This is a genomic window from Methylobacter tundripaludum (assembly GCF_002934365.1).
In the GTDB taxonomy this organism is placed as follows: domain Bacteria; phylum Pseudomonadota; class Gammaproteobacteria; order Methylococcales; family Methylomonadaceae; genus Methylobacter_A; species Methylobacter_A tundripaludum_A.
On sequence record NZ_PTIY01000004.1, the window covers coordinates 1 to 230,686 of the forward strand.

Here is a 230,686-nt window from a genome sequence, read left to right on the forward strand (position 1 = left end):
TTTAGCCTTTAGCCTTTAGCCTTTAGCCTTTAGCCTTTAGCCTTTAGCCTTTAGCCTTTAGCCTTTAGCCTTTAGCCTTTAGCCTTTAGCCTTTAGCCCGTCCTATTTTTCCAAGCCGATAAAATCCCAAACCTGATGCGAAAAGGTTGAATCTTTATGTTCGGGAACCGGCGGGCCGTTTGGGTAGTTTAGCTCGTAGACCCGGGCGGTATCTTTGGCAAGATCCGGCAGTTCAAGCTTGTTGTAGGCTTCCTGCATGATTTGCAACGCATAGGGAACCGCAGGCGTGCGCTGGTACTTGTCAACGACGGTAGACGCCCTGTTGATGGCCGCAACATAAGCCTTGCGTTTCATGTAAAAACGGGCGACGTGGACTTCATACATCGCCAGATTGTTTTTAAGCGCAATCATGCGTTGCTGGGCGTCGGCGACATATTTGCTGTTTGGGAATCGACGCAGAAGTTCGGAAAAATTGTCATAGGCATCGCGTGCGGTGCCGGGATCGCGCTGCGACGTATCGGTGGGCAGGAAGCGATCGATAAAGCCTATGCCGCGATTGTAATTGACCAAGCCTTTTAAATAATAAGCATAATCGACGCTGGAGCTGCGCGGGTTGACTTTGATAAAACGGTCTGCGGCGGCGATTGCGGCTTCAGGATCGCTGTTTTTATAATAGGCATAAGCAACATCGAGCTGGGCCTGGGCGGATTCTTCGCCGAAAGGGTAGCGGGATTCAAGCGCTTCGTAGATCTTGATGGCTTTTTCGTAATTGCCGCTATCCAGCGCCGTTTTAGCCTGGCTGCGAAACTTTTCCGCATTCCAGTCGGCATACTCGTCTTCGGTGTCCGATTCGCTGGAGCCGAGGCTCTTAAGCGTCTCACAGCCTTGAAGAGACAGGCCTAAACAACAGATAAATAAAAATTTAATTAAAATTAATCGCATAGTGCTAACGACACGCTGTAATATAAGGGGTTTTTCTCGCTGGATTTAACTGCGATACTTGAGATGGCTTGAGAATCCCGCGAGTATAACTTAACAATGGGTTAATCAGAAGAACTTGTTATGACAAGATTAACGGCGGAAGTGCCATTTGAAATGGCCGGCATGCGATTAGATCAGGTGCTGGCGGAACTGTTTACGGATTATTCACGCAGCAAATTGCAGACTTGGGTTAAAGCCGGCAGGGTGCAGGTCAACGGCTTGGCGCTCAAACCCAAAGATAAGCTGGACGGCGGTGAAGTGATAACGCTGGATGCCGAGCCGGAAGTCGTAGTGACATCCGAAGCCGAAGAAATCCCGTTGGATATTATTTATGAAGATGAAAGCATCTTGATTGTGAACAAACCGGCAGGCTTGGTTGTGCATCCGGCGGTAGGGAACTGGAACGGTACGCTGCTGAACGCCCTGCTGAATCACGATCCCAATCTGGAAACCTTGCCCAGGGCGGGCATTGTGCATAGGATCGATAAGGAAACCAGCGGCCTGCTGATGATTGCAAAAACCTTGCAAGCCCATAACAGCCTGACCGAGCAACTACAGGATAGGGATATTACCCGAGAATATCTGGCGATTACCCGAGGCCGCATGACCGCAGGCGGCACCGTCGATGAACCGATCGGCAGGCATCCTACCGACCGCAAACGCTATGCGGTCAGGGAGAACGGCAAGCATGCGGTGACCCATTACCGGGTTGGTCGGCGTTTTACCCGTCATACCCTGGTTCAGGTTAAGCTGGAAACCGGTCGCACCCATCAGATCAGGGTGCATATGGCGCACATCCGTTTTCCGCTGCTGGGCGATCAAGTCTATGGCGGACGTTTTCAAATGCCGCCGGATTGCAGCGAACGGTTGGAAAAAGAATTACGCAGTTTCAAGCGTCAGGCCCTGCATGCGGCAAAATTGGGTTTGCGGCATCCGGTTACCGATGAATATCTTGAGTGGGAGCAACCGCTGCCGGAGGATATGACCCGGTTGCTGGAAGCGCTGGCGGAAAATGAACGGGATTAAGCACTGGCTGACACCGGACTGGCCTGCACCGGCCAATGTTCATGCGGCGACCACATTGCGTAACGGCGGGGTCAGTTGCGGCGCTTACACCAGCCTTAATCCTGCCATGCATGTGGGCGATGACGTCGGCGTGGTTAAGCAAAACCGGCAGACCATTAAAGAATGGCTGGGCTTGCCTGGCGATCCGGTTTGGCTGGAGCAAATCCACAGCAATCGGGCGGTGCCTGCGGTAACAACCGAATCTTTGCAACAAGCCGATGCCAGTTATACTGCGGAGTCCGGGGTTGTTTGCGCGGTGTTGACCGCGGACTGTTTGCCGTTGCTGGTCTGCGCGGCTGACGGCAGCTGGGTGGCCGCGATTCATGCCGGGTGGCGGGGCTTGTTGGCCGGGGTGATCGGCAATACGGTTAGTGCAATGCAAAATAGCGATCTGCTGGTTTGGCTGGGGCCTGCAATCGGCCCGGACTGTTTTGAAGTCGGCGGCGAGGTACGGGATGCTTTTTTGCAGAAATCGGCCGCATTCAGCACTGCTTTTAAGCCGCAAAACAACGGCAAGTGGCTGGCTGACATCTACCAACTGGCCCGTATTGATCTGGCTATGATGGGGCTGAATATAAAAGTTTACGGCGGCGGTTTTTGCACCGTTACCGAACAGGAACGGTTTTATTCCTATCGCCGGGATAAACAAACAGGGCGTATGGCTACGCTGATTTGGAGAGAATAAAGTAGTGGATTTACTGATATTAATTATCATCTTTACGGCGGTTGGCGGCGTGTTAAGCGTTATGGCGGCTGCAATTTTTCTGTTGTTACCGGATCATCGCAGGAATGCGGTGTTGCCGCACGGCATCAGTTTTGCGATAGGCGCATTACTGGCGGTCGCTTTTTGGGGACTGATTCCCGAGGCATTTTCAGAAATCAAGCCGGAGCGGTTTCAATCGTTGTCAGGGACAATTCTGGCAGGCGTGCTCGGTTTTTTTGTGTTGGAAAAGTTGCTGATCTGGCGGCATTGCCATTCCGGCAGTTGCGAGGCCCACGGCGATGAGGAGGAACACGATCATGATCACGGGCATAGCCACAGTCATAGTTCGGCTAAGTCGGCCGGTGCATTGATTATTCTCGGCGACAGCATCCACAATTTTGTCGATGGGGTTTTAATCGCGGCAGCGTTCTTGACCGATGTGCAATTAGGCATAGTCACCAGTCTGGCCGTTGCGGCGCATGAAATTCCGCAGGAAGTGGGCGATTTTGCAATTTTGCTGCACAGCGGCTATTCCAAAAGCAAGGCGCTTTTTTACAATATGTTCGCCAGCTTAACCACGGTTTTGGGCGGCGTGTTGGCGTATTTCGGCTTGGAAGATTTGCATGACAGCCTACCGTATTTCCTGGCGCTGGCGGCCTCAAGTTTTATTTATATCGCAGTAGCCGATTTGATACCGTCATTGCATAAAAAGACCGACATGAAAACATCGTTGCAGCAGATTGCCTTGATTGCGATGGGGGTGTTGTTGATTTGTTCGTTGCATGGCATTGCGCATAATATGGAAGTTTAGGGCGAAAGGCATGGAGCTTGTAGGGCGGTTGTTTCGCGGCACGAGTGCATGGATGCAGGAGGTAGAGCAACGCAGGAGCAGTTGCCGAGTAAACCGCCAATCATTGCACAATGCCAATGTCAGTTTTGCATAGTTGTGGTGGATTGCCTGCGGCGAATCCACCTTACAGCGTTCGATTTCATGTTGTCCTTTAGCATGTTTCCGTCGAAGTCGAACAAGCCTCTTTGCCCTTGATATTCAGCATGAAAATGTGGAGGGTTATGTTCGTTATAGAACATCCTGATTATAATACCAAAGAACATCGACACATAAGGCATTTGGGTTAAGGGTATTTTTCTTCAAATAAAGAAATCTCATCGATTTCAATAATAGGTTTAATTTTATTTAACCTATCGGCATCGATTATTGCAGTATTGCAAACAATGCCTTTTAGCTCTTCAATTAACCAATCCGACTCCCATAAAATATCATTTTTAACTGAGTTAGGTTGGGAAACAATTTCACATAAAGGTTCTTTGAACTGAGTTTCGTTAAACACATTACTAGCTATTGAAATTCTTTGTAACCAAATATCAATTAATCCCGTATTTGGTATAGTATCAAATCGTTTTTTTACTTTGTTAAAAATAGTAGTTTTATTGTTCTCATCCAAATGTGATATTAGTTTGCTTAAAATTGCAGCAACATTTTGATAGGTTGATGGATTTTTATACGCAATGTCAGAAGCGATAGATATTAAAACGGCAATATCCTCTTTAATATTTTTTTTCTTATGTAGTCGTTTATAAAAAAGTAATAGTTCTTTTTTAACACTACCAGAATTAGGGTGCAGCCCCGAAAGCTTATGGATAAACATAAGTTGTTTTTGCAATCCTCTGTGTCGCATAGAATTATTTAAAATAAACCATTTGTCGGGCTTAATTGATTCTTTAATTAAATTATCGGAAATCACAGTTTTGTCTGCATTAAGTTTCATTCCTAAGCTAGCGAGAACCTCTGATAGAACTTTTAATACTCTCAAGCTGTCGGATTCGTTTTGAGTAAATATCCGGTAATCATCTCTATATCTAATAACTTTGTAATCTAAGCTATGTAGCTTAATGTAACAATTTAAATCTATATAACTAAGTACGATTTCAGCTAAAAAATCCATTAGAACACTGCCTTGTGGGATGCCATTCGTTTGTCCAAAAGACATATCTCGCAAAATGGTGTCAACTTTATTGCCAATCAGACAATTACCTTTCTCGTTCTTTGCTCTTTTTTTGCCATGTACAGCCCATGGAATTGAATGGGTATAAATTGAGCCATAACAGTCAGCAATATCGGCATGAATAATGCAGGAAAAATCTATAGACATTTTTAATGATACTTGCTCAATTTCCTGCCACCAAGTATTTACCTGAGTAGCTTTATCAGACTCACTTGAAAGAGATACCCTTGGTAAGCTTTTGCACTCGATACGGCTATTAACTTTTTTAGATATAGCATTTAATCTATTTTTGATTAATGTCCAGTTATTAGGATTGGTTGTTTGATGGGCAAGCGATACATACAATGCTGGATGAATAAGCTTCAATGGTCGCCATGAGAAGCGCCCATCTTTATTCGATAGCAAAGTGTGATTGATATTTTCATGATTTGAAGGCTTGTTTTTCTTACTTTGATAAATACTATCAAATGCCTTGTTCGCAATTTTTTTTGATAGTGAATTAATTAAAATTTGGAAATTAATGTAATTTGGCAAGTCAATATTGCAATAACTGTCATTTTTCAAAAAAAATGATCTAGCTTCTTTTGCGCTCAGGTCTAATATAGATTTGCTTTTCACTAAATAAACAACCTAAAAGGTATTGGATTTGCATGATAGGTAGATCGAGCAGCTTCTTCTCGTTGCCCGATTGTAGGCTGCGTACCCACATTACTCGGACTTATCAGTGCCGTGGACATCATTTCTTTCATCACCGGCATTTTTAAGAATATCGGGCAATCTTTCCAGTAGTTGCGGCAATGCCGTCTGCACCGTATCCCAAACTACTTCAAGGTTAATTTCGAAATAGCCATGCGCGATGCGGTTACGCATGCCCTTCATGCTTCGCCAAGGTATGTCGGGATGCAGGTCGAGGAATTGCTCGTAGTCCTTGAGCAATTTGGTGGCAGCCTCGCCAATGATGACGAGATTTAAAATCACCGCTTGTTGAGTCCGCTTATCGGCAAGGAAGTCATTCTTATCCAGCCCTTCTGTATACTCGCATGCCTGCTGTGCGGCTTCGAGCATATGCTCTAAATAGTCGGGAAGACGGTTTTCATTCATATCAAGCGGGCTTCGGCAAGCACCTGATCGCGGAACTTCGGCGGCAGATCGCCGGGCGTCCGCAAATCGACCGTAACGCCAAGCAGTTCTTCCAGTTCAATTTGCAGGCCGCCAAGGTCGAATAAGGTGGTGCCGGGTAATGCATCCACCAGCAAATCAAGGTCGCTGCCGTCCCGGTCGTCTCCATGCAGCACAGAACCGAACACGCGAGGGTTTGCCGTGTGGAAGCGGTTCGCCGCCTCGCGCACTGCATTTCGTTTCAAGTCAAGCGCAATGGAGGGTCTCATAAGTTAAACATATCTGCCTAGATACAAGTACGCAAACAATTTGCGGTTATGTTAAAAAACACTGCCGTCAAGTCACCACGTCCGGCTCAGTTCTGCCGGTACGTTTTTTAACTTCACAAAACTGCTCGGCAAGGCCGATCAACTCCGCCAAGGCCACTTGCGCATCCTGATTATGTTTGGACGCATCCGGTTCAAATCGCTCCAGGTAGATTCTTAAGGTTGCGCCGACGGTTCCGGTTCCCGATAAACGGAAGATAATGCGGGAGCCGTTTTCAAAGCCGATGCGAATGCCTTGCTTGCTGCTGACGCTGCCGTCTACCGAGTCCTCGTAACTGAACTCGTCGGCGTATTTGACCGTGTATTCGCCGAATGTTTGCCCCGGCAATGCAGGTAGCTGGGATCGCAAGTGCTCGACGATGCCATTGGCACTATCCATGTCCACGGCTTCATAGTCGTGCCTGCAATAAATATCCCGGCCGAATTTTTGCCAGTGCTCATGCACGATGTCGGCAACGGACTGGCGTTTCCTGGCGATTAAGTTCAGCCAGAACAGCACGGCCCATAAGCCGTCTTTTTCGCGGACATGATCCGAGCCGGTGCCGAAACTTTCTTCGCCGCACAGGGTGATTTTCCCGGCGTCCAGCAGGTTGCCGAAAAATTTCCAGCCGGTCGGCGTTTCGTAGCAGGGGATGTTGTAGTAGGCGGCGACGCGGTCAACCGCCTGGCTGGTGGGCATGGAGCGGGCCACGCCGCGCAAGCCTTGGGCATAAGCCGGGATTAAATGCGCGTTGGCGGCCATAATGGCCAAGCTGTCGCTGGGTGTTACGAAAATGTTGCTGCCGGTAATCATGTTGCGGTCGCCGTCGCCGTCGGATGCGGCGCCGAAAACAGGCGCAGCCGGGCTGAACATGCGTTCGGCAAGTTCCTGGGCGTGCGCCAAATTGGGATCGGGATGATGGCCGCCGAAATCTTCCAGCGGTTCGGCATTAATGACTGAGTCCGGCGTCGCGCCGAGCATGTCGACGAGTATTCTTTTTGCATAAGGGCCGGTAATAGCATGCATCGCGTCGAAAAGCAGCGTGATATAGCCTGAGCCGATGCTTTGTTTAAGCAAATTGAAGTCGAAAATGGATTGCATCAGTTCGGCGTAATCAGCCACCGGATCGATGACGGTGACGCTCAGGTCGTCTATTTGGCAGGTGTCGATGCGATCCAGGTCTATATCGTCGATATGGGCTGTTTTATAGCTGTCTAAGCTTAAGCTGCGCTGATAAAAAGCGTTGGTGTCTTTTTCCGGGGCAGGGCCGCCGTTACCGACATTATATTTAATGCCGAAATCTTCGTCAGGGCCGCCGGGATTGTGGCTGGCGGAAAGAATCAGGCCGCCGAATGCGTTATATTTTCTGATGATATGCGATGCCGCGGGGGTAGACAGCAGCCCGCCTTGACCTATAATAAGTTTACCGAAACCGTTGGCTGCGGCTATCTTGATGATGATTTGTATGGCCGGTCTGTTAAAATACCGCCCGTCTCCGCCCAATACCAGCGTCTTTCCGGTAAAATCATGCAAAGAATCGAAAATTGACTGGACAAAATTTTCCAGGTAACCGGGTTGCTGAAATACTCTAACTTTTTTTCTGAGCCCCGACGTCCCTGGGTTTTGGTCGTTGTATGGATGCGTGGTGATGGTTTCTATTTGCATGTTGGATCCTTAATTCGACAATTAACCTGGTGGACTAAAGTACACCAAAATTCTTATCTAGTGTAGATCAATTATGTTGCGAATTTATTTATTGCTGTGTTGTGGATTTTTTTCTGTTGCTGCGGTTGCGGACGATGATGTCTGGCTTTTAGTGGATACGAAAGCCCTCACTATCGATGTAAAAAAAGGTGAGCAGACGCTTGAAACCATAAATGGTATCGCCATTGGCCGAGGAGGCGCCGGATTTAAACGTCATCAGGGCGATAACGTCACGCCTTTCGGCAGTTACCGGATAGGCTGGGTTGGTGAAAAAAGTAATTTCAGGAAGTTTTTCGGCTTGACTTATCCGTCCGCAGAAGATGCTCAAAAGGCCTTGGAGCAGGGGGTCATTAATCGGGGGGCTTATAACAGCATTGTGACGGCTCATCGGTTCCATCAAGTGCCGCCGCAAAATACGCCTTTAGGTGGACGAATCGGCATTCACGGCTTGGGGCGAGCGGACGAAAAAATTCATAAATCAATGAATTGGACGCATGGTTGTATTGCGTTGACTAACGGCCAGATTGATCATTTGAGTCAATGGCTGGACAAAGGAATGCTGGTAAAAATAAAATAAAACTGGAAAATAATTTAAAAACAGTGCAGAATTAAATTTGGTAAGGTTTTTTTTGTAGTAATAACTTTAGAAAAGGAAAATAAGATGAAAAAAGTAATGAAATTGTCAATGGTTGCTCTGGTTGCTAGCTTGGTTGTTGGTTGCGCAAGCACTTCAGACGTTGAAAACTTACAATCACAAATTGATGGATTGAAAACTTCTGTTGCACAAGCATCTGCTGATGCAGCTAGCGCAAAAAGCGCTGCTGATTCTGCTTCTGCTCAAGCTGCTTCTGCTGAAGCTGCTGCTAACCGTGCAGCTCAGTATGCTCAAGACACAAACAGCAAACTGGACAGCATGTTCAAAAAATCAATGATGAAATAAATCATCGCTGATTTGAAAAATAAAAAGCCCGGTGGGATTCCACCGGGCTTTTTTTTTGAGCGGACGATTCAGTTGTGATGAATTGAGTCCAAGCACTGTTTACCCGTGGTAGAATAAAACCTTTTTTAATTCATCACATTCATGCGTCTGATTAGAGGATTATCTCGTTTAGCGCCGTTGGAAAACGGCTGTGTACTGACGATTGGAAATTTTGACGGCCTGCATTTGGGGCATAGGGCCGTGATAAAAAAACTGGCCGAACGAGGCGAGGCATTGGGTTTGCCTGTCGTTGTTATGACCTTTGAACCGCAGCCGTTGGAGTATTTTCTCGGAGAGAACGCACCGTCACGGTTGATGCGCTTGCGGGAGAAAGTGATCCGGTTTTCTAAATTGCCCGTTGATGATTTATTGATATTACGATTTAATCAACAATTTGCCGATTGCGATGCCGAGCAGTTTATTGAGGATGTTTTAGTAAAAAGATTGAATATAAAGCATCTGGTGGTCGGGGATGATTTTCACTTCGGCAAGGCCAGGCGCGGGAATTTCGCGATGCTCAAGGATAAGGGCAAGCTATCCGGTTTTGATGTCGAAGATACCGGCTCTTATCAAGTAACCGGGCTTCGAGTCAGCAGTACCCTGATCAGGGACGCGTTGGGCGAGGGTAATTTGGCTTTGGCTGAAAAATTGCTCGGTTGCTGTTATTCTGTTTGCGGACGCGTGGAGCATGGCGACAAACGCGGACGAACCATCGGCTATCCCACCGCCAATATACAAATGTTTAGAAAAAACACCCCCGTTAACGGCGTGTTTGCCGTGACCATGACCGGTATTGATGGACGCGAGTTTGACGGTGTTGCGAATGTAGGCACCCGGCCCACGGTTGATGGTGGTTCAAAGGTTATACTGGAAGCGCATTTGTTCGATTTTGATAGAGAAATTTACGGACGTTATGTGGAAGTGCATTTCAAGCAAAAGATTAGGGATGAAATGCGCTTTCAGTCACTGGATGAGCTTAAAGCCCAAATTGTAAAAGATGCGGCTGAAGCTAAGGCTGCGCTTTGCTCCCCGCACGCTTCCAGCATACACGCCATCCCTGGTGATACAGATTTTTGCTGAGATTAATTGTTATGACGATGGATTATAAAAAAACACTGAATTTACCCAACACCGCGTTCCCTATGAAAGGCAATCTGGCTCAGCGCGAGCCGGAACAGTTGAAAAAATGGAACCAAGCCGACCTGTATAACAAAATCAGGCAGGAATTTGCAGGACGCCCCAAGTTTATCCTGCATGACGGTCCTCCTTATGCTAATGGCGAAATTCATATCGGCCATGCGGTCAACAAGGTGTTGAAAGACATCATCGTTAAATCGAAATCGTTAAGCGGTTTCGATGTGCCTTATGTGCCGGGCTGGGATTGTCACGGCTTGCCGATTGAGTTGCAGGTAGAGAAAAAAATCGGCAAAGCCGGCGTTAAAGTCTCCCCTGCGGTTTTCCGCAAAGCCTGTCGCGAATATGCCGGCAAGCAGGTCAACATACAAAAAGAGGCTTTTATCCGGTTGGGTATTTTAGGCGATTGGGAGCATCCGTACTTAACGATGGATTTCGCCTTTGAAGCCGACATCGTGCGCTCGTTGGGCAGAATCAGCCAAAACGGCCACATAACAAAAGGCGCCAAGCCCGTGCATTGGTGTACCGATTGCGGTTCGGCGCTGGCTGAAGCGGAAGTCGAGTACGAAGACAAACATTCGCCTGCGGTCGATGTGCGTTTCCAGGTCGTCGATGAAGCCGGATTTTTGAGCCGGTGTCATCATGCGCCTGAGCATGACGGTTCCGGGCCGTTATCGGTCGTCATCTGGACCACCACGCCGTGGACGTTGCCGGCAAACCAGGGCGTTGCGTTAAATCCCGAGCTGGAATATTCAGTCGTGCAATGCGAAAAAGACGGCAACAAAGAGCGTCTAGTCGTTGCAGAAGCATTGCTAAAGGACGCGATGCTGCGTTATGACATCGAAAATTACCATGTGATTGCTTACTGCAAAGGCTCCGAGCTGGAGCATCAATTATTGCAACATCCTTTTTACGACCGGCAAGTCCCGATCATTCTGGGCGATCATGTCACCACCGAGGCCGGTACCGGAGCGGTGCATACAGCGCCTGGGCACGGCCAGGACGATTATGTGGTCGGCTTGAAATACGGCTTGCCGGTCGATAACCCGGTCGGCAACGACGGCGTTTTTCTGCCGAACACGGAAATCTTTGCCGGTGAACATGTGTTCAACGCCAATGCCCATGTGTTGGAAGTGCTGGAGCAAAAAGGCAAGCTGCTGCATCATGTCGCGATACTGCACAGCTATCCGCATTGCTGGCGGCATAAAACCCCGATTATTTTTAGAGCCACGCCGCAGTGGTTCATCTCGATGGATAAAAACAAGCTGCGCGAGCAGGCGCTGAGCGAAGTCAAACGCGTCGCCTGGATTCCCGAATGGGGCCAGGCGCGCATTGAAAGCATGATGGAAGGCAGGCCGGACTGGTGCGTTTCCCGTCAGCGCACTTGGGGCGTGCCGATCGCGTTTTTCGTCCATAAGGAAACCGGCGAATTGCATCCGCGCACGGCCGAATTGGTTGAGCAGGTGGCGCAGCGCATCGAACAGCAAGGTATAGAAGCCTGGTTCGAACTGGGAGCGGCCGAATTGCTGGGCGATGAAGCCGAGCATTATGAAAAAATGACCGATACCTTGGATGTCTGGTTCGACTCCGGCGTGACCCATGCCTGCGTGTTGGACAAGCGAGAACAACTGCATTTTCCGGCCGATTTGTATCTGGAAGGCTCCGATCAGCATCGCGGTTGGTTCCAGTCGTCATTGCTGGCTTCGGTCGCGATGAAAGAGGTTGCGCCCTACAAAGCCGTATTGACGCACGGGTTTACCGTCGATGCCGAGGGCAAGAAAATGTCCAAATCCAAGGGCAACGTGGTCGCGCCGCAATCGGTCATGAAGAACCTGGGCGCGGATGTGTTGCGTTTATGGGTCGCAGCGACCGATTATCGCGGCGAGATGAGCGTGTCGGATGAAATCCTTAACCGCACCTCGGACGGCTACAGACGCCTTAGAAATACCGCGCGTTTTTTGTTGTCCAACCTGAACGATTTCGATCCGGCGCAACATGCGGTTGCGGATAAAGATCTGCTGGCGTTGGATCGTTGGGTGGTGGACAGGGCGTACACCTTGCAGGAGGAAGTCAAAGCCGCTTACGAAACCTACCAGTTCCAGCATATCTATCAGAAAGTCCACCATTTTTGCGTGATCGATCTCGGCGGGTTTTACCTGGACATCATCAAGGATCGCCAATACACCGCAAAAGCCGACGGTTTGGCGCGGCGCTCGGCGCAAACAGCCATGTATCATGTGCTTGAAGCGCTGACGCGTTGGCTGGCGCCGATCATCAGCTATACCGCCGATGAAATCTGGCAATACCTGCCGGGCGAGCGTAGCGAGTCGGTGTTTTTGGAAACTTGGTATCAAGGCTTGACCAAGCTGGATGACGATTCAGTTTTGAACCGCGAGTTTTGGCAAAAAATCATGGCGGTCAGGGCCGCTGTCGGCAAAGAGCTGGAAAAAAGCAGGGCCAAAGGCGATATCGGTTCCTCGCTGAATGCGGAAATCGAACTGTACTGCAATGCCGAGTTTTTCGATGCCTTAAGCCACTTGTCGGACGAACTGCGTTTTATCTTCATTACATCCAATGCCTCGGTCATGGCTGAGCAGGATGCCCCTGAAGACGCTATTCAGACTGAAATTGACGGCGTTAAATTAAAAGTCGTCGTTTCCGAACATGAAAAATGCGTGCGCTGCTGGCATCAACGGCCTGATGTGGGCAAAACAGCGGAACACCCCGAACTGTGCGGCCGTTGCGTGGAAAACGTAGCGGGCGATGGCGAGCATCGGCAATATGCGTGATAAGGTTATGTTGAAATGGCTGTGGCTGTCACTGCTGGCGGTTATTCTGGATCAGGCCAGCAAGCTTGCCGTAGCGGGTTCGATGCAGCTTTTTGAATCCATCGAGATCATGCCGTTTTTTAGGTTGACCTATGTGCACAATACCGGCGCGGCCTTCAGTTTTCTCAGCGAAGCGGGCGGTTGGCAGCGTTGGTTCTTCGCCGGATTGGCTGTGGCGATCAGTGCGGTTATCGCGGTTTGGCTGGCCCGTTTGAAAAAACACGAGACCTTGCTCGCGGTGGCTTTGGCGCTGGTTCTGGGCGGCGCTGTCGGCAATTTGATCGACCGGCTGGCTTACGGCTATGTGATCGACTTTTTGGATGTTTATTACGAGTCCTGGCACTGGCCCGCATTCAATATCGCCGACTCTGCCATTACCTTGGGCGTGATGTTAATGCTGGCGGAGTCGTTCGGCTTGGGACATTCGAAAGAACCGGTTTAATAAGCTTAAAGAATTAACACCACGAAGACATGAAAAAATAAACTTCGTGTCTCGGCAATTGCTCCTGCTTTGCTCTACCTCCTGCATCCATGCAGTCGTTCGTGGTGCATAAAAAGTCGTCTATGGGTAAGGCTATTTCAACAGCCCTAAAAGCCTTTGCCAGTCAAAAGATGCGCCCGGATCGGTTTTTCGTCCGGGCGCAATGTCGCTATGTCCCGCAAGGCGCTGTGCCGATAGTTTGGGATAAGCTTCAAGCAAGGCGCGGATCACCTTGGCGAGCTGTACATATTGCTGGTCGGTATAGGCGGCAAATTCGGTGCCTTCCAGCTCGATACCGATAGAAAAATCATTGCACCGTTCCCGGCCTTCATATTCGGACTTCCCCGCATGCCAGGCGCGTTTGTCGAACGGCACATACTGAACACAACTCCCATCGCGCTTAATCAGTAAATGTGCGGACACTTCGAGCTGATAAATCTCTTTAAAATAGGGATGGTCGTCAGGATTAAGCTGATTGCAAAACAGCCGGTCTATATAATCGTTGCCGAACTCGCCGGGCGGAAGACTGATGCAGTGAATAACTAGCAATGAAATATCCGCAGGATCAGGTCGGTCATCAAAGTTGGGTGACGGGGTTCGGGGAATGCCGGCTAGCCAGTGTCGGTCTATTTTCATGGGGTAAGCAAGGGAGTATAAAACGGAAAGAAAACAGCGCCTATTATTAGCCGAAACCCCACTCGGGGACTAGGCTATGACTCATTTATTTTTAAACGAAACCGGATATATTGCCGTGGACGAGCTGATTGTCAGCGCGATGCATCCGGCAGACGGCAATGCAAGAAAGCAGGTATTAAAACTTTTGCCGGGCTTGATTGCAGAATTAAGAAAGGGCTTGAAACAGATTGCCTGCGATAAACCGGCGCAGCCGCGTTTTTTTAAGGATCTTGCTGTACGGATACATTATCCTAATCGACAAAAAGGAAAAAACGGCGTGAAAATAACTGAGATTCAAGCGAGCCAATTGGCGGAAGAACTGCGGCGAGGACAAGCCGCTATTGTTAAGATTAACGAGAAAACGCTCACCGAGCGAGGGCTCTCAGAATTGATGGGCTTATGACGGAACACATAAAAATGATAGAAATAAAATCTTTCCTCGAAGAAGACATCGGTTCCGGCGATATAACCGCTGCAATCATCCCTGAATCGATGACGGCTGAAGCCGAAGTCGTTACGCGCGAAGACATGGTGCTCTGCGGTCAGGCGTGGTTCGATGCGGTATTTAAATCGCTGGATGCAAACGTCAATATCAACTGGCTGGCTGCTGAAGGCGAGGCGGTCGGTAAAAACACGCTGCTATGCAAACTCGACGGCCCGGCCAGAGCTTTGCTGAGCGGCGAACGCACCGCGCTCAATTTGTTGCAAACCTTGTCGGCGACGGCAACGGTCGCCAGGCAATACGCCGATGCGGTTTCCGGCACGGGTTGCAAAGTGTTGGATACCCGAAAAACCATTCCTGGCCTTAGAAATGCGCAAAAATATGCGGTAGCCTGCGGCGGTTGTTATAACCATCGGATCGGCTTATACGACGGGGTGTTGATCAAGGAAAATCACATCATAGCGGCAGGCTCGATAGGCTTGGCGATCCGGGCCGCGCGCGAGCTGACTTCGGCTCCTGTCGAAGTGGAGGTTGAATCGATGCAGGAATTTATCGAAGCCGTCGCGGCAAAGCCGGACCGGATCATGCTGGACAACTTCAGTCTTGAGGATATGGCGGCGGCGGTCAAACTAAACGCCGGGGCCATAGAGCTTGAGGCTTCCGGCAATATCGGCCTGGACAATATCAGGGTGATTGCCGAAACCGGCGTCGATTATATTTCGATCGGCGCCTTAACCAAGCATGTCCGGGCGGTCGATTTGTCGATGCGCATCAAGCTGGTGCATTGAGATGATTGAAAATATCGAGTCATTGGTCAAACGGATCAGTCACGGCGTTTATGTGATCGGTGTCGGGGTTGGCGAGCGCCAAAATGCCTTTACTGCGGCCTGGGTGATGCAGGTGTCTTTCGATCCGTTATTGCTGGCGATCAGCATTAATCCCGAGCATTATTCTTATCAATTGATGCAGGAAAGCGGCGTTTGTACGGTTAATGTTTTGGGGCAGGATCAGTATGCAATCGCGGAGCATTTCGGCCGGTCCGCACCGGACAAGATGGCAGGATTTCAATGGCGGCAAGCCGAAACCGGCGCGCCGGTTTTATCCGAAAGTTTGGCTTATTTTGACTGTCGAGTCAGCCATTATGCCGATGCCGGCGATCATAAAATCGCCGTTTGCAAAGTGGTCGCTGCGGCAACGCTTAATCAGGGGCGGCCATTGTTGTACAGCCAGACCGGCGACATGGACGGCAGCAGCGAACTATATTAATCGCCGGTTAAAAAATAGAACACGGATGACACCGATTAGACGGAACTAAACGGGTTTAATTTGTTGGCTCCCCTGAAGCTGGGCCGATCTGAGGTTAATCCGTTCGTGGTGAGCTTGTCGAACCATGAATGGATTAACCGTCTAAATGGGAAACTATTTTTATCTGTGAATATCGGTTAAATCCGTGTTCCATTAATCCCAGTTACACCAGCGGAAACATTTTATCGGGGTTGAGTATGCCGTTCGGATCGAATTGGCGCTTGATGGCCCGCATCAGTTCCAAAGAATTCGCATCCAGTTCCCGGTCGACAAAATCCCGTTTTTCCAGGCCTACGCCATGCTCGCCGGACAGTGTGCCGTTTAGAGCCAATACCAACGAAAAGATCTCGTCCAGGCAGGCGTGGGCTTTTTTGCCTTGCTCCGGCTCATCGGGATCGAGCAATAAATTGACATGGATGTTGCCGTTGCCCGCGTGGCCGAAGTTGATAATGGGCAGGTCGTATTTTTTTGACAGCTCGCCCAGTCCGGCTATCAGTGCAGGCATTTCGGTAACCGGTACCACCACATCTTCATTGATTTTCTTCGGCGCGACCTTGCGTAACGCCGGGGACAGCGCTTTCCGGGTTTGCCACAGCGCTTTGACTTCGGCGTCGGTTTTAGCCAGACGGATGTCCAAAAGGCCGTCGTTTTTGGCGGCGGCGGCCACTTTTTCGGCCGCCGTATCCAGGCCTTCCAATTGCCCGTCGACTTCGATCATCAGCATCGCCCCTGCATGCTCGGGCAGGTCGGATTCCGAATACTGCCGGATCATGTTGATCGCATTGCCGTCGATGAATTCCAGCGCACAGGGGATGACCGGCTGCGACATGATCGCGGAAACGGCTTTGGCCGCATCGAAAACGGAATTGTAGATGGCCCTGAGCGTCTTGGTGGCTTCCGGCAGCGGCGTCAGTTTTAACGTCGCCTGGGTAATAATCGCCAGTGTGCCTTCCGAGCCGAGTATCAGCCGGGTCAGGTCATAGCCGACCACGCCTTTGCTGGTATGAACGCCGACGCGGATTTCCTTGCCGGCGCCGGTCACGGCGCGCAGCCCCAAGGTGTTTTCCCTGGGGGTGCCGTATTTTACCGCCCTGGGTCCTGCGGAGTTATAGGCCAGATTGCCGCCGACGCTACAGAACGCCGCGCTGGTCGGATCGGGCGGCCAGAAAAAGCCCCGCTCTTTGGCGATGTCCTGCACCTGCTGGTTGGTCATGCCCGGTTCCACGATCATGTAGCGGTTATCGGGGGAAAATTCGACCAGCTTGTTCATCCGTTCCAGCGATACGATCAGCCCGCTTTTAAGCGGCGTGGTCGCGCCGGTGGTGCCGGTGCCGCGGCCTCGGGCGGTCAGAGCAACCTTGAACCGGTTGCAGGCGTTAACGGCGCTGACGACTTGTTCATGCGTGGTGGGGAAAACCACGGCTTGAGGCAAGACATGGCGGCGGCTGTTGTCGTAGCCGTATGTCCAGCAGTCTTCAGGCGCAGTTAAAATATCTTCGGCGGCAAAAGACTCGGCCAGTAAAGATAGGAAGTCGGCAGGTAAAGGGGCAATATTAGTCAAGGTATTCAAAGACCGTAATGATTTGTTTTACATCGGATTGATGTCTGGCCGCTTCGATGGCCGCGGCGCCTTCATTTCTATGCACCAGTCCCATCAGGTAAACCGTGCGTTTTTCGGTAATGACTTTTACCCAGGATGAGTCGAAGCCGGGTATTTGCGTCAACGCAGTTTTTACCCTGCCGGTGATCAGCGCGTCATTGGCGCGGAAATTAAGCGGGCTGGGATTGGCGATAACCAGCTTGTTATGCACTCGTTTTACGTTGGGAATGACGCGAACGTTGTCGATAATCAGATCGCTCCATTCCTCTTTGGGCGCTTCGCCGGTGACCAGTACCGCGCCGTTGTACGAGGTTATATTGAAGTGGCATTTTTCGCGCAAGTTGTAATAGGTATTCAGTTTGGCGCTCGCATTCGCTTCAATAGTCTCGTCGGTCAAAATAGCGTCGCGGGTGCGACGGTCATTTAGCAGTGATAAGCCGGTTATTTCGGCGCCGCCCGCCTTAATCGCCGAACATCCCGAAATAAACAGGGTATGTATTGCCAACAGTAATAAAAGTTTTTTCATGTCTCGGCAATTGCTCTCGGCATTGCTCTACCTCCTGTGTCCATACAGTCGTTAACCGCCAAATAATTGATGGTCGATCAAGTCGCACAGGCAATGGGTAATCAATGTATGTGCTTCCTGAATGTGTGCGCCGGAGTCTGACGGCACGCGGATTTCTATATCGGTTTCATTGAGCAAGGGCGCTATCATGCCGCCATTATTGCCGGTCAGGGCGACGATGCTGATGTCTTTATCGTGGGCCGTGGTGACCGCTTTGGCGATGTTCGCCGAATTATTGCCGTCGGTGTAAACGACCAATATATCGCCGCTTTGTCCCAAGGCTCTGAGCTGTTTGGCGAAAACATCGTCGAAATGATAGTCGTTGGCTATCGCGGTGATGGTGGTTGCGTCGGTGGTCAACGCGATGGCGGGCAACGATGGCCGATCGCGTTCGTATTGGTTAAGCATCGCCGATGACAGCAATTGGGCGACGGTCGCCGAACGGCCATTGCCGCAAGTGATTATTTTCTTATCATTCAGCAAGGTTGCGACTAACCGTTGCGAGGCAAACTCGATCAGTTCGCCGAGTCCGGTCAGTGTATCTTGCTGGATTTGGATGCTATCTGAAAAATGATTAATTATGCGATTTTGTAGGCTCATAGCAAAAGATTATAAAGGCTATCAACTTAGCCCGCGACACTTTTCAAATTCAGTTATGCCGGAAATGCATTTTGTATCCAGTTGATGCCGCCATTGCCGGAAATGGCGACTACATCAAAACGGATAGGGCGGTCGGTTTTTTGGGTGGAAAGGTAAACATGCGTTGCTGCGATGATGCGGGATTGTTTGGCGGGAGTGATGCTTTCGGCTGCGCTGCCGTATTTGTCGGTTTTGCGGAAGCGGACTTCGATGATAACCAGCGTTTGTTTATCGGTCATGATTAAATCGAGCTCGCCCTGTTTGCAGCGGAAATTCCGGTTAACCGGTTTGAGTCCCTGATTAATCAAGAAGTTGTGGGCTTGTTCCTCGGCGCTTTCACCGCGAATCAGATGTGCGGCTTTGGTCTTGAGCTTAGTAAGCAGCATGGTCGGTCAAGTTTTCCGGGTGAGGCTTTTGCGCTTTATTTGCTGCCGGTTCGGCATGAGTGGGAAAACCGCTTATTTCAGGCCGACCGTCCACAAATCTGGCGCATACCAGTGCGCGCTTGATGCGTTGGTCGGCGGTCAGTGACAGGTTGCCGGTTGCGCCGGGATAGGGATTGCCGTTCAGGTTATTCACGCGTGTGGTCAGGTTGTATGCATCAATACCCATCGCAATCAGGCGTAAATACGTGCTGGGAAATTGCTTCCAGGTTTCTTTTAGCGCATCCATGCCGAGTTCTCCGGGGTAGGCTTTATTGAATAACCAGGGGATGTCGCAAAAAGTTATTTTATTAAGGTCGGTATCCAGCGATGCGTTGGCCTGTCCCGTGTAAACGGTGGGCATCGCATAAACCGGGAGGTCGCCGGCCTGATAAAACTGTAGCTGGGGATTGATGGAACGAGCCTCAGCGCTATAGGCGCTTAATAATATAGCGTCGGCGTCCTGCCGTTTTCTCGGCGTGTATTTTACGGAGGGTATCAACGTAAGGATTTTACGGTAACGCTGTTCGCTTTCATCCAGGTTGAGCAGTTTTTGAATCGGTGCTGAAAAGTCGGTTTCTTTCGGGTTAAAGCTCTGGGTTTCCAGGATGGTTCCGCCCTGAGCCTGCCAGTCTTCCGTTAAATAATTGGCGATACGTTTCCCCTGTGCGTTTTCAGGGGCCAGCAGCAGTGCTTTCCGGTGTCCGTCCTCCCAGGCTTTACGGGTGATTTGGTCGGTGTCGTCCAACGGGCTTAGGCTAAATTGGTAGAGCTGGTTTTTTTGCAGATCGGGAATATGATTTAATGCCAGCACGGGTATGGTCAATGCAACGGTATCGGCAAGGCTTTGAAGCTGCTCTTTAGCCAGCGGACCGATGACTAACTGGGCGCCTTCCGCGACAGCTTGATGATATAAGGCTTGCGGTGTCGATTGTTCGGTGTCGTAAAAGCGGATGGCGGGTTGTTTTGACTGGCTGTTCGCCCGGTCGTAGGCGGCCATAAAGCCGGTGCGGATGGCTTCGGCGGCTTTGACAAAGGCGCCTGATTCGGGCAACAACAGTGCGATTATTTGGGTTTGTGAGTACGCATTTTCGGCTGCGTTTTGGGGGCGATCCAAGAAACTTAAGTCGGCTGGGTGTGCGGGAAAGTTTGCGCGCCATTGGCTTATTTGGCTATTAAAATCGGGTTGGTTTATATATTTCAAAATATTGGCTAAAGACATCCAGCCGGCCAAAGTATCTGTTCGGCTGGTTTGCAAGGCGGTGTCAGGCAGCAGACGCAATGCTTCAAGGATGGCGGCCTGGTTTTTTTCGCGTTCCGCAGGGGATGTTATTAACGGGTGCAGTTCAATTCTGGATTTGGCGCCTTCAAGCAGATTGTCTGTTAACGAGTAGGCAAAGGCCTGTGATTGAAAGTATTTGATTTGGTTGTCAGGGCTGAGCTGTTGCGGTTGAATCAGCGCCAGACTCTCAATGGCCTGTTCAGCCTCGCCAAAGCTGAGCAGGATCTGGGCATAAAGAAGACTGAGTTGAGCGCGCTGTTCGGGCGGCAGATCGGCGGGATTGATCGTATCGGCAGCCTGCTTTGCGTTATATCCGTCGCCGGACTGGATTAAGGATTCGACATTCTGCAGACGTTGCTGATTCTGTTCTATCAGCGTTGGGGTTGCCGGATACTGGTATAATTCAGTCATTTTTCCCGGCTGATCGTTTGTTATCAGAGGCTGCGTCACCAGCGCTTCCTGCTCAGGCAAGGCGCTGCTTGCAGGCGTGGGTGCGCAACCGGAAAAGAACAATAGGCCGGGAAGCAGCGCGCATAATAATGGCGGCGTATAGTTGGGTCGCATCTTTAAATGAAGGCTTTTCAAGTGAGTGTATCGAATGTCAAGTGAATGCGGCAAATTATACGTTGTTGCTACGCCGATAGGTAATTTAGCAGATATTAGTTTCAGGGCGGTTGAAATATTAAAACAGGTCGACTTGATTGCAGCCGAAGATACCCGGCATGTAAAAATGCTGCTGCAGCACTACGGGATTAGCAATAAGCTGATTTCGCTGCATCAGCATAATGAAGACAAGGCTTCGTCCGGGTTGTTGGAAAAGTTGCGCGAGGGCTTATCGATTGCGTTGGTTTCTGATGCGGGAACACCGCTGTTGAGCGACCCCGGCATGCCGCTGGTAAAAATGGTCAAGGAGGCAGGCGTTGATGTTGTGCCGGTACCGGGTGCTTGTGCGTTGATTGCGGCATTGTCCGCTTCGGGATTGCCGGTTACTCGATTTACATTTGAAGGCTTTTCGCCGCGAACGTCGTCGGCGCGAAAAGCATTTTTTAGCGAGCGATTAATGTGTCCGACAACCTGGGTGTTTTATGAGTCCAGTCACCGGATTCTGGCGTCATTACAGGATATGGCCGAAGTTTTGCCGCCGGATCGGCAGGTCGTTATCGCCAGAGAGCTGACCAAGTTGCACGAAACCATCGTGAAAACCAGTTTGGGTGAAGCGCTTAAGTTGGTTGAGCAAGATGCCAACATGAGAAAAGGGGAGTTTGTGGTGATTGTCGATGGTGCAATTGTCGACAAAAAGGAGCAAATCATTACGCCCGAGCAGGAAAAAATACTGCGTGTGTTATTGGGCGAATGCTCTATCAAGACCGCAGTTGCAATGGCAGTGGAAATTACCGGTGTCAGGAAGAAGCTGTTGTATCAAGCCGCGTTGGAGCTGGATAAAGTGAAAGAGGCTTAATGTGGCCGGCAGCGCATTTGGTTTTCAATTTAGGACGGCTTAAGGTTAAGTCTTCGTGCTCCCCTCCTTAATTGGAAAGCCTGTATAGTAGTGTTTACGCAATTTGAGTAAATATTATCATGCTGAGGTTCGCCGATATAAGTCATTATGGCGCAGCCTTATGATGTGGCTATGGTCAGCCTCCGCTATTTGCAAATCCGCGTTGAATATGGAGTATGCTGCAAAGGCGCTTAGTTTTTCCGTTAATGCGATACGGGGCGTTTTCTGGTCTGGTTTTTGCTTATGAAAAAGTCGGCTTACATAGCGTTTTGATGTGGATGTGTGATACACTGAGCATTGAAAGAGTCGGCTGAGCAGTCGCTGTTTTATCGCAAGATAAGACGGAGGAAAGTCCGGGCTCCATTGGGCAGGGTGCCAGGTAACGCCTGGGAGGCGTGAGCCTACGGAAAGTGCCGCAGAAAATATACCGCCTGTCACTTGTGACCGGTAAGGGTGAAAAGGTGCGGTAAGAGCGCACCGCGCAACTGGTAACAGGAGTGGCATGGTAAACCCCACCCGGAGCAAGATCAAATAGAGGAACAGACGCGTGGCCCGCGCGGTTCCTGGGTAGATTGCTTGAGCTGCAGGGTGACTTGCAGCCTAGATGAATGACTGTTCTCGACAGAACCCGGCTTACAGGCCGACTCTTTCTTCTTTATTTCCGGGTATGTTCCGCCCGGTTCCGCGCGCTGTAAAAAGCGTAAAAACTGTCCAGTAATTATTGCGGCAGTATCTTTGATTCAGTTCTCACTTTCTGCAAACAAAGCTGAAACTTTTCGGTGAGTTTGTACTTAAAGTGCTTTGTTACCAAAATCACATATTTTACTGATAAAAAATGAAAAATGACTGTCCATTTTTCGTATGGATATATCCCATTCTGATTGTGTCCTAAGTCATTGTCGAAAAAGAAAGAATCTAAATGAAATCATCCTTGACTAGGGGTTATTTGAAAACTATAGTGGTCATAAGTGGAGAAAAGTGGGAAAAAAGGGTTTTTTGGGGGAATCTGGGGTGAGTTTTGTTTCGGGGCATTAGTTCAATCAATTTAGACGGCAAAGGACGTCTTGCAATTCCTACCCGTTATCGGGAGGAATTGCAGGATTGCTGTGAATGCCAGATGGTTGTGACGGTTGCTGTCGATGAACGCTGTGTCGGAGAGAAGGGTTGTTTGTGGTTGTACCCGATGCCGGAGTGGGAAAAGCTTGAGCAAACGATTAGCAAATTGCCTACCTTAAATAAAATGGCCGGCAAGTTGAGGCGGTTTGTGATCGGCAATGCATCCGAATGTGAAATGGACGGTCAGGGCCGTTTGTTATTGCCGGAAAAGTTGAGAACATTTGCAAATATAGACAAGAAGATTGTCCTGGTTGGTCAGCTCAATAAATTTGAACTCTGGAATGAAGAAGCCTGGGGGGCAAAGGAAAGCGAATGGCTGGATGGCGGCGATAATGAAGGATTGGAAGATTTAGGCTCTTTGTCTTTTTAATGCGGGAGAACTGTTAGTGGAACATTTGCCCGTTATGTTTGCAGAAGCTTTGCAACAGTTGGCTATTAAAGAAGATGGGGTTTATCTGGATTGTACCTTTGGTCGCGGAGGGCATAGTCAGGGTATTTTGAGCCTGCTGGGGCCATCCGGGCGATTGTTGGCTTTTGACAGGGACTTGGAGGCGATTAACTCCGATTATGCGCAAGCCATGCTTGAAGATAAGCGTTTTAAGCTTATACACACGCATTTTTCTGAGTTGGAAAATATAGTCATAAGTGAAGGTTTGGCAGGAAAAATCGACGGTATTTTGATGGACTTGGGCGTTTCGTCGCCTCAGCTGGACAATCCCGAAAGAGGTTTTAGCTTTTTGCGCGATGGGCCGTTGGATATGCGGATGGATGGCAATGCGGGCATTACGGCGGAACAGTGGTTGACCGGCGTTGACGAAAAGGAATTGGTTAAGGTTTTGTTCGAATATGGGGAAGAGCGGTTTGCTCGGCGCATAGCTCACGCCATTGTTGAAAAAAGAGCCGAATCGCCCCTTACAACAACCAGGGAATTGGCAAAGCTTATTGAAGACGCAGTGCCGGTAAAAGAGAAACATAAGCACCCGGCAACCCGTAGTTTTCAGGCGATCCGTATCGAAATTAATAGTGAGTTGGACGAATTGAAAGCTGTTTTACAGCAGTCTGTGCGGCTTCTGAAACCGGGCGGGCGTTTAGTGGTTATTTCTTTCCATTCATTGGAAGACCGGATCGTCAAACGTTTTATCAGGTCTGAGTCAGGGGCCAAATATAATCCGGGTAAATTACCGATTAAAGAAATGGATATAACCAAGGGTATCTTGAAAAAAGCGGGTAAAGCCCTAAAAGCCGGGCCGCAGGAGATTGTCCAGAATCCAAGGGCGCGAAGCGCAATCATGCGGGTAGCTGAGAGAGTTTAAGTGGCGGCAATTCGCTATATAGGGGTGGGTACCCTGATATTGGTGTTGTTGATATCAGCTTTGGCCGTAATTTACAGCAAATACCATTCACGATTAATTTTTATTGAGATCCAAAAGCAGGAAAGAGAGTTGGATCAATATGAAGTCGAATGGGGGCAGCTGCAATTGGAGCTGACAACCTTGGCGGAACAGAATCGGGTGGAACAAGTGGCGCGGGAGCAATTGAAGCTGGTTATGCCGTTACGGGAAAAAATCGTTTATATAAAACCGTAAATGATACATTTTCAAGGCAAAAATAAGGCAAGTAAGCCGTTTGGTGATTTTTCGGGCCGGCCGCACCGATTCGTTGCCGATAGTGACACTTCCGCCATCTATAGCGGCCGGAGGAAAGTCGTAGTCGTTTTTATAATGACTTGTATGGCGGCGCTGGTGGGTAGGGCTTTTGATTTACAAGTACTGAATAATCAGTTTCTTAAAGAGCAGGGCGATATGCGCCATGTCAGCGATGTGTCGGTTTCAGCATACAGGGGCATGATAAAAGACAGGAATGGCGCCCCGTTGGCGATCAGTACGCCTGTCGAGTCGATCTGGATGAATCCGCAACAGATTGAACCGGGGAAAGAAAGCGAAATCAGACAAATGGAAATGTTGTTAAATTTGCCTAAGGGAAAGATTGATGAGCTGATTAAAGGCGATGCGCACAGACAATTTGCGTATATCGCTCGCCAGATTAATCCGGTGGTTGCGGATCAAGTGAAGGCATTGAAGCTTGCGGGCATTTATTTCGAGCGGGAATTCAAGCGTTTTTATCCGGCTGGAGAAGTTTCCTCGCACTTGATCGGTTTTACCGACATTGACGATGTGGGTCAGGCGGGACTTGAATTCGGATACGAAAAATCATTAAAAGGGATTCCGGGCAGCAAGCGGGTTATCAGGGACGGACAGCGGCGGATTATCGAAGACGTAGAAAATATCAAGGAACCGGTTGCGGGCAGGAATCTGGATTTAAGTATTGATCAGCGTATCCAGTATCTGGCGTACCGGGAATTGCAGTTGGCGGTCAATCAGCACAAGGCAAAATCGGCGGCGCTGGTGGTGCTGGATGCAAAGAGCGGGGAAATTCTGGCGGCGGTTAATCAGCCGTCATTTAACCCGAACACCCGAAAAGGTTTAAAGGAAAGTCTGTACAGAAATAGGGCGATAACCGATGTATTTGAGCCGGGATCAACGGTCAAGCCGTTTGTTGTCGCAGCCGCGTTGGACGGAAGGTATGTCAAGCCGGATGAGGTTTTTGAAACCCACGGATTTTTACAGGTCGGAAATCATCTGGTTAAGGATGTGCATAATTACGGAACTCTGGATTTGACCGGAGTGCTGAAGAAGTCCAGCAATGTCGCAGTAAGCCAGATGGCATTGAGAATGCCGCCGGAATATTTTTGGGGAATTTACCATAAGTTGGGGCTCGGTGTGGCCGCAGGTTCAGGCTTTCCGGGGGAAGCCAACGGCAGTTTGCTTGATTATCAAAGCTGGCACGAATTTGACAGGGCGACCTTGTCATTTGGTTACGGTGTGAGCACCTCGGCATTGCAGCTGGCCAGAGCCTATACGGCCCTGGCCGATGACGGCATTTTGCATTCGGTCAGTTTGTTAAGGCGGGATGAGGATGTTGATCAGCAACGGGTGTTTTCGGCCAAGACCGCCAAAAGGGTCAGGGCCATGATGGAAACTGTACTTATGAAGGACGGCACCGCTTACGAGGGCAGAGTCGATGGCTACAGCGCCGCCGGTAAGACCGGGACGGTAAAGAAAGCCGGTGCGGGCGGATATGTCGAGAAAAGTTATTTTTCTGTTTTTGCAGGCATGGCGCCGGCAAAAAATCCGAGACTAATTACCGTAGTCATGATTGATGAGCCTTCAGCGGGGCAATACTACGGAGGGATAGTCTCAGCGCCGGTGTTTTCCAAGGTAATGGCGGGGGCCTTGAGGGTGTTGGAGGTTGCTCCCGATCAACAGGACAATATGCCCATTTTGTTGACACGGCAAGGTTCATAACATGATCACTACATAGACATAGGAGGGCGGGGTATGCAGGAGCTGAAAGATTTATTAAATGGACTGACCTCGCTTTCAGATCAGGGCGATATTTCGATTACCGGTTTGGCTTTGGATAGTCGGAATGTGCGTGGCGGCGATGTATTCGTTGCTTTAGCGGGCGCCAAACAGCATGGCTTGGCGCATGTTGAACAGGCTGTTAATAATGGGGCCTGTGCGGTCATTTTTGATCCGGCCGGCAACGGTCATCAGCTGGCAGAGGCCTTACGGTGCAATGCATCTGCTCTTGTGCCGATGATTGCAGTGGAAAACCTGGGCTTAAAGTTGGGCGAATTGGCTGCGCGTTTTTATGGAGACCCATCCCGGTTTATGACGGTTATCGGCATTACCGGTACTAACGGAAAAACCTCTTGCAGCCAGTTTTTGAGCCAAATGCTGGATGACTGCGGAATCATAGGGACGCTAGGCTGGGGCGAATGGGGCAAGCTTAACAAGACGCTGAATACCACGCCCGATGCCCTGGCAATCCAGAAAATACTGGCGGAATTACTAAAGGATAAAAAGCGAGTCGTGGCGATGGAAGTGTCCTCGCACGGTCTGGAGCAAGGCCGGGTCAACGGGGTAAGGTTCAAAGGCGCGGTATTTACCAATATCAGTCGAGATCATCTGGATTATCACGGCACCATGGAAGCTTATGTGCTGGCCAAGCTGGCGCTATTAAAAAAGCCGGGCTTAGTTTTTGCGGTGGTGAATCTGGATGATATGTACAGCGGGCAGATTATCGCCGCCGTGCCTGAGTCGGTGCAGTTATGGCATTTTAGCGCCAACGGAAAAACAGCGGATTCAGGCGAGTGTGTCAATGCGGAAAACATACTGCATAAAACCGATGGCATCGAATTTGATCTGCGCTGGCGGGATCAGCTTCAGCGGGTCAAGGTGCCGCTTTACGGCGACTTTAATGTAGAGAACGTTCTGGCCGTGTTGACCGTCATGCTGGCGATGGGTGTTTCGTTGCATGATGCGGCTGAAAAACTTGCCGGTATAAAGCCGGTTGATGGCCGGATGGAGCGTTTCGGTGCAGAGACTGATCCATTGATTTTTGTCGATTATGCTCATACTCCCGACGCATTGGACAAGGTTTTATCCAGTTTGCGCAAGCATTGCAAACAGGATTTATGGGTGGTTTTCGGTTGCGGCGGAAACAGGGATGCAGGTAAACGGCCGCAAATGGGAAAAATTGCTGAACAATGGGCGGATCATGTGGTGATTACCGATGACAACCCGCGTTACGAAAACGGGCTGGATATAGTTAACGCTATTCTGGCCGGTTGCAGTACGGCTAAGGCTGAAGTTATTCAAAACAGAGAACAGGCGATACAAAAAGTGGTGGCGAGTGCGGCTAAAAATGATTGCATCGTGATTGCGGGCAAAGGCCACGAGCAATATCAGGAAAGCAACGGCGTGTGCGTACCTTTCAGCGACAGGCAAGTCGTGATCGAGGCATTGAACAGGCGAAACAGATGAATATGATGCTGAGTGAGATTGCGGCCTGCGTACAGGGCAAGTTGGTCGGGGAAGATGTTGTGATCTCCTCGGTCAGTATCGATACAAGAGCGATAAAGCCGGGACAGCTTTATGTGGCGATTAAAGGCCATAACTTCGACGGCAATGAGTTTGTAGCGCAGGCCGAACAAGCCGGAGCCGTGGCAGCGATCGTGCATCAGGGCGTTGCGGCGACCGCCAGGGAGGGTGGAAGTGTCGCAATCAGTACGGAACTGATGCGGCCGACGGTGCCGCACATCGTTGTTGATGATACCAGGCTGGCCTTGGCCGAATTGGCCGGAGCCTGGCGGAAAAAAGCGGCAGTGTCCGTCGTCGGTATTACCGGCAGTAACGGCAAAACCACCGTCAAGGAAATGGTGGCTGCAATATTAAGTGTCAATGGGAAGACGCTGTTTACCCAAGGCAATCTGAATAATGACATCGGCGTGCCTTTAACCTTGTTGCGTTTGGACGAACAACACCGGTATGCGGTTGTCGAGATGGGGGCAAACCATCCGGGCGAAATCGAATATACCAGTCAATATGCACAGGCCGACGTTGCGATCATTACCAATGTGGGGGCCGCGCATATAGAGGGTTTCGGCAGTGTTGACGGTGTTGCTAAAGCGAAAGGAGAAATAATTCAGACGCTTAAGCAGGACGGTGTTGCGGTTCTTAACCGCGATGACGCCTACTTCGATTATTGGCAATCAGTGGCCGGAACAAGAAAAGTTGTGTCGTTTGGTCTGGATGACCGGGCCGGTGTGACGGCGCATTCGGTTAAAACGGAAATTGTTGATCATGCGTTTGCTACGACTTTTGAATTAGTGAGCGCAGCCGGGGCGTTGACGGTAAAACTAAAGCTGGCGGGTCGGCATAATGTCGTCAACGCATTGGCGGCAACCGCGGCTTGTCTGGCGCTGGGTATCGACCTGCAACAAATTAAACAGGGGCTGGAAAGCGTAAAACCGGTAACCGGACGATTGCAGCCGCTGGTAAGCCGTTTAGGCAATATCGTCATCGATGATACCTATAACGCCAATTCGGCATCACTGAAAGCGGGACTGGATGTGTTGGCTAACTGTGAAGGGAAGCACTGGCTGATTTTAGGCGCTTTTGGTGAATTGGGACCCGAGAGTCAGAGAATACATGAACAAATAGGTGAGTTAATCAAATCAAGTGGTGTCGTGCGTCTCCTCGCTATAGGTTCTGATGCCCGGAATACGGTGAATGTTTTTGGCAAAGGAGCCACTTTTTTTGATAGCCAAAACGATTTGATTGAAGCGTTAAAGCAAGAGCTCAAAGGGGATGAAGCGATTTTGGTCAAAGGGTCAAGGGCGCAACGCATGGAGAATGTAGTGGCCGCATTGGTTGAGAATTTCAGGATATAAATAATGTTACTTTATTTTGCAGATTATTTAATGACCTTTGACGGCGGTTTCAGGGTATTTCATTACCTGACCTTTCGTGCGATTCTTGGCGCCTTAACCTCGCTGACCATTTCTTTCATTATCGGGCCGGTCATGATCAGGAAGTTAAGCCGCAACAAGATCGGCCAGAGTATCCGCGAGTTGGGTCCGCAATCCCATTATGAGAAAAAAGGCACGCCCACGATGGGAGGAACCCTGATACTGGTCGCCATTGCGTTCAGCACGCTGTTGTGGGCGGATCTGAGCAACCGCTATATCTGGGTTATTTTACTGGTGACCTTGGGTTACGGTGTGATCGGTTTTATCGACGATTATAGAAAAGTCGTCAAAGGCAACAGCGACGGTTTGTCGGCTAAAGCCAAATATTCATGGCAATCGGTCATCGGTTTAATGGCGGCTGTTTTTCTATACAAAAGCGCAATTCTGCCGGCAGAAACCCAATTGATAGTCCCGTTCTTTAAAGACGTCATGCTGGATATGGGCTGGCTTTATATAGTGCTGACCTACTTTGTGATTGTCGGAACCAGCAATGCAGTCAATTTGACCGATGGCTTGGACGGGCTGGCGATCATGCCGACCGTGATGGTCGCGACCGGTTTGGGTATTTTTGCCTATTTATCCGGCCATGTGACTTTCTCGCAATATCTGGCGATTCCTTATTTGCCGAATGCCGGGGAATTGATCGTATTTTGCGCCGCTTTGGTCGGAGCCGGTTTGGGCTTTTTATGGTTTAACGCCTATCCCGCGATGGTGTTCATGGGCGATGTCGGCGCACTGGCGCTGGGCGGGGCTTTAGGCGTTTTGGCGGTGCTGGTCAGGCAGGAAATCGTGTTGATGATTATGGGCGGTGTTTTTGTCATGGAAACCGTATCGGTCATTATTCAGGTAGCCTCGTTCAAAATGACCGGCAAACGCGTTTTCCGCATGGCGCCGATACATCATCATTTCGAATTGAAAGGCTGGCCGGAGCCTCGCGTTATCGTGCGATTCTGGATTATTACCGTGATCCTGGTGCTGATTGGCTTGGCGACCTTGAAACTGAGATAAGAAATGGATAATGCAGCGATTACAGCATTGTTGAAAAAGAATTTCGCCTTGGACCCGCAAACGTCCAAGGTTTTGGTCGTGGGGCTTGGCAACACGGGGATCTCGGTTGCGCATTATTTGCAAGGCTTGGATTTTAAATTCGCCATTATCGACAGTCGCGCCAAGCCGCCGATGATGGAGGAGTTTTTTCAACAAATGCCCGATACCCCGGTGTTTACCGGAGGTTTTGACGAGGCCGCGTTTAAGGTCGCGACGCATTTGGTAGTCAGTCCCGGCGTATCGTTGAATGAACAGGCGATCATCAAAGCCATAGCGAATGGCTCGAAAATAGTCAGCGATATAGACCTGTTTGCCTGTTCTGTCGATGTGCCGATCGTTGCAATCAGCGGTTCCAACGGTAAAAGCACGGTGACCACCATGTTGGGCGAAATGGCGAAAGCGGCCGGATTACGAGTTGGCGTAGGCGGAAATCTTGGAACCCCGGCTTTGGATTTACTGGCGTTAGACGCGCAACTGTATGTGCTGGAACTATCCAGTTTTCAACTGGAGCGAACTTCAGCCTTGAATGCGGCGGCAGCGACGGTGCTCAATGTCAGCGCCGATCATCTGGACAGACATGCCGATTTAGCCGAATACGCACGGGAAAAACAAAGAATTTTCAGGGGCGACGGCGCCATGATCCTCAACGCCGATGATCCGGTGGTTTCTGCCATGAGAGATGATGGTAGAAAGGCATTGACCTTCTCGATTAATAAGAAAGCGGATTTCCATCTTGCCTATCAGGGCGACACGGAATATCTGATGCACAATGAATCGTGCCTGATGCCGCTGGCCCAATTACCGCTTGAAGGCCGACATAACGCGGCTAACGCACTGGCCGCATTAGCCTTGGGCGTGGCCGTGGGCTTGGATGAGCAGGTCATGTGCGAGGCCTTGCGAAAATTTAAAGGGCTCAGCCACAGGATGCAGCGTGTCGCCGAAATACGCGGCGTTACTTGGGTTAATGATTCGAAAGCGACCAACATCGGCGCTTGTGTCGCCGCTTTGCAGGGTTATGCCCGTAAGGTGATTCTGATTGCCGGCGGCGACGCTAAAGGCGCCGACATGAACGAATTGGCGCCGGCTATCAAAGAAAAAGCCAAAAGCGTGGTGTTGATGGGTAAGGATGCGGCCCTGATCAAGCAGGCGCTGAACGATTGCGTCCCGGTTTACTCGGCCGACAATATGGCGCAAGCCGTGCAGATTGCCGCAGGTCTTGCCGATGCAGGCGACAGCGTCTTGCTGTCGCCTGCGTGCGCCAGTCTCGATCAATATAAAAATTATCAGGATAGGGGAGAAAAATTTACCAAAGCGGTATTGGCGTTGGTGGATCGCTCGGGCGACCTTGTGACTTTTCCATCTTCGATGGCGGCCATATGAGCGAGCGGCGGCGGCTTCCTGAGAATGGCGCTTCCTCCATCCCTGGAGGTCGTCAATGAAAGCGCTACGGGCGCGAGGGGGCCGATTTCATTTTGATCCGGTGCTGCTTTTCGTCAGCGCCGCTTTATTGTTGATCGGTTACGCGATGGTGGCGTCCGCGTCATTGCATCTGGGCATAAAAATGACCGGTGACGGTTCATATTATCCTGTCAGACAGTTAGTGCATATAGGGTTGGGCGTGGTTTTCGGTGGCGGCGTGGCGGCAGTTCCAATGCGGGTTTGGGAAGAGAATGGTCCCAAGCTGTTTTTAGCGGGATTGTTTTTGTTGGTCATTGTGCTGATTCCCGGCCTCGGCGTAAAGGTTAACGGTAGTGTACGTTGGCTGTCGCTAGGCGGAATGAGGATACAAGTATCGGAAGTGGTCAAGTTTTTTTCCGTCATTTATATGGCCGGGTATGTAACTCGCTACCAGGAGTCGGTGCAGAATGCGGCTTTTGGCTTGGTTAAACCGCTGGGGCTGTTTTCGGTGGCCAGCCTGCTGTTGTTGATGGAGCCGGATTTTGGTTCGGCCGTCGTTATTATCATGATAGCGATGGGCATCATGTTTTTGGCCGGAGCCAGATTATCGCAATTCATCGTGCTGTTGCTGGTAATTGGCGTACTGGCAATGATGCTGGTTTATTTTTCGCCTTACCGTCTGGTTCGGGTCACCAGTTTTATGGATCCTTGGGCTGACCCGTTGAAAACCGGGTTTCAATTAGTCCAGGCGCTTATTTCGTTCGGACGCGGTGAATGGTTCGGTGTGGGCTTGGGTAGCGGTGTGCAAAAATTATTTTACTTGCCTGAAGCCCATACGGATTTTTTGTTCTCAGTGATAGCGGAAGAATTGGGATTGATGGGCGTGGTCACGGTGATCGGCTTGTTTTCGCTATTGGTCTGGCGCACTTTTGCAATAGCCGCGGCCGCCGAACAGGCAGGTCAACGGTTTTCCGCATTTATCGCCTATGGTTTGGGGATTTGGTTTGGTTTTCAGTCATTCGTCAACATGGGCGTCAATATGGGTATTTTGCCGACCAAGGGTTTGACCTTGCCGTTGATGAGTTATGGCGGCGGCAGCATGATGATCATGTGCTGTGCGGTTGCGTTGTTGTTTAGGGTGCAAAGCGAAGTCGCTGAAATAAATGCCGGTAAGCCAAAGAGAGGCCGACATGGATAAGCGCATTGTTATTATGGCCGGAGGAACCGGCGGGCATGTGTTTCCTGCTCTGGCTGTGGCTCATCAGCTGATTGAAAAAGGCTGGCAAGTCAGTTGGTTGGGAACGCAAAAAGGCCTGGAAGGCCGGGTGATTCCAGAACAGGGGATAGAGATCGACTGGCTGTCGGTCGCCGGAGTACGGGGCAAGGGATGGTTGTCGAAAATAACGGCGGCATTGTTGTTGGTGAAGGCCTGTATTCAGGCATTGAAAATATTGCGTAAGCGCAAACCGGATGTGGTGTTGGGCATGGGCGGTTTTGTGGCGGGCCCCGGCGGGCTGATGGCGAAAGTATTAGGCATACCCCTGATTATCCATGAGCAGAACCGGGTGCCCGGCACCACTAACCGATTGCTGGCGCGCTTGGCCAATCAGGTATTGGAAGCATTTCCGGGCAGCTTTAATAAAAAGATAAAAGCAAAATTTACCGGAAATCCGTTAAGAAAACAGTTTAAAGAATGTGTAGAGCGCAGAGCAGCGCATCAAGGCATTAACATATTGGTCGTCGGCGGCAGCCAGGGAGCCCAGATATTAAACCAGGTTGTGCCGGGCGCAGTTGCAGGCTTGGATTTCAATGTGCAGGTAAGGCATCAAACCGGTACGGCGATGCAGGAGCTGGTCGAGAGCCGGTATAAAGAATTAGGCGTGAACGCGGAAGTGAATGCTTTTATTGAAGATATGGTGTCGGCCTATCACTGGGCGGATCTGGTGATTTGCAGATCCGGCGCAATGACCGTCAGCGAAGTCGCGGCAGCAGGCGTTCCAGCTATTTTTATACCGTTGCCGAACGCGATTGACGATCATCAAACAGCCAATGCCCGGTATCTGACCGATGCCGGTGCAGGACTGTTATTGCTGCAAAAAGACTTGAATGAAACAACGCTGGCAGAACATATCACAAAGGTAGCTAAGCAATTGGATGTAATGAGTAAAACGGTAAAAGAATACGCACGCTTGGATGCGACGGAAATTGTTGCAGGTGTTTGCATGGCCGAGGCGGGGTTATGAACGTTCCCAATAGTCAGATGCAGGCTCGCGCCTTGGGCGGTGTCAATCGGATACATTTTGTCGGCATAGGCGGAACCGGTATGAGCGGTATTGCCGAGGTGTTATCGAACCTTGGTTATCAAGTCTCAGGTTCGGACATTAAGGAAAGCGCGGTCACAGAAAGACTGGCCGGCCTGGGCGTGACCATCAATATCGGGCATAAGCGGGAAAATATAGCCAAGGTCGATGTGGTGGTGGCTTCCAGCGCGATCGACCGCAGTAATGAAGAAATTGACGAGGCCTATATTCAAAGGATACCGGTCATTCCGCGCGCGGAGATGCTGGCTGAATTGATGCGCTTCAGGTTTGGTATCGCCGTTGCCGGAACCCACGGCAAGACCACAACGACCAGCTTGACCGCAAGTATTCTCGCAGAGGGCGGGCTCGATCCTACTTTTGTGATTGGCGGACGCTTAAACAGCGCAGGCAGCAATGCCAAATTGGGCCTAGGCCATTATCTGGTCGCCGAAGCCGATGAAAGCGACGCGTCGTTTTTATATTTGCAGCCGATGATGGCGATAGTGACCAATATCGACCAGGATCACATGGCGACCTATGAAGGCAGCTATCAGCGCTTAAAAGACACGTTTAAAGAGTTTTTGCATCATCTGCCTTTTTACGGACTGGCGGTGATGTGCCTGGATGATGAAGGCGTCAGGGCGATCCTGCCGGAAATATCGAAGCCGGTAACGACTTACGGCGTCCATGAAGATGCCGATGTCCGGGCGATCAATATTAAACAGCAGGGTATGCACACCACGTTTGACGTGATTCGAAGAGGCGACCATCCGCCGTTACAGGTTACCTTGAATATGCCCGGCTGGCACAACATGCTCAACGCGTTGGCGGCGATCAGCGTCGCAACCAAGCTGGCGGTCGATGATGAAGCCATCATCAGGAGTTTGGGGGCGTTTAAAGGCGTGGGCAGGCGGTTTCAAATCAACGGCGATTTGCCGATGGGCGAGGGCAAGCTGACACTGGTTGACGATTACGGGCATCATCCGCGCGAGATTGCAGCGACGCTTGAAGCCTTGCGCCAGGCTTGGCCGGATCGGCGGTCGATCGTTATTTTCCAGCCGCATCGATATACGCGAACCCGGGATTTATTTGAAGACTTCGTGCAAGTGCTGTCAACCGTTGACGTGTTGATCCTGATGGATGTTTATGCGGCGGGTGAAACGGCGATTCCGGGTGCGGACGGCCGGGCGTTAAGCCGGGCGATCCGCATACGGGGACAGGTTGATCCGGTCTTTGTCGAAAACTGGGAAGAATTGCCGCAGATATTGGCGGGCATCGTCTTAGCCGGGGATGTGATATTGACGATGGGCGCGGGCAATGTCGGTCAGATCGCCGCACAGTTGCCGCAGTTGCTGGTAGAGACGTTGCAGGGCAAGGCCTCTGCAAAGCATGACAATTAAAACGGGGGGCCGTTTGCTCAAGCATGAAAAACTGGCGAAGTACACCAGTTGGCGCGTTGGCGGCCCTGCGGATCGGCTGTATATACCGCAAGACCGGCAGGACCTGATCGAGTTTATAAAGACCCTGCCTGAATCCGAGCCGGTGTTCTGGATGGGGTTGGGCAGTAATTTACTGGTCAGGGATGGCGGCATACGTGGCACGGTGATTAATACCAAGGGACGGTTAAAAGAGATGAGTTTGACCGCTGACGGTTTGGTTTATGTTGAAGCGGGCGTCCCCTGCGCGCATGTGGCGCGTTTTTGCGGGGAACGGGGTTTGATCGGAGCGGAGTTTTTAGCGGGCATACCCGGAACCATGGGCGGCGCTTTAAAAATGAATGCAGGCGCTTTCGGCGGCGAAACCTGGGCTATCGTTAACAGTGTGGAGATGCTGAACAGGTCGGGGGAGATCAGTCATAGAAAGCCGCAGGATTTCAAGGTGAGTTACCGGTCTGTCAAGGGTTTTGAAAACGAATGGTTTTTGGCCTGTTTGTTGACGTTGCAGCCAGGCGATACGGCCGCTAGCCAGCAGAAAATAAAAGGATTATTGGAAAAGCGGGGGGCGACGCAGCCGACCAATCAGCCCAGTTGCGGATCGGTCTTTAAAAATCCGGAAGGCGGTTATGCGGCGCGGTTGATCGAGCAAAGCGGTTTAAAAGGCTATGCGATTGGCGGGGCCTGCGTGTCGGAAAAACATGCGAATTTTATTGTCAATACCGGCAACGCAACGGCAGCGGACATCGAAGCCCTCATTCGTTATGTACAGGATAAAGTGGAACAGCAGCAGGGGGTAATCTTGCAGACTGAGGTTTGTATGGTAGGTGAAGCAATATGAAAACATTGGCGTTAAATAAGCCTGAGCAATTCGGCCGGGTCGCGGTAATGATGGGCGGGTCGGCGGCGGAAAGGGAGGTTTCGTTAAGAAGCGGGGCGGCCGTTTATGAGGCTTTAAAAAATAAAGGCGTGGATGCAATTGCCATTGATGTGACGGGCAGTCCGATCGAAGCGTTGGCGGGGTTGAAGATCGACCGGGTCTTTAACATTATCCACGGACGCGGCGGCGAAGATGGCGTGTTGCAAGGGGTTCTGGAAGTGCTGGGGATTCCCTATACCGGTAGCGGCGTCATGGCGTCTGCTTTGAGCATGGATAAGCTGCGGACCAAGCTGTGCTGGCAGGGTTATGGGCTGGTCACGCCGCTTTGGTGTTTATTGGCGGATGAAACCGATATTGATAACTGCATTGAAAAGCTGGGTTTCCCGGTTATCGTCAAACCGGCGCAGGAAGGTTCCAGCATCGGCATGAGCAAGGCAAACAATCGGGATGAATTGTCGGCGGCCTTAACCGTGGCGGCGAAATACCGTTGCGACGTTTATGCGGAGGCCTGGGTTACCGGTAAGGAATATACCGTTGCGGTCTTGGATGGAGAGGCGTTGCCGGTTATCCGTCTGGAAACCCCCAATGTATTTTACGATTACGAAGCCAAATACCAGGCGACGACGACGCAATACCATTGTCCTTGCGGTCTGAGCCAGGAACAGGAGCAGTTTATACGTGACTTGGCGGTAACGGCCTGTAAGGTGGTCGGTGTTAAAGGCTGGGGCAGGGTTGATGTATTTATCGATGATTTGGGCCAGTACCAGTTGATTGAGGTTAACACCGTCCCCGGCATGACCGACCACAGCTTGGTGCCGATGGCGGCCAGACAGGCGGGCATGGACTTTGACGAATTGGTTTTGCGCATTCTGGAAACCAGTTGCGGGCAGTGAGTTATGCATAGTTACCTCTGCGATGCACCGATACGGGTAGGTGCAAACCGGTTTCAGGCAGATTTGTGAGAACAGTTGTGAAAACGATGATGACCGTATCGCTGTTGATCGGTCTGGTCTGGCTGGCAGGCTACGGTGTTAAGCGCATACCGATCAAATATGTGCGCACCGAAGGGGTTTTCCAATACCTCAGTAAGGACGAGATAAAGACCGCTTTGCAGCCCTTGGTGACGACCGGTTTTTTCGATGCCGATATGCAGGCCATTCATCAGGCGGTTTCGGAGTTGACTTGGGTGGACACGGTTACAGTCAAGCGTGTTTGGCCCCATGCGATTGACATAAAGATACGCGAAAAAAAGCCCTATGTACGGTGGGGGGAACAGCGCCTGATCAGCGCACGGGGCGAGATCATTACACCGAAAAATATAGACCAGTTTAAGACCTTGCCTATATTGCAAGGGCCTGAACAGCAACAAGTGAAGACGCTGGAAATAATGAAGGGCGTTAACACCGCATTAGCCGACCAGTCCATGAAAATGGCGGAGTTCACGATTAACGATCGGTGGGCATGGAAGATTAAGTTAACAACGGGCTTGGAAATACTGTTGGGACGAAATGAACAATTAAAGAAATTACAGCGGTTCTTGAAGACGCTGGATGTACTAGGACAAGAACAGGTTGAGCGGATGGCGATAGTCGATTTGAGGTACCCCAATGGATATGCGGTTTCATGGAAACCGGGAACCGAAGAAATCGACTGGAAGAAAACGGCCAATCCTCAACATGAAATAGATGGTTAATCATATAAAAATGATACAGAGCAAACAAAATGGCGAAAAAAACAGAACGTAATTTAATAGTCGGGCTGGACATCGGGACTTCGAAAGTCGCGGCTATAGTTGGTGAACTCAGCAGTGATGGCAATATTGAAATCATAGGCATTGGATCAACACCATCGCGCGGTCTGAAAAAAGGCGTTGTGGTCAATCTGGAATCGACCGTGCAATCGATACAGCGGGCTATTGAAGAGGCCGAATTAATGGCCGGATGCCAGATCAGGTCGGTTTATGCGGGCATCGCCGGCAGCCACATCAGAAGCCTTAACTCTCACGGCATTGTGGCCATTAAAGACAAGGAAGTGACTCAGTATGATATAGACCGGGTAATCGATTCCGCCCGCGCGGTGGCGATCCCTGCGGATCAGAAAATACTGCATATTTTGCCCCAGGAGTTTGTGATCGATCTTCAGGAAGGCATCAAGGAGCCTATCGGGATGTCGGGTATTCGTCTGGAGGCCAAGGTGCATATGGTCACCGGTAGCGTCAGCGCCTCGCAGAATATCGTCAAGTGCATCCGGCGCTGCGGCCTGGAAGTCGACGACATTGTGCTGGAGCAATTGGCGTCCTGCAATTCGGTGCTGACCGATGACGAGAAAGAATTGGGTGTCTGCCTGATCGATATTGGCGGCGGCACTACGGATATTGCGATTTTCGTTGAGGGCGCGATAAAACATACCGCAGTGATCCCCATCGCGGGAGACCAGGTGACCAATGACATTGCGGTTGCGCTACGCACTCCGACGCTGAATGCCGAGGATATTAAGCGGAAATACGCCTGCGCGTTAACGCAGCTGGCGAATGTCGATGAGGTTATTGAGGTGCCCAGTATCGGCGATAGGGCGCCGCGCAAGATTTCAACGCAAAACCTGGCCGAGATTATCGAACCGCGCTATGAAGAGCTCATGCTGCTGGTTCAATCGGAATTAAGGCGCAGCGGATTTGAAGAATTGATTGCCGCCGGGATTGTATTAACCGGAGGCAGTTCAAAAGTCATGGGATTGATCGATTTGGCGGAAGAGATTTTCCATATGCCGGTGCGTATGGGAGGGCCGCAAAATGTGACAGGCTTAACAGAGGTGGTAAAAAATCCCATTCACTCTACGGGTGTCGGGTTGTTAATGTATGGAAAAGATCATCAGGGTGTCGGCAGAGGCATTGATTCTGACGGCCCCGGCGTGTTTTCACGCATGAAGAATTGGTTTCAGGGTAATTTTTGATAGTTTTTGTAATAATTTAAGGGGCAGCGGTAATGGCTATGAAATACGAATTAATGGATATGAGTAATGAGCATGCGGTCATTAAAGTGATCGGTGTTGGCGGCGGCGGCGGTAATGCGGTCAATCACATGGTTGGCAGTCTCGTCGAAGGGGTTGAGTTTATCTGTGCGAATACCGATGCGCAGGCATTAAGAAAGTTGAATATCGATACGATCATCCAGTTAGGCGTCGAATTGACCAAAGGGTTGGGCGCAGGCACCAATCCTGAAGTCGGCAGATTGGCGGCAGACGAAAACAAAGATCGCATCAGGGAAGTATTAGAGGGGGCCGATATGGTATTCCTGACGGCAGGCATGGGCGGCGGCACCGGTACCGGTGCGATTCCTGTCATTGCCGAAATCGCCAGGAGCATGGGTATTCTGACCGTTGCCGTGGTAACCAAGCCGTTTGCCTTTGAAGGCAAAAAGAAGCTGGCGACTGCGGAGCAAGGTATTGCGGAACTTGAAAAGTTTGTTGATTCATTGATCATCATTCCAAATCAAAAATTATTGCCGGTATTGGGCAACGACGTGTCTTTAGTGAATGCGTTTAAAGCGGCTAACGATGTGCTGTTGGATGCGGTGCAGGGCATTACCGAGTTAATCGTTCATCCCGGCATGATTAACGTCGATTTTGCCGACGTAAGAACCGTCATGTCCGGCATGGGCGCGGCGATTATGGGTACAGGTTCGGCAAAAGGCGAATATCGGGCTCGGGAAGCGGCCGAGAAAGCCATCGCCTGCCCACTATTGGAAGATATTAACTTACAGGGCGCGCGCGGTATTTTGGTTAATATTTCCGCTGCTGATATGGGCATTGCAGAGTTCGATGAGGTGGGCAATATTGTTCACGAATTCGCTTCGGAAGATGCGGTTATCAAAATCGGCATGTCGATTAATCCTGAGTTAGGCGATGATATTAAAGTGACTGTGGTCGCTACAGGAATGGGTTTGCCGTCCCGCGTGGTTAAACTTGCGCCCAAAGCGACAGTTGGCTACGTTAACCAGAATGTGGCCGGCGAAGTCAATTACGAGGGCTTGGACAAACCTACGGTGATGCGTAACAAAACCGAAGGCAGAGAAACGCGTTTTGGGGCTCAACCTAAAAAAGACATGGATTTAGATTATCTGGATATTCCGGCTTTTCTAAGGCGTCAAGCGGACTAATGAGTTTGAAAATAGGCGCTTGGAGAGTAGATCCTGCTCAGGCTAAGCGCCTATATCCCTGTAGGCGAAATGGATTCAGTCTCTGTTTTTGGGGCCGATTGTGATAAAATTTGCGTTTTTTGCCCTCTTTACTTAGCGTTATTTATTTTATGATTAAACAGCGAACCTTAAAAAACACAATCAGGGCAACAGGTGTAGGGCTACATACGGGCGATAAAGTTTATTTGACTTTGCGCCCGGCTGAGGCGAATACCGGCATTAGATTTCGCAGAGTCGATTTGGATACGCCGGTGACCATTAACGCAACGCCGGAAAATGTCGGCGAAACCATGTTGTCGACTACGCTGGTTGCCGGCGATGTGAAAATATCAACCATAGAACATCTGCTTTCGGCTTTTGCCGGATTAGGCATCGACAACGCAATAATCGATGTCAGTGCCGCTGAGGTTCCGATTATGGATGGCAGCGCCGGGCCTTTTGTCTTTTTGCTCCAGTCTGCGGGGGTTGAAGAACAGGATACTCCGAAGCAGTACATCCGCATTAAGCGCAGCATCAGGGTTGAGGATGGCGACAAATGGGCTGCTTTTGAGCCGTTTGAAGGATTCAAGGTTACTTTTACGATTGACTTTGAACACCCTGCTTTTGAAGAACATGTAAAAACCGCCACGATGGATTTTTCATCAACTACTTTTGTCAAGGAAGTGAGCCGGGCCAGGACTTTCGGCTTCATGAAAGATATTGAAATGTTGCGGGAAAATAACCTGGCGCTGGGCGGAAGTCTTGATAATGCCATCGTGGTCGATGACGATAAAGTGATGAACGAAGACGGCCTGCGCTATGCGGATGAATTTGTTAAGCATAAAATCCTTGATGCGATAGGCGATTTGTACCTGCTGGGGCATAGTTTGATTGGCGCGTTTACCGGTTATAAATCGGGTCACGGCTTGAACAATAAATTGCTCCGCGCTTTATTAAATGACAAAGATGCCTGGGAAATGGTGACCTTTGACGATGAGGAAAACGCCCCGATTTCCTTCATGCGTTCTGCGGAATCGCCGAGACCCGCCGCATAAAATTGTCGCGCCGGCCACTGCCTGGTTTATCAGGCGGTAGCTTGGCGTTCCGACAGTTTTGCCAGCGTTGCGCTTAATCTCAGCAGCGCCAGTTTCAATTGCTGATCCGAAACAGACAGACTGTGGTTTCGGATCAGCTCTATTTTTTCCGCCGAAGGAATGATCGGTGTCCTGCCTTGTCGCGATGTTGTCTGTAGCGTCTCTACCCTGACTTTAATCTGCATAATCGAAACTGATTCCCTGGTTACCGGGGCGATAGCCGCGAGAATCGCGCCGTTATAAAAGCGCAGCTGCGAGGCCCAGGCAGCCGTATCGGTATAAACCAACAGCTTCTTGCCGTTAACAACGCAGTGTATTACATGATGGGCTATCGTCGCCGGCAGCACGTCATGAACACGCTGTAGTACCTGTTTTTGTTGCTCAATCTGGCTATAAAAATACGCAATAGTGCGGTTTGGAAATGACAGCGCCGCTTTAAAAGGAGTTGGTTTTGTCGCCATATGTAATTGCCTGTCAATTCCGTGTCGAAAAGTCTTCACCGGATTATTGGTTTATCCAGGATAGTGGGATATAGTTAGATTCTGTAAGGGAATAAGTAGCTTTAATGTAATAATCCGCTAGTATCATATCCATAAACATCAAGAAAGATAGGGCCAGGGAGATAACGTGAGACAATTTATTCAGGGTATCGCAGAAAACAATCATTATCAGGCAACGCGTTTGTTGCAGATGCTAAGACAAATCCAATCCCGCTATCATTATATCCCGGAAGCAGCGATAGAACAGCTGGCCGGCTTGTTGAACATTCCCCGGACGCAAATCATCAGCGTCGTTGAATTCTACAGTTTTTTTCATCTGTCCCCCAGAGGGCAATATGAGCTATTGATCAGCGATTCCATAACGGATCATATGTTGGGCAAGAAAAACCTGCTCGGATATCTGGCCGATAAATTGGCTGTTGCGGTCGGCCAAGTCAGGGAAGACGGCGTGGTCAGCCTGGATAATACTTCATGTACCGGCATGTGCGATCAAGGCCCTGCCGGTCTGGTCAACGGCTACGCATTAACCCGGCTGGATCGTTCCAAAATTGATAAAATCGCAGAGCTGATTAATCAGCAGAAACCACTGGAAGAGTGGCCGAGCGAGCTATTCCAGGTCGATGACAATATCCTCAAATCCGGTTTATTGCTGGATCAACAGTTTGAACAAGGCGCGGCGCTTAAATCGGCTTTAAAGCGGGGCGTCAAGGAAACACTGGCGGAAATTGATAAATCGGGCTTACGAGGCCGGGGCGGCGCCGGATTTAAAACGGCGATGAAATGGCAATTCTGTTCGGAAGAACAACAGACCGAGCGTTATGTGGTGTGCAATGCCGACGAAGGCGAGCCCGGAACGTTTAAGGACAGGGTGCTGTTAAATTCATACGCGGATCAGGTTTTTGAAGGCATGACCGTGTGTGCAGCGATTATCGGAGCCAAGCAGGGCTTTTTGTATTTGCGCGGTGAGTATTTGCATCTTTACGACAAGCTGCAAGACATTTTGGAGCAGCGCCGTCGAAACGGGGTGCTGGGCAATAATATTCAGGATGCAGGAGTTGATTTCGATATTGAAATTTGCCTCGGCGCCGGCGCTTATATTTGCGGTGAAGAATCCGCGCTGATCGAATCGCTGGAAGGCAAAGCCGGTATCCCGCGCAACCGTCCTCCCTATCCGGTCACCCAAGGCTATCTGGGCAAACCTACCGTCGTCAATAACGTGGAAACGTTTTTGGCCGCGGCGGGCATCGCGGTCAACGGCGGAGATTGGTTTGCAAATATCGGCACTGAAAAATCAAAGGGTACAAAAATACTCAGCATCAGCGGCGATTGTACGCGTCCCGGCATCTATGAATATCCGTTTGGTGTAACCGTCCAGACCATTCTTAACGATTGCGGAGCTGACGACGTACTGGGAGTACAGATAGGCGGACCATCGGGAACTTTTATTTCCAATCAGGAATTCGACCGCAAGCTGGCTTTTGAGGATTTGGCCACCGGCGGATCATTCATTATTTTCAACGCCAGTCGAAACATTCTCGACATGGTCCATAACTTCACGCATTTTTTCGCTCATGAAAGCTGCGGATTTTGTACGCCATGCCGGGTAGGTACTTCGTTACTGCAAAAGCAGGTTGATAAGATTGTCGAAGGTCACGGTTCGGCGGGGGATGTTGTTGCGCTCGAAGAACTCTGTCAGCTGGTTAAGAACTATAGCCATTGCGGCCTGGGGCAAACCGCCGCGAACCCGATATTAACGACGCTGCAACGCTATCCCGATTTGTACCAAAGCCGGTTAAAAGAAATCAGTTATGAACCGGGATTCGATTTGGATGGCGCGCTGGAAACGGCGCGGCGCATGGCGAATCGGGACGATGCCGGTGCGCATTTGGCTCAGACTCAGATGGAGAGCGAACATGAGTAAAACGATTACTATCGACGGAAAAACCATCCCTTTTGAAGAGGGGCAGACCATCATGGATGCGGCAATGGCCGCCGGCGTCTATATACCGCATTTATGCCATCAGCCGGAATTTACGCCGCACGGCAGCTGCAAGCTGTGTACGGTCAAAGTAAACGGGCGCAACTGTTCCGCCTGCACCTATCCGGCGATGGAAGGTCAGGACGTGCTGAATGAGACTGAAGAGCTGATCGACGACCGGAAGAAAATCACCCAGATGCTGTTTGTGGAAGGCAATCATTTTTGTCCGTCTTGCGAAAAAACCGGCAACTGCCAGCTGCAAGCTGTTGCCTATCACTTGAACATGCTCGACAACCATTTCCCGCTGTTTTACCCTGATCGGGAAGTAGACGCTTCGCATGCCGAGGTGATGATTGATCATAACCGCTGTATTTTTTGCACATTGTGCGTTCGGGCCAGCCAGCAAAAAGATAGTAAAGACGTGTTTGCGATCAGCGGGCGCGGCATCCACAAGCATTTAATCGTTAATGCTGAAAGCGGGTTGTTGAAAGATACTGATATAGACGCGACAGATCAAGCAGCGCACATTTGCCCTACCGGCGCGATTCTGATTAAACGCACCGGTTATCAGGTGCCGATTGGCGAGCGTATTTACGATCACAAACAAATCGATCAAGTGAGTTTGTCCACGGAGCATCCTAAACATGGCGAATAAAATTAGAGTAGCAACAACATCGCTGGCAGGCTGCTTCGGCTGTCACATGTCGTTTTTAGATATAGACGAGCGGATGCTGCAACTGGCTGAAGTTGTCGAGTTCGACCGTTCGCCGATTACCGACATAGAACACTGCACCAACTGCGATATAGGCCTGATTGAGGGCGGCGTGTGCAATTCCGAAAACGTACACGTATTGCGCGAGTTTCGTAATAACTGCAAAATTCTGGTTGCGGTCGGCGCCTGCGCGATTAACGGCGGACTGCCCGCAATGCGCAATCATATCCCGCTCGAAGAATGCCTGAACGAGGCTTATTTGGACGGCATCGGCGTGGAAAATCCGAAGATCCCCAGCGATATAGAATTGCCGTTGCTGTTGAACCAAGTGCATCCGATTCATGAAATCGTCAAAATCGATTATTACCTGCCCGGCTGCCCACCGTCTGCGGACGTATTCTGGAAATTCCTGACCGATTTGATTGAAGGGCGTGAACCTTCGTTGCCTTATGAGTTGGTTCATTACGATTGAACAATGGTAATGTGGTGATTTAGAAAATAGCACACGGATGACACGGATTTAACTGATCTACACCGATAAAAAATTCGTTCAAATCCGTCTTATCTGTGTCATCCGTGCTCCATTAAATATAGCCGGCATCTGATAACAAATACGGGAATTATTATGTACGAACATTTAGAAACAGCTGAAAACCGGGACAGTTTAAAACGTGTCGTCGTCGATCCTGTCTCGCGCGTTGAAGGGCACGGCAAAGTCACTTTATTGCTGGACGAGGATAATAAAGTCCAGCAAGCCCGATTGCATATCGTTGAGTTTCGAGGCTTCGAACGATTCATTCAAGGCAGGCCGTATTGGGAGCTGCCGGTTTTGGTGCAGCGTTTATGCGGCATCTGCCCGGTCAGCCATCATTTGGCCGCCGCCAAAGCCATAGACCAATTGGTCGGCATCGATCCTGCTTACCTGCCCGTTTCAGCGGACAAATTAAGACGTTTGCTGCATTTCGGGCAAGTGATGCAATCCCATGCCCTGCATTTCTTTCACCTATCCAGCCCGGATTTATTGTTCGGCTTCGAAAGCGACATCAGCAAGCGTTCGATTGTTGCGGTGTTGGGCGAGTATCCCGACATCGGCGTACAGGGCGTAAAACTGCGCAAGTACGGCCAGGAAGTCATCCGCATGGTGTCAGGCAAACGTGTTCACGGCACCGGCGCGATTGCCGGCGGCATGAATAAATCGCTGACTAAAGCCGAGCGCGATTATCTTCTGGAAGATATAGACCAGATGATAGATTGGGCCGCGGGTTCCGTTGCGCTGATCAAGAAAGTGCATTGCTCCAATCTGCCTTATTACGATGAATTCGCGACCCTGCGCACCAATTACCTGGGCTTGACCAAGCCGGACGGCGCTCTGGAGCTTTATCACGGCGGCATCCGCGCCAAGAATGAGCACGGCGAAACCATTATGGATCACATCGATTATTGCAAATATAACGATTATATCCATGAAGAAGTCCGCTCCTGGACCTACATGAAGTTCCCTTACCTGCTGTCGTTGGGGCAGGAAAAAGGTTGGTATCGGGTCGGGCCGTTGGCGCGGGTCAATAACTGCGAGTATATCGATACCCCGTTGGCGGAAGCCGCCCGCGTCGAATTTAAAGCGCACAGCGGCGAAGCGATGGTGCACAGCACTCTGGCGTTTCACTGGGCGCGCCTGATTGAAGTCCTGCATTGCGCGGAAAGCATTAAGGTGCTGCTCAATGACCCGGACATCATGGGCTCTGATCTGGTCGCGCAAGGCGAAAAGCGTTATGAAGGCGTGGGCGTGATTGAAGCGCCGCGCGGCACCTTGTTCCACCACTATCAAGTCGATGAAAACGACATCGTCACCAAAGCCAACCTGATCGTATCGACCACCAGCAACAACATGGCGATGAATGAGTCGGTACGGCAAGTGGCGGCGGAATACTTGTCAGGCCGCGAACTGACCGAGCCGTTATTGAATAACCTGGAAGTAGCGATACGCGCTTACGATCCTTGTTTGTCCTGCGCGACCCATGCGGTAGGAAAAATGCCTCTGCAACTTGAGTTGGTCGATGCCGAAGGTAAGTTGATCGACAAGTTGGTCAAACACAGTGACGGACAAATCGAGCGGGAACATGGCTAAACCGGTTTTGCTGTTCGGTTACGGCAACCTCAGTCGCGGCGACGATGCGCTGGGGCCGTTGCTGCTGGCGTATGCAGAAAGGCATTGCGATCTGGATGACGTTGAAATACTGACCGACTTCCAGCTGCAAATCGAACATGCATTGGATTTGGAAAACAGGCGCTTGGTGTTGTTTGTCGACGCGTCGGTAGCTTGCGTCAATGCGTTTGATTTTACCGTGTTGGAGCCGGTCAGGGACAAAAGCTATACGACTCACGCGATGAGCCCGGCGGCGGTTTTAGACGTGTACCAATCGATAAAAAAGCAAACACCGCCGCCGTGTTTTTTGCTGAGCATCAAAGCCGATAAATTTGAACTGGGCGACGGGTTAAGCGCAAATGCTGAAAATAATTTAGCCGAAGCCTGCCGGTTTGCTGAACGTTTATTAAGCAATCCGGATCCTGTTTTTTGGCGGAAACAGGCGCGCCCCGCGTGATTTGCATGCAGCTCGTATTATTTTCTTTCCTTCAGTAAATCCCGGATTTCGGTTAATAACAGTTCTTCCCTGGAAGATTCCGGCAGTGCTGCTGGCGCTACGGGTTCTTTTTTATTCAGGCTGTTGATGAACTTTATTGCGATGAAAATAACAAAGGCAATAATCGTGAAATCAACCAGGGACTGAATAAAGTTACCGTAATTAAGCGTTACGGCAGGCGCATCCCCGGCAGCTTCCTTGATCGTAAATGCCAGTTTGGTAAAGTCTACCCCGCCAATTAATACGCCAATCGGCGGCATGAATACGTCGGCGACTAAAGATGAAATAATCTTGCCGAAGGCGGTGCCGACGATGATGCCTACGGCCATGTCAATCGCGTTGCCCTTGATGGCAAATTCTTTAAACTCCTGCAACATTCCCATATCGATCACCTTAAATGATTGGTTGAGTTCGCGGCCTGCGCTTTGTTTGCGCCTCCAGGCGGTAAGCCTGGAGGACAAGCGAGAATAAGACGGTTCCTGATTAAAACTCCCTGTATTCGTTTTATTTTTTATGTTGCTGGCGGTGTTCCATCATTTGAGCGTGGTGCGCCTTCATCAGATCCAATTGCTGGTTTTTTAACGTTTCTTTTTTGGCGGGATCTTTCTCTGACAAAATCTGATTCGAGAGGTCATGCATCTGCAACATGTGGTCCTGCATGGCGCGCATATGCGCATTTTTTTGTTCTTCAGTCATGCCCATCCCCATGCCCTGATGCGTTCCCATTTCTTTTGCCGGTTCGGCGGCTTTTTGCGGTTCCGCAGCGGAACTTGCCATGCTTAACGGAAGCAACAGTAACAAAACAGCGATTGATTTATATAAATGTTTCATTGGAATCACCTTTATTGGGTTGGTTGAAAATCCATTGTAGGTGAAATTAAAGTCCTGTTGGAATAAAAATGTTGTTAGTGAGGAATGGCGCGCAATGCGGTTTTTTATGTGCGTAACATCAGTTATGTGTTTATTTTATATCAATGGCTTAAATTGTCTTGGCGGCGGCCTTAGCAGGATTTGATTGCGCAGGCAAAGCAAAATTACAATGGCGATTTTTTCAGTAAACTCTGTTTAAATTCATCGGCGGAAACCGGTTTGCCGAACAAGTAGCCTTGGAATACCTGGCACCCGAAACTTGCCAGATATTCGCGTTGAATTTCGGTTTCAACGCCCTCGGCAATAACGTTAAGGGTCAGGTTTTTTCCTAGAGCCAGAATAGTTCGGATAATAGCCGAGTCATGTTTGTTAAAAGCCATATTTCTGACGAATGATTGGTCTATTTTCAGCTGTTCCAGGGGGAGTTTTTGCAAATAAGACAGAGAGGAATAACCGGTACCGAAATCATCCATCGAAAAATTGACTCCTAGGTCCCTGACGGCATGCATTTTAGCAATCGTGTCTTCGACATTATCGAGGATGACGGACTCCGTAATCTCCAATTTGAGCCGGGCGGGGTTGACCCCGGTTTCTGCTAATAATGTACTCACTTGCGCCACAAAATCAGCCTGACTGAGTTGTCGGCTGCTGATATTTACCGCCAACCTCAGCATGCGGGTTTCAGGGTGTTTTGCCCAGTCAACCAACGTTTTACAGCCTTGTTTCAATACCCAGTGGCCAATAGGCAGAATTAGGCCCGTTTCTTCTGCGAGCGGAATAAATTCGGCGGGAGGAATCATGCCGCGTTCAGCCTGATTCCAACGTATCAGCGCCTCCGCTCCGACCGGTTGCCCTGATGCATCGACTTGCACCTGATAGTGCAGGATCAATTCATTCCGCTCCAGCGCATTGCGCAAATCGGATTCTAACGATGCGCGAAAGTTTAAAGTTTCCTGCATTTCGGGAATAAAAGCGCGTATCACATTTCGTCCGGCTTGCTTAGCCTGATACATGGCCAGATCGGCGCGTTTAAGCAGTTCTTCGCTGCTGGTTTCGTGGCCAAGAAACAGTACAAAGCCAATGCTGCCGGTAGAATAGTGTTCAATAAAAGACTCCGGTTTAGTTTCGACCGCCAGGGATGGCGGGAGTGCCGCAGCGGGTAGGGAACCGGCGCGGTCGACCGCCAGGGATGGCGGGAGTGTCGCAGCGGGTAGGGAGCCGGCGCGGTCGAGGTTGGTCTTCAATATGTAGAATTCAGCCAGATTATTACGAATTTTCTCGGCAATTGTGTGGGCTTGGATGGCGGCCGCCATCTCCTGTTCATCGAGAAATTCCAGCATAATCACAAATTCATCGCCGCCAAGGCGGGCCACAGTATCGACATCCCGCACACAGCTTTGCAATCGCCGTCCCACCTCAATCAGCAGTTGATCGCCCCGGTCATGGCCCAGCGTATCGTTAAGCGTTTTGAAATTATCAAGATCGAGGAACATTAACGCGCCGTGAGTCTTGCTACGATGGCTGGTGTTCAGCGCCAGATTGAGCCGGTCGAACAGCAACGTGCGGTTGGGGAGCTTGGTCAGGGAGTCGTAGTAAGCCAGATTTTTGATGTGCTCTTCATCGGCCTTGCGTTGGCTAATGTCGGTGAAGGTGTCTACATAGTTGATAACCAAGCCTTCAGGATTGGTGATAGCGGTTATGCATAGCCATACGGGGTAGACCTCGCCATTTTTTCTTTTATTCCAGATTTCGCCTTGCCAGTATTTATCGCGATTGATGTTCTTCCACATGGCGGCATAGAATTCATTGTCCTGCCGATCGGCATTGAGCATGTCCGCGGATTTACCGATAACCTCGTCGGCACTGTAGCCGGTTAGCTCGGTAAACGATTTGTTAACGCGTAAAATATTATTATCGGCGTCGGTGACAAATATGCCCTCCTGAGACTCAAACGCCGCCGCCGCAATGCGTAGCTCATGTTCGGCCTTGAGCCGTAGCTTTTCACGGTCGAAATTGTCCAGCGCATAGGAAAGATCATCGGTCAGTCCGCGCATCAAGTCAATCAGGTCCGGGGTAAAGTAGTCTCGTTCCTCGGCGTAGACGGCAATAGCGCCGATGCAGCGACCGCCACGCATTAGCGGGAATGCCGCCGACGAGTTGATGTGTTCTGCAATCGCCATCGGGCGCCAGGGTAAAGTCTTGGCTTCATCAAGGAAGTTATTAAGAATTTTCGGTGCACCTTGCCGGATTGCCTCCGCCATAGGTCCTCGTCCTTCCGGCAATGACTCGTCGACAGAGACCTGGATGTTCCTGAGATAGCTGGAATTGGGGTGGCTGACGGCTACCGGGCGCACCCAGCCGTCCGTTTCGGTTATGCCCACCCAGACCAGTTTAAACGCAACATGACTGACGATGATCCGGCATACCTCGGTCAGCAGTTTAATTTCGTCCGATTCACGCACAATGATATCGGCGCTCTGGGTCCATGCGGCGTACAGATGGTTTACCCGCTCCCGCTGCAGTTCGGAATTGGACAGCGCATCCAGCATTTGGTTAAAACCGTGCGCGAGTACGCCAACCTCATCGTCACCGGAAATATGCGCCCGGACATTAAGGCGTCCCCGTTCGACCTCTGCGGCTACCCGCATCAGGTGATGCAATCTTCTTGTTAGTCTTCGCGCCAACAGTATTGCGGCAATCAATATCGCCAGGGCTGCAAGTGCTATAAAATTTACGCCCACGATCACAACGGAGTGAAGGTTGGCATTGACCCCGTTCATCGTCATGCTTACCCGCGCCCAGCCGACGTGACGCTGCCCGGCCATTACGGGGGCGGCAATTTCAATTTGACGCGTATTGGCGAGCAACACTTGGGTTTTTGGCGGGGAACTTAACAGTTTTTGATGCAAGGCGTCGGTAACGAACAGTCCTGCCTCGCTTGGCCGCGTAGAACTCAGCACTTCGCCGCGCAACGATAAAATATAGGCCCGTTCGAGATCGGGCAATCCGGCAAAGCCTTGTAGCACTTCCTTTAATCCCGCAATATCGTTGGCGAGCACCCATGATGTGCTGCTGCCGGCCAGCGATACGGCCAAGGAGTTGCTTTGCTGGATGGCGGCGCTATAAAGAAAATTGCGTTGCCGCTCGAATAGCATGCCGGCAAGCCCTATCATCAAGATTAGCGCAACACCGCCGAATGACCAGGCTAACTGATGCCGAATTGAACCACTGAAAAAAGTGTAGCGCATTATGTCCCGGTTACGATTAGTCGGCCTTATCTAAAGGCCGCACTGTTTTGATAAAGGTCTCAATAAAAGTCTGAACCGGTCCATAACTGTCGTCATTGGCCGGTTCAAAACGGGTAACCGGAATACGCGCCAGCATTTCCCGGCCTTGCGGATGACGGTCTAGGCTAAACAGCAGTTTGGCGAATTTGTCGGTCAGCTCTGCCGGCAGGCCTTTACGCATCACCCAGCCGTTATTTTGCAGGGATTCGGTTTGCCATTTGACTTCGAGCTGGTCGGCTAACTGGGGGTTTTCCTTGCAGAATGTTTTCCAGGGCGCCGGCCAGGTTGCTCCAGCTGCGACATGGCCGAGCAACACGTTAATGATCGAAGACTCCTGCGAACCGACATAGCGGTTTTCGATGTCGCGGTTAATATCAAGGCCGTGGGTATGCAGATAATGCTGGGGCATCATCGTAGCCGCCAGCGCAGTCGGCGCCGGGTAGGAGACGGCCTTGCCCTTGAGGTCTGCAACGGTATTAATGCCGCTGTCGCGGCGCACCAGAATGATGCCGCGAAAATCATCGTCATCGGCCATCTTGCCAAACACGCGATAGCCATGCTTAAGCGAGTTGACAGTCTGATAAGGATTCGGCATCGCAAAATCAAAGTGTCCGCTGTAAAGCTTTCTGTCAAATTCATCATAGTCGCGCGACGCTTCCAGGATGAAATCGGCTTCGGGTATGTTGGCGTTAAGGAAATCGACAATGGGGGCGTAAACCTCAAATAAGCGCTTGGGGTTATGCAGGGGATGGATGCCGATTACATATTTAGTCCGTTTAAATGGGCTTTGCGGCCTGAAACTGGGTTCATAAATGTCGTCGGCTTTCTGGTTCCAGCCAGCAAAAAACGCTAAATCCAGTAATAAATTCCACCCTTTTGGGGTGGCGGTTTCTTGGTGTTCGGCATTATTTATCGATGTTCGGCTGGCTTGGCTTGGGTTTTCCCATGTAGGGGCGTCTGCATAAACGGTCAAGTTAGGGAGCAGCAGTATTATGAGGCCATATCGGCGTAAAATTTCAATCATTAACAAGATGAAGTTCTGCGGCTGAGGTCGAGGCTACGGTAAGCTGTAAAAGATCTTAACACGTATCAAGGCTGGCTGGAATGATACCCGTAATAGCTGGGTTTTGGAATTCTTTTGGCGAACGCGCATTCATTTGGCCGTGACAATAAGCAATTTTTTTTGTCATAAAAGGGTAATATGTCATTCGGTAAAATACCCCGTTTATTCTTATCTTAATTTGATTATGTCTAATTTAAATATTCTCGTTGTTGAAGATGAAGACGCCATCAGAGAGATGTTGATGATGGTGCTTGAGCAGGCCGGTTTTAGGTCGATCGCGGCAGCGGACGCGGAAGAAGCGCAAAAATTCCTTGATGAAGCTTTGCCGGACTTGATTCTGTTGGACTGGATGTTGCCCGGGGTCAGCGGTGTCGAATGGGCCAGGCGTTTAAAAAAGGATCCCATGTACCGGGATCTGCCTATTATTTTGTTGACGGCGCGAGGCGAGGAAGAGGACAAGGTGAGGGGCTTGGAAATCGGTGCAGACGATTATATGACCAAACCCTTTTCACCGAAGGAGCTGGTGGCGCGTATCCGCGCCGTTTTACGCAGAAGCGGAAAAATAAACGACCTGGCGCAAATCACCTTGGGCGATCTGACCCTGGATACCGAGCAGCACCGGCTCAGTATCGGCGACAAACAATTGGATGTGAGTCCGACCGAGTTTCGCTTAATGCAGTTCTTTATGACCCATCCCGACAAGGTATTCAACCGTACTCAATTGCTGGATCAAGTCTGGGGGCGTAGCGTATACATTGAAGAACGTACCGTTGACGTGCATATACGCAGGTTGCGTAAAATTCTGGGCGAACACGGCCGCGAGGATTTGGTTCAAACCGTGCGCGGTTTCGGCTACCGGTTTTCAGTGGGGGATTCGTCAACCGCTCCTACCGTCATGGCGTCGTAACCTATATGGGGGTTTGGCAAAGAGAACTTATTACCGGATTGCTGCTGTTTCTAGCCTTGTTGGTCGTGGGCGGCATGACCGGTCTTTTTATGCCCTTGGCGCTGTTATTGACGGTGGTCATATTAATGCGCCAGCTGTTCCAGATTAACCGTTTCGAGAAATGGATACGGGCAGGCGGCAGGGCGAAATATCCCAAGACTTACGGCGTTTGGGAAGAAATTTATTACCATGTTTACCGGATCAAAAAAAACGAAAGAAAACGCAAAAAGAAACTGAGCAAAATGGTCGATCAGTTTCGCCAGTCGACAGAAGCATTGCCGGATGCCGCCGTCGTTCTGGGCGCCAATGACGAGATTGAGTGGGCGAATAAAGCGGCCAGGGAAGTTTTCGGTTTACAGCAGTCGGATAAAGGTCAACGCATTCCGAATCTTATCCGTTTCCCTGAATTTATCCGTTACCTTAAATCCGGCAATTATAACGAGGCCGTCATACTGCCTTCGCCGATAAACAACCGTATCACGTTGGCCGTGCGGATTATCACTTATGGCGCAGGTTTGCGCCTGCTATTGGCCCAGGACGTTACGGAGCTGAAAAAAATGGAAAGGATGCGCAAGGATTTTGTCGCTAACGTATCGCATGAACTCAGGACGCCGTTGACCGTGCTGAAAGGTTACCTGGAAACCTTGCAGGATATGGATGACGGCGAGTCGCCGTTATTGACCACCTCGTTTCAGCAAATGCAGGGACAGACTGAGCGGATGCAGCATCTGGTTGACGATTTGCTGTTGCTGACACGCCTGGAAACCCAGCAGAAGAAAACCGAGTGCGTTAATGTTCCGGCTTTATTAAACCAGATTTGCAAGGAAGCGGAGACCATGAAGGGCAACGCTTCCGCCCCTCGTCTTCAGCCTGTAGGCGGCTGCCCTTCCGCCCGGATTCAATTAAGCCTGGAAACCGATGCGCACATCGTTGGCGAAGAGCAGGAGTTGCGCAGCGCCTTTACCAATCTGTTGGGTAATGCGCTTAAATATTCAGCGGAAGATTCCGTGGTTAAAGTGCGCTGGCATCGATCTAAAGACAGCATCGTGCTGGACGTGGAGGATCAGGGCGAAGGCATTGCTGCGGTCGATATTCCGCGCGTTACCGAACGGTTTTACCGGTCTGAAGTCAAGCGCGCCAAGAAAGTCGGCGGTACCGGTCTGGGCTTGGCTATCGTCAAACATGTATTGATGCGGCATGACGCCAAGTTAAGCATAGTCAGCGAATTGGGCAAGGGCAGTTGTTTCAGTTGTCATTTTCCGCTTAAGCGGGTTTGTAACTGATGGGGCCGACTCCAAGAATGTTATTTGTTTTTACCATGAAGGACTTGAAGATAAATCTAACTATTCGGTCACGGATTGCACATCCTGCAAAACCGCAGTATGGGTTCTACTGAAATTATAGGATTTCAGGAGGTAGCGCGAAGGAACAACGTTTTTATGAAAATTCTCTTTCCTTCACGGCAATAAAAGCAAGTTATAGACAGTGTACTGAACCAGCACTCTCGCCGTTTTCTACGCGTAACACCAAGAAAATAAACCTATACCAGCGCCGATAACGCGGACTCGACCCAACCGAAGCCTATCCTTTCCTGCTCAAGACGCAGATTTTCGCCTATCCGGTTGTCGCGTAAATCATCATAAAGCGCCATCTCATCAGGGTTCAGCCTGGGCAAGTCGCGTAGCGTCTGTTTCTCTTCCTCGCCCCATTGCGATTCGAACGCCAGCAAAGTGGCGCGATCCATCAGGAATGACCGGACATGATCGAACCGGCTGCGAAGCTGATCAAGAATAGCGAAGCCGTGGGTGTCAATATCGCCCCAATAATGAATGCGGCAGCGCGAAAGCCATTTTGCTTTGCTTAACATTTCAAACCCGTATCCGGCTCCGAAGATGACCAGGCTATTCTTAACCTGCGGAAAGGCCAAGAAGTTGATCTCATTCTCGGTGATGAACACATGTGTGACATCGGTATCGAGCCGGGCAAAGCTCTCCGCATCAAGGGTAATATCCTGTAAAAGGGGCTCCGCTAACAGGCTATGCTCTGGATCGAGAACGCGAAAGCGGATACGCATCGGTTTGTCGCGAAACCCGTAACGCTTGGCGAATTGGCTTGCGCCGGATGCCGTTTGGTCAATTGCCTCAAGCGGCAAGACGATGTCCAGTAATTCCGAAAGCACGCCGCGATGGGCTTCGATAAACTTGCTGTGTACGCACGGGATGTCTATCTGTCTTAAGTACACGCCAGGACATGGATGAGCCAGCCGCCAAGCCACGATTTCCAATAGCAGACTCCAGTCGTCGCCAAGCTCCAGTGCGCGCATTGGCCGTTTAGCCAGCCACGCCAGGGCGAGCGGCTGTTTCTCGCATGTTAAATCAATCAATGCAGTGAAGCGGGCGGCGTCTCGCCGTTTACCGATCAGCGCCAAGGCGTCTTCCAAGGTATCTATCCATGCCTCGTGAGGTACTGCGTTTGCGCCGAATACCCGATGCTTAAACTCGCGCATCTCCACACGGCAGTGAGACATCATCCGAAGCTCGCCGATCCAGCTGCGTACCTCGTCAAAGCGGGAGGCCATCTCGGCCGACGTAGGGCATTTAAGCGTCAAACGCTTCGGGAATAGCGGTGCGCCGGTCACAAGACTGGCCGGCAATTCGCCTCGATCCCACAGCTTGAGCGCCTGGGCGCGCAAATCGGCCGGCGTGGTCCAGTTGCCGCGCGTCATCAGGACATCCTCGCTTTCTCGGCGCGGTACTCCTCAATCGACAGATTGCGCAACTTGGATGCGCGGCCTTCCTCGTTGTGGACAAATCCCACGCTGGAGACGAAAGGTTCGATGATGTGGATTTTCTGCAAGGGAGTGACGATCAAAAGTTGCAGGTTGAGTTGTTTAAACAGTTGCAGGCCGTATTGCGCGGATTCGTCCGAACCGCGCCCGAACGCCTCGTCGATCACCACGAAACGGAAAGAGCGGGAACGTATCGCTCCCCATTCAAGGCCGAACTGGTAGGCCAGACTCGCGGCCAGGATAGTGTAGGCCAGCTTCTCTTTTTGACCGCCCGATTTGCCGCCCGAGTCGGAATAGTGCTCGTGCTCGCTGTCGTCCTCGCGCCAGCGCTCGCTGGCGGCAAATATAAACCAACTGCGCACATCGGTGACCTTGGCGGTCCAGCGGCGGTCCGGTTCGGACTGTCCTTCACGTCCGCGAAAGCGTTCGATGATTCGTTTGACTTGCAGGAACTTGGCCTCGGAATATTGGCTGTCGTCGGAACCGGTCAACGCGCCTTCGGTACAGGTACGCAGATCGGTCTGGAAATCGCGGATGTCGGCATCCGGCGTCGGCTGGGCTTCCAATACGATATAGCGGCCGGGGTTGTAGTCGATCTGGTTCAGCGACTCGTTGATGCGCGTAATGCGCTCCTTGATGGTTTCTCTTTCCCGGTTCAGCTGAGAATGAAAGTTCGCCACCTCGCGGATGGTATTCTCGTTCAGCAGCTCCTTGAAGCGCGCTTCGAAGCGCGGCAAGTCGTCGGCTTGTAGTTTGTCGAGCATGCTGCGGTATTCGAAACCCGCGTCAATGGCGGCATCGACCTCCGCCGTCTCCAGCTTGAACGCCTCTTTGTATGAGGTCATCGCCTTAACGATCCGCTCTCCCAAATGACTGAGTTTCCTGGTTTCGCTATCGATTTGCTTTTGCAGCCAGTCGCGCATGTCGCGTTCGCGGTTATCGCAGGCTTCGACGGTGAGTTGATGCTCTCCTAACGCGTCAGCCCTTATGTTTTCAAGCCTTTCGAAATAGGTGGAGTGGCTTGCATAGGCCGGTTCATCGATAACCGCCTGCGTTTGGGCATACAGGGTTTCCGCATCGGATTTCTTCTGCTCGGCCTTGGAACGGTTGTCCTTGCGATCCTCCAGCCGGGCGTCCGTGCTGTTCAATGCGGCAATAATCTCATTCAGCCGTTCGGTCAGTTGCTTGAGCACGTCGGAAGCGGATTCCAGCTTCTGTTTTTCGTCCGTTAATTTAGCCACTTCCACGGCAAGGGGCTGCCAGTCGAGTTCGCGAAAATCGGCGTATTCGTCGAGTTTCGACAGCGCTTCAAGGCGTTCCTTGAGCGCGTCCCTGTCCGCCTGAATTTTGCCGATGCGGCTGCCCAGTTCAGCCAGACTTGCCTCCAACTGCCTTGCTTTGGCTTCGAGCGCGGCAATCTTTTCCGCGTTGGTCCAGCCCAGCACGTAACGGCTGCGGTCATCCAGCCGGTGGCGGTCGTCTTTTTCGTGGCGTTCGCCGGGCGCTTTGATTTGGCCCGCTCGCGTGATGGCGCGCGTCTCACGGCGGAATTGCTCGTGCGTCGCGCAGCAGGCCACGTCGAAACGGTGCGCCAGCTCGCGTTCCAGCCAATCGTAAAAAGGCGAGTCGGGTTTGATGGCCAGTTTGCGCGCCAGGGAATCCCGGTGAAGGTTGGGCAATTCGCCGCGAGCGCCTTGGCGTATCCGAAAATAAACCAGGCGTCCCTTAAGGTGTGTCCTATCGACCCATTCGGCGACTTCCGCGTAATGCTGGTCAGGCACCAGCAGCGATAGGCCGAAGTTTCGCAACAGCCGTTCGGCCGCTCCTTCCCAATCGCGCTCGTCGTCATGCACTTGCAGCAGTTCGCCGGCAAACGGCATCTCTTCTTCGGACAAATTAAGGGCCGAGCATAACGCGCCACGCATTTTTACCTGTTCATCAGGAATGTTGCTGCGCCGGGTTTTCAGGCTGTTGATTTCGGCGGTCAGGCCTTCGTGTTCCTGCATGCCTTGGCGCAAACTCACGCTATGCTCGGTCAGATTGTTTTGCAGATGGTCATCTTGTTCTCTGGCCGCTTCGGCCAACGCCAGAAAACGCTGTTGCTGGGCAAGAAAACCGGACTCATCTCCAGGCTCGCTTTCGCCGACAGTGCGCACCAATTCGGCGTAACGTTGCGCTTTACGTTCGCGGGCCTGGCGTTCCTGATCCTTGTTGCGAATCTCGACAGTCAAGCGCTCCAGACGGTCGCCGCCGTTATCGGCAATGCTGCGTTTAAGTTCGTCCGCCTCGATTCGTTGCGCGTCACGGAACTGTTCGAGCCGTTTGACTTGGGCGTCCTGTTTTCTCCATTCATCGGCAAGACCGGCGATACGTTTGTCCAGAAAGCCCAATTTCAGCTTCGCGAAGTAGGATCTCAGCGCCTCGCGGCAGGCGCGGAGTTCTTCGACTTGCGCCGTGAGGGACGCATGGTGTCCGCAGTCGGCAACCAGCGGCGTAAGCAATTCTACTTGCCGTTTGGCTTTTAACACTGCCTCATGGGCCCGGTTCAGGTCGTCGAAGTGGCCGATCAAGGCTGCGATGCGCGGCGCAACATCAAAAGGTTCGAGCATATGGCTGCGCACGAAGTCAGTCAGGTTGCCGACCGATTTCATCGATACCGTTTGATGGAACAGTTCCAGCGCCTGTTCGTTATCGATGCCGAAACGGCGGCGGAACCAGGCGCCATAAGGCGGGAAGCTGTCGAACAGCTCGGCGTTTAAGCCTCGCAGCTTCTTGCGCAGTCCGCCGATGTCGGCGCCGAACTGGGTAAAATCCGTTTTAATCGACAATGCGCGTTCCGCACCGACAAAAAAGCGCGCCGGTTGGCCTTGCGCATCTTTCATCCAGAAAACCTGAGCCAGCGTTACCGTTTGGTCGTAGCCCGCGTTATGAAAAACGCCCAGTATCACCGAATAGGTATTGTGGTCGCGTAGCGCCACGGGTTTGGCGGTTCCGCTTACCTCGTTGCGCTCGGACTTGTAATGACCCAGCACATAGGAGCGTAGCGACCGCTCCTTGCTGTCGGCCCCGGCGGCCTTGTTGTAGGCGATCCGGTGCGCCGGCACCAGCAGCGTTGTGACGGCGTCGACCAGCGTCGATTTGCCCGAGCCAATATCGCCGGTCAGCAGGGCGTTCTTCCCGTCGGGATTGAGCGCCCACACCCGGCCGTCGAAGGTACCCCAGTTGAAGACTTCCAGGCGGTGCAGGCGGAAGCCCGATAGCGCATCGTCGCTCATGAAATCCAGGCTCAATTGCTGATCATTCATGCCGCACCTCCTTGTGCGGCACCCTTCGGGCCACTTCGTGGTGCAAATCGGCTGTCCTGCTGATTTGTCATAACACACCTCCTTGTACATTGCTGTTCGGGTCTTCTTCGGCGGCAGCCGTACTGAGTTGTGCCTGATACCCCGCCAGCCGCGTATCGAAATCCGCCAGCCACTGCGCGTCGACAAAGGCCTTGAGGATGCGCCTCAACTCGAATGCGGTAGTTTGTCCGGCGGCCGGTTTAAGTTTGCGCAGGAAGCCCAGTTCGACGATCTTGTTCAGGTGGGTCTCGATCTGGTCGATCAGTTTGGCCTCGTTGCTGCTGTCGGGCAGGAATACCCGAACCAATTCGACGATCTCATCCCTGGATAGCACCAGCCGTGTGTCGCCGCCGCTTGCGTCGAACTCGGCCAGCTTCTTGCGCAACAATGCCAGCAGCAGGCTTACCGGAAACGATAGCGGACGCCGGGCAATCAGGCGCGGAAGCTTTGGCGTTGCGTCATCGCCGGTTTCCTGGCGCGAGCGCAGGAAGGCATAGCCCTCAGCTTCGTCAAGCACCAGTTCCAGGCCCAGTACCGCCACATAGTCGCGCACCCGGGCTTGCAGGTTGAGCAACGCATTCCAGAGGCCTGCGTCCGCTTCCTGATAAATTACGCCTTTGAGCAGAAGTATGACCTGTGACGACAAGTCATGCGTTGCTGCGGAGTTTTCAGGTTCTTGTTCCGTCATTTTTACCTCATAAAGATCACGCGCGGCAAATGCGCCTGTTTCGTATATTCCAGGCCATCGTTCCCTGTGCGTATCCAGGCGATGATGTCGATTGTCTCTTCATCCACCACCGTCTTGAAATTATCACCGGCGAGTTGCAGGTACGCCACCAGCTCCGCCAAGCCATGTTGTAGCGGCTGCATCTTGCACAGCTCATGCAGGGTCACTTGCGAGCGGTCCTGCAATGCGTGGCGGATGTGCCTGCTCAATTGCGCCGTGTCGATTACGATTTGCGAATACAGCGCCGTCGCATCCATGTCGGCATCGCCCGATTCCAGTTCTATATCGGCGATTAACGGCTTGACGGTCGGAGTGTGCAGCGGCCGTTCCATCGGCAACTCGATGTCGGCGGCGGTATCGGCAATATCCGTTATTATTCCCGGCGGCTGTGATTCCCGTAGCGCCAGCGCCTTGGCCTCAATGCCGTGCAGGATGTCCATGATACGGCGGTTCTCCAGCCAGGCCTGATCGTCCAGAAAGCGGCGCAACTGTTGCGAAAGCTGGGCCACCGTGCGCTGCGTGTGTTCGCCGGCTTCCAGCCAGTCGTAATGTACGCGCCGGGTGCGGGCGTCGGGCCCTAGTTCGGCAATCGGGGGCAGGGCCAATACGCGTTCAAGCAAACTTGAGAGTTCTTCCTGGCGGCTGCTGGACATCAGGAAATCCCAAAAAGCGCGGAAACTGCGGCCCTGGTCGGAGTCGGCAATGGCGTCGCGCTCGCCCATGATTTTTTCCAGCAGTGCGCCTTTGGAGCCCTCCCACAACGCGATGCGTTCCCGCACGCGCCGATCCAAGCCGCGAAAGTTGTGTTCCACCTCCCGGAAATCGGTCAGCAACTCGCGCGCCAGCTGAATGAACTGTTGAAAGCGGTCTTTCAGCGCCGTGTCGTCCAGCAACGGAATATCTCCAGCCAGAATACGCCTAATCTCGGCATCGATTTCATCGCGGCGCTTGTGCAAGTCGGCAATACGCGCCTCCGGGTCGGTCTCGCTGCCTTCGCTCATCTGCTTGAGCAGCTCGAACAGCGTGAGCAGGCGCGACTCGGTACCCACGAAACTGCGCTCGGCCAGCGTCCCGAGCCAGGCAATGGCCTTCTCGGTGGACGGGGTCAGGTCGAAATGCGGCTCGTCCGATCCCTGAACATAGAATTTACGCAGCCAGCCCTTGTCGGCGCCCGCCCAATCGTTGAGGTAGTCCAGCGCCGGTTTCGGGAATGCCTCCGCTCCCAATCGTTCGCGCAGGGCGAACAGTTCGTCTTCCAGTGTTTCAGCTAAATCCGCTTGCGCCATTACCCGCACGTTGGGCACGATAAATACGCGTTGCAGAAAGCTCGCTACCAGCGGCGCATGCGGCGAATTCAGCAGGCGCCAAGCCGGATGGTTTTGGCGCAACAGGTCAAGGGTGGCGTAGTCCAGGTTCAATCGGTGATCTCCAGGCCGGCTTCAGTATAGGCGATGACTAAGAAAATTATTGCAGCCAGAGTTTAAGCGCAAAGTTTTTTCAAACAAGAAAAATCTTATCCATCATACACTCGGCTTCACCAGCGTTTTGTTTTTGGCTGCTGAATAGTACGAATTTAATAGCTGTAACCATAGCGCGTAGGAAGAAAAGCTTTATTAAGTTCGTTGCTGCCGGGCAAAAAAATCAATCGCTCTCGGTTTTGAGCCGTTATCCGCTTTACCTCAGCAGCCCGCTTGAAAACAATCGGATTATCCCCCATGCTAGAGGCAACTTAAAAACTCCTTAATGAGGCAAATATTATGCGAATGGACAAATTGACCAGCATGTTTCAATCGGTATTGGCCGATGCACAGAGTATGGCCTTGGGCAAAGACCATCAATTCATCGAGCCGATCCATGTGATGCTGGCGTTGCTGGATCAACACGGCGGCAGCATCAGGCCGCTGCTGACCCATATGGGCATCAACACGCAGTTGCTGCGTACCGATCTGCTTAGGGAATTGGATAGGCTGGCGACGGTCAGCGGTTCCGGCGGCGACGTGCAGATTTCCAACGAATTATCGCGCTTGCTGAACTTGACCGACAAACTGGCGCAAAAGCGCAATGATAAGTTCATCTCCAGCGAGCTGTTCCTATTGGCTGTTTTTGAAGAAAAAAGCCTGCTTCAGGATATGCTTAAAAAAGCCGGAGTCACCAAGCAGGCGGTCGAAAGAGCCATCGACGCGATGCGCGGCGGTCAGGCGGTGGACGATCCCAATGCCGAAGAGCAGCGTCAGGCTTTGCAAAAATATACGATCAACCTGACCGAGCGGGCGGAACAAGGCAAGCTGGACCCGGTGATCGGGCGTGACGACGAGATACGTCGGACGATCCAGGTTTTGCAGCGGCGCACCAAGAACAACCCGGTGCTGATCGGCGAACCGGGCGTCGGCAAGACCGCGATTGTCGAAGGCCTGGCGCAGCGCATCGTCAATGGCGAGGTGCCGGAAGGCATCAAGGGCAAGCAGGTTTTGGCTTTGGATATGGCGGCATTGATTGCCGGGGCCAAGTTCCGCGGCGAATTCGAGGAGCGCCTGAAAGCGGTATTAAACGATCTTGCCAAGCAGGAAGGGCAGGTGATTTTGTTCATCGACGAGCTGCACACCATGGTCGGCGCGGGCAAGGCCGAAGGCGCAATGGATGCAGGCAATATGCTGAAACCGGCGCTGGCGCGCGGAGAATTGCATTGCGTCGGCGCTACGACGCTCGATGAATACCGCAAATATGTCGAAAAAGACGCGGCTTTGGAGCGCCGTTTCCAAAAGGTATTGGTTGACGAGCCGTCCGTTGAGGATACCGTCGCGATCTTGCGCGGCCTGAAGGAAAAATACGAGGTGCATCACGGCGTCGATATTACCGACCCGGCGATCATCGCGGCGGCAAACCTGTCCTACCGTTATATCGCGGACCGGCAGCTGCCGGACAAGGCCATCGACCTGATCGACGAGGCGGCCAGCCGCATACGGATGGAAATCGACTCCAAGCCCGAGGAAATGGACAAACTGTACCGGCGCTTGATTCAGTTAAAAATCGAGCAGGTCGCGCTTAAAAAAGAATCCGACGCCGCGTCCAAAAAACGCCTGGAAATTCTCGAAGAAGAAATCGCCGATCTGGAAAAAGAATATTCCGACCTGGAAGAAATCTGGAAAGCCGAAAAGGCCTCGTTGCAGGGTTCGGCATCGATCAAGGAAAAGCTGGAGCAAGCTAAAACCGAGCTGGAAGCGGCCAGCCGAGCTGGCGATCTGGCGAAGATGTCCGAGTTGCAGTACGGCATTATCCCGGCGTTGGAAAAGCAGCTGCATTCGGACACCCCGGCGGAAGAACATAAAATGACTCTGTTGCGCAACAAGGTTACCGAAGAGGAAATCGCCGAGGTGGTGTCGAAATGGACCGGCATTCCGGTGTCGAAAATGATGGAGGGCGAGCGCGACAAGCTGTTGCATATGGAAGAACAGCTCAGCAAGCGGGTGGTCGGCCAGGAAGAGGCGCTGAAAGCGGTCAGCAACGCGATCCGCCGTTCCAGAGCCGGGCTATCAGACCCGAACCGTCCGAACGGTTCGTTCCTGTTCCTGGGGCCGACCGGCGTCGGCAAGACCGAGCTGTGCAAGGCGCTGGCCGAGTTCATGTTCGACACATCCGATGCGATGGTGCGCATCGACATGTCCGAGTTTATGGAAAAGCATTCGGTGGCGCGCCTGATCGGTGCGCCTCCGGGTTATGTCGGTTATGAAGAAGGCGGTTACCTGACCGAACTGGTCCGGCGCAAACCGTATTCAGTCATCCTGATGGATGAAATTGAAAAAGCCCATCCCGATGTGTTTAACATCCTGTTGCAGGTGCTGGACGACGGCCGCTTGACCGACGGGCAGGGCAGAACCGTCGATTTCAGGAACACGATCGTCGTGATGACTTCTAACCTGGGCTCGGATGTGATTCAATCGCTGTCCGGCGAAGCGCTGTATTCGGTCATGAAAACGGCGGTCATGGACATCGTCGGCACCAAGTTCCGGCCAGAATTCATCAACCGGATCGATGAGGCGGTTGTGTTTCATTCCTTGGGGCGCGGACAGATTAGGGCTATTTCCAAAATCCAAATCGACTACTTGCGTAAACGTTTGCAGGATCGTGAAATCGGCTTTGAAATTTCAGAAGAAGCGCTGGATTTATTGGGCGAGGCGGGATTCGATCCGGTTTACGGCGCAAGGCCGATGAAACGGGCGATTCAGCAACAGCTTGAAAATCCGTTGGCGCAGCAGATATTGGCCGGAAACTTTGTCGCGGGGGATACCATCAAAGTCGATGTTGAGCATGAGACGTTGCGGTTTTTGAAGGGTTAAGGCGTGCGCTATGTAGGATGAGTAGCTCGTAGGCGGTTTCGAGACAGTAAACCGCCAATCAAAACACAGCTCAAAAATAATCAGACATAAAAACCCCCGCTTGGATTTTTCCACGCGGGGTCAGGTTTATACTCCGTTTATGGCTGGTGCCTCATGGCGAATCCGTCCTACAGCTCTATTTGTTAATAAATGCCAAGGTGAAGTAAGGATTTTTCTTGATCCGTGATGGTTTTCGTGAAACGTTGACTGCTGATAATAAATTTCTGTGTATGTTTTTGAAAAGCAGGGTTATAAAAATTTCGTAATAGAAAGGTAATAAATATTTCAGGTGTTAGTGGTTCAGAAACTGGAATCCTGCAATTTTTATATTGCCCTAAAGTAGCATGAGTTTTTGGATGTTTTATGTCTTCAAAATTGTCAGGATCATAATCAAAACGAATAGGAAAAGTAACAATATTTCTTCCTAAAATATCAGCATAAATTTCATCATTTTCATAAAGGTCAGGTTCATTTTGAAAACTTTCTAAGGTGGGCGCTGGAAAAAAAGCTAACCGATGAGAAATCAGCTTGCTATCCTCAAAGCTATAAAGCATTTGAATTAAGGCACCATCAAGCATTTTGATATTGTAGTTTTTGGTTTCTTCCAATTTTCTGTATATTTCTTCATAAGCTATATTTTTCATGGCAATAGATACATCCTGCATACCCGAATAAGCAATACGTCCAAATTGACTTGAAGGAAAGTTTTGTTCTGCCGATAGTCCTATTTCAATCAGCTTCGCAGTTATTTTCTCAATTTGCCTAAGAATAATGACAGAATCTGGCATATTTAGAGCAATTCCTTTAATCTTGTTCTTAATTCTTCTGATAAATCTTCTTTGTGTATTTCGCCAATCATTAGACTTTGAAGTAAGTCATTTGCTGATGCAGATTTTTTTTGTAATTTTTTACGTTCTTGTTCTGTCATATCCCTATTAACTATATTGAGTTTTTTACGCTCTTCTGCTGTTGGATAAGTAAATTTAAGCTCAAACTTATTATGTTTTACTTCTTCAAATTCTTGTTTCAATGCCTGCATATTCTGTCCATAACCCAATACACGCACCCATGCTTTGCTTCGCGTTAATGCAGTAAATAACATATTTCGCTTTTGGGCTATATTAAAAGCGTCAAAACATTCCTGGGCGTTAATGATATAGACCATAGACGCTTCATTGCCTTTGGCGCGGTATATTTGCGTAAATACAACGGCATTATCTTTAAAAAATTCATCGGGGGTTGTAGTTACGCCAGCCAGATTAGAATTGATCCCTTTTTTAAATAGCGCTTCCCTTATTACACCTACAGCCCGTTTTGCAGTGTAAGGCTCAGGATGAATAACCATGATGTCGTCTAACTTTAATTCATCTTCCTTAATATTTTTTTCAATATCAGCGATTAAATAAGCAATTTGTTCCGCATCATTATTAAACGATTTAAATATAATCAAATCATCAATAGGTGAGTGTTTTTCTAAAAATTCGGGGCTGGATTTTTCATCTCTGGTTAAAGTGACTGGTTCACCATCCGCTAATTTTCCATCTTTAACTTTATAACCTACATCTTGCCAGAGTTGATGTTGATCAAACATCTGTATGAGTCCTTTTTTTCTGTAAATACCAAATCCTAAAGCATGAGCTGTGGCTAAAATGGGCCTGGAATTACGATAGCAAACATCTAAAACTATATCTTGCTTAGGCTTTCCTTGCGTGTTTTGTAAAGAAACAAATGGTTTATCAGAAGTATCTAAACCAAATAATTCTTCGGGTGATGGCATTTGTTTATTGCTGATATTTTGCAATTCATCATAGGCATATACCAAGCGTTTTGGCTGCTTTAATATCCCGTAACATAAACGTAAAAAATAGGGTGAAAAATCTTGAGCCTCATCAACCAAAACAACATCGTAATATTGCTGAAATGCTTTGATTTCGCTGTGAGCTTTTTCGCAAGCAACATCAAATCCCTTACCATAACTTTTTGCCATTAATTCGGCAGTCTTGAAATCAAAATACTCAATATTATGCTTCAGACAGATTTCATAATAGATACCACGTATTGAAGGGCTACCCCACGCGTGAATAATGTCAATTTTATCCCAATCTGGTTCTTCGTTTTTATGTTCTAGGGTAAATAAGGTAATGAAATGTTTAAATTGATTTTTAAGTGAACGGCTATTAAAAGTGACAGCTATACGCCAATCTGGATTTTTTGAATGTAAATAAGCAACTTTAAGAGCTAAAACAATTGTCTTTCCTGATCCCGCCAGTCCTCTAATACGCTGAACACCATCAACTGTTTCAATAACCGCAGTACTCTGTTGGCGGTCTAAATTAGCAATGGACTCTTCTAATTTTTTTAGTTTGGCGCCTTTGGAATCAAGCTTTTTAACATAGCCACGTTTATTTCTATTTCTTATGGTTGTAATAGATTGGATGACAGAAACCAGTTTTTGATAAGCCTGATTATCTTCCCAAGTCTTAGATTCCAGGAAATCAGCCAAATCGTTCTCACAAACCAAAATGGGGTGTTCAGAATGTATATCTGTGCGCCCTGTCCACGCAGACGCAAAGGTAGCAACATTTAATTGAACGGCTAAATTTCTCCCCTTAGTTAAATCCTTATGCTGCTTTAATTTAGATTCTAATTTCGTGTAGTTTTCATCTTGTATATCAGCGATTTCTATTCCTTCGTTATAAGCACCCTCGATAAGGTGAAAAATAACAGCACCGTGTCTATCGGAAAGTAATAATGCATCAATTTGATAGCCGCCTTCAATCGTACCAATAATTGGGTAACCTAAATACAGGTAGCCTTCTATATCGGTTCTTGTTTCAAAGTAATCAGCTAATCTTTGGCTGCTGATTGGCTTATCAGTACCGCCTCTAACAACAATCATTTTTTCAGCCCTACGCTATATCCGATGTCACAGTCTTGGCGTTGCTCATTTTGCCACTGTACGCCATCAACACCTGTAAAAACGCCCAGCTCAACGGCATTATCCAAGGCTTTTTCCAGTCGCTTTTTGCGTTGCTGCGGATCGGTTGTTAATCGGGCGTTGGCCTGTTTTTGCTCTAAAAATAGGACAAAATCAAAAACTTCCGCTTGTAGTTGCGGCGATAATTTCTCGGTATGCTGTTGTATTATTTCGTCTAAACGCATGTTTTGCTCATTTTGGTTAGTTATAAAAGGCAGGTATGCAGGCTCTGCCGTCCATTGTTCAGCCTAGCTGTATGTGTGTCAAGGTCGATGTGATTGACTAATATCGGAGCGGTTTTTTGCGTTGTTCCACCAAGCTTTAACGCTAACTACACCAACATCAACTCCTGCAAAACCTTAATCTCATCCCTGATCTTAGCCGCCTGCTCGAATTCAAGATTTTTCGCATGCTGGTACATGGCGTCTTCCAGTTGCTTCAGTTTCTTGCTAGCCTGCTTGGGCGTCATGGCCGCTTTATAGTCGGCAGGAAATTCAGCTACCTTGTCCAGCAGCTTGTTGGCGGGGGTCATGCCTGCGCCGGGTATCGATACTTGCATAATATCGGTGACCGACTTGAAAATGGTCTTCGGCTCGATATGATGCTCGATATTGAACTGGTGCTGCTTTTCGCGGCGGCGCTCGGTTTCATCGATCGCCTGCTGCATCGATTTGGTGATTTTATCGCCGTACAAGATCGCTTTGCCGTTGGCATTCCGCGCCGCCCGGCCGATGGTTTGCACCAGCGACACGACCGAACGCAGGAAGCCTTCCTTGTCGGCGTCCAGTATCGCAACCAATGACACTTCCGGTATGTCCAGCCCTTCGCGCAACAGGTTGATGCCGACCAGCACGTCGAACTGCCCCAGCCGCAAATCGCGGATGATCTCGACCCGTTCCACGGTATCGATGTCGGAATGTAAATAACGCACCCGAACTCCGTGTTCCATCAGGTATTCGGTCAAGTCTTCGGACATCCGCTTGGTCAGCGTGGTTACCAGCACCCGTTCTTTTACGACAACGCGCTTGTTGATTTCCGACAGCAAATCATCGACTTGGGTGGTGGCCGGGCGCACTTCCACGACCGGATCAAGCAAGCCGGTCGGCCTGACCACCTGCTCGGCAAAAACGCCGGAATGCTCCCGTTCGTAGGGGCCCGGCGTTGCCGACACGTAAATCCGCTGCGGTGCTCTCAACTCAAACTCATCGAACATCAGCGGGCGATTGTCCAGCGCGGACGGCAGCCTGAAGCCGTATTCGACCAGCGTTTCCTTGCGCGACCTGTCGCCCTTGTACATCGCGCCGATCTGCGGCACGGCGACATGGCTTTCATCAATAATCACCAGCGCATTGTCGCGCAAGTAATCGAACATGGTCGGCGGCGACTCGCCCGAGCTTCGACCGGACAGGTAGCGGGAATAGTTTTCGATGCCTGAGCAATAGCCGACTTCCAGTATCATCTCAATATCGAACAGCGTCCGTTGCTCCAGCCGTTGCGCTTCGACCAGTTTATCCAGCGAGCGCAATTGCTCCAGGCGTTCCTTGAGTTCCACCTTGATGGCTTCGACGGCTTCCAACAGCTGCTCGCGCGGCGTGACATAATGGCTTTTCGGGTAAATCGTATAGCGCGCCAGCCGCCGGATGATTTCGCCGGTCAGCGGGTCGAATAACGACAAGCGTTCCACCTCGTCATCGAACAGCTCTATCCGTAACGCTTCGCTGTCCGACTCGGCCGGGAACACGTCGATGACCTCGCCGCGCACCCGGTAGGTCGCCCGGCGCAGGTCGATGTCGTTGCGGGTATATTGCATTTCCGCCAGCCGCCGCAGGATGTCGCGCTGGTTAATCATGTCGCCCTTGACCAAGTGCAGCACCATCTTGAAGTACGATTCCGGCTCGCCCAAACCGTAAATGGCCGAAACCGTGGCGACGACGATGGTATCGTCCCGTTCGATTAGTGCCTTGGTCGCCGACAAGCGCATTTGTTCGATATGCTCGTTGATCGCCGCATCTTTGTCTATGAAGGTGTCGGAGGCCGGGACATACGCTTCCGGCTGGTAATAGTCGTAATACGAGACGAAATACTCGACGCTGTTTTCCGGGAAAAACTCCTTCATCTCGCCGTAGAGTTGCGCGGCCAGGGTTTTATTGGGCGCCATAATCATCGCCGGGCGCTGCACTTGGTTAATCACATTGGCTATCGTGAAGGTTTTGCCGGAACCGGTCACGCCGAGCAAAGTCTGATGCACTTCTCCGTCATTCAAGCCCTCGACCAGGGCTTGTATCGCGGTAGGCTGGTCACCGGCTGGCTGGAAACGGCTGTGGAGTTTGAACTTCTTTTTCACTTGGATTTCTCAATGAATATAACTGCTTTATCGTTCCCATGTTTCGGCATCACTGCCATGATTTAAGGATTTTACCGTTCGCCCTGAGCTTGTCGAAGGGTGAATGGTAAAATCCGGTTCGCGTTGACTTAAGCCGTTCATGCTTCGACAAGCTCAGCACGAACGGCTTAAGTCACGATCAACTTCTCAATAAACATGTATTTTTAACACCTTGTTGTTAGTAAGCCATTATACATAATGTATAATCCTCTCCATCTTTGGCATTGATTTTACACGGGGAAACATGAGCATCAAACTTTCTAACAGAGTCCAGGCAGTTAAACCATCACCTACTTTGGCGATTACCGCCAGAGCCGCGCAAATGCGTGCCGCAGGCAAAGACATAATCGGCCTTGGCGCCGGTGAGCCGGATTTCGACACCCCGGATCATATCAAGGCAGCGGCGGTTAAGGCTATTGAAAACGGCCAGACCAAATACACCGCAGTCGACGGCATAGCCAGCCTGAAAAAAGCCATTATCGCCAAGTACAAGAACGATAACGGCCTCGATTACCAGCCTAACCAGGTCCTGGTTTCCTGCGGCGGCAAACAAAGCTCATTCAACCTGACCCAGGCCCTGCTTAACGCGGGGGATGAAGTCATCATTCCCGCGCCGTTCTGGGTTTCCTATCCTGACATGGTGTTGTTGGCCGACGGCGTGCCGGTGATTATCGAAACCACCCAGGCACAGCACTTTAAAATAACGCCTGAACAGTTGCGCGCCGCCATCACCGATAAAACCCGGTTAATCTTTATCAACAGCCCGTCCAATCCGTCCGGCGTTGCGTATAACCTGGAAGAGCTGAAAGCCTTAGGTGACGTGCTGAAAGATTTCCCGAACATTATCATCGCAACCGATGATATGTACGAGCACATCCTTTGGAAGAAAGGCACGTTTGTTAATATTTTAAACGCGCATCCCGAACTGTATGACCGCACCGTGGTCATGAACGGCGTATCCAAAGCCTATTCGATGACCGGCTGGCGTATCGGTTATGCCGCAGGCCCTGCGGATTTGATCGAGGCGATGACCACTATCCAGTCGCAAAGCACCTCCAACCCGACGTCGATTTCGCAACATGCCGCCGAAGCCGCGTTAACCGGGGATCAAAGTTTTATCGACGATATGTGCGTTGAGTTTAAAAAGCGCCACGATTATGTCGTCAGCGAACTGAACAGTATCGACGGCGTTGAATGCCTTGAAACCGACGGTACTTTTTACGTGTTCCCTAACGTGGAAAAGCTGATTGCCAGACTGGATAACATCGATGACGATTTGGGTTTTTCCGAATATTTGATCGAACAAGCCGGTGTCGCGTTGGTGCCGGGTTCCGCGTTCGGCACGCCGGGGCATATCAGGATTTCGATAGCCACCAGCATGGCGAATCTGCAAAATGCGTTGGAGCGGATTAAGAAGGCGATTTAAGTCTTTTGTAGGTAAATTGATCGGGGCGGGGGACGGGCGCAATGCCGCCGCCCCGGCCCCGGTCGGCTATTTACCAGTCAGCAGGCCGCCTAGAGCCGCCAGTTGATTGATCTCGTTTTTACTCGAAGTTTTAACGGCCTCCGCCTGAATGCCGTCCGCAAACTTATTGGCAACATCAAATTGCAAAGCTTGTGCGGAATTTTTGGCAATAACGGCGAGCACATCATCTTTGGCGCTCGATGCAGGCAGGCTGCTGAGTTCTTTTTCCGCCAGTGCGATTAACTCGGAGGCTTTGGTTGAATTATCCGTTCTGGCGTAGTGTCCGGCTATACGGCTTGCAATAATGGCTTTGTCGGCAGCCAAGGCCATAGTGGGAAGCTGGCCTTCCGCCAACTCCAAGGAATAACCGGCAATGCTGGGGTCGTAGCCGGCAATCAAGTCAAAGGACATGGCTTTATAGGCCGCATCCTGTATGTCTTTGTTGACGGCTAAGGCGCGGTTAATGGCGTTGTTTTTTAGCAATATTTGAATGACTCGATAGAGTGCCGCACCTTGTTGTTCTTTTGGAATGTTTTGCTGCATTGTCGGTTGCAGCTGATCGATATAGGCATAAGCTTCGATCAGCTCTATTAGGGTTTCGGTTTTTATCTTGCCGAGAAGGTTTTCGGTGCTTGTCAGCCATTTGGCGGCGCCGGCTCCGTCATTAATGTCATGATAAGCCCGTCCCAAGGCAGCGCGGGCGCTGACTTGCTGATCCGGGGATTCCAGTTTCGCCAGTAAGTTATCAGCCTGAGAGAAATAACTGTTAGAGGCTTCAACGTTACCGGCTTTAAAGTTATATACGGCGAGCTTTAACGCCGATTTTAATTGTGTAGTTGCATCCGGTATTTGTTTCAAGACGGTATCGGCGCGCGTCAGCAGGTCGTTCTTTTTGCTTATGCGGGCTTGATAAAACCCGGCCTGGGCCAGATAGTCGGCCTGATTGGCTGGGAGCGCATTAATCCTGGCTTCGATGGCGGCGGTAATATCTGTCACCAGTTTGTCCTGGCCTGCTTTTTGAGCTGCATCCAACACTAGCGCTGCGGTATTGATGTAGCTTTCGGTATCGACAACGTGTTGCCCTAACAGATAGGCGTCATTGAAGGAATTACGGCTTATTAGGCTCTTTACACGCCGATCGAGAAATAAATCCCACTCCTGGTTGTTAACCCCGTCGGACAGCAGAGAAACGGTAACAGGACTGATTTTATCAGCCGTATTCGTGGCGGCGGCAGTGCCGGTGTTTGTAGGGGTTACGGTATTTGGAGCGATACCGCTATTTGACGCGGCGGAGGCCGGTTTTCCCGCTCCGGGCGCAGCGTTTTTGTTCATATTATTGGCGAGTTTATCCGCATCCATACCAAAGGCGTTAAGCACTTTATTGGCTTTATCATGGGTGTCTTGCAGCGACATCTGTCCGTCGGTCTGTCCGGTTGCTCCGGCAGCAGGGATGAGAGCGCCTCCTTCGCCAACGCTACTGACGCCGACATCGCTATTGGCTGTGTCAGGAGTATTTTGCACTGATACCTGGCCGTCGGCAGGGGCAGCTGCAACGATGGCGCCGCCCTCTCCAACGCTGCTGGCGCCGGCATCGACTACGACTGGCTGAGGATTCTCTTTTTTAATGCCGAAAAGATAATACCCTGCCTCCACTGCAATAAGGACAGCCGCCACGCTACCGCCGATAAGCAGCATTTTTTTCATGTTCTTCTGTTTTGGGTCGCCGAAAAGCTCCTGCCGAACCTCGTCTTCTATTTGCTGCTTGCGTCTTTGTTCGGCTTCTTTTTTCAGTTGTTCCGCTATGTCCTGTTGTTCCTTGGTCTGGGAGGCTAATAGCCGCCTTTTCAGCGCTTCTTTTTCCTCTTGCTGTTTAAGCTTATCCAGGTAGTCATTGATATTGACAAAACACTTGCTGCATTTTACCGGATCCGGGGCATCCTTATCCAAGGTGTGTTTGAACTTACAATGCGGGCAGGTAAAAATGCGGGTGGTAACATCCTCCCTGCCTTGCGTCAGAGAAAGCTCGGGGCCTCCAGCTCCCGGTTTATAAACGCAAATAAGGCCCGCTTTATAAAGAGTTCCCTGGATTTTTTTGGCCTCTTCGCTGTCAACATTGCGGCGGATGCACAGACCCGAGCCTGTACCCCATGCGCTTTCAAGTTGTTCCTCTTTGATTTTAAAAATCTGGCAGGCTTTTTGTTTAATTTGTTCCGCATCGTCCATGCTTTCCGGGCGGATACCTCTTATAAATACATCGTATGAAGCCATGATTTTTCTCAAAAAGTTAACAAAAGGTGTCTGTTTTCAATGCTTAAGAAATAGAATCCAAAGTGAGGCGCAATCTTAACAGACGATTAGGGGTAATGGTAGTCAACGTGCTAAGGCGCATCTTATGGGAAGCGGCAGTGATATTTTCACGAGGACATTTAACCATATGCTTTTACCAACTCCCGGTATTCTCCATAGAAAGCCACGGTTCCTCAGGCGGCAGCGATGCGCCTTTTTGCAGAAGCTCGATGGAAATCTTATCCGGCGAGCGTACAAACGCCATATGTCCGTCACGCGGCGGGCGGTTGATGACCACGCCCGCATCCATCAGTTTTTTGCAGGTTTGGTAAATATCATCGACTTCAAACGCCAAATGCCCGAAGTTGCGACCGCCCTGATAATCCTCGGTATCCCAGTTATAAGTCAGTTCCAGCAACGGCGCGTGCATTTTTGCAGCTTGGTCGGCATCCTGCGGCGCATGCAGATAGACCAGCGTAAAACGTCCGGCTTCGCTGTCCATCCGGTGGGACTCGACCAGACCGAGCTTGTTGCAATAAAAGTCGAGGGATTCGTCCAGGTCACGAACCCGGACCATGGTATGCAGATAGCGCATCGTGTTGCTCCTTATGAAGAGTGGGTTTTAATTTCGGTATGCCGGTAACAATCGATAGTGTGATCGTTGACCATGCCGGTCGCCTGCATAAAGGCATAACAAATGGTGCTGCCGACAAATTTGAAGCCGCGTTTTTTAAGATCCTTGCTCATCAGTTCTGAGGTCGGCGTGGAAGCCGGAAGATCGGCGGCGGTTTTCCAGGCATTGTGCAGCGGTCTGCCATCGACGAATTGCCAGATGTACGCATCGAAGCTGCCGAAATCCTGGCGGATCTTCAAAAAAGCCTGGGCGTTGGTGACGGCCGCATTGACCTTCAGTCTGTTTCTGACTATCTCGGGGTTAGCCAGTAGTGCGTTGATTTTTTCCTCATCGTAGCCCGCGACTCTTTCAGCATCAAAATTGTCGAAGGCTGATCTGTAGCCGTCGCGCTTGTTCAAAATGGTTGACCAGCTTAATCCCGCCTGAGCGCCTTCAAGGATCAGGAACTCGAACAGCAGCCGGTCGTCATGCACCGGAACGCCCCATTCAAGATCGTGATATTGCTGTTCAGACGGGCTGGACAGCGCCCATGTGCATTTTTTCATTGGTGTTCCTTAATTTTACGAATGATGCGTTTCACTCGGTTCCGCGCATCCTCCAGTTATTGACAAGATCCGGTTCAAACCGCATCATCAATCCACTTATCCGCCGACTATTTTAAACCATGAGTAATGACACCCTGCAAGTTCGCCGTATCGGCATTGACACCTATCATGAAAACGTCGCTTATCTGAACCGCGAGTGCGGCGTCTACCGGGCCGAAGGTTTTCAGGCGCTGTCTAAAGTCTTGATCAGCACCAACGGCTCCAAGGTGCTCGCCGTTCTTAACGTGGTTGACGACAGCTCTATCGTTCAGCCGGGGGAACTGGGCCTGTCAGAGCAGGCATTCAGCCGGCTCAGTGTGGCCGAGGGCAGTCTGGTCACCGTCAACCATGCGGAGCCGCCAAAGTCGATGGATGCGGTGCGCCGCAAAATCAACGGCGAACGCCTCGATCAGGATGATTTTAACAATATAACTAACGACATTGTTGAAACCCGCTACTCGAAAATGGAAATGGCGGCATTCCTGGTCGCGACCGGGCAAAACAATCTTGACCGAGACGAACTGTTTTTTCTGACCCGCGCGATGCTGCAATCCGGCGACAGGATGAACTGGCATGAAGCGCTGGTAGCCGACAAGCATTGCATCGGCGGCATCCCAGGCAATCGCACCTCGATGCTGGTCGTGCCTATTGTCGCCGCGCACGGCATGTTGATACCGAAGACCTCCAGCCGCGCAATCACCTCGCCGGCCGGCACGGCCGATACCATGGAATTGCTGGCCGAGGTCAACCTGACGCCGGAGCAACTGCACGAGATCGTGGGCAAGGAACGCGGCTGTCTGGCCTGGGGCGGCACGGCCAAGCTCGCACCGGTCGATGACATGCTGATTTCTGTCGAACGCCCGCTGGGCATCGATTCTCAGGGACAAATGGTGGCGTCGATTCTGTCCAAAAAACTGGCCGCCGGTTCGACTCATTTGCTTATCGATATTCCGGTCGGTCCGACGGCTAAAGTGCGGCACATGAATCAGGCGCTGGCCTTGCGGAAGCTTTTTGAATTTGTCGGCGACCGGCTCAACATTCATCTGGAAGTGATGATTACTGACGGCCGCCAGCCGATAGGGCGGGGCATAGGCCCGGTACTGGAAGCGAGAGACATTATGCAGGTGCTGAAAAACGATCCCGATGCGCCGTTCGATTTACGCCAGAAATCCTTGCAGCTGGCCGGAAGGATCATTGAATTCGATCCCGATGTTCGCGGTGGGCAGGGCTATGCCATTGCCCGCGATATACTCGACTCAGGCCGGGCCTTGGCCAAAATGGATGCGCTTATCCGGGCGCAAGGGGCTAAAGTAATCGATCTGCACCCCGGCAATCTTTGTCATGAGGTTGTTGCCGATTGCGACGGCGTAGTCATCAGTATCGACAACTTTCAAATGGCGACCATCGCCCGGCTTGCCGGAGCGCCGATGATGAAAAAAGCAGGCGTCGATTTATTAAAAAAAATGGGGGACCCGGTAAAAAAAGGCGACGTCTTATACCGCATCTATGCCGAATTCCCTGCCGATTTTAAATTCGCCCAGGATTTAGCGAACAGCAACAACGGCTACACTCTAGGCAGCGATGAACAAATCATCAAATCGCTGATTGCTTTTTAACCCGGAACAATTCCAGCTTATGATGATACTCGCCTTCCCCGATTACTTAAGCCAGGCGCAGCGCTTGGCTGTTCGGCTTGATGTGCCGCTGATCGAGGCCGCCGTGCATCATTTTCCCGACGGCGAAAGCTTGGTCCGCCTGCCGACCTTGCTGCCGGAACACCTTATTATTTGCCGCAGCCTTAACCAGCCCAACGACAAACTGATCGAATTAATGCTGTGCGCGACCACGGCGCGGGAATTAGGCGCTAAACGATTGACCCTGGTTGCGCCTTATTTGAGCTATATGCGCCAGGACATCGCCAACCGGCCCGGCGAGGCGGTCAGTCAGCGCATTATCGGCAGGCTGCTTGCGGATTTGTTTGATGACGTGCTTACCGTGGATCCGCATTTGCACCGTATTTCGTCATTAACCCAGGCGATTCCGATAAAAAACGCGATCAGCCTGACCGCCGCCGATGAAATGGGCGCTTTTTTAAAACAACAATTCAAGCATGCGATACTGTTGGGCCCGGACAGCGAATCGAAACAATGGGTCGGAGCTATCGCGGGCAAGATCGGCTTTGATTATGCGATTGCGACTAAAAACCGGCTCGGCGACAGACAGGTTGAAATGGCTTTGCCCGATAAAGATTATCGCAACAATCCGGTGGTTATCGTAGACGACATGGCCAGCACCGGCAGGACGCTCGCCAAAGCAGCCGGTCTGCTGCAAGCGGCAGGCAGCCGGGATATTTATGCTATCGTCACCCACGCCCTGTTTTGCGGCGATGCTTACATCCATATTCTTAATGCCGGCGTCAAAACCGTCTGGAGCACCGACAGCATCGACCATCCGAGCTCCTGTATCCAACTCGACGCCCTGCTCGCGGATGCGCTTAAGGCTCTTTAATCGACAAGGCGTCGATAAAGCGTTGACAGACCCCAGGCCAGTTAATAGACTGGAACTTTTTTATAGTAACGATAGACGGCGAGCCGGCTGGTCATCGTTTACCGGTTAATAATTTTAAGAGGACTCCACTTATGCGTATTAAAAACTGGCTGATCGCCGCCTTGTGTTTTGTATCACCCTCACTTTATGCACACACCGGAGGCCACATTGACCACAGTTTGATCAGCGGTTTGCTGCACCCTTTAACCGGCATCGACCATTTGCTGGTATTAATGGCGGTTGGCTTGATTGCGGCTAAGCAGGGCGGAAAAGCCTTGTTTGCATTTCCGGCTGTTTTTGTTGCATTGATGGCGGCAGGCGCGGTGCTTAATGTTTATGCGGTTCAGATACCGTTTGTCGAATCATTAATCGCTTTATCGTTAATCGCGTTCGGCCTGTTGGTTACTATCGGCCAGAAGCAACGCGCTAAAATATTTTTTCTGGGGGTATCGTTTTTTGCCGTATTCCACGGCTATGCCCATGCGGCGGAAATTCCTGCCGAGTCCAGCGCCGCGCTGTATTTTTCGGCGTTAATGCTGATGAGCTTGGCTATTTGTCTGGGCGGCTGCGTATTGGGACTGAGCACAGGCAAGCGCATCAACTACCTGTTCTCATTAGTGTGCTTAAGCAGCGGCTTGTATTATTTAGCCGGCGCTTAGTCAGACATCAATATTAAACCCTCGCGTTGAATAGCCGAGGGTTTTTTGTCCATCAGCGTTAACTAATCCGTCTTGACCGTAAAACTATGCACCCATACCAGGGCGTCTTCATTCCAGGTCATTCCAGCATGCATTTTCAAGATAATGTCTCGGTACATATCCAGGCTGGGGTAGCCTTCCGCCCTGGCGTCGGCATCGGTCATATCGCCTAAACGCTGGCGTTGCAGATCGGTAACAACAAAAGTCATCCCGTCCAGGTCGAAAGTTTCGCCGGGCCAGCCATATACGCCGTCACGACGCTGCTGCGTTTTTATTCCGGCTTTTGTTGCTTCTACCAATTTCGCATGAGTGACCAGACGGTCTATCGAACAGGTTTTCTCAGGGTAAGCGTCCATTGTTGATCCTAAATCTAACATAAAAATTTCATTATACACCAAGCGTCCTGTCCTGTAGCCGTGGTCAGCGGCGGCTATTTTCGCATATCGTCTAAACTAATTCGGATGTTAGCCGATAGCCTGGAAAATAAACTTTCTCGGGCCAAAGCTAATGATCATAAAAAGTTCCGCCATCCAATTGGGCAGCAGGCATCAGTCTTTAAAAAGTTTTCAAGAATCCGAGTCTTTGCGGTCCTGGAAAACCGAACGGCAGACGAGGCCTAGCCAAAAAGAACAGCTGGCGGATACGCTAAGCCTAAGCAGTTCCGCTAAAACTCTGCACATCGATACGCAATCGGTGGATCTTAGTGAAAACCTTGACGCCAACCAGAGCGTTAAACTGCTGATTGTAAAACACATGGTTAAAGCCATAACCGGCCAGGATTTTAAGCTGTTTTCGCCGAGTGAACTGACTGCCGACACCGGCAGTATTGAGATAACAACAACGCCGCCTTCCACCGGCGCCGGCCTTGTTTACGAGCATCGCACCGTTTACCAGGAATCTGAAAGCGCCGGCTTTTCCGCCGTTGGTTCGATCCAAACACAGGACGGCAAAAGTATCGATTTTTCGGTTAAATTGAATATGAGCCGCGAATTCCGTTTGGAAACCAGCCGTTCGATCAGGCTCGGCGAGCCCGAACAGAAAGTCGATCCGCTGGTGATCAATTTTGACGGCAATGCGGCGGAACTGTCGCAAACACGTTTCGAATTCGATATTGACGCCAACGGCACGACCGAACAAATCGCCACATTAAGGCCGGGCAGCGGTTTTCTGGCGCTGGATAAAAATCAGGACGGCGTTATCAATAATGGTTCCGAACTGTTCGGCCCGAATTCCGGCAACGGATTTTCGGAACTGGCCAAGTATGACAGCGACAGCAATGGCTTTATTGACGAAGCCGACCCGATCTATAACAGTCTAAGAATCTGGCAGCGGCATGAGGACGGCAGCCAGCAGCTTATTGCGCTGGGTGATAAAAACATCGGCGCTATCTATCTGGGACACGCCACCACGCCGTTTCAATTACGCACCGCCGATAACCGGTCGCTGGGCGAAGTGACCGATACCGGCGTTTATTTAACTGAAGACGGTAAAACCGGGACTATCCAGCAAATTAACTTCAGCGTATGAAATACCTAAGGATCGTGCATAAATTAATTTAGGCAATTACCATGAAGAGCATGAAGGACATGAAGACTTAAACCTTTCATGCCGCTTCATGTCCTTCATGGTTAAAAAATGAAAAATAAAACTTGCTCAAGTTATTTCATGCATGTTCCTAAACGGCATCTATTGTTAATCCGCCGAGCGACAAGACGGGCTTGGAGCTTGTTTTTCATTATCCCTCTTAAAGGCCTTCCGTGACGCTTCATGGTTTTGTCCGTCGTTCCGAGCAATTCTTAGCGACCTGATTCTGTTAATAGCCGCAGCCAGCTCATACTTGCGCGGCATCGAAAGGGTGCCAGGGTAATCGGGCTCCAACACAGCCAAGCCGTGCTTGCTGATTTCGCCTTCCAGCCAGTCTATCCAGAAACGAATCGTCTCAGGCTCGTCGCCCGACTGTTTTAGTTTAGTCCGCAGCGTATACAGGCAATAGCCGATGGCTAGAAGCTGCGGCGCTTCCGCAATTTGCGCCACCGCATCCAGATTGACCAAATCCATGCCGTATTCAAGTTGCCTGGGCGCGTTGCGTAAAGCTTTTATGCGCTTGGGCATCCTTTTGTCCAGGCGTTGATTGATATAAGCGGGGTCGAAATTATCGGCCGCCAGACGGCGCGATCCGGCAAAATCCGGGATAGCCTGATCTTCTTCTATCGCGCCAAGTCTGTCCCGCACCTTGGCGCTAATATCAGCGCAACGGTAGTTATCCATCAGCAGACAGGTATCGGCTTTCTGCAAAAAATAGCCTAAGCCCCCGACTACAAAAATCATCGAGACATGCTGTTTCTTCCACAATGACCGTACCGTGGAATAGAGCGGCTTGATCGGTTCCTGCTTGGCATCCAGGATTTTTTTGATCAACTCATCACGCACCAGGAAATTGGTGGCGCAGGTGTCCTCATCGAACAACAGCAACCGGCTGCCGCTTTCGATAGCCTCGACAATATTGGCCGCCTGCGAGGTGCTGCCGCTGGCGTTGTCGGATGAAAAGCAATCGGTTTTAACGCCGTTCGGCAAATCGCCGATAAAAGGGCTGATGTCGACATCCCGAATGCTGCGGCCCTCTTCAGCCCGGATAAAAAAAGCATCCTCCCGGGTTACCACATATTCCCGGCCGTCGCCCGGAATATGCGCATAAACCCCGGACAAAATCGCCTGCATCAAGGTCGATTTGCCGTGATAGCCGCCGCCGGTAATGCAGGTGATGCCTTCTTTAATGCCCATGCCGGTTATGCTGCGGCCGTCGGATAAGGGAATCGTTATTTGCAGCGATACGGGGGATTGAAAGGTTTTGACAGACTCGCACAGAGCAGGCAGGTCATCGACGCCGCTATGCCTCGGCAGCTTTGCGTCGTTGGCGATAAAAGCGACCAGGCCATGCTGCCGCATAAATTGGATGATTTGACGGCGGTTTTTTTGCAGATCAACAAACCGCTCAAGCTGTAGCCGGGTTTGCCGGTCGTAGTGTTGATAAAAAAAACAGTCATCGACAATCGCAACCAGTTCCTGATGCAACATGATCCACGCCTGCTCCGCATCAAAAACGCCACCTTGCCCTTTAGCCGGCAGGCTGATGATAAAGCGCAAACAAACGGCATCGTCGCCAAACAAAACGCTGTCCCTGCTCAGCATCTTTTGGCTCAGCGCAATCGTGTCAAACGAACCGCTGCCGTCTTTACCCCGGTTTTGCAGCGCAAACCGTGTTATCCCCTGACGAAAGCGCCGGATCAAGAAATCCGCTGCCGCCAGTCTGCATTCGGCGGCCTGCAAAAAGTCTTCGGGAATTTTGCTGTGTTGCAGCGGTATTTTTACCGAGGCAATCGACGCAGGGTTGGCGCCGGGGCTGCCCTGCATTTTGATAAAGTTGAGTTCAAACCGGGGGAAGCTGTAAGTACCGTACAGCTGCTGTATAGCCAGGAAAGGCTGGTCGGCGATAGAATCGAGTAACGCATATAACTTATTCACATTCCCTCCTGCCTTGCAGCTTTAAAAAACAGGGGAAGTCAGCTCCGTTTAACCTCGTTGCCGTGAAAGTCCAGTTCAGCAATCAGCTGTATTTTTACCGAATGCCCGGTGATGCCTAATGTTTTAAACGCGGTTTTTATATTCATGGCTTTGATGGCGTCAACCGAACCGAATCTGAAACCAAACAGCCTGTTTTTCCTGCCCTCGGGAAAACTGCGCATGATTTCATTAATGCGGCCATCAATAAGCGCCCTGGCCTTGTTCAGTTCCGTAGCGACTTCCGGCTTCAAGCCGGTTAACAGCGGGAGGCCAGGCGCGCTGTTGCGTTGTACGGCTTCAACCGGCACATCCGGTTGAAGCCTTTTGCGTATTTCCGCCAGTTTTTTACTTTGTCCGGGAGCCACCAGCAGGCTGCATTCGGAAACGCTCACTTTCCGCCGGTCTGCTCCAGGCTTATCCGGTATTTTTTCCATCAACTAGAACGGGATGTCGTCATCATACGGCGCGTCGAAATTATCGTGGCTAGGCGCTTGCTGGGCGGACGGTTGGCCTTGCGCGCCTGAAGGCTGATAGTTTTGTTGCGGCGCCTGGCCGGACTCGTTTCTTCTGCCGACCAAATCGATAATATTGGCGTTAAGCTCCAGGCTGGTTTTGGTCGAGCCGTCTTGCGCCCGGTATTCGCTTTGACTCAGTTCGCCCGAGACAAATACCTGCTGGCCTTTTTTCAGGTAATTTTGCAGCTGGCCTTCGGCGCGTTTGCCCCACACCGCACACCGGATCCATAGCGTTTGCTGCTTGTCGCCGAAGCCGATATTGTTGGCTACGGTAACGTTTAATACCGCCTGACCAGACGGCAAATACCTGACTTCCGCATCGCGGCCCACTGTGCCGGTAAAACTAAATACGTTGCTCATTTTTTCTCATTCATGGTTAAGTTAACGATAGGGCTATTATCGACTGCTTCCGGCAAAAAGAAAATGCAAACCTCAGGCCGGTTAGGATTATCGTCCGGCAAGTCTCATTTAATCCTTAACGCAGATCCACTTCGCGCTTAAAAATATCAATCCCATCAATGCGTAGGCAATCGACCATTCCCACGCAGGCGTTAATGACAAGGCCGTGTCGCTTACCGTCCAGCGGTAGGAATGGATCAGGCCGGATGCGGATAATAAACTGGCTGCGCCGCTCCATATCGCGGCTTTGACAAATTGACGCTCAATGATTGCGACCGTCAATGCGGACAGGATCATCGCGGTAAAAATAAAGCCCTGCTCCAGCGCGAAAGCGCCGTGTATCCAGATATCCGATTGTTGAAAACGCATCAGCATGGCGTCGGAAAACGCAGGCATTGATCCACTGCCGTAGTCGGCAGCCCGCACACCGTTTTTCGCCATGAAAGCGCCCCAAGCGGCAATGCCGGGAAGCAGCCCCATGACGACCGCCGGAGCGTGGCTTTTTGGCGTTTCCTGGAAAGCCTGCGCCGCAATCACAATGCCGATCCATAAGACTATCGCCATGCCGGCATCGACCGGAACCGCCCATGCGATATAAGACAAGCTGCCGGTTAAACAAATCAGCGTGATAAACGCGCCGTTTAAAATCGAATAACCGGCGCGTGCGCCCATTGCTTTCCAGCCCGGATGGCCGATATAAATCGTCGTTGGAAAGCAGGAGCCGAACAGGCTGGCCGCCAATGTCCCTATGCCGTTAACCGCTAACGAAGGCTTCGTTGGATAACTGTCCCCGGCGGCCTCGGCGGATTCGATATTTTGCAGGGAACCGATCAGATTAAATAAGCCCATCGGAATGATGACCGACAGATAGCTTAAGTTGTGTTCCGAAGCCAGCACCTCGAATAAATCGCCGAGCACCGGTACCGGCAAATACAAACTTAACTGATTATCCGGCATAGCGCCGACAGGGGCCAAACCCATTAACCAGGATAGCAAGGAGCCTAATGCGACGGCCACCAGTCCGCCCGGAATATTGCCGCGAAAACGGAGTTTTCCGAAGTAGACCAATAAAATCACCCCCAGCGTAACCAGGCCGACGACAGGATGGGCATAGGTGCGAAACAAGAAGCCCAGGGAAATAAACGTTAAGGCGATGCCCGATAACGTGGATAGCAAGGCGGCGCGCGGCGTCGCTTTTCTTAATCTTTCGACCACGAATGCGCCGCTCAATTCAATCAGGCCGGAACCGAAACAGGCCAACAAGCCCGCTTGCCATGCTGTCTGTTCCGGGTTTTCAGCGCCCGCGGCTTCCGCCAGCATTTTGGCAGGCAGCATGACCAGAAAAATATAGGCAAACAAAGAAACGGTATTAATGCCGTAAGGCAAGGCGCAAATGTCGTTGCGCCCGGAAGACTCGGCCAGTTTTTTGGCCTGATAAGCGTAATACAAATTACCGACTAGCAACGAAACGGCGGCGCCGGGCAGAATGTGTTGGTAAATCAGGTTGTCCGAGAACCCAAGGACATGTCGGCATAAGCCCACGATAACCAGCAATTGCACCAGATTATCCAGAGCCAAGCCAAAAAAACCGTCAATATCAGCGCGTACAAACCATTTCATTGTGAAGTCCCAATCAGAAAATAAAACTGCGTCTAAATTAAGGGGACATAGTATAGCTAAACGGCTGAAAATCAAGGAACTAAAAGCGCTGTTAACGCGCCCAAGGAGTCAGTGAAATAAAAATAGCGGATTTAACGTCAAATTAACCTGATCAAAACCATTCCAGGGAAAGACATAAAGTTTTTTGGGCGGGCTAAATATTTATCGGTTGGCGGGTCGCCTGCGCCAGTTCATCGAGTAAATACTTTCGGAGCTGCCTTTCTCCGCGCATCACATAAAGTATATAGACTTTACCTTGATCAACACGATAAAAAATCCGGCACGGGCCAACGATGATTTCTCGGTACTTTGAGTTTTCTAATTCAGGAGGGATGCGGCCTGATTCGGGAAACTGCTCAAGACGATCGGCACTGGAAAATACCTGTTTGACCAAGCGGCGTGCCGCATCAAGTTTATCAAGCGCTATGTATTCAGCAATTTCATTAAGGTCGGATAAAGCCGGTTCAGTCCAGATTATTTGAGCCATTTGCTCATTTTTTCTTTTGCTTCCGACTGACTGTAAGTTCGGTTTTCAAAAACGGCTGTTTCGCCCCTTGCGATACCTTCAAGGATGCGTATGCGATTTTGCATAAGTTCATAATCATCGACATCGACAAGGTAGGCTGACGGTTGACCGTGCTCAGTTATTAAGACAGGCTCCTTAGATTCATGCAGCTCAGCAAGAATCTTAGTTGCCTGGCGCTTTAGTGTGGTGACAAGTTCTATTTTCATAAAGTGATACTATACTGCCACTCCATGTTTTGCCAAGAACTTATCCTGCTAAGGATTGAAATAATCGGCCTGGAATTTTTTCGTAGCTCAGGAAATTGTCCGCCAAGCCGGTCTATGTGCCTGAATCAACATCCCGGTATTCAGACATGTTGATAGCCATAATGCCGCCGTAACCCAAATTAGACAGGCCCAAATACAAGAAGAGCCAGCCGTAATCTTCATCTATGGGGATCTGGTTGACTTGGCCGTAGAATTCAATTGACCCCGTAAGCAGCAACCAAAACACGCCTACCGGGACTAAGGCGCGGTAGCTCCGGCTGAAGCTGCAAAAGCAGTATGCGCCAAATTGGCTGAGCGTTAAATAAATCAGCATTAAACGCAGGTTGCCGGCCAATGACCCGTAAAGTTCGCTGTTGTTGTCGAAAAACAATGAACTGCCGGCGGCGGAAACAAGGCTGGCAACCAGCAGAAAAATAACGGCGACATTAAAATTAACGGCCAGCACCGTGCTCAGTACTTGCAGTTTTTTTGGATTAAAAAATTTGGCGATCATAATCATCTCCAGGGAAAAAAAGATGCCCTCCACAAATACAGAGTTTGAAGGGCATATAGAGGAGGATAGGTAAGCCGGGGACGAGCCCGGCCTGATTCGGTTTGATTCAGGAAGCCGCGAGTCTTCAGAGCTTGTATTGCCGCCGTTACCCAGCGCAATCTCGCTGACCAAGGGTTCAACGGCATCTTCAACCGGCTCGGGTGGAGCAATCATCCGCCATTGCATCAACTCGTCGATCTGGTACTTGTCCAGCGTCTCCCAATCCAGCAGCGCATGCGCCATGTTGTGCAGAATATCGATATGGTCTTTCAGGATTTGCTCGGCGCGTTGATAGTTGGTATCGATAACATGACGGATTTCCTCGTCGATGACTTGCGCCATCTTCTCGGACATCGGCTTGGCTTGCGGCCCCATGTAGCCGCCCTCGCTATCGCCGTAATCCATAGGGCCGAGGCGATCCGACAAGCCCCATTTGGTGACCATGTTGCGCGCCAATTGCGTGGCGCGTTCAATGTCGTTGGACGCGCCGGTGGTGACTTTGTTTTTGCCGTAAATCAACGCTTCCGCAACCCTGCCGCCAAACAGGCTGGAGATTTGGCCTTCCAGCTTGTCCTTGCCGGCGCTGTATTGGTCGCGTTCCGGCAGGAACATAGTGATGCCCAATGCGCCGCCGCGAGGCATGATGCTGACTTTGTAAACCGGGTCGTGGTCGGGTACGATCCGCCCGACTATCGCATGACCGGCCTCGTGATAAGCGGTCATCAACAGGTCGTCCCGACTCATCACCATCGTGCGTTTTTCAGCACCCATGATCATCTTGTCGCGGGCCTTGTCGAGGTCGTTCATCGTGACCACGCGCTGATTGCCGCGGGCTGCAAACAAAGCACCCTCGTTAATCAGGTTGGCGAGCTCGGCTCCCGAAAAACCCGGAGTGCCGCGCGCCAGGTCGTTGATGTTCACGTTATCGGCCAGCGGCACCTTGTCGGCATGGACTTTGAGGATTTGCTCGCGGCCCTTGATGTCGGGCAGGCCGACCTGCACCTGGCGGTCGAAGCGGCCCGGCCTCAGCAAGGCTTTGTCGAGCACATCGGCGCGGTTGGTCGCGGCGATCACGATAATGCCTTCGTTGCCGTCAAAACCGTCCATTTCGACCAGCAGCTGGTTCAGGGTTTGTTCGCGTTCGTCATTGCCGCCGCCCATGCCGCCGTTGCCGCGATGCCGACCCACCGCATCGATTTCGTCGATAAAGATAATGCACGGCGCGCGCTTTTTGGCTTCCACGAACATGTCCCGCACCCTCGATGCGCCGACGCCGACAAACATTTCGACAAAATCGGAACCCGAGATCGAGAAGAACGGCACCCCGGCTTCACCGGCGATTGCTCTGGCCAGCAGCGTTTTACCGGTGCCCGGCGGCCCGACCATCAACACCCCGCGCGGTATTTTGCCGCCCAGCACTTCGTACTTGCCGGGATCCTTAAGAAAATCGACCATTTCCACCACGTCCTGCTTGGCTTCTTCGACACCGGCGACATCGGAAAAACGGACTTTGACCTGATCTTCGGCCATCAGCTTGGCGCGGCTTTTGCCGAAGCCCATTTGTCCGCCCGCCCCTCCGGTTTGTTTGCGCAGAAAGTAAACCGTTAAGGCGATCAGAAACAGCATCGGCGCCCAGGAAATCAGGATCTGGGTAAAAGTCGAAGGGACCTGAGGCTTTTCCACCTTGATTTTGACGTCGTATTCCAGCAACTCGTCTATCAGGCGCGGATCGTTGGGGTTGTAAGTGTTAAAACGCTCGCCGTTGCTGCGGCGGCCTTCTATATCAGCGCCGCTGATCACCACTTCCGAGATGCTGCGACTGCGCACGCTTTCGATAAAATCCGAATAAGGCACGGCATAGCTTTCCTCATAATCCGGGGAGGTGCGGTTGACGATGCTGTATAACACGGCGCCGATCACGCAAATGCCCAGGATGCGAAAAATATATATTTTCATGACTTTCGCCTCTCCGCTGAGTCGTTAATTTTCTTTGGAAAAGTATTTGAAAAAATCGGAATCGGGTTTTAGCACCAGCGTATCCTGGGTTTTTTCAAACGCCGTCTGATAAGCCTCCAGACTGCGGTAGAAGGCGTAAAATTCGGCGTTCTTGCCGAAGCTTTTCGCATAAATATCCGCTGACCCGGCATCGCCGCGGCCGCGAATGTTTTCACCGTTGCGCCGGGCATTGGCCAGGATCACCTGTTTCTGCTTGTCGGCCTCGGCGCTGATTTGCTCGGCGGTTTCAGCGCCTTGCGAGCGGAACTCCCGGGCCACCCGTTCCCGTTCGGCGCGCATCCGTTGATAAACCGAATTGCTGACTTCCTGCGGCAAATCGATACGCTTGATACGAATATCGATCAGTTCGATGCCGAACTTGGCCGCCACCGGCGATAGTTTGTCCAGCAAGGTGCGGCGCAGTTCGCTGCGGTCTTCGGAGATCAGCTGTTTGATCGTGCGGATGCCGAACTCGCTGCGCATCGCATCCTTCATGATTTGATCGAGGCGCAAATTGGCCTGATATTCATCGCCGCCGACCGTGGTGTAAAAAAGACCCACATCACCGATTTGCCACATGGCAAACGAGTCAACAATTACATTCTTCTTTTCAGAGGTAAGAAAACGCTCGGACTTGGCGTCCAAGGTCAGCACACGCGCATCAAATGTACTGACTTTATTGATGATGGGGGTCTTAACATGGAGTCCGGGCTTAAAGTCTGACGAGACCATTTCGCCAAGACGAAACAAGATGGCTTTTTGATGTTCCAGGACATAAAAAACCGATAGATAGGCCAGTATTAACAGGATGAAACTGGCGGGTAACAAAATGTGTGTTCTGCTCATGGTTTACTCCGGCTTGGACGTAAGCTGTTGGCGGCCGTTTTTGGGCCGTGGTTCTTGTCAATTGCGGCGGCTTCGGCAGTTGCTTCCGCTTGCGGTGCTTTGCTCTCCGCCGCCGGATGCGAAACCGGATTTTGCAAAGGCATGTACAGCTGCGGTGCGCTTTGACCGGCATCGACAATGATCTTGTTGGTGCCGCTGAGCAGCTTTTCCCTGGCTTCCAGGTACAAGCGCTTACGGGTAATGGCCGGGGCTTTTTCATATTCGACCAGCAGTTGGTCGAAGCGCTCGGTTTCGCCTTTGGCTTTGGCTATTTTTTCCGCTTCGTAAGCTTCCGCTTCGAGCAGCAAACGGGACGCCGCGCCGCGCGCTTTGGGGATAATCTCGTTGCTGTAGGCTTCGGCTTCATTGATCAAGCGCTGTTTGTCTTCCCGAGCGCGGATCGCGTCTTCGAAAGCGCCTTGCACTTCTTCCGGCGGCTGGGCGTCCTGCAAATTGACGCTAGCAATAATGATGCCGGCCTTGTAGTCATCCATTGCCGCCTGAATGTCGTTTTTGATCCGGGCGACAATTTCGCTACGCCCTTCGGTCAGCACATAGTCCATGTTGCTGGCGCCGATCACCGCGCGCTCGACGCTCTCGGTCAGCTGCTTCAGCGTTGCTTCGTTGTTCTTGACGTTAAACAGATAATCACGGGCGTTATTAATCTGGTATTGCACGGCGAGATGCACATTAACGATGTTTTCATCGGTCGTCAGCATCAACGATTCTTGAGCAATGCTAGCCGCCTTGCTGCCTCGGCCGCTGTCCCGGTAGCCCACTTCGATAAAACGTTGCTGCTCGACATTGACAATCGCGACTTTCTCGATCGGCATCGGCAGATGCCAATGCGGACCCGGTTGGGTGGTTTCGCTGTAAGCGCCAAAGCGGGTGATCACGCCGCGATTACCCTCATCAACAATGTAAACGCCGCTCGCCAGCCAAATCAGCGACAAGCCGCCGCAGGCAACGCCAGCGATTTTCGGCAGCGAGAATTGATTTTTATGGCTGGTAAAATAGCCGACCGACTTTCGGTAGCATGTTTTCCAGTGTTTTTCAAACTCAAACTTCCAGTCCGGTTGCTGGGTTGGTTTGGTTGTATTGTGCTTTTCTGATGACATAACCCCTCCTCAATGTTGCTGTGGCGCGATCTGGTTTTAGTAGCTGTCATTGGGTTCAAGGAACAGCATCAGGTCGTAACCAAACTGGTTTTTAAGTTTTTTTAACGCTTCGTTTTGTATCTGCCTGACTCTCTCCCGGCTTACCTGTAGTTGATCCGCAATGGCCTGCAAGGTCATTTCCGTGTGATTTTTTAACCCGAAGCGCATAGTAAGGATCGCCGCTTCTTTGTCCGGCAACGTGGCGACCACCTGATCGATATATTGGCTCAAATTGCTGTCAATCAGCTCATCGAGCGGCAGCGCAAATTGCTGTTGCTTCATGCCGGCCATCAACGCCAGACCTTCATCTTCCTCGGTTCCCGCATCCAGCGAATGGTTGGCTTGGTAATAGCTCCTGATAGATTTGATCTCGTCTTCGCTTAAGTCGCAGAGCTTTTTTAATTGTTCGATACTGGGCCAGCGCTCGGTTTGCAGATAAGTGATGCGCATCGCTTCAAATACCGCGCCGGCTCTTTCCGCCAACGATACCGGCAGGCGAACGATTTTTTCCTGTTTAACGATCAGCCGGGAGATGGCCTGTTTTATCCAGGGCATCGCATAGGTGGAAAACTGGAAGCCGCGATAAGGATCGAAACGATCGACCGCCTTGATCAATCCGATCACGCCTTCCTGAAGCAAGTCGTCGAAACTCAGTACTGTGGTTTTGTTTTTATGCGCGACAAATGCGACCAAGCCGATATTGCCGGCAATCATTTGCTGTCTAAGCCGTTGCAATGATTGGGCGGCTTGGGCAAGCTCCAGCCGGTAACCTTTAATAGCCGGACGATGACTAACCGTGGACAAGAACAAACCGGAGGCTTCGATTAAAAAACCCGGTAAAAAATGCAGGCTGCGCAACGAAGACCAGTCGGTGGAGTTTTTCAGTAAATAGCGGAAATCTTGAACAAGATTAGGCTGTACAAAATCGGATCCTTGTACAATAATCGCGTCAACTGTTTTGTCGCTGATTATTTGGCAAATATCCAGGTCATTGTCCAAATGAGACAGGCAGTGCTTGATCAAGAACGTCAACGTTTCATCATCGGCCAACAACAGCGACAGCAGATGCTGCCTGGCCTGCTCCATGTTTATCGCAAGCGAAAGCGGTTCGGTTTCGCTAACCAACGTGGTTGAATTCGCTGCATTGAGTACGGCTTCTGTCATGGCTTGGCCTGTTGTTATGTTTTTAGCTTGGAACTAAAATTACTGCAATGTACAATATTTGTCAAATAAAGTTATATACAAAACATAAACAATGTATTCAATAAAAGCAGTCACCACTTTGACCGGACTGAGCGCCGAAACCCTGCGTGCTTGGGAGCGCCGTTATGCGGGCATCACCCCGACGCGTAGCGATAATGGCCGCCGCCTGTATTCACAACAGGATCTGGAAAAGCTCACATTGCTTGCCCAGCTGACGCGCAACGGCCATACCATCAGCAAAATCGCCGGTTTGAATTGCGAGGCCTTGCGCGACCTGCAACAGCGGGCGCAAGGCGTGCAGAAAGACTCGCCGTCTCCGTTGCTGGATCAGATTGTTGAAGCCGTTCTGGACTATCGGATCGACCGTTGCGAGCTGTTATTGAAGCGTGCCTTGCTGGCCAGCGAGCCGCTGGATTACGCCCGCAACATTTTGTTGCCGGCCCTGGAAAAAGTAGGCGATCTTTGGCATCAAGAGAAACTGAGCATAGCCCAGGAGCACATGTTTTCCAGTTGCGTGAAACGTATCGTGTTGAGCATGGCCCACAGCTTGTACAACACGTCAAGCAGCGGCCCGGCCATGCTGTTTGCCACGCCGAGCGACGAACCGCATGAATTCGGTATTTTGCTAAGCTGCCTGCTGGCGGCCGCCCAACAGTACCGCTGCTATTATTTGGGCGCTAATCTGCCCGGCAAGGATATTGTCGAAGCTGTCCGGCATTTAAAACCCGATATTGTCGTTATCGGTATGACGAAAACGCCGCCTGAACCTGCAACCATTGAACAGCTGCAAATTGTCGTCGAGGCAAAAGAAACCGCTGATTCGGCGGTATGGATAGGGGGGAATGGCGCGGAACATTGGAGCCGGCATTCGGTGCCGCCATCACAAGGCTGCGAATTGATTACAGACATCAGCCATTTTTACAGTAAAGCTCAGCAGTGGAGGATGCTGGATAAGGTCTGATATTGCATGGCGTTAGGGCAAATAGGTTCGCACTTTTCGCTTAAGTTTGATATTTGCTTGCCTAAACCGATTTTTACCGGCAACACGGAGGAGGCGAAGAAATTTTGGACATTCAAAATGGTTTGGCGCATTGCAGGCCGCTGAGTGACGGAGCCCATCACGCATGGAGGTCAGTGCTTTAATTTTGCTGTCCAGCTCATCCGCCTTGGCTAAAAGCAACGTTCTATTAATGTCAGGCCCTTCAGGGGTAAACATTTCCCCAATTTCATCAAGCGAGAAACCGGCGCTACGTCCCAAAGATATTAAAGCCAGACGCTCTATAACATTGGCGCTGAATAGACGGCGCAAGCCAAAGCGGCCGTTTGACTGGATCAGTCCTTTTTCTTCATAAAATCGTAATGTTGAGGCTGGTAATCCAGATGCCTTTGCAACTTCCGCTATATCCATTATTTCACCTGTCGTAATTAATGCTTGACTTCAAGTTGACTTGAGCTTTTATCCTAGCTCTGAACACAACTTAGCACAACATTTAGGGTACGGTCGTTAATAACTTCCTAATATGGATCGGGTAAAATTTTTCCGTTCGCCCTGAGCCCTTCGACAAGGCCTTTCGTGCTGAACGTAGCCGAAAGGGCAGTACGAAAGGCTTGACGATAGAAGACAGTGATTTCGGGACGTTATTTTTAACCAAACCCTTAAGCCATTAAGTTGGTGGCATGTTATTTATTCTTGAAGAATTTAAGGAGTCGATATGGAAGCAAGTTTTTGGCATCAAAAATGGGAACGGGGTGATATTGGTTTTCATGAAACTGAGGTAAACCCGTTACTAATAGAACATTTTGAAAAATTAAATCCGGCAAAGGGTAGTCGTGTATTCCTGCCGTTGTGTGGCAAGACACGTGATATTGCCTGGTTGCTTGCCTGCGGTTATCGAGTTGTTGGCGCAGAATTGAGCGAACTCGCCGTTAACGAGTTATTTAAAGAACTTGGCTTGGAGCCGGAAATCTCCAAAATTGGGGAATTGGCCCGCTACAGCGCTAAAGGTATCGACATATTAGTGGGTGATATTTTTGACGTGTCTGCTGAATATCTTGGCCCCCTAAGCGCGATATACGATCGCGCGGCTTTGGTTGCCCTGCCTGCCGGCATACGAGAGCAATATGCGTTACACCTGATGAACATAACCGGCGCAGCGCCGCAGCTGCTGATCTCTTATGAATACAATCAACTGCTGATGGCTGGTCCACCGTTTTCAGTTAACGAGCACGAAGTAAAGCAACATTATGGCTCTACTTACCAATTGAAGCCTGTTGAACGCAAGAATGTTGAGGGCGGATTGAAGGGGAAAGTTGACACAATAGAGATCGCTTGGTTGCTCCAAAAAGCCAAATAAATAGCCGGAAATTAAACCATGAACACTAAATCAAACACCGCAGATTTATCACACCGCCTTTCGGTAGCCAAAATAGCCGATAAAGCTGACTTAAACGATACTGTTGGCCCTATGGACGAAAGAACATTGGACTACTCGATAGTCATTCAGTTCGAAAACGCGCGTGGAGGCCGTATTTCTGACGAGCTTGCGTTTGGCGCGCTATAAACGCAGCGATTCATGAAATCATGGACATTATGACCGCTTATTGCGGCGCTGAGCAGGCCGGAGAGCAAGCAGACAGCCGATTGCCTTAAAGGGTTGTCGGTTTTTTGTGTATTGTTTTCGTACAGATAACCGCGTAGCAGTAATTAATGCACTTAAACACAGACAAGATAGGGGCTAGGGTGTGATTTTTTGCTTTCCCGGTTCGCATTTTGGCACACTCAAACGCTGATGTGATACAGGGTTAAGCCTGTTTTGTCTCATAGATCCGCATAGAGAAATTTCCGCAAATCAAGGCTATCAAAATAAACCCCATAAGCGGAAAAGTCAATGTGATAATGTAATAAACAAGAGCGATATAACAAAGTAGCATTGAGAACTAAAATAGCAGCCTGTGTTATTTTAGTTTTTCTATATAATCTAAATTATCAAACAAGACTGTTTTAATTCGTAGGAAAAGCCACGGCAATGAAAGATTTTCAGGCAGGTCGGATCGATCAGCAAACCCATTATAAGAGTTTTCAGCCTAACCCGATCAATCGAGGCTGGGTGCTTGATGACATGGCGTTGATTCAGTTGCTGGGGCAGGCAGATCGTGAATTGGGGCGGCTGGATATGTATTCGGACTACATCCCTAATATCGATCTGTTTATCAGTATGCACGTGCTAAAGGAGTCCACACAATCGAGCAAGATTGAAGGTACGCAGACGAATATGGAAGAAGCGCTACTGGATCAGGAAGATGTTGCGCTGGATAAACGGGATGACTGGGAAGAGGTGCAGAACTATGTGGCGGCTATGAATCATGCGATTGCAAATTTACAGACACTGCCTTTTTCGTCGCGTTTGATCCGTGAGACGCACAGGATTTTGATGCAAAGTGTGCGCGGCAAGCATAAGCAGCCGGGTGAGTTCCGACTTAGTCAGAATTGGATAGGTGGGGCAACGCTTAACGATGCGGTATTTGTGCCGCCCGTACATACTTCTATTGGCGAGCTGATTAGTGATATTGAACGGTTTGTGCATAATGATGACAACTATTTTCCAGAGTTACTGAAAATTGCTTTGGTGCATTACCAGTTTGAAACCATCCACCCCTTCCTCGATGGCAATGGTCGTGTGGGGCGTTTGTTGATTACGCTGTATCTGGTTAGTAAAGGGATATTGAAACAACCGGTATTGTATTTGTCTGATTTTTTCGAGCGCAATCGTTCCCTTTATTACGACAATCTGATGCGGGTGCGGGAAAAAAACGATTTGCAGCAATGGTTAAAGTTTTTCCTGGTTGGTGTTATTGAAACCGCACAAAGCAGCATTACCACGTTCGATAATATTTTGAAGCTGCAAAAACAGGTGGATAGTCAGATACAAACCTTAGGCAGCAGAACCACCAATGCGCAGAAAGTAATTAATTATTTGTACCAGCGACCGATGATTGATGCGGCCAAAGTAGGTGATGTGGCTGATATATCACCCGCATCGGCCTACAAGCTGATTGCCGATTTGGAACGGTTTGGCATATTGAAAGAAATCACCGGCGGCAAGCGTGGAAAAATGTATCTATTTGCGGATTACTTGCAGTTATTTACTAACAATAAGTAGATGCCAGAGAAAAACTGCATGACCTATTTCAAAAGTGAGAGGCCGGGTAACGCCGGCTTTTTTGAGTCTGAATTGTTGGCAATGATTGCCAGGATCAACAGGGGGAATCTTAAAATATTACTACTGATTACTATCAGTTTCTATTTTAAATGGTGACTCAAAATAAAAAAGGCCTAGGTGAAAAACACCTAAGCCTTTGGAACTCTTGGAGCTGGCGATGGGAATCGAACCCGCGACCGGCTGATTACAAATCAGCTGCTCTACCGACTGAGCTACACCAGCGAAGAAGCGCGTATTATACACAACATTTTTTTCTTGGCTAGTACTTTTTTGGCTTTCTTTTTGCCTTGTTTTTGTTGACAGGCTGCGGCTTGCTTTTTCCTGAACGGGTGTTGTCCAGTCCGGTATATTTGGTCTTAAAGCGCTGGATTTTTTCGGGCGTTTCAACCGTACCTTTGGGTTGGAAACTGGGAACCAGATGCTGTTTGCCGTTGCCGATCAAATCGCTGCGGCCCATGTCTTTTAAGGCTTCGCGTAATAACGGCCAGTTCTTGGGGTCGTGATAACGCAGGAAGGCTTTGTGCAGGCGACGCTGCTTGACGCTTTTGGGGATCGGTATATCGGCGACGGTTCGGCTGACTTTATGCAGCGTGTCTTTGCCGGAGTGATACATCGCGGTGGCGATGGACATCGGCGAAGGCAAGAAGGCCTGCACTTGGTCGGCCCTGAAGCCGTTACGCTTTAGCCATAACGCCAGATTGAGCATGTCTTTATCGGTGGTGCCGGGATGGGCGGCGATAAAGTAGGGGATTAAATATTGTTCTTTTCCTGCTTCCTTGGAAAATCTGTCGAACATGTCCTTGAAGCGGTCGTAAGTGCCCATGCCCGGCTTCATCATTTTGGACAGCACGCTTTGCTCGGTATGTTCCGGGGCGATTTTAAGGTAGCCGCCGACATGATGGGTAACCAGTTCCTTGACGTATTCAGGCGACTCCACGGCCAAGTCGTAACGCAAACCGGAGGCGATAAAGATTTTCTTGATGCCGGGCAAGGCGCGAGCCCTGCGGTAGAGTTTAATCAGCGGGGTATGATCGGTATTCAGGTTGGGGCAAATGCCGGGATAAACGCAGGACGGCTTGCGGCAGGCGGCCTCGATTTTCGGATCCTTGCAGGCCAGCCGGTACATGTTGGCGGTAGGCCCGCCCAGGTCGGAAATATGGCCGGTAAACGCGGGCGAAGTGTCGCGGATGGCTTCTATTTCCCTAATGATCGAATCTTCCGATCGGCTTTGGATGATGCGCCCCTCATGCTCGGTGATCGAGCAGAAGGTGCAGCCGCCGAAGCAGCCGCGCATGATGTTGACCGAATGCTGGATCATTTCAAAGGCGGGTACGTTGGCGCTGCCGTAGGCTTTGTGCGGCACGCGGGAGTAGGGCAGGTCGAACACGCCGTCCATTTCCTTGGTGGTCAGCGGAATCGGCGGCGGGTTAATCCATATTTGCCGGGCGCCGTGCAGCTGAATCAACGGGCGTGCATTGCCGGGGTTGGTTTCGCCGTGCATGACCCTTGAGGCGTGGGCGTACAGTATCGGGTCGTCTTTTACCGCTTCATAACTGGGCAGGCGGATGACGGTTTTCGCTCGTTGATCCTTGATCTGCTGTCTGTGCGTTCCCACGCTGGAGCTTGGGAACGAGATCACTTTTTCATCGGTAGCCGCATCGGATTTCTTATCGCAAGCGGGCTCTTCCTGATAAGGATTTTGCGGCGGCATGACCGCTCCCGGATGATCGATGTCGGTGGAGTCCTTAATCGCAAAGCCTTCCGGTATTTGTTTGACGAAATGCACGGTGCCGCGTATGCCTTTCAGTTCCGATATGGTTTCGCCGTTAGCCAGACGATGGGCGATTTCGACGATCTGGCGTTCGGCATTGCCGTAAACCAGCAGGTCGGCTTTGGAATCCAGCAGCACCGATTTCCTGACCTTATCCGACCAGTAATCGTAATGCGCAATGCGTCTCAAGCTGGCTTCGATGCCGCCGATGATAATCGGTACGTCCTTGTAAGCCTCGCGGCAGCGGTGCGAGTAGACGTTAACCGCGCGGTCAGGGCGCTTGCCCGCTACGCCGTCGGGGGTGTAGGCATCGTTCGAGCGGATTTTTTTGTCCGAGGTATAGCGGTTGACCATCGAGTCCATGTTGCCGCCGGTCACGCCGAAAAACAGGTTCGGGCGGCCGAGTTTCATGAAATCCTTGGCGTTGGTCCAGTCGGGTTGGGAAATGATGCCGACCCTGAATCCCTGCGCTTCAAGCAGTCTGCCGATCAGCGCCATGCCAAAGCTGGGGTGATCGATATAGGCGTCGCCGGTCACCAGGATTATGTCGCAGGCGTCCCAGCCGAGTTCGTCCATTTCAGCTTTGCTCATCGGCAGAACCGGGGCAATGCCGAAGCGCTGCGCCCAGTACAGGCGGTAGCTAAAAAGATTGGGTTCGGTTTGCAAGGCGGTAGACATTATTTTCTTATCGAGTTATTGATGACGCTGGAATTGTGCTTGATGATGTCCCTTAAATAAGAGACAAATTCGATCTGGTAAAGCTGCTCAAGAATGATGGCCCGGGTCCGCAGGTCTTTCAGGGAATAGAGCGGAGCCCCTTCGTTGAAAGCCAGGCCGATAATATTGCCCCGGTCTTTAACCGGCAGAAATAAAATCCGCCAGTCAAAAGTCTGTCCCAGCCACAGCGCCGCTTGCTGGAATAAGGGGTTTTTAAGGCCGCCCCAAAGATTGATGACCAGCATGCCGTCTGTTTTTAACAGCATTTTGCAGGCATCGAAAAACGCATGATTACTGATTGACGGCGCCATGCCTTCATGGTCGAACGCGTCAACAAACATCAGGCTGTATTGCCCGCTTTGGCTGTCGGTTCGCTGGCGGACATATTTCGCGCCGTCATCGATGATAACCTTCAGGCGCGGGTCCAGCGGCAGGCCGAAATGGCTGCGCGCTATTTTGACCACGCTCGCCCTGTATTCGACGGCTCTCAATCGGCATTCCGGGAAATGATGCAGCAGGTACTTGGTTAATGAGCCGCCGCCCAAACCGATAATTAAAGCTTCGTCATCAAGCGTGGGCTTAAATAACATCCAGCTGGTCATGCAGCGCACATAATTCAGATACAGTTTATCCGGGTCAGCCAGCAATATACTGCTCTGCCGGGGAAACGAGCCGAAGTGCAGCGACCTTACGCCGTCACGCTCGACAACTTCTAAAATGCCGTCATCATCGTGGCTTTCGTGGATAACGCGGCCTTCATATCTATACATAAACGCGGGGAGTTCTTAAAGGATTGGCTAAATATTATACAGCAGAATGAGGTTGGGCTGGTGTGTGTTGATTTTGCTATTACAGCCGAACGGCGTAGGAACGAATGCCAACGGGTTGAAGTTTTTATGCTTTAGATGAAAGGGGGGACGCCGGGGCTCAAGAGTTTGAACCCCGGCTTGAAGGTTAAAACAATCCGGTGATTTTACCGTTATCGTCAATATCGATACGTTCGGCCGCAGGAACTTTAGGCAGGCCGGGCATTGTCATCATATCGCCCGCAATCGCGACAATAAACCCCGCGCCGTTCGCCAGCCGGACATCGCTGATTTCAACGACATGGCCGGAAGGCGCGCCCTTGGCGTTCGGGTCGGTTGTAAACGACATTTGGGTTTTCGCCATGCAGATCGGGAACTTGCCGTAATCCGCATTCCATGCGGCCAGCTGTGCTTTCACTTTGGCGTTTGCGGTGACGCTGCCGGCCCCGTACAGCTTGGTTGCAATGGCTTCGATCTTTTCCCAGAGGCTCAGGTTTTCGTCGTAGACGTAATTAAACTCGGGTTCGCGGTTGTCAACGATGTCGCTGACCGCATGGGCCAATTCCTCAGCGCCCGCGCCGCCGTTCGCCCAATGCGTGGAAACCACGCATTGGGCGCCCAAGGCTTCGCATTTTTGCTTCAGCAATGCGATTTCCGCATCGGTGTCGAACGTGAAATGATTGATGCACACCACGCAAGGCAGGCCGTAATGGTGGGTGATGTTATGCAAGTGGCGCTCAAGGTTTTCAAAACCTTGTTCCAGCGCGGCCAGGTTTTCCTGGTTTAATTCTTCCTTAACCACGCCGCCGTGGAATTTAAGCGCCCTGACCGTAGCGACCAACACTACGGCGGAGGGCTTGAGTCCGGCCATGCGGCATTTAATGTCGATAAATTTCTCAGCGCCCAAATCGGCCCCGAAACCCGCTTCGGTCACCACATAATCGGCCAGTTTCAGCGCGGTTTTGGTCGCGCTTACGGTGTTGCAGCCGTGGGCGATATTGGCGAACGGCCCGCCGTGGATAATCGCGATATTGTTTTCCAACGTTTGCACCAGGTTGGGTTTTATCGCATCTTTCAATAAGGCCGCCATCGAGCCTTGCGCATTCAGGTCGCGGGCGTAAACCGGCGTGACCCGGTCGGATTTATAGCCGATCACGATGCGGCCCAGGCGTTCTTTAAGATCCGCGCGGCTGGTCGCCAAGCATAAAATCGCCATGACTTCGGAAGCGACCACGATGTCGTAACCGTCTTCACGCAAATAGCCGTTGGCCGGGCCGCCCATGCCGACCACGATGTTGCGCAACGCGCGGTCGTTCATATCGACAACGCGTTTCCATTGGATGCGCCGTGGGTCGATGTCCAGCGCGTTGCCATGATTGATGTGGTTGTCGATCAAGGCCGACAGCAGGTTATGCGCGACGCCGATCGCGTGAAAATCGCCGGTAAAATGCAGGTTGATGTCTTCCATCGGCACAACCTGCGAGTAGCCGCCGCCCGCCGCGCCGCCTTTAACGCCGAAGCACGGCCCTAATGACGGTTCGCGCAGGCACATCATGGTAAGTTTGCCGATGCGGTTCATCGCATCGCCCAAGCCCACGGTGGTAGTGGTTTTGCCTTCGCCAGCCGGGGTAGGGCTGATCGCGGTGACCAGAATCAGTTTGCCGTCTTCTTTATCGGACAGGCTGTTGACGTATTCCAGCGACATCTTGGCTTTGTAATGACCGTAAGGGTCCAGGTGTTCGGCGTCGATGCCGTATTGTTCTTTAACCAAGCCGATGATCGGTTTCATGTTGGCTTGTTGGGCTATTTCTATGTCTGACATTAGGTTTCCTGAGCTTTAAGTTTTTTGTAACGAGTTTCGATAAAAATGTTCGATATTTCGTTCCTAAAATTATCGAACAATGAAATTAATTGGATTAAATGTGTATTTCAGCCTGATTATTTTTTACGGTGAGTTTTGCGCTTACTTTTTTATTGTTTTTCATCTTAGCCGTTAATTGCTGTACACTTGTTGTTAATCGAGGGACCTTTGAAGAAACGATGTAGCATTCTTTTTTACAGCCACGATGCTCGTTTAAAAATCTTTCCATGGTGGCAACTAATTGGTCATAAGCATGTTTTACACCTTCGCCTTTTAATTCCAGATAGATTACCTTGGCAATAACGGTTGTTTCAGACTCATCAATTTCAAACATATAATCACAGCGCAAACTTGGATCAGTCTTTGCAATTAAACAACCATCGACTTTAATTTTTCTAATGATTTTTCCATGTTCATTTCGAATTATTAGTTTTCTTTTGTGCTCTTCTGCGGTGATAATTTCATTAGATGATTGAGTTGCGCACTTGCCATAATCCATTAATCATCACCATATAAAATTTCAGTAGCAACGCTGAATGCGGCTTCAAATTCATCAGATACCGCATCAAGCAGATTTGCGCCAATTAGTCGGTTTTCCAGATCAATGATGGATTCGAGTTTGCCTTTATTTAATGTATAAGCAGACACGTCTTCCAATCGAATCAACTCATCAGTAGCTAGGGCTTTTTCAAGTTTCTTTAACTTGTTTTTATCGCCATTGGCTTTGTCGTAGGCATCTTGTCCTACCACTAAATTATTTATCGCCGTTAATATATAAGGGCTGTGCGTGGTAATAAAAAAAGAATGGCCGAAAGCGTTATATATCGTGGCAATCAGACTGATAATTTGTTTTTGCGATATGGGGAACAAATGCGCTTCAGGTTCTTCTATGAAAAAAGTTGTTGATTTTTCATACATGCGAGACAAAATTTTCAGAACTAAAAGCATAGGTAAAGATTCTTGCTGGCCTGATGAAGCGTTAGCCAAATTAGTCCTTGTTCCTTTGTTTAAAATCCAGTCTTGTTCATCCGCGTAAACGTATTCGCCAACGACTATATCACTAATGAGTTTATCTACTTTTTTTCTAGTAGCGTCATCAGTTTTACCATGACGAAAAAAATCAGATTGATAAATCTGATGCAGCCGCTTCGATTGTTCGTAGCGAGCACCAAACTCTTTAATAAACGTATCTATATCAATATCGTTTACGAGGAATGAAAAAACATTTTTTTGTATAGTGGCAAAAAAAGATCGGCCTGCTGGAATAAAAATAGATCCTTTAAACATATTACAAAATGTGGAATTATCTATTTTTTCAGAAACTGTGTCGTAGAAGATAATATCTTGTCTTGTTGGTGTTTTTTCTTGTTCTATCTCTGTAGTAAATCTACCTAAAGCAAGTTTGTAACTATTTTTTAATTCTTTATGGAAATCCGCCAAGTCCTTACAATAATTAAACTTCAATGTGTATTTATTGCCTGCTTTGGTTCTTGTAATTGATACCTCAACATCTCCATTTTTATATACAATAGAAAACTCCTGATTTGCCCACGAATAGCGGGGAAAAATCTGCTCAAACTGGGTTAAGCATTTCTTATCAATTTCCCGTTTGGTTGCAAATTTTTGGATAGATTGGTAAAAAGCGTCCGAAAAATATTTTTTAAAGAAATAAACTAACTTGGCAATAACGCTTTTACCCTGAGCTTGCGCACCGATTAAGATATTTATTTTTCGTATCTCAAAATCCGCGTGATCTATGGTTAAGAAACCATTAATTTCGATGCGTTCCATTAATCTTTCCTAAAAACGATAAGCCAAAATGTCGGGCAACGAAAAGCAGTCGCCTAAAGCGCCTACTTTTGGTGCCCGATCTACCTATTAACTATAAACCGGAAACCGCGCACAAAGATTGCAGACTTTGTCGCGGACTGCGGCAATGACGCTTTCGTCTTCTATGTTCTCCATCACGTCGCACATCATGTGTGCGATCTCGATCACTTCCGCTTCCTTAAAGCCGCGGGTGGTCGGCGCAGGCGTCCCGACACGGATGCCGCTGGTCACGAATGGCGATTGCGGGTCGTTAGGCACGGCGTTTTTGTTGACGGTGATGTGCGCCCTGCCTAAGGCCGCGTCAGCCGCTTTGCCGGTGATGCCTTTGGCAATCAACGAAACCAGCATCAAATGATCGTCGGTGCCGCCGGAAACTACGTCGAAGCCGCGTTTCATGAACACTGCGGCCATGGCTTGGGCATTTTTAATGACCTGTTGCTGATAAACGCGAAACTCGGGCTGCATGGCTTCCTTAAACGCAACGGCTTTGGCCGCGATCACATGCATCAACGGGCCGCCCTGGATGCCGGGGAAGATGTTGGAGTCGAATTTTTTCTCCAGTTCCGGGTTGCTTTTGCACAAAATCAAACCGCCGCGCGGGCCGCGCAAGGATTTGTGCGTGGTGCTGGTGACCACGTCGGCAATCGGCACGGGGTTGGGGTATAAACCTGCGGCGACCAGACCGGCGATATGCGCCATATCGACAAACAGGTAAGCGCCCACTTTATCGGCGATGTCGCGGAAGCGTTGCCAGTCCCAGATGCGCGAGTAGGCGGAAAAGCCGGCGACAAGCACTTTAGGTTTGTGTTCCAGCGCCAGTGCTTCGACTTGCGCATAATCGATTTCGCCGGTTTCAGGATGCAAACCGTATTGCACCGCATGGTAGATTTTGCCGGAGAAGTTCGGTTTGGCGCCGTGGGTTAAATGGCCGCCGTCGGCAAGGCTTAGGCCCAGGATGGTATCGCCCGGCTGGATCAGGGCCATGAATACCGCCATGTTGGCTTGCGAGCCTGAATGCGGTTGCACGTTCGCGTAATCGGCGCCGAACAATTCTTTGGCGCGGTCGATGGCCAATTGCTCGGCCTTGTCGACAAATTCACAGCCGCCGTAGTAACGTTTGCCGGGATAGCCTTCGGCATATTTGTTGGTCAACAGGGTGCCTTGCGCTTCCATGACCCGCGGACTGCAATAGTTTTCGGAAGCGATCAGTTCGATATGATCTTCCTGGCGTTGGCGTTCTTCTTCGAGGGCCTGGAACAATTCATCATCGAAGCCTTTGATAGTCATTGATTTTTTAAACATGGTGTTCTCCTGGATTAATATTTTTTTGTTTAAGGGGCAGGCTGGATCAGCAGTATTTGCAGATCGGCGACATTGGTGCCTGTCGCGCCGGTATTCACTAGGTCGCCGGACGCTTTTAAAGCGGTGTATGAGTCGTTGTTCTCAAGTAGCCCGGTCGGGTTTACGCCTGCCTGGGTCATGCGTTTAATCGTATCCCGGTCAACGATGCCGCCTGCCGCATCGGTGGGGCCGTCGCGGCCGTCGGTGCCGCCGCTGAGGAACGCCCAGTTGCCGGTTAAGCCTTGTTGCTTGGCTGCAATCGCAAAAGCCAAGGCCATTTCCTGATTGCGGCCGCCGCGTCCCGCGCCTTTCAATGTGACTGTGGTTTCACCGCCCGCCAGCAGAGCTATGGGTTGGTTTACGGTAAGCGCTTTTGCGTGGGTAGCCAGCTTTTCGGCTTCCTCTCTGGCTTCGCCGCATAAGTGATCGCTGTATAGTTCGGTTTCGTAGCCCAGCTTCTGTGCGGCTTGCAGCATCGCATTGACGCTGATGGTATTGCTGCCGACCAAAGTGTGTCCGGTGTTGTTGAAAATAGCGTCGCCCGGCTTGGGTGTTTCGGCAATATGGCTCAGCTCGCCCTGTTCCAGATGCTGCCGGACATTGCTCGGAACCTGATCCCAAACGCCGTTGGCTTTAAGAACCTCGATCGCATCGGCGTAAGTGGTGCCGTCGGCTACGGTGGGGCCGCTGGCAATGGCGCTTAGGTCATCGCCCAACACGTCGGATAAGATAAGCGCATGCAAAGACGCAGGCGCAGCCATACGGGCCAGGCCGCCGCCTTTGAGTTGCGACAAATGTTTGCGCACGCAGTTGACCTGGTTGATGGCGGCTCCTGAGGCCAGCAGTAAATCGGTAGTGGCAATCTTTTCCTGCAAGCTAATCCGTCCGGCAGGGTAGGGGATCAGCGCCGAACCGCCGCCGCTGACCAGTACCAGCACCAGTTCATTCTGTTGCGCATTCTGTACGCGTTCGGCAATGAGTTGAGCGGCTTTAAGCCCGGCGGCATCGGGCAAGGGATGCGCTGCGCCGATCACGTCAACATTGTCGACGCTGCTTACATTCTCGTAATTGGTGACGGCTATGCCTCTGTCCGCCAGCTTTTCCGCAGGAATAATTTCCTGCGCCGCTTGCGCCATTGCGCAGGCGGCTTTGCCGAAAGCGATAAGGTGGATTTGTGAATAACCGTCGAAGAGCTTGGGCGCCAAGCAGTGTTTAACCGCCTGATAAGGATCGGCCGCCGCTATGCCCGCCTGAAAAATGCGAAGGGCGTCTTGTCTAAGTAAAACCAAATCGGTTTGATCGGGTAAAGGCTTCATGTCGGGCTCTGTGGCGGCAGGCGCTGTTTAAGCCATTTCCTTAGCCAGCGCGAAGATATTTTCGGCGTCGAAAACCTGCTTGTTGTCTTCAAACAGCTTTGCAATACAGGCGCGGTGTAAAGCTAGTTTCAGCGAGCCGAAACCGATAGCGCCCCAGATGATTTTGCCGTTGCGCAGGTTGCCTTTGTCCATCACGTCGGTACCGCCGATGCCCAATGGGGGTGTAGCGTTGGCGTCGGCGATCATTTCGATGTTGGTGTTGTGTTGCCATTGCTCGGCTGTGAGCAGTTCCACGCCGGCCGCGCCGGTTGCAAAAACAATGTTCGCGTGTTCGATGGCTTTGGCCCGCGCATCGTTATCGAAAGCTTCGACAGGGGTCAGGTTTACGCCAAAGCGTGCTTTCATGTTGTCGCAGGCTTGAACGGCGCGCTCCATTTTACGGCCGGTCAATGTGACTTCCGCGCCTTCCTTAGCCAGCATCGCCGCCGCGCGTTGTCCTACCGGGCCGGTGCCGGCCAGAACCACCGCTTTTTTACCGGCCAGGACGCCGCTGGACGCCAGTTTTGCAACGGCGGCGGCGGCCGTGGTGTTGCTGCCGTTACTGTCGAGCATGACCGAAACCTGAAAGCCGGGAAAAAAGTGTTTTTGCACAGCGCTAAATAACGCCTGACCCGCGATCATGTCGCTGCCGCCGACAAAAATGGCGGTATTTTTCTTGTCTTTGGGCGCACGGGTAAATATCGTGCCTTCCACCAGCGCCGAGATGTTGTCAGGCGTCAGTCCTCCGTGTCCGATCACATGATCCGCACCGCCGTCATAGGCTACAACAGTATCGAAAACTGATGGGTGAGTGTCTGTGTCGAATTGGAATAGCAGTTTTTTCATTAACTTACTCGTGATCGGTTGTCTGGTGTGCGTGAATGCGATTATTAAAGCGGCGTATTATATCGTGATAAACGAAACGCTGCCTTATTTAGCCTGCTTCCTGATTAAGCAGGATTTGTAATTTTGCGGTGTTTTTTTGATATGCTTGCTAGTAGAGGCTTATCTTCGTTATTATTCCGTAAAAAAGGACTTATGCTGTGGTTGTTAGGCGTTGTCGGCAATTGCTCCCGCATTGCTCTACCTCCTGCATCCATGCAGTCGTCGGGAAGGGGCGGTTGCGGTGTTTTCCGATTATCCTGGTAGCTTTATCGAATAAGCTTAGGAAAAAATATACAAACCAAAGGAAAAAAACAGATGAAATCACCCGTTCACATTGCCGTAACAGGCGCCGCAGGACAAATCAGCTATTCTTTGCTGTTCCGGTTGGCGGCCGGTGCGCTATTGGGCAAAGAGCAGCCGATCGTACTGCATTTGCTTGAAATAACGCCGGCAATGAGCGCCTTGCAAGGCGTGGTGATGGAATTAAAAGATTGCGCTTTTCCTTTGCTGCACCGTATCGAAGTGACGGACGATCCCAGAGTGGCTTTCAAGAATGTCGACTATGTATTTTTGGTTGGCGCACGGCCGAGAGGGCCGGGCATGGAGCGCAAGGATTTACTGGAAGTCAATGCAGAGATTTTTGCCGTTCAAGGCAAAGCCTTGAGCGATGTTGCAAGCAGGAAGGTAAAGGTTTTGGTGACCGGCAACCCGGCCAACACCAATGCCCTGATCGCCTTGAGCAATGCGCCGGACTTGAAGCCGGAAAATTTTTCCGCAATGACAAGGCTGGATCATAACCGGTCGCTAAGTCAGTTGGCTGAGAAATGCGGTGTTCTACCTGCCGATATAAAAAACATGATTGTTTGGGGCAATCATTCGACTACGCAGTATCCCGACATCCATCATGCCAAGGTCAAGGGGCAGGACGCCTTGTCTTTGGTCGATAACGATTGGTACGTCAATGAATTCATTCCGATCGTTCAGCAGCGGGGAGCTGAAATCATTAAAGCCAGAGGCCAATCCAGCGCCGCATCGGCTGCCAATGCGGCGATAGGCCAGATGAGAACTTGGGCTTTGGGCACCGATCCGGGCGACTGGGTCAGCATGGCGGTGTTATCGGACGGCAATTACGGTATAGAGCCCGGCTTGGTTTACTCTTTCCCGGTAACGGTAATTGACGGCGAGGTGAATGTTGTCAGAGGCCTCGATATTAACGAGTTTAGCTGGAAAAGAATGCGCATTACCGAGGCCGAATTAAAAGAAGAAAGGGATGCGGTTAAGCATTTATTGAAATAAAGGCTCCGTCAGGGGCTTTTTAGGCACACCGCCGTTCGTGGCTTCGCCGTAGCGCGTTCAATCAAACACAATCACTTCATGTCCCCTATCATTCGATTCGACCGCGTATCGGTTACCGTTCACGAAAAAACGATTCTATCCGACGTCAGTTTTGCCCTTTTACCGGGAGAAAAAGCCGTGTTATGCGGCAAATCCGGTTCCGGTAAAAGCAGCGTACTGAAAACCTTGCTCGGACTTCATCCGATAAAATCAGGCACGGTTTACTTCCAGCAACAACCGCTGACTCCGGCATCCGTCCAAACCGTTCGAAGCTGCACCGCTTATATTGGGCAAGAACCGATGCTGGCTGCCGAAAGCGTGCGCGAAGCCCTGCTGTTGCCTTTTCAATTCAAAGCGCATCGCGATCATCGCCCGACCGAATCCCGGCTTATCGAGGTGTTGCAACGGTTGCAGCTGCCGGTCAGCATTTTAAGCCGGCAAAGCAGCCGTATTTCCGGCGGCGAAAAACAACGGATTGCACTGGCCAGGGGGCTGTTATTGGGCAAAAAACTGTATTTGCTCGACGAGGTGACCAGCGCGCTGGACGCGGAAAGCAAGCAAGCCGTGTTCGATGTTTTCTCCGATCCCGAGCTGACGGTGCTTTCGGTCACTCACGACCCGGAGTGGGTGGAGCGTTGCACTATTATTTTTGAACTTGAAGCGGGTCGATTGACTTAAGGGCGTCATGGAAACACTGGATATTCAACTGCCGCAGATGGCGCTGCTTTACGGCCTCTGCTTGCTGCCCTGGTTACTGCTCTGGCTGATCGGCCTGCGTTTGAGCCGGGATATAGGCATCAGCATCCTGCGCATGACCATCCAGTTAATGCTGGTCGGCATTTATCTGAAAATGCTGTTCGACCTGAACAATCCCTGGCTCAACGGCTTATGGATACTGGTGATGCTGATAGTCGCCGATTTAAGCATCCTGCGGCGCGCCGGACTTAAGGCGCGTTATTTCGCGCTGGCCACGTTTGCCGCGATTGCAGCCAGCATATTGTTCTCCACCACCTATCTGGTGATCCTGGTGATCCAGCCGGCTCATTTTTACGACGCCCGATATATCGTGCCTTTGGCGGGCATGATTCTCGGCAACTGCTTGCAAGGAAACGTCATCGCGTTGGAGCGCTTTTATTCGGCGCTGCGCAAGAACGAAAACGAATACGCGACCTTTTTGATGCTGGGTGCGACACGCTGGGAAGCCGTGCGCCCGTATTTTCGGGATGCGGTCAAGGCCGCAATCAATCCGACCATCGCCGGCATGGCGACCATGGGCTTGGTGTCTTTGCCCGGCATGATGACAGGTCAAATTCTGGGCGGCAGCGAACCGTGGCTGGCGGTGAAATACCAAATCGCGATCATGATCTGCATTTTCACCAGCACCACCGTAGCCTGCATCATCAACCTGAAACTCAGCCTGAATATCGGCTTCGATGCGTTTGATGTGCTGAGGGATGAAGTGGTTGAGAAACCTTGATTGATCGGCTCTTCAAGCCGCGTCGCGAGCTTGTAGGCCCAAGGCTTTGGGTCCGGCCATCAGCACCGAGGCGAGATAAAGGGGCGCCAGCGGATAGGCCAGATCGCCGGCGGCATCGTTGAAAAAAACTGACCAGTCCAAGCAGCCAGACGGTGCGGGGTAATGCGAAAAGAGGCTTTAACATTCAGATTTCGCTCAAAAAATGTTAGTTGATGTGATTCAATCTATTGGACTTAATGGCGGTGCTGTACAGGTTCGGTTGCAACCAGCGAACAGCATGCGTGATTGGTTGTTCCCTGTTCAACTTGCAGGGTGCTGTGATGAATGGAATACCGTTCTTTCAGTGTTTGTGCGATGCAGTCCATAAATGCATCGTCAGGGCGGCCGTCAGGTATGACCAAGTGAGCCGTCAACGCTGTTTCGGTGGTGCTCAATCCCCAAATATGCAAATCATGGACGTCGGTTACACCGTCCAATTGGCGCAGGTACATGTCAATTGCGGGCGCGTTAACCTCTTTAGGCACGGCGCTCAAGGCCAATCGCAGCGAATCGCGCAACAAGCCCCAAGTGCCTATCACGATCACGGCCACAATCGCTAAACTGATGGCCGGGTCGAGCCAGTACCAGCCGAAATGCAACATCGCCAAGCCGGCAATCACCACTGCGAGCGACACCGCGGTATCCGCCACCATATGCAGGTAAGCGCCCCGAATGTTTAAATCCTTTTTGCCGCCTTTCATCAACAGCAATGCGGACAGTCCGTTGATGACGATGCCAACCGCCGCCACAATCGATATGGTTAGACTGGCTACCGCCGGTGGTTGCGAAAAGCGGTGAACGGCTTCCCATGCAATCGCGCCACAGGCCACCAAGAGTAATGCGGCGTTAGCGAGCGCCGCCAGAATGGAGGTGCTGCGCAGTCCGTAGGTGTAGCGCTGGTTCGGCTGCCTGCGCGCTAAAATAACCGCACCCCATGCCAACAGCAGGCAGAGCACGTCGGATGCATTATGCCCCGCATCGGCCATGAGAGCGGTTGAGTTGGCGATAACCCCATAGGCGAACTCAATCGCTACGAATACCAGATTCAGCAATATGGTGAAGATGAAAGTACGTCCTTGGTGATTCGGGGTAGGGTGATGGTGTCCTGCGGAATGATCGTGTTGGTGATGATGGGCCATTACTTATAAATCCTCGTCCGGCAAAATAACGTGTGATCTTGGAACGGCATAGCCTTTTTCGGCATTCCGTTCAGGTTTGTTTCAAGCTCATATCGTATAACTTTATCTTGAAATATCCATCGGGTCGATTTTCTTGGAAAAACCAGTTGATTCACGAAAACCCAAAGTAAACGTCTGCGCCGGATAAAGAGCGGAGTTTGTGTGCTAGACTGGGTGGCATCGCCAGGGACTGTCGAATAATCACGGGAGCGGTCGGGTTTCGCAGGCTCAACAATCCAGCTATGCACGCTCAAGGTGCGGTAAAAGCGAGCGAGTCTGTCAATTTTAAGCAACGTTAGGTTTTTCCGCCTTGCAAAAGGAAAGAGGATAAAAATGTCTGAGATTCGACTAAATAAAAATATTTGCACCATTGAAACCAGCATGACCGTGGGGCAAATCATAGAGATTTTGGCTAAGAAGCCATATGCCTACATTGTGTTACGCCGCCCGAAACAGGAAGCGGGTGCTTACTGGTTTTATGTGTGTCGCCCGGAACAGCTTTTATTCTGGATTAAGAATTCCGGTTCGTTTCCGAATATACCTGATGATATTGAGAAGACTCCAGTTTCATATCTAATTGATAAACTAAGGAAAAAGAATGATTCAGCAAGCCAAAGTTTACCTTTGATGGAGCTGATTCCATTTCATGAAACTGACTCGGCGCCTGTTGTAAATAAAAAAATCTCAAGCTGGAATGAAGATTTTTACCGGGGCGGGTGGAAGTCCGCTAATTTTCCAGTCTTATTACAAGGTAATAAACCGCAAGGCGTCTTTGATCCTGTTCAGGTTCAAGAAAAAAAAATGAGTAAGCAAGAAAATAGATTGTTCGGATATGTCGGAATCCCGGAAACAATTCAATCTTATCGTGGAATACCAACCTATCACGCCGCCGATACGGCAGATTCTAAATTGTTTGGTTATGAGGAGCAGGAGGGGCTGAATGCTGTAGCTGCGGCTTTTGCCGATGCAAAATCAATGCATCAAGCCTATCCCGACATTAAAGCGTCCGATGAGCATCCTGTTGCCGGCGACTCTATTGACCTGGAAGTCAGCCTTGAAGATGTTCTCAGTGCAACAACCAGCGGGATAGTCATGCTTCCGAATGAAGCGCCTGAGTTTGTATTTAAGATGCGCGTGCATTTGCTGTGTGCAGACCATTCTGAATGGCAAGACCTCGACTATAGTCAAGCCAAGGGTACGATAACATCAGCACAGTTTACAATAACAGCCCCTGATTTGACGCTCGACGCTAACGGAGATTATCCGGAACGGGAAAAATTGTTGGTTCGCGCCAATTTTTATTATGAAAACCGCTGGTGCGGTGAAGGGCGGCGATTTCTGGACTTACGGCTGGATGATTCTATCGCGCCAGTAAAGAAGATTCCCAAGCCGCCGGAAAGTGAATGGCAGAAGTGTCTTAACATTGAGCAAGGCGCCCAGCCTGCTGATTTGCTAGTGCGTATTCAGCATAAACAGGGTAATAACTATCTCTGGAGTTTTCTCTCGCCCCACCTTGAGTTTGCCGGAAGCTCCGAGGCAAGCATGGAAATACCGGACGGCGCCGAGGCTTGGGTTAAAACGCTGTTGGAACCCTATGCCGGCATTGATCTTTTTGATTTGAAGAAGGCGGAAATCAAAGGCATAGGAAAAGCTATCTACGACAGTACGCCCAAAGATTTTAAAGAAGCCTACCGGGAACTTTTCCACGCCTTAAATGCCAATTTCAATAGCATCCTGTTTATCTCGGATGAATCGTGTGTGCCTTGGGAACTTATGCATATAGCCATTGAAGGCGTGACGCCGGAATTTCTGGGTATCCGTCACGCCGTCGGGCGCTGGATTGCCAGTGAATCATCCCGTCTTGTCCAGAATATCAATGTACAAGAGTTTGTAGTGACGGGGTCGGACTATGCTAATACTCCTAAAATCAATAAACTTCCCTGGGTCAGAGATGAGCTTGATTGGCTCACGGAACACTATAGATCCCAGCGTATTGCGCTAAATTCAGCAACCATTTTGGATTTTTTAAAAAATGGTACCGCCCAAGCGGTTCATTTTGCTTGTCACGGCCAGAACTCAAACAAAAACTCTTTGCTGAATGAGTTGATCATGGAGGATTATCCTGAAAATATTACGCCTTTGGTTATTAACGGATGGGACGTTCAGAACGGGCTGGGTAAGCAGCACCCTATAATCTTTTTAAACGCCTGCCAAGCCGCGGCGGCGGGAAATGAGCTTGGACTGATTGTCGGCCTCCCCGCCGCTTTTCTGGCGGCGGGCGCCAGTGCGGTCATCTGCCCGCTTTGGAGAATTAGCGACGAACATGCAAAAGAAATTACCGAACAATTTTATCTGGCGGCTTTCGCGCAGTCCGGCAAAACCCTGGGGGAAATTCTACAAACTATTAGGGAGCAATGGGAAAGTAAGAATCACCTTACTTTCCTGGCTTATGTTCTCTATGGCGACCCGCAGGCTAAAATTAATTTTAATCCTCAACCATAAAGAGAGACCGCTATGGAAGACTTTGAATTAGAAGAAAACACAGACCCGATTGAGCTGGACGCGGGCATTACGTTGCTTGCCCCCGGCCTGGCCGGTTCCTGTCGTTATGTTGGTGCGCGCACGCACGGTACAACACGCGCGTTGACAGCTGAAAAGACCGGGTTGGATGAGGCCATCAGGGAGGCGAATCTGGAAGACCGGCATACGCTGGTCATTGAAGCGCCAACGCCCGAGCCTCAACCTGAACAAGGCGGACGCGGCGGCGTATTTGAGGATGCTGTGGGCAACAATGAAATTTTGTTGCAAGTCCCGGGGTATCAAGATGAGCGGCAGTTCCTGATGTACACCGATGAAGCCGGGATTATTTCTTTTCACTATCCTGAACCCGTCGAACCCAATCAAGCTTTGCCCAGCACTCGTTCGGTCGAAGCGGCCGTTCAGAACCAATACCGGATCACTTTGCGCAGTGGACAGGATCAAAATCCCGCCAAACCCGCATCCGATTCGCGCGGACTGTTTGGCAAAATTGGCAGCAAGATACTTAAGGTATTGGTCACCAAGGTGTTTGACAAGCAGGCAGGCAGCTCGGTGCATTGGGCTATACAGCAATGGGAAAATCGCTGCAGGGCATTTCAGGGCTTGCACGCTGGGAAAAACTTTACTGAATTGATGAGCCAGTCTCCTATGCCCTTCGATAAGTGGGATGATATTCGCGATAAAAAAGCCTTGTTGTTTATACATGGCACCAGCAGCAGCACGGCGGGTGCATTTGCCGGGCTGTTAAAATCCGATATTCCTGAAAAGCTTTATGAACAGTATGATGGACGGGTCTTGGCCTTCAACCACCACACTATGAGCATTGGCGTTGCCGAAAACGTTATGCAGTTTTACGACGCCTTCAAGGATCATCCGGGCAATTATGTTTTTGACATTATCTGCCATAGCCGCGGTGGGCTGGTGGCGCGGGCGTTGACTCATCTGCCCGATGACTTTATCGCCCAACGGCTCGATGGCCGGCAACGTCCGCCAGACGTTAACATAACGATTGACCGGATTGTCTTCGTGGCTACGCCAAATGCCGGAACCGACTTAGCCCGCCCGGAGAACCTCTCGGCAATGATTGAGCGGCTTGCCAACTTTGTTAATCAGTTCCCGGACGGTTTGGCCTCGATTAGCGGGGGCATGTTGTTGACACTGGCGTCAGCAATAGTCGATGCAGGGCTGCCTTATGTTCCGGGATTGGAAGATCAAAGTCCGGTTAGCAACTTGGTTAATGTTTTAAATAGTAAGCCGGAATACTCTGAACGCTACTACGGATTCGGGGCTGATTATGAGGTCACAGGAAATTTGCGAACCGTGGTTAAAGCGGGAGTGGATTCTGTGGTGGATCGACTGTTTAATGATAAAGCCAATGACTTAGTGGTTCCTACCTTGGGCGTTTCAAGCAATGCTTGCTTTAGCCTGGATTCCAGCCACATTCATGATTTTAACGGTGGCGAGGTTTACCATACTAATTTCTTTTTTCAGACGGAAATAAGAAAAATACTGGAATTTTTGGCGGAATAATCGACAACGGATAATCAAACCTTTATCCGGCTAATAATTTGATCGGATTTTTGCACTGTGCAGGGTCGGAGCAGTCTCAACCTTGCACAGTATCTGTCAGACAACCCGGTCAGGCAGCTGGTCCCCGGCAAAAAACGCAGCCAGATTGGCTAAAACTTTTTCACCCATTGCGGTGCGTGTTCCTAATGTGGCGCTGCCTAAATGCGGCAGTAGCGACACATTGTCCAGGGTTAGGAAGCCTTCGTGTACATTGGGCTCCCCTTCATAGACATCGAGACCTGCTCCGGCAATCCGTTTGTTTTTAAGCGCATCGATCAGCGCGGCGCTGTCAACGACATCGCCTCGGGCGGTGTTAATTAAATGCGCGGACGGCTTCATCAGGTTGATCATGTCGGCATTGATTAAATGCCGTGTTGCCTCGCCGCCGGGGCAGTGCAGCGAAACATAATCGGCTATTTGCATCAGTTCTTCGATCGAGCCGCAACGGGTGGCGTTAAGGTCGTCGGTTACATATTCGTCGGCCGGGCTGGGTTTGAAATAGACGATTTTCATGCCGAAGCCGTGATGGGCTTTTCTTGCCATGGCTTGGGCGATACGGCCGAAGCCGATCAAGCCCAAGGTGGCGCCGGTCACATCGCTGCTCAGCATGTGCGTCGGGCACCAGCCTTGCCATTGTTTGGCGCGGACCAGACGGTCGCCTTCCGCGCCGCGGCGTGCGGACATTAACAACAAGGTCATCGCAATGTCGGCGGTGCTGTGCGTCAACACGCCGGGTGTGTTGCTGACCACTAGACCCTGCGCCTTGGCGGCGTTAATGTCGATATGGTTGTAGCCTACGCCGAAGTTGCCGAGAATTTTGCAGCGTTTGTTTTCGACGTTGATAACGTCGGCGGGAAATGAATCGCAAACGGTGGGACAAACGGCGTCGTAATTTTGCAGTGCGGATCTAAATTCGTCCGCGCTTAAAGGCCGGTCATCTTCGTTTAAGGTGGCGTCGTAAAGGGCTTTGAGTTTTGCCTCGACTGAGGCGGGCCATTTGCGGGTAACAAAGACTTTGGGTTTGCTCATGGGTTATCCTCTCATTGGCGTGTGGTGGATTAAGATATATCACCACGAAGACACGAAGAGCACGAAAAAAACAGAATGAAAATTACTGATTAAATATACAGGCTTTCTGTTTAAAAATAACGCCATGATGGAAAACGAAATAAAAGCTTCGTGTCCTCGGCAATTGCTCCTGCATTGCTCTACCTCCTGCATCCATGCAGTCGTTCGTGTCTTCGTGGTGAATTTTTTTACTTAAGTTGGCGTGCGGGGCGTGTTGTACACGCCCCTGCGATATTACTGCGCTGTTGAACGGTAGTATTCAATCGCCGCAGCAACACCGGAACCCGGTTTGATGTCAAAGCCGTTGTCCAACATCGCCATTTCAACGCCTGCGATACAGCCCAGCATCGAAACGTCGTTCATATCGCCGACGTGGCCGATACGGAAAGCTTTGCCGGCCAATTCGGATAAACCGGCGCCTAAAGAAATGTCGTAGCGGCTAAAAGCAGTGCCGATCACGTCTCTGGCATCCTTGTCTGCGGGAACCACAATCGCAGTCACGGTGTCCGACTCGAAACCGGGCTGGGCGCAAATTGTTAACCCCCACGCGGCAACGGCTTTGCGGACGCCTTCGGCCAAACGGTGATGACGCGCGTAAACATTTTCCAGGCCTTCTTCCAGCAGCATGTCTAACGCTTTGCGCAAGCCGTAAAGAATGGGCAGCGCCGGTGTGTATGGCGTGTAACCGTCTTTGTTGGCATTCACCTGGTCTTTCAAGTCCAGGAAGCAGCGCGGGTAGGTTGATGTTTCCGTGGCTTTTAGCGCTTTTTGGCTGAATGCCAGGAATGCGCCGCCGGCAGGCATCATAAAGCCCTTTTGCGAGCCGCTGATTGCGCCGTCTACGCCCCATTCGTCCATGCGGAAGTCAAGGCTCGCAATAGAGCTGACGCCGTCAACGAATAAGAGCGCCGGATGGTTTGCCGCGTTCATGGCTTTGCGAACGCCGCCAATATCGCTGGTAACGCCGGTAGCGGTTTCGTTGTGCGTCGCCAAAACGGCCTTGATTTCGTGTTGGGTGTCTTCTTTTAAACGGGCTTCCAGCTTATCCAAAGGAATGCCTTTGCCCCAGGTTTCCTGATGAATCTCGACATCGAAGCCTAAGCGTTTTGCCATTTCAGCCCATAAATGGCTGAATTGACCGAAGCGATAGATTAAAACCTTGTCGCCAGGGTTTAAAGTGTTGGTTAACGCAACTTCCCAGCCTGCGGTACCGGTAGCAGGAAAAATAAACGCTTGTCCGGTTTCTGTTCTAAAGATTTTTTTCAGGTCTTGTAAAAGAGGTGTCAACAGTTTTGGGAACGCGGGAGAACGATGGTCTTCCATGGTGACATGCATAGCGTTCAGGATTTCATTTGGCACATTGGTAGGGCCAGGAATATAAAGGTGGTTACGACCAGCCATTGCATTGCCTCTTTGAGTAGTAGTTGAGTGATAAACACGGCTTGGATATTGAAAAAGCCAATGTCCAAAAACCAGCAATAATGACATAGCCGCTAAAAATCGGCAAGGTTAGATTACGGCTCGAGCCGGAAAATACGCGGTAAAAATTGACTTTGAGGCCTCTGAAAGTAAAATGTGCGGTTAATTTACGTTCGGCTTAAGCCGTATAGGTCGGATTTACTCGACAGCCGATGGTAGTCGCAAAATGTCGGGTTACGCCAATCCGGCTTGATTTACAACAATGAAATTAGGAATGTACCAATGAGCCACACCTTATATGCAGCGTCAGTTCAACGAGTTCAACGCTGCGAATTAGCCGTTCCGGGTTCCAGCCCTGAAATGTTTGAAAAAGCGATGAGAAGTGGCGCTGATTTTATTTTTCTGGATCTTGAGGACGCGGTCGCTCCTGATGATAAATTGCAAGCCAGAAAAAACATTATTGAAGCGATTAACGACCTGGACTGGAAAGGCCACGGCGTAACCGTTTCGGTGCGCATCAACGGCCTGGACACCCAGTACATGGTGCGTGACGTGGTGGATCTGGTCGAACAGTGCGGCGCAAAAGTCGACACGATTTTGATTCCTAAAGTCGGTGTTTATGCCGATGTGTATATGGTTGAAGCGATGCTGAACCAGCTGGAAATGCAGCAGGGGCTGAAAAACAAGATCGGCATTGAAGCCTTGATTGAAACGGCATTGGGCATGGCTAATGTGGAAGATATCGCCCGCAACGGCGCATCAGGCCGTCTTGAAGCCCTGCATTTCGGTGTGGCCGATTACGCCGCAAGCAACCGCGCCAGAACCACCAACATCGGCGGTTTAAATCCTGATTATCCGGGTGATCAATGGCACGCTGCGATCAGCCGGATGACGGTCGCCTGCCGCGCCTATGGCTTGCGTCCTATTGACGGTCCTTTTGGCGACATTAAAGATCCCGAAGGTTACAAATTAGCCGCAAGACGAGCCGCGGCTTTAGGTTGCGAAGGCAAATGGGCGATCCATCCGTCGCAAGTTGAATTAGCCAATGAAATATTCACCCCGCCTGCGGCTGAAATTGAAAAAGCAAAACGCATATTGGCCGCCTTGAAAGAAGCGGCGGCGCAAGGTAAAGGCGCGGCGGCATTGGATGGTCGTTTAATCGACGCCGCATCGGAGAAAATGGCCAATAACGTGGTCAGGGCTGCTGAAGCGATTGCAGCAAAAAAATAATAGTCTTGTAGATCCGGGTGGCTCTACGCTGACCCGTTCTACGCAACACATAAATTTAGGAGATGCTGTGGATATTCATGAATATCAGGCGAAAGAAATTTTAAGCGGTTACGGCGTTAAAATCGCTGAAGGCGGTATGGCCTACAGCCCTGAAGAAGCCGTGCAACGCGCCAGAGATATTGGCGGACACATTTGGGCGGTAAAAGCGCAGATTCATTCGGGCGCACGCGGCAAGGCGGGCGGCATTAAAATCTGCAAGACCCACGATGAAGTTGAGGCGGCGGCCGAAGCGTTGCTGGGTAAAAGACTGGTCACTCATCAAACCGGCCCTGCCGGTAAAGTGTGCGGCAGACTGTACGTTGAAGCCGGAACCGACATCGCCAAGGAAATGTATTTCTGTTTCCTGGTTGACCGCAGTTCGGAGCGCATCGTCATGGTTGGTTCCGCTCAAGGCGGCATGGAAATCGAGGATTTGGCCGAAAACAATCCCGATGCGATTACCAAAATTTACATCGAACCTGCCGTAGGTTTGCAAGATTATCAGGCGCGTGAAATGGCCTTTGCCTTGGGCCTGGATCCCGAATTGTTGAGCCATGCCGTTAAAACCATCCGCGGTTGTTACCGCGCTTTGCGTGAACTCGATGCGAACATGCTTGAAATCAATCCGCTGGTGGTTACCCGCAGTAACGAGTTGGTCGCTTTGGACGCCAAAATGGGCTTTGACGACAACGCGCTGTTCCGTCAGCAAAAAATCTCCGAATTACGCGATAAAACCCAGGAAGATCCCCGTGAAATGGCGGCTGCCGACCGTGGTTTAAGCTACGTCGGCCTGGATGGAGACATCGGCTGCATGATCAACGGCGCGGGTTTGGCGATGGCGACAATGGACATGATTAAGCTGGCCGGCGGCGAGCCTGCCAACTTCCTCGACGTAGGCGGCGGCGCATCGGCCGAACGAACCGAAAAAGCGTTCCGTTTGGTATTGGCCGACAAGGGTGTAAAAGCCATGCTGGTTAATATTTTTGCCGGCATCAACCGTTGCGACTGGATTGCCGAGGGCGTTGTCGAGGCGGTCAAGAAAATCGATATGAAAATACCGCTGATCGTCAGATTGTCAGGCACCAACGTTGAAGAAGGCCGCAGGATTATCGCGGAAAGCGGCCTGCCTATCATTACCGCCGAAACCTTGGCCGAAGCGGCTGAAAAAGCGGTGCAGGCGCGCAATGAAGCGGTTGCAAAAGAAGCGGCACAGGGAGCATAAGATGGCTATTTTAATTGACGAAACAACACGCATTATTGTCCAGGGCTTTACCGGAAAAATCGGCAGTTTTCACGCCCAAGACATGATCAACTACGGCTCTAACGTCGTCGGCGGCATCACTCCCGGCAAAGGCGGCCAAACCCATTTAGGCCGGCCGGTTTTTAATACCGTAAAAGAAGCCGTTCGCGAGGTTGGGGCTGAAGCCAGCATTATCTTTGTCCCACCCGCTTTTGCCGCCGATTCGATCATGGAAGCGGCCGACGCAGGCATTAAATATTGTGTTGCGATTACCGACGGTATCCCGACTCAGGACATGATGACGGTTAAAAACTTTCTGCGCCGTTTCCCGGCAGAGCAAAGAATGATCCTGACCGGCCCCAATTGCGCAGGCACTATCAGTCCGGGTCGCGCGATGCTGGGCATTATGCCGGGGCATATCTACATGAAAGGCAATGTCGGCATCGTCGGCCGTTCAGGCACTTTAGGGTATGAGGCGGCCGACCAAATGAAACGTCTGGGTATCGGCATTTCAACCTCCGTCGGTATCGGCGGCGACCCGATCAACGGTAGTTCGCACCGCGATATTCTGGAAAAATTTGAAGCCGACCCTGAAACTAAGGTGGTGGTCATGATTGGCGAAATCGGCGGCCCGCAAGAAGTTGAAGCCGGGGTTTTCGCCAAAGAACACATGAGCAAGCCGGTAGTCGCCTATATCGCCGGATTGACTGCACCGGAAGGCCGCCGCATGGGCCACGCCGGTGCGATTATTTCAGCAGCAGGCGAAAGCGCCGCCGAAAAAGTGGCCATGTTAAAAGACTTGGGCGTCACCATCTGCCCGACACCGGCGGCTATGGGCGAAACGGTGGCCGCTGTGTTGGCGAAGATGTAAACGAAAGATACGAAAAGGCAAAGGACAAAGGGCGAAAGGCACAAGGTTTTTTTACCTTTTGTCTTTCGCCCTTTGTCTGCTTTTATTTTTAATACCCATAGGGCGTAAATGAAAATACTTATTCTTGGGGCCGGCGTTACCGGATCGTCGGTTGCCGGGGCATTGGCAAGCGAGGAGAACGATATTGTAGTCGTCGATTTCAGGACGGAGTTGCTCGACGCATTAAAAGAGCGTTTCGATATTGCCACAGTCGCGGGTAATGCGGCGCATCCTAGGGTGCTCGAACAAGCCGGCGCCCGGACTGCTGATATTATTATCGCGGTTACCGACAGTGATGAGACCAACATGCTGGCGTGTGTAATCATTAATGCGCTGTACAGTCGCCCGAAAACGATTGCACGGGTACGCGCGGTCGATTACCTGAAAAATCCCCAATTGTTCGGCCCGAACGGTATTCCGGTAGATATTGTGATCAGCCCGGAACAAATTGTCATGGAGGCTATCCGCAATTTAATTGAGTTTCCCGGTGTTCAGCATATTTCCGATTTTGCCGATGGTCTGGTGCGCCTTTTTTCAGTTAAGGTGGTGGCGGACGGTTCTTTAACCGGTAAGAAAATTAAAACCCTGAAAGAGCGTTTGGTTGGCGGTAAAATTCGCGTGGTGGCGATTTTCCGGCAAGGTATTCCGTTGGCGGTGAGCGGCGACGCCGTTATTGAAACGGGTGATGAGGTGTTTTTCGTGGCGCCTCGCGAAGAAGTGCGCGGGGTCTTGAAAGAACTGAACAAGCTTGAGGCCCCGTTAAAGCGAATTATCATCGCAGGCGGCGGCCATGTCGGCAAGCGTTTGGCGCTGGCGCTGGAAAGCGATCATCAAGTGAAAATTATTGAAAAAGATCCCAAGCGTGCTCACAAGATAGCTAACGATCTTGATCACACGGTGGTGCTTCTAAGTGATTGTGCCGATGAGGCATTGTTGATTGATGAGTCTATCGACAGTACCGATTTGTTTTGTGCAATTACCGAAAATGACGGCGTCAACATTGTTTCCGCTTCCTTGGCAAAAAGTTTGGGCGCGCGGAAGGCTATCTGTTTGCTCAATCATGTCTCATACAGCAAGCTATTGCCCGGAACGGGGATTGATGTTGCGGTATTACCTAATCAGGAAACGCTCGGCAGTATTTTAAAGCATGTGCGCCGAGGCGACGTGGCGCAGGTCAGTTCCCTATGCGGCGGCACAGCCGAGGCTATCGAGGCTATTGCACACCAAAGTCAGGATCTGAATTCCGTTGTTGGTCGTAGGGTGGATGCTATCAGCTTTCCTGAAGGCATCGTGATGGGGGCGTTGATACGCAACAAGCAGGTTGTTGCGATTCATTGCGACACGGTATTTGAAGAAGGCGATCATGTAGTGATGTTTGTGATGGATAAAAAACTGGTTGTAAACATCGAGAAAAAATTCCAGCCTCTTTAGTTAAGGGCAGGCTAAGGACTAAAGGCGAAAAAACCTTTGTTCTCGGTCTTTTGCCTTTAGTCTTGAACCTTTCGCTTTGAACCTAACCTCATGAATGTCATCTTTACAATCATCAATATTTTCGGCTTAGTCACCATAGGGTTCAGTGGTTTGATGGCTACTTGCTGGCTGACCTCAGCGATAGCTGATGACGGCGCCGTCACGGCTTTTTCCCAGGGGACGATGATTACCTTGTTAATGGGGGCGTTGATGTTTGTTCCGACGCTACGGATACCGAAAAAAGTGACGCGGCAAACAGGTTTTTTGATGGTGGCGATTACCTGGTCGGTAACGCCGGTTTTTTGCACTCTGCCGCTGATGATTTACCAGCCTGAATTGAGTTTTATCGACGCTTATTTCGAGACGGTTTCCGGGCTTACTACGACCGGTGCGACCATATTCAGCGGTATTGACCAGTTGCCGATGTCGATCAATTTGTGGCGACATGAGCTGAACTGGATAGCGGGCATGGGCATTATTATCTTTGCGGTTGCTATTTTACCTATTCTGGGTGTCGGCGGCATGCAGTTGTATATTGCAGAGTCGCCGGGAACTGTAAAGGAATCCGATTTGCCGCCGCGTATCGCGCAAACGGCTAAAGCTTTATGGCTGGTCTATGCGGGCATCACGCTGGCCTGCGTTGTCGCCTTGCGCTTGGCGGGCATGAATTGGTTTGATGCAATCTGCCATGCATTTTCCGCGATGAGTTTAGGCGGGTTCTCCACCCATGATAGCAGTATAGGTTTTTTTAATTCACTGTCTATCGAGATGGTATTAACTATCTTCCAGTTGCTGGCGGCGATCAATTTTGCTACTCATTTTGTGGCGCTTAGAAAACTTTCGTTCACCCCCTATGTCGATGACAGGGAAGCCAGAGGCTTTCTCGCGTTGGTGCTGGGAAGCTGCGTAGTGACGGCTGGGGTGTTGTGGCATGCAGGCACCTATCCTGACTTTTTTACCGCGTTACGTCATGCAACGTTTAATCTGGTTACCATTGCGACTGATTCCGGATTTTCCAGTCAGGACTTTAATCAATGGCCTATCTTTGTGCCGATGTGGATGTTGTTTTTAAGTTGCGTTTCGGCTTCTTCAGGTTCTACAGGCGGCGGTATCCGTATGATTCGCACGATCATCCTGATGAAACAAGCGCGCCTGGAACTGTTTAAATTTATTCATCCTTTTGCGGTTAGACCGATGAAAATCGGCAATACCGTAGTCAATAACAAAATTGTTGCTTCCGTGACCGGATTTATTTTTCTGTATTTCATCAGCATCGTCATTCTGGTATTCATGCTGTTGTTGAGTGGGTTGGATTTTATAAGTGCTTTTTCGGCGATTATCGCCTGCTTTAACAATGCCGGTCCCGGCCTTAATCAAGTGGGGCCGGCGACCAATTACGCCAGTCTGAGCGATATTCAGACCGGTATCTGTACATTCGCAATGCTTCTGGGGCGGGTGCAAATATTTTCTATTGTGATTCTGTTTGTGCCGGAATTCTGGAGAAAATAATTTGCGTCAGAATTGAGGCAGGTGATGCTTTTGTCTTAGTAATTTACGCGGTTAAGGCATGGGCAGTGCGGAGATAAAAGTCTTTAAAGCCTGTAAAAACAAAAAGCCCGGCATATAGCCGGGCTTTTTGGTACTGCGAGCGCTCTATTTACAGTTGAATAGAGCTAGAAACTTTTTGTGCAGATTTATCTGGATCGTCCAGGCAGCCAGACAAGCCAACAATCATTAACGCCATAGCTATAAGAGACAAAATTTTATTCATAAGAATATCCTCCAAAGGGGTTTGAATTATTTTTATTAATTTGCGCCATTAAATTAAAGCACATGTATTTTATATCATGACTCGAATGATGATGCAATAATAAAAACCAATAATCATTTACGCAATTAAAGCTCGTTGATATTGTCAGGCAAATCAAAAGAGATCTGTTCGTCGGTCCATTTTGCCGTTCCGATAGTGGTCCACTGTGGGGTTAGATTTTTGTGTAATTGGTCTTCAACCCAGTAAGAAGGCGCGCTGATTTTTTTTAGCTTTATGTTGAAAACGGCATTATCAAGGTTCAATCCAATCTTTTGTCCCCAGAAAGCAGTGACTTTCATGATAAGTTTATGTAAGCGTTTATTGTTAATGTTGGGTGTAACGGCAATATTGGCCCACATCGAATGAACGCGACCCCAGTTGGGGGCAAGAAGACGACCTTGCTCATTGACAAAAGGCAGCCAACGTTCAGCGCCGTTTGAGTCGGTATAGGTCATCGCTAAAATATGGTCATAACCGGCAAAATGGTCGTGCAGATAAAGCGCATGGGGAGTAATGCCTAAAAAGGTCTGGGAGACCATTAAAACGGCATTGCTGGCTTGTGATAAGGGGCTTTGAGGGGTGTCGGCATTAAGTCTGTAAATAAGCCCGTAATGAATCGAGCTGTTTAATTGCAAAACGAGCAGCGCAATCAATATTTTTGTGAGCTTCCTGGAAAAAGCGTTCGGTTTTTGCTCGGCAAAGGTTTCAAAAAACTGATGATATAAGGTCGTGTCCGTTATGGCTTGGGGTACTGGGCAGGCGGACGAACAGGGGATGCGCTTGCGTGTATCGGCAATAGACCGGTATTTTTTTAAGGCAAATTGATGAATTCCCGGAAGGCTTAAAAAAACACCTATCGGAAATAAATAGCGCATTTTTATGAATATCCGGCTATAGGTGTCGACGCCTGAATAAATTCGCCCCGCGCTATCCAGTGCGTATAAGTCGGTTAACAGGGTCTCGTTATTAATGGACGCAAGTTCCGGGTAATGTGCGGCATGTTCCTGAGCGTTTTTGAAGTCTATGCAATTGAATACATCAAAATGATTAAGGACCAGAACGGTACGATTACACAAAGGACACAGCTGATCATAAAATACGGTAAGAGAAGGCTGTTTTGCGGTAACCAGCCGGCCAATACAACGCCACCATTTGAAAGGGACCAGTAAGGTATAAAAGCTCAGCATCCCGAGGCCAAAAGGATAAATATTGAAGGACAAGGTGATACCGAGATGAAGCCCGCAGCCGATCAATAAATAGACGATGCGTAGCCGGCGTTTGGCGAAAAAGAAAATAAAGGTAAATTGGAAGATTAAAATCGTATAGCCAAGGATGTTTTGCAACAGTTTATTGTTCAGCAGATAAGACATGTCGATGGCTGAAACATAATAAGGCTGTGTCGCCGGTAACCAAGTGCCTAAGCCGTTGCGCCAGTGTTCGGCAAACATCTTGTGTATGGCCGAGTCAAAGTAGAGGAAGCCGAGACAGATAGCAACCGGCAGGTAGTAGGCAAGAACTGATACAGTCGGTTTCGGGTAGTTGCTGTAATGAGTAAAAGGCGTACTCAGTTTGTATCGAAGATTGTCGAGTGAAAATGCCCTGTCTCCCGGCATAAAAAGCAGAAAAAATCCCGTCCCGATCATGAATAAATCAAAGCCGCCGTCAAAATCCCGTTGCATCGGTGTGAAATTAACAAAAATAATCCAAATGATGTAATTGCAGGTTATTGCAAATCGGTAGCGGTAGCCGGCCACAATAAAGGCGGCAATAACGCCCCAAAGGCACAAGAAGAAAGGAATCATCGGGAATTCGACGTCTATATAGGGAACGGGGTCGAAAATTAAATGATTAAAGTACAGCAGGAAAATGATTTCCTGTAGCGTGATCAAGCCGTAAAAAATCCGGAATAAGCCTATGCCGGTGGCTGGAGCTTGCTTGAAATGAAGTTCTAAGAGTTTGGCGGGGATAAGTTTATACATTTCATGATTCGGGAAATCGAGAGGATGTATAAATTATATAAGAAATGTAGGGTTAATGTATTGAAATGTGCAGACAAAACAAAGGCCGCCCCCAACTCATGATGAGCTGAAGTGAGCGGCCTAAGTTAAGATTAAATCGGTTGACGGCTTATTTTTCGTCGTCTGGGTGCTCAGCAAATACCCACTTTACTAGGAAGTAGCCAGCAGCTATAACTACAACCGCGCCGACCATACCAGCTGGTTCTTTTAACATTTCGGTGATATCTAAGATCGCTCCCATGGGATGTCCTACCTATAATTTTGTATTTTTAGAAATAATGCTAAGTTACATAGCAAACGGAATGAGCATAATACTTTAGGAAAAGTTAAAGTCAAGGCTTATTGTTGCGCGGTTTGAGTGATGGGATATAAATAATGTTTCCGCTTGAAATTTATTGCTCGATAGCCAATGTGGTATAGTTTAGAATCTGTTTTTTGAGTGCTGATACATTTTAGATAAGGAATTATGATGAATAGATGCGTTAAAATATTACCACTGGTCGCAATTTTCTTTACGTTATCGGCAAATGCTGACGTCCAACTAAAAGATAATTCTGAAATTTTAGGGAAATGGAATCTTCATGACGAAGCTGTCTCGTTAACTAGCCCCAAAAAGGCTGTGACTCAGGAATGGGAATTTAAGGAGGATGGAACACTTATTTCATCGGCAACTGATGTCGCAGGACGAATCAGTGCGTTGAAGATTGCATTGAAGTATTCCATCGAAAATGGCGAAATCAAAAAACAGTCCGCTCCTGGACGAGAAAAATACGAATCTTGCAAGGTAATTGAAAAACAGGGTTCGGAGATGATTTTAAAGTGTACATATTTCTTCTTTCTAACAAAAAAATAATTTAAAAAAAGGATACAGATATGATTGGTGGCATTGTAATGATTTTAGTGGCTCTCTGGATTTATCAGTCGGCTATGAGAGCAAAAACAAGTAATGTAATGATGTGGGTCGCGATTGGTGCTGTTACATTTTTCGTTGTGCAGCTGGGATTCATCGATCTCAACCTTTATATTTTAGAGGCTATAAGAAGCGGTGAAGGCGGCAGCGATTACGAACGTGATTTAATCAGTGTCGGCGACAGAAAAAACGAAGGCGGTTTTCAGGGATTTGGCGGCGTTCTGCTGTCGGTTTACTTGGAATTAATGCCGTCAGTTGTCGGCGTTTTAGCGGCCGCGCTGATTCGGGTAAAGTTTATTACCAAAGAACCGATTACTGTCGGTAATTTATTTGGCGACGTTAAAGAAATGTTCCAAAGCATCAAGCAAAGCTTTAAAACCTCTGGTCAGTAAGACGTAATGTTAGTTAAAAAAAGCCCAAGCAGTGCTTGGGCTTTTTTTATGGTTGCGGGTTACAGCGGTTTTGATTTCTAACCGCCCAAAACGGTAGAAACAAGAAATACAAGACCGCAAATAAAAAGCACGGTAAAAATCACCCCCGCAATAATATACGTTGAAAGAGATCCCTGTTCGAAGTCCTTTTGCCGGTTTTCGTCACTTTGTACTCCAATGGCGGCAGCTAGAACGCTCTTTATGATTTGAGTAATCGTTGGTTTTGACATGTTCATCTCCGGCAAAAATAGAAAAAAATGATAGTGCGTGATTGTTTTTTAAGCAATGAATATATCCAAAACCAATAACCCTTGGACCGTTCCTATGAGCAAAACAGAATTATTAAAACAGCAACTATCCCAGCGCATTTTATTTCTCGATGGCGCGATGGGTACGATGATCCAAAGCTACACGCTGGAGGAAAAAGATTATCGCGGTGAACGTTTTGCTCAATGGGAGGTCGATCTTAAGGGAAATAACGATCTGTTATCGATAACCCAGCCGGACATCATTAAAGCCATTCATAGCGCTTATTTCGAAGTCGGCTCAGACATCGTTGAAACCAATACCTTCAACGCGACCAGTATCGCGATGGCCGATTACAAAATGGAATCGCTGGCGTATGAGATCAATGTCGCGTCGGCGCGTGTGGCCAGAGAGGCGGCTGATGAATATACCCAAAAGACCCCAGAAAAGCCGCGTTTTGTCGCCGGCGTATTAGGCCCTACCAACCGCACGGCGTCCATGTCGCCCGATGTCAACGATCCGGGTTTTCGTAATATTTCATTCGACGACTTGGTCGTAGCCTATACCGAAGCCACCAAAGGCCTGATTGACGGCGGCGCGGACATTATCCTGATTGAAACCGTTTTCGATACCCTGAATGCCAAAGCCGCCATTTTTGCGGTTGAACAGGTTTTTGAGCGGATTGGCTACAAACTGCCGGTGATGATTTCCGGCACGATTACCGACGCATCCGGCAGAACGCTGTCAGGGCAAACCGTTGCCGCCTTCTGGAATTCGCTGAAACATGTTCAGCCGATTTCTTTCGGCTTTAACTGCGCGTTGGGCGCAACCGAATTGCGCCAGCATATCGATGAATTATCGGGCATTGCCGACACCTATATTTCCGCTCACCCTAACGCAGGCTTGCCCAACGAGTTCGGCGAATACGACGAAACGCCCGAAGCGATGGCCCAAGAGTTGGCCGATTGGGCGAAAAACGGCTACCTGAATATTATCGGCGGCTGTTGCGGAACCTCGCCTGCCAATATCAAAGCGATAGTCGAGGCCGTGCAAAAATACAGCCCCAGACAAATTCCCGAGATACCCAAACAATGCCGGTTATCGGGGCTCGAACCGCTGAACATCGGGCCGGATTCGCTATTCGTCAATGTCGGCGAGCGCACCAACGTGACCGGTTCGGCGGCATTCAAACGTCTGGTTATTGAGGGCGATTTTGAAACGGCGCTGGATGTGGCCAAGCAGCAAGTCGAAAACGGCGCACAAATTATCGACATCAACATGGACGAAGGTATGCTGGACTCCAAAGAGGCGATGGTGCGCTTTTTGATGTTGATCGCGTCCGAGCCGGACATTGCCAAAGTGCCGATCATGCTGGATTCGTCCAAATGGGAGATTCTGGAAGCGGGCCTTAAATGCATCCAGGGCAAAGGCGTGGTTAATTCCATCTCGCTGAAAGAAGGCGAAGCGGCGTTCATCGAACACGCCAAACTGGTGCGCCGCTATGGCGCGGCGGTTATCGTGATGGCTTTCGACGAGGAAGGCCAAGCCGATACCAAAGCCCGGAAAATCGAGATATGCCAACGGGCTTACAAGATTCTGACCGAACAAGTCGGCTTTCCGCCCGAAGACATCATTTTCGACCCCAACATCTTCGCGGTCGCCACCGGCATCGACGAACACAACAATTACGGCGTGGATTTCATAGAAGCGACCCGCGAGATCAAGCGCACCTTACCATACGCGCTGATTTCCGGCGGCGTTTCCAACGTATCGTTTTCGTTCCGGGGCAATAACCCGGTACGGGAAGCGATCCATGCGGTGTTTCTATTCCATGCGATACAGGCGGGCATGGATATGGGGATCGTCAATGCCGGCCAGCTGGCGATTTACGAGGACATTCCGCGTGATTTACGCGATGCGGTTGAAGCGGTCATATTAAATACCCACGACGGCAGCGGCACCGACAAATTGCTGGAGCTCGCCGAGAAATACCGCGGCGACGGCAGCAGCGCCGGAAAAGAGCAGGACCTGGAATGGCGCAGCTGGCCGGTCAGAAAACGTCTGGAACATGCGTTAGTCAAAGGCATCACCGATTACATCGACGAAGACACCGAACAGGCGAGACTGGAAGCCGAAAGACCGCTGCACGTCATCGAAGGCCCGCTAATGGACGGTATGAACGTAGTCGGCGACTTGTTCGGCGCGGGCAAAATGTTCCTGCCGCAAGTGGTCAAGTCGGCACGGGTCATGAAAAAGGCCGTGGCTTATTTGATGCCGTATATGGAAGCCGACAAAGCCGCAGGCGATAGGCAAACCAACGGCAAAATTCTGATGGCGACCGTCAAAGGCGATGTGCACGACATCGGCAAGAACATCGTCGCGGTGGTATTGCAATGCAACAATTACGACGTGATCGATATGGGCGTGATGGTGCCCGCAGAAAATATTTTGCAAACCGCGCGCCTGGAAAACGTCGACATCATCGGCTTAAGCGGCCTGATCACGCCGTCGCTGGATGAAATGGTGCATGTCGCCAAGGAAATGCAGCGCCAGGGCTTTACCATCCCGTTGATGATAGGCGGCGCAACCACTTCGCGCGCGCATACCGCGGTAAAAATCGCCCCGAATTACGACGGCCCGATAGTTTACGTGACCGATGCATCGCGCGGCGTCGGCGTCGCCAGCAACTTGCTGAGCGCCGATTTAAAAGACGATTTCGTCAAAGGCATCAGCGAAGAATACGAGGAAGTTCGGGAACGGCACAAAGGCCGCGAAGCCAAAACCAAGCAACATCCGTTGGAAGAAGCCCGGCGCAATAAATTCAACTGGGGCAACTACGAGCCGGTTCAACCGTCGTTCCTGGGCATCAAGGTCATCGATCATTTCCCGTTGGACACGCTGGTCTGGTATATCGACTGGTCGCCGTTTTTCCAAACCTGGGAAATGGCCGGAAGCTATCCCAAAATACTCGACGATAAAGTCATCGGCGTCGAAGCCAGAAAACTGTTCGACGACGCTCAGGACATGCTGAAAAAAATCCTTCGCGAAGAATGGCTGACCGCCCGCGCCGTGGTCGGCTTCTTCCCGGCCAACAGCGACGGCGATGATGTCGTGGTCTACACCGATGACGCTCGCACCGAGAAGAAAGAAACCCTGCATCATTTGCGTCAGCAAAACGTCAAAGCGCCGGGCAGGCCGAATTACTGCCTGTCCGATTTTATCGCCCCGATTGACAGCGGCAAAGCCGACTACATCGGCGCTTTTGCGGTCACGACCGGCATCGGCATCGAACAAAAACTGCAAGAATTTGAGCGGGACAATGACGATTACAGCGCGATCATGCTGAAAGCCTTGGCCGACAGATTGGCCGAAGCGTTTGCGGAATACATGCATCAGGTGGTCAGGAAAGAGTATTGGGGCTATGCCCAAGATGAAACACATGAAGCCGATCAGTTAATCAACGAAGCCTATCAAGGCATACGGCCAGCGCCCGGCTATCCTGCGTGTCCCGATCATACCGAGAAGGGCAAGCTGTTTGAGTTGCTCAACGTGACCGAACATACCAGCATTGAACTGACCGAAAGCTATGCGATGTACCCGGCCTCGGCGGTCAGCGGCTGGTATTTTTCCCATCCCGAATCGCAGTATTTTAACGTCGGCAAGATAGATAAAGACCAGCTGCAGGATTACGCCAGACGTAAAGGCATTGCCGAAGAAGTCGCCGAGCGTTGGCTGGCCGCGCATTTGCATCATTGATATGCGCTTGATACTGTTCGGCACATTCGGCTGCCATCTTTGCGAACAGGCTGAGGTTATTGTTAGTACCTGTGTGCCGGATGGCGTTGACTATGTGGATATTGCCGAGCAGGAACAGTGGCAGGAGCGATATGCTGTGCGTATTCCGGTTTTGTATGATCCAGAGACCAAGCAGGAGCTGGGTTGGCCGTTTGATTTGGCTGAGGTTGAAGATTTTGTTTGTCGTGTAGCCCGTATGTAGCGTAGCGGAATATGGGATGATCGGAGTCACGAACCCCAGGATTTCGTAAGCCCCATCCAGGTTTGCTGGGCTGAGTTTTTTGATGTTCATCACCAACCAGGTGTTTACTTATAGATGTGCGTAGGAAATGAATCGAATTCTTATCGTAATAGGAACTATCGCGGGGATAATACTCCTTGTTCCGGTGATTCCGTATGTATCAATGTACGGCTTCCATTGGGTTAACTCGCAAGAAGTATGGGGACAGTTTGGTGACTTTTTTGGCGGCTTACTAAATCCAATTTATGCATTTCTGGCGTTTCTAGCATTGCTTTATACAACCTCCCTTCAAGCAGCAGAGTTTAAGCGGACGGCCAATTCGATGCAGCAACAATTGGATCACCTCAAGCATTCGGCTGAGAAGGAAGATATTTTTAAAATTATAAAAGACATTGATGATGATCTTGAGGCCATCTTAAAAACGGTAGTAAGCCCTGATGGGTCTCAGACAGAGCTAAATGTTAATCATATAATTCATGAAGGCTTTAGACTCAGAAATATATCTATCAAAACTCAGAGTTACAATGATTTCATAAGTCTTGCAAATTCTAGTGGAAGTATAGTTGAGTCGGTTTATCTTAGGTTGGCTTTGTCTATAGGCAGCTTATTTAGACATTTAAATATGTACTATGAAATTTCTAATGAATCTTCATATGTGTCAGATTATTTTAGATACAAGTATTTTATGGTCGGCCAACTTCTAAAAGATATTGGTAATGTCGACGAGGAAATATATGATTTTTTTCTGTCGGCCAACGAAGTTCATGAGCAACAAGAAAAATCAAAGCTGTAAGGCGGATATTTGTAACTAAAGTTTCGGAGTTCGTTTTTATCCGCATAACAGTCGCTCATCCTTGGTTCCAAGCGGGACGGGGCTTGTAAGCCCATCCCTAACCTTTCTGCGATGTTCGAAGCGCTGTTACATTTAACCAAAGCCAAACGTTTCGGTCGGGGCAGCATGCCCCGACCGGCTTTCAGTTATGTCTATCGAGATATAATAAAAAAACACCCTATGAAAAACTGTTTATTGCTGCTTACCGTCTTGGCCTGTCTAGGCTGCGCACCTGCCAATCAACTGAACCGCTTTTATTTCGGCATGAATAAACCTACCGGTGGAGCAGTCAGTGAGCAGGCGTTTAATCAATTTTTGCAGCAAGAAATCGGTTCGCGTTTCCCTAAAGGCTTAACGCTGTTTGAAGCAAAAGGGCAATGGAAAAGTGCAAACGGCACGATTGAGCAGGAAAAAAGCCGGGTGGTGGAAATCGTTTGCGATGATACGCCGGAAAACCGCGACAAAGTCGCCGCTATCGCCGCAAAATATAAGGCATTGTTTGCACAAGAGGCGGTGATGGTCATTAAAAGCCAGCCTGAAATTGTTTTTCATTAATAATCGGAATTTAAAGCGGTCTCACGATAAAGCTGTAAGGCGGATACAGGGTAGCGTTTCCGGCGAATTCGGGTGATGATTGCCGGAAACGCGGGATGCCCGTTGCCGCTTGAACCGGCTTATTGCCGCCGCCATGACGGATTCAGCAATTTCTGTCAGGCGTTGTCGGCTTCCGGGCGATAGTCTATCGATTGCCGAGGAGATATTTCGTTGAGCACAACAACCGCAGAGAGCTATCGCGCCAGATTCCGCAAAGTGCTTGAGTACATCGACGCCAATCTGGACGACGAGCTTAGCGTAAAGCAACTCAGCAGTGTTGCCGCTTTCTCGAAATATCATTTCGACCGGCAGTTTGCTGAATTTTTTGGAATCGGAGTCTACAAATACGTCCAGCTATGCCGGATGAAACGGGCTTCCTATCAGCTTGCATTTCGCTGCGGCAGTCAAGTTATCGACATTGCATTGGCCAATGGTTACGAAAGCCCCGAGTCGTTCTCGCGCGCATTCAGGAAGAGCATCGGGCAATCGCCGTCCGAATTCAGAAAACAGCCGCTGTGGAATCTTTGGTGCGCAACCTATCAACCATTGACTGAACTGAGGAACCATTACATGAGGTCTGCAAAACCAGCCGAACAGGTCAAGCTCATCAACTTCAACGATACAAAAGTCGCCGTCTTTGAGCATCGCGGCGATCCGCGACTGGTCGGGAATTCCGTGCGTAGTTTTATAGAATGGCGAAAGCAGAATCATCTGCCGCCGAAAATCAGCGCCACTTTCAATATTCTCTACGACAACCCGGCGGACGTTGCGCCAGAGAACTATCGATTTGACATCTGCGCCGCAACCGATAAAGGTGTGGGCGATAACCAATTTGGCGTTGTGGGCAAGATAATTCCGGGTGGCCGATGCGCCGTGCTGCGGCATATCGGTTCCGACGATACGCTCGGCGAGACGGTCAGTTATCTGTACTCGGAATGGCTGCCGCAAAGCAGAGAGACGCCGCGAGATTTTCCGCTGTATTTGCAGCGCATCCGGTTCTTTCCTGATGTGCCGGAATGCGAGGCCATTACCGATGTATTCCTACCTCTCGGCTAGCTTGTTGAAACGCCGGTCTGTCGGAGGAAAAACGCGGGAAGGTGTAATTTTTAGGGCGCAATACAGCAAATATCACTATTGCGCCCGACAAGCCTGAATAAGCTGAAACCGTTATATGAATTTACATTCCTCTTCGCCGTTTTGTTTGATTTTGCAGACTCGCGACTTAGGCGCCGGGTTTACTTGTTGCTGGATGGATTGGATCATCTTTGCGGTTGATTGGACAATGCTGTTTATTTTTAGGGCTTCAGAATCGGTTGGATTTGCTGCGGGCGTTTTTAATTCCTTTGTCAGTCCTATACCGTTTGCTATCAATACAAGTGCGACTATTCCAAATAAAATGATTTTGTATAGAGCGCTTGATTTTGTTTTTGGTTTTTCATTTCTTAGTCTTTCCAGCATGTAGTCTCGGTCTGGGATGTTCATTTTCTTCACCTCGATAGGAATGTTTGCGCTGAGTTTGTAGCGGCTTAAATCCGCCGCCTTGTCCGTTTTTTCGCTTTATGTTTTAACCGCTCCCTGTTTCCGGGATGTTTCGGCTAATGGTTTTCTGTGGTTATTCGTAAGCGTATTCGGGGAATAGCTTGATTATTGATTTTAATTCAAAGCCTTACGGCATCGAATTAGCTAATAAAAAACAATATTCGGATTTGCCGGGAAGTCATTATTTTTTATCGAAGTTCTCGGTCGCACTATAAGGGCTTAAAGATCAATGGTCAAGCTATCGGGTTACGCCGCCTCGAGACCGTTACGCGGCCGCACTCGGCATCGTAAGTGACTATGTTGGGTAACTGACTTTTCATTTGACGGCATTGTCCATCTGCTGGGGAGCACTCCTTTTAAGCCATGTATTGACTGCCGGTTCTTCGGCCAGTCCCTGCCGGTTGATAAAGGTAAACGGTACGGAAACCAGCTTCATATCACGATTAATCTGAACGGTGAAATGCAGATGCGGGCCGGTGGTAAAACCGGTGTTGCCCGAATAGCCGATCAATTGACCGGCGGCCACCGCCATCCCCGGATAAACCTGGGCTTTCTCCAGTTCCAAGTGGGCGTAAAGCGCCATGGAACCGTCATCGTGCAGAATCCTGATGTTGTTGGCTTCTGAGGCGTAGGCCCTATTGGCGCCGCCCTTGGAAAAATCATCCTCGGCTTCGAGCACGATACCCGATCTGGCCGCATAAACCGGGGTGCCGATCGGCATGATAATATCTACGGCATATTTGTTCTGTTCGTCGGCATGGCTGAAACTTCCGCCGAAAGCCTGGGAAATTTGAAACGACGTATCGGGCGCTATCGGCGGCAAATAGCTTGCGCTGGAACGGTAATGCGCTAAAGGGCGGCCGATGACATAGCGGTATTGAAGCGTAAACCGCGATGGCTGATGGTCATCAACCGGGTTTATTTCAAAAAGCGAGTCCGATTTTCCCGGCGCAACTACAAAGCGCCTGGGCAAGTCGGGCTTAGCCTGGATATTGTTTTGTTCGGTAAAGTCGATTTCGACTTCAACGGGACCGGCATAGTCGTTACGGATAAAAAACCGGGGATGCTGCTTGTCGCCCGACCGTAATAGCCAGACCCATTGCTTGGGCGCCGGGGCCTTAAGCTGCCTGACCTCAAGCTTTAGCTCGGTTCCGGTCGGCTTGTCGGTAAAATGCCAGGTGCCTTGCGCATCCTGAAATTTATACAGTTTTTGAGCGGCGACACTAAACGAACAGAGCGGTAGCAGTATTAAAATTGACAGCGAGGTTTTTAATCGAGTGTTCACTGAAAAAAAGCGCCGACCTACTCTTCAGGCCGGGTGGGGAAAAAAGGATCAACGATCAAAACCGGGATAAACAGCGCAATCAGTACCGCAATCGCAACAAAAGCCGGGCTAATAACCCCCGATAGCCAATAGGCTATCAGGCTTCCCCATACCATGCGCATGGGCTTGGGTACTTTAACGATTTTCAAAATATGCTCCTCGGCGTTGAGCCTTGTTGTCTCGATAACGGGCTTCACTTATTATGACAGTTAACTTCAATGCGCGTCCATTGACAAAGGCGCTCATATTCCGAATCCAAAAACAAAACATGCATTATTCAAACAGTAAGTATTGGGATTTTTGCGCCCCGGTTGCCGGTATTTTACTCACCTTATCTTTTGCCCCGTTCGATTATTCCTGGCTGGCTTTGGCCGCGATGGCGTTTTTGTTTGCCGCTTGGCGGGGTTGTTCGGCCAAACGCGCCGCCTTGCGCGGTTATTTGTTCGGCTTGGGCGCGTTCGGTTCGGGCGTATCCTGGGTGTACATCAGCATGCACGATTTTGGCGGAGCCGGCGCGCTGGAATCGAGTCTGCTGACCGCCGTGTTTGCCGCCTTTTGGGCATTGTTTCCGGCGTTGGCGGGCTATCTTTCGGTAAAAATGAAAGGGCCGGGTCAGGTCATATTGACGCCGGTTATCTGGATGCTGGTTGAATATCTTCGCGGCTATTGGGTGCTGAACGGATTTCCCTGGCTGCAACTGGCCTATTCTCAGCTGGAAACGCCGCTGGCCGGATACATACCGGTATTGGGCGCTTACGGTGCCGGATTTATCGCGGCGTTGACGGCTTCGATCGCCGTAGAAATTTGTCGGGGTAAAAAAAGGCTGTTGCTGATAACGGCGCTTACAATCTTGTGGGGAACGGGCGCTTTGTTGCGGAACCAAACATGGACGCATGAAATCGGTCAGCCGATCCGCGTTTCGATGATTCAGGGCAATATAGCGCAGGATCAAAAATGGCGGCCGGAAAATAAAATCAATACCCTGTTGAAATATAAAAGGATGACCGAAGAACATTGGGATTCCAATGTCATTATCTGGCCGGAAACCGCCATCCCCGCCTACCTGGATCAGGTTCAAGACGCTTTTTTAGCGCCTTTGGCTAACGACGCCAAGCTGCACAATACCGATTTAATCATCAGCGTTCCGGTGCAGGAAACCGCCCCGGTTAAAAACTTCAATGCCGTAATAACCTTGGGTAAAGAGCAAGGCATGTACCGCAAGACCCATTTATTGCCTTTCGGGGAATATCTGCCGCTGCAACCTTTATCGGGATTCGTGCTCGACCTGATCAATATCAGGTTGGGAAATTTTACGCCGGGAACGGCAACCCAGCCCTTGTTGAAAGCGGGCGGCTACCCGTTCATAACGCTGATCTGTTACGAAGACGTATTCGGTGATTTGAGTGTCCGGGGCCTGCCAGATGCAGCTTTCCTGGTTAACGTGACCAATGACGGCTGGTTCGGCGATTCGATAGAGCCGCATCAGCATATGCAAATGGCAAGAATGCGGGCGATCGAAACCGGTCGCTTTTTGTTGCGATCGACCAATACGGGAATGACGGGGATTGTTTCGTCGAAAGGTGAAATCGTTGGTCAAGCTCCGCTGTTTCAGGAAACAGCGCTTACCGGAACGATAAACCCGATGGGCGGCATGACGCCTTACGCGAGATGGGGCGACAGGCCGGTTATTGGACTAATGGTTGTTTTGTTGCTCGGTTTGCTGGGGTACGGCAAGGTTAATGTAGGGCGTATTAGCGTTACAGCAGTTTGACCAGCGCGGCGACAATGCTAATAGCTACCGTTATGAGAGCGCCTAGTTTGATGATAAGGCGTTGTTCAAGATCGCGCATGTCACGGTGCATATCTTCTTTGGTAACTAAATCTTTGAGATTGACTTTCAATACTTCGGACAGTGCAACGGCTTCAGCTTCGGCCTGTGCAGGAGGGACACCGGCGGCTTTCAGGGTGTTGGCGAATTTCAGGGTATCAAAAGTAATCGTGGTCATGACGTGCCCACCGGTTTTAAATGTAGTATTCAGTTTGTCGCGCTTAACATGCGCCGCAAATTGTCGAGCTGTTGCTGGAGGCGATAAAATGCAGCCGGCCAAAAAGTCTTGCGTTGGCTAATGCCTCCTCTTAGCTCAGGCATCGTAAAAACGTTAGGGACGAGGTTGGAGTTGCACCTTACCGCGTTGAGCTTGGGCGCACCAACTCAATGCTGCTATCCAATCCTAATATATCTTCCTGGGATGGGTGGCGGGGATGCAAGTCTTGTAACAGATGAATCGGTTATGTTTTTTTCGTGCCCACCATAGTTTGCATCAAGCGCGATAAGCCCAGAAACAAAACCTGTTTCATTGTTCATTATCCAGCACGCAACAGGAAATGTTATTTCGTTTTCATCATCCTGTTTTTCTGAAACCCAATTCCATGTTCCAGAAACTGGAATTATGCTATTCCCCATAAATACACCTCTTTCTTTGTAAAATTAATTTATTTAAACAGTAATGTAGTGCGTTGGGTAGAACGCAGTGAAACCCATCTCAATGATAGTAAATCATGATGGGTTTTGTTATCACTCCACCGATCCTACCGTGCTTTGAAAATCCGCGTCATCCGTGTTCTATTTCTATAAAGCCAAATCACTGCCTCAAATCCTTAACAACCCGCACCACTTCATTGTCACCCGCGATAGTTTCAATGCTGAAACCCAGCTTGGCAACCAGCGACAACATCGGTTTGTTGACAGCCAGCACTTCGCCTTCAAAGAACGACAAGCCTTTGGCTTTGGCAGTCTGCAACAAGGTTTTCATCAGTTTGGTGCCGATGCCCATGCATTGGCAGTCGTCGGCAACGACCAGCGCAAATTCCACCGAATTGCCGTCCGGGTTGACCATGTAGCGGCCCACGCCCAATTCGTTCGGCATGTTTTCGTCCTCGGTGACCGCAACAAAGGCAATTTCACGGTCGTAATCGATTTGGGTGAAGCGCACCACCATTTCCGGCGTCAGTTCCTGCAAGGCCTGCATAAAACGGAAATATTTAGTGCGTTCGGACAGGCGATGGACGAAATCTTTTTCCATGCCCGCATCTTCAGGGCGGATCGGCCTGATCGTAACATTGACGCCGTTCGATAATTGATGATGCTGGATCAGTTCATGCGGATAAGGGTGGATCGCCATATGCGAATAAGGCGAAAGTTGGTGCGATGTTTCGGCTTTAATACGCGCATCAACCGCCATTACGCCGTGTTCGTCGACAATCAGAGGATTAATGTCCAGCTCCAAAATCTCCGGCAGCTCGCTGACCATAGTCGATACATTCAGCAGCACGTCCACCAGCGCTTGTTTATTGGCGACGGGTAACTGACGGAACGCTTCCAGGTATCTGGCCGCCTTGGTTTTGGCGATCATCTGCTCAACCATATACGCATTCAACGGCGGCAGCGCGACGGCGCTGTCCTTCAAAATTTCCACCATCGTGCCGCCCAGGCCGACGCTGATCGCCGGGCCGAATACAGGGTCCCTGACCACGCCTATCATCAGCTCGCGCCCGCTGGGGGATTTGAACATCGGTTCAACCGTCATGCCGACTTCGGTGATTTCGGGATATTTTTGCTTAATGGCCGACTCCATTTCCATGAAGTGCTGCGAAACTTCCTTAACGCTGTTGATATTAAGCCGCACGCCGCCTATATCGGATTTGTGGCTGAACTCGGCCATATTGATTTTTAACACGACCGGAAAGCGCATCGATTCAGCGGCAATCATCGCATCCTTGGCGCTGGAAACCTTGATGGTCTGGTTGACCGGGATGTGGAATGCGGCCAGGATGGCTTTGGCTTCCTGCGCGGTTAAAACCTGGCGGCCTTCCGAAAGCACCCGTTCGATAATCAAGCGCGCGCCCGTAACATCGGGTGTCGCCAATTCATCGGTAGGCGAGGGAATTTGTTTCAGCAGGATCTGGTTCTGGCTATAGCTGGCCAGGAATGAAAACGCATCGACCGCAATTTCCGGCGTACTGAAGTGCGCGACTTTGCTGTTGGCGAAAAGATTGCGGCCTTCCTGAACCCGTGAGCCGCCCGTCCATGACGCCAACACCGGTTTTTTACTGGTTTTCGCGGCTTCGATAACGCATTCGGCGACCTGAGTCGGATTGGTCATCGCCTGGGGCGTCAGTATTACCAGTATGCCGTCGATATTTTTGTCTTTAAGGCAAATTTCCAGCGCTTTTTGGTAACGTTCGGAGGTCGCATCGCCCAGAATATCGACAGGATTGTCATGCGACCAGTGTACCGGCAACACCTCGTTTAGTGCGGCGATGCTGGCAGGGCTCAGTTCCGCCATTTGCACGCCGACGTCCTCGGCGCGGTCGGTGCTCATCACGCCGGGACCGCCGGCGTTGGTGATGATCGCCAGACGGTCCTTTTTGACCACATAATTGTTGGCCAAAACGCGGGCCGCGGAAAACAGCTCATTGATGCTGTAAACCCTGACCACACCGGCCCTGGCAATCGCCGCATCGAATACGTTGTCGCCGCCGACCATCGCGCCGGTATGCGACATCGCCGCCTTGCAGCCCGCTTCATGACGGCCGGACTTGATCAGGATCACCGGTTTTAGCCGCGCCGCGGCTTTAAGGCCGCTCAAAAAGCGGCGGGCGTCGCGGATGCCTTCAACATACATCAAAATGCCGGTGGTTTTGCTGTCGGTCGCCAGATAATCCAGCACCTCGCCGAAATCAATGTCCGCCGCCCCGCCCATCGAAACAACCGTCGAAAAGCCGATGTCCTGGGATTTTGCCCAATCCAGAATCGCCGTACACACCGCGCCGGATTGAGACAGCAGCGCCAGATTGCCGTCCTTGATCGTGCCGTCGCCGAAGGTCGCATTAAGGTGTCCGCTGGGACGGGCAACGCCCAGGCAGTTAGGGCCGATGATGCGGATACTGTAGCGATGGGCGATGTCCAGCACTTCCTGTTGCAGCCGCTTGCCTTCAACGCCCAGTTCGCCGAAACCTGCGCTGATAATGATCACGGACGTGACGCCTTTTTCTCCGCACTGGCGGACAACGCCTGGAACGCTGGGAGCCGGGGTCGAAATCACTACCAAGTCGAGATCCTCGGGAACGGCATTGAGATCGGGATAAGCCTTTAAGCCTAATAAGGTGTCGCGCTTGTTGTTGACCGGATAAAGCCCGCCTTTAAAGCCCGCTTCCTGCATGTTCAGCAGCAGCCGGTAACCTACGCTTTCCTCGCGTTCGGAAGCGCCAACGATAGCAACAGATTTGGGGGTGAAAAAGCGATTCAGATAATGAGGGCCCATTGATGCTCCAGAAATAACGGAAAGAAAATGCGGTTTATAGGCCAAAATTCTAGCATTGTTATCCCGTTGACCGGATTAAATTTTAATGACGGAGCCGTGTGCCGCGCCGGAAGTTGATACACTAAGCTTTTTGAATCGACGGAAAGTATTTTGAAACGTTTGAAGAACCAGCTCAGTGCGCACCTCCTGTTCATAGCGCTTTTTAGCGTCATGATGCATCAACCGGTATTTGCTCATGCCGGAGATCATAACAATAGTTGTTTTCTGAGCGTGGGCGATACCCGGTTGCGCATAAGCGGCTACCAATTCCAGCGGGAGCTGGAAGGAAAGCACTTTTGCCATTTTTTCCCCGAGTTGGGGCAGATCGTGCTGGCGGTGGAACCGCTGGCGGCAGGGGAGGAAAAGACCTTGGTCACACTGGAGCTGGCGGCATTGACGTCGTGGTTTAACCCCGGCCAGGCGTTTACCGTGATCAAGCAACAGCCTGAAGAGCTGCTCGGCACAGGCCTTGCGTCAATTTCGCAAAGCATCGGGCAGCGCGGCGTCTACAGGCTTAATGTTACGCTGCACGACGGTTCCGGTGACATACAGCAACAGCGGTTTTTGTTTTTGGTGGGTTTCCCGGTGACCAAGATAATGGTGATGATTGCCGGGTTGCTGGTTTTGGTGATCGGCTTTGCCGGGCTGAAAGAGTTTAAAAAGAAAGGGCGATAATGCGACCAAGTTATTTCCGGTTAGATTCGCCCGTGTCTTAAGCCTTAGGAACATGGATGAAATAACTTGAGCAAGTTTTATTTTTCATTTTTTAACCATGAAGGACATGAAGCGGCATGAAAGGTTTAAGCCTTCATGCTCTTCATGGTAATTGCCTAAATTAATTTTATGCACGATCCTTAGCTTTATCAGCGGCATCTGTGCTGAATGGGGCGGACAGGATGGACAGACAAAGCAACCAAGCCAGCAGTTGCTGGTTATGAAATGTATAAGCCAACGCGAACGGCAGGCCTTCGTAAAAACCCGGATGCGCCAGAATGAAATCATGCCCGTCCATAAAAGCCTTGGTCTCGCCCAATATCAAGGCGATAACCCCAATGCCCATCAAGTAGGCGAGAATGCGGTCGTGACGGCTTGAAAAATTCCCGCCGGTTAGATGATCGAACGCCAGGGTTTGATAGTTTAACCGGCGTTGGCGCAGCCACAGGCAAACTATCAAACCGCAGACGCCAATCGCGGGAATGGCGAATTGCTCGACCGGGAAGCTCAGATAGCGTCCGTTGAAGGCCAAGCTGTAGGTTTTATAAAGCGCCAGCAGTATGAAAATCAGGTAGCCGGTTCTCAATCGGGTCGCTAATTTTTGCATGTCGGGATTGTCCGCCAAAACATCATAGAAACGCCGGATCAGCAATCCGGCCAATACGGTATTCGCGGCAATCATCGACAGACTGTACGCGCGTTGCCAAGGGTTGTAACTGGTGTACCACAGAAAATCCGCCAGCGTAACCAGACAAACGCCAAGCGCCTGCGCCAAAGCCAAAAACACCAGCGCTCGCGGCAGGGAAACACCGTGCAGCTTTTTATAGTAAGCAGCAGCAATCAGTAACCACAAGCCCGTCGCTAAAGCGAAATGCACCGGCCAGGCAGGATTCTCGCTGACCGGGCCGGTTAAAGGGAAAATCGGTTTATGATCAGTCGTCAGCAATCCCCAATTGGCGCCGGCCACTCCCTCAAAATCAACTTTCCAAGGCTGGTTAAAAGCCTCGATGATGTTGTAGTCGAAATGTTGGCGGCCGGCGACCTGAAGCAGGCTGCGAATGAATTTGGCGGAATTGACGACGCTGGGGACGGCACCGCCGCGCTGCCGCCCGACGCTCGGCCAGCCGGACTCGCCGATCAGGATAGGCTTGTTTTGCCCCATGCTGAGCGCTTTATCTTTGACTTGTTGAACGATTTTCTCAATATGTTCAGTTGCCTGTTCAACCGGTACCGGTTCGTCTTCCCAATAAGGCAGTATATGGATGGTGATAAAATCCACCTCATTGATCAGTTGGGGGTATTTCATGTACATCGACCAAACATCGGCGTATGACACCGGCTGTTTAACCGCCTGTTTGACCTGCCGGATATAACCGATCAGGCTGTCGATATCCATGTCCCGACGCAGCAGCACTTCATTGCCGACGATGATCCGTTTGACCACATCGGGGTGGGCGTTAACCGATTGGATCAACGCCTCGATTTCTTTTTTATTGTTTTCATGGTCAGGTCCCAGCCAGCCGCCCTGAATCATATTGACGCCGTATTTACGCGCAATATCGGCGGTAGGTTCGCCGCCAAGAATCGAGTAAGTGCGGATGGTATAGGTCTTATCCGCCAGCAATCCCAAATCTTCGTTGATATGCTCAGGCAGCGGCGTTTTAAAGCCTTCACGGGACGATGCGAAAGACAGACTCATGATTTTTCCGGCCGGTACATCCGCGCCTGCATCCTGCGGCCGGTTGGTAAACCAGTCGATAGCGCCGTGGATAATAATGATTAAAATCAGGCAGAGCGGGATTTTTGCGTGTTTCATAACGATAGAGTTTAGGATACGGCCATTAATAATTTCCCAATATGGATCGGGTAAAATTTTTCCGTTCGCCCTGAGCCCTTCGGCTACGCTCAGGACTAAAGGACTTGCCGAAGCATGATCGGCTTGACGATAGAAGACAGTGATTTCGGGAAGTTATTTTTAACCAAATCCTTAGAGCGAACAGATGAACTTCAAAACCGACTTGCGAATTATACGGTTTTTGAGATTTTGATGGTGGAGTTAGACGATCTTTAATGTTGCCGATACCGCTCCAAATCCTTCGGGGTATCCAAGTCCCACTGTTCGCGCAGTTCATGATGGCGGAGCCTATGGCGCGCGATACGGTCGCGGGTTTCATCAAGCACCCTCGACGTTCCCCAGGGCATGTTATCGAACAGTTCCGGCTGGGGCCGATTGAATCCGATCAGTACATAGCCTCCGTCTTCCGCGGGGGCCAGCACGACTTCGTTTTTCTGATTTAAGGCGGCTAACGCTTGCTCCAGATCCTGACCGGTTAATGACGGGCAATCGCAGCCCATTAGCAAGGCATGGGAGTAGTCGGCAAGCGCCGAGCAAAAAGCGTGGTGCATGCGTTCGCCTAAATCGGCTCCTTGTTGTTGCCGGAGGACTAATGGATAGTTTGCCGCCGATTCGGTAAAAAACGGATGCTCGGTTGCCGGTGCGCACCAGAGTTGTACCGGACATAAGTTGCTTTGTACCGCCCGTTGCAGCGTTTTTGTGCTGAGTTCGATATGAAGCTCGGCGGCCTGTCCGGCGGTTAATTGAGGGATTAAGCGGGTTTTGACTTGGCCGGGAACCGGGGCTTTGCAGAAAATCATTAGCACGGCATCGGGGTATTTGTAAGTCATCGTTTCCGCAAGGCCTTAAAAGGCAGCAGCAATAATTGCATAAAGCCTAACTCATGCTGTTCGCGGAAAGGCTTTAACCCTATATCCATAGCCGTTTGAGGCTGTTTGGGTTCGGCAACGTAAGTTCTGCACAGCCTGTCCCAGCAGGAAATCGAAAAGCCGTAATTGCTGTCGGTTTCGGCCGGAACGGTCGAGTGATGGATGCGGTGCATGTCCGGCGTGATGATCAGCCGACGCAGTTTTTTGTCTATCGCCGATGGGATGTCGATGTTGCTGTGGTTGAAGGTCGCCGCGCCGTTCAGGATGATCTCAAAAGCGATGACCGCCCACGGATTCGCGCCGATCAAAGCAATGCACAGCACTTTGTACAGCATCGAAATCATGATCTCCAGCGGGTGAAAGCGCACGGCGGTGGTGGCGTCGAATTCCAGGTCGGTATGATGCACCTGATGCAAACGCCACAGCAGCGGCCATTTGTGCGAAACGATGTGCTGGCAGTAAATCGCAAAATCAAGAAACAGCAAGGTCACGATAACCGACAGCCATTCGGGTGCGGCCAACCAGTTTAACAGGCCGTAACCTTGGCCTGCGGCGGTTACGGCGCTCAGGTAGGCAATGCCGCCCAGGCTTAATCGCATGATCGCGATGTTGAAAGCGGCAAGCCCCAGGTTAACCGACCAGCGCTGCTTGCGGCTGATGTGATGAGTTCTTCTGGGGCAGAGGTATTCCCAGACTATCATGATGCAGAAAATGCCCAGCGCTACGGATAAACGGATTACGGTTTCCAAAATTGCCCCCTGGAATAAAGTGCGGCCAATAATTGCGGGTCTGCGCCGAAGAAGTAACGCAGGCGCAAGCTCCACATCAGCAGTATAGTCCTGTACAGCCCATAGCGCTCCCATCTTCGGCCGGAACTGGTGACTTTGGCGCTAAGACAAAGCGGCGGGCTGATTTTTTTCAGCGCTTTGCTGATGGCGATGTCTTCCATCAACGCGATTTCGGGATATTGACCAACGGCTGCAAACGCTGCTTGTGTGACAAAGATTACTTGGTCGCCGGTAGCAATGCCGGTCAGGCGGGAGCGTAGGTTCATCATCCAGGCGATCACGTTCAACATGACATGATCGCCGCTTAGTTGAATGTCGAAACGCCCCCATTGTTTGCCGTTACTGAGTTGTTGTTCGATCAATTGCAAGGCGTGTTCGGGCAGGTAGGTGTCGGCGTGGAGGAAGATCAAGATGTCGCCGCCGGCATGGCTTGCGCCGACGTTCATTTGCCGGGAGCGGCCTTTTGCCGAGTAGATGATTTTGTCAGCTAAATGGGCGTGAGGGTAATTAATATTCGACTGGCCGCTAGTCGCGTCAACAATGATGATTTCGCAGTTGCTGCGTAAAGGCTGCAACGCGAGCAGGCACGAGGCTATGGTTTTTTCTTCATTCAGGGTTGGGATGATGATCGAAAATTTCATTAGTCAAAAAATTAAAAAATTTTCACCACGAAGACACGAAGGGCACGAAGTTTTATTTCTTCGTGCCCTTCGTGGCGAGTAAGAGCTTTTTAAGCTGTTCGTAGACACTGCAATCACCCCGTTTGATGCTGCAACGCGGCCCTGATACAGCGCAAAACCCCGTAACTGTATTGCCCGTCAAACAACTCGTAAACCGGTTTAAGCGCGTTACGCTGCTCTTCGGGCAAGTTGAGAATAGCGGCTTCTATTTGCCTGATTTCCTGCTCGGGCAATTCAACGACATCGGCCAGCACCAGCATGCCTTGTTCCAGCGACTGGGCCAAATGCCCGTAAATAGTCGTATCTTGCAGTTCCCGTTGCTGAGCGATCTGCTTTACGCTGTAGCCCAAGCGGAATAAGGCCACCGATTCGGCCATCGTATCCGACAGGCCGATCGGCCCGTTTTTATTGATGTCGACAAACTCGCCGATCACCGCCAGGAACTCATCGGCATAAAGTTCCAGCTTGCGTTCGCCGACACCGGACAGCTGGCTCATTTGCTGGCGATTGGTCGGCTTGGCTTCCAGCATCGCCATCAAGGTTGCGTCATGGAAAATAACATAGGGCGGCACATCCTGGGCATCGGCAAGCATCTTGCGCTTGGCGCGCAAGGCGTTCCACAGCAGGGTATCGTCGGTTTTGGCAAACTGCCTGTTTTCTCTTTTACTACCTTTGATTTTCTCGGCTTTCAAGTCCTTGCGCAGCATCAGCTGCTGCTCGCCGCGCAAAATAGGCCGACAGGCTTCGGTCAGTTGCAATGCACCGAAGCGGTCGAAATCGACGGCAACCAGCCCTCTAGCGACCAGCTGCCGGAACACCGAATGCCATTGCTGTTCGTCAATATCCGTGCCGATGCCGAAGGTCGACAGTTTGTCGTGAGCGGCTTTGACAATCCGCTCGGTGGCCTTGCCGCGCAACACATCGATCAGATAGCCGACGCCGTAGCGTTGTTGGGTGCGGTGGATGCAGGACAGCGCTTTTTGCGCGGCCACCGTTCCGTCCCAGGTGTTGACCGGTTCCAGGCAGGTGTCGCAGTTGCCGCAGGGCTGATCGAGAATGTCGCCGAAATAAGCCAGCAAGGCCTGACGACGACAATGGACCTGTTCGCATAAGGCCAGCATCGCATCCAGTTTGTGGTATTCAACACGCTTGTGCGCTTCGTCGGCATTGGAATCCTGAAGCATTTTCCGCAACGTGATCACATCCTGCAAACCGTAAGCCATCCAGGCGTCGGCGGGCAAACCGTCGCGCCCGGCCCGGCCGGTTTCCTGGTAATAGGCCTCAACGCTTTTCGGCAAATCCAGGTGCGCGACAAAGCGGACATTGGGCTTATCGATGCCCATGCCGAACGCGATGGTCGCGACAATGACCAAACCTTCTTCCATTAAAAACTGGTGCTGATGCCTGGCGCGCAAACCGGCGTCCATGCCGGCATGATAGGGCAGGGCGTTAACGCCTTTGGCCCTGAGCCATTGGGCGGCGTCATCGACTTTCTTGCGTGACAGGCAATAAACAATCCCGGCGTCACCGGCGTGTTCGGCGCGGATAAAATCGATCAGCTGGTCGCGGGCATTTTGTTTTTGCACGATCCGATAACGGATGTTCGGGCGGTCGAAGCCGCTAAGATACAGTTGCGCTTGCTCCAGATTCAGGCGTAACTTGATTTCTTCGCGGGTTTTGTCGTCGGCGGTTGCAGTCAGCGCGATGCGCGGAATGTCGGGGAAGCGCTCGTGCAGCAGGGACAGCTGGAGATAATCGGCCCGAAAATCGTGTCCCCATTGGGATACGCAATGCGCCTCGTCAATCGCGAACAGCGCAATCTTGATGCGCTGGAACAGTGCGCCGGTGCGTGCCGAAGTCAATCGTTCCGGTGCGATATACAGCAAATCCAGATCGCCGTTAAGCAGCTGCTGCTCGGTTTTACGGGATTGTTCAAGGGATAAAGTAGAATTCAAAAAAGCGGCTTTGACGCCCAATTGCAGCAAGGCGTTGACCTGATCCTGCATCAACGCGATCAGCGGAGAAATCACGATGCCGACGCCGGGCCGGATCAAAGATGGAATCTGGTAACACAACGACTTGCCGCCGCCGGTCGGCATCAGCACCAACGCATCCTGACCGGCTATCAACTGTTCGATGACTTCCTGTTGCGATCCCCTGAATTTATCGTAGCCGAAGACAGTTTTGAGGACTTCGATGGGTTTATTGTTCATAAAGCCTTTTGTGATCAACCTAGTATCCAGCGCATGTCAAAATTCGGTATTTCTGTTCCCTCTCCTGATGGAGAGGGTTAGGGTGAGGAGATTTAAAAAACGACAACGATGTGCAAACGCTATTATGTCATTATGCCGCAGAATACGCTCAACGCCTACTGCGTATAAGCGGTTAGCCTTTGTAGGCAATGCCCGTAAGCGGGAGAATAAGTTGCTGAGGGAGAGAGCCTAAGTTTGTAAATCCATGATGGCGATAGAAAGCTTCCGCGTGATCGTCCTTGGCATCAACCACAACAGCAAAAACCGTTACCTCGGAACGCAAAGCTCTGATAATCGCATCCCAAAGCAGCGCACCACCCAAGCGCCGCCCCTGAAAATCAACATCAATGGCAAGCCGCCCCAATCTGGCAACGGGAACCGACGGATAGCGCGGAAGACGTTTTATAATGTCCTCCGGCATATCGGTTAAAAGAATGCCGCCAGCCGCAAGGGTGTAGTAACAGGCAACGCGGTTTGTATCGGTTTCCAATGCCACATAACAAGCCGTCGCTCGGCGGCGCACGTCTTGCGTGACGTGCTCCAGGAAATAACTGTTCAAGACTTCCACGTCGCAGGAAAATTTTTCCCGGTCGTGTTTGGAGTCTAAAACCTCAATGCGAAACCGCCCGGTCACTCTGAGTCGATCAGCTGATCGTGGGCTTCTTTAGCTCGCACCAATGCAGGCGAAGGAGGGGCGGGATTGAGTAGCAGGTCTACAAAGCGGCGTTGATCTTCAGCAGCAATGCGGATGATGCCGGTTTCTTCAATAGTGCGATAGGCAGCTTCTTGGGCGGCGGTGACGACGAAATCGCTGACGCTCCGGCCTTAAAGCTCTGCGGCGCGTTTGACGACGGCAAGTACATCCGGGGCAATGCGGGCTTCAATTCGGGATGTGCGTATGGGCTCAGTTATCATGATGATGTCCTCCTTTTCGCAGTGTACGGGTAATAACCGGACAACGTCAAATATTCCTTGCAGCTGCCTTATACACAGCATTACGTTCACGCTTGCCAACGGCCACTACAGCGACGATTAACTCAGCATCTCACACACTTCGTACACCAGCCGAAACCCCATATTACGGAGTTTGATTTTGTATCGGTTTTTTTTGCCCCGAAAGTTTTGAGGCAGGGACATGCGGATTGGCGAGCTTAATAGGTCATGAAAATAAAACAGTAAGCTTAAAACGTGGCTCTGCGAAAAAATGATTACCTTTTATAGCTGATGATTTTTGCGAGTCTTGAAATCAGTGATTTGATAGAAACCAATGCTCATCAAAAATTTTTTAGTATCGTGAACTTTGTAGGGTACGCTATGCCTATAGTTCCAAGAACAGAAGGCTTTGTGAGCCGGTTAATTTGAGCGGAGGTTAAGATGAATATTGCAGAACATAAGTTAAATTTAATACGTCAAATCGACGAACTGCCGGAAGAGTCATTAATAGAGCTGGAAAAAATAGTTTCACAATTGCAGCGTAATAAAAAGCCGAAATCAAAGCGGCTGGCGGGCTGTATGAAAGGCTTGGTGGAATATATGGCAGATGATTTTGATGCGCCATTGGATGATTTTAAAGAGTATATGTGATGCGTTATTTGCTGGATACGCATACGTTGATCTGGTTTTTAGAGGGCGATCATCGTCTTTCTGCAGCTGCAAACGACATTGTCAGCGATGCCGATAATGATATTTATGTGAGTATCGTTAGTCTTTGGGAAATGGCAATCAAGATAAGTCTTGGTAAATTGCAGTTGTCGCAATCGCTGGAGCAGGTGATTGAGCAATTGGGGCAACAAAATATTACCTTGTTTGAAGTTCATCCAACTCATGTTTTAACAGTGTTAAGTTTACCTTTTGAGCATCGCGATCCCTTCGACCGTTTGTTGATTGCTCAGGCTTTGGTGGAAGACATGAAGTTTATCAGCAATGAAGCGTTGTTTTTGCGATATGGCGTGGATAGGGTTTGGTGAATAATCAGGGGGAACCTCTTAAATAGTTGGCAGGGTAATTTTTCCGTTAGAATGCAAAGCTCCCTTCCTCTTTATAATATTGGATAAGGCTCAAACTGTTGTCTAGCGGGCTTTATCTATAGAACCAAAAGAATTCCACATATCAAAAATTACAAGGTCGTTTCATGGACAATTCTATTCGTTGGCTGCATCTATCCGATTTCCACGTTGGTAGTGACAATTATGCGCAGAAGCGGCTGTTCGAGAAAATCATCGAACACGTCAAAGATCAAGTAAGCAAAGGCTTTGTCCCTGATTTAGTCTTTATAACGGGAGATATTGCCAACAAAGGTTTGAAGGCCGAGTACGAGATATTTCGCAAAGAATTTTATAAGCCTTTGGAAGAAGTGCTGGTTGATGCGAAATTTTTTACCGTACCAGGAAACCACGATGTAGCCCGTCCTCCGTCAGACGGATTGAATAGGTTAAAATTCGTGGAGCCCGGCAGCCGTTTTTTTGATTCGAATAAAGAAGGGAAAAAGGCTAGAGAGCAAGTTACTCCCCGATTCAATCTCTATAAAAAATGGGTACCTTGTAGTGCGACCAGCGATTGGGTTGCTTCCGCTGATGGTGCGTTTATCGAAAAATTAGATATGCGTGGGCAATATGTTGGCATTGTGGGCATCAATACCGCTTGGCTTTCTATGGATGATCATGACAAAGACAAGCTCACCCCCGGATTTCATCTTGTTGAATCCTCGCTCGATAAAATCAAAGACTGCTCTGTCCGTATCGTCATTGGGCATCATCCTTTGCATTGGCTGATCGAAGAAGATGCGCGACGCTTGCGCACTCTATTCGGTCGTCACCGAGTGATCTACTTGCATGGCCACATGCACCGAGCGGAAGCGCGAAAGGAAGACGGAGCGGGCGAATCATTCCTCGTGTTTCAGGCGGGAGCGGCTTTTCAAGCCCGTGATGATGAGCCTTGGTATGGGGGGAGTTGGATTGCAGCAAGCATGAACTACGCTTGAGTCCGCGTTATTGGAATCCCGATAATATGGATTGGCCTACCGAAACCGGACGTTTCCCGGAAAAACTGCGTGTACCCAATAGCGACTGGTGGGCTTATGACTTGCCAACTTCAGATGAGATAAAGCCGTCCTCATGGCAAGCGCCGGACGGCTGGATGCTGATTGATCAGGCCGTTCTGGAAAACCATCGCCGCGATATTTCCGCCGATGAGGCGGAGCGTTTTTTCGATGGAGCCGAACCGGATTGGTCGCTGGCTCTGTGCAGCGATCTGCCGAGGCGGGCGGTGGTGGAGAGTTTGGTAGAGCGCATCGCCACTTATCAAGGCAAGGAACGGCCCTTGGTGGTGTTGCTTACCGGGCCGGGCGGTGAAGGCAAGTCTATGGCGGGGCGGCAAACGGTGGTCGGATTATTCGAGCGCGATCCCGGTTTGCGGGTGCTGTGGCGAAACGACGATGCCGCTACCCTCACTGCCGAGCAATTGTTGAATTTACCGCAAGGGTCATCGCCTTGGCTGGTCGACACCGATGCGTCCGATCTAAGCGCCAAATCACTTTGTGAAGCGATGAAAGCCTTGTCTAAAGCAGGGCGTAGCGATGTGCGTTTTTTGCTGACTGCGCGGGAAAGCGACTGGCGGTCGGCGGGCGGGGCGAGTTTGCCCTAGGTCAATCATGCCGACTTTCACCAAGAAACGCTCAGTGGTCTTACTCAAGCCGATGCCACGGTCATCGCAGGCGCGTGGCTGAAATTCGGCAGGGTCGATTGTCAAGGCGAGGCGGCAACCAATCAAGACGAATTGAGCCAACGCCTGTTCGACGCGGCGAAAGCCGAAGCGTCTTTGGGCGAGGGCGCATTGCTGGGCGGCGTGTTGCTTATACGCAAGGGCGAGGGGTTGCGTGCTCATGTCCGATCGCTGCTGGAGCGTTTACAGGCGAATCCGTTGACGAATGGATACACGCTCTATACCGCTTTCGGCTATATCGCCGCAATGCACGCTGAAGGTTTGGATTTTCTCTCCCGCCCTGTTTTGGCGGAAGCCTTGGATTGCAAAACCAGCAGCCTTCAAAAGGACGTGCTTTTTCCACTAGGCAGGGAGGCGGCGGCGGGCGGCGGCACGATGATACGCACTCGCCACCGCCGCATTGCTGCCGCAGTTATTGAAGTTATGCAAGAGGAGTTTGGTGAAGACATAGAAAACTTCTATTTGGATTTAGTTCAAGCTGCTGTTAAAGCCAGACCGAAAGCATTTATTCAGGGATATTCGCGTTGGGAATATGACTTACCCGGTCACTTTTTGAAAAAACAACCAGAACTTGCTTTGCAAATCGGGAGCATATTGTTGGAACTGACCCCCCATGCCAAGTTGGCAGTCAGCCTAGCGCGGATTTACCGCCAATCGGACGATCCAGCCGAAGGCGCCCGTGTGTTGCGCGAGTTCACGGGTGACGTTAGTGGTGATAGGAGCTACTGGTATGAATGGGGCACTTGCGCTGGCGGAACGGGCGATCATGCTCTTAGCGCATGGCTGGCGGGCTGGTCGCTGGCGGATCAATCAGGTGTTGAGCCGCCAGACAATGACCGTGCCAAAAAGAGCCTTGCCGGGTTGGGCGTTGCTTTTGCCGAGCTGTTCAAGCGTTACCCGGACCGTGCCTTTATCGAAGCGCGATATGCTGTAGGACAGTTGGGGTTGAAATTGCGGCTTGATGATACGGCACGCCGTTACTTTAAGAGTCACCTTGGCGAAGCCGAAGCGGAGGGTGTGAAGCCTACCGATTTGGACGGAGCCTTTAGCCGTCTACAAACAGGTTTAAACCTTGCTTGGGAAAACTGCGCCGAACACGAAAGCCTTACAGAACGGATACCAAAGCCACAAGCCATGCGATTCGATGGGCTTAAGCGATTGTTTCCTTTAGGATAGTCGGATAGGTAGCGCTTTCCTGCAAACTATATTTGTCTTTTTTTTCTGTATAAAACAAGATACAGAGTCATAGGATAATGGTATGGACTCCTCCTCTTCCCTACGGCATCGCGATGTGCCAAAGTGGAAGAAAGTAACAACCACTTAAATGAAGAAGAGGAATCCACCATGAATATTACGACAATCGGTTTAGACATTGCAAAAAACGTTTTTCAAATACACGGCGTGGATGCGAATGGAAAAGTCGCATTTCGAAAACAACTTAAGCGTATTCAGGTGTTGTCCTTTTTCGCCAACCTGTCGCCTTGCTTGATCGGCTTGGAAGCCTGCGGCGGGGCGCATTACTGGGCTCGGGAGTTGCTCAAGTTAGGGCATGATGCACGGTTAATCAGTCCACAATTCGTCAAACCGTATGTCAAAGGTAATAAAAACGATGCCAATGATGCGGAAGCAATCTGCGAGGCGGTGGGTCGCCCGAGCATGCGTTTCGTACCGGTAAAAAGCATTGAGCAACAAGACATCCAGATGGTGCACCGGGTGCGTAGCGGCTTGGTCAAGGAGCGCGCAGCACAAGCCAACCGTTTGCGTGGTTTATTGAGCGAATACGGGATAGTCATGGGTCAAGGTCTGACGCAGCTACGCAAGCGCCTGCCGGAGATATTGGAAGATGGCGAGAATGTCTTAACGATGGCGGCGCGGCAAATCTTCGCAGACTTGCAACAACAACTCATCGAACTGGATAAACAAGTATCCGTTTACGGCGAGAAAATCCTGACGCTGCATCGGTCAAGCGCAGTCAGTAAAACGCTGGGCACCGTCCCCGGCATTGGGCCGATCACCGCCACGGCGCTGCTGGCTTCGCTGGGCGATGGCAAGGCTTTTGACAAGGCGCGGCAAGTTCCGGCTTGGCTGGGCCTTGTTCCTAGGCAAGATTCCAGCAGTGGTAAACCGAAACTGCTGGGTATCAGCAAACACGGCGACACCTATTTGCGCACCTTATTGATCCACGGGGCCAGAGCAGTCGTCAAAGCAGCGGCAAAAAAAGACGACGTACAGAGCCGTTGGATCAACGACTTGGTCAAACGGCGCAACGCCAATATCGCGGCAGTGGCGGTCGCCAACAAAAATGCCCGAATCGTCTGGGCACTACTGACCCGGACGGAGAGCTACCACGCCCCTATACCAGCCGGTAGCTAAACAAGTAAAGGATGCACCACAACCCATTTTTAAACATTTATAAAGAGGTTTTAACAGTCACTCCCCCAGTTGTGAAGCATTTTTCAATACGATGGCAAACAGGTCAAACCGGTGTTTTCAGGAATCCGTTCAGCGCATGGGCCTTCGAGGTCGGTAGGATGATAGAGATGAGAACACGCGGAAATCCATCAGGGCCAGAGGCAGCAAAGGCCTCATTAACAGGCCGGATATATGGCAGCAACTGCGTTGACTGACCGTAGCGATCAAAGAGAAAAAGCTTGCAAAACGGAGGAGTCCATATATGTGCCGACGATAGGAGGAGCATCATTCGTGAATGATGCGCTTCACTTTGTTCAGCACACCCTATATGGTGCAACCTATGGCTTTTAACCGTTGTCAAAAGAATTAGCGCATGAAATACGCTGATGAAGATTATTTTATTCCTGCGCTGATGTCTTAGTTCCAATATAATTCCCCCCCAATAGCCGAAAAGTACGCACAACGTACCCCGCCAAAATGAGAGTTGTCGGCAGCCGGTACATCCTTAAAAACAGGAGAAAACCATGCAAGCCATCGAATTTGAAACTATTGCTCACGGGCATACCATCCGTATCCCCGACACAGTGCCGGACGGGGTTCGTTTACAGGTTCGGCTGTTATTGGATGAGGATGCCGCCGTAGCGATGGAGCGGGTATTTCCCGAAGAGAAGAATGTCAAAAATCATCCCCCTCAATCTATCAAGCAGCTTAAAGGGATCGCGCCTAAACCTGAGCGGGTTGTCAGTTTGGAGGAAATGGATGCCGCTATCCAATTAGAAGGCGCGAAACGTTGATCGGCTTGGATACCAATGTCTTGATTCGCTACATTGTGCAAGATGATGAGCTGCAAGCTCGGTTAGCGAGTGACTTGATTGAAAACCAATGCTCTACAGAAAATCCTGCATTTATCAATGAAATCACCTTGTGCGAAATCGTATGGGTATTAAAGCGGGCTTATCGCTACGATAAAACTGTTATTTTGACGATATTAAAACAACTGCTCAGCATTAGTGAAGTTTGTATCTCATCCCGCACGGCAGCATGGGCCGCTTACTCTGATTATGAAATAGGCAATGCTGATTTTTCAGATTATTTTATTGCGCGCATTAACAAAAAAGCCGGTTGTCCTTTCACATTTACGTTTGATAAAAAGGCCTGTCAAAACGGCAATTTTAAATTGCTCTCTTCTTGAATAGATTTGGTTGCATCGGGCAAAATCTTTTCGTTGCCTGACATTCTGGCTGTTGTAGGGTATTAATTAACAATCAGGCGGTCATAGCACTCTTCGCGGTTAAATTTGCTCGCTTTGAAACGGCCGCGATATTTCGCTAAAGTGGCAAGTGCATTTTCTCTGCGTATACGCTCATCATCGGCCTGTTTGGCTTTTAAACTTTCAGCAAAATCCAGTACCTCGGCAGCGGTGTGTTCGGGCAGGGTTTTGACGGTTTCATAAATGCGTTCGGCAATGTTCATTAGATTAGCTCATTGATTGAGTTATTATGAAAAAATCCATTCGCGTGGATACAAAACGACATGTATCCACTGATTCGTCCTTACTATACCAGATTCGTGAATTGCGACCTTCTGGATTTGAAGAGCAGCCTTGTAGGCCGGAATAAGTCGGTTTGAGCGATAGCGAAAATCGGCGTTTCCGGCACCAACACCCGAACTCGCCGGAAACGTCCGACCTATGCTACGCGTGGTCGGTCTTATTCCGGCCTACCTCGGCATCGATAATGAAAATCCCAAGCCCGCCTCACAACGGCTCAAACAAAGCCGTCAGATCCTCCGCCGTCAGCTTCAACGATTCCTCTTTAGCCCCGCCCTTATAAATCCCTTCGGCCAGCGCGCGCTTTTTGTCCTGCATCGCGATAATTTTTTCCTCGACGGTATTTTCAGTAATCAGCTTGTAGATGAATACCGGCTTGTCCTGGCCGATGCGATGGGCGCGGTCGGCGGCCTGGCTTTCGGCGGCGGGGTTCCACCACGGATCGTAAATAATCACGGTGTCGGCTTCGGTCAGGTTTAAGCCGACGCCGCCCGCTTTCAGGCTGATCAGGAACACATTGACTTCGCCGCTTTTAAATCGTTCGATGGCTTCGTCGCGGTTGCGGGTTTGGCCGGTCAGTTTGGCGTAGCCGATTTTTCGGGTGTTCAATTCGTTTTCAATCAGCGCAATCATGCGGGTGAATTGCGAGAACACCAGGATGCGGCGGCCTTCTTCCAGCTGTTCCGGCAATAGCTCCATCAGCAGGTCGAGTTTGGCGGATTCCTGCACTTTTTGCGCTTCTTTCAGCGGCAGGGTGCGCGGGTCGCAGCAGGTTTGGCGCAGTTTAAGCAGGGCGTCCAGAATGGTGATGTGGCTGCGCGACAGGCCCTTTTGGGCAATCGCATCGCGGACTTTTTTCTCCATAGTCAGGCGGATGCTTTCGTATAAAGCGGCCTGTTTTGCATACAACGGCACGGAGCGGATGATTTCGGTTTTTGGCGGCAGTTCGGTGGCGACGTCCTGTTTGGTGCGGCGCAGCATGAACGGCGCAACCCGGCGCGACAGCCGCGCTCGTTGTTCGCTGTCGCCATGTACTTCAATCGGCGTGCGGTAGATTTTTTTAAATGTGGCGCTGTCGCTTAAAAAGCCCGGCATCAAAAAATCGAATTGCGCCCACAGTTCGCCCAGATGGTTTTCCATCGGCGTACCGGTCAGGCAAAGCCGGTGATTGGCTTTGATGCGGCGCACCAGTTGCGCGGCTTTGGACAACGGGTTTTTGATGGTTTGGGCTTCGTCCAGGATCAGGTAATGGTACTCATGCTCCAGCAGCGTTTCCTCGTCCCGTGACAGCAGCGGATAGGTGGTCAGGATCAGGTCGTAGTCCCTGATTTTGTAGAACAGCTGTTTGCGTTCGGTGCCTTGCAGGATCAGGATTTTCAAATCGGGCGTGAAGCGTTCGGTTTCCCGCCGCCAGTTGCTCATCAGGCTGGTCGGCGCGATGATCAGCGTGGGCAGATTCATCCGGCCGCTTTGTTTTTCGAGCAACAGGTGGGTCAACGTCTGTATGGTTTTGCCGAGGCCCATGTCGTCGGCGAGTATGCCGGAGAATTTATATTCCCGTAAAAATTGCAGCCAGTTGAGTCCGTGCTGCTGGTAAGGCCGCAGTTCCGCCTGCAAATTGGCAGGCAGGGCGACATCCTGAATGCCGGTAAAGTTTTTCAGTTTTTGCCCCAGTTCCCGCAGCTCTTTACCGCCGCTTATGCTGAACAGGCCGTAGTTTTGTTCTTCCATGTCGGCCAGTGCGGCGGCGTTAAAGCGGGACAGTTTCAGCGTGCCGTCTTTGTCCATCGTGCTGCTGTTGAACAGCTCTATCAATACGTTCAGGAACGGCTTGATTTTGTCGCTGGGCAAGTTCAGATAGTTATGCCCGCCGAGAGGTATGCTGAGCATTTCCGGCAGGTTTTCCGGGTCGTAGTTTTCCAGCACCGGCATAATCAACGGCAGTAACGGCATGGGTTGGCCGTCGATTTCTATGTTAAAGCGCATCTCAAACCAGTCCTGCTGGCTTTCGCTGATTTGCGCGTCCCAGTTCTGCGCGGTCTGGAAATTAAGCAGGAAACTTTCGTCGATGTCGATAATCCAGCCCTCCTGTTCCAGATCCAGCAGGGTGTTTTGCAGAAAGTCCCCCCAGCGCGCGGCGCTGTCCATTACGGTTTGTGCCGGGCTGTATAGGAACAGTTCCTGTGCACCGAATTGCACGGTAGAGGCGGGGGCGAAACCGAGGTCGGTCAGGCGTTGTATTGCCGGTTGTTCGGTTTCCATGTTGCGTTTAATTCGCACCAGTCCATGTTCGGTTTTTACCACGCTGTAATCTTCCGGGGGGATCGCGGAAACCGTCCAGTCGCCGTAATTGAAACCGACCGCCATAAAATGGATGTACTGCTGGGGCGTCGACTGATGGCCGAACAGCAATAGTCTGGGCGTAGGCGTTAGTTCGTCGGCTTCGATTAACTCGACCTTTTTGGGAGCAGGCAGCGGTAGGCTGGGGTGCTCGATAATCAGACGCTGGCTGAATTCATCGGCATACTCGGCCGGAATGCGTGGGGCGGCCAGAATATGTTTAAGTTGCTCGGCCGAGAGGTTGTGGGTATGGAGCGCGCCTATCACGCCCAAAGCGCCGTCCAGGTATTGCGGCGGTTCGGTCAGCAGCAGGAAAGCGGGCGGGTCGATTTCGACGGCTAATTGAAAATCGCCGTTATCGGCTGTCCGCCAGTTAAATTTTAAATCGCGGTCGGTTCCTTTTGTTAGCGGAGCCCGTTCTACGTTTTGCCAGAACAGCCTGCCGGTTTGCAATAATTTGGACAAGGCCAAATAACCGGTGGCGCCGGCAATCAAGGGTTCGTCTTTAAAAGCGGGGTTAAGCGCCGTCAGCAGTTTGGCAATTTCCTGATCTCCCGGCTGAACGTAATTAAGATAGGAGTAGCTGTAACGGAGATTATTCAAGGTCGTTTTTCTGCCCTTATTTAAACCGTCGGTTTTCTTTGCCTTGGTGATTAAAAAATCGACAGTGAATTCGTGTTTTGCATTGCCGGGTATCAGGATATACGCAATAAACTCCTGCGAGGCGTCGTGTTGCCAGGGCGTTTGTTGATGAAGGCTGTCGAGCCAGTCCAGACAATTGGATTTTGCATTCGGTGCAGCAAAGCCTTGGCTGGAGTTTTGATACATCAGGCAGGCGGCGGCAACGTGTTTGCAGTTATAGCCGACAGGGCAAGTGCAATCGCCTTCAATTTCAGCTGCACTATAATCAGGCCGCCAGACGATGCGGATGTTTTGCCGGTATGGGTCTTTATGGCTGCCTTTTACGGAGGCATTAATCTGTACAAAAAGGGCCCCTTCGCTCTTAACTGTGAGACTAAGCACCATGCCCTTTTCAAAATAACTGCGTCCGCGCTCATAAAAAGCGTCGCCACATTCGTAACGTATATCGGAGCGAAGCAGTTTTTTTTGTTTAATCATAGCAGGCATGGGCGAACAGTTGGACAAAGCGCTTATTGTACTGCAATCCGGCGAAGTTGTAGGGGGTAGGTATCTTTAACAATAGCTTTATTTGCCGATTTCTGGTTAAGTACGATTAAAATTGATGGTTGCAAATCTGTAAATACCAGGAGAAAAATATGAAAAGGTGCTTATTACCCATCTGTCTATTGTTGAGCGCATGTTCGAGTTTGCCGCTTGCGATAAGAAATCCCCCTTTGTACGATATTTCCTATACCCAGGCCATCCAAAAGATAGCCAGTTATAACAATGCGCCGGTGCGTTGGGGCGGGGTTATTATCGATGTGGAAAATGAACAAAATTTCAGTCTGGTGCAGGTGTTGTCTTACCCGCTCGACAGCGAGGGTGAGCCGGAGACAGATCAACAGGCTGAGGGACGGTTTCTTATCAAAAGCCCGGAGTTTCTCGATCCGGCCGTTTACACCAAAGACACAAAAATCACTGTAGCGGGAACGCTTAGCGGCGATATGGAACGCACGATAGGCAAAAAACTTATACGCTTGCCGGTGGTTTCAGCCTCGACCACCTACCTGTGGCCGGTTTATGTGTACACTAATTATTACGATAGTTTCGGCTATGGTTATGATCCTTTTTATGGCGGTTATCCGTATTATTGGGGGAATTACTATTGGCCATCGGCTTCTCCATTCGTGCGCGGACCGTTCCGTTATCGTTAAATGTTGAGTTAAAACGGCATGGCTTTTCGACGTAGATAGCCCAAAAAATCTTAGATAGGTCTAGTTTATTTTTTTTGTTGCTATATAATACGCGGCTTACCAAAGTTATCGATGCCTCGGTGGCGAAATTGGTAGACGCAAGGGACTTAAAATCCCTCGTTCGAAAGGACGTGCCGGTTCGACTCCGGCCCGAGGCACCATACACAATCAAAGGGCTTAAGAGTTTTCTTAAAGCTCTTTTTTTATGTCTGAAAATCCCCGTAGTTCGCCCCAAAATAAGTAACCATCAACACCTTCGGCATTTGACACGATGGAGATGATTGGGGAATCATGACCAAACAACGCTACCGGCACAATAAAGAACACGATATCACTATGGCATTGAAAATTTGCAAAGTATGCGGCAACAGGATTAACGCAAAAGCCAAAAAATGCCGGTATTGCGCACTTACCAAACAGGAAATGCCGGCTTTTGTTAAATACGAGATAGCGGCGCTTGTGCTGCTTTTCGTTGTCATGATGGCGGCCGCCAGGAATGTCCCGCAACTCCACCCGGTAGAGCCGTCGGCAGCACAGCCGGTTGTCCAGGAACCAGCACCGCCTGCCGGGATGTTATTTAACATTCCAAAGATCGCAGGGAAAACCCAAGCCGAAGTTGAAGTGCTACTGGGTGAGCCTGTTTTCTGTTCCAAGGCGGAGTCAGTCCTGAACTGCTCATTTCAGGACAACGAAATTGATATTGTATTCATCGACGGCAAAGCGGATTGGATTACCGTAAACGGAACATTCCATAATCCATCTTATAGCCAAAAACTCGAAGGGAAAACCAAAGCCGAGATACTAAAGTTGCTTGGCGACCCTGTTTTTTGCGTCAGGACAAAATCGAAATCGGCCCTGAATTGCTCATTCAACGACGGCAATGTGAGTGTTGAATTTATCGACGGCAAGGTGGAAGAAGTTAACGTAAAAGGAAGCCTGGGCAAGGCCCCGTACAGCAAAGATACTCTGGAGCTGCTTGGTCTCCAGGCAAAGGATGCGACTTTTAGCAATGAACATGTGATGCGCTGGGATAACATTCAGGGACTCCTTAGCGTAACGTTATATTCGGAAGAGGGGATTGTTTCTCTTGCCACTGTAAAGGCGAAAACTAAGTAAGGGGAAGAATATTCCTCAGCATTATCCTTCGGCGTTGATTGGAGTCACGTAGCTCCTGATTTCGCAAGCTCCATCCAGGCGCTTGCTAATTTTATCGGATTCGTCATCTTTAGCTTCGTTCATATGTCGCCAACCTTTCCAAATGCATAACGTCTAGCTCAGCCGATGTCGGCTGGAGCGACGTGTTATGTGCCACCACACTCATACTCTGGTGAAGACTCAGCCTTTGTGTTGATATCAATAAGCTTTCCTGTTTCGCTAAACTCAAAACGAAGCCTCCTTAATTGAACCGTACATTTTCTTTCAACAATAAATGCTTCTGGGTATTCACGCCTCAACAAATAAACTATATCTTTTTTGGAATAGACATCTTTTGGAAATACCTTTGCCAGCCTTTCTAGGTCTTTTTCGGTATCACCATACCCTTGAGACATGTAAGTAATTGTGACGCCTTGATCCATTACCGCATAAAGCAGAAAGGCAACAGCAGAAATTAAAAGTGCCGTCGATATAAAAAACGCCCACTTCCATTTGTTAATGCTCTTTTCCATCATCTATTGCACATAACGTAGAGCTAACCGGGCGCGGCCCCGAAAGCTGAAAAAATAAAACCGCATTATAGCCGCGCTCCGGTTGAGCGCTGGGTTAGCGGTCACGGGTACGACCGACCCAGTAACGGGGTTTACGAGAATTATGTGAAGCTGCAAAAACGACTATACCTTCGCCCTCTTGTCGGTAGAAAAGCGAGAAAGGAAACCCTCTGAGAAAAACGCGCCTCGTATTTGAAGCTGATGGTGTCCCTGATAGCGGGAAAGTCAACGCTCGGGCAGTTGCTTCTTCGACGGCTTTGGTAAAGCGGTCTCCTAAGCCCGGTTGTGCTTCGTTGTAATAAGCGACCTCAGCAAGAAATTCTTGGCGAGCTTCTGCGACAAAACGTGCTCGCTTCACTGGGTTATGCGCCTTGCTTCAGCAAACACATCCTCTGCCGGATAGGTCTGTAGTTCCCCCTTGTCGAAAGCGGCGACACGCTTCTCAATTTCTCGTTCCCACTCTGTTTCGATTTCGGATAGGGGGGAGTCATGTAGTGACTCAAGAAGAACTTCAGCAAGATGTGCTCGCTCTTCAGGCAAAAGTGAACATGCTTGTTTCTCTAACTCGATTAGTAACGCGGACATGGTGAATACTCCTTTGGCTGTGATTAAGGCATTTTACTCTTGGCGCTCCCTGTTGTCTTGGTTTGGTCGCTAACGTAAAAGTAAGGGGCTGCGCGAGGCTTTATTCGCGCGGTCCCTCTTGACTGACAGGTTATGCCTCACGCTGATAGCACCCACGGAACCTGCGTACCGCAGGTTGTTCGTCGTCAATGTAATCCTCGGAATATCTCTCAACAAAGCCTTGCGACTTAAGTGTGTCGATTTCTCGTTGCGCAAGTGGCCAAGGCATCGAGCCTATTGCTTCTGAATCTCCTCTCAGTCGGGTGATGAGCATAAGATAGCCACCGGGCAAAACAAATTCAGAGATTTGCTTTAGCGCTTTAGCACGTAACTCCGGTGGCAGCACCTGAAGTGTGTACGATTCAAGCACCAAATCGAAAGCACCCGACCAGTTATCAGGAGCTTGAAATAGATCGCGTGTTATGTACATGACTTTGGAATTGGGAAATCGGCTTTCACATACTGAAATGGCGGTAGGCGAAATGTCGAAAGCCGTAACATCAAAACCGAGACCGGAAAGCCATTCAGCATCGTCACCCAAGCCACATCCGACCTTCAAAGCCCTTTGTCCGAAAGAGAAACGACCATCTATCTTTTGGAAAAGCTCAATCAAGTTCGGATTGGGCACATGGTCGGCCCAAGGGACAGAAACTCCTTCCGAGAGAGCTTGGGCATACAACTGCTCAAACCATTCGAGAGGATGCCCGGCGGCGATTGCTTCTTGGGCTAACTGCCTCGCGGTAGCGCGATGATTATTCATAAACGTACTTTCTATGGGGCATAACGTTTTGCGCATCGTGTACGCTCTAACGACGCGTTAGCCGATATTTATACTGCACAGTTGTTAATCGTTGGGACGAAAGTGGGGGTGTGTTGACTTTAGAAAGTGATACCCTCGCCCCGTCGTATCAACGCAGTTATACGACGGGGCGAGGGAATCACTTTTAAGAAGAAACAACAACATAAAACCTCTTTTGTTTCAATCGATTAACGTATCTATGGGGTATAAATGTTGGCTAACGTTACGGTAAGGGGCGCGCCGCTAACGGAAGCCAAACGAAGCCACCCAACCTTGAAAAAAACCAAACTTCAAAACCGCCACCGGGCGGCGCGTCCCTTTGACTGACTTGTTAGATCATTTATAGGGTTCGAATTTTTGACTGTTAAAATGGTAAGTAGCGAAATCGCCATCAGAATCAATAAGGCCTAACACAACATCAAATGGCTCATTGAAATATTGCGACCCTCCTTCTTGTGTGATGTCGAATACTTGCTTCTCTAATTTTCGCACTATAACAGCAGGTTCACCTTCTTTTGGAAGCTTTCTATCCTTCATTCCTTCCTTCCAGCGGACAATGTCTCCTTCTTTGAAATCATGCTTAACTTTATAAATGTCATACAGGCGTTTCAACTCATCGGGTGTGCTTTGCTTTCTTTTACTTGAAAGTGCGTTACTTAAAAGCTCTCTTAGCAATAATTCTTTATCTTTATCACGTCCAGGTCTATCTGCTAAGACAGATATGAGCATTTCTTTATCTAACTCTGACATTTTTTCTCTCCGAAATTAGTGCGGTCAGGTCGTAAATATTGTTTTGATTAGAACTGGATTCTTTACTATTTTGTGGTTCAATTTCATTGATTCCAGAATCTTCCTCAAGTTCTTTTCGAAGCATAGGCGCAAGGCGAGCCGCTAGCTCTGATACAAATTCATCTGTTATTGTGGGCGCTTGTTTTATGTGGCTCGCTTCTTGAAAACCTATGGCTATTGCCACTAGAAATACGATAACTACGAGTACACTAATTATTACTACTATTGATGCCAAAGGGTTCCTCCTTTCTTGCTCTTATAAAAGAGATACGCTTTTCCGAAAGTTGCATAAATAAGAGCCATCGCAAAAGATGAAATATTTAGATTATTGACAACTGAAATTTTGTTTGGATCTGAAGTTTCACTGGAAAAAATCAAATAAGAAGTGATAACAAAGCTCATTATGGCTATTGGCATAAATGCAAATGCAGTGGCTTTCCATAGGTTTCCCAACTTTGATTTTTCATCATCAAAAAAGTAATCCAGTGTCACGCCAATTGTTACTGCTAAAGTGAAAAACAACAACACACCATCTTTCACAAAAAAGTATAGTGTTGCATCTTTAGGCTCATTATATAAAGAAACCCCAATATCTACCCAAAGTTGCATAAGACCGAAAACCACGATCAGTATCGTCCAGTAAACTCCTTTGCCGATGCATATTACCATGATTGAGTATCCTTTGATCTAACGTAATATATACGACACCATTTGTCGTATAAAAAAATCGCATTGTCGTATAATCATTTTTGATTAAAGTTATCTTATTGTTTTCAATGGTTAGATTGTAAGGTAAGGCGACATATCATGCAAACAAATACGACATCGGCGCAGCCCAAAAAACTACTCGACCAAGTCCGTGACAAGATTCGTTTCAAGCACTACAGCCTGAGCACGGAAAAAACCTATATCGCCTGGATTAGGCAGTTTATTTTGTACCATCACAAGCGCCATCCCTTGGAAATGGGGGCGCTTGAGGTAGAGGCGTTTTTAACCTATTTGGCTACGCAACGGCATGTATCCAGCTCTACCCAAAATCAAGCGTTGTCGGCGATTTTGTTTTTGTACCGCGAGGTATTGGCTGTGGATTTATCGTGGCTGGATAATTTTGAGCGTTCGAAAAAGCCCCGGCGTTTGCCTGTGGTGCTCACGATTCAGGAAATACAGGCTCTGTTGCATGAGGCTTCCGGTGCGCCTGAGCCGATTTGTTTGATCATTAAGTTATTGTACGGCACCGGTATGCGGTTGATGGAGGCGGTGCGGTTACGGGTGAAAGATGTTGATCTGGAACGCAAGGAAGTTATTGTGCGTGACGGTAAGGGCGGTAAGGATCGGGTGACTATGTTGCCGGAAAGCCTGGTGGAATCGATGCGCACTCAGCTTGCGTTGCGCCGGGTCTGGCACGAGCAGGATGTTGTTTTGGGTAAGGTCGATGTGTGGTTGCCGGATGCGCTGGCGATCAAGTATCCTAACGCTTCAAAAGAATGGGGTTGGCAATATGTGTTTGCCGCCAAAAATTATTCAGTCGATCCACGCAGAAAATCGGAACGCCGTCATCATGTTGAAGAAAAACAGGTGCAACGCTATGTCAAACTGGCTGCTCAAACGGCAGGCATCGCCAAGCCGACGAGCCCGCATACTTTACGGCACAGCTTTGCGACGCACATCTTGCAGTCGGGTTACGACATTCGTACTGTACAAGAATTGCTGGGGCATAGCGATGTCGCCACGACCATGATTTATACCCACGTGTTAAACAAAGGCGGCAAAGGCGTGGTGAGTCCGCTGGATCGGTTGTAGCGTACATCGAAAGAATTTCCTCACCCTAGCCCTCTCCAGCAGGAGAGGGAACAATAGCGCCGAATTTGAGTATGGTATGCCGTTAAAGTTAAGCGGTTATCGGTAAGGATATGGTCAGTAATAACTTCCCGATATTGAACGGATGAAATTTTTCCGTTCGCCCTGAGCCCTTCGGCTACGCTCAGGAGAGCCTTGTCGAAGCCTGTCATGAGCTTGTCGAATGGGGTGGGCGGAAAAATTTCGCCCTACCGCGTCAAGCCGATCATGCTTCGACAGGCTCAGCACGAACGGCTTGACGACCGGAAATAGTGATTTCGGGAAGTTATTTTTAACCAAATCCTAAGTTATTTACCGTTAGTAGTGTCCAATCGCTTTACAACCCCGATTCCCAACAACAAAACCAAGGCCCCCCACAATAAACTCGGCACCAGCCAAAACCAGTTCTGGTAAAAAGTGGCCGGCGGGTTTTTCAGGTAAGGCACTTCGTATAAGCCTGTCCAAGCTTGATGTATCGGCGAACGTTCCAGGATTTCTCCCGATGCCAGCGATACCGTGGATATGCCGGTATTGGTGACGCGAAGTACCGGGCGGCGGAACTCCACGCCGCGGGCCAGGGTCATGTACATGTGTTGGTAGGGTTCCTGCCATGCGCCGTACCAGGAATCATTGGTCGCATTGACGATGAACTGCGCGCCGAGTTCCGCCAGCGAATGGGTAAATCCGGGGAACAGGCTTTCGTAGCAGATTTGCGCGCCCATTTTATAGCCGTTCCAGCGCAGTAATTCGGTCGGGCCGTGGCCTCGTGCGAAATGTCCGGTGGGCGGCAGCCATTTGCGGATTTCCGGGAAAATCTGTTCGCCGGGGATGTATTCGCCGAAAGCCAGCAGGATCGATTTGCTGTAATGCGGCGGCACGATCTGACCGTCCTTGTTCAACACGAACAGGGAATTGGTAATCAGTCGGGATTTCTCATCAATGCTGTAAGCGCCGGTAATCAGCGGCAGTTGCCGGTCTTGGAGAAACTGCGCCAGCGCTACCGGGTAGTCGTCGGATTTAAATCGCTCGCCCAGCAATGCCGGGAATGCGGTTTCAGGCCACATCGCGAAGTCGATTTTGGCGTTTTGGTGAGCGCTGAGCGCGTTATCGGTCAGCGTGGTATAGCGGTTGAAGATTTCTTTGCCGTAGCCTTTGCCTAATTCTGCGGCCAGTTTCTCCGCGTTATCGATATAGGCTTGAATCAGCAAAACTTTAAACGACGCATCCGGTTGCGGGAGTCTGTTTTTAAGCCAGAGGCCGCCGACATTCAGCAAGGTAAAACCGGTAACGACAGTCGCCAGGATGATTTTTCCGGCGCTTTGTTTGCGCTTTTCCCAGGCAATATACAGCGGCAGGTTGCAGAGTAGTGTCGCTGCGCTCAGTCCGCTAAAACCGATCACTTCCGCCCAATGGTAAACGGGGATGTTTGCGCCATACCAGGAGTAACCGAAGTTCCAGTCGAACAGTGTCAGCGAGTAAGCTTCGCAAAGAATGGTGATCAGCGCCATCAGCCACAACGAAAGCCGTGGTGACCATTGGAATTTCTTTCGGCCCCAAAACCACAGTGCGCCGGCCAGCGGTACGAACAAGTGGGCTATCAAGCCGTAGACTACCATGCCGACGGCCGCTATAGGCCAGTCCAGATGGGCAAATTCATGCAGTAGGTAAGTGACCCAGTTAAAGCCGATCAGCGTGAAAACGAACGAGGTGATCATGCCGCCAAGCAAAACGCTTTTTAGGCTGGTTTGCCGATTCCAGAAAATCCATAATGGAACGAAACAGAATAGCGAAGCCCAAGGCGGGAAGGGGATGTAACTGGTGCCGATCAGGATGCCGGACAGGATGGGGAGTAGCCAGGGTTTAAGATTGCCGGGTGTAACGCTGTTCATGGTGTTAAAGGTCGTGATGTGATTATGCGGGAGTTACGCTAGTTCCCAAGCTCCGGCTTGGGAATTCGAGAGACGAAGCTCTAGCTTCGCGAGACGGGAAGCTAGAGCTTCCAAGACTGGGTTCCCAAGCTTGGAGCTTGGGAACCAGCACAAAACCAGACCAAACCAGCAATTTTCCTGGGGTCGTTATATTTTTCCGCCTACTCTGCATTCCGCACCGCTGGAGCGGTACTGGATGCGTTTCCACGCCGGAGCATGGGAACGATAAATATGTATACCTTAGCCGCCATGAATCTCCGCATGTAACGCGCGGTATTCGTCGGTCAGCTTATGATTGGGGACAAAATGCACCAGCGGTTTCGATTCGGTGTGCGATTCCCTGACCTTGACCGATGGCGAGATCATTGCGGCCAGCACCGGCAGTCCTTCGGCAATTAGCTCTTCGACTATCTGGCGGGGCATATTGGCTTGTTTTTGGTATTGGTTGACGATGATGCCTTCAACTTCAAGATTGTGATTATGGTCGGCTTTAACCTCTGCGACCACCTGCATCAGAGAATACAGGGCTTCCCTGGCAAAGGTGTCGCAATCGAAAGGGATCAGGCATTTGCCGGCCGCGATTAACGCCGACTGGCTGTAAAAGTTCAGGATCGGCGGGGTGTCCATATAGATTTCATCGAAACCTTCGAGCTTTTCCAGCGCCTCTTTCAATTTGAAGATTTTCATCCGCGATTCCAATCGGCTTTGCAACGGTTCAAGCTCGGGGTGGGATGGAATGACGAACAAATTGGGGAACGGGGTCTCATGTATCGCGCTTTCCAAGCCGGAACCGGATGAACCGCCGCCAAACAGGGACAGGCTCAGCGTATCTTTGAAGAAGTGGGCAATCGTCTTGTCGCTATCGCTGACTTTTTCGCCGAGCAGGTATTGCGTTGAATTGCCCTGAACATCAAGGTCGATGACTAAGGTACGCTTACCTTCAACGGCACTGATGGCGGCTAAGTTGCACGTAATAGTCGATTTGCCGACGCCGCCTTTCTGGTTGAAAATGACTCTGCGCATGTTATCCCCGTTAAATCAAATAGTTGAAAGCCGCATTATAAGCCTTGGACCGCTAATATCAAATACGGATAAAGGTTTTGCCGTGGCATTGCGGACATTCGGGAATTTCGCTCGGTGTTTTGAACGCGATTTCCTTGCCGCAGTCGTCGCAGATAAAAGTTCCCGGCACGGTAATGTCGCCGCTGTGATAGGTGTGCGCTTTCGCTAATTGTTCAATTTTTGCCAGTTCCAGGCGGGTTTTATCGGCAAGGCTTAAAAAGGCGTCCAGCGTGAAGTTTTCAATCAACTCAATATCGAATTTAAACCATTCGGATAAAGACTCCTTGTCTTCCTCAGCAGACAAACCATGCGCCGCATGCTCGATGTCGCGTTTAACAAACTCTGAAACCCTGTCCAATTCCTCACTGGTCAAATCACTGTCTTTTCCGGTTTTTTCTTTTGATATTTCCAGCGCTTCGGCAAACGAATGCAGCGTATCTTCCATGGTTTCATGGAGATGCTTCATAAAATCGGTATAGGCGGTGACAAGTTTGTTTTTATTCATAAGGGTTGGGCTCCTGAAAATGGCGCTTTAGATTTAAGCAACTGTACGGTATTCTAACGCTTTTGACTGGTAAAAGACGAGAAGGATGCAAGAAAATTATAAGCCGTTGGCAATCGAGCAAGAAGTACAGGCCGCCTGGGACGCTTCGGGCGTGTTTAATGTGTCGGAATCGTCTACACAGGAAAAGTATTATTGCTTGTCCATGTTCCCTTATCCGAGCGGCAAGCTGCACATGGGGCATGTCCGTAACTATACCATCGGCGACGTGATCAGCCGCTACCAGCGCATGTTGGGCAAGAATGTGATGCAGCCTATGGGCTGGGACGCGTTCGGCTTGCCGGCGGAAAATGCCGCGATGCAGCATGGCGTACATCCGGCCGACTGGACCTACAGCAACATCGACTATATGCGCGACCAGCTCAAGCGGCTGGGTTTCGGCTATGACTGGAAGCGCGAACTGGCCACCTGCAATCCGCATTATTATAAGTGGGAGCAATGGTTTTTCCTGAAGCTGCTGGAAAAAGGCCTGGTTTACAAAAAAACCGCGCCGGTCAACTGGTGTCCGCATGACATGACCGTTCTGGCTAACGAGCAGGTTATCGACGGTTGCTGCTGGCGTTGCGACACGCAGGTTGAGCGCAAGGAAATCGCCCAATGGTTCTTGAAAATCACCGCCTACGCGGATGAATTGCTCGCCTCGCTGGAAACGCTGGACGGCTGGCCGGAACAGGTCAAAACCATGCAGGCCAACTGGATAGGGCGTTCCGAAGGCGTGGAGATGAATTTCTCTGTGCCTGGGTCGGATCAGCCTTTGAGCATCTACACCACGCGCCCCGATACCTTGATGGGCGTGACCTATCTGGCCGTGGCGGCGGAACATCCGCTGGCGCTGAAAGCCGCGGAAACCAATGCTGAAATCAGCGCATTTATCGATGACTGCAAGATGATGGAAACTTCGGAAGCGGCCATGGAAACCATGGAAAAGCGCGGTATCGATTCCAGCATCAAGGCGCTGCATCCGATCACCGGCGAACAAGTTCCGGTCTGGATCGCCAATTTCGTGTTGATGGGTTACGGCACCGGCGCGGTGATGTCCGTTCCTGCTCATGATCAACGCGATTTTGAGTTTGCTCTTAAGTACGGCATTGCTATCAAACAGGTGATTTTTGCCAAAGACGGCGGAGACGATGATTGTTCGGAGCAGGCTTACACGGTAAAAGGCGTGTTAAAGAATTCGGGCGCATTTGACGGGTTAACGTCTGAACAAGCTTTTGCAGCCATTTCCGAAACGCTGGAAAAAGACCAAAAAGGCCAGCGCAAAACCAATTTCAGGTTGCGCGACTGGGGTGTTTCCCGTCAGCGTTACTGGGGCGCGCCGATCCCGGTCATTTATTGCGACGACTGCGGCACGGTTCCGGTTCCCGAGCGGGATTTGCCGGTCGAGCTGCCCAGGGATGTCGTGCTGGACGGTTCGCAATCGCCTTTGGTCGCTCATCCGACTTTTTCCCATACGACTTGTCCGACATGCGGTAAAGCAGCGCGCCGGGAAACCGATACCTTCGATACCTTTATGGAATCGTCCTGGTATTTTGCGCGGTTCGCCGGTAATAACCCGGACAGCATGCTCGATCAAAGCGCCAAATACTGGCTGCCGGTCGATCATTATATCGGCGGCATCGAACACGCTATATTGCATTTGTTGTATGCGCGGTTTTACACCAAGCTGATGCGCGATGAAGGTTTGCTGATTTGCGACGAGCCGTTTAAAAGGTTGCTGACCCAAGGCATGGTGCTCAAAGACGGCAGCAAAATGTCCAAATCCAAGGGCAACACGGTTGATCCGCAAGGCCTGATCGATCAATACGGCGCGGATACCGTGCGTCTGTTCATCATGTTTGCAGCGCCGCCGGAGCAATCGCTGGAATGGTCCGACAGCGGCGTGGAAGGCGCGTTCCGTTTCCTGAAACGGCTCTGGAAACAGGCTTACCAGCATTGCGATGCCGGTGGTTCTAAAGCGCCGCTGGATAAGCAGGCGTTAACCGCAGAGCAACAGGCGGTGCGCCGCCAGCTCCATCTGGCTATCCAGAAAGCAACCGACGATTTCGGCAGGCGCTATACCTTTAATACCGTGATTGCCGCAAACATGGAGCTGATCAACACCTTGTCAAAGTTTGTCGATGATTCGGACAACGGCAAGGCGATCAGGCAGGAGGTTTTGGAAGCCATTGTGCTGATGTTGTCGCCGATAGTGCCGCATATCTGCCATCAACTGTGGCTGGATCTGGGCCATCAGCAGGCGGTGGTCAGCGCGTCATGGCCCGAGGTCGATGCAACGGCATTGGAACAGGACGCCCTGGAGCTGGTGCTACAGGTGAACGGCAAGTTGCGCAGTAAGATGTCGGTATCAATCAACGCATCTAAAGACGAAATAGAGGCAATGGCGCTGAGTGACGAACATGTGATGCGCTTTATTGAAGGCCAGCCGATCAAAAAGGTGATAATTGTGCCGAAAAAATTGGTCAATATTGTTGTTTAAGGGGAGCCTGTGTTAACAAAAAAAGCAGCCATCTTTGTTATGGCTTTGTTATTGAGCGCTTGCGGGTATCATTTGCGGGGCGCTATTCAATTGCCTGAAAATATGAAAAGTATTTATGTCGAGGGCGGGTCCGGGGCTCTGCTCGAACAATTCAAACAGGTTATGAAGGCGTCTTCTGCCCAGCTTTCAAATTCCCGTACTGGGGCGGGTATTGTTATCAAGATATTTAACGAGGACTTTAACCGGCGCGTGTTGTCGCTGAGCTCCAGAGGCAAGTCCAACGAGTTTGAACTCAATTACCGGCTGGACTATGAATTCGCCAATGCGAAGGATGTCACGTTGATGGAGAGGCAGTCGGTTGAAATCAAGCGCGACTATTACAACGATCAGCAATATATTATTGCCAAAGATAATGAAGAAACCGGGATACGCAACGAAATGTACCAGCAGGCGGTGCAGACCATCGTCAATCGCGCCAGGGTGGTATTAGAGTCAGGCGCGAAATAATATGCGGCTCAAGCCTGAGCAAATGGCTGCGGCGTTGCAAAAGGATTTGGCGCCGGTTTATTTTATTAGCGGCGATGAATCGTTGCAGCTTGGCGAGGTGGCGGATGCGATCAGGGCGGCGGCGCGAAAAGCCGGTTATGACAGTCGCGACGTTTTGGTTGCCGACGCCGGGTTTTCATGGAATGAATTAATGGAGTCGGCAGGTTCATTATCTATTTTTGCCGATAAAAAGATTATCGATTTAAGGCTGCCCACCGGTACGCCGGGTACCGACGGTGCGAAAGCTCTGATCGACTACTGTGAGCGCGTGCCGGAAGATACGCTGCTGCTGATTACCGCAGCAAAACTGGCCGGCGCCTCCTTAAAATCGCGCTGGTTTCAGGCTTTGGATAAGGTTGGCTGCGTTATTCAGGTCTGGCCGTTAGAGGGACAGGATTTAATCCGCTGGTTGCAGCAAAGAATGCAGCGGCGCGGGTTACAGGCGGAAATGGAAGGAATAAAGATATTGGCTTCCAGGATTGAAGGCAATCTGCTGGCCGCCGCCCAGGAAATAGAAAAACTTTATGTATTATACGGCGCCGGACAGTTAAGCAATCAGCAGATTTTTGATGTGGTGGCCGACAGCTCCAGGTTTGACGTGTTTAAGCTGATGGATGGCGTACTGGCAGCCAGGGTAGGCAGAATCTTAAAGATATTGTCCGGTTTGCGTTCGGAAGGCATCGCGGCCCCTGTGGTGTTATGGGCTGTGACGCGTGAAGCTAGGGCGTTGATCAGGATTAAGCAGGCGTTGGCTCAGGGGCAAAACAGGGCGCTGGTTTTTAAAAACAATCAAATTTGGGACAAGCGCCAGCAGCTGGTTAGTGACGCATTGAGCAGGTTGACGGATGGCGATCTCAACAGTATTTTAGTCTTGAGTGCAAAAGCTGATCGGCAGATTAAAGGCCGGCAGCAAGGCGAACCCTGGGAAACGCTGCTGGATATTTGCTTGATGTTTGGGCTAAAGGCTAAAGGCTAAAAATTTGAAATACGCCTTAATTAAATGCAAGCTTTTTTCGCCCTTCGCCCTTCGCCCTTCGCCCTTCGCCCTTCGTCTTTTGTTTTTCTTCTCTTATGGCAAATACAATTTAAACCTGGCTCCGCCGAACTGACTATTATTGTCGGTTACAATAAATCCGTGCTTATCGTCTTTGACATGTAATTGTGCAATGGTCTCGGTAAAAAACAAGCCCAGTCCGGTATTGCCGGTAGCCAGATCAACTTGGTGGAGTTGTTTATAGTCGGGCGACATCAGGTTTTCCGGATAGCCTTTGCCGTCGTCTTCAATACAAAAAACAATATAATCATCTTCTTCTGAGGCGGAAATCAGAACCTTGCTTTTGCAATAGCGCTGTGCGTTATTGACCAGCGTGCAGAGGGCGTTGCTGATCATCGCGCTGTCGCAATAACAAAACAGGTCGCCGTGGCATTCGGTAATGAGTTGAACATTGCCCAAAGATAATAAGGTGGATTGCTGGGCGACAATGTCCTCCAATATATCGGCGGCGCTATGCTCGTCTACACTTAGGCTGAATTGGGATAAATCAATTTTATAAAGTGTCAGTAACTGCATGAGGCTATTGTTCATGCGGTTGGTTTCAAATTCCAGTTGTCTGAATTCCGTGGGTTTTGGGTCCTGATAGATGTTTTCAAGCTGACCGACCAGAGCTCGAAGAGCTGTCAATGAATTCTTTATGTCATGCACTGAAGAGGCCAGAATGGCGGGAAAACCGATTGAAAGCATATGGGTATTAGACATTTTGGCGGCTTATTGGTTAGATTTATTTTGAATAGTGTCCAGTTCTACTTGAAGGCCACCGATTTGATTGTGAGGTATGCCTATCTGAACGCCTTTATTGATATAGGTTTGAGCGCTGATGATTTTTTCCGGGTCGGGCTTAGATGTTTTAAGATCGTGAATAATGATTTTTATCAGGTTTAACAGGACCGTCTGGTTGCTAGGCATTTTGGCAATCGCTTGTTTAAAAACCTCTAGGGCGCCCTTAACGTTACCTTCCTGGAACAAGCTGACGCCTCTATTGTTGATGTCGACCAATTCTTTCTTTATCTGCCGAATCAGTGTTTCTGCGTAGTTTTCGCCGATAATGGCGTCGCATAGGGTTACAATGTCTTTGATAAAAAGCTTGTCATCAATATTGGTTTTAACCAAATCGTTAAGAATTTCATCGCAAGTTTCGTTGTTTCCATTCAGATAAAAAGTTTTTGCCATTTCCAGGCGAAGCTCGCGGGAAATCTGTTTGTTAAACTGTTGGTTCAGTTTCACTGTTTTTTCGTGGGCCTGTTGAGCCAGCGCTTTGTTGCCTTTTGCCTGATGAATTTCGGTTTCCAGCAGGGAAGCTCTAAGTTTTGCTTCAGGATCATTGTGAAACTGCTGATTCAGTTCGTACAGTATTTTCAGCGCCTCGTCGGATGCGTTGCTTTTTAAGTAAACGTTGGCCAATCCTGAATAGTCGCCGGATGACCGGTGTATAGAGTTTTTGCCCAGTTTGATCGTCGCTGTATAAGCTTTTTTGGCAACCGGGAGGTTTTCGGTTTTATCGGCCAGCGACGCCAGTTTTTTTTGTCTTAAGATGGACATCGGCGAAAGCGTAACAGCCGAATTAAGTGAAGATACCGCATGCTCATCGTTACCCATGGCTTCGTGCGCTTTAACCAGCCAGTCGTAAGCTTCCAGCATCATCGGATATTGCTCAATAAGGTCCTGAAATGTCTTGATGGCTTGGTCGAAATCGCCGAGAAAAAAAGCCACAACACCCAAGCCCAATCTGGCCCAAGGGAGTTCCCGTTCATGTAGAATATTCCGATAAATTTTCTCAGCCGTTTTAAAATCCCCAACCTTAACGGTCAGTTCGGCATGCAGCTTTAATAATTGCATGCGCATTTTTTTGTCATCTTGTTGGAGCAGCCTTTCGCAATTCTGTATGGCTTGGTAGAGATTGCCGTTGTCTATTTCATTTTCAATGCAGGCCAGGTATGTCTTGCGGGCGTGGCATCTTTCAATACGGTTTAATAATTGCAGCCGGTTAAAAGGTTTAATCAGATACTCGTCGGGCTTGTTGTCGATGGTGCTAAGCACCATCTCCAGGCGCTGTTCAAAAGTGACCATGATAAAGATGGCGTTAACCGGCAATAGCTTAAGATACCGGGCTTCTTCCAGAACCTGTTGGCCGTTTTTGCCTTTGGGTAGGTTGTAATCGCAGAGCACGATATCGAACCGGTTAATTTTCATCGCGGTGAGCGCATTAACACCGGATTCCGTCTCGACAATAAACTGGGCGTTAAATAAACCCAGAATATGTTTAATGGTTTCGCGCATGATCGCTTGATTTTCGACGACCAATATTTTTTTTGATGAGAGGTTTATTGCCATAAGGGATTATTTAACCTTATATTTCATCCGTTTGAATTGGGCTTGAGAAATAATGAGTCCTTAGTCTTAGTGCCTCAGGCTGTCCTTTATATTATGCGCCGAACAGTCCAGAATAGCGGAAAACCGATTGGCGGCATGTGAATATTAGACCTTTTGGCGGCTTATTGGTTAGATTTATTTTGAATGGTGTCCAGCTCTGCTTGAAGGCCGCCGATTTGGTTGTGCGGTATGCCTATTTGAACGGCTTTATTGATATAGGCTTGAGCGCTGATGATCTTTTCCGGGTTGGTTTTAGATGTTTTAAGATCGTGAATGATGATTTTTATCAGGTTTAACAGGACCGTTTGGTTGCTAGGCATTTTGGCAATGGCTTGTTCGAAAACCGTTAGAGCGCCTTTAATGTTACCTTCTTGAAACAGGCTGACGCCTTTGTTGTTGATGTCGACCAATTCTTTTTTTATGTGTTGGATCAATGATTCGGCATAGCTTTCGCCGATAATGGCGTCGCATAGGGTTACGATGTCTTTGATGAAGGACTTGTCGTCAATATTGGTTCTAACTAAATCGTTAAGAATTTCATCGCAAGTTTCGTTGTCTCCGTTCAGATAAAAAGCCTTCGCCATTTCCAGGCGAAGCTCCCGGGAAATCTGTTTGTTAAACTGTTCGTTCAGTTTAACTGTTTTTCCATAGGCCTGCTCGGCCAGCGCCGAATTGCCTTTTGTCTGATGAATCTCGGCTTCCAGCAGGGAGGCTCTAAGTTTTGCCTCAGGGTCATTGTGAAACTGCTGATTCAGTTCGTACAGTATTTTCAGCGCCTCGTTGGCGGCGTTGCTTTTTAAGTAAACGTTGGCCAAGCCCGCATAGTCGGCGGATGACCGGTGTATAGAGTTTTTGCCCAGTTTGATCGTCGCTGTGTAGGCTTTTTTAGCAACCGGGAGGTTTTCGGTTTTATCGGCCAGCAACGCCAGTTTTTTTTGTCTTAAGATGGACATCGGCGAAAGCGTAACGGCCGAATTAAGTGAAGATACCGCATGCTCGTCGTTACCCATCGATTCGTGTGTTTTAACCAGCCAGTCGTAAGCTTCCAGCATCATCGGGTACTGCTCGATAAGATCCTGGAAAGTCTTGATGGCTTGGTCATAATAGCCGAGAAAGAAAGCCACTACGCCCAAGCCCAATCTGGCCCAGGGAAGTTCCCGTTCATGCAGAATGTCTTGATAAGTTTCCTCGGCTTTTTTAAAGTTTCCAACCTTAAGGGCCAGTTCGGCATACATTTTTAATAATTGCATGCGCATTTTTTTATCATCCAGTTGCAGCAGCTTTTCGCAATTATATATAGCCTTGTATAGATTGCCGCTGTCTATTTCATTTTCAACGCTGGTCAGGTATGTTTTACGGGAATAGCATCTTTCGATACGGTTTAATAGTTGCAGCCGGTTAAAAGGTTTAATCAGGTAGTCGTCGGGCTTGTTGTCGATGGCGCTAAGCACCATCTCCAGGCTCTGTTCGCAAGTGACCATGATAAAGATGGCGTTGACCGGCAATAATTTAAGATGCCTGGCTTCTTCCAGAACCTGTTGACCGTTTTTTCCTCTGAGCAGATTGTAGTCGCAGAGCACAATATCAAACTTGTCAATTCTCATCGCAGTGATTGCGTTGATGCCGGATTCCGCTTCAACAATAAACCGGGCGCCAAACGAACCCAGAATATGTTTAATGGTTTCGCGCATGATCGCTTGATCTTCGACAACCAATATTTTTTTTGATGCCAGGTTTATTGCCATAAGGAATTACTTAATCTGATATTCAATCTGTCTTATTCGGGCTTGAAAAAAACCAATGCGTCCCAATATTGGCGTTAATCTTATAATTAATCAGGATTAATAAACATGACTGTTGAAGCAAAAAAAGAAACATTAGGCTTTGAAACCGAAGTTAAGCATCTGCTGCATTTAATGATTCATTCGTTATATAGTAACAAGGAAATTTTCTTACGGGAATTGATTTCCAATGCGTCGGATGCGGCGGACAAGCTGCGCTTTGAGGCGCTGTCCAATGACGGTTTGTACGAAGGCGATAGCGAGTTGAAAATTCGCCTGGAATACGACAAAGACAAACGCACTATTACCATCATCGATAATGGCATCGGCATGACCCGTGCGGAAGTTCAGGAACATATCGGCACCATTGCGAAATCGGGCACCAAACAGTTTTTTCAAGCATTAACCGGCGACCAGGCCAAAGACAGCGAATTGATCGGCCAGTTCGGCGTGGGTTTTTATTCAGCGTTCATCGTTGCCGACAAAGTGACCTTAACCACCCGCAAGGCCGGCGCCGACAAGAGCGAAGGCGTGCGCTGGGAATCTGCGGGCGAGGGCGATTACACGCTCGAATCGGTGGAAAAAATCCAACGCGGCACCGAGATTGTACTGCATTTGAAAGAAGACGAAAGCGAGTTCCTGGACGGCTACCGCATTCGCTCTATCGTCAGAAAATTCTCCGATCATATTTCCCTGCCTATTGTGATGGACAAAGAAGTTCCGCCATCTATGGGTGAAGAAGGCATTGATGAAAAGCCGACGGAAATCGTCGAAGAGACCGTCAATTCGGCTTCCGCATTGTGGACTAAAGCCCGTCAGGACATTACCGATGAGGCTTATAACGAATTTTACAAGCACGTAGGGCACGATTTCCAAGACCCGTTAACCCATGTGCACAGCAAAGTGGAAGGCACCAATGAATATACTTTGCTGCTTTATGTGCCGTCGCGCGCGCCGTTCGACCTGTGGGACAGGGACGCCAAGCACGGGGTAAAACTGTACATCCGCAAAGTGTTCATTACCGACGATGCCGAGCAGCTGATGCCGCGCTATTTGCGCTTTATCAGGGGGATTATCGATGCGAACTCACTGCCGCTGAACGTATCGCGGGAAATCCTGCAACAGAGCAAGCAAATCAGCGCTATCAAGTCGGGCGCAATCAAGAAAGTGTTGGGCACGCTGGAGGATTTGGCCAAGACTGAACCGGAAAAATATGAGAAATTCTGGTCTCAATTCGGCCCGGTCATCAAGGAAGGCCCGATTGAAGATCACGCCAATAAAGAGCGTGTCGCCAAATTGCTGCGTTTCGCTTCAACCTATGCCGATACCGACAAACAGGACGTTACGCTGGAAGCTTATGTCGGCCGAATGAAAGAAGGGCAGGACAAGATTTACTATGTCACCGCAGACACTTTCTCGGCCGCTAAAAACAGTCCGCACCTGGAGATTTTCCGCAAGAAAGGCATAGAAGTCTTGTTGTTGTCTGACCGTATCGACGAATGGTTGGTGTCTAACCTGGACGAATTCGACGGTAAGCATCTCCAGTCTGTCGCTAAAGGCGATCTGGACCTGGGCGTTTTGGACGCCGAAGAGGACAAAGAAGCGCAGGAAGAAGTGAACAAGGATTTTGAAACCGTGTTGAAGCAGATTAAAGACGTGCTGGCCGATAAAGTCAGCGAAGTGCGTTTGAGTCATCGTTTGACCGAATCGCCCGCCTGTCTGGTGGCCGACGTTTACGGCATGAGCCTGAACATGGAAAGAATTATGAAGGAAGCCGGACAAGGTTTGGGCATGGGAATGGGCAGAAAGCCGATCTTCGAGCTCAACCCGACCCATCCGCTGGTGGTTAAAATGAAAGAAGAGCAAGACGACAGCCGTTTTGCCGATTTGACCCATATCCTGTTCGATCAAGCCATACTCAGCGAAGGCGGACAGCTGGATGATCCGGCGGCTTTTGTGCATAAATTGAACGGTTTATTGCAGGGCTTGTTGCATTAATCATTAAGAAACAAAAAAAGGCTGGAGAATATCCGGCCTTTTTTATGTGTGATGGTGCTGCATTGCTTGTCAGTTTTTAACTGAAGACGCACTTTATCTGGCTTGTAAGTATGAACGGCAACTATAGTAATGGTATTTTATGGCGTATCCCCCCTTTTGTACCGTACACAAAACAATGAATGAAAGTTAATGAGTAACAACCGGATCACTATTTTCGGCGAGGTGCTGTTCGATCATTTTCCCGATGGCAGTTGCGTGTTGGGTGGGGCGCCGTTTAACGTCGCTTGGCATCTTCACGCTTTTGGCCAGGAGCCGTTTTTTATCAGCCGGGTTGGCCAGGATCGGCTGGGCGATTCCATTCGCTCGGCCATGCAGTCATGGGGCATGGATTTGTCGGGCTTGCAACTGGATCGGGCCTATCCGACCGGGACCGTGCAGGTCTCTATCGAACAGGGCGAACCGAGTTATGCGATCGTGCCGGAACAGGCTTACGATTTTATCGCCGCCGATGAATTGGCAACTGCGCAATCCGGCGGCTTGCTTTATCACGGCACCCTGGCCCTGCGTCATGCTGACTCCAGGCGGACTCTGGAGACATTGAAAGCGCGGCATAAAGGCACGTTATTTATGGATGTTAATTTGCGCGCGCCCTGGTGGAATAAAGCTGAAGTGCTAAAGCGGGTTGGCGATGCCGATTGGGTCAAACTGAACCAGCATGAGTTACAGGCGCTGCATTCGACAACCGGCGACATGAGTGCCGATATGCGGGCGTTTCGAGCGGAGTACGGTTTGACCGGATTGGTTGTGACTTGCGGCGAGCAGGGGGCGATGGCTGTGGATGCGAGCGGCGAAGTTGTTGCCGTCGCGCCGGTTGACGCCTTGGCAGTGGTTGATACGGTCGGCGCCGGAGACGCTTTCGCCGCGGTGTTATTGCTCGGGATCAATCAGGGCTGGCCGTTGTCGCTGACGATGGAGCGGGCGCAGGCTTTTGCTTCGGCGTTGGTCGTCCAACGCGGTGCAACGGTGCAGGATCCTCGGTTCTATCGGTCGTTTGTGAATTTATGGGCGTTGGAGGCGGTGAAATAACTCCGCAAGACAAGTCAGCGTAGCGCCAATCAAACGGTGTTTTAATGCTTCAATGTACATTCATTTAAAAAGCCGGGATAATTCCCAGCCTTCAATGCACTCATCGTTTTTATGGACTTCAAATTAATCAATACGGACGGCCATGCGCGGCGCGGCCAGCTTAAGTTTGCCCGCGGCATCGTGGAAACCCCGATTTTTATGCCGGTCGGCACTTATGGGACGGTTAAGGCGCTGACACCCGATGAGCTGACCGGCATCGGTGCGCAGATTATTCTCGGCAATACCTTTCATTTAATGCTCCGTCCCGGCATGGATGTGGTCAAGGCGCACGGCGATTTGCATGATTTTATGCGCTGGGACAAGCCGATATTGACCGACTCCGGCGGCTTTCAGGTATTCAGTCTGGGCGCGTTAAGAAAAATCACTGAAAAAGGCGTGACCTTCAAATCGCCGATCAACGGCAGTTCCATTTTTATGGGGCCTGAAGAGTCGATGCAGGTGCAGCGCGATTTGGGTTCGGACATCGTGATGATTTTCGATGAATGCACGCCGTATCCTGCGACGGTCCATGAGGCGGCCGAGTCGATGCGCCTGTCGTTGCGTTGGGCGGCGCGCAGCAAGGCGGCCCATGAAGGCAATGCGTCGGCTTTGTTCGGCATTGTGCAGGGCGGGATGTACGAGCACCTGCGCAAGGAATCGATAGCCGGTCTGGTGGACATCGGTTTTGACGGCTATGCGATCGGCGGCCTGTCGGTCGGCGAACCCAAGGAAGAGATGATGGCGACGCTGGATGTAGTGCATCCCAAAATGCCGGTCGATAAGCCTCGCTATTTGATGGGTGTGGGTACGCCGGAAGATTTGGTGGAGGCGGTCAGGCGCGGTATCGATATGTTCGATTGCGTGATGCCGACCCGCAACGCCCGCAACGGCCATCTTTTTACCACGTTCGGCGTGGTGAAAATCAGGAACAGCCAGTATGAGTTCGATACCGGTCCTCTGGACGAGTCCTGCGGCTGCTATACCTGCAGGAATTTTTCCAGAGCCTATTTGCGGCATCTGGATAAATGCAAGGAAATGTTGGGTTCAAGGCTCAATACCATTCATAACCTTTATTATTACCTGAACCTGATGCAAGGCTTGCGCGATGCGATTGAAAGGCAAGAGCTGGATATTTTTGTCAAGCAATTTTACCAACAACGAGGAAAAGCCGTGCCGACTGTGGCATAATGGCAAACTTTTTAGTGTAGCTGCTCAGTAGTTGCAAAATAGAATGCGGATTTAAAAACGTGTCATCCGTATTTATTATCCATAGGACTAATATCCGCTGAATAGCCGTTTTTTATAACATAATTATTTTAATAACAATAATCCCGAGGATCACCATGAGTTTTTTAATTTCCGACGCTGTAGCCGCAGCTGCTCCCGCCGCCCAACAACCCGGCATTGAAGGCATGATATTCCCGCTGGGCATATTGGTGTTTTTTTATTTTTTGTTTCTGCGTCCGCAATCCAAGCGCGCGAAAGAGAAAAAACAAATGCTTGCCACGATTAATAAAGGTTCTGAAGTGGTCACTTCGGGCGGGATTTTGGGCAAGGTCGTCGATTTGGATGAGAATTTCGTCAAGCTCGAGATCTGCGACAATACCTTTATTCAAGTACAGCGGCACAGTATCGAGAACATGATGCCGAAGGGAACTTACAAAGCGATAACCAAAAAAGTCGCTAAAGTTTAATGTCATTGCGCGTAGGATGGGTAGAGCATTGCGAAACCCATCGTATAGACGATTGATTATGATGGGTTTCGGCTGCCGCCTCTACCCATCCTACGACATAGTTGAATTGTTGGAATAACACATGCAAAACCATTATCCACTTTGGAAAAATCTATTGGTCCTGATCGTTTTTGCGGTCGGGATTATTTACTCGTTGCCGAATTTGTACGGCGACGATCCTTCTGTCCAGGTGTCATCGACACGCGCTGTCAAATTGGCGCAGGAACAGGCCAATCAGGTCGAGTCTGTCATTAAAACGGCCGGATTTAATATCAAGGCATTCGAATTTAAAGACGGTCATATTTTAGCCCGGTTCAACAGTGCCGACGATCAACTGAAAGCGGCGGATTTACTCAGGGAAAAAATGAGCGACGATTATAATGTCGCGTTAAATTTGGCGCCTACCACGCCTGCCTGGCTTAGGTCTTTGGGCGCGGAAGCGATGTATCTTGGTTTGGACTTGCGCGGCGGTGTGCATTTCCTGCTCGAAGTGGACATGGATGCGGCCGTTAAACAGGCTGAAGAGCGTTACAACGATGATGTGCGTCTGGCGTTAAGAAACGAAAAATTACGCTATCAATCGGTTTCCAAAGACAGCGGGTTTATTAAGGTTAAGCTGAACTCGGCTGACGACAAGCCTGCGCTGCTGAAAATATTGGCTAAGGATTTCCGTTCTTTGGATGTCACCGAGCCCAAAGAGCAGGATCAAGTCTGGTTAAAGCTTTCTGAAAAGGAAGTGCGGGAGATTAAAAAATTCGCTGTCGCGCAAAACATGACGACTTTGCGTAATCGCGTCAACGAATTGGGCGTTGCGGAGCCGGTGATTCAGCAACAAGGCGAAAACCGCATCGTGGTCCAGTTACCGGGCGTACAGGACACGACCCGCGCCAAGGAAATTTTGGGTACGACGGCTACGCTGGAATACCGTCTGGTTGATGTGGAACACGATGTGCAAAAAGCGGTCGAAGGGCATGTTCCGGTCGGCAGCCGCTTATATTACGAAAGAAACGGCAATCCGATTCTGTTGGATCGCCGGGTCATCGTAACCGGCGATCAAATCGTCGATTCCTCTTCCGGCGTTGATCAGGACGGCAGGCCATCGGTGAATATTTCGCTGAACGGCGTAGGCGGCGCCAAAATGGGCAAATTGACCCAGGCTAACATCGGCAAGCCGATGGCCGTGGTGTTTATCGAATATAAAGTTGAAACCAAGGTGGTGAACGGCCAAAAAGTCCGCCATAAAGAAAAAGTTGAAAAAGTCATCAACGTGGCGACTATCCAGGGCGTTTTCAGTCATCGCTTCCAAACGACCGGTTTGGACAGTCCTCAGGAAGCGCGCAATCTGTCGTTGCTGTTAAGAGCGGGTGCGCTGGCGGCTCCGGTTGATATTGTCGAAGAACGTACCGTGGGCCCGAGTTTAGGTCAGGACAATATCGATAAAGGTATGCTGTCTTTTGTGGTGGGTTTTGCGCTGGTCGCGCTGTTCATGGTGATCTATTACCGGCTTTGCGGCGTATTTGCCAATATCGCGTTGGTGTTTAACGTGTTTATTATTATCGCAATTTTGTCGATGTTGCAGGCGACGCTGACCTTGCCGGGCATAGCCGGGATCATCCTGACCGTGGGCATGTCGGTTGACGCCAACGTATTGATCTTCGAGCGGATTAAGGAAGAGCTTCGCAATGGCAATACGCCGCAATCGGCTATTTACATCGGTTTTGAAAAAGCCTTTGCGACCATTCTCGATTCCAATATCACCACCTTGCTGGTGGCGGTTATGTTGTTTGTTTTTGGCACCGGTTCGGTAAAAGGTTTTGCGGTGACGCTGATTATCGGTCTTTTGTCGTCGATGTTTACGGCAATCACCGGCACGCGGATGATTATGAACTGGGTATACGGTAACCGCAGGGTTGAGAAGTTATCTATTTAGCACTTTCGATGAAGATTAAATCATGTCAAAAACAAATATAAATTTTATAGGCAACCGCAATATAGCGCTGATATTTTCCGCTGTGCTGTCGATTGTCTCGATAGGATCGCTGGCTGTACGCGGCTTGCAAATGGGCATCGATTTTACCGGCGGGACGTTGATTGAGGTGGGTTATCAACAGGCGGCGGATTTAACGGTGTTGCGCAATACCTTGGATAGCTCCGGCTTTGCCGATGCCACAGTGCAGAATTTCGGCACCACCAAAGACGTGTTGATTCGCCTGAAACCGCATGAAGATGTGAGTAGCGTCGATTTAAGCGCCAGGGTGCTTGAGGCGATTAATAAAACGACTAATGAGCCGGCCAGTATCCGCCGCGTTGAATTTGTCGGTCCTCAGGTCGGCGACGATCTGGCTGAGGATGGTTTTTTAGCCCTGTTGTACTCAACGATAGGCATTTTGATTTATGTCGCATGGCGATTTGAGTGGAAATTCGCGGTCGGCTCGATCATAGCGACATTTCATGACGTCATTGTTACGTTGGGCTTGTTCTCTATTTTAGGACTGGAGTTCGACCTGACCGTATTGGCCGCAATTCTTGCATTGATTGGTTATTCATTGAACGACACCATTGTGGTTTATGACCGCATTCGGGAAAATTTTCGGCAACTCAGAAGCAAATCGACCGAGGAAATCATGAATATCTCGGTCAATGTGACCTTAAGCCGAACCATCATGACCTCGTTGACGGTATTTCTGGTATTGGTTTCGTTATTTTTCCTGGGCGGCGAGGTGATTCATAATTTTTCGATTGCACTGTTGTTCGGCGTCGTTTTCGGCACTTATTCCTCTATTTTTATCGCCAGTCCTGCGGCTTTATTGTTGGGCATCAGCGCTGAGGATTTGATGATCCCGGTAAAAGAAGGCGCGGAATTGGACGGCAGGCCTTAACCGTCAGGTATTTTCAAAATACAGCGGCTGATCAGGTATAATTAGCCGCTTAACAACATTTATTCACACTTGGAGTTTTAAACAAATGGCGATAGAACGCACTTTTTCAATCATTAAACCTGATGCCGTAGCAAAAAACGTAATCGGTGAAATCTACAGCCGCTTTGAAAAGAACGATTTGAAGATCGTTGCCGCAAAAATGCTGCATTTGACTAAAGAACAAGCCGAAGGTTTTTACGCGGAACACAGCGAGCGCGGTTTCTTTAATGATTTGGTCGCATTCATGATTTCAGGTCCTGTGATCATGCAAGTGCTGGAAGGCGAAAACGCGGTTCTGAAGCATCGCGAAATCATGGGCGCCACCAACCCGAAAGAAGCGGCTGCCGGCACTATCCGCGCCGATTTTGCCAGCAGCATCGATGAAAATGCGGTACACGGTTCAGACGCTGTCGAAACCGCTCAAAGGGAAATTGCTTACTTTTTCTCAGACAATGAAATCTGTGCAAGAACCCGCTAAAACCCAAACCATCAATTTGCTCGATTTCGACAGGGAAGGCCTCGCGGCCTTTTTTGTCGAGTTAGGCGAGAAGCCTTTTCGGGCGACACAATTACTTAAATGGATCTATCAGGAAGGCGTCGAAGACTTCGACCTGATGACCAATCTGAGCAAGTCACTGCGCGCTTATTTAACTGAAAACTGCACTATCGCGACGCCTGAAATCGTGCTCGAAAAAATCGCAACGGACGGCACCCGGAAATGGGTGATGCAAACCGGTTGCGGCAATCGGGTCGAAACGGTTTTTATCCCCGAAGAGGGACGCGGCACCTTATGCGTCTCATCGCAAATCGGTTGCGCGTTGGCTTGCACCTTTTGCTCGACCGCCCAGCAAGGCTTTAACCGCAACCTAACCACGTCGGAAATTATCGGCCAGTTATTTGTTGCGCAAAAACGGCTGGGATCGGAAAACAGAATCACCAATGTGGTCATGATGGGCATGGGCGAACCGCTGTTGAATTTCGACAATGCGGTCGCGGCGATGAACCTGATGATGGATGATTTCACCTTCGGGCTGTCCAAGCGCCGGGTGACCGTCAGCACTTCGGGCGTCGTACCCGCGATGTACCGCTTAACCCAGGTCTGCGATGTCAGTCTCGCGGTATCGTTGCATGCGGTAACCGATGAGCTGCGTGATGAGCTGGTGCCGATCAACAAGAAATATCCGTTGAAAGAACTGATGGAAGCGTGCCGGGATAACGCCAAGATAGCGCCGCGTCGCACCGTTACTTTTGAATATGTGATGCTGGACGGCGTTAACGACTCGACGCAGGATGCGCAAGGACTGATTAAGCTGTTAAAAACGGTGCCGTCAAAAGTCAACTTAATACCATTTAACCCGTTCCCTAACTCGGCTTACCGCTGTTCCAGCAAAGAAGCGATTAATCGCTTTAAAACCTTGTTAAATGATGCGGGCATCGTCACCACGGTCAGGAAGACGCGCGGAGAAGACATCGACGCCGCCTGCGGTCAGTTGGTAGGACAAGTTAAGGATAAAAGCCGCAGACACTTGAAAGTTCAAGCGGCAGGTTCGGAACGTGCGGCCTGACAGATCGAACAAGATTAACCGGTTTGCGCTTGGCCTGCTCATTGCCGCGTTGGCCGCCTGTGATTCGGCAAGCAATGTTAAACAGGACAATGCCGACGACATACATTTACAGCTGGGCGTGCGTTACCTGAACATGAACAAGCTGGAGCTGGCCCGGGATAACTTGCTGCTGGCAGTAAAGCGGAATTCGGGCAATACGCAGGCGCATAATGCCCTGGCTTTTTTGTATGAAAAATTAAATCAGCCCGACAAAGCCAAAGATCATTATGAGACGGCTCTGGGTTTGACGCCCGACGACTTGGGCGTGAAAAATAATTTCGGCCGTTTCCTTTGCGAACATGGCGAGGTCGACGAAGGCATGGAGTTGCTGTCCGAAGCAAGCTCAAATCCGTTGAACGACCGGCAGTGGTTGGCGTTAACCAATGCCGGTCGATGCCAGTTGGGCGCCGGGAACAGGCAACAAGCCGAGACTTATTTCAGGCAAGCGTTGCAACTGAATAAGGCTTATGCGCCGGCATTATCGGAAATGCAGAAAATTGCTTATCAAAACGGTGATTTCTGGGCGGCAAAAGGATTTTTGCAACGCTATCTGAATGTGGCGGCCCATACGCCTGAAACCTTATGGCTTGCTGCGCAAACCGAGCGGGTGATCGGCAATAAGGAACTTGCCAAGGAATATAAACGTTTATTGCTGGAAAAATTCCCGCTTTCCAATGAAGCAAAAAAAATCGCCGGGCTTAAAGATTTTTAATTAATGGGCGAAGGGCAAAAGGCGAAGGGCAAAAAAACACAGCTTTCGCCTTTCGTCTCTTTTGATATTTACCTGTTACTAACGAGAAGTTATTTAAATCCGTGGCATCAACCCTATTTAAATATGGCAAATAATATTCAAGCAATTCGCGGGATGCACGATGTACTTCCCGAACAGACCCCGCTCTGGCAGTATGCGGAACAATGCATCAGAGACGTACTCGGTGCTTACGGTTACAGCGAAATACGCCTGCCGATCGTCGAAAAAACCGAACTGTTCAAACGCTCTATCGGCGAAGTGACCGATATCGTCGAAAAAGAAATGTATACGTTCGACGACCGGAACGGCGACTCCTTGACCCTGCGTCCCGAGGGTACGGCCGGTTGTCTGAGGGCTTGTCTGGAGCATGGCTTGTTACATAACCAGGTGCATCGGTTATGGTATTACGGGCCGATGTACCGGCATGAGCGCCCGCAAAAAGGCCGCTATCGCCAGTTTATTCAACTGGGCGTTGAAACCTACGGCATGGCGGGTCCCGATATTGATGCGGAATTGATCCTGATCATGGATCGGCTATGGAAAAAGCTGGGAATCCGCGACAAAGTTCGCCTACAGCTCAATTCCTTGGGTACTATTGCCGAGCGTATCGTTTACCGGGAAAGCCTGGTCAGCTATTTTCAACGCCGGTTGGAGCAATTGGATGAAGACAGCCTACGCAGGTTGGAGGCCAATCCGTTGCGGATTTTGGATACCAAGAACCCGGCGATGCAGGACGTTGTGGCCGGTGCGCCGGAATTGACCGATTTCCTGGGCGACGAAAGCCGTCAGCATTTTAACGCGATAACGGCGATACTGGATGATCTCGGCATAGGTTACGAGCTCAATTCCCGGCTAGTACGCGGGCTGGATTATTACAGCAAGACCGTTTTCGAATGGGTCACCGACGAATTGGGGTCGCAAGGTACGGTCTGTGCGGGCGGGCGTTATGACGGATTGATAGAGCAGTTGGGCGGCAAACCCAATCATGCCGTCGGTTTTGCGATGGGCATGGAACGCTTGTTGGCCTTGATGGAAACGCTGGAGTGTGTGCAGCTTGCAAGCTCCGTCGATGTTTACATGATCCGGGTCGGCGACGCAGCGGAGCAGGCGGGCATGCGCTTTGCCGAAATCCTCAGAAATGAAATTCCCGGCTTGAAATTGCAGGTGAATTGCGGCGGCGGCAGTTTTAAAAGCCAGTTTAAAAAAGCCGATAAAAGCGGCGCCGAATTTGCGATTATTCTAGGAGACGATGAAGTCAGCCGCGGCGAGGTCAGCATCAAACCGCTACGCAATAATGAGCTGGAGCAACAGAATATGTCTCAGCAGCAGGCAATTGAGTTTTTGCAGATGCAGATTGATTAATCACCACGAAGTTCACGAAGAAAAAATAGAATAAAAACTTCGTGTTCTTCGTGCCTTCGTGGTGGAAATATTTTTTTAAATTTAAAAAGAGAAAAACAAGTGGAAATTTACGATACAGAAGAAGAACAGGTTGAAGCCCTAAAAAGATGGTGGAAAGAAAATTCGACCTCCACTATCGTCGGCTTGGTCATGGGCATCGTCATTATTCTGGGCTGGAATTACTGGCAGGATCATAAGAAAGAGCGCGCGGCGCAAGCTTCCGCAACTTACGATCAATTGCTGAAAGCGCTGGATGACGATAAAAAAGACTCCGCGGACAAGCTGGCCGAACGTATGCAGGAGCAGTTTAAAGGTACTGAATATGCGGCGTTCAGTGGATTGTTTCAGGCAAAATTAAAGGCCCAGCAAGGCGATGTCGCTGCCGCCAAACAGATCTTGAAGACTATTGCTGCCGAGTCGAACAAAGCGTTGGGCAATATCGCCAGGATAAGACTGGTGCGCCTAATGCTGGCTACCGGAGAGTATGAGCAAGGTTTGCAGGTCATTAACGAGGTGGATGCAAAACAAGCATCCAGCTATTCAGCCAATTATGATGAATTAGTCGGCGATTTGTACGTGGCTTTGGATCGATTGGACGAGGCCCGCACCTCGTATCAAAATGCCTTGAGAGAGGGACAGCCGTCTCCATTGTTGCAGTTCAAGATTGATGACCTGACCGCCCAAGAAAAGTTAGAAGCCCCAAAATAATGAGCAACTATTCAAGCGATATGAATCAGGCGAACGGCGAACGGCGAGAGGCAAAAGGTTTTTTCGCCTTTTGCCTTTTGTCCTGCATCTTCTTATTAACAGGCTGTGCGGCTGTTGATACTCTTAAGGAAGGCGTTTCCGGCATCAGTGATTACTTTCTTGGCGGTGAAGACAACGCCGATCCTCCGAACGTTTTAGTTGAGTATACGCCTGAAATTCAGCTTGAAGTCCTTTGGAAAGAATCGGTCGGAGTGGGCGCCGACGAGCAATCCTTAAAACTGATTCCTGCAATCGGCAGCGGAAAGATACTGGCGGCGGACCGGGAAGGCGTGGTGCAGGCCAGGAGCCTGACGACCGGTAATTTAATCTGGGCGACTGAAACCGAGGTTCATTTTTCCGGCGGTCCGGGCCTTGGCGCAGGCAGCCTTATTTTAGGTTCCAGCGATGCCGAAGTCGTTGCATTGGATATTGAAACCGGAGCCGTGCTGTGGAAATCCACAGTATCCAGCGAAGTGCTTTCGGTGCCCGTGGTCGGCGACGGCATTGTGGTCGTCCGCACCACGGACGGCTCCGTGATCGCGCTTGACGAAAAAACCGGCGGCAAGCGCTGGAGTTATGAGCGGAGCGTACCGGCTTTAAGTGTGCGCGGAACCGGATCGCCGTTGATTGTCGAGGATAACGTGATCGGCGGCTACGATAACGGCAAAGTTATGGCCTTGCGTTTGACCGACGGCAAATATGTGTGGGAAACCAGTATTGCCGTCTCCAAAGGGCGCTCTGAAATTGAACGGCTGGTCGATCTGGATGTCGATCCTATCGTTATTAACGGCGTGATTTACGTTGCCAGCTATCAAGGCGGCCTGGCGGCTATTTCGGAATTGGACGGCGATGTATTGTGGCGTAATGAAACCATTTCATCTCATTCCGGTTTGAGTCATGACTCCCGGTATTTATACCTGAGCGATACACAAAGTCATGTCATGCAGCTGGACCAGCGCAGCGGCGCATCCTTGTGGACGCAGAAAGACTTGCATCAAAGAAGATTAACCGCTCCCGCCGCCTATGGAAATTACGTGGTGGCAGGGGATTTTGAAGGCTATGTGCATTGGTTCTCCAATCTTGACGGCAGACAACTGGGCCGCGTTCAAGTGACTGAAGGCGCAATCGACGCCAAGCCTGTCGTGGTAGATAATACCGTTTATGTTTATGCCAAAGACGGCACCCTTGCCGCTTTAAAAGTCCGGTAATAAAGATATTGATTTTAAAAGGAACACGGATGACACTGATTGGACGGGTTTAAACGGATAAAAAAGACGAAAGGCAAAGGACGAAAGGCGAAAAAACTCTTTTGCCCTTTGCCCTTTGCCTTTCGTCTTGTGCCTATAATATCTTGTGTTTACCGGTCAAATCCGTGTCATCTGCGTTGAATTTTTCTAACTGCTGAGTAAATATGTTACCTGTAATAGCCCTAGTAGGGCGACCCAATGTGGGCAAATCCACATTATTCAATTATTTAACCCGCAGCCGCGATGCGCTGGTTGCGGATTTTTCGGGATTAACCAGGGACAGGCAATACGGCCGGGTAAAACTGGGCGACCGTCCCTGTCTGGTCGTCGATACCGGCGGTATAGCCGATGACGCCGAAGGCATAGAAAGTTTTGCCAGAAAACAGGTGCAGGTCGCGCTGGAAGAGGCGGATGTCGTGTTCTTCATGGTTGACGCGCGCGAAGGCTTGAGCGTCTCCGACAAGGTCATTGCCGATACCCTGAGAAAACTGCAAAAGCCCGTTATATTGGTCACCAACAAGGTTGACGGCATTGACGCCAACATGGCCGCATCGGACTTCTATTCGCTGGCCTTGGGCGAGCCTGTGCAGATCTCCGCTTCCCACGGCAGAGGCATACCCGAATTACTGGAAAAAGTTGATCAACTGCTGCCGCCTGGCAAAGGCGAAGTCGAAGAAAGCCATGACGGCATCGGTATCGCCGTGGTCGGACGGCCCAATGTCGGCAAATCGACACTGGTCAATCGCCTGCTGGGTGAAGAGCGGGTTATCGTATTCGATGAGCCGGGCACCACGCGCGACAGTATCTACATTCCTTTTGAACGCAACGGCAAGAAATTCACCCTGATCGATACCGCCGGAATGCGCAGACGATCCAAAATAGCCGAAACCATCGAGAAATTCAGCGTCATTAAATCATTGCAGGCGATTGAAAAAGCCAATGTCGTCATTTACCTGATTGACGCGCGGGAAGGCGTCACCGACCAGGATGCGCATTTATTAGGTTTGGTACTGGAGGCTGGAAGAGCCTTGATTATCGGCTTGAACAAGTGGGACGGCATCAGCGCCGACCAGAAGGCAACCATTCACCGGCAACTCGACGTCAAACTGTCTTTTCTCGAATTTGCCGAAAAACACCCGATTTCCGCATTGCATGGCAGCGGCGTCGGCAAAATGTTCGATGTCGTACAGCAATTGTACCAATCGGCCATGCTCGACATGTCCACGCCGGTGCTGACCCGTATCCTGAAAGAAGCCACCACCGCACACCAGCCGCCGATAGTGAACAGCCGCCGCATCAAGCTGAAATACGCGCATCAGGGCGGCAGGAATCCGCCGATCGTGGTGATTCACGGCGTGCAGACCGATTCATTGCCGGAGTCTTACAAGCGTTACCTGATCAACTATTACCGCGACAAAATGGGGCTGGTCGGAACGCCGATACGCTTGGTGTTCAAGTCGACGGCCAATCCATTCCACGGGCAAAAGAACAAGCTGACCGAATGGCAGGTGAAAAAGAAGGAACGTTTGATGAGGCGGGTGAAGAGTAAGAAGAGGGATTAATAAGGAGCAAGGTACAAGGCGAAAGGCGAAAGGTTGCAAGCCCCCCTAACTTGACTTAAGCAGGGGCGTAGGCCGGAATAAGGCTACCCAAGCCTGCCCTGAGCTTGTCGAAGGGCGTAGCGCGAGGTAGCGTTTCCGGCTAATTGCGAAGACGTTTGCCGGAAACGCCTGTTTTCGCTGCCGCTCAAACCGGCTTATTCCAGCCTACGACTCGACTTCGCAAAGCATCGTTTGTCATTAAATCAACAATACAGGAAACATAATCATGGCAACAATCACATTTCAAAGCAAACCCCTCAACACCTCCGGCGAACTGCCCGCAGTCGGCAGCGACGCACCGGCCTTCACCCTGACCAGCCGCGAGCTAGTCGATGTCACGTTGGCGACCTATGCCGGTAAACGCAAAGTCCTGAATATCGTACCCAGCCTGGACACACCAACCTGCGCCGCGTCAACGCGTAAATTCAACCAGAAAGCCTCGCATCTGGACAATACCGTTGTGCTGGCCGTTTCCGCCGACCTTCCTTTCGCCCAAAGCCGGTTTTGCGAATCGGAAGATTTAACCGACGTTATCCCACTGTCAACCTTCCGTTCCAGTTTCTCCAACGATTACGGTGTAACCCTCGTCGATACCTTCCTGCGCGGCTTGACTGCCCGCGCCATCGTCATTATCGATGAGCATGACAAAGTGATCTACACGCAATTGGTCGGTGAACTTGCCCATGAGCCGGATTATGAAAGCGCGTTGGCGGTGTTGTAAAACGGTTCTATGACAGGTTTCAAGCCTAGGCGGCAACCACTTCATCGGCTGCTCCAACGGCACTTGTGTAACCGGTAGGCAAGTGTGCCTACCGGGTTCTAAATATATTCTCGTTAATACTAATGCCAATATGCAAATTCAGCAGGGAGCGGATTTGTCTGGTATCACGGGCTGAAAGCTTGGGTCGTTTTCAGTGTAGGCGTAAGTTGGTGATAATGGCGACAGATTTAAGGCGTTGGTTCGAGGGTATAATCCGTTTCATCACTATACTTTCTGTCGGGACATCGACTGCAGATGACCGCTTAAACCGTAGCCGAAAAAGTTGTTGGCAGATGAGAGCGGGGGTATCGATACGGCAAAAGCCGGATGTTTCTATCAATTTTTTTCAACAGCGCAGGAGCTTATGGACACTATTCAAAACCTGATCGAAAACGTCGAAAAGGTGATTATAGGCAAGCGGCCTGTGATCGAATTGGCGGTGATTTCTTTACTGTGCCGTGGGCATGTATTGCTGGAAGATGTGCCGGGTACCGGCAAAACCATGTTGGCGCGGGCTCTGGCCCGTTCCGTGGCGATGGATTGCAAACGTTTGCAATGCACCCCGGATTTGCTGCCTTCGGACGTGACTGGAGTGCCGGTGTTCAATCAGAAAAACAGCGAGTTCGAATTTCGTCCCGGCCCTGTTTTCACCAATATCCTGCTGGCGGACGAGATCAACCGCGCCACGCCTCGCGCTCAGTCCGCTCTGCTGGAATGTATGGAAGAATTTCGTGTCAGCGTGGATGTGCATACCTACGATTTGCCCAAGGTGTTCATGGTGCTGGCGACACAGAACCCGATCGAGATGGCCGGCACTTATGTGCTACCTGAAGCCCAGTTGGACCGTTTTTTCATGCGATTGAGCGTGGGCTATCCCTCTGTGGAGGAAGAGGCGCGGATGATTCATGCTCAGGCCGCGTCCCATCCGATCGAGCATTTGGAGCCGGTGGCCGACGAAGCCGACATTTTGGCTGCACGGGATGCGGTGCGGGCGGTGCATCTGGAGTCATCGGTCGGCCAATACGTGGCCCGCATCAGCGCCGCTACGCGCGAGCATTCGCAGTTGCGCTTGGGCGCCAGTCCGCGCGGTACCTTGGCATTGACCCGCGCCGCCCAGGGCTTGGCCCTGTTGCGTAAGCAACCGTATGTCACGCCGGAGGAGGTTAAGGCGATGGCCGGGCCGGTATTGGAGCACCGCCTGATTTTGCGGCCGCAGGCCGCAGCTCAGGGCCGGACGGTTCAGGAAGTGCTGGCACAGGTGTTGGATCAGGTACCGCCGCCGGTATGAATGCGGCGGTCGTTACTCCACGGCGGCGAATCGCCATACCGCTGGTGCTGGCGGGGATAACCCTGGTAGCTTATTTTTCGGCGCTGAACCGAAACCAGCCGCTGATTTGGGCTGTCGCCGCCGTGCTGTCGGCCAGCCTGGTGATTGGTTTCGCTTGGCCGCATTGGCTGGCGGGCAGGCTGACGGTGCGTCGTAGCGGCCCGGCCAAGGCCGCAGAAGGCAAGGTGATCAACCTGAGTGTTACCGTGGAGAACCGGGGCTGGCTGCCGCGTTTTATGGTAGAGGTGGTGGATCGCCTGCCTTTTGTCGGCGCGGGCGAGGGACGTGCGCCGGGAGGCGTGTCGCTGGGCTTGATTGGGTACATTCCCGGTTTGGGACGGCGCGATTTTGAAGTGAGTTTGGTTTGCGAAAAACGCGGCCTGTATCAGTTGGGGCCGGTGGGGCTTTCGACCAGTTTTCCGTTAGGGCTGGCTGAAGCGCGCCGCGCCGGGAAGGAAGGATCGAGTACTCTGGTCGTGTATCCCGAGATTTTTCCCATCGCCGCATGGCCTTTGCAAGGCGCTCCCAGCCTAATCCACCGGGGCGGACATTTCCTGCCCAGCGGATCAGGTTCCGCCGAATTCCGAGGCTTGCGCGAGTACCGCCGGGGCGACAATCCGCGGCATGTGCACTGGCCCACCAGCGCCCGCCTCAGCCAATTGATGGTAAAGGAATACGAACCTTTGGCCTCCCCCTGTTTGTACTTGGTGTTGGATTTGGCGGCTGACGCCAACGTCGGTCGGGGCAAACACGCCACCCTGGAATATGCGGTAAAAATCACCTCATCATTGGCGCGCCTTGCGTGCGATAACGGTATGCCTGTGCGGCTGGCCGGACAAGGCAAACAGGCTCTGGACCTAGGCACAGGCCAAGGCGAAGCCCACTTCGGTGAAATGTTGGAGCGGCTGGCGATTGTCGACGCTGACGGCAAGACGCCTTATTTCAGGGTGTTGGATAAAGTGGCCGGCGACTGTCTTGCCGGCGAAACCGTGGTGACGTTTCTCGCCGAACCGTCGGAGCGCGTTCTGTATACCCTGCAATCCTTGGCGCTACTGCGCGCACGCGGCGCTCATTTGTTGGCGGTTTGTTTTGATCGGCCATCCTTCCTGCCGTCTGGCGGCGGGGTCTCGGTCACTGAATCCGCGTTGTTTGCCGGACTGTTGGACTTGGGCGCCCAGGTGGTGCCGGTGCGCCGTGGCGACGACCTGATGCGTCTGTTCAATCGCTGATGAGTCCGCCGCTAACTTATACGCCCGTTTACCTGGGGTTATTCGCCAGTCTGTTGTTGGCGGTCTGCTGCAATGCCTATCTTGATATTGGCTACGGCGGCTTTGCTACCGAGACTCTGCTGTGGGGATTGTTGTTCGGCCTGACTTTATGGTGCGGTTGGCGTCAGCGCGGCAGGGCCTCGGAGCAAAGCCGCAAGTGGCAGAAGGGGGTGATGGGGCTGGGTATTTTCCTATTCGTGTTTCTCTTTTTGCGTGTGTGGGGGCTGCCGCGAGCAGGCATTTATCTGCTGGCCTTTTTGCAAGCTTCCTGCAACTGCGTCACCACCACCCGCCGTCAGTTATATCTTGGCCTGTTGGTGGCACTGGTGATGGCGATATTCGCTTCCTCTCACTACCGGGCCGACTGGACCATGCTGTTTTATCTGCTGCCGCTTGTAATCGCCGTGGTGTTTACGCTGGCGGCAGAGCAGATCAATCGACGGGCGGAAGAAATCCGCAGCCTTAGCCTGGAGCAAAAGATGTTCGGCGGGCAGGCGGCGGCGATCACTTCAGCGACGCTGTCCATCCTGATTCTGGGTGCTGTGTTTTACCTTATTACCCCGCAGACGAGCTGGCTGTATTTGAGTTCTAGCTATGGCCTGCCGGCGGCTATCGGTGTTGCGCACGAAGGTCAACTTGAACACGGGCAGCAGGGCGGCGGCCAGGGGAAAGATGGGAAGGGAAACGACGGTTTGGGCGGCATGGAGCCGATCCGCAGCCGTTGGCTCACCCCGGCGGAAATGCGTCAAGCCGCTCAGCGCATCGGAATGCCTCATTGGCAGTCCGCAACCATCCTGACTATGGCCGATATTACCGAAGCCTTGCAACGGCAATTCGCGCCCATCCGGCAAGCCTTTGAAGACTGGTGGGAGGCGATAAAGAAGTGGCTGCAACAACACTTCGTCAAGGTAATCGGCACACTGCTGGCCTTGATGTGGATGGCCCTGGCGATTGGCCTGTTTCTCCTGCTACGGGAAGCCAGAGCCGGTATTTGGCTGCGTACCCGTTTCGATTATTGGCGCTATGCCGTGTTTGGACTGCACAGCTCTGGGCGCGAGGGTGTCCGGCAATTCTATGGCGCGGTGGAACGGTTGTTCGCCCTGCACGGGGAAGCCCGCCCCGAAACCCGCAACACGAGGGAATACCTCCGCCGCATGGACTTGGTACGTCCGGCTCTACGTCCTGAACTGCTGGCAATTACTCTCCTGTTCGAGTATTCCCGCTATGGAGTCGCCCCGCCCGATCTTGAACAAATCCAAGCCATGCGCGAGCGCTATCGCCGTATTTTCCGCGTGTTGAGCGAATAGGCAGCGGTAATTGCGCACCGCTATATCGGTGGGAAGTCGTCTTTTTTCCGGTCCACCGCAACTTGGCCTAGATAAGTTTGATACGAGCGGGAAACGTTAGCTTTACGGAGATTCGATGAAAATTAATCTACTCAGCGATGAGAAAATTGTTGAGTCATGGGACAAGAATGCGCCGTTGTGGGTCATTGCCGTTCGTGATGGACAGATCGAAAGCCGCCGGCAGATCACCGACCAGGCGATCTTGGATACAGTATTGAGCCGTTCGCCGCGTTCCGTGCTCGACATGGGGTGTGGCGAAGGGTGGTTGGCTCGTGAACTCGCTGTTGCGAATATCCATGTCATTGGCATCGACGTGGTGCCAAAGCTGGTTGAGGTAGCTCAACAGGCTGGCGGCGGTGATTTTCGCGTGATGTCTTATGAGGAGATCGCGGCTGGAAAACTCGGCGTCTCGGTAGATGTTGTGGTTTGCAATTTCGCATTCTTTGGAAAAGAATCCGTCGAAGGCGTGTTTAGCGTTGCTCGGTCGCTGCTGAATCAACACGGCTCGTTCATCGTGCAGACTCTTCATCCAGTCATGGTGTGCGGCGATCTTCCGTACCGGGACGGATGGCGGGAAGGGTCATGGGCTGGATTTAGTTCCGAGTTTACCGACCCGGCGCCTTGGTATTTCAGAACTATCGAGAGTTGGACAAAGTTGTTTGTGGATGGCGGCTTCCGGTTGCTTGAGATACGCGAGCCTCTACATCCCAAGACGGGGAAGCCTGCTTCGGTCATATTCGTTGCGGAACCAGGGTAATCGATGGGCAAGCAAAAAGACGCTGACCCGGCTTGACCGGCAGTATCAAATCACCCCCGTTAACCCCTCAACCAGCAAACGGGAATACTGGTCCTGATCATAGTGATGGTCGCTGCTGTCGCTATTTAGCAGGTCAGCTTTGACGATGCCGTGTTCTCCGAGCGATAAATCATCCAGCATGATATAGCGGATGCGGTTTTGCGCGCAAAACCGCTGCATGATCCTGTTGAACTCCAGGGTCAGCGCCGTTCTTTCCAGTTGCGAGGCTGTTACTTCCCGTCTGGCGTTGGCAACATCGCCCCAGTCGTTGCCGTCCTGAATGGTGGGCAGCGGGGCGCTGATGCAGACAACTTCGAAGCGCATTTTTAATTCGACCAAAAACCGGGAGTAACTGGCGATGGCTTTGTCCATCATCGCAGCAACCGGCTCCCGGTATTTTTCCGCCCGGTACCAAATGACGAAGCCGGTATCGACTTCGCCCAGCATCACAATGATTTGCTTGGCGGCGGTTTGCCTGACGGCTTCCCTGAAGACGGGGTAGGCCTGGGTTGTTGAATTGGGATTCTCCAATCCCGATGCTGTCGCACCAATAACGGTGAGTACATTGAAAAACAGGTTCGGAAACTTTTCTTTGAACAACGGGTGATTGAAAACAGGTGAATGCGAATCACCCAAAACCAATATTTCTCGCATAGAGTTATCCTGATAAATAAGTAGGGCATGCCCTAAAGATTATACGCAAGCTCGTCATCGTCGCCGGGAGCGGTGATCCAGCTCCTGGATGGTAAGCTAAAACCCATCCCTGGAGCCTGGATTCCGGCAATCCCTGCCGGAATGACGATTCTGGATTGCGCGTTCATTGAATCTGATAAAGTAGAACTAAGGCGAGATTTAAAACATGGACTTAATACGTGTTAGCGTCCCGTCGATAAACAGCTTTTTTAGTTCTACTACCATTGCCGGGTCAAACATGATGCCGGCATGCGATTCGATATGCGTTAAGGCTGATTCCATCGTCCAGGGCTCTTTATAAGGACGTTTTGTCGTCAGTGCGTCGAACACATCCGCAAGTTTTACAATACGCGCGGATAGCGGAATATGGTTGCCGCTTAAGCCGTGCGGGTAACCGGTGCCGTCATAATTTTCATGATGACCCGCAGAAATTTCCCGCGCGGTTTCATAAAACGGGTTGTTGCCTAAAATGCGCACCCCATTGAGCGGATGTTCCCGCATAATTTCCCATTCCTCGGCGGTCAATTTATCCGGTTTTTTCAAAATGGCATCGGGCGTGGCGAGTTTGCCAATATCGTGCAGCATGCTCATTAAGCCCATGTGCGCGGCAGTCTCTTTATCAACGCCCATGGCGACGGCTAGCGCTTCGGTGTAATGCTGCACGCGGTATAAGTGACTGGCCGTATCCTGATCTTTGCCTTCGGCCGCCAAACATAACATCACTACCGCGTCTTTGTAGGCGGTTTCCAATTGCTCGCGCGCCGTATCCAAATTACGTTTTAGAACCAGCGCTTCCAATGCCCGCACCACGGTTAAATTGAGTTCGGCCGGGTCCCACGGTTTGGTGACGTATTTGTAAATGTGCGCATCGTTTACGCAGGTCAGCAGCGATTCAACATCGGCATAACCGGTCAGTAAAATACGGATGGCGTCGGGTTGGACTTGCAATGCATGGCTTAGCACCTGGTCGCCGCTGACATTGGGCATGCGTTGATCGCAAATAATCAAATCAACCGGATGTTCATTCAAAAACTCAATCCCTTCCTCGCCGCCATTGGCCGATAGCGTTTTATAGCCTTTGCGAAAGCTGCGCGTTAACGTCGCCAACACGTCGGGATCATCATCAACCAGTAACAGCGTATGCATCTTTAAGCGTCCTTAATCAAGCGAAGTGGGATAGCGATAATAAAGCGCGTGCCGCGATTTAATTCGGATTCAACGGTCAACGCGCCATGGTGTTTTTCAATAATGCCGTAAGAAATCGACAAGCCAAGCCCGGTGCCTTCGCCCACTTCTTTGGTGGTAAAGAAGGGGTCGAAGATTTTTTTCCTGACTTCTTCAGGCATGCCGATACCGGTATCGGCGATACTGATGACCGCTTGATCATTCACCTTGGCCGTGGTGATGAAAATGCCGCCTTTATCGGGAATGGCCTGAATCGCATTGGCGAGAATGTTCATAAAGACTTGGTTGAGCTCGCCGGCATAGCATTCGACCATTTCATTGAGCGCGTAATCTTTCTCGATGGTAATGCGATCCTTGTATGTGTGATGCAGCATTTGCAAGGTCGAATCCAGGCCTTCCTCGAGCCGTACCGTTTTGACTTCGCCTTGATCGAGACGGGAAAAATTACGCAACGCCAGTACGATGTTGCGGATACGGTCCGCAGCCTGCTTTTGGCTGCCCAGCAATTTAGCGAGGTCTTCGGTGACAAACGTGTAGTCGATTTGTTCCATATGAGTGTTTAATTTTTCTGCGCCCGGTTCGTCCATGCAGCTTTGGGCGAATTCGACCGTGCCTTTAATATCGTCGATGTATTCTTCCAGTGGCGGCATATTGGCGTAAATAGCGCCGATCGGATTATTGATTTCATGGGCGATACCGGCGACTAATTGTCCTAACGAAACCATTTTCTCGGATTGCACCAATTGCGTTTGCGCGGATTTCAGCTTTTGCAGCGTATCCTGCAATTGAGCGGTGCGGTCGATGACTTGGCGCTCCAGGCTAAGGTTCAAGTCTTCCAGCTCTTTTTCCACGACGACGAATTTATTAAACAACTCGCCTAAGCGCGTGGTCATGCGGTTAAACGCATTGCCTAAATCAGCCACTTCATCGCGCCCGGAAACCGGTACTTTGATCGATAAATCATTGGAATCTTCAATCGTGTGTATGGTGGCGGTCAATTTTTTGATCGGTGTGACCAGAATACGACTGAGCAAGCCGACCAGCACAAGCATCGGTACGCCGACCAACGCGGCGGCAAGCAACAAATTCTGGGTCAGTTCCAGCAGCGGTTGCAATGCAAGATTTTTGGGCATGAACGCCGCAATTTGGAAGCTGAAATCGCCGACGGTTACGGGTTTTGAAATCGAACCCAAATAGCTGATACCGTCAAAAAGCCATACGGGCCGTTCCGAAAAATTATCATTGATCTCGATGGTTTTTACGCCGTTAGCCGTAAAAAGGTCTGCGTCGCCCTGATTTCCTTCATGTGCTTTATGCAGCGCAAAGCTGCTGTCTTTAGGCGCGAGCAGGCGGCTAATATCCTCCCAGGAATGGGTCATGACCAAATAACCCTGGGTTTTTAACTGCGGCGGTTTTAATGCCGTCACATGGGCGATGACGCTGCCGTTAATAAAAGGCACCTCATGTTTGAATACCAGCGCGTAATCCTGTTGCGTTTGCCAAGCCTGGGGCAGTTGGGTTTTTAACACATCCGGTTGCGTCGAAGCGATCAGCATGCCTTCCGCATTGAACACATATAAATCGCCTTGCAATTGATAATATTGTTTAAGGTTTATCAGCTCGGTGGTAATGCGTTTATCCAAATCATCCACCACCACATCCAGCATCACCGATGAAGCCCGCCAGGACAGCAAATTGGTGCGCTCGAACAGCAATACGTTACTGATTTCAGCGGCTTTATGGTCGGCGGTATCGGTAAGATTATGCTCGATCTGCTGGTTGATTTTTTCGCCGAACTGGTAGAACACTACCGCGCTCAAGGTCGTGGTTACCAGTAACACGATAAAACTGAACAACAGCGTTAAACGAACTGAAAGCGAAAAGCGCGACATGAGTTTACCCGGTTATTTGCTTGAAAATTGTTGCAGGATTTTGATTTGCGGACTTTGCGGTTTCGTTTCGACGTAACCGATCGCGCCTTTAATCCGCTCGACAAACAAAACAACGGCTTGCTCTGAATTTTGGGTGACCGGCGGAGTCTCGCCTTTGAACAGCATTTTGTCCCAATAACTGCCCAATTTCTCCGGCGTGCTGTCAAAAATTTCGGCGGTAAAATGAGTGCGGGCATCGGCTTTTGCGGGCAGGTTAATCGGCATGATGTCTTCGCCGTTTTCCCAATGCTTTTTCTTAAGCAAATAAATGGCCGCAATATCGTCTTTATCCAGTTGTGCGACAGGTAAATCTTTATTGGCGATGATGTATAAATCCGCCCACGAAGGTGAAAGCGGCATTAACAAAGCAGCAAATCCTAAAATAATCAATCGCTTCATCAGAATAACACCGCAATCGAGCTGTAAAGTCCGGTTTGATTATGATAAATACTGCCTTGAGTTTGCTGCCATTCAAGCTTGAACGATAAGCGCGGCACCGGGCGATAGACAATGCCGCCTAACGCAGTATCGGTAGCGGGCAGTTTGTTGGCAAATTCAAAATGTTCGTAACGGCCGATCAGGTTGAAATGCTCGACCAGCGGCACCGCCATTTGCACATATCCGCCCCAGTCATGGCCGCGAAAACGGGATTGATCGGTATCAACCTGGGTGAACAGCAATTCACTTTCCAGTTCAAACCACTTGTGTTGCCAATTGCCGTCTGCACTGATGGAGTTGCGCACTTCATCGCTGTGTTCAACGTTGGCATGTTGAAAAGCAATGCCCAGGTAATAATCCAGATCTTCATGGGCAATCCACCGGGCGCCTGATACGGATTGGTAATGGCGTTCGTGGGAACTTAATGCTTTGTGGTTGAATTCTTCCACCGGCTGCCAATAGACTTCCAGCGCGTGACCGGTTAGCGCGTCGAAATCGTGGCGAAAGCTGACGCCGGTAATATAGTTGGCGCGGGAATAGCTTGATGTGACAGGGCGATTCGTCGTCCATACTAACGGCGCGGCATGTACGATATTCCAATGGTTGATCGGCGCTAAAAATTTACCCGCGCGCAATGTGTCGTCTTCCGTGACTTCAATATCGTTATATAGCCGTTCAATGACCAATTGCGCGTTATTGAACTGTGCGCCGTCACTTTCTTTCCAAAGCGGCATTGAATAGGCTTCCGCCTCCAAAAAAGGATTGAGCCAGCGATTAAATTTGCCGGAAACAAACAAACTTAAGTCGTCCAATTCCAGGGTAGTGGGCGCGCGATTAGGCGAGCTGGTTACCAAGTTGGCATAACCCGAAACGGTGATGTCGTCCAGCCATGATGCCGTTTTGTCGGCATATAAAGGCGGCGTGAAGCAGATCAGCACTAAACTGAATGCATAAGCCAGTATGTGACGATTGGAATGTAGAAAAAATGACATAACCCTAAATTTAGTAGATAAATAGCATGGCGGCATTATACTCATCGTAGACCCAAAATTGAGCATAGTTTGTATTGTATGGTGATGACTAGGATTACACTTCGGAGTTGAATCCGTCATGCTGAAAGTGGTAAAACTTGACCCCTGTATTTAATTAAGGGTTTAACGGTATTTTTCGCTAGCTTCTTCACCCACCATTCGTAAATTCAAGGCTTATTCAGAAAAAAGGAAAACCAATGAGAGTTTTATTGCTGTTTGCGTTATCTATGGTATCCGTACAAACCATAGCCGCCACCGCTTTGCCGGTTAAAGAAGTTGCCGCCGGCGTATATGTGCATTTTGGCAAACATCAATTCCCGGACAGCAAAAACCACGGCGAAATCGCCAATCTCGGTTTTATTGTTGGGCAAAAATGCGTCGCGGTCATCGATAGCGGCGGCAACCCGGAGCAGGGGGCAGCTTTAAAACAAGCCGTTACCGAAACCACGCAGACGCCGATTTGTTATGTGGTTAACACCCATGTTCATCCCGACCATATCAACGGCAACAGCGCGTTCAAAGCGGCCGGGGTTAAATTCGTCGGCCATCATAAACTGGCCAGGGCAATGGCCGCGCGCGGTTCCTACTACCTGGACAAAGCCGCGGACCAATTAGGCGTCAAAATGAGCGCCGCCGATTTAATTCCGCCCGATATTGAAGTCAAAGACAGCTTGAAGCTGGATTTAGGCGGACGGACTTTAACCTTAAAAGCCCATCCTGCCGCGCATACCGATAACGATTTGAGCGTCTATGACGAAAAAACCCATACAATATGGCTGTCGGATTTATTGTTTACCGAGCATGTGCCAACGCTGGACGGCAGCTTAAAAGGCTGGCTTTCGGAAATCGACAAACTGGAAAAACAGTCTTTCCGTTATGTGATTCCGGGGCATGGCGAATTAGTCACGGATTGGCCGCAGAGCGTGCAGGCGCAAAAGCATTATTTAACCTTGTTGCAAACTGAAATTCGCGCTGCCATTAAAAAAGGCCGGCATTTGGAAGACGCCGTGCAAACCGTCGGTTATTCCGAGAAAAACAATTGGGCCTTGTTCGATGAATATCACCGCAAAAACGTCACCACGGCTTTTGCCGAATTAGAATGGGAAGATTAGTCGATAATGCTGTGGACTTAAGAGTGCGGGCTCCTTCTCCCCCAGGGAGAAGGTTTCTTTACTCTGATTAAGTCAATTAACCGGCAGCTAAAAGATTGTTAACATTCCGCAAAGCTAAAACAAAACAGGAAAGACTATGAAATACTCAAAACTATTACCGGCAATTTTCACAATTACATTACTACCGATTGCCGCTATCGCCGCTGAAGATGAAAAGATTTGGAATAACGTTTTGAAGCCTGAATACTATGCCCAGCAAGCGATTGAAGAATCCGATAACGTGATTGAACTGGAAGCGCCAGTACGCGCAGAAGACCCTGCTTTAGTGCCGGTCAAGGTCACCAGCAAGATCAAGCAAACCAAAGAACACTACATCAAAAGAATCCTGGTGTTAGTCGATAACAATCCTTTTCCATTCGTCGGCGATTTTGAGTTTACCCCGGAAAGCGGCAAGGCTGACATTGCGATGCGGATACGGGTTAACAGCAACAGCAATATTCGCGCAATTGCGCAAACGAATGACGGCAAATTGACCATGACGAAAAAATTCGTCAAAGCCAGCGGCGGCTGTTCCGCTCCGATCGGAGCCAACTTAGATGAAGCGATGGCTCGCTTGGGCAAAATGAAATTCAGGTTGGATGGGGACGTTAAAGTCGGCGAGCCAACCTCAGTGCAGTTAATGATCAGCCACCCGAATATTACTGGCATGCAAATGGATCAAGTCACACGCTTTATTAAAAAAGCGCATTTTGTTAAGGACGTTAAAGTGTCGTTTAACGGCAAACCGGTGTTTAGCGCCAAAACCGATATTGCGATTAGCACCGACCCTAATTTCAGATTCTATTTCGTACCGGAAAAAGTGGGCGAGTTAAAAGCCGAAGCGACCGATACCTCTTGCGAAACGCCAACCAAGAGAGACGTTTGCACGAAAGGCGATACTTATACTGAAACGTTTAAAATTCAGCCGTAGTAGGTTAAGTCTGGCGGTGCGTGGGAACGGTGCGCGAGCGTCAACTAATCGTGCCTCCCGCGGAATGAGTAATTGCATGGCCTGTGCTTTTCGTTTAAGGATAGGCCGTCGTGGTAAAGACGCAATTCAATGACACTGAGGAATTCTTCCGTTCATGTCGGATGCTGGCAAGGTGTTTTCCTTACGCAATTCATTACAAGATAATTGATAGCAAAGCTATCGTATTCTTGATTGCAGGAGTAACCCAAATAAGCTTCGTAAAGTTTTTGAAGAAACGGATTAGTGCATTGCTGCGCTTCACTGCTTTCAGCCTAATCTACGTTCTGTAGCAGTCGGAGGCGGGTTGGCCGCCTCCGATGGATGAAAACCTGTGATCTCTTGTCAGGTACGACAATGCCTTTGTGCAAGCCTGATCACGTTTAGATTCGGCTTATCCGTTTCCGCTTTTACTTGGCGTCGGCCCCTCGCCTAGAATCAACTCGGAATAAGCCTTGGTATGTTGGAATAGCAATTGACTCGGCCAACTGATGTCAGTTTTGTCGGTTGGGGATTGAGTGCTTTGCGCGGCTTGCGGTAGCGTCATCAGCTCAGTTGCAGTTGCCGCACTCATGTTATTGTCAATAGTCACCGTATACTGATAAGCGAATTCGTTAGCGGCATCGGCGGACGTTTCGCCATTGAGGCCGGCTCTATTGATTGATGTGTAAGGGCCTGCGACCAATTCACCTAGGGCGGCATCAGCCAGCGCCACCTTGATTGTGGCATCTAACACGGTCAAATCGTCGTAGTAAGCCTTATAAATCGGCGGCAGTGCTGTCAGCAGTTCCTTATTCCAGGCGCGTGGCACAATGTCTAAATAATTGTAAAGATCGGTGTTCCACAACTGCCAAGGCTGAGTGCCGTTGCTTCCCCCAAATCCTGCACCATTAAACAGCTGAGCGAATGGGCCATTGCCGGGCGTCGCTCCGGCAGTTGGATATGCTTGAGCTTGCTCTACTGTCCATGTGGAGTTTTTCAGCAAGCCGGCGGTCGGATCAAAAGCCGCCATGGCTAAAGTGGGCGACAACGCGCCTGCCAATGAATGGCCGGTGAAAGTCAGGGTGCAGCCAGACGAATCGACAGAGGCCAAGAAGTCTATTAGCGATTGATGGGTAATGACTGTGTCGGTCATCGCTAAAAGATTGGTTATCCCGGTGTTGGTGGCGCTGGATATGCAAGGGATTTTTGAGCTCGGAGATGTGGCGTTTTTATTGCCCGCCCACGCTTGCAATGCGCCTTCCCAGGCGACTACAGATTTGACATTAAAGTCCTCTATAAGCCAATCGTAGGCTGAGACGAAGTTGGTTGCGGCGATAGCAACGATGTAACGCTGCAATGATGGACTAAATACAACGGCCATAGCGTTGGTCGCATTGCATTTTACGCTGTGGGTAAGCCAATTGATGCTGTGAAACTCAGGAGGAATCACAAAAACCTGGGGACCCCACACAGTCGTCCAATCGTTGGCTCCCAGAGGTGGCGGGTTAGCTGTATTATTTTCAAGAATAGCGCCGGCAAAGTCCTGTTTTAGTTGCGTTGTGAGGGTTGCTTGCGCCTCCGCGGCCGCTTCCTTTAACAATGCGGGGAAATCTATTCTATCTCCCAACTTGATCGTCAAAAATTGTCCTGAAACGGCATTAGACAAAAGCGAAAAATAAAAAGTTGTTTGCCATGGGTCATAACTGCTCATGTGTTTTTCTCCAAAAATATTAGTGGCATGTGTTGGAATCCAGATGATGTTGATCGGGGCATTACCTGATTGCTTGTATAACGCCTAACCTACGGCGTAGGACAATATCATTATTCCGGATTTCATGTAAGTGACATGGATGTGACAGTTGCGGGCAAATAAACTATCCGGTATTGAGGAATATAGTGAGAGTGAGCCGGGTAGATATAAGGTTGGGCAACGCTTTTCTGGCCAACATTATCGCGTGGTCACTGTTGGGCAAACGATAAGGCTGTTTGCCCAACCTACACCTCATACTTTGTTGCATCTTCATTATCCCCAAGTGCCCTCGGTATTCCTGGCTTGCGTATTGGCTGCCTCGATCAGAGTGATGTTGTAAGCCAGCCAGGTAGGCCGGAATAAGCCGGTTCGAGCAACAGCGAGAACTGGCGTTTCCGGCAAACTCCATCCAAATTCGCCGGAAACGCCACCTCGCGCTACGCGCTTGGATGGCCTTATTCCGGCCTACTCGGTTAGCGTAGGGAGGCAATGGTAAATGAGCTTGACTTGCTTTGCCAGCGCCAATTCATAGCTTGTACTACGCCCTCCGCCGTCCGCTTTTACCAACGCGTCTAGCTCGATAAGGCTGAGAATATCGCGGTAGGCGGTGTCCTGAGAGCACTTCGCCAGCTTGGCCCACTTGGATGTGGTCAGCTTACCTTCGAAGCCGTCCAGCAGTCGGTTGAGTACCTTGATCTGACGCTCGTTCATTGGCGCGCTGGCAAAACGTTCCCAGAATTTGGCTTTTGCCAGTACGGCTGACAGTGTTTCGTCGGCTCGGGCGATGGCGCGTTGCAGGCACGCGAGGAACCACAGCAGCCACTCGGTTACGTCCAGATCGCTTTTTTGGCTGCGTTCGAGCACGTTGTAGTAGTCTGTCCGCTCCTGCTGAATCTGCGCCGAGAGGCTGTAGAAGCGCTGTTGGCTCTGTTCCGACCTCGCCAGTGCCATGTCGCCGATGGCGCGGGCGATGCGGCCATTGCCGTCATCGAACGGGTGCAGGGTGACAAACCATAGATGCGCCAATCCCGCCTTGAGCACCGGATCGAGTTCGCCCGGCTGTTCGAACCAATCCAGAAATATCGTCATTTCCGCTGCCAACCGATTTGCCGGTGGTGCGGTGTAATGCACTTTTTCGCGGCCGCATGGATTGATGACGGAGCCTGAGATGACTTGCATCGGCCCGCCCGCATCATCACGCCATGCGGCTACCCGAATCTGCGCCAAACCGCTACGCCCGGTCGGAAACAAGGCCCCGTGCCAGGCAAACAGGCGTTCGGCAGTCAGCGGAACGGCATAGCGCTGAGTGGCGTCAAGCATCACCTCGACAATGCCTTCGACGTGGCGATCCAAGGGCGCTAAAGCGCCGATGTCCAAGCCCAGGTGTCGGGCAATTGATGAACGCACCTGTTCAGCATCCAGCCGTTCGCCTTCGATCTCGCTGGTTTTGACCACATCTTGGGTCAATGTTTGCAGCCAGGCTTCATCCCGTAGCGAGAAGCCCAGCGATTCCATGCGGCCCAATAGGCGGCCTTGGACATGTCGAACCGTCGCCAGCGGCGTCGCCAATCGCGTCATGTCGTAGCGCCGGTTGGGCCAGTCGGGGTGTTGCCAGATGTAGGTTGTCATGCCAGTTACTCCGCATTAAGTGCGGATATTGTGTTGTGTTATCTCCGCAAAGGCAAGTCTATTCTCCGCATTAAATGCGGTGTAACAAATATCCAATCTCCGCAACAGCTCGGACATAAGATAAAGACTTTTCTCCAACTCCATGCCTTGCTGCTACAATGCGTCCATCTTAAACTGCACAAGAACTCAAAAAATGGATGTAATCCAACGCATTGCCGAAGAATTAGCCGTTAACGTCAAACAAGTCAGCGCCGCTGTCAACCTGCTGGACGAGGGTGCGACCGTCCCATTTATTTCCCGCTACCGGAAGGAAGTGACCGGCGGCCTGGATGATACCCAATTAAGGTTGCTGGAAGAGCGTTTGGGCTATTTGCGCGAATTGAACGCGCGGCGCCAAACCATTCTGGATAGCATCAGCTCTCAAGGCAAGCTGACGCCGGAACTGGAAAAAGCCATTATCGATGCCGACACCAAAACGCTGCTGGAAGATTTGTATTTGCCCTACAAGCCCAAGCGCCGCACTAAAGCGCAGATTGCCCGCGAAGCAGGTCTTGAGCCGCTGGCCGATGCGTTGTTGGACGACCGCAGCCTGATTCCCGAGCAAGTCGCCGCAGGTTATATCGATGCCGAAAAAGGTGTACCCGATGCCGCCGCCGCATTGGATGGCGCACGGCAAATCATCATGGAGCGCATTTCCGAGGATGCCGAACTGTTGGCCGAACTGCGTGAGCGCATCTGGCAAAAAGGCATTGTTCATGCCACGGTTGTGACCGGAAAGGAACAGGAAGCGGCGAAGTTCAAGGATTATTTCGATTACGAGGAAGCCATCAACAAGATCCCGTCGCACCGGGCTTTGGCGTTGTTTCGCGGACGCAATGAGGACTTGTTGAATCTGACGCTTAAACCCGGCGCTGACGATAAAATGGAGCACGATCTTTGCGCCCAGTTTGTCGCCCGTCGCTTGAACATTACCGACAGCTCAAAACCTGCCGACGCCTGGCTGGCGGAAACCGCGCGGTTCGCCTGGAAAATCAAGCTGTACACCCGCATCGACCTGGACTTGAAACTGAGGCTGCGCGAAGCCGCCGAACTTGAAGCGATCCGGGTTTTCGCCAGCAATTTAAGAGACTTGCTGCTGGCCGCACCGGCAGGCCCTAAAGCGACGATGGGCCTGGACCCCGGCATACGCACCGGCGTCAAGGTTGCAGTGGTCGATCCCACCGGCAAGCTGCTGGCGACGGACACTATTTATCCGCACCCGCCGCGCAAGGACTGGGACGGGGCGATAGACACATTGGCAAAGCTGATCCAAAAGCATAAGGTCGATCTGGTCAGCATCGGCAACGGCACGGGTTCCCGGGAAACCGACCAGTTGGTGGCCGATGTGATGAAGCGGCACAGCGAACTCAAATTCACCAAGATCACCGTATCGGAAGCGGGGGCGTCGGTTTATTCGGCGTCCGAACTGGCCGCCAAGGAATTTCCCGAGCTGGACGTGTCCTTGCGTGGTGCGGTTTCGATCGCCAGACGCTTGCAGGACCCGCTGGCGGAACTGGTCAAGATCGACCCGAAATCGATCGGTGTGGGCCAGTACCAGCACGATGTGAATCAGGTGCAGTTGGCCAAGGGGCTTGATACCGTGGTCGAGGATTGCGTAAACGCGGTCGGCGTGGACGTGAATACCGCATCGGTGGCCCTGCTTAAACAGGTCTCCGGCCTGTCCGCCAGCATCAGTGAGAATATCGTCGCGTTCCGCAATGAAAACGGCCCATTCGCCAACCGCAAGCAGTTGAAAAAAGTGCCGCGATTGGGCGACAAGGCTTACGAGCAGGCGGCAGGGTTCCTGCGCATCATGAACGGCGACAACCCGCTGGATGCCTCTTCTGTGCATCCCGAAGCTTATCCTGTGGTTGAAGCGATCATCGGAGACACCGGAAAATCCATCCGCGACCTGATCGGTCAGAGCCAGTTTCTACGCGGTCTGAATCCTGCCAATTACACTAATGAGCATTTCGGCTTGCCGACGGTGACCGACATCTTGCAGGAGCTGGAAAAGCCCGGCCGAGACCCGAGACCGGAATTCAAAAGCGTCGAGTTCAAGGCAGGCATCGAGAAGATTACCGATCTTGAAGTCGGCATGAGACTGGACGGCGTGGTCACCAACGTCGCCAACTTCGGTGCGTTTGTCGACATCGGCGTCCATCAGGACGGGCTGGTGCATATCTCGCATTTGTCCGATAGCTTCGTCAAAGATCCGAGGGATGCGGTTAAAACCGGCGAAATGGTCAAGGTGACGGTGCTGGAAGTTGATGTCGAGCGCAAGCGCATTTCGTTATCGATGAAAACCAATCCTGAGGCGAGCGAAGCCAGACCCGAGCGAAACAATCAAAAGCAGGCGGCGCACAAACCGAAACAACAGGCGCCGGTGCAAGGCTCAATGGCCCGCGCCTTTGCCAAGGCGCGGATCAGTAAATAATTGCAGCTCTGCTATACTGACTTTCAGTATTAACACACCAACAGGATTTGATATGCGTAAATTCGGTCGTTTTTTTGTTTGTTTTCTTTTCGTTAGCCTATCGATTGTTTATGCGCCGATGAGTCAGGCCGATATGCAGCAGGGTTATGGTGATACGAGCCATGCCCCCGTCAGTCGGGCGGATAAGCCGCAACAGCAAAGTTATGGCGACAAGGTTGGCAACAAGGCGCTGAACGCCTTTGCCAACCTGACCACCGGTGTGCTGGAAATTCCCAAAAACATCATTAACACGACCAATAAAAGCAATATTTTTTATGGCGTTGTCGGCGGGTTGTTTAAAGGGCTGGTTCACACCGGCGGGCGCATAGGCGTAGGCATTGCCGATTTGGTCACCATTCCCCTTCCTACCAAGCCCATCGCGCACCCTCGGTATATCTGGGAAAATTTTGATGTGGACACGACTTACGGGCCGGTATTCCGGCTGGACGAAACCAAGGAAACAGAGCGTCCTGCCGTTCAAGCGCCCAGCGTAGCGCCGGTTGTCGCGGCGCCTCCCGTTGCAGCGCCGGTTGATCGTTCGGCTCAGTACCGCATGGAAGAAGACAACAGGAAACGGGATGCCTTGTTCAAGGATAAAATGACGAAATAAGCATCGTTGCTTAAAATAAAAAAGCCCGGAGGTGGAAACCTGCCGGGCTTTTTTATGCGCTGTCATTCTTTATCTTGAAAACCGCAGCTGAACGTTCCAAAACCCCGTTCGCCTGTCGTTACCGCATTACTTTTCCGAATCAGGCGTTGCCGGAGGAACAAACTCCGGGTGCGCAACACTAAGCTTGGCGCCGACTTCGCCGGTGTAAAACACCAAAATCTTCAGCGGCTCTTCGCCCGTGTTGCGGCCATTGTGCAGTACGCCTACAGATTCAGGCAGAACGTCGCCGGCATGAAGGAACTTAACCTCGCCGGTGGCGAGCCTTAATTCCAGCTCGCCTTCCATGATGTAGCCAAACGAAGGCACCGGGTGTTCGTGCCATCCGGTCTCGCCTTCCGGCGCAATCTCAACAGTCAGTGCCGTGACTTCGCCTTGGCCTTTGGGATAGATGATTTGTTTGCCGTCCCAACTGGTGGTCGTTTTGAGCAGTTGGGTAACTTTTATGGTTGGATTTTCATCCAGGGCCGATGCTGCAAGCGGGCAGCATAGCGTCAGCAACAATATTAACTGCGTTTTGAGGTTCATATAAAAACCGCTCTCTTCAATTAACCCGGAGGCCAAGTCATTTGCCGGCCGCCCAGCAAATGCAAGTGCAGGTGATAAACGTCCTGCCCGCCTTTCCTGTTGCAGTTAAATACGGTTCTGTAGCCTTCTTCGGATAAGCCTTCCTGTTTAGCCAGCGTTGTTGCCGTTTGTAATATTTGACCTGCGAGCAGGCTGTCGTCCAGGTCATTCAAGGTTGCAAAGTGGCGCTTGGGGATAATCAGGATATGCACCGGAGCCTGGGGATGAATATCCCTGAAAGCCAGAATATTATCATCTTCAAAAACCACATCCGGTTTAATCACACCGGCAACCATTTTGCAAAATAAACAATCAGTCATTATTTTTTACCTTTTTGTATGAGCGACCTGGTCGGTCAAAACTGTCGGCTTTGGAATATACGCTTCTTTTCGTTCAGTGAGAAGGTGCTGTATTTTTTAAGTTAGAGGGACGGAAGTAGCACTGGTTGATTCCCGGAGTAGCGGGAGCGGCATGATACGGAAGACAGACTACCCAGTGCTGGAAACCCGTTTCAGGGGGGCATCGACCATTGCGTATAAGGAAACGAAAGCGCAGCAGCCTGAAACGGGAGTAGGAGAACCATCTGTATATCCAATATAAAATCAAGCTATACCTCACGCGGTCACGCCTGTGGATTTTTCAAATAGCTGGAATTTTGGGTTTAAAAGTGTTTTTACTTGTTCCTTGAACGCAGATTTCACTTTATCAAGGCAGTCGTCGATGGCTTCCTTTACATATCACTACATTTTAGCTGTGCTTTTTGAATCCTTAAAATGGGATTGCCCGATTTCGAACTGCCTGAAAAAAGCGAAATATCGAAATTGAAATAGGCGTCGATCAAATTGCTATTATTTGTCAAGTTACTAAAACTGCCATAATTAGCAGTGATCCATGAAGTTATAGCGCTCTCCATATCGCCTATATAGCTGTCATTAGTAAAGTCTGTCGGCACCCTCATCATTACCGGGACACTGACAGGTTTAATAGCAAACGCTGAACTACTGTTGGATAGATAATTAAATGTAACTACGACCTGAAACTGGCCAATGGTCTGCTTAGCGTCAGTCGAATAGTCCATCAAAAGCGCATTAAAAAGGTTTGTAAGCCGACCGGTAAGACTACTATCTCCTGTGCCGGAAAGCGCTCCAATATCTATCGGAGCATCGGTAACAAGCAGTGGATAAAGAATGCTCTTATAGGAAACTTCAGATGTTTCGTAATGAAACTCCTGAGCAAGGCTCATGTTGCGCATAACCTTCATGGCTATAATGCCGTCTTGATGGGTAAGGATATTAAAGGGGATATTTGTGGCGGATTTAGCGAAAGGCCAGCTCGGAATAAGCGATTGTGCAGGTGCTACAACGACAGTACGCTCTTCTATGCTTTCCGGCGAATTTGTTGTGACTTCACTGTCGGGAGAATAAATGTAGGTCACACTTTGAGTCGAGTCAGCTGGGGTTCCATCAACACTTGAGGTGTACCCTGATATTTTAAGTTGGGGTACAAAGCCCAAACTGTTCGAACTGTCTGTAGATTCAACCGTAACAGTCCAATCACCAGAAGTCTTGTCTGCTTTTTCAGTTACCTTAAAAGAACTTTTAAGATAATTTACAGCGGGAGTCGCCCCGCCAGCAGTAGGCCATGAATAATTGGCAACATGCTTAACCAGCTTTGCAAAGTGCTCGATAGCATCGGATAAAGGTGATTGTCCTTTGCTCGGGCTTTGAGTTGTACTTAGGGTATCGAGCGTACCCTTAAGTGACGGATACACCGTCCTGAACTGGACAAGAGCGTCAAGAAGGTCCGGTGATGATGGGGGCGTTACTGGTTGCGGTTCAGACTGATCCGATATGCCCTTATTGATACTAACTTCCAAGCCAAGGCTGTCCTGGGCTACATAGCTGTGGGAATACTCGCCATTAAGGCTCCAGGCCTTGGCATACATCATTTCTTCATTTTGGTCTGTAACCGGCTTATCTACGTTTGCCAGGTCGTCGGCATAGAGCCTGCCTAACCTAGGCGGAGTGGGGAAAGCCCTTAGAGGCATGGGAACCGCAATGGACCCAATATCGATTGGATCGGGCTCATTTACGAACTTAAACCAGGAGCCTGCATTATATATGGCACTGGAACCGTCCTCATTTATTGTTATCTGCTCAATGTCATGCTCCAAGGCGGTCAATTTAAAAGACAGATCAGCCGTGTAGGTACTATGTTTGCTTAATTGTTTCGGAAAAATACCAAGGGCCATATATGACTGCCCATTACTAATAGGCACGGCTGCTTTTCCTGTTGTAAGAGTTGCCTCCGCTTTAGTCACCTTAGACGGAACAGGTGTGCCCAGGAAATTTATAGTACTGGTAAAACCGCTATTGGCACTTGTTTCCAAAACGGCGACTGCGTCCATCTTGTAGAAATTACCAAGTTCCTTAAGGCACTCCTGCCTGTACATCTCTCGAGCCGCTGCTAACGCTGCCTTAATTCCGCTGCCAGAACCGGGAGAATAGGTAACGTAGTTTATCAAGTTACTAACTATTGTTTTTTTGTGCCCGGCCAGCTTAGAAATAGCTCCAGGATTAATAATCGCGGCAGGCGTCATCATCTCTGGCGTGAACATGGTATCCAAGGCTTTAAGGAAGGCTTGCATCTCGGCATCAAGGTCCACATTAGTGGCGGTAGCTGTTGATGGGGTGGTTACACCACCACTTACCGTAGCGACAGGAATATTGGCTCTTGACAGTAGCTTATTAGATAGCGGCTTGGGCGAATAACAATAATAAACGGGTGTGCTACCCGTCGTTACAAAAGATATATCAATATCACCGGAGGCTCCATACCTCACCACCCAGACTTGGTGGGCATTGGGAGCTGCGCCTTTCCTGTCGATCGCCCCTACGGCTATCTTCATATTCTCTGTTGCGTAAGCGGTCTCAAAAGCTGTTGCAAAGGGTTTAAGGTCATTTTGATAATTGGGACTTGTATCGGTACCTTTATTAACCAGCGAGTGCGGCGACGCAGTCATAACGGATGATGTGATCCTTGGATCGACCGAAAAAGCAGGATCTACATATTGCGTGCGCTCAAGGGTGAGATTTACATTAAGGGCAAAGTAAGTGTTTGGGTTAATGCTGGCTGCTGTGACGACAACAGCCACTGGACTTAATGGGGTAGATAGTGGAGCATTGGTATCCAGTGCTTTGTAGATCGCACCAAGATTTGTCTGGATACCCGACTTAACTTTATTGCTGTCCACGTTTGTTGCAAACGATGTGCTAACCGTTGCAGTAGTCGCAGGATCGGAAAGCTGGTAAATGGCTTTTGCGTATGCCCAAAGATCTGCCTTCTGATGAGCCAATGGTGCCTGCCCAGCCTCACTACCGTATCCTTCGAAATCAAAGTCGAAATTTAAATCAATGTTACCTTGCGCATCGAATGAATAATCAATGTGCAGATAGGGTAACTGCTTAAGGCTTATAACGGGGTCTGTGTAGAGCATAGCCCCTGTTGGCACCGTTGCAGGCGTTATCGCCGACCATTCATTACCAAAAAGGTCTACAGGTATAAGCGTAAACGTAGGAACCGTTTGGCTCACTATATCCTGATAAGGATTCATACTTGTTGGCGGTGTGCCGGACCCGTCCGGCACAAATGGCGTTACGGGGGAAAAGACGTGGTCGTAGTACCAGGTATTTATGTCCGTTTTGGATTTATTCTTCGGGCTTATAGTGGTAGCGACACCTCCAAAGCTCGCGTTAAGGAGATTGTAAGTGTGGTTAAGCGTACTTGCAAAAGGAACAGGATTTTGCGGCGCAGGAACATTTCTGGTCACCCTCATGGGAACCTTGCCTGGATCAAAGTAGGCGCGAACTACCTGCTCGCCTGAGTCTTCAATATAGAGGTTACTTGTTTTGTTTGCGCCGCTATAGGTGCTCGTCGGTTCACTTAGCAATACACCTGTGGTATATGCCGTAATCCCAGTTAAAGTGACTACCAGGCTTATTTCGGCCACACCGTTTGTGTCAAACAACGTATCGGGCACACCATCCCAGTAAAGGTAATCCCCCCCCGTGTTGGTTACCCCTCCTGTCCATAATTTATAAACAAAATCGGGCGACGTGTTATTTGCGGGTACTGTTGAACTGATCTCTGTCGAGAAGTCGCTCTGCAAGATAAATAAAACATCTCCACCTATCGTAGTAAGAACTGCTTCTCCGTTGCTAACATAACTAAGCTGAAGATTGTATATAGGATTGGCCGTGGCAATATCATTAATAAGCCGCTCCAGACGCACCAGCCCTAGAGGGTTGACTTGGCCGAGCTGGTAAGTGTTTTTCAGGTAAGCTATCTTTTGGCCTTTTGCCGTCGGCAGCGGAATCTTCTTTATCTTGAATTCAACTGTAGTGACATAGCAATTTGCAGGCGCAGATGGCGCTGTTCCCGTGCCGTCAACAACACCGGTTTGGAGGTTAATCGTCGCCGCATTTAAACTGCAATTTGCCGGAAGCACACTGCCAGAGGAAAGGCCATTAATCAAAGAGACAGGAAAGTGCCATAGGCTCGAACTTGCGCCGGTATCTATTCCCACCTTCAACTGATATTGCTTGTTTTCAGGTGGGTGAGCCAAAGGCATTAAACCTGAGCTTGCAAACTCGGCCGTATCAAGAGTAGGGGCGCCTGTTCCAACAAAATCCGATGGTTGCCGTATAAGACTTGAATTGGCGGCAGTGCTGCTGCACATAAATAGAGGGCTAAAAGTCGTACCCCACGAAGCGGCATCCGGGCAATTTACATTCATGCTGATCGACAGCGCGGGTGTTGTAGCAGACGGGTTGGCTTTTGATCCTGAAGGCACATTAAAAGTGATCGGCATTTGTTGCCCCGTGGCAACGTAAAGCGCTTCGCCGTTATACCTCGTTCCATGAAGCATGAATCGGGTCGTAAGGCCGGCGATGGAATCATAATACGGCTGAGGTGTTGGAGTGCCGGATGGCTTTGCCTCTAGCGCCGTAATGACATCATATATGGTTGAGGTTCCATCGCTGGCAAAAACACCGAGTTCTTCGGCCTTGTCCATTGCATTGCTAACGGTCAGCATAATGAACTCGATAAATATATTTTGTTGATTGGTTATTATGTCTGCGGCCGGTGGAACGGGTTCGGGGGTAGGCGCAGTTTGGGTCAGCTCTTTGCTGGATGTTAGCGTAACGGTTGTGCCGGGCAGGATGGGGAAAAAAACCGCTTTATACTGAGACCCTGAGGATGGGGCAGCCGGTTCTTTAATCGTGATATCAAACAACGCAGTATTCGCGGTTGCCTGATAAAAAAGCGCCTGCACATCCGCTAAAGTGGGGGCAACGGAACTGTAGTTATATGGGTTAGCCGCAGTGATTGGCTTGTTGTTAAGCGCCTTGGTAAAGGCCTTGATATTGGCGAGGGTTATTGGGGTGCTCGTGCCGCTACCTGTGCCGACAACGTCACTATAGGCCGATGGGGAGGCTGGGTTGGTTGTGGCGTAAAGCGCCCACACGAGCAAGCCTTCAACAAAGTTCTGGTATGAATCGTTACCGGCTTCTTCGAGGTTCATCGCAAACTGGCATACATAGTACCAGTCGCCGGTGCCGGTGGAGGTCGGCTGCGGAAGGATGTCAATATTCAGCGCCTTTGAAGACGATGCAGTAAGCGGCTGCCAAGTCACCCGTGGCGGAGGCGCCATCGGAGCTGCGTGATTTTTCAGCGACAGAAGCGCCGCCGGAGCCGCAGGGAGACTTTCCATCAAAAATGCCATCTCAGGCAGGCGGGGTGGCGACGGTTGATGGTGCACAACAATCCAGGGTGCCGAACCCTGCTGTAAACTACTCAGCGTTGCCTGTGTATGGAAGGTGGTCGAGAAATGGCAGTGAATATGGATGGTAAATAGACCAAGATCGATACTGACCGTAATAGCAACATCAATGGATGCGGTGACTGAAACATGGCAGGGTTGGTAGGCGATCAACGTCGCATCGGCACGTATAAATGCAGTCACATTGAGCGATGCTTGAATGATGGCGAAATTAATTGACCCCTGGATATGCCCCACTATCTCGACTGCGGCGCAAATGTCGTAATATTCATAGTCTTCACCGCCGATGCTCGGCGTGAATTTGGCAAAGATACCCTGAAAGAGCGCCTCCAGGACAATGCTGGCGGAAGCGCTGAGCGGGCCTTTATGAAAGGCTATTCCTCTGCCCACGCGCAGTCCTACGCCAATCTCGGTAATGGGATTAAAGTTGCCATTGGTTGCATCGGGCAAGGCTTTTGGATGCAGGCCGTTCAATTTGGCAAAGTAGAAACCGCCAGCCCCGGTAAAGCTATCGGCGGTAACGGAAAAGGAATGGGAGAAATCAAGGTTGTAGGGAAAGCCTATGTTGAAAGAAAAATCCCCGTTCGTGTAAATCGACACCGATATAGAAGGCAACGTGACAAAGGCGTTACCGAACTGCATTGTGCGGATCTTGGTCGGCAGCGTCAGAAAGCCCTCATATTCGCCTACCGTCTCGCTCACCTTGCGGTAAAGTATCTCGGCGTAAAGCCCTGCCAGTTTGTTAAGCGTTGCATTTTTACCTGTTGCAACGTTCACCATCAGGCCGTACATCCGGGGATCGTCAAAGATAAACTGCACGTCGGCCTGGCCGAGGAATTTGGCATAGGCGCCGACAAGCCAGCCGCCGTCTTTTGCAAATGCCATCGCGGGAGATGATGTGCCGCTCAGTTGGCTTATGGCGTATCCAAGGTCTGCAACAGCCTGCTCCACGGTGGTTGGCGGAACCGTATAAGTTGATGGCCAGGCAGGCGTTGGATTGTCGTTAAATTCAATATGCTGTCCCAGGGCAAGCAGCTCGATGTCGATAATGGATGCGCCTTTGCCTGGAACGGCGGGCGGTTGCTCGTTTACAGGATCCCATGAAATTGGGTTCTGTGTGAGGAAGGGGATAGTGCCTGAGTAAGCTATTGCAAAAGAGAGACCACTATTTCCTTGAGCTTTCTGCGCTGAATCATATTTTAGTGTGATACCTGTAATCGTAACACCAAAGATTGTGTTGGATGGTGTTAGGGTGCAGGAGACGATCTTTTGCGTATTGGTGATAGCATCGTGCGGAGGGACAATTTCAATTTCAAATGTCACATCACTTAATACGCTATCAAAGCTGATATCGTTCAGAAGGCCAAACCAAGGGGCGGGCAGTATGAAAAATGGATTATCCGTTACCTTTGCTACGAACCAGGCCATCAGTGCGCCAAGGCTTGGCAGGCTGGTAATAGTGAAAGTGGCTGTTTTATTGGGCGGTGATGCGGCGGCATTGTCAGTGTAAGTCCCGCTCGCAGCCAGTTGCTGGCCGTCGATCTCATCGGATATGGAGGCCGATATCTCTTTCGTGGTTTTTGTAAGGTCGCAGCTTAAAGTAAATTCAAAGCCGTCCATTTCAAAATCGGCAGAGACCTTGTTTTGGCTGCTGCCCAAGGTGATTTGCAATTCTGCTGATATTTCGCCCGCACTGTCCAGCGTCCAGTTTCCGTCGAACACGCCATTAAAAGCATAAGCACTGTTATCGCCGCCTTTAACGTAGGTGTAGTCGACAGATAAAGCCGCTATGGAAAAATCATTGAGTGCGGAAGGAATATATGAGGAGGCGCCTGATACAAAAATATCAGCAAGGTAGGGCAAGGTGATCGAATACGTTTTGGGTGGTTTTACACCGGGATTTAGATTATTCCAGGTTTTCTGAATATCCAAATAACCATCAAACGTCCAGGTGCCCGTACCGGTGTCGATGGCAACTTTTGCACTCAATGCCAATTTGCCCAAACACAATAATTCACCCAGCAGACTTGCATTGACAGCACCACCAGCCGCAGAGAACTGAACCGCCAGTCCTGCAATGCCTAGAACAGCAGGAGAACTATCTACACCCCGAATCAAAGTTAAAGCATTTTCTCCAGAACTTGCAGATGCCGTCTGCACGACCTCAATATCTGCAAAAAGCTCGACTGACTTGCTACTTCCATCGACAACAAGATTGAAGTTCTCGAGCACCAGGCTATCCAAGAACTCGACCGAAGTAAGCCCGAAATGGCTAAAAAAAGCACCCAGGTTAAGGTTTTCTGAAGGCGGCTGAAATATCTGCACTTCAGCCTCAGGAAAGCTGACAACAACTTCCAAATTAAACGCGCCGATTTTAACGAAACCAAACGCAGAAACCGTTAAAAACGAAGCGGCTGGATTTTGAGGTGTAATCCAGGAAACAGACAGTCCAGACAGATTTACCGCAAATTCGTTTGTGCCAACTGTCGCTATATTCCACGTTAAGCCGGTGCCACCCGCTCCCAGCGACAAATAGCCATGGATACCACCAATGGTTTCATTAGCGGTAAACAAATCGAAAACAACGGAATCCAGTGTAATGCTACCCAACGGCAACAGGCTTGGAGGGATCAATGCAAGCAGTGACTGGCCGCTGAAAACGCCAGATAATAAATAGGGAGAATCCACCTCCAGCCCAATTTTGACAGTTACCGGGAATACAGCCCCCGCAATGTTCTGCTCGGCAGCAATCGTTTTATAATCCCAGTCAATAGTAGTGCCTGATGAAAGAGAATCTGTAATTTTTGATTTCAAGTCATTGCTCATTTACATGTCTCTCTTAAATATCAAACTCTATAGCGAGCGGAAGATGATCCGTGATAAAACATCGGTAGAGAATGGCGGCAGTTAAGATATTAGGGCAAGCGCCTGCAGCAGTGAACGGTACCGAAAGATTGGCGAGTACAGCCGCATCATTTTTAATCGCGTCCGGCAGCCAGTAGCCTGAATTTATGCCTGCTACTTGGTCTGCAAGTATCTGGTTGAGAGATGTGAGCAAAGGGTTAGCAACTACTGGGGGGGTAAAAAGCGCAATGGACAGGCCTGAGACTGCATTTTGTAAATCAGCGAGTACGTCAATAACACCTGTGGGGGTAACATTAGTCAGATCGCGGTGATATAAAATATCTCTCGGCGACTCATAATTATTACCAGTGGTGATTAACCCTACTCCCGCAGCATAAGCCGGATATTCGTACTGGGTTTGGGATCGTGTAAAACCATACCTGATCAGGTTTGTATTGGGAGCGGTTGAATATGTTCCAGTTGCACTTGCCAGATTAAACCAATTAAGGTTTTGTTCTGACCAATACAATTCATTTTGGGTTGTTGTATTCAAATCACCGCCGTAGATTACAGGCAATACGGCACCGGCACCGCCATCGCCAAAAAAATATGGGGAAAGCGACGCGGCAATCACACTATAGAGTGGCGCCATTCCTCCGTTTGGCCCATGATGTGCAATGATGGGAATAAATCCTGTTGAGCTAGTTGTTGCACTTATCTTGATGATGCAAGGCCGCCTTACATCCTTCCATTGGAGTATTTCACGGCGGTAGGTGACGCTTGCATGGGATCGTGTTCTTTTTGTACTCGTCATACCGACCACATCGGAGTTAGGTTTTGGAAAACCGGCAGGAATATTCGGCGGTACTGGAGGATTAATCAGTTGAATCGGCAGTGGCGCGTTGTCAACTTCTGTGTATGCATGACTTTCAGTGATCAGATTGATATAGCCTTGATTTGCAGGCACACCATTCATGCCATGGGACATCTTGACATCAGGGCTTGGCACTGGAGAAATAAACGGTAATAATGGAATGGTTCCTTTCCAAAAAACCGCATAACCTTCGGAGTTCCCAGTAGAGATATAATCCAGGTCAGCAATGTTTGTTACTGCATTTAATGCGGGCGCTACGGTATCCCTAATCGAACCGGGCAAATAATCAAAGTTCCAAGTAGTACCTGGAACTCCCGCGTCCAAATATGTTTGCAGCCCCGGTAAAAAAACAGCGCCAGCAGCTCGAAACTCCTGCATGACAACGACATCTGCTTGGTATGCAAGAATCACCTGGGCAATGGCCCATAATGTCCCCTGAATGCGGTTACTGCCCAGTGGCCCTTTCTTGAGATTATTAAAATTCCCAAAACACTCAACATTCCAAATAATAACTTTGCAGCGTGGCATGTCTATTTCCTAATTTGTTTTTTCCGCATACCCGCCCAACCAACTCAGGGTGGGGTTGACTATGCTGCCATCCGCTGCGCTCGTATCGCCCATTAGAGCCAGATTGGTCGTGCCGCCGGGCGGGAAGGAGATGCTGAGCAACGTCAGCGCAATGCTCTGGAATTCCATATAAAAATAATCTTTGGTTGGGTCACTTGCGTCTACATGCCTGTTCAGCACGATGTCCTTGGCGCCAAACTTCAACACCCCCTCGAAATCAAAGCTCAAACTCACGCCATCGGGGCCCGAGAGCTTGAACTGGGGCGAGGCGTTGGCATAGTAGCCGCTGCCGCCCGGCATCCACGCCAGTAGCATCGAGGCAGAGATGGCCCCGCTTGCAGCAAGGGAACCTTTGCCCCCAAGAATTAGATCGAACTCCAGGCCGTACCACGCTACCCCGTCAGACGGGCTCGTAAATGAGATGCCCTTAGGAGTTGCCGTTTCCAGCAAGCGATAGCCCATATCACCGGGCGAGACATTGTCGGGAACCTCGTTGCCGGCGCTATTGGTTGTTGTAACGCCCACGTACTGAACCAGCCCCTTGAGCTTCATCGGGAACTGCGCGACCAGCGAACCGGTACGCACGATATTAAGCGCCTGTCCGGCCTGCTTGCCCGATCCCGCCGCAAGAGCTTCGGTCTGATTTTTCTCAAACCGAAGTTTGGACGCAACCATCTCATAAATATTGGATTGGCTGTGTTGTATGGTCACGTCCAGGGTCAGGCCGTAGTAAGGCAAATACTCGTATGAAAGAAGGTCGAAACTGCTGTCATTCAGAAAGTCAAAGCTGCCGCGAATGGCAAAACTTGCCTTATAAATATCAGTAGCCTCTGAGCTGCCCGAAAGCTTGACCACATTCATCGTGACGTTGGCGATGCGGTTGCAGTTAAAGGCGTTGCTGGCTAGGTAAAAATCCGTGGTCACGCCCTTGGCCGTTGAAAAACTGTAAGAAGGTACGTTGTCCACATCGTGGTACGTTCCGATGAGTATCAGATTATTGGCTCCTTGCTCTCCATTCGGGCCGGTCTGCACCACTTTGTCGCCGAAGAACGTGTTCATCATGAGCATGGACTTGTTGGAAAACCGGGTCTCCAGGGCCTTTTCAAAGACCACTTCCAGTGTCAGTACCGTGAAGTCATAATCGCTTGCAATCTGTACATAGGCGGGCGGATTTTTGGCTTCACCGGCAAACTGCGGATTCACGTAATGGATCAAACCGAAGAAGGGGCTGTTCAGGTCATAAGAATCCGCTCCCGGTGAAAAATCACTTTTCTGAAGGGTTTTTGTTGAAGTGGGCAGCGTTGCACTAAGCTTCAAACTAATTTCTTGCTTCAGCTCTACCAATTCCATGTAAGTACCTTCAGGAATTTCGCTGGTAGACGCACTGGAAAGCGTAATCGTGGTATCTGTCTTAGCTGTAACTTGGGTTTTGTCGGGAAAAGCATTATCACCACCGGAAAGCATAGCCTTAACAAAATAACCTTTTTTGATACTGTTAAACGCCCCCGGCTCAACTGGTGAAAAATCACTTTTCTGAAGGATATTTGTTGAAGTGGGCAGCGTTGCACTAAGCTTCAAACTAATTTCTTGCTTCAGCTCTACAAATTCCATGTAAGTACCTTCAGGAATTTCGCTGGTAGACGCACTGGAAAGCGTAATCGCGGTATCTGTCTTAGCTGCAACTTGGGTATTGTCGGGAAAAGCAGAAACCACAGCTTTAACAAAATCACCTTTTTTGATACTGGCAAACTTACTTGGCCCAACGTGGTTTATCTCGTTACCCAAATGATGGGCGTATAAGTTGCCGCTAATATCAGCCACCAGCGCCTGCACATCGACAGGCAAAGTGGCTATGTCACCAACCTTTACTTTCAAGGCCAGGAACCCGTTCCAGTTCTCGTCGTTGATCAAGGTGCAGAAATTCTCAAGGCTGGCAACACCGTTGCCGTTGTCATAAAGCGCCTCGGCATTTTCAAGATATTCGACCAGCCAGTTTGAAAGAAAGTTACCTTCAGCGTCGCTGCTTGTATCGTTAAAATCCGCATACTGTGTCCACAAATGGGGATTTCTGGCCATCTGGTTTATGCTGGTGTTGCCCGACTTGAATATAAGCACATTCGTATAATTGCCGGGCGTGGTCGTCTTGGGCATATTCAGGATAAAAGACCAATCACTCATCATGACTTGTGGCGCAAAGGTTGCAAGGTTGCTGCCATCGTTGCCTGTTATATCCGCCGTAATAACAAGGAACTGTTGATTGGTAAGAAAAGCCTTTTGCAAAGCATCGGGCAGCGGCGTGGTTTCATTAGCGCTTGAAAATTCAATATCAACATTACTGACCGTTACCGGACTACCACCTACCTCCCCAGTCACCGTGGCTTTCGCTATGCTTATTCCGGTCCATACGCCGTTAACAAAAGTTGCCTGATACCCTTGGGGCGTGAGCGCATAAACAGTGGTGCTGCCCGTAGCCGGAGTCGACGGCTGCGCCATCTGTTCGATTAGTTTTTGCCGCTCCGGGTTGAGAAGCTGAAACTCGAAAGCTTCGACATTTTTTGGCTTGCTGCCGAAACCCAAGGCGGCTTGAACCATCCCCTGATAGGACGCTATGGGGAAGCAGCAGGTCGCGCTGCTTGGGTTAGGCGTATCGGGCAGGGTTATCCGGCTCGTCGGGTAATAAGCGAGTTGTGACGGATATGTACTATCGGTATTGGCATAGAATGACGAGCGATCCGGCTCCGAATAATACGTGCGAACGGATGGGGCAGCGGCGTTACCTGGCAGGATCATTGCCCAGGATGTGGTGAATGGCGAGGTTGGGGATAGCTTCAAGGTGATTTCTTCGGAACCCGGTATCATCGTGACATCGACGCCTGCGGGCTGGCCCGAATAAAACATCATGATGTCGTCTTGCGCAAACTGGATGGATTCAACACCCGACAGCCCGCAGAGCAGGTTGATGGATTGCCCGGTGGGCGGGTTCACAACGTTCAGGCTAAAGGCGCCGTCCGGGGTCAGGTGATAAGCGAAATTGCTCGCTTCTCCCCCTGACGCATAGGTGGTTGGAGTGCGATTGAATACCAACCGAGCAGGCCACAGCGGCGATGCCAAATATGCCGGAGTCAGGGTTGTGCCCATGCCCAGTGGGGTGATGAATGTGCTGTCCAGCGCTGAAGGCGTCGTGTTGTCATACGGAAAAAAACTCAGATGGCTGCGTTCTGGATCCAATGGGTTGAGCGGATCGAATGAGAGCTTCATCTGCATCGTCGAACCCGTCGGCAGACTCAGGATGGGCATGTCCAGAGTCTCCACCTCATCAAAGACATTGAAGTTTGATGTTGCAGTGGTCGTTGCATATTGCAATTTGACTGCCAGCTTGGACAGATCGCCTTCTGCCAATGTAAGGTAGGCGTTGAAAGCACCTTGTTGAGCGCCCCAAAGCGGAATGGAAACCGGCAGGTGTTGTGCCGGATAGCGGCCATTTGGACCAAAGAATTTTACCTGATCAACTGAAAATGTGATGCTGCAATTATCGGTTTCATCTAGATCCATCGTGGCCTGGGCGTCAATGGCAAGTGTATAACTTCCGATACTGAATAAGGCCTGCCGCATCACTACCCAGTTTAGCCCTCGCGCACCCGATACCGCGCTGGCTTTCAAAATATTCCATTGCCAGCATGCGCTTGCTTGATTCGGGTTGTAAACCCACAATATCCTTACATCACCCGCTGGAGAAAGCTTCGGTAGCAAGAGATTGAGTTCATCAAGGAAAGTGGAAAAGTCGTCGGGACATTCTTTTGCGAACAGGTAAACCCCTCCCTTGTCTTGCCAAGTTATAGAAGGGTCGATGTCGCTGCCAAAGCCTGCCGCTACGCTGGGCAGATAGCCAGCCCAATAGTCTGTCGTGGCATGATTGGAAACGAGGCTATAGAGCGGCAGACCAATCCCTCGTTCGACGATCTGTATATAGCGTGGCGTTAGCATGATTACGCTGCAAAAGTCAGTATGTCACCATGCAGCAAAGGCAGATCCAGCGCGCTTTGCCCGGTTCCATAAACCGGTAATGGCTGATAGTCAAAATGTACCTTATATGCGCGGCCAGCTTGGCACGAGGCATTGCCGAAGCTGTCGGTTTGGCCTATCGCCCGCTCCAGTTTTAAACCTGTTAGCGTGACACCGCTCTTCGGCGGAACCCGCCCTGCCCGCTCAAGGATATTGGTCACAGTAGTGCCAATCGGAACTACAGCTTCATTCCCGTTGATAATCACCCGGATACAAAGTTTTATGATTGCTCGCCCACAGAAATAAGTATTTGTAGCCGCGCTGATGCTTGTATTTTGAAGTGCAGTGTAATTTGCTGCAGCGGCAAGATTTATTTGCGATGCAGGAAGGGTTGAGACAGTGCTTGTTGCTGACAGCGTAGTTGGGAAAAATACGCGATAGAACGGTTGCTGAAAGGCGGGGTAATACAGGTCGGCCGCTTCGGCAACACCTTGTGCATCCCCCGCCATTGCGGCGGGAGGTGCGACGGTTATCGCCCCCCCCATCAGTCGGGAGAGAAAGGCATCGAAGCCCACCATCCAACCTGAGCTGTCGGTGTAGCTGCCGATGTCGTAATCTATCGGCGCACTATTCGTATAACCGTCTGTATTGGATACAGCCTTCTCAGAAGGGTTGTTATCGTACCCTGGAACAACCATGTAATTGCTGGGCATGACGCGCAGAACCATGCCGGGCCGCAGATCGGCATAACCCTGGGCTAAATTCAGGCCATAGTTGTAATAGAGGGTCTCCGCGAAGGTTTGCGGCATGTGGCGGGCAATGGCTTCCTGAATAACTGAAATGCCCCAAGGCGTGACGCCTGCGGTTTCCGCTGCTGTAAGAAAGTCTGTATAAGCGGTTTGCACGGATGCTCGAATGGTGTTCGTATTCCAGGCGGTTGAGTTGATCGCTAGCGTGTACGGGTACAGGGTGCTATTGCTATTCGTAGCCGGATTTGCTGCCAGGGTGAAAATCGCGGAAGTCGTAGGGGATAAAACTGGCTGGCTGAGTGTTTTTCCGGCTGCCACATAGTTGCCGCTCGGCAGAAAAAGGGTGATAGATGCGGGTTGCGTTTGGTTTAGGGCTGCAAGTGTTGGCGCCGTATAGATGAGGGGAGCAGTTGTTGTCTGTCCTGTGGCGGCTAGAAAATAGGCAGGCGTAAAGCTGACGGGCATAGGGTTGGTCGGTAATCCGGGGCCCGCATCACCTTTCATAGTTGCCTGCAATGTCACCGTCAAGGTGTCGGATGAGGAAATAGTTGTTGCAGGTGAAAAATTCAGGCTCGTCGATCCTGCCGGGGCAGAAAAAGCGGACGTACTGGCGGTGCCATTGACAAAAAGAGTGGCCGTATACCCACAAACACTGCCCTCCATCGCTTGCCAGGAAAGCGAGATATTGGTGCCGTCATATTCTGCGCTGAGCAGAATCGGCTGGGATGTCCCCAATCTGCGCCAAGGCGAACAGGGGCCGGTTGTTGTAACGGTGCCGGATGTTGCCGTTACGGATACAGACACGGTATTGACGGCATTCGCCGTAAGTTGTGTGGTTAAAGAATAACTTGTCCCGCTATTACCGGTGATGGGGGTGCCGCTGCCGAATGTCAGATTAAACGTTTCTGTATAGCCACTGTAGTTAGCGTTGCTCGTGTTGAAGCCGCTTATGTCATTCCATGTCAAGGTGGCGATGCCGGTCGAGGTATCAGTGCTTTGAACGATATTGTCCACGCTTCCGGTGATGACCGGAACTGCGGAAGATGACGGCCCTTTGATGACGCCATAATTCACGCGGGCGCTTACCGTGTATGTCTCCGCCAGGCTACCGGGCATGGGTAACGGTGCCGTTCCGCCGGAAGATGTGGCGGGGTATGTCGAGGTGGTCACTCCGTTGCTGGTGCAGGTGAGCAGCAGTTCGTAGGAAACCGGCTCCGCACCATCAGGCACAGCCGGTGGTGTCCAGGCCGCAGATACCATCGAGCCGTCATAGTTGACGGACGTGATACTCGGGCTTTGGTCGGGCAAGGTGTAGGTGATTCCGGAACCCAGGATAGATGGCGTTGACGGACTCAATATTGCATTGGGCGGCCAAGGTGTCGGTGGGGGGGGATTTAATGGAATTAAAGGCCTCAAAACTACCGTCCAAGGGGGTGGGGGGGATGTTGGAGTCGAATAGTTATAGCTCAGGGTTGTGGAATGATTAAAACAAGATACAAAAGTTGCACTCTGCAATCCCGGGGCATATATTTGTACATAGGCTGTGAGGGGGAACTGGTTGGCCCAGCTAAATGTTGCGTTAAGGGTCGTGCCGCTGATTTCGATCACTCCCTCACTCAACTCAAGTATTGAGGCAAGGACGGGGATATTGATTATGCTTGCATCTGTCCAACTGACACTGGCGATAATGGTTGATGGATTGTAGCTGCCGGACAGCTGAACAAATTGGCATTGAACGTAACTAGAAAAGCCATCTGCCAACGGATAGGGCAGCATCAAAGTTAATTGCCCTGGATTCAGTACACTGCACTCCGGCATTACAAGTACTTTTTCACCCTGCATTAGTCGTGCAACCAGCACATAATTGGAAGTTACAGGACAGTCGGAGAAATCGCAGGAAATAGTGACACCAGAGGGGGTCTGGTCGCTGAGTCCAGGACTCCAAGGGTTTTGGTAAGAAACACCACTAATCGTAGGATTGTTATTAGCCATTGCGATACCTCTTTTGGTAAGTTGTCCCGGTTCCCGAGAGAAGACATCTTCTCTCAGGAACCCAGTTCGGGATTATTGGTTTCGGTCTCGCACCGCATTGGCATAATCAGTGCGAAAATCAGCACTGATTCTGGGAAGGATAAAATCCAGATCGTAGCGCTGCCGGTCGGCTTGCTCGCTCATCGCAATATGATCCCCCACCAAAATGCCATTGGCGTGGTATGTGCAGACCGGGTGTTGGCCCATTTTGGCGCGATCCTCGGCATTACCGAGCTTGAGATCGTAAAACATGCCGGAGTAATCTATCGGCTCGCAACTTGCTACAGAACTTACGCCGCCCGTAACCAATACTGCATCGCCCACGTCCAGATGACAAACCATCAGCGCGCCTGTGGGTGTCATGATGGGATGAGCGCCGGTGGCTATAAGCTCCTTGCCGTCTTGTGTGCGCAACTGGTAAATACCCTGCAAGCCAACTCGGTCTGCGCTTGCCTTATGATGCCCCAATGCGGTGGCTTCCACGCCCAAAGTCCCTCCGTGGCTTCCGGATATGACCCGATGGCTGTTGTTCAAGTCTTCGATATTTTGCTGGCTACCATCGGCCATCGCCACCTGAGTCCCTGCCGCGAGGCAGTGCCACCAAAACTGGATAGGGAGAATTGTCTGACTTGGCCCTGAAACACTAAAGGGTGGGTTGGCTGGGGAGGGGGCGCTATAGCTGCTGTAGATGCTAAACACATACGTTCCAGTAAAGGTTCCCGTGACTGGAACCGAAAATTGGAAGAAGAAATAAGATAACTTATCGTTTGCAGGACCCGGGTTAAACACCAATGACCCCGTAGTTGAGGCGGTCTTGCTATCATAAGGAAAATTCCAGCTTATGGTATTAGTAGACGGAATAACTGTTATGCCATTCTGTATGGCAGTTTGCGATGTGTAAGTCGACAACATGTCAATTTCAGCCCCTGTATCCCCATAATCAACAGAGAGCAGAGCAGTTGTGCGGATATTGGCAGATGTTGTGCCGGGGATAATTGCAACTGTGTCAGGCAAGGTTAAGGAGCCGGCAAATGGCACAATGAGATAGGGATCTTGTTGGTTAGTTGTTTCAGTATAGAAATAGTCGGCATCAGCATTATTTATAGTACCTGCCACCCGACCTACGGCAATCTTGATGTAGCCATATGCATGACTTGACTTGGGGATGCCTGTGTATAGATCAGACATGACGATCACCTGCCACAGCCGTAAACCGCACTGCTCCATCGTGTCCAACCATATGGTTAACGCCCAGCACCCTTACCAACTTGTCGGCTGCTTTGGCGGTCTGGGTGTTGGTGTGATTCCGCATAAATCCGCTATGCACATCGGTGCTGCTACCATAAGCGAGCAGTTCGTCCGTATCCCCATCCAGCACCATCAGGCTGGCACCGGAATAAAGCGTACCCTTGTTGTTCGCCAACCAGGTGGTGGCGGTCGCCTTACCGTTACTATCGGCACCCGCATCCACGATGATCATCTTGTCAGGTTCGCCCTCGCTTGATGTACCGCCTTTTTCGATTTCGCTGTAGAGGTGTGGGTACTTCTCCGGAGTTTGCCCCGCAGCCTTCAGCGCGGTGAGAATGATT

General features: G+C 50.5%; 196 protein-coding genes, 2 tRNA genes, 1 other RNA gene and 2 pseudogenes (1 of these 201 cut by a window edge). 103 read left to right on the top strand and 98 right to left on the bottom strand.

Annotated features, from left to right (window positions below):
• Positions 1–102 precede the first annotated feature (102 nt).
• Entirely contained in the window at positions 103–942 is an 840-nt protein-coding gene (locus B0F88_RS05855) for an outer membrane protein assembly factor BamD (protein WP_104423015.1), read from the bottom strand.
• Between the two features lie 120 nt (positions 943–1,062).
• On the opposite strand from B0F88_RS05855, the gene rluD reads away from it, so the two are divergent.
• The 3 genes from rluD to B0F88_RS05870 are packed head-to-tail and all read left to right on the top strand — an operon-like array spanning position 1,063 to position 3,560.
• Positions 1,063–2,007, top strand: a complete 945-nt coding sequence (gene rluD, locus B0F88_RS05860) for a 23S rRNA pseudouridine(1911/1915/1917) synthase RluD (protein ID WP_104423016.1) — start codon at positions 1,063–1,065, stop codon at positions 2,005–2,007.
• Entirely contained in the window at positions 1,994–2,731 is a 738-nt protein-coding gene (gene pgeF, locus B0F88_RS05865) for a peptidoglycan editing factor PgeF (RefSeq protein WP_104423017.1), read from the top strand. Before rluD ends, pgeF begins: the two co-directional genes overlap by 14 nt.
• A gap of 4 nt (positions 2,732–2,735) precedes the next feature.
• A complete protein-coding gene (locus B0F88_RS05870; protein WP_104423018.1) occupies positions 2,736–3,560 on the top strand; it encodes a ZIP family metal transporter in 825 nt (274 codons plus the stop codon).
• 119 nt (positions 3,561–3,679) lie between these two features.
• On the opposite strand, the gene B0F88_RS05875 is transcribed toward B0F88_RS05870, so the two are convergent.
• The 5 genes from B0F88_RS05875 to B0F88_RS05895 all read right to left on the bottom strand — a co-directional run bounded on the left by B0F88_RS05875 (position 3,680) and on the right by B0F88_RS05895 (position 7,863).
• On the bottom strand, positions 3,680–3,877 hold the full coding sequence (locus tag B0F88_RS05875) for a DUF4160 domain-containing protein (protein WP_104423019.1): 198 nt from the start codon (positions 3,875–3,877) through the stop codon (positions 3,680–3,682).
• Between the two features lie 5 nt (positions 3,878–3,882).
• A complete protein-coding gene (locus B0F88_RS05880) occupies positions 3,883–5,391 on the bottom strand; it encodes an RNA-directed DNA polymerase (RefSeq protein WP_104423020.1) in 1,509 nt (502 codons plus the stop codon).
• 90 nt (positions 5,392–5,481) lie between these two features.
• Complete coding sequence (locus B0F88_RS05885; RefSeq protein ID WP_104423021.1) at positions 5,482–5,874, bottom strand: HepT-like ribonuclease domain-containing protein; 393 nt, start codon at positions 5,872–5,874, stop codon at positions 5,482–5,484.
• Complete coding sequence (locus tag B0F88_RS05890; protein ID WP_445641278.1) at positions 5,871–6,137, bottom strand: nucleotidyltransferase family protein; 267 nt, start codon at positions 6,135–6,137, stop codon at positions 5,871–5,873. The genes B0F88_RS05885 and B0F88_RS05890 overlap by 4 nt, the downstream gene beginning before the upstream one ends.
• A 91-nt stretch (positions 6,138–6,228) precedes the next feature.
• Positions 6,229–7,863: an alpha-D-glucose phosphate-specific phosphoglucomutase gene (locus tag B0F88_RS05895; protein WP_104423023.1), complete on the bottom strand. Its 1,635-nt coding sequence runs from the start codon at positions 7,861–7,863 to the stop codon at positions 6,229–6,231.
• A gap of 73 nt (positions 7,864–7,936) precedes the next feature.
• Here B0F88_RS05895 and B0F88_RS05900 point away from each other — a divergent pair, with 73 nt between their 5' ends.
• The 5 genes from B0F88_RS05900 to lspA all read left to right on the top strand — a co-directional run bounded on the left by B0F88_RS05900 (position 7,937) and on the right by lspA (position 13,285).
• Positions 7,937–8,479 carry a L,D-transpeptidase family protein gene (locus B0F88_RS05900; protein WP_104423024.1) on the top strand — a complete coding sequence of 181 codons (543 nt, stop codon included), beginning with the start codon at positions 7,937–7,939 and terminating at the stop codon, positions 8,477–8,479.
• A gap of 84 nt (positions 8,480–8,563) precedes the next feature.
• A complete protein-coding gene (locus tag B0F88_RS05905) occupies positions 8,564–8,842 on the top strand; it encodes an Lpp/OprI family alanine-zipper lipoprotein (protein ID WP_104423025.1) in 279 nt (92 codons plus the stop codon).
• A gap of 141 nt (positions 8,843–8,983) precedes the next feature.
• On the top strand, positions 8,984–9,961 hold the full coding sequence (gene ribF / locus B0F88_RS05910; RefSeq protein ID WP_104423026.1) for a bifunctional riboflavin kinase/FAD synthetase: 978 nt from the start codon (positions 8,984–8,986) through the stop codon (positions 9,959–9,961).
• A gap of 11 nt (positions 9,962–9,972) precedes the next feature.
• The gene (gene ileS, locus B0F88_RS05915) at positions 9,973–12,804 is read left to right on the top strand and encodes an isoleucine--tRNA ligase (protein ID WP_104423027.1); all 2,832 of its coding nucleotides are present in this window, start codon (positions 9,973–9,975) and stop codon (positions 12,802–12,804) included.
• 7 nt (positions 12,805–12,811) lie between these two features.
• Positions 12,812–13,285: a signal peptidase II gene (lspA, locus tag B0F88_RS05920; protein ID WP_181049852.1), complete on the top strand. Its 474-nt coding sequence runs from the start codon at positions 12,812–12,814 to the stop codon at positions 13,283–13,285.
• A 132-nt stretch (positions 13,286–13,417) separates the two neighbouring features.
• Here the strand turns inward: lspA and ampD are convergent, their stop codons facing one another.
• Positions 13,418–13,960, bottom strand: coding sequence for a 1,6-anhydro-N-acetylmuramyl-L-alanine amidase AmpD (ampD, locus tag B0F88_RS05925; protein ID WP_104423028.1), 543 nt, complete (start codon positions 13,958–13,960; stop codon positions 13,418–13,420).
• A 76-nt stretch (positions 13,961–14,036) separates the two neighbouring features.
• Between ampD and B0F88_RS05930 the strand changes: the two genes are divergently transcribed.
• Genes B0F88_RS05930 through B0F88_RS05940 form a run of 3 tightly spaced genes read left to right on the top strand, consistent with a single transcriptional unit; the run spans position 14,037 to position 15,707 of the window.
• On the top strand, positions 14,037–14,402 hold the full coding sequence (locus B0F88_RS05930) for a DUF1631 family protein (protein ID WP_104423029.1): 366 nt from the start codon (positions 14,037–14,039) through the stop codon (positions 14,400–14,402).
• 14 nt (positions 14,403–14,416) lie between these two features.
• A complete protein-coding gene (nadC, locus tag B0F88_RS05935; protein WP_374953573.1) occupies positions 14,417–15,229 on the top strand; it encodes a carboxylating nicotinate-nucleotide diphosphorylase in 813 nt (270 codons plus the stop codon).
• A 1-nt stretch (position 15,230) separates the two neighbouring features.
• The gene (locus tag B0F88_RS05940; RefSeq protein ID WP_104423031.1) at positions 15,231–15,707 is read left to right on the top strand and encodes a flavin reductase family protein; all 477 of its coding nucleotides are present in this window, start codon (positions 15,231–15,233) and stop codon (positions 15,705–15,707) included.
• A gap of 202 nt (positions 15,708–15,909) precedes the next feature.
• Here B0F88_RS05940 and B0F88_RS05945 read toward each other — a convergent pair whose 3' ends face one another.
• From B0F88_RS05945 to B0F88_RS05965, 5 genes are read right to left on the bottom strand one after another with little or no spacing between them, the layout of a single operon-like run.
• Positions 15,910–17,307 (bottom strand): FAD-binding oxidoreductase, encoded by a 1,398-nt coding sequence (locus tag B0F88_RS05945; RefSeq protein ID WP_181049846.1) that lies wholly within the window; start codon positions 17,305–17,307, stop codon positions 15,910–15,912.
• On the bottom strand, positions 17,300–17,872 hold the full coding sequence (locus B0F88_RS05950; protein ID WP_104423032.1) for a BON domain-containing protein: 573 nt from the start codon (positions 17,870–17,872) through the stop codon (positions 17,300–17,302). Before B0F88_RS05950 ends, B0F88_RS05945 begins: the two co-directional genes overlap by 8 nt.
• A 51-nt stretch (positions 17,873–17,923) precedes the next feature.
• Positions 17,924–18,511, bottom strand: coding sequence for an SIS domain-containing protein (locus tag B0F88_RS05955; protein ID WP_104423033.1), 588 nt, complete (start codon positions 18,509–18,511; stop codon positions 17,924–17,926).
• 53 nt (positions 18,512–18,564) lie between these two features.
• A complete protein-coding gene (locus B0F88_RS05960) occupies positions 18,565–18,936 on the bottom strand; it encodes a YraN family protein (RefSeq protein WP_104423034.1) in 372 nt (123 codons plus the stop codon).
• Complete coding sequence (locus B0F88_RS05965) at positions 18,923–20,818, bottom strand: penicillin-binding protein activator (RefSeq protein WP_104423035.1); 1,896 nt, start codon at positions 20,816–20,818, stop codon at positions 18,923–18,925. Before B0F88_RS05965 ends, B0F88_RS05960 begins: the two co-directional genes overlap by 14 nt.
• Positions 20,819–20,852: 34 nt before the next feature.
• Between B0F88_RS05965 and rsmI the strand changes: the two genes are divergently transcribed.
• The 19 genes from rsmI to lpxC all read left to right on the top strand — a co-directional run bounded on the left by rsmI (position 20,853) and on the right by lpxC (position 41,529).
• Positions 20,853–21,713, top strand: coding sequence for a 16S rRNA (cytidine(1402)-2'-O)-methyltransferase (rsmI, locus tag B0F88_RS05970; RefSeq protein ID WP_104423036.1), 861 nt, complete (start codon positions 20,853–20,855; stop codon positions 21,711–21,713).
• Positions 21,714–22,054: 341 nt separating this feature from the next.
• Positions 22,055–22,404: RNase P RNA component class A (gene rnpB, locus B0F88_RS05975), an RNA gene on the top strand.
• A 366-nt stretch (positions 22,405–22,770) separates the two neighbouring features.
• A complete protein-coding gene (gene mraZ, locus B0F88_RS05980) occupies positions 22,771–23,238 on the top strand; it encodes a division/cell wall cluster transcriptional repressor MraZ (protein ID WP_104423037.1) in 468 nt (155 codons plus the stop codon).
• 16 nt (positions 23,239–23,254) lie between these two features.
• A complete protein-coding gene (gene rsmH, locus B0F88_RS05985) occupies positions 23,255–24,181 on the top strand; it encodes a 16S rRNA (cytosine(1402)-N(4))-methyltransferase RsmH (RefSeq protein WP_104423038.1) in 927 nt (308 codons plus the stop codon).
• A gap of 24 nt (positions 24,182–24,205) precedes the next feature.
• Complete coding sequence (ftsL, locus tag B0F88_RS05990) at positions 24,206–24,454, top strand: cell division protein FtsL (protein ID WP_104423264.1); 249 nt, start codon at positions 24,206–24,208, stop codon at positions 24,452–24,454.
• Positions 24,455–26,233 carry a peptidoglycan D,D-transpeptidase FtsI family protein gene (locus B0F88_RS05995; RefSeq protein WP_104423039.1) on the top strand — a complete coding sequence of 593 codons (1,779 nt, stop codon included), beginning with the start codon at positions 24,455–24,457 and terminating at the stop codon, positions 26,231–26,233. It abuts the gene before it with no gap.
• Positions 26,234–26,266: 33 nt separating this feature from the next.
• A complete protein-coding gene (locus tag B0F88_RS06000) occupies positions 26,267–27,757 on the top strand; it encodes a UDP-N-acetylmuramoyl-L-alanyl-D-glutamate--2,6-diaminopimelate ligase (RefSeq protein ID WP_104423040.1) in 1,491 nt (496 codons plus the stop codon).
• The gene (locus tag B0F88_RS06005) at positions 27,754–29,166 is read left to right on the top strand and encodes a UDP-N-acetylmuramoyl-tripeptide--D-alanyl-D-alanine ligase (RefSeq protein ID WP_104423041.1); all 1,413 of its coding nucleotides are present in this window, start codon (positions 27,754–27,756) and stop codon (positions 29,164–29,166) included. Before B0F88_RS06000 ends, B0F88_RS06005 begins: the two co-directional genes overlap by 4 nt.
• Positions 29,167–29,169: 3 nt before the next feature.
• The gene (mraY, locus tag B0F88_RS06010; RefSeq protein WP_104423042.1) at positions 29,170–30,252 is read left to right on the top strand and encodes a phospho-N-acetylmuramoyl-pentapeptide-transferase; all 1,083 of its coding nucleotides are present in this window, start codon (positions 29,170–29,172) and stop codon (positions 30,250–30,252) included.
• 3 nt (positions 30,253–30,255) lie between these two features.
• The gene (murD, locus tag B0F88_RS06015; protein WP_104423043.1) at positions 30,256–31,671 is read left to right on the top strand and encodes a UDP-N-acetylmuramoyl-L-alanine--D-glutamate ligase; all 1,416 of its coding nucleotides are present in this window, start codon (positions 30,256–30,258) and stop codon (positions 31,669–31,671) included.
• 55 nt (positions 31,672–31,726) lie between these two features.
• Positions 31,727–32,887, top strand: coding sequence for a putative lipid II flippase FtsW (gene ftsW, locus B0F88_RS06020; RefSeq protein WP_104423044.1), 1,161 nt, complete (start codon positions 31,727–31,729; stop codon positions 32,885–32,887).
• A complete protein-coding gene (gene murG, locus B0F88_RS06025) occupies positions 32,880–33,932 on the top strand; it encodes an undecaprenyldiphospho-muramoylpentapeptide beta-N-acetylglucosaminyltransferase (protein WP_104423045.1) in 1,053 nt (350 codons plus the stop codon). The genes ftsW and murG overlap by 8 nt, the downstream gene beginning before the upstream one ends.
• Entirely contained in the window at positions 33,929–35,389 is a 1,461-nt protein-coding gene (murC, locus tag B0F88_RS06030; RefSeq protein ID WP_104423046.1) for a UDP-N-acetylmuramate--L-alanine ligase, read from the top strand. The genes murG and murC overlap by 4 nt, the downstream gene beginning before the upstream one ends.
• Positions 35,379–36,263, top strand: coding sequence for a UDP-N-acetylmuramate dehydrogenase (gene murB, locus B0F88_RS06035; RefSeq protein WP_104423047.1), 885 nt, complete (start codon positions 35,379–35,381; stop codon positions 36,261–36,263). The genes murC and murB overlap by 11 nt, the downstream gene beginning before the upstream one ends.
• Entirely contained in the window at positions 36,260–37,195 is a 936-nt protein-coding gene (locus tag B0F88_RS06040; protein WP_104423048.1) for a D-alanine--D-alanine ligase, read from the top strand. The genes murB and B0F88_RS06040 overlap by 4 nt, the downstream gene beginning before the upstream one ends.
• Positions 37,196–37,260: 65 nt before the next feature.
• On the top strand, positions 37,261–37,995 hold the full coding sequence (locus B0F88_RS06045; RefSeq protein WP_258076576.1) for a cell division protein FtsQ/DivIB: 735 nt from the start codon (positions 37,261–37,263) through the stop codon (positions 37,993–37,995).
• Positions 37,996–38,024: 29 nt separating this feature from the next.
• The gene (gene ftsA / locus B0F88_RS06050; protein WP_104423050.1) at positions 38,025–39,251 is read left to right on the top strand and encodes a cell division protein FtsA; all 1,227 of its coding nucleotides are present in this window, start codon (positions 38,025–38,027) and stop codon (positions 39,249–39,251) included.
• Positions 39,252–39,289: 38 nt separating this feature from the next.
• On the top strand, positions 39,290–40,456 hold the full coding sequence (gene ftsZ / locus B0F88_RS06055; RefSeq protein WP_104423051.1) for a cell division protein FtsZ: 1,167 nt from the start codon (positions 39,290–39,292) through the stop codon (positions 40,454–40,456).
• Positions 40,457–40,605: 149 nt separating this feature from the next.
• Positions 40,606–41,529, top strand: coding sequence for a UDP-3-O-acyl-N-acetylglucosamine deacetylase (gene lpxC / locus B0F88_RS06060; protein WP_104423052.1), 924 nt, complete (start codon positions 40,606–40,608; stop codon positions 41,527–41,529).
• Between the two features lie 29 nt (positions 41,530–41,558).
• On the opposite strand, the gene B0F88_RS06065 is transcribed toward lpxC, so the two are convergent.
• Positions 41,559–42,029 carry a DciA family protein gene (locus tag B0F88_RS06065; protein ID WP_104423053.1) on the bottom strand — a complete coding sequence of 157 codons (471 nt, stop codon included), beginning with the start codon at positions 42,027–42,029 and terminating at the stop codon, positions 41,559–41,561.
• A gap of 166 nt (positions 42,030–42,195) precedes the next feature.
• Here B0F88_RS06065 and B0F88_RS06070 point away from each other — a divergent pair, with 166 nt between their 5' ends.
• The 5 genes from B0F88_RS06070 (at position 42,196) to B0F88_RS06090 (ending at position 47,358) form a co-directional block, all read left to right on the top strand.
• Positions 42,196–43,989: an NAD(P)H-dependent oxidoreductase subunit E gene (locus B0F88_RS06070; protein WP_104423054.1), complete on the top strand. Its 1,794-nt coding sequence runs from the start codon at positions 42,196–42,198 to the stop codon at positions 43,987–43,989.
• Positions 43,982–44,701, top strand: coding sequence for a 2Fe-2S iron-sulfur cluster-binding protein (locus tag B0F88_RS06075; RefSeq protein WP_104423055.1), 720 nt, complete (start codon positions 43,982–43,984; stop codon positions 44,699–44,701). The genes B0F88_RS06070 and B0F88_RS06075 overlap by 8 nt, the downstream gene beginning before the upstream one ends.
• The gene (locus B0F88_RS06080; protein ID WP_104423056.1) at positions 44,691–45,230 is read left to right on the top strand and encodes an NADP oxidoreductase; all 540 of its coding nucleotides are present in this window, start codon (positions 44,691–44,693) and stop codon (positions 45,228–45,230) included. Before B0F88_RS06075 ends, B0F88_RS06080 begins: the two co-directional genes overlap by 11 nt.
• A 153-nt stretch (positions 45,231–45,383) precedes the next feature.
• On the top strand, positions 45,384–46,883 hold the full coding sequence (locus tag B0F88_RS06085; RefSeq protein WP_104423057.1) for a Ni/Fe hydrogenase subunit alpha: 1,500 nt from the start codon (positions 45,384–45,386) through the stop codon (positions 46,881–46,883).
• Entirely contained in the window at positions 46,876–47,358 is a 483-nt protein-coding gene (locus B0F88_RS06090) for a hydrogenase maturation protease (protein ID WP_104423058.1), read from the top strand. The genes B0F88_RS06085 and B0F88_RS06090 overlap by 8 nt, the downstream gene beginning before the upstream one ends.
• 17 nt (positions 47,359–47,375) lie before the next feature.
• On the opposite strand, the gene mscL is transcribed toward B0F88_RS06090, so the two are convergent.
• From mscL to B0F88_RS06110, 4 genes are all read right to left on the bottom strand, one after another.
• Positions 47,376–47,780, bottom strand: a complete 405-nt coding sequence (gene mscL, locus B0F88_RS06095; protein ID WP_104423265.1) for a large-conductance mechanosensitive channel protein MscL — start codon at positions 47,778–47,780, stop codon at positions 47,376–47,378.
• A 121-nt stretch (positions 47,781–47,901) separates the two neighbouring features.
• Positions 47,902–48,228: a hypothetical protein gene (locus B0F88_RS06100; protein WP_104423059.1), complete on the bottom strand. Its 327-nt coding sequence runs from the start codon at positions 48,226–48,228 to the stop codon at positions 47,902–47,904.
• Positions 48,229–48,431: 203 nt separating this feature from the next.
• A complete protein-coding gene (locus B0F88_RS19830; protein ID WP_104423060.1) occupies positions 48,432–51,515 on the bottom strand; it encodes an EAL domain-containing protein in 3,084 nt (1,027 codons plus the stop codon).
• A 16-nt stretch (positions 51,516–51,531) separates the two neighbouring features.
• Positions 51,532–52,527 carry a phosphate/phosphite/phosphonate ABC transporter substrate-binding protein gene (locus B0F88_RS06110; RefSeq protein WP_258076577.1) on the bottom strand — a complete coding sequence of 332 codons (996 nt, stop codon included), beginning with the start codon at positions 52,525–52,527 and terminating at the stop codon, positions 51,532–51,534.
• 274 nt (positions 52,528–52,801) lie between these two features.
• Here B0F88_RS06110 and phoB point away from each other — a divergent pair, with 274 nt between their 5' ends.
• Both phoB and phoR read left to right on the top strand, forming a co-directional pair.
• Complete coding sequence (phoB, locus tag B0F88_RS06115; RefSeq protein ID WP_104423062.1) at positions 52,802–53,524, top strand: phosphate regulon transcriptional regulator PhoB; 723 nt, start codon at positions 52,802–52,804, stop codon at positions 53,522–53,524.
• A gap of 5 nt (positions 53,525–53,529) precedes the next feature.
• Positions 53,530–54,846, top strand: coding sequence for a phosphate regulon sensor histidine kinase PhoR (phoR, locus tag B0F88_RS06120; RefSeq protein ID WP_104423063.1), 1,317 nt, complete (start codon positions 53,530–53,532; stop codon positions 54,844–54,846).
• A gap of 257 nt (positions 54,847–55,103) precedes the next feature.
• Here the strand turns inward: phoR and B0F88_RS06125 are convergent, their stop codons facing one another.
• The 4 genes from B0F88_RS06125 to B0F88_RS06140 all read right to left on the bottom strand — a co-directional run bounded on the left by B0F88_RS06125 (position 55,104) and on the right by B0F88_RS06140 (position 61,840).
• On the bottom strand, positions 55,104–56,288 hold the full coding sequence (locus B0F88_RS06125) for a Wadjet anti-phage system protein JetD domain-containing protein (RefSeq protein WP_104423064.1): 1,185 nt from the start codon (positions 56,286–56,288) through the stop codon (positions 55,104–55,106).
• Positions 56,288–59,656: an ATP-binding protein gene (locus tag B0F88_RS06130; RefSeq protein ID WP_104423065.1), complete on the bottom strand. Its 3,369-nt coding sequence runs from the start codon at positions 59,654–59,656 to the stop codon at positions 56,288–56,290. Before B0F88_RS06130 ends, B0F88_RS06125 begins: the two co-directional genes overlap by 1 nt.
• Positions 59,657–59,723: 67 nt before the next feature.
• Positions 59,724–60,383 (bottom strand): DUF4194 domain-containing protein, encoded by a 660-nt coding sequence (locus tag B0F88_RS06135; protein WP_104423066.1) that lies wholly within the window; start codon positions 60,381–60,383, stop codon positions 59,724–59,726.
• Positions 60,384–60,385: 2 nt separating this feature from the next.
• Entirely contained in the window at positions 60,386–61,840 is a 1,455-nt protein-coding gene (locus B0F88_RS06140; protein ID WP_104423067.1) for a DUF3375 domain-containing protein, read from the bottom strand.
• 339 nt (positions 61,841–62,179) lie between these two features.
• Here B0F88_RS06140 and clpB point away from each other — a divergent pair, with 339 nt between their 5' ends.
• Positions 62,180–64,756, top strand: a complete 2,577-nt coding sequence (gene clpB, locus B0F88_RS06145) for an ATP-dependent chaperone ClpB (protein WP_104423068.1) — start codon at positions 62,180–62,182, stop codon at positions 64,754–64,756.
• 182 nt (positions 64,757–64,938) lie between these two features.
• Here the strand turns inward: clpB and B0F88_RS06150 are convergent, their stop codons facing one another.
• The 4 genes from B0F88_RS06150 to uvrB form a co-directional block, all read right to left on the bottom strand.
• A complete protein-coding gene (locus B0F88_RS06150) occupies positions 64,939–65,583 on the bottom strand; it encodes a DUF2290 domain-containing protein (RefSeq protein ID WP_104423069.1) in 645 nt (214 codons plus the stop codon).
• A 2-nt stretch (positions 65,584–65,585) separates the two neighbouring features.
• Positions 65,586–67,694: a DEAD/DEAH box helicase gene (locus B0F88_RS06155; protein ID WP_104423070.1), complete on the bottom strand. Its 2,109-nt coding sequence runs from the start codon at positions 67,692–67,694 to the stop codon at positions 65,586–65,588.
• Positions 67,691–67,957 carry a DUF2281 domain-containing protein gene (locus tag B0F88_RS06160; RefSeq protein WP_104423071.1) on the bottom strand — a complete coding sequence of 89 codons (267 nt, stop codon included), beginning with the start codon at positions 67,955–67,957 and terminating at the stop codon, positions 67,691–67,693. The genes B0F88_RS06155 and B0F88_RS06160 overlap by 4 nt, the downstream gene beginning before the upstream one ends.
• A 146-nt stretch (positions 67,958–68,103) precedes the next feature.
• Positions 68,104–70,116: an excinuclease ABC subunit UvrB gene (uvrB, locus tag B0F88_RS06165; RefSeq protein WP_104423072.1), complete on the bottom strand. Its 2,013-nt coding sequence runs from the start codon at positions 70,114–70,116 to the stop codon at positions 68,104–68,106.
• 283 nt (positions 70,117–70,399) lie between these two features.
• On the opposite strand from uvrB, the gene B0F88_RS06170 reads away from it, so the two are divergent.
• A complete protein-coding gene (locus tag B0F88_RS06170; RefSeq protein WP_104423073.1) occupies positions 70,400–71,581 on the top strand; it encodes a pyridoxal phosphate-dependent aminotransferase in 1,182 nt (393 codons plus the stop codon).
• A 66-nt stretch (positions 71,582–71,647) separates the two neighbouring features.
• Here the strand turns inward: B0F88_RS06170 and B0F88_RS06175 are convergent, their stop codons facing one another.
• The 3 genes from B0F88_RS06175 to B0F88_RS06185 form a co-directional block, all read right to left on the bottom strand.
• Positions 71,648–73,888: a hypothetical protein gene (locus B0F88_RS06175; protein ID WP_104423074.1), complete on the bottom strand. Its 2,241-nt coding sequence runs from the start codon at positions 73,886–73,888 to the stop codon at positions 71,648–71,650.
• 172 nt (positions 73,889–74,060) lie between these two features.
• Positions 74,061–74,501 (bottom strand): VOC family protein, encoded by a 441-nt coding sequence (locus tag B0F88_RS06180; RefSeq protein WP_104423075.1) that lies wholly within the window; start codon positions 74,499–74,501, stop codon positions 74,061–74,063.
• A gap of 11 nt (positions 74,502–74,512) precedes the next feature.
• The gene (locus B0F88_RS06185; RefSeq protein ID WP_104423076.1) at positions 74,513–75,085 is read right to left on the bottom strand and encodes a DNA-3-methyladenine glycosylase I; all 573 of its coding nucleotides are present in this window, start codon (positions 75,083–75,085) and stop codon (positions 74,513–74,515) included.
• 119 nt (positions 75,086–75,204) lie between these two features.
• Here B0F88_RS06185 and B0F88_RS06190 point away from each other — a divergent pair, with 119 nt between their 5' ends.
• From B0F88_RS06190 to B0F88_RS06200, 3 genes are all read left to right on the top strand, one after another.
• On the top strand, positions 75,205–76,740 hold the full coding sequence (locus B0F88_RS06190; RefSeq protein WP_104423077.1) for a thymidine phosphorylase family protein: 1,536 nt from the start codon (positions 75,205–75,207) through the stop codon (positions 76,738–76,740).
• Between the two features lie 19 nt (positions 76,741–76,759).
• Positions 76,760–77,632, top strand: coding sequence for a ribose-phosphate diphosphokinase (locus B0F88_RS06195; protein ID WP_104423078.1), 873 nt, complete (start codon positions 76,760–76,762; stop codon positions 77,630–77,632).
• Positions 77,633–77,763: 131 nt separating this feature from the next.
• Positions 77,764–78,330 (top strand): HupE/UreJ family protein, encoded by a 567-nt coding sequence (locus tag B0F88_RS06200; protein WP_104423079.1) that lies wholly within the window; start codon positions 77,764–77,766, stop codon positions 78,328–78,330.
• A gap of 62 nt (positions 78,331–78,392) precedes the next feature.
• Here B0F88_RS06200 and B0F88_RS06205 read toward each other — a convergent pair whose 3' ends face one another.
• Positions 78,393–78,725 carry an ASCH domain-containing protein gene (locus tag B0F88_RS06205; protein WP_104423266.1) on the bottom strand — a complete coding sequence of 111 codons (333 nt, stop codon included), beginning with the start codon at positions 78,723–78,725 and terminating at the stop codon, positions 78,393–78,395.
• A 151-nt stretch (positions 78,726–78,876) separates the two neighbouring features.
• Here B0F88_RS06205 and B0F88_RS06210 point away from each other — a divergent pair, with 151 nt between their 5' ends.
• The gene (locus tag B0F88_RS06210) at positions 78,877–79,896 is read left to right on the top strand and encodes a hypothetical protein (RefSeq protein WP_104423080.1); all 1,020 of its coding nucleotides are present in this window, start codon (positions 78,877–78,879) and stop codon (positions 79,894–79,896) included.
• A gap of 165 nt (positions 79,897–80,061) precedes the next feature.
• Here B0F88_RS06210 and B0F88_RS06215 read toward each other — a convergent pair whose 3' ends face one another.
• The 10 genes and pseudogenes from B0F88_RS06215 to B0F88_RS06260 all read right to left on the bottom strand — a co-directional run bounded on the left by B0F88_RS06215 (position 80,062) and on the right by B0F88_RS06260 (position 91,028).
• A complete protein-coding gene (locus B0F88_RS06215; protein ID WP_104423081.1) occupies positions 80,062–81,891 on the bottom strand; it encodes an ABC-ATPase domain-containing protein in 1,830 nt (609 codons plus the stop codon).
• Positions 81,892–81,929: 38 nt separating this feature from the next.
• Positions 81,930–82,322 carry a hypothetical protein gene (locus B0F88_RS06220; protein WP_181049847.1) on the bottom strand — a complete coding sequence of 131 codons (393 nt, stop codon included), beginning with the start codon at positions 82,320–82,322 and terminating at the stop codon, positions 81,930–81,932.
• A 45-nt stretch (positions 82,323–82,367) separates the two neighbouring features.
• Positions 82,368–82,805 carry a single-stranded DNA-binding protein gene (locus tag B0F88_RS06225; protein WP_104423083.1) on the bottom strand — a complete coding sequence of 146 codons (438 nt, stop codon included), beginning with the start codon at positions 82,803–82,805 and terminating at the stop codon, positions 82,368–82,370.
• Between the two features lie 108 nt (positions 82,806–82,913).
• The gene (locus B0F88_RS06230; RefSeq protein ID WP_104423084.1) at positions 82,914–84,464 is read right to left on the bottom strand and encodes a permease; all 1,551 of its coding nucleotides are present in this window, start codon (positions 84,462–84,464) and stop codon (positions 82,914–82,916) included.
• 193 nt (positions 84,465–84,657) lie between these two features.
• Positions 84,658–84,990 (bottom strand): type II toxin-antitoxin system RelE/ParE family toxin, encoded by a 333-nt coding sequence (locus tag B0F88_RS06235; protein ID WP_104423085.1) that lies wholly within the window; start codon positions 84,988–84,990, stop codon positions 84,658–84,660.
• On the bottom strand, positions 84,978–85,235 hold the full coding sequence (locus B0F88_RS06240; RefSeq protein ID WP_104423086.1) for a type II toxin-antitoxin system Phd/YefM family antitoxin: 258 nt from the start codon (positions 85,233–85,235) through the stop codon (positions 84,978–84,980). Before B0F88_RS06240 ends, B0F88_RS06235 begins: the two co-directional genes overlap by 13 nt.
• Before the next feature lie 733 nt (positions 85,236–85,968).
• A pseudogene (ftsH, locus tag B0F88_RS06245) lies at positions 85,969–87,783 on the bottom strand (ATP-dependent zinc metalloprotease FtsH); the annotation flags it as partial.
• 24 nt (positions 87,784–87,807) lie between these two features.
• The gene (gene hflC / locus B0F88_RS06250) at positions 87,808–88,668 is read right to left on the bottom strand and encodes a protease modulator HflC (protein ID WP_104423087.1); all 861 of its coding nucleotides are present in this window, start codon (positions 88,666–88,668) and stop codon (positions 87,808–87,810) included.
• Entirely contained in the window at positions 88,665–89,825 is a 1,161-nt protein-coding gene (gene hflK / locus B0F88_RS06255) for an FtsH protease activity modulator HflK (RefSeq protein ID WP_104423088.1), read from the bottom strand. Before hflK ends, hflC begins: the two co-directional genes overlap by 4 nt.
• A 36-nt stretch (positions 89,826–89,861) precedes the next feature.
• Positions 89,862–91,028 carry a sigma-70 family RNA polymerase sigma factor gene (locus B0F88_RS06260; RefSeq protein WP_104423089.1) on the bottom strand — a complete coding sequence of 389 codons (1,167 nt, stop codon included), beginning with the start codon at positions 91,026–91,028 and terminating at the stop codon, positions 89,862–89,864.
• Positions 91,029–91,119: 91 nt separating this feature from the next.
• On the opposite strand from B0F88_RS06260, the gene B0F88_RS06265 reads away from it, so the two are divergent.
• Positions 91,120–92,028: a MerR family transcriptional regulator gene (locus B0F88_RS06265; RefSeq protein ID WP_104423090.1), complete on the top strand. Its 909-nt coding sequence runs from the start codon at positions 91,120–91,122 to the stop codon at positions 92,026–92,028.
• Positions 92,029–92,040: 12 nt separating this feature from the next.
• Here B0F88_RS06265 and B0F88_RS06270 read toward each other — a convergent pair whose 3' ends face one another.
• Complete coding sequence (locus tag B0F88_RS06270) at positions 92,041–92,475, bottom strand: helix-turn-helix domain-containing protein (RefSeq protein ID WP_104423091.1); 435 nt, start codon at positions 92,473–92,475, stop codon at positions 92,041–92,043.
• Positions 92,476–92,779: 304 nt separating this feature from the next.
• Between B0F88_RS06270 and tmpT the strand changes: the two genes are divergently transcribed.
• The 3 genes from tmpT to B0F88_RS06285 all read left to right on the top strand — a co-directional run bounded on the left by tmpT (position 92,780) and on the right by B0F88_RS06285 (position 95,227).
• Positions 92,780–93,421: a thiopurine S-methyltransferase gene (gene tmpT, locus B0F88_RS06275; protein WP_104423092.1), complete on the top strand. Its 642-nt coding sequence runs from the start codon at positions 92,780–92,782 to the stop codon at positions 93,419–93,421.
• Positions 93,422–93,439: 18 nt separating this feature from the next.
• Positions 93,440–93,628 (top strand): hypothetical protein, encoded by a 189-nt coding sequence (locus B0F88_RS06280; protein ID WP_104423093.1) that lies wholly within the window; start codon positions 93,440–93,442, stop codon positions 93,626–93,628.
• Between the two features lie 465 nt (positions 93,629–94,093).
• On the top strand, positions 94,094–95,227 hold the full coding sequence (locus B0F88_RS06285; protein WP_104423094.1) for a Fic family protein: 1,134 nt from the start codon (positions 94,094–94,096) through the stop codon (positions 95,225–95,227).
• A 206-nt stretch (positions 95,228–95,433) separates the two neighbouring features.
• Here B0F88_RS06285 and B0F88_RS06290 read toward each other — a convergent pair.
• The 9 genes from B0F88_RS06290 to B0F88_RS06330 form a co-directional block, all read right to left on the bottom strand.
• A tRNA-Thr gene (locus B0F88_RS06290) sits at positions 95,434–95,509 on the bottom strand.
• Between the two features lie 37 nt (positions 95,510–95,546).
• Positions 95,547–97,736, bottom strand: a complete 2,190-nt coding sequence (locus B0F88_RS06295) for a YgiQ family radical SAM protein (protein ID WP_104423095.1) — start codon at positions 97,734–97,736, stop codon at positions 95,547–95,549.
• Positions 97,736–98,545: a spermine/spermidine synthase domain-containing protein gene (locus B0F88_RS06300; protein ID WP_104423096.1), complete on the bottom strand. Its 810-nt coding sequence runs from the start codon at positions 98,543–98,545 to the stop codon at positions 97,736–97,738. The genes B0F88_RS06295 and B0F88_RS06300 overlap by 1 nt, the downstream gene beginning before the upstream one ends.
• Positions 98,546–98,729: 184 nt before the next feature.
• Complete coding sequence (locus B0F88_RS06305) at positions 98,730–100,403, bottom strand: formate--tetrahydrofolate ligase (RefSeq protein WP_104423097.1); 1,674 nt, start codon at positions 100,401–100,403, stop codon at positions 98,730–98,732.
• 94 nt (positions 100,404–100,497) lie between these two features.
• Entirely contained in the window at positions 100,498–100,941 is a 444-nt protein-coding gene (locus B0F88_RS06310) for a hypothetical protein (RefSeq protein ID WP_104423098.1), read from the bottom strand.
• Positions 100,941–102,233 (bottom strand): AAA family ATPase, encoded by a 1,293-nt coding sequence (locus B0F88_RS06315; RefSeq protein WP_104423099.1) that lies wholly within the window; start codon positions 102,231–102,233, stop codon positions 100,941–100,943. The genes B0F88_RS06310 and B0F88_RS06315 overlap by 1 nt, the downstream gene beginning before the upstream one ends.
• A gap of 87 nt (positions 102,234–102,320) precedes the next feature.
• On the bottom strand, positions 102,321–103,574 hold the full coding sequence (gene glyA, locus B0F88_RS06320) for a serine hydroxymethyltransferase (protein WP_104423100.1): 1,254 nt from the start codon (positions 103,572–103,574) through the stop codon (positions 102,321–102,323).
• A 29-nt stretch (positions 103,575–103,603) separates the two neighbouring features.
• The gene (locus tag B0F88_RS06325; RefSeq protein WP_104423101.1) at positions 103,604–104,929 is read right to left on the bottom strand and encodes a glycerate kinase type-2 family protein; all 1,326 of its coding nucleotides are present in this window, start codon (positions 104,927–104,929) and stop codon (positions 103,604–103,606) included.
• Positions 104,930–104,956: 27 nt separating this feature from the next.
• Entirely contained in the window at positions 104,957–105,814 is an 858-nt protein-coding gene (locus tag B0F88_RS06330; RefSeq protein WP_104423102.1) for an NADP-dependent methylenetetrahydromethanopterin/methylenetetrahydrofolate dehydrogenase, read from the bottom strand.
• Between the two features lie 354 nt (positions 105,815–106,168).
• On the opposite strand from B0F88_RS06330, the gene B0F88_RS06335 reads away from it, so the two are divergent.
• The 3 genes from B0F88_RS06335 (at position 106,169) to B0F88_RS06345 (ending at position 108,665) form a co-directional block, all read left to right on the top strand.
• The gene (locus tag B0F88_RS06335) at positions 106,169–107,149 is read left to right on the top strand and encodes a malate dehydrogenase (RefSeq protein ID WP_104423103.1); all 981 of its coding nucleotides are present in this window, start codon (positions 106,169–106,171) and stop codon (positions 107,147–107,149) included.
• Positions 107,150–107,227: 78 nt separating this feature from the next.
• Positions 107,228–107,866, top strand: coding sequence for an ABC transporter ATP-binding protein (locus tag B0F88_RS06340; protein ID WP_104423104.1), 639 nt, complete (start codon positions 107,228–107,230; stop codon positions 107,864–107,866).
• 7 nt (positions 107,867–107,873) lie between these two features.
• Positions 107,874–108,665, top strand: a complete 792-nt coding sequence (locus tag B0F88_RS06345) for an ABC transporter permease (RefSeq protein WP_104423105.1) — start codon at positions 107,874–107,876, stop codon at positions 108,663–108,665.
• A 233-nt stretch (positions 108,666–108,898) separates the two neighbouring features.
• On the opposite strand, the gene B0F88_RS06355 is transcribed toward B0F88_RS06345, so the two are convergent.
• The gene (locus B0F88_RS06355) at positions 108,899–109,843 is read right to left on the bottom strand and encodes a cation diffusion facilitator family transporter (RefSeq protein WP_104423106.1); all 945 of its coding nucleotides are present in this window, start codon (positions 109,841–109,843) and stop codon (positions 108,899–108,901) included.
• A 372-nt stretch (positions 109,844–110,215) separates the two neighbouring features.
• Here B0F88_RS06355 and B0F88_RS06360 point away from each other — a divergent pair, with 372 nt between their 5' ends.
• Positions 110,216–112,384 carry a CHAT domain-containing protein gene (locus B0F88_RS06360; protein WP_104423107.1) on the top strand — a complete coding sequence of 723 codons (2,169 nt, stop codon included), beginning with the start codon at positions 110,216–110,218 and terminating at the stop codon, positions 112,382–112,384.
• A 12-nt stretch (positions 112,385–112,396) separates the two neighbouring features.
• Positions 112,397–113,950, top strand: a complete 1,554-nt coding sequence (locus tag B0F88_RS06365; RefSeq protein WP_104423108.1) for an esterase/lipase family protein — start codon at positions 112,397–112,399, stop codon at positions 113,948–113,950.
• A gap of 96 nt (positions 113,951–114,046) precedes the next feature.
• On the opposite strand, the gene B0F88_RS06370 is transcribed toward B0F88_RS06365, so the two are convergent.
• A complete protein-coding gene (locus B0F88_RS06370) occupies positions 114,047–115,018 on the bottom strand; it encodes a 2-hydroxyacid dehydrogenase (RefSeq protein WP_104423109.1) in 972 nt (323 codons plus the stop codon).
• Between the two features lie 273 nt (positions 115,019–115,291).
• Positions 115,292–116,458 carry an aminotransferase class V-fold PLP-dependent enzyme gene (locus B0F88_RS06375; RefSeq protein WP_104423110.1) on the bottom strand — a complete coding sequence of 389 codons (1,167 nt, stop codon included), beginning with the start codon at positions 116,456–116,458 and terminating at the stop codon, positions 115,292–115,294.
• Positions 116,459–116,758: 300 nt separating this feature from the next.
• Between B0F88_RS06375 and B0F88_RS06380 the strand changes: the two genes are divergently transcribed.
• The 5 genes from B0F88_RS06380 (at position 116,759) to B0F88_RS06400 (ending at position 122,874) form a co-directional block, all read left to right on the top strand.
• Complete coding sequence (locus B0F88_RS06380; RefSeq protein WP_104423111.1) at positions 116,759–117,706, top strand: HpcH/HpaI aldolase/citrate lyase family protein; 948 nt, start codon at positions 116,759–116,761, stop codon at positions 117,704–117,706.
• 67 nt (positions 117,707–117,773) lie between these two features.
• Positions 117,774–118,967 carry a malate--CoA ligase subunit beta gene (locus B0F88_RS06385; protein WP_104423112.1) on the top strand — a complete coding sequence of 398 codons (1,194 nt, stop codon included), beginning with the start codon at positions 117,774–117,776 and terminating at the stop codon, positions 118,965–118,967.
• Position 118,968: 1 nt separating this feature from the next.
• On the top strand, positions 118,969–119,856 hold the full coding sequence (gene sucD / locus B0F88_RS06390) for a succinate--CoA ligase subunit alpha (RefSeq protein ID WP_104423113.1): 888 nt from the start codon (positions 118,969–118,971) through the stop codon (positions 119,854–119,856).
• A 108-nt stretch (positions 119,857–119,964) separates the two neighbouring features.
• Positions 119,965–121,326 carry a Trk system potassium transporter TrkA gene (gene trkA / locus B0F88_RS06395; protein ID WP_104423114.1) on the top strand — a complete coding sequence of 454 codons (1,362 nt, stop codon included), beginning with the start codon at positions 119,965–119,967 and terminating at the stop codon, positions 121,324–121,326.
• Between the two features lie 90 nt (positions 121,327–121,416).
• Positions 121,417–122,874, top strand: coding sequence for a TrkH family potassium uptake protein (locus B0F88_RS06400; RefSeq protein ID WP_104423115.1), 1,458 nt, complete (start codon positions 121,417–121,419; stop codon positions 122,872–122,874).
• Positions 122,875–123,261: 387 nt separating this feature from the next.
• On the opposite strand, the gene B0F88_RS06405 is transcribed toward B0F88_RS06400, so the two are convergent.
• Positions 123,262–125,154 carry a DCC1-like thiol-disulfide oxidoreductase family protein gene (locus B0F88_RS06405; RefSeq protein ID WP_104423116.1) on the bottom strand — a complete coding sequence of 631 codons (1,893 nt, stop codon included), beginning with the start codon at positions 125,152–125,154 and terminating at the stop codon, positions 123,262–123,264.
• A 148-nt stretch (positions 125,155–125,302) separates the two neighbouring features.
• A complete protein-coding gene (locus tag B0F88_RS19685; RefSeq protein ID WP_006890565.1) occupies positions 125,303–125,434 on the bottom strand; it encodes a hypothetical protein in 132 nt (43 codons plus the stop codon).
• 225 nt (positions 125,435–125,659) lie between these two features.
• Here B0F88_RS19685 and B0F88_RS06410 point away from each other — a divergent pair, with 225 nt between their 5' ends.
• Positions 125,660–126,046 (top strand): hypothetical protein, encoded by a 387-nt coding sequence (locus tag B0F88_RS06410; protein WP_258076578.1) that lies wholly within the window; start codon positions 125,660–125,662, stop codon positions 126,044–126,046.
• Between the two features lie 20 nt (positions 126,047–126,066).
• On the top strand, positions 126,067–126,495 hold the full coding sequence (locus B0F88_RS06415) for a hypothetical protein (RefSeq protein ID WP_104423118.1): 429 nt from the start codon (positions 126,067–126,069) through the stop codon (positions 126,493–126,495).
• Between the two features lie 77 nt (positions 126,496–126,572).
• On the opposite strand, the gene B0F88_RS06420 is transcribed toward B0F88_RS06415, so the two are convergent.
• Positions 126,573–126,764: a DUF2970 domain-containing protein gene (locus B0F88_RS06420; RefSeq protein WP_104423119.1), complete on the bottom strand. Its 192-nt coding sequence runs from the start codon at positions 126,762–126,764 to the stop codon at positions 126,573–126,575.
• 94 nt (positions 126,765–126,858) lie between these two features.
• Here B0F88_RS06420 and metH point away from each other — a divergent pair, with 94 nt between their 5' ends.
• From metH to B0F88_RS06445, 5 genes are all read left to right on the top strand, one after another.
• Complete coding sequence (metH, locus tag B0F88_RS06425) at positions 126,859–130,536, top strand: methionine synthase (RefSeq protein ID WP_104423267.1); 3,678 nt, start codon at positions 126,859–126,861, stop codon at positions 130,534–130,536.
• A 1-nt stretch (position 130,537) separates the two neighbouring features.
• Positions 130,538–130,777 carry a glutaredoxin family protein gene (locus B0F88_RS06430; RefSeq protein ID WP_104423120.1) on the top strand — a complete coding sequence of 80 codons (240 nt, stop codon included), beginning with the start codon at positions 130,538–130,540 and terminating at the stop codon, positions 130,775–130,777.
• Between the two features lie 127 nt (positions 130,778–130,904).
• Complete coding sequence (locus B0F88_RS06435; protein WP_104423121.1) at positions 130,905–131,609, top strand: hypothetical protein; 705 nt, start codon at positions 130,905–130,907, stop codon at positions 131,607–131,609.
• 219 nt (positions 131,610–131,828) lie between these two features.
• Complete coding sequence (locus tag B0F88_RS06440; protein WP_181049848.1) at positions 131,829–132,203, top strand: DUF3574 domain-containing protein; 375 nt, start codon at positions 131,829–131,831, stop codon at positions 132,201–132,203.
• Between the two features lie 210 nt (positions 132,204–132,413).
• Positions 132,414–133,298: an AraC family transcriptional regulator gene (locus tag B0F88_RS06445; protein ID WP_104423123.1), complete on the top strand. Its 885-nt coding sequence runs from the start codon at positions 132,414–132,416 to the stop codon at positions 133,296–133,298.
• A gap of 111 nt (positions 133,299–133,409) precedes the next feature.
• Here the strand turns inward: B0F88_RS06445 and B0F88_RS06450 are convergent, their stop codons facing one another.
• The 3 genes from B0F88_RS06450 to B0F88_RS19320 form a co-directional block, all read right to left on the bottom strand.
• Positions 133,410–133,724, bottom strand: coding sequence for a hypothetical protein (locus B0F88_RS06450; RefSeq protein ID WP_104423124.1), 315 nt, complete (start codon positions 133,722–133,724; stop codon positions 133,410–133,412).
• Between the two features lie 373 nt (positions 133,725–134,097).
• Positions 134,098–135,066 carry a peptidoglycan DD-metalloendopeptidase family protein gene (locus tag B0F88_RS06455; RefSeq protein WP_104423125.1) on the bottom strand — a complete coding sequence of 323 codons (969 nt, stop codon included), beginning with the start codon at positions 135,064–135,066 and terminating at the stop codon, positions 134,098–134,100.
• 17 nt (positions 135,067–135,083) lie between these two features.
• Entirely contained in the window at positions 135,084–135,254 is a 171-nt protein-coding gene (locus B0F88_RS19320) for a hypothetical protein (RefSeq protein WP_181049849.1), read from the bottom strand.
• Between the two features lie 119 nt (positions 135,255–135,373).
• Between B0F88_RS19320 and lnt (B0F88_RS06460) the strand changes: the two genes are divergently transcribed.
• Positions 135,374–136,876 (top strand): apolipoprotein N-acyltransferase, encoded by a 1,503-nt coding sequence (lnt, locus tag B0F88_RS06460; protein WP_104423126.1) that lies wholly within the window; start codon positions 135,374–135,376, stop codon positions 136,874–136,876.
• On the opposite strand, the gene B0F88_RS06465 is transcribed toward lnt (B0F88_RS06460), so the two are convergent.
• The 3 genes from B0F88_RS06465 to B0F88_RS06470 form a co-directional block, all read right to left on the bottom strand.
• On the bottom strand, positions 136,863–137,111 hold the full coding sequence (locus B0F88_RS06465; RefSeq protein ID WP_104423268.1) for a DUF1640 domain-containing protein: 249 nt from the start codon (positions 137,109–137,111) through the stop codon (positions 136,863–136,865). The genes lnt (B0F88_RS06460) and B0F88_RS06465 overlap by 14 nt on opposite strands.
• A 215-nt stretch (positions 137,112–137,326) precedes the next feature.
• Entirely contained in the window at positions 137,327–137,569 is a 243-nt protein-coding gene (locus B0F88_RS19170; RefSeq protein WP_146083319.1) for a hypothetical protein, read from the bottom strand.
• A 178-nt stretch (positions 137,570–137,747) separates the two neighbouring features.
• The gene (locus B0F88_RS06470) at positions 137,748–140,429 is read right to left on the bottom strand and encodes a bifunctional acetate--CoA ligase family protein/GNAT family N-acetyltransferase (protein WP_104423127.1); all 2,682 of its coding nucleotides are present in this window, start codon (positions 140,427–140,429) and stop codon (positions 137,748–137,750) included.
• A gap of 150 nt (positions 140,430–140,579) precedes the next feature.
• On the opposite strand from B0F88_RS06470, the gene B0F88_RS06475 reads away from it, so the two are divergent.
• Positions 140,580–141,143 carry a hypothetical protein gene (locus B0F88_RS06475; protein ID WP_258076579.1) on the top strand — a complete coding sequence of 188 codons (564 nt, stop codon included), beginning with the start codon at positions 140,580–140,582 and terminating at the stop codon, positions 141,141–141,143.
• A gap of 166 nt (positions 141,144–141,309) precedes the next feature.
• Here B0F88_RS06475 and B0F88_RS06480 read toward each other — a convergent pair whose 3' ends face one another.
• The 7 genes and pseudogenes from B0F88_RS06480 to B0F88_RS19900 form a co-directional block, all read right to left on the bottom strand.
• On the bottom strand, positions 141,310–142,998 hold the full coding sequence (locus tag B0F88_RS06480) for a glycoside hydrolase family 17 protein (protein ID WP_104423129.1): 1,689 nt from the start codon (positions 142,996–142,998) through the stop codon (positions 141,310–141,312).
• 251 nt (positions 142,999–143,249) lie between these two features.
• Positions 143,250–143,867 (bottom strand): TIGR04282 family arsenosugar biosynthesis glycosyltransferase, encoded by a 618-nt coding sequence (locus B0F88_RS06485; protein ID WP_104423130.1) that lies wholly within the window; start codon positions 143,865–143,867, stop codon positions 143,250–143,252.
• Positions 143,864–144,655, bottom strand: a complete 792-nt coding sequence (locus B0F88_RS06490) for a sterol desaturase family protein (RefSeq protein WP_104423131.1) — start codon at positions 144,653–144,655, stop codon at positions 143,864–143,866. Before B0F88_RS06490 ends, B0F88_RS06485 begins: the two co-directional genes overlap by 4 nt.
• Positions 144,643–145,335, bottom strand: a complete 693-nt coding sequence (locus tag B0F88_RS06495) for a TIGR04283 family arsenosugar biosynthesis glycosyltransferase (RefSeq protein WP_104423132.1) — start codon at positions 145,333–145,335, stop codon at positions 144,643–144,645. The genes B0F88_RS06490 and B0F88_RS06495 overlap by 13 nt, the downstream gene beginning before the upstream one ends.
• Positions 145,336–145,448: 113 nt before the next feature.
• Positions 145,449–147,587, bottom strand: coding sequence for a DNA helicase RecQ (gene recQ / locus B0F88_RS06500; protein ID WP_104423133.1), 2,139 nt, complete (start codon positions 147,585–147,587; stop codon positions 145,449–145,451).
• Between the two features lie 172 nt (positions 147,588–147,759).
• Positions 147,760–148,260, bottom strand: a complete 501-nt coding sequence (locus tag B0F88_RS06505; protein WP_104423134.1) for a GNAT family N-acetyltransferase — start codon at positions 148,258–148,260, stop codon at positions 147,760–147,762.
• A pseudogene (locus B0F88_RS19900) lies at positions 148,257–148,439 on the bottom strand (type II toxin-antitoxin system TacA family antitoxin); the annotation flags it as partial. The gene B0F88_RS06505 and the pseudogene B0F88_RS19900, both read right to left, overlap by 4 nt.
• A 561-nt stretch (positions 148,440–149,000) precedes the next feature.
• Between B0F88_RS19900 and B0F88_RS06515 the strand changes: the two are divergent.
• From B0F88_RS06515 to B0F88_RS06550, 8 genes are all read left to right on the top strand, one after another.
• Positions 149,001–149,210: a DUF2281 domain-containing protein gene (locus B0F88_RS06515; protein WP_104423135.1), complete on the top strand. Its 210-nt coding sequence runs from the start codon at positions 149,001–149,003 to the stop codon at positions 149,208–149,210.
• Positions 149,210–149,593: a type II toxin-antitoxin system VapC family toxin gene (locus B0F88_RS06520; RefSeq protein WP_104423136.1), complete on the top strand. Its 384-nt coding sequence runs from the start codon at positions 149,210–149,212 to the stop codon at positions 149,591–149,593. The genes B0F88_RS06515 and B0F88_RS06520 overlap by 1 nt, the downstream gene beginning before the upstream one ends.
• A gap of 164 nt (positions 149,594–149,757) precedes the next feature.
• Positions 149,758–150,606, top strand: a complete 849-nt coding sequence (locus tag B0F88_RS06525; protein WP_104423137.1) for a metallophosphoesterase family protein — start codon at positions 149,758–149,760, stop codon at positions 150,604–150,606.
• The gene (locus B0F88_RS06530; RefSeq protein ID WP_104423138.1) at positions 150,603–151,268 is read left to right on the top strand and encodes a P-loop NTPase; all 666 of its coding nucleotides are present in this window, start codon (positions 150,603–150,605) and stop codon (positions 151,266–151,268) included. Before B0F88_RS06525 ends, B0F88_RS06530 begins: the two co-directional genes overlap by 4 nt.
• A gap of 132 nt (positions 151,269–151,400) precedes the next feature.
• Positions 151,401–152,522 (top strand): hypothetical protein, encoded by a 1,122-nt coding sequence (locus B0F88_RS06535; protein WP_104423139.1) that lies wholly within the window; start codon positions 151,401–151,403, stop codon positions 152,520–152,522.
• A 168-nt stretch (positions 152,523–152,690) separates the two neighbouring features.
• Positions 152,691–153,719, top strand: coding sequence for an IS110 family transposase (locus B0F88_RS06540; RefSeq protein WP_104423140.1), 1,029 nt, complete (start codon positions 152,691–152,693; stop codon positions 153,717–153,719).
• Positions 153,720–154,282: 563 nt separating this feature from the next.
• Positions 154,283–154,552 (top strand): hypothetical protein, encoded by a 270-nt coding sequence (locus B0F88_RS06545; RefSeq protein ID WP_104423141.1) that lies wholly within the window; start codon positions 154,283–154,285, stop codon positions 154,550–154,552.
• A 5-nt stretch (positions 154,553–154,557) separates the two neighbouring features.
• Entirely contained in the window at positions 154,558–154,950 is a 393-nt protein-coding gene (locus B0F88_RS06550) for a PIN domain-containing protein (protein WP_258076580.1), read from the top strand.
• A 62-nt stretch (positions 154,951–155,012) separates the two neighbouring features.
• On the opposite strand, the gene B0F88_RS06555 is transcribed toward B0F88_RS06550, so the two are convergent.
• Together B0F88_RS06555 and B0F88_RS06560 are read right to left on the bottom strand one after the other, a co-directional pair.
• Positions 155,013–155,231 carry a DUF2281 domain-containing protein gene (locus tag B0F88_RS06555; protein WP_104423143.1) on the bottom strand — a complete coding sequence of 73 codons (219 nt, stop codon included), beginning with the start codon at positions 155,229–155,231 and terminating at the stop codon, positions 155,013–155,015.
• Positions 155,232–155,514: 283 nt separating this feature from the next.
• Positions 155,515–158,766: a DEAD/DEAH box helicase gene (locus tag B0F88_RS06560; RefSeq protein WP_104423269.1), complete on the bottom strand. Its 3,252-nt coding sequence runs from the start codon at positions 158,764–158,766 to the stop codon at positions 155,515–155,517.
• 158 nt (positions 158,767–158,924) lie between these two features.
• On the opposite strand from B0F88_RS06560, the gene B0F88_RS06565 reads away from it, so the two are divergent.
• The 3 genes from B0F88_RS06565 to B0F88_RS06575 all read left to right on the top strand — a co-directional run bounded on the left by B0F88_RS06565 (position 158,925) and on the right by B0F88_RS06575 (position 160,637).
• Positions 158,925–159,482: a Slp family lipoprotein gene (locus B0F88_RS06565; RefSeq protein WP_104423144.1), complete on the top strand. Its 558-nt coding sequence runs from the start codon at positions 158,925–158,927 to the stop codon at positions 159,480–159,482.
• 113 nt (positions 159,483–159,595) lie between these two features.
• Positions 159,596–159,682, top strand: a tRNA-Leu gene (locus B0F88_RS06570).
• A gap of 262 nt (positions 159,683–159,944) precedes the next feature.
• Positions 159,945–160,637 (top strand): hypothetical protein, encoded by a 693-nt coding sequence (locus B0F88_RS06575; protein ID WP_146083320.1) that lies wholly within the window; start codon positions 159,945–159,947, stop codon positions 160,635–160,637.
• A gap of 185 nt (positions 160,638–160,822) precedes the next feature.
• On the opposite strand, the gene B0F88_RS06580 is transcribed toward B0F88_RS06575, so the two are convergent.
• From B0F88_RS06580 to B0F88_RS06610, 7 genes are all read right to left on the bottom strand, one after another.
• Entirely contained in the window at positions 160,823–161,191 is a 369-nt protein-coding gene (locus tag B0F88_RS06580; RefSeq protein ID WP_146083321.1) for a hypothetical protein, read from the bottom strand.
• Between the two features lie 91 nt (positions 161,192–161,282).
• Positions 161,283–161,585, bottom strand: coding sequence for a type II toxin-antitoxin system RelE/ParE family toxin (locus B0F88_RS06585; RefSeq protein ID WP_104423147.1), 303 nt, complete (start codon positions 161,583–161,585; stop codon positions 161,283–161,285).
• Positions 161,582–161,812, bottom strand: a complete 231-nt coding sequence (locus B0F88_RS06590) for an addiction module protein (protein WP_104423148.1) — start codon at positions 161,810–161,812, stop codon at positions 161,582–161,584. The genes B0F88_RS06585 and B0F88_RS06590 overlap by 4 nt, the downstream gene beginning before the upstream one ends.
• A 130-nt stretch (positions 161,813–161,942) precedes the next feature.
• Positions 161,943–162,611, bottom strand: coding sequence for a class I SAM-dependent methyltransferase (locus B0F88_RS06595; protein ID WP_104423270.1), 669 nt, complete (start codon positions 162,609–162,611; stop codon positions 161,943–161,945).
• 375 nt (positions 162,612–162,986) lie between these two features.
• Positions 162,987–163,400 carry a hypothetical protein gene (locus tag B0F88_RS06600; RefSeq protein ID WP_104423149.1) on the bottom strand — a complete coding sequence of 138 codons (414 nt, stop codon included), beginning with the start codon at positions 163,398–163,400 and terminating at the stop codon, positions 162,987–162,989.
• The gene (locus B0F88_RS06605; protein WP_104423150.1) at positions 163,384–163,674 is read right to left on the bottom strand and encodes a hypothetical protein; all 291 of its coding nucleotides are present in this window, start codon (positions 163,672–163,674) and stop codon (positions 163,384–163,386) included. Before B0F88_RS06605 ends, B0F88_RS06600 begins: the two co-directional genes overlap by 17 nt.
• On the bottom strand, positions 163,662–164,108 hold the full coding sequence (locus B0F88_RS06610) for a hypothetical protein (RefSeq protein ID WP_104423151.1): 447 nt from the start codon (positions 164,106–164,108) through the stop codon (positions 163,662–163,664). The genes B0F88_RS06605 and B0F88_RS06610 overlap by 13 nt, the downstream gene beginning before the upstream one ends.
• Before the next feature lie 138 nt (positions 164,109–164,246).
• On the opposite strand from B0F88_RS06610, the gene B0F88_RS06615 reads away from it, so the two are divergent.
• The gene (locus B0F88_RS06615) at positions 164,247–165,239 is read left to right on the top strand and encodes an integron integrase (protein WP_104423152.1); all 993 of its coding nucleotides are present in this window, start codon (positions 164,247–164,249) and stop codon (positions 165,237–165,239) included.
• A gap of 344 nt (positions 165,240–165,583) precedes the next feature.
• Here B0F88_RS06615 and lnt (B0F88_RS06620) read toward each other — a convergent pair whose 3' ends face one another.
• The 3 genes from lnt (B0F88_RS06620) to B0F88_RS06635 form a co-directional block, all read right to left on the bottom strand.
• Positions 165,584–167,164 (bottom strand): apolipoprotein N-acyltransferase, encoded by a 1,581-nt coding sequence (gene lnt / locus B0F88_RS06620; protein ID WP_104423153.1) that lies wholly within the window; start codon positions 167,162–167,164, stop codon positions 165,584–165,586.
• A gap of 279 nt (positions 167,165–167,443) precedes the next feature.
• Positions 167,444–168,226: a ParA family protein gene (locus B0F88_RS06630; protein ID WP_104423155.1), complete on the bottom strand. Its 783-nt coding sequence runs from the start codon at positions 168,224–168,226 to the stop codon at positions 167,444–167,446.
• A gap of 58 nt (positions 168,227–168,284) precedes the next feature.
• Positions 168,285–168,770 (bottom strand): zinc ribbon-containing protein, encoded by a 486-nt coding sequence (locus B0F88_RS06635; RefSeq protein WP_104423156.1) that lies wholly within the window; start codon positions 168,768–168,770, stop codon positions 168,285–168,287.
• 85 nt (positions 168,771–168,855) lie between these two features.
• On the opposite strand from B0F88_RS06635, the gene leuS reads away from it, so the two are divergent.
• From leuS to holA, 3 genes are read left to right on the top strand one after another with little or no spacing between them, the layout of a single operon-like run.
• On the top strand, positions 168,856–171,306 hold the full coding sequence (gene leuS / locus B0F88_RS06640) for a leucine--tRNA ligase (protein WP_104423157.1): 2,451 nt from the start codon (positions 168,856–168,858) through the stop codon (positions 171,304–171,306).
• A gap of 9 nt (positions 171,307–171,315) precedes the next feature.
• Positions 171,316–171,813: an LPS-assembly lipoprotein LptE gene (locus B0F88_RS06645; RefSeq protein ID WP_258076581.1), complete on the top strand. Its 498-nt coding sequence runs from the start codon at positions 171,316–171,318 to the stop codon at positions 171,811–171,813.
• 1 nt (position 171,814) lies between these two features.
• The gene (gene holA, locus B0F88_RS06650) at positions 171,815–172,828 is read left to right on the top strand and encodes a DNA polymerase III subunit delta (protein WP_104423158.1); all 1,014 of its coding nucleotides are present in this window, start codon (positions 171,815–171,817) and stop codon (positions 172,826–172,828) included.
• A gap of 93 nt (positions 172,829–172,921) precedes the next feature.
• Here holA and B0F88_RS06655 read toward each other — a convergent pair whose 3' ends face one another.
• The 3 genes from B0F88_RS06655 to B0F88_RS06665 all read right to left on the bottom strand — a co-directional run bounded on the left by B0F88_RS06655 (position 172,922) and on the right by B0F88_RS06665 (position 177,024).
• Positions 172,922–173,608: a sensor histidine kinase gene (locus B0F88_RS06655; protein WP_104423159.1), complete on the bottom strand. Its 687-nt coding sequence runs from the start codon at positions 173,606–173,608 to the stop codon at positions 172,922–172,924.
• Positions 173,609–173,617: 9 nt separating this feature from the next.
• Positions 173,618–175,240 (bottom strand): response regulator, encoded by a 1,623-nt coding sequence (locus tag B0F88_RS06660; protein WP_104423160.1) that lies wholly within the window; start codon positions 175,238–175,240, stop codon positions 173,618–173,620.
• 161 nt (positions 175,241–175,401) lie between these two features.
• Complete coding sequence (locus B0F88_RS06665) at positions 175,402–177,024, bottom strand: tetratricopeptide repeat-containing response regulator (RefSeq protein ID WP_104423161.1); 1,623 nt, start codon at positions 177,022–177,024, stop codon at positions 175,402–175,404.
• 105 nt (positions 177,025–177,129) lie between these two features.
• Between B0F88_RS06665 and htpG the strand changes: the two genes are divergently transcribed.
• The 18 genes from htpG to B0F88_RS06755 all read left to right on the top strand — a co-directional run bounded on the left by htpG (position 177,130) and on the right by B0F88_RS06755 (position 197,643).
• Positions 177,130–179,058 carry a molecular chaperone HtpG gene (gene htpG, locus B0F88_RS06670; RefSeq protein ID WP_104423162.1) on the top strand — a complete coding sequence of 643 codons (1,929 nt, stop codon included), beginning with the start codon at positions 177,130–177,132 and terminating at the stop codon, positions 179,056–179,058.
• A 189-nt stretch (positions 179,059–179,247) separates the two neighbouring features.
• Positions 179,248–180,144, top strand: a complete 897-nt coding sequence (locus B0F88_RS06675; protein WP_104423163.1) for a PfkB family carbohydrate kinase — start codon at positions 179,248–179,250, stop codon at positions 180,142–180,144.
• A gap of 111 nt (positions 180,145–180,255) precedes the next feature.
• Entirely contained in the window at positions 180,256–181,371 is a 1,116-nt protein-coding gene (gene tgt, locus B0F88_RS06680) for a tRNA guanosine(34) transglycosylase Tgt (protein ID WP_104423164.1), read from the top strand.
• Between the two features lie 155 nt (positions 181,372–181,526).
• Entirely contained in the window at positions 181,527–181,877 is a 351-nt protein-coding gene (gene yajC / locus B0F88_RS06685; RefSeq protein ID WP_104423165.1) for a preprotein translocase subunit YajC, read from the top strand.
• Positions 181,878–181,998: 121 nt separating this feature from the next.
• The gene (gene secD / locus B0F88_RS06690) at positions 181,999–183,846 is read left to right on the top strand and encodes a protein translocase subunit SecD (protein ID WP_104423166.1); all 1,848 of its coding nucleotides are present in this window, start codon (positions 181,999–182,001) and stop codon (positions 183,844–183,846) included.
• Positions 183,847–183,868: 22 nt separating this feature from the next.
• Positions 183,869–184,795 carry a protein translocase subunit SecF gene (secF, locus tag B0F88_RS06695; protein WP_104423167.1) on the top strand — a complete coding sequence of 309 codons (927 nt, stop codon included), beginning with the start codon at positions 183,869–183,871 and terminating at the stop codon, positions 184,793–184,795.
• Between the two features lie 85 nt (positions 184,796–184,880).
• On the top strand, positions 184,881–185,312 hold the full coding sequence (gene ndk / locus B0F88_RS06700; RefSeq protein ID WP_104423168.1) for a nucleoside-diphosphate kinase: 432 nt from the start codon (positions 184,881–184,883) through the stop codon (positions 185,310–185,312).
• A complete protein-coding gene (rlmN, locus tag B0F88_RS06705; protein WP_104423169.1) occupies positions 185,287–186,399 on the top strand; it encodes a 23S rRNA (adenine(2503)-C(2))-methyltransferase RlmN in 1,113 nt (370 codons plus the stop codon). The genes ndk and rlmN overlap by 26 nt, the downstream gene beginning before the upstream one ends.
• Positions 186,389–187,150 (top strand): type IV pilus biogenesis/stability protein PilW, encoded by a 762-nt coding sequence (pilW, locus tag B0F88_RS06710; RefSeq protein WP_104423170.1) that lies wholly within the window; start codon positions 186,389–186,391, stop codon positions 187,148–187,150. Before rlmN ends, pilW begins: the two co-directional genes overlap by 11 nt.
• A gap of 123 nt (positions 187,151–187,273) precedes the next feature.
• Positions 187,274–188,551, top strand: a complete 1,278-nt coding sequence (hisS, locus tag B0F88_RS06715; protein ID WP_104423272.1) for a histidine--tRNA ligase — start codon at positions 187,274–187,276, stop codon at positions 188,549–188,551.
• A 99-nt stretch (positions 188,552–188,650) separates the two neighbouring features.
• On the top strand, positions 188,651–189,298 hold the full coding sequence (locus B0F88_RS06720) for a YfgM family protein (protein ID WP_181049850.1): 648 nt from the start codon (positions 188,651–188,653) through the stop codon (positions 189,296–189,298).
• Positions 189,299–189,318: 20 nt separating this feature from the next.
• A complete protein-coding gene (gene bamB, locus B0F88_RS06725) occupies positions 189,319–190,545 on the top strand; it encodes an outer membrane protein assembly factor BamB (protein WP_374953574.1) in 1,227 nt (408 codons plus the stop codon).
• 203 nt (positions 190,546–190,748) lie between these two features.
• Positions 190,749–192,146 (top strand): ribosome biogenesis GTPase Der, encoded by a 1,398-nt coding sequence (gene der / locus B0F88_RS06730; RefSeq protein ID WP_104423172.1) that lies wholly within the window; start codon positions 190,749–190,751, stop codon positions 192,144–192,146.
• Between the two features lie 265 nt (positions 192,147–192,411).
• The gene (gene tpx / locus B0F88_RS06735; protein ID WP_104423173.1) at positions 192,412–192,906 is read left to right on the top strand and encodes a thiol peroxidase; all 495 of its coding nucleotides are present in this window, start codon (positions 192,412–192,414) and stop codon (positions 192,904–192,906) included.
• A gap of 403 nt (positions 192,907–193,309) precedes the next feature.
• Complete coding sequence (locus tag B0F88_RS06740) at positions 193,310–194,233, top strand: AAA family ATPase (RefSeq protein WP_104423274.1); 924 nt, start codon at positions 193,310–193,312, stop codon at positions 194,231–194,233.
• Positions 194,230–195,501 carry a DUF58 domain-containing protein gene (locus B0F88_RS06745; RefSeq protein ID WP_104423174.1) on the top strand — a complete coding sequence of 424 codons (1,272 nt, stop codon included), beginning with the start codon at positions 194,230–194,232 and terminating at the stop codon, positions 195,499–195,501. The genes B0F88_RS06740 and B0F88_RS06745 overlap by 4 nt, the downstream gene beginning before the upstream one ends.
• The gene (locus B0F88_RS06750; protein WP_104423175.1) at positions 195,501–196,847 is read left to right on the top strand and encodes a DUF4129 domain-containing protein; all 1,347 of its coding nucleotides are present in this window, start codon (positions 195,501–195,503) and stop codon (positions 196,845–196,847) included. Before B0F88_RS06745 ends, B0F88_RS06750 begins: the two co-directional genes overlap by 1 nt.
• A 115-nt stretch (positions 196,848–196,962) precedes the next feature.
• Positions 196,963–197,643, top strand: coding sequence for a class I SAM-dependent methyltransferase (locus B0F88_RS06755; protein ID WP_258076583.1), 681 nt, complete (start codon positions 196,963–196,965; stop codon positions 197,641–197,643).
• A gap of 45 nt (positions 197,644–197,688) precedes the next feature.
• On the opposite strand, the gene B0F88_RS06760 is transcribed toward B0F88_RS06755, so the two are convergent.
• The 5 genes from B0F88_RS06760 to B0F88_RS06780 all read right to left on the bottom strand — a co-directional run bounded on the left by B0F88_RS06760 (position 197,689) and on the right by B0F88_RS06780 (position 202,921).
• Positions 197,689–198,336 carry a hypothetical protein gene (locus tag B0F88_RS06760; RefSeq protein ID WP_104423176.1) on the bottom strand — a complete coding sequence of 216 codons (648 nt, stop codon included), beginning with the start codon at positions 198,334–198,336 and terminating at the stop codon, positions 197,689–197,691.
• Positions 198,337–198,534: 198 nt separating this feature from the next.
• Positions 198,535–199,521, bottom strand: coding sequence for an HD domain-containing phosphohydrolase (locus B0F88_RS06765; RefSeq protein WP_104423177.1), 987 nt, complete (start codon positions 199,519–199,521; stop codon positions 198,535–198,537).
• Between the two features lie 2 nt (positions 199,522–199,523).
• Positions 199,524–201,452: an ATP-binding protein gene (locus B0F88_RS06770; RefSeq protein ID WP_104423178.1), complete on the bottom strand. Its 1,929-nt coding sequence runs from the start codon at positions 201,450–201,452 to the stop codon at positions 199,524–199,526.
• 12 nt (positions 201,453–201,464) lie between these two features.
• Positions 201,465–201,890 (bottom strand): hypothetical protein, encoded by a 426-nt coding sequence (locus B0F88_RS06775; protein WP_104423179.1) that lies wholly within the window; start codon positions 201,888–201,890, stop codon positions 201,465–201,467.
• On the bottom strand, positions 201,890–202,921 hold the full coding sequence (locus B0F88_RS06780) for a hypothetical protein (RefSeq protein ID WP_104423180.1): 1,032 nt from the start codon (positions 202,919–202,921) through the stop codon (positions 201,890–201,892). The genes B0F88_RS06775 and B0F88_RS06780 overlap by 1 nt, the downstream gene beginning before the upstream one ends.
• Positions 202,922–203,157: 236 nt before the next feature.
• Between B0F88_RS06780 and B0F88_RS06785 the strand changes: the two genes are divergently transcribed.
• Positions 203,158–204,072: a quinoprotein relay system zinc metallohydrolase 2 gene (locus B0F88_RS06785; RefSeq protein ID WP_104423181.1), complete on the top strand. Its 915-nt coding sequence runs from the start codon at positions 203,158–203,160 to the stop codon at positions 204,070–204,072.
• A gap of 136 nt (positions 204,073–204,208) precedes the next feature.
• The gene (locus tag B0F88_RS06790) at positions 204,209–205,042 is read left to right on the top strand and encodes a quinoprotein dehydrogenase-associated SoxYZ-like carrier (RefSeq protein ID WP_104423182.1); all 834 of its coding nucleotides are present in this window, start codon (positions 204,209–204,211) and stop codon (positions 205,040–205,042) included.
• A 430-nt stretch (positions 205,043–205,472) separates the two neighbouring features.
• Here B0F88_RS06790 and B0F88_RS06795 read toward each other — a convergent pair whose 3' ends face one another.
• The gene (locus B0F88_RS06795) at positions 205,473–206,771 is read right to left on the bottom strand and encodes a hypothetical protein (protein ID WP_104423183.1); all 1,299 of its coding nucleotides are present in this window, start codon (positions 206,769–206,771) and stop codon (positions 205,473–205,475) included.
• Between the two features lie 504 nt (positions 206,772–207,275).
• The gene (locus B0F88_RS06805) at positions 207,276–208,439 is read right to left on the bottom strand and encodes a Fic family protein (protein WP_104423185.1); all 1,164 of its coding nucleotides are present in this window, start codon (positions 208,437–208,439) and stop codon (positions 207,276–207,278) included.
• 193 nt (positions 208,440–208,632) lie between these two features.
• Here B0F88_RS06805 and B0F88_RS06810 point away from each other — a divergent pair, with 193 nt between their 5' ends.
• The gene (locus tag B0F88_RS06810) at positions 208,633–210,915 is read left to right on the top strand and encodes a Tex family protein (protein ID WP_104423186.1); all 2,283 of its coding nucleotides are present in this window, start codon (positions 208,633–208,635) and stop codon (positions 210,913–210,915) included.
• A 52-nt stretch (positions 210,916–210,967) separates the two neighbouring features.
• The gene (locus B0F88_RS06815) at positions 210,968–211,564 is read left to right on the top strand and encodes an exosortase system-associated protein, TIGR04073 family (protein ID WP_104423187.1); all 597 of its coding nucleotides are present in this window, start codon (positions 210,968–210,970) and stop codon (positions 211,562–211,564) included.
• 126 nt (positions 211,565–211,690) lie between these two features.
• On the opposite strand, the gene B0F88_RS06820 is transcribed toward B0F88_RS06815, so the two are convergent.
• The 8 genes from B0F88_RS06820 to B0F88_RS06855 form a co-directional block, all read right to left on the bottom strand.
• The gene (locus B0F88_RS06820; protein ID WP_104423188.1) at positions 211,691–212,149 is read right to left on the bottom strand and encodes a cupin domain-containing protein; all 459 of its coding nucleotides are present in this window, start codon (positions 212,147–212,149) and stop codon (positions 211,691–211,693) included.
• A gap of 20 nt (positions 212,150–212,169) precedes the next feature.
• Positions 212,170–212,508 (bottom strand): histidine triad nucleotide-binding protein, encoded by a 339-nt coding sequence (locus B0F88_RS06825; RefSeq protein ID WP_104423189.1) that lies wholly within the window; start codon positions 212,506–212,508, stop codon positions 212,170–212,172.
• A 410-nt stretch (positions 212,509–212,918) separates the two neighbouring features.
• Positions 212,919–220,856 (bottom strand): hypothetical protein, encoded by a 7,938-nt coding sequence (locus B0F88_RS06830; RefSeq protein ID WP_104423190.1) that lies wholly within the window; start codon positions 220,854–220,856, stop codon positions 212,919–212,921.
• A gap of 13 nt (positions 220,857–220,869) precedes the next feature.
• Positions 220,870–222,276, bottom strand: a complete 1,407-nt coding sequence (locus B0F88_RS06835; protein ID WP_104423191.1) for a hypothetical protein — start codon at positions 222,274–222,276, stop codon at positions 220,870–220,872.
• 9 nt (positions 222,277–222,285) lie between these two features.
• Positions 222,286–226,299, bottom strand: a complete 4,014-nt coding sequence (locus B0F88_RS06840) for a hypothetical protein (RefSeq protein WP_146083322.1) — start codon at positions 226,297–226,299, stop codon at positions 222,286–222,288.
• 2 nt (positions 226,300–226,301) lie between these two features.
• Positions 226,302–229,058, bottom strand: a complete 2,757-nt coding sequence (locus B0F88_RS06845) for a hypothetical protein (protein ID WP_146083323.1) — start codon at positions 229,056–229,058, stop codon at positions 226,302–226,304.
• 72 nt (positions 229,059–229,130) lie between these two features.
• Entirely contained in the window at positions 229,131–230,285 is a 1,155-nt protein-coding gene (locus B0F88_RS06850) for a Hint domain-containing protein (protein ID WP_104423194.1), read from the bottom strand.
• A protein-coding gene (locus tag B0F88_RS06855) for a hypothetical protein (RefSeq protein ID WP_104423195.1) crosses the window boundary here: on the bottom strand, positions 230,278–230,686 show its 3' portion. Its footprint extends 128 nt past the window's final position; the window shows 409 of its 537 coding nt (coding positions 129–537); its start codon lies off the right edge, out of view — the gene reads right to left on this strand; it ends in the stop codon at positions 230,278–230,280. The genes B0F88_RS06850 and B0F88_RS06855 overlap by 8 nt, the downstream gene beginning before the upstream one ends.

Bases quoted from the DNA above. Each gene is read 5' to 3' on its own strand.
- B0F88_RS05855 (WP_104423015.1), bottom strand. From the start codon at position 942: ATGCGATTAATTTTAATTAAATTTTTATTTATCTGTTGTTTAGGCCTG.
- rluD (WP_104423016.1), top strand. From the start codon at position 1,063: ATGACAAGATTAACGGCGGAAGTGCCATTTGAAATGGCCGGCATGCGA.
- pgeF (WP_104423017.1), top strand. From the start codon at position 1,994: ATGAACGGGATTAAGCACTGGCTGACACCGGACTGGCCTGCACCGGCC.
- B0F88_RS05875 (WP_104423019.1), bottom strand. From the start codon at position 3,877: ATGCCTTATGTGTCGATGTTCTTTGGTATTATAATCAGGATGTTCTAT.
- B0F88_RS05885 (WP_104423021.1), bottom strand. From the start codon at position 5,874: ATGAATGAAAACCGTCTTCCCGACTATTTAGAGCATATGCTCGAAGCC.
- B0F88_RS05895 (WP_104423023.1), bottom strand. From the start codon at position 7,863: ATGCAAATAGAAACCATCACCACGCATCCATACAACGACCAAAACCCA.
- B0F88_RS05900 (WP_104423024.1), top strand. From the start codon at position 7,937: ATGTTGCGAATTTATTTATTGCTGTGTTGTGGATTTTTTTCTGTTGCT.
- B0F88_RS05905 (WP_104423025.1), top strand. From the start codon at position 8,564: ATGAAAAAAGTAATGAAATTGTCAATGGTTGCTCTGGTTGCTAGCTTG.
- ribF (WP_104423026.1), top strand. From the start codon at position 8,984: ATGCGTCTGATTAGAGGATTATCTCGTTTAGCGCCGTTGGAAAACGGC.
- ileS (WP_104423027.1), top strand. From the start codon at position 9,973: ATGACGATGGATTATAAAAAAACACTGAATTTACCCAACACCGCGTTC.
- lspA (WP_181049852.1), top strand. From the start codon at position 12,812: ATGTTGAAATGGCTGTGGCTGTCACTGCTGGCGGTTATTCTGGATCAG.
- ampD (WP_104423028.1), bottom strand. From the start codon at position 13,960: ATGAAAATAGACCGACACTGGCTAGCCGGCATTCCCCGAACCCCGTCA.
- B0F88_RS05930 (WP_104423029.1), top strand. From the start codon at position 14,037: ATGACTCATTTATTTTTAAACGAAACCGGATATATTGCCGTGGACGAG.
- nadC (WP_374953573.1), top strand. From the start codon at position 14,417: ATGATAGAAATAAAATCTTTCCTCGAAGAAGACATCGGTTCCGGCGAT.
- B0F88_RS05940 (WP_104423031.1), top strand. From the start codon at position 15,231: ATGATTGAAAATATCGAGTCATTGGTCAAACGGATCAGTCACGGCGTT.
- B0F88_RS05950 (WP_104423032.1), bottom strand. From the start codon at position 17,872: ATGAAAAAACTTTTATTACTGTTGGCAATACATACCCTGTTTATTTCG.
- B0F88_RS05955 (WP_104423033.1), bottom strand. From the start codon at position 18,511: ATGAGCCTACAAAATCGCATAATTAATCATTTTTCAGATAGCATCCAA.
- B0F88_RS05960 (WP_104423034.1), bottom strand. From the start codon at position 18,936: ATGCTGCTTACTAAGCTCAAGACCAAAGCCGCACATCTGATTCGCGGT.
- B0F88_RS05965 (WP_104423035.1), bottom strand. From the start codon at position 20,818: ATGCGACCCAACTATACGCCGCCATTATTATGCGCGCTGCTTCCCGGC.
- rsmI (WP_104423036.1), top strand. From the start codon at position 20,853: ATGTCAAGTGAATGCGGCAAATTATACGTTGTTGCTACGCCGATAGGT.
- B0F88_RS05995 (WP_104423039.1), top strand. From the start codon at position 24,455: ATGATACATTTTCAAGGCAAAAATAAGGCAAGTAAGCCGTTTGGTGAT.
- B0F88_RS06000 (WP_104423040.1), top strand. From the start codon at position 26,267: ATGCAGGAGCTGAAAGATTTATTAAATGGACTGACCTCGCTTTCAGAT.
- B0F88_RS06005 (WP_104423041.1), top strand. From the start codon at position 27,754: ATGAATATGATGCTGAGTGAGATTGCGGCCTGCGTACAGGGCAAGTTG.
- mraY (WP_104423042.1), top strand. From the start codon at position 29,170: ATGTTACTTTATTTTGCAGATTATTTAATGACCTTTGACGGCGGTTTC.
- murD (WP_104423043.1), top strand. From the start codon at position 30,256: ATGGATAATGCAGCGATTACAGCATTGTTGAAAAAGAATTTCGCCTTG.
- ftsW (WP_104423044.1), top strand. From the start codon at position 31,727: ATGAAAGCGCTACGGGCGCGAGGGGGCCGATTTCATTTTGATCCGGTG.
- murG (WP_104423045.1), top strand. From the start codon at position 32,880: ATGGATAAGCGCATTGTTATTATGGCCGGAGGAACCGGCGGGCATGTG.
- murC (WP_104423046.1), top strand. From the start codon at position 33,929: ATGAACGTTCCCAATAGTCAGATGCAGGCTCGCGCCTTGGGCGGTGTC.
- murB (WP_104423047.1), top strand. From the start codon at position 35,379: ATGACAATTAAAACGGGGGGCCGTTTGCTCAAGCATGAAAAACTGGCG.
- B0F88_RS06040 (WP_104423048.1), top strand. From the start codon at position 36,260: ATGAAAACATTGGCGTTAAATAAGCCTGAGCAATTCGGCCGGGTCGCG.
- ftsA (WP_104423050.1), top strand. From the start codon at position 38,025: ATGGCGAAAAAAACAGAACGTAATTTAATAGTCGGGCTGGACATCGGG.
- ftsZ (WP_104423051.1), top strand. From the start codon at position 39,290: ATGAAATACGAATTAATGGATATGAGTAATGAGCATGCGGTCATTAAA.
- lpxC (WP_104423052.1), top strand. From the start codon at position 40,606: ATGATTAAACAGCGAACCTTAAAAAACACAATCAGGGCAACAGGTGTA.
- B0F88_RS06065 (WP_104423053.1), bottom strand. From the start codon at position 42,029: ATGGCGACAAAACCAACTCCTTTTAAAGCGGCGCTGTCATTTCCAAAC.
- B0F88_RS06075 (WP_104423055.1), top strand. From the start codon at position 43,982: ATGAGTAAAACGATTACTATCGACGGAAAAACCATCCCTTTTGAAGAG.
- B0F88_RS06080 (WP_104423056.1), top strand. From the start codon at position 44,691: ATGGCGAATAAAATTAGAGTAGCAACAACATCGCTGGCAGGCTGCTTC.
- B0F88_RS06085 (WP_104423057.1), top strand. From the start codon at position 45,384: ATGTACGAACATTTAGAAACAGCTGAAAACCGGGACAGTTTAAAACGT.
- B0F88_RS06090 (WP_104423058.1), top strand. From the start codon at position 46,876: ATGGCTAAACCGGTTTTGCTGTTCGGTTACGGCAACCTCAGTCGCGGC.
- mscL (WP_104423265.1), bottom strand. From the start codon at position 47,780: ATGGGAATGTTGCAGGAGTTTAAAGAATTTGCCATCAAGGGCAACGCG.
- B0F88_RS06100 (WP_104423059.1), bottom strand. From the start codon at position 48,228: ATGAAACATTTATATAAATCAATCGCTGTTTTGTTACTGTTGCTTCCG.
- B0F88_RS19830 (WP_104423060.1), bottom strand. From the start codon at position 51,515: ATGCGCTACACTTTTTTCAGTGGTTCAATTCGGCATCAGTTAGCCTGG.
- phoB (WP_104423062.1), top strand. From the start codon at position 52,802: ATGTCTAATTTAAATATTCTCGTTGTTGAAGATGAAGACGCCATCAGA.
- phoR (WP_104423063.1), top strand. From the start codon at position 53,530: ATGGGGGTTTGGCAAAGAGAACTTATTACCGGATTGCTGCTGTTTCTA.
- B0F88_RS06125 (WP_104423064.1), bottom strand. From the start codon at position 56,288: ATGACGCGCGGCAACTGGACCACGCCGGCCGATTTGCGCGCCCAGGCG.
- B0F88_RS06130 (WP_104423065.1), bottom strand. From the start codon at position 59,656: ATGAATGATCAGCAATTGAGCCTGGATTTCATGAGCGACGATGCGCTA.
- B0F88_RS06135 (WP_104423066.1), bottom strand. From the start codon at position 60,383: ATGACGGAACAAGAACCTGAAAACTCCGCAGCAACGCATGACTTGTCG.
- clpB (WP_104423068.1), top strand. From the start codon at position 62,180: ATGCGAATGGACAAATTGACCAGCATGTTTCAATCGGTATTGGCCGAT.
- B0F88_RS06150 (WP_104423069.1), bottom strand. From the start codon at position 65,583: ATGCCAGATTCTGTCATTATTCTTAGGCAAATTGAGAAAATAACTGCG.
- B0F88_RS06155 (WP_104423070.1), bottom strand. From the start codon at position 67,694: ATGATTGTTGTTAGAGGCGGTACTGATAAGCCAATCAGCAGCCAAAGA.
- B0F88_RS06160 (WP_104423071.1), bottom strand. From the start codon at position 67,957: ATGCGTTTAGACGAAATAATACAACAGCATACCGAGAAATTATCGCCG.
- B0F88_RS06170 (WP_104423073.1), top strand. From the start codon at position 70,400: ATGAGCATCAAACTTTCTAACAGAGTCCAGGCAGTTAAACCATCACCT.
- B0F88_RS06175 (WP_104423074.1), bottom strand. From the start codon at position 73,888: ATGGCTTCATACGATGTATTTATAAGAGGTATCCGCCCGGAAAGCATG.
- B0F88_RS06180 (WP_104423075.1), bottom strand. From the start codon at position 74,501: ATGCGCTATCTGCATACCATGGTCCGGGTTCGTGACCTGGACGAATCC.
- B0F88_RS06185 (WP_104423076.1), bottom strand. From the start codon at position 75,085: ATGAAAAAATGCACATGGGCGCTGTCCAGCCCGTCTGAACAGCAATAT.
- B0F88_RS06190 (WP_104423077.1), top strand. From the start codon at position 75,205: ATGAGTAATGACACCCTGCAAGTTCGCCGTATCGGCATTGACACCTAT.
- B0F88_RS06195 (WP_104423078.1), top strand. From the start codon at position 76,760: ATGATGATACTCGCCTTCCCCGATTACTTAAGCCAGGCGCAGCGCTTG.
- B0F88_RS06200 (WP_104423079.1), top strand. From the start codon at position 77,764: ATGCGTATTAAAAACTGGCTGATCGCCGCCTTGTGTTTTGTATCACCC.
- B0F88_RS06205 (WP_104423266.1), bottom strand. From the start codon at position 78,725: ATGGACGCTTACCCTGAGAAAACCTGTTCGATAGACCGTCTGGTCACT.
- B0F88_RS06210 (WP_104423080.1), top strand. From the start codon at position 78,877: ATGATCATAAAAAGTTCCGCCATCCAATTGGGCAGCAGGCATCAGTCT.
- B0F88_RS06225 (WP_104423083.1), bottom strand. From the start codon at position 82,805: ATGAGCAACGTATTTAGTTTTACCGGCACAGTGGGCCGCGATGCGGAA.
- B0F88_RS06230 (WP_104423084.1), bottom strand. From the start codon at position 84,464: ATGAAATGGTTTGTACGCGCTGATATTGACGGTTTTTTTGGCTTGGCT.
- B0F88_RS06235 (WP_104423085.1), bottom strand. From the start codon at position 84,990: ATGGCTCAAATAATCTGGACTGAACCGGCTTTATCCGACCTTAATGAA.
- B0F88_RS06240 (WP_104423086.1), bottom strand. From the start codon at position 85,235: ATGAAAATAGAACTTGTCACCACACTAAAGCGCCAGGCAACTAAGATT.
- hflC (WP_104423087.1), bottom strand. From the start codon at position 88,668: ATGAGCAGAACACACATTTTGTTACCCGCCAGTTTCATCCTGTTAATA.
- hflK (WP_104423088.1), bottom strand. From the start codon at position 89,825: ATGTCATCAGAAAAGCACAATACAACCAAACCAACCCAGCAACCGGAC.
- B0F88_RS06260 (WP_104423089.1), bottom strand. From the start codon at position 91,028: ATGACAGAAGCCGTACTCAATGCAGCGAATTCAACCACGTTGGTTAGC.
- B0F88_RS06265 (WP_104423090.1), top strand. From the start codon at position 91,120: ATGTATTCAATAAAAGCAGTCACCACTTTGACCGGACTGAGCGCCGAA.
- B0F88_RS06270 (WP_104423091.1), bottom strand. From the start codon at position 92,475: ATGGATATAGCGGAAGTTGCAAAGGCATCTGGATTACCAGCCTCAACA.
- tmpT (WP_104423092.1), top strand. From the start codon at position 92,780: ATGGAAGCAAGTTTTTGGCATCAAAAATGGGAACGGGGTGATATTGGT.
- B0F88_RS06280 (WP_104423093.1), top strand. From the start codon at position 93,440: ATGAACACTAAATCAAACACCGCAGATTTATCACACCGCCTTTCGGTA.
- B0F88_RS06285 (WP_104423094.1), top strand. From the start codon at position 94,094: ATGAAAGATTTTCAGGCAGGTCGGATCGATCAGCAAACCCATTATAAG.
- B0F88_RS06295 (WP_104423095.1), bottom strand. From the start codon at position 97,736: ATGTCTACCGCCTTGCAAACCGAACCCAATCTTTTTAGCTACCGCCTG.
- B0F88_RS06300 (WP_104423096.1), bottom strand. From the start codon at position 98,545: ATGTATAGATATGAAGGCCGCGTTATCCACGAAAGCCACGATGATGAC.
- B0F88_RS06305 (WP_104423097.1), bottom strand. From the start codon at position 100,403: ATGTCAGACATAGAAATAGCCCAACAAGCCAACATGAAACCGATCATC.
- B0F88_RS06310 (WP_104423098.1), bottom strand. From the start codon at position 100,941: ATGGATTATGGCAAGTGCGCAACTCAATCATCTAATGAAATTATCACC.
- B0F88_RS06315 (WP_104423099.1), bottom strand. From the start codon at position 102,233: ATGGAACGCATCGAAATTAATGGTTTCTTAACCATAGATCACGCGGAT.
- glyA (WP_104423100.1), bottom strand. From the start codon at position 103,574: ATGTTTAAAAAATCAATGACTATCAAAGGCTTCGATGATGAATTGTTC.
- B0F88_RS06325 (WP_104423101.1), bottom strand. From the start codon at position 104,929: ATGAAGCCTTTACCCGATCAAACCGATTTGGTTTTACTTAGACAAGAC.
- B0F88_RS06330 (WP_104423102.1), bottom strand. From the start codon at position 105,814: ATGAAAAAACTGCTATTCCAATTCGACACAGACACTCACCCATCAGTT.
- B0F88_RS06335 (WP_104423103.1), top strand. From the start codon at position 106,169: ATGAAATCACCCGTTCACATTGCCGTAACAGGCGCCGCAGGACAAATC.
- B0F88_RS06340 (WP_104423104.1), top strand. From the start codon at position 107,228: ATGTCCCCTATCATTCGATTCGACCGCGTATCGGTTACCGTTCACGAA.
- B0F88_RS06345 (WP_104423105.1), top strand. From the start codon at position 107,874: ATGGAAACACTGGATATTCAACTGCCGCAGATGGCGCTGCTTTACGGC.
- B0F88_RS06355 (WP_104423106.1), bottom strand. From the start codon at position 109,843: ATGGCCCATCATCACCAACACGATCATTCCGCAGGACACCATCACCCT.
- B0F88_RS06360 (WP_104423107.1), top strand. From the start codon at position 110,216: ATGTCTGAGATTCGACTAAATAAAAATATTTGCACCATTGAAACCAGC.
- B0F88_RS06365 (WP_104423108.1), top strand. From the start codon at position 112,397: ATGGAAGACTTTGAATTAGAAGAAAACACAGACCCGATTGAGCTGGAC.
- B0F88_RS06370 (WP_104423109.1), bottom strand. From the start codon at position 115,018: ATGAGCAAACCCAAAGTCTTTGTTACCCGCAAATGGCCCGCCTCAGTC.
- B0F88_RS06375 (WP_104423110.1), bottom strand. From the start codon at position 116,458: ATGGCTGGTCGTAACCACCTTTATATTCCTGGCCCTACCAATGTGCCA.
- B0F88_RS06380 (WP_104423111.1), top strand. From the start codon at position 116,759: ATGAGCCACACCTTATATGCAGCGTCAGTTCAACGAGTTCAACGCTGC.
- sucD (WP_104423113.1), top strand. From the start codon at position 118,969: ATGGCTATTTTAATTGACGAAACAACACGCATTATTGTCCAGGGCTTT.
- trkA (WP_104423114.1), top strand. From the start codon at position 119,965: ATGAAAATACTTATTCTTGGGGCCGGCGTTACCGGATCGTCGGTTGCC.
- B0F88_RS06400 (WP_104423115.1), top strand. From the start codon at position 121,417: ATGAATGTCATCTTTACAATCATCAATATTTTCGGCTTAGTCACCATA.
- B0F88_RS06405 (WP_104423116.1), bottom strand. From the start codon at position 125,154: ATGTATAAACTTATCCCCGCCAAACTCTTAGAACTTCATTTCAAGCAA.
- B0F88_RS19685 (WP_006890565.1), bottom strand. From the start codon at position 125,434: ATGGGAGCGATCTTAGATATCACCGAAATGTTAAAAGAACCAGCTGGT.
- B0F88_RS06410 (WP_258076578.1), top strand. From the start codon at position 125,660: ATGATGAATAGATGCGTTAAAATATTACCACTGGTCGCAATTTTCTTT.
- B0F88_RS06415 (WP_104423118.1), top strand. From the start codon at position 126,067: ATGATTGGTGGCATTGTAATGATTTTAGTGGCTCTCTGGATTTATCAG.
- B0F88_RS06420 (WP_104423119.1), bottom strand. From the start codon at position 126,764: ATGTCAAAACCAACGATTACTCAAATCATAAAGAGCGTTCTAGCTGCC.
- metH (WP_104423267.1), top strand. From the start codon at position 126,859: ATGAGCAAAACAGAATTATTAAAACAGCAACTATCCCAGCGCATTTTA.
- B0F88_RS06430 (WP_104423120.1), top strand. From the start codon at position 130,538: ATGCGCTTGATACTGTTCGGCACATTCGGCTGCCATCTTTGCGAACAG.
- B0F88_RS06435 (WP_104423121.1), top strand. From the start codon at position 130,905: ATGAATCGAATTCTTATCGTAATAGGAACTATCGCGGGGATAATACTC.
- B0F88_RS06440 (WP_181049848.1), top strand. From the start codon at position 131,829: ATGAAAAACTGTTTATTGCTGCTTACCGTCTTGGCCTGTCTAGGCTGC.
- B0F88_RS06450 (WP_104423124.1), bottom strand. From the start codon at position 133,724: ATGAACATCCCAGACCGAGACTACATGCTGGAAAGACTAAGAAATGAA.
- lnt (WP_104423126.1), top strand. From the start codon at position 135,374: ATGCATTATTCAAACAGTAAGTATTGGGATTTTTGCGCCCCGGTTGCC.
- B0F88_RS06465 (WP_104423268.1), bottom strand. From the start codon at position 137,111: ATGACCACGATTACTTTTGATACCCTGAAATTCGCCAACACCCTGAAA.
- B0F88_RS19170 (WP_146083319.1), bottom strand. From the start codon at position 137,569: ATGGGGAATAGCATAATTCCAGTTTCTGGAACATGGAATTGGGTTTCA.
- B0F88_RS06470 (WP_104423127.1), bottom strand. From the start codon at position 140,429: ATGGGCCCTCATTATCTGAATCGCTTTTTCACCCCCAAATCTGTTGCT.
- B0F88_RS06480 (WP_104423129.1), bottom strand. From the start codon at position 142,998: ATGAAACACGCAAAAATCCCGCTCTGCCTGATTTTAATCATTATTATC.
- B0F88_RS06485 (WP_104423130.1), bottom strand. From the start codon at position 143,867: ATGACTTACAAATACCCCGATGCCGTGCTAATGATTTTCTGCAAAGCC.
- B0F88_RS06495 (WP_104423132.1), bottom strand. From the start codon at position 145,335: ATGAAATTTTCGATCATCATCCCAACCCTGAATGAAGAAAAAACCATA.
- recQ (WP_104423133.1), bottom strand. From the start codon at position 147,587: ATGAACAATAAACCCATCGAAGTCCTCAAAACTGTCTTCGGCTACGAT.
- B0F88_RS06515 (WP_104423135.1), top strand. From the start codon at position 149,001: ATGAATATTGCAGAACATAAGTTAAATTTAATACGTCAAATCGACGAA.
- B0F88_RS06520 (WP_104423136.1), top strand. From the start codon at position 149,210: ATGCGTTATTTGCTGGATACGCATACGTTGATCTGGTTTTTAGAGGGC.
- B0F88_RS06525 (WP_104423137.1), top strand. From the start codon at position 149,758: ATGGACAATTCTATTCGTTGGCTGCATCTATCCGATTTCCACGTTGGT.
- B0F88_RS06540 (WP_104423140.1), top strand. From the start codon at position 152,691: ATGAATATTACGACAATCGGTTTAGACATTGCAAAAAACGTTTTTCAA.
- B0F88_RS06545 (WP_104423141.1), top strand. From the start codon at position 154,283: ATGCAAGCCATCGAATTTGAAACTATTGCTCACGGGCATACCATCCGT.
- B0F88_RS06555 (WP_104423143.1), bottom strand. From the start codon at position 155,231: ATGAACATTGCCGAACGCATTTATGAAACCGTCAAAACCCTGCCCGAA.
- B0F88_RS06560 (WP_104423269.1), bottom strand. From the start codon at position 158,766: ATGATTAAACAAAAAAAACTGCTTCGCTCCGATATACGTTACGAATGT.
- B0F88_RS06565 (WP_104423144.1), top strand. From the start codon at position 158,925: ATGAAAAGGTGCTTATTACCCATCTGTCTATTGTTGAGCGCATGTTCG.
- B0F88_RS06575 (WP_146083320.1), top strand. From the start codon at position 159,945: ATGCCGGCTTTTGTTAAATACGAGATAGCGGCGCTTGTGCTGCTTTTC.
- B0F88_RS06580 (WP_146083321.1), bottom strand. From the start codon at position 161,191: ATGATGGAAAAGAGCATTAACAAATGGAAGTGGGCGTTTTTTATATCG.
- B0F88_RS06590 (WP_104423148.1), bottom strand. From the start codon at position 161,812: ATGTCCGCGTTACTAATCGAGTTAGAGAAACAAGCATGTTCACTTTTG.
- B0F88_RS06595 (WP_104423270.1), bottom strand. From the start codon at position 162,611: ATGAATAATCATCGCGCTACCGCGAGGCAGTTAGCCCAAGAAGCAATC.
- B0F88_RS06600 (WP_104423149.1), bottom strand. From the start codon at position 163,400: ATGTCAGAGTTAGATAAAGAAATGCTCATATCTGTCTTAGCAGATAGA.
- B0F88_RS06610 (WP_104423151.1), bottom strand. From the start codon at position 164,108: ATGGTAATATGCATCGGCAAAGGAGTTTACTGGACGATACTGATCGTG.
- B0F88_RS06615 (WP_104423152.1), top strand. From the start codon at position 164,247: ATGCAAACAAATACGACATCGGCGCAGCCCAAAAAACTACTCGACCAA.
- lnt (WP_104423153.1), bottom strand. From the start codon at position 167,164: ATGAACAGCGTTACACCCGGCAATCTTAAACCCTGGCTACTCCCCATC.
- B0F88_RS06630 (WP_104423155.1), bottom strand. From the start codon at position 168,226: ATGCGCAGAGTCATTTTCAACCAGAAAGGCGGCGTCGGCAAATCGACT.
- B0F88_RS06635 (WP_104423156.1), bottom strand. From the start codon at position 168,770: ATGAATAAAAACAAACTTGTCACCGCCTATACCGATTTTATGAAGCAT.
- leuS (WP_104423157.1), top strand. From the start codon at position 168,856: ATGCAAGAAAATTATAAGCCGTTGGCAATCGAGCAAGAAGTACAGGCC.
- holA (WP_104423158.1), top strand. From the start codon at position 171,815: ATGCGGCTCAAGCCTGAGCAAATGGCTGCGGCGTTGCAAAAGGATTTG.
- B0F88_RS06655 (WP_104423159.1), bottom strand. From the start codon at position 173,608: ATGTCTAATACCCATATGCTTTCAATCGGTTTTCCCGCCATTCTGGCC.
- B0F88_RS06660 (WP_104423160.1), bottom strand. From the start codon at position 175,240: ATGGCAATAAACCTCTCATCAAAAAAAATATTGGTCGTCGAAAATCAA.
- B0F88_RS06665 (WP_104423161.1), bottom strand. From the start codon at position 177,024: ATGGCAATAAACCTGGCATCAAAAAAAATATTGGTTGTCGAAGATCAA.
- htpG (WP_104423162.1), top strand. From the start codon at position 177,130: ATGACTGTTGAAGCAAAAAAAGAAACATTAGGCTTTGAAACCGAAGTT.
- B0F88_RS06675 (WP_104423163.1), top strand. From the start codon at position 179,248: ATGAGTAACAACCGGATCACTATTTTCGGCGAGGTGCTGTTCGATCAT.
- tgt (WP_104423164.1), top strand. From the start codon at position 180,256: ATGGACTTCAAATTAATCAATACGGACGGCCATGCGCGGCGCGGCCAG.
- yajC (WP_104423165.1), top strand. From the start codon at position 181,527: ATGAGTTTTTTAATTTCCGACGCTGTAGCCGCAGCTGCTCCCGCCGCC.
- secD (WP_104423166.1), top strand. From the start codon at position 181,999: ATGCAAAACCATTATCCACTTTGGAAAAATCTATTGGTCCTGATCGTT.
- secF (WP_104423167.1), top strand. From the start codon at position 183,869: ATGTCAAAAACAAATATAAATTTTATAGGCAACCGCAATATAGCGCTG.
- ndk (WP_104423168.1), top strand. From the start codon at position 184,881: ATGGCGATAGAACGCACTTTTTCAATCATTAAACCTGATGCCGTAGCA.
- rlmN (WP_104423169.1), top strand. From the start codon at position 185,287: ATGAAATCTGTGCAAGAACCCGCTAAAACCCAAACCATCAATTTGCTC.
- hisS (WP_104423272.1), top strand. From the start codon at position 187,274: ATGGCAAATAATATTCAAGCAATTCGCGGGATGCACGATGTACTTCCC.
- bamB (WP_374953574.1), top strand. From the start codon at position 189,319: ATGAATCAGGCGAACGGCGAACGGCGAGAGGCAAAAGGTTTTTTCGCC.
- der (WP_104423172.1), top strand. From the start codon at position 190,749: ATGTTACCTGTAATAGCCCTAGTAGGGCGACCCAATGTGGGCAAATCC.
- tpx (WP_104423173.1), top strand. From the start codon at position 192,412: ATGGCAACAATCACATTTCAAAGCAAACCCCTCAACACCTCCGGCGAA.
- B0F88_RS06740 (WP_104423274.1), top strand. From the start codon at position 193,310: ATGGACACTATTCAAAACCTGATCGAAAACGTCGAAAAGGTGATTATA.
- B0F88_RS06745 (WP_104423174.1), top strand. From the start codon at position 194,230: ATGAATGCGGCGGTCGTTACTCCACGGCGGCGAATCGCCATACCGCTG.
- B0F88_RS06750 (WP_104423175.1), top strand. From the start codon at position 195,501: ATGAGTCCGCCGCTAACTTATACGCCCGTTTACCTGGGGTTATTCGCC.
- B0F88_RS06755 (WP_258076583.1), top strand. From the start codon at position 196,963: ATGAAAATTAATCTACTCAGCGATGAGAAAATTGTTGAGTCATGGGAC.
- B0F88_RS06760 (WP_104423176.1), bottom strand. From the start codon at position 198,336: ATGCGAGAAATATTGGTTTTGGGTGATTCGCATTCACCTGTTTTCAAT.
- B0F88_RS06765 (WP_104423177.1), bottom strand. From the start codon at position 199,521: ATGCATACGCTGTTACTGGTTGATGATGATCCCGACGTGTTGGCGACG.
- B0F88_RS06770 (WP_104423178.1), bottom strand. From the start codon at position 201,452: ATGTCGCGCTTTTCGCTTTCAGTTCGTTTAACGCTGTTGTTCAGTTTT.
- B0F88_RS06775 (WP_104423179.1), bottom strand. From the start codon at position 201,890: ATGAAGCGATTGATTATTTTAGGATTTGCTGCTTTGTTAATGCCGCTT.
- B0F88_RS06780 (WP_104423180.1), bottom strand. From the start codon at position 202,921: ATGTCATTTTTTCTACATTCCAATCGTCACATACTGGCTTATGCATTC.
- B0F88_RS06785 (WP_104423181.1), top strand. From the start codon at position 203,158: ATGAGAGTTTTATTGCTGTTTGCGTTATCTATGGTATCCGTACAAACC.
- B0F88_RS06790 (WP_104423182.1), top strand. From the start codon at position 204,209: ATGAAATACTCAAAACTATTACCGGCAATTTTCACAATTACATTACTA.
- B0F88_RS06795 (WP_104423183.1), bottom strand. From the start codon at position 206,771: ATGAGCAGTTATGACCCATGGCAAACAACTTTTTATTTTTCGCTTTTG.
- B0F88_RS06805 (WP_104423185.1), bottom strand. From the start codon at position 208,439: ATGACAACCTACATCTGGCAACACCCCGACTGGCCCAACCGGCGCTAC.
- B0F88_RS06810 (WP_104423186.1), top strand. From the start codon at position 208,633: ATGGATGTAATCCAACGCATTGCCGAAGAATTAGCCGTTAACGTCAAA.
- B0F88_RS06815 (WP_104423187.1), top strand. From the start codon at position 210,968: ATGCGTAAATTCGGTCGTTTTTTTGTTTGTTTTCTTTTCGTTAGCCTA.
- B0F88_RS06820 (WP_104423188.1), bottom strand. From the start codon at position 212,149: ATGAACCTCAAAACGCAGTTAATATTGTTGCTGACGCTATGCTGCCCG.
- B0F88_RS06825 (WP_104423189.1), bottom strand. From the start codon at position 212,508: ATGACTGATTGTTTATTTTGCAAAATGGTTGCCGGTGTGATTAAACCG.
- B0F88_RS06830 (WP_104423190.1), bottom strand. From the start codon at position 220,856: ATGAGCAATGACTTGAAATCAAAAATTACAGATTCTCTTTCATCAGGC.
- B0F88_RS06835 (WP_104423191.1), bottom strand. From the start codon at position 222,276: ATGCCACGCTGCAAAGTTATTATTTGGAATGTTGAGTGTTTTGGGAAT.
- B0F88_RS06840 (WP_146083322.1), bottom strand. From the start codon at position 226,299: ATGCTAACGCCACGCTATATACAGATCGTCGAACGAGGGATTGGTCTG.
- B0F88_RS06845 (WP_146083323.1), bottom strand. From the start codon at position 229,058: ATGGCTAATAACAATCCTACGATTAGTGGTGTTTCTTACCAAAACCCT.
- B0F88_RS06850 (WP_104423194.1), bottom strand. From the start codon at position 230,285: ATGTCTGATCTATACACAGGCATCCCCAAGTCAAGTCATGCATATGGC.